Annotated in this window: 220 protein-coding genes, 1 tRNA gene, 1 other RNA gene and 2 pseudogenes (1 of these 224 cut by a window edge); 87 read left to right on the top strand and 137 right to left on the bottom strand. The window is 67.2% G+C overall.

Features of this window, described 5'->3' with window-relative positions; all coding sequences use genetic code 11:
• The gene (locus O5K39_RS09950; RefSeq protein ID WP_271143474.1) at positions 1-1,452 is read left to right on the top strand and encodes an ATP-binding protein; all 1,452 of its coding nucleotides are present in this window, start codon (positions 1-3) and stop codon (positions 1,450-1,452) included.
• Positions 1,453-1,686: 234 nt separating this feature from the next.
• Here O5K39_RS09950 and O5K39_RS09945 read toward each other — a convergent pair whose 3' ends face one another.
• Positions 1,687-4,977, bottom strand: a complete 3,291-nt coding sequence (locus O5K39_RS09945) for a DEAD/DEAH box helicase (protein ID WP_271143473.1) — start codon at positions 4,975-4,977, stop codon at positions 1,687-1,689.
• A 117-nt stretch (positions 4,978-5,094) separates the two neighbouring features.
• Between O5K39_RS09945 and O5K39_RS09940 the strand changes: the two genes are divergently transcribed.
• Together O5K39_RS09940 and O5K39_RS09935 are read left to right on the top strand one after the other, a co-directional pair.
• Entirely contained in the window at positions 5,095-5,259 is a 165-nt protein-coding gene (locus tag O5K39_RS09940) for a hypothetical protein (protein WP_271143472.1), read from the top strand.
• 38 nt (positions 5,260-5,297) lie between these two features.
• On the top strand, positions 5,298-6,002 hold the full coding sequence (locus O5K39_RS09935) for a DUF1206 domain-containing protein (RefSeq protein ID WP_271143471.1): 705 nt from the start codon (positions 5,298-5,300) through the stop codon (positions 6,000-6,002).
• Between the two features lie 813 nt (positions 6,003-6,815).
• Here the strand turns inward: O5K39_RS09935 and O5K39_RS09930 are convergent.
• The 9 genes from O5K39_RS09930 to O5K39_RS09890 all read right to left on the bottom strand — a co-directional run bounded on the left by O5K39_RS09930 (position 6,816) and on the right by O5K39_RS09890 (position 16,132).
• Positions 6,816-6,889, bottom strand: a tRNA-Val gene (locus O5K39_RS09930).
• A 35-nt stretch (positions 6,890-6,924) separates the two neighbouring features.
• Positions 6,925-7,200, bottom strand: a complete 276-nt coding sequence (locus O5K39_RS09925) for an HU family DNA-binding protein (RefSeq protein ID WP_271143470.1) — start codon at positions 7,198-7,200, stop codon at positions 6,925-6,927.
• Positions 7,201-7,356: 156 nt separating this feature from the next.
• The gene (gene lon, locus O5K39_RS09920) at positions 7,357-9,753 is read right to left on the bottom strand and encodes an endopeptidase La (protein WP_271143469.1); all 2,397 of its coding nucleotides are present in this window, start codon (positions 9,751-9,753) and stop codon (positions 7,357-7,359) included.
• Positions 9,754-10,986: 1,233 nt separating this feature from the next.
• Positions 10,987-12,897: a 1-deoxy-D-xylulose-5-phosphate synthase gene (gene dxs, locus O5K39_RS09915; protein WP_271147103.1), complete on the bottom strand. Its 1,911-nt coding sequence runs from the start codon at positions 12,895-12,897 to the stop codon at positions 10,987-10,989.
• A 61-nt stretch (positions 12,898-12,958) separates the two neighbouring features.
• The gene (locus tag O5K39_RS09910) at positions 12,959-13,882 is read right to left on the bottom strand and encodes a polyprenyl synthetase family protein (protein ID WP_271147102.1); all 924 of its coding nucleotides are present in this window, start codon (positions 13,880-13,882) and stop codon (positions 12,959-12,961) included.
• Positions 13,879-14,244 carry a tRNA-binding protein gene (locus tag O5K39_RS09905; RefSeq protein WP_271147101.1) on the bottom strand — a complete coding sequence of 122 codons (366 nt, stop codon included), beginning with the start codon at positions 14,242-14,244 and terminating at the stop codon, positions 13,879-13,881. Before O5K39_RS09905 ends, O5K39_RS09910 begins: the two co-directional genes overlap by 4 nt.
• Entirely contained in the window at positions 14,244-14,492 is a 249-nt protein-coding gene (locus tag O5K39_RS09900; protein ID WP_271147100.1) for an exodeoxyribonuclease VII small subunit, read from the bottom strand. The genes O5K39_RS09905 and O5K39_RS09900 overlap by 1 nt, the downstream gene beginning before the upstream one ends.
• 63 nt (positions 14,493-14,555) lie before the next feature.
• The gene (locus O5K39_RS09895; protein ID WP_271147099.1) at positions 14,556-15,173 is read right to left on the bottom strand and encodes a histidine phosphatase family protein; all 618 of its coding nucleotides are present in this window, start codon (positions 15,171-15,173) and stop codon (positions 14,556-14,558) included.
• 41 nt (positions 15,174-15,214) lie between these two features.
• Positions 15,215-16,132: a histone deacetylase family protein gene (locus O5K39_RS09890; protein WP_271147098.1), complete on the bottom strand. Its 918-nt coding sequence runs from the start codon at positions 16,130-16,132 to the stop codon at positions 15,215-15,217.
• 77 nt (positions 16,133-16,209) lie between these two features.
• Between O5K39_RS09890 and O5K39_RS09885 the strand changes: the two genes are divergently transcribed.
• The 7 genes from O5K39_RS09885 (at position 16,210) to O5K39_RS09855 (ending at position 20,772) form a co-directional block, all read left to right on the top strand.
• Positions 16,210-16,755, top strand: coding sequence for a GNAT family N-acetyltransferase (locus tag O5K39_RS09885; RefSeq protein WP_271147097.1), 546 nt, complete (start codon positions 16,210-16,212; stop codon positions 16,753-16,755).
• A gap of 47 nt (positions 16,756-16,802) precedes the next feature.
• Entirely contained in the window at positions 16,803-17,456 is a 654-nt protein-coding gene (locus O5K39_RS09880; protein ID WP_271147096.1) for a hypothetical protein, read from the top strand.
• A 42-nt stretch (positions 17,457-17,498) separates the two neighbouring features.
• Positions 17,499-17,786 carry a nucleotidyltransferase family protein gene (locus tag O5K39_RS09875; RefSeq protein ID WP_271147095.1) on the top strand — a complete coding sequence of 96 codons (288 nt, stop codon included), beginning with the start codon at positions 17,499-17,501 and terminating at the stop codon, positions 17,784-17,786.
• Between the two features lie 19 nt (positions 17,787-17,805).
• Positions 17,806-18,108 carry a HepT-like ribonuclease domain-containing protein gene (locus tag O5K39_RS09870; RefSeq protein WP_271147094.1) on the top strand — a complete coding sequence of 101 codons (303 nt, stop codon included), beginning with the start codon at positions 17,806-17,808 and terminating at the stop codon, positions 18,106-18,108.
• Positions 18,108-19,286, top strand: coding sequence for a VWA domain-containing protein (locus O5K39_RS09865; protein WP_271147093.1), 1,179 nt, complete (start codon positions 18,108-18,110; stop codon positions 19,284-19,286). Before O5K39_RS09870 ends, O5K39_RS09865 begins: the two co-directional genes overlap by 1 nt.
• A gap of 71 nt (positions 19,287-19,357) precedes the next feature.
• A complete protein-coding gene (locus tag O5K39_RS09860) occupies positions 19,358-20,188 on the top strand; it encodes a hypothetical protein (RefSeq protein ID WP_271147092.1) in 831 nt (276 codons plus the stop codon).
• Positions 20,189-20,268: 80 nt separating this feature from the next.
• A complete protein-coding gene (locus tag O5K39_RS09855) occupies positions 20,269-20,772 on the top strand; it encodes a hypothetical protein (protein WP_271147091.1) in 504 nt (167 codons plus the stop codon).
• Between the two features lie 60 nt (positions 20,773-20,832).
• Here the strand turns inward: O5K39_RS09855 and O5K39_RS09850 are convergent, their stop codons facing one another.
• The 4 genes from O5K39_RS09850 to O5K39_RS09835 form a co-directional block, all read right to left on the bottom strand.
• Complete coding sequence (locus O5K39_RS09850) at positions 20,833-21,021, bottom strand: CsbD family protein (RefSeq protein WP_271147090.1); 189 nt, start codon at positions 21,019-21,021, stop codon at positions 20,833-20,835.
• A gap of 102 nt (positions 21,022-21,123) precedes the next feature.
• Positions 21,124-22,164, bottom strand: coding sequence for a histidine kinase dimerization/phosphoacceptor domain -containing protein (locus O5K39_RS09845; RefSeq protein ID WP_271147089.1), 1,041 nt, complete (start codon positions 22,162-22,164; stop codon positions 21,124-21,126).
• Positions 22,161-22,586: a response regulator gene (locus O5K39_RS09840; RefSeq protein ID WP_271147088.1), complete on the bottom strand. Its 426-nt coding sequence runs from the start codon at positions 22,584-22,586 to the stop codon at positions 22,161-22,163. Before O5K39_RS09840 ends, O5K39_RS09845 begins: the two co-directional genes overlap by 4 nt.
• Positions 22,583-24,166, bottom strand: a complete 1,584-nt coding sequence (locus O5K39_RS09835) for an ATP-binding protein (protein WP_271147087.1) — start codon at positions 24,164-24,166, stop codon at positions 22,583-22,585. Before O5K39_RS09835 ends, O5K39_RS09840 begins: the two co-directional genes overlap by 4 nt.
• Positions 24,167-24,272: 106 nt before the next feature.
• Here O5K39_RS09835 and O5K39_RS09830 point away from each other — a divergent pair, with 106 nt between their 5' ends.
• Entirely contained in the window at positions 24,273-25,001 is a 729-nt protein-coding gene (locus O5K39_RS09830) for a hypothetical protein (protein WP_271147086.1), read from the top strand.
• 498 nt (positions 25,002-25,499) lie between these two features.
• Here O5K39_RS09830 and O5K39_RS09825 read toward each other — a convergent pair whose 3' ends face one another.
• Both O5K39_RS09825 and O5K39_RS09820 read right to left on the bottom strand, forming a co-directional pair.
• On the bottom strand, positions 25,500-27,242 hold the full coding sequence (locus tag O5K39_RS09825) for a DNA repair protein RecN (RefSeq protein WP_271147085.1): 1,743 nt from the start codon (positions 27,240-27,242) through the stop codon (positions 25,500-25,502).
• Positions 27,243-27,319: 77 nt separating this feature from the next.
• Positions 27,320-28,201, bottom strand: coding sequence for an outer membrane protein assembly factor BamD (locus O5K39_RS09820; protein ID WP_271147135.1), 882 nt, complete (start codon positions 28,199-28,201; stop codon positions 27,320-27,322).
• 208 nt (positions 28,202-28,409) lie between these two features.
• Here O5K39_RS09820 and O5K39_RS09815 point away from each other — a divergent pair, with 208 nt between their 5' ends.
• The 9 genes and pseudogenes from O5K39_RS09815 (at position 28,410) to O5K39_RS09775 (ending at position 37,067) form a co-directional block, all read left to right on the top strand.
• Positions 28,410-29,342, top strand: a complete 933-nt coding sequence (locus tag O5K39_RS09815) for a ribose-phosphate pyrophosphokinase (protein ID WP_271147084.1) — start codon at positions 28,410-28,412, stop codon at positions 29,340-29,342.
• Positions 29,343-29,440: 98 nt separating this feature from the next.
• Positions 29,441-30,481, top strand: a complete 1,041-nt coding sequence (locus O5K39_RS09810; RefSeq protein ID WP_271147083.1) for a hypothetical protein — start codon at positions 29,441-29,443, stop codon at positions 30,479-30,481.
• Positions 30,482-30,615: 134 nt separating this feature from the next.
• Positions 30,616-31,218 (top strand): annotated as a pseudogene (locus tag O5K39_RS09805) (50S ribosomal protein L25/general stress protein Ctc); the annotation flags it as partial.
• Between the two features lie 163 nt (positions 31,219-31,381).
• On the top strand, positions 31,382-31,987 hold the full coding sequence (gene pth / locus O5K39_RS09800) for an aminoacyl-tRNA hydrolase (RefSeq protein WP_271147081.1): 606 nt from the start codon (positions 31,382-31,384) through the stop codon (positions 31,985-31,987).
• 3 nt (positions 31,988-31,990) lie between these two features.
• Positions 31,991-32,593 carry an SOS response-associated peptidase family protein gene (locus O5K39_RS09795; RefSeq protein WP_271147080.1) on the top strand — a complete coding sequence of 201 codons (603 nt, stop codon included), beginning with the start codon at positions 31,991-31,993 and terminating at the stop codon, positions 32,591-32,593.
• Positions 32,594-32,636: 43 nt separating this feature from the next.
• Complete coding sequence (locus tag O5K39_RS09790) at positions 32,637-33,029, top strand: DUF2946 family protein (RefSeq protein ID WP_271147079.1); 393 nt, start codon at positions 32,637-32,639, stop codon at positions 33,027-33,029.
• Positions 33,030-33,106: 77 nt separating this feature from the next.
• Positions 33,107-35,221, top strand: coding sequence for a TonB-dependent receptor (locus O5K39_RS09785; protein ID WP_271147078.1), 2,115 nt, complete (start codon positions 33,107-33,109; stop codon positions 35,219-35,221).
• Complete coding sequence (locus O5K39_RS09780) at positions 35,221-36,585, top strand: PepSY domain-containing protein (RefSeq protein ID WP_271147077.1); 1,365 nt, start codon at positions 35,221-35,223, stop codon at positions 36,583-36,585. Before O5K39_RS09785 ends, O5K39_RS09780 begins: the two co-directional genes overlap by 1 nt.
• 20 nt (positions 36,586-36,605) lie before the next feature.
• Positions 36,606-37,067: a copper chaperone PCu(A)C gene (locus tag O5K39_RS09775; RefSeq protein WP_271147076.1), complete on the top strand. Its 462-nt coding sequence runs from the start codon at positions 36,606-36,608 to the stop codon at positions 37,065-37,067.
• Positions 37,068-37,079: 12 nt separating this feature from the next.
• On the opposite strand, the gene O5K39_RS09770 is transcribed toward O5K39_RS09775, so the two are convergent.
• The 8 genes from O5K39_RS09770 to rpsL all read right to left on the bottom strand — a co-directional run bounded on the left by O5K39_RS09770 (position 37,080) and on the right by rpsL (position 44,487).
• Positions 37,080-38,414 (bottom strand): hemolysin family protein, encoded by a 1,335-nt coding sequence (locus O5K39_RS09770; protein WP_271147075.1) that lies wholly within the window; start codon positions 38,412-38,414, stop codon positions 37,080-37,082.
• Positions 38,415-38,517: 103 nt separating this feature from the next.
• The gene (locus O5K39_RS09765) at positions 38,518-38,652 is read right to left on the bottom strand and encodes a hypothetical protein (RefSeq protein ID WP_271147074.1); all 135 of its coding nucleotides are present in this window, start codon (positions 38,650-38,652) and stop codon (positions 38,518-38,520) included.
• A 125-nt stretch (positions 38,653-38,777) separates the two neighbouring features.
• The gene (locus tag O5K39_RS09760) at positions 38,778-39,341 is read right to left on the bottom strand and encodes a hypothetical protein (RefSeq protein WP_271147073.1); all 564 of its coding nucleotides are present in this window, start codon (positions 39,339-39,341) and stop codon (positions 38,778-38,780) included.
• A 103-nt stretch (positions 39,342-39,444) separates the two neighbouring features.
• Positions 39,445-39,903 (bottom strand): CPBP family glutamic-type intramembrane protease, encoded by a 459-nt coding sequence (locus O5K39_RS09755; RefSeq protein WP_271147072.1) that lies wholly within the window; start codon positions 39,901-39,903, stop codon positions 39,445-39,447.
• Positions 39,904-40,049: 146 nt separating this feature from the next.
• A complete protein-coding gene (tuf, locus tag O5K39_RS09750; protein ID WP_271144717.1) occupies positions 40,050-41,240 on the bottom strand; it encodes an elongation factor Tu in 1,191 nt (396 codons plus the stop codon).
• An 87-nt stretch (positions 41,241-41,327) separates the two neighbouring features.
• A complete protein-coding gene (fusA, locus tag O5K39_RS09745) occupies positions 41,328-43,409 on the bottom strand; it encodes an elongation factor G (protein ID WP_271147071.1) in 2,082 nt (693 codons plus the stop codon).
• Between the two features lie 160 nt (positions 43,410-43,569).
• Entirely contained in the window at positions 43,570-44,043 is a 474-nt protein-coding gene (rpsG, locus tag O5K39_RS09740; RefSeq protein ID WP_056615544.1) for a 30S ribosomal protein S7, read from the bottom strand.
• A gap of 69 nt (positions 44,044-44,112) precedes the next feature.
• Positions 44,113-44,487 carry a 30S ribosomal protein S12 gene (gene rpsL / locus O5K39_RS09735; protein WP_013269204.1) on the bottom strand — a complete coding sequence of 125 codons (375 nt, stop codon included), beginning with the start codon at positions 44,485-44,487 and terminating at the stop codon, positions 44,113-44,115.
• Between the two features lie 366 nt (positions 44,488-44,853).
• Here rpsL and O5K39_RS09730 point away from each other — a divergent pair, with 366 nt between their 5' ends.
• The 3 genes from O5K39_RS09730 to O5K39_RS09720 are packed head-to-tail and all read left to right on the top strand — an operon-like array spanning position 44,854 to position 47,286.
• On the top strand, positions 44,854-45,750 hold the full coding sequence (locus O5K39_RS09730; protein WP_271147070.1) for an acyl-CoA desaturase: 897 nt from the start codon (positions 44,854-44,856) through the stop codon (positions 45,748-45,750).
• A 58-nt stretch (positions 45,751-45,808) separates the two neighbouring features.
• A complete protein-coding gene (locus O5K39_RS09725; RefSeq protein WP_271147069.1) occupies positions 45,809-46,507 on the top strand; it encodes a hypothetical protein in 699 nt (232 codons plus the stop codon).
• A complete protein-coding gene (locus O5K39_RS09720; protein WP_271147068.1) occupies positions 46,507-47,286 on the top strand; it encodes a hypothetical protein in 780 nt (259 codons plus the stop codon). The genes O5K39_RS09725 and O5K39_RS09720 overlap by 1 nt, the downstream gene beginning before the upstream one ends.
• A 21-nt stretch (positions 47,287-47,307) precedes the next feature.
• On the opposite strand, the gene O5K39_RS09715 is transcribed toward O5K39_RS09720, so the two are convergent.
• The 3 genes from O5K39_RS09715 to rpoB all read right to left on the bottom strand — a co-directional run bounded on the left by O5K39_RS09715 (position 47,308) and on the right by rpoB (position 56,700).
• A complete protein-coding gene (locus O5K39_RS09715) occupies positions 47,308-48,192 on the bottom strand; it encodes a hypothetical protein (RefSeq protein WP_271147067.1) in 885 nt (294 codons plus the stop codon).
• Between the two features lie 102 nt (positions 48,193-48,294).
• Entirely contained in the window at positions 48,295-52,488 is a 4,194-nt protein-coding gene (rpoC, locus tag O5K39_RS09710; protein ID WP_271147066.1) for a DNA-directed RNA polymerase subunit beta', read from the bottom strand.
• Between the two features lie 96 nt (positions 52,489-52,584).
• The gene (gene rpoB / locus O5K39_RS09705) at positions 52,585-56,700 is read right to left on the bottom strand and encodes a DNA-directed RNA polymerase subunit beta (protein WP_271147065.1); all 4,116 of its coding nucleotides are present in this window, start codon (positions 56,698-56,700) and stop codon (positions 52,585-52,587) included.
• 346 nt (positions 56,701-57,046) lie between these two features.
• On the opposite strand from rpoB, the gene O5K39_RS09700 reads away from it, so the two are divergent.
• On the top strand, positions 57,047-57,595 hold the full coding sequence (locus O5K39_RS09700) for an FKBP-type peptidyl-prolyl cis-trans isomerase (RefSeq protein ID WP_271147064.1): 549 nt from the start codon (positions 57,047-57,049) through the stop codon (positions 57,593-57,595).
• Positions 57,596-57,597: 2 nt separating this feature from the next.
• Here O5K39_RS09700 and O5K39_RS09695 read toward each other — a convergent pair whose 3' ends face one another.
• The 4 genes from O5K39_RS09695 to O5K39_RS09680 are packed head-to-tail and all read right to left on the bottom strand — an operon-like array spanning position 57,598 to position 60,117.
• Complete coding sequence (locus O5K39_RS09695) at positions 57,598-57,879, bottom strand: hemolysin (RefSeq protein ID WP_271147063.1); 282 nt, start codon at positions 57,877-57,879, stop codon at positions 57,598-57,600.
• Positions 57,870-58,175, bottom strand: a complete 306-nt coding sequence (locus tag O5K39_RS09690) for a hypothetical protein (RefSeq protein WP_271147062.1) — start codon at positions 58,173-58,175, stop codon at positions 57,870-57,872. Before O5K39_RS09690 ends, O5K39_RS09695 begins: the two co-directional genes overlap by 10 nt.
• A gap of 8 nt (positions 58,176-58,183) precedes the next feature.
• Positions 58,184-58,645: a DNA polymerase III subunit chi gene (locus tag O5K39_RS09685; protein WP_271147061.1), complete on the bottom strand. Its 462-nt coding sequence runs from the start codon at positions 58,643-58,645 to the stop codon at positions 58,184-58,186.
• Positions 58,645-60,117: a leucyl aminopeptidase gene (locus tag O5K39_RS09680; protein WP_271147060.1), complete on the bottom strand. Its 1,473-nt coding sequence runs from the start codon at positions 60,115-60,117 to the stop codon at positions 58,645-58,647. The genes O5K39_RS09685 and O5K39_RS09680 overlap by 1 nt, the downstream gene beginning before the upstream one ends.
• Positions 60,118-60,260: 143 nt before the next feature.
• Here O5K39_RS09680 and O5K39_RS09675 point away from each other — a divergent pair, with 143 nt between their 5' ends.
• From O5K39_RS09675 to O5K39_RS09640, 8 genes are all read left to right on the top strand, one after another.
• Positions 60,261-61,391 (top strand): LptF/LptG family permease, encoded by a 1,131-nt coding sequence (locus tag O5K39_RS09675; RefSeq protein WP_271147059.1) that lies wholly within the window; start codon positions 60,261-60,263, stop codon positions 61,389-61,391.
• Positions 61,388-62,524 (top strand): LPS export ABC transporter permease LptG, encoded by a 1,137-nt coding sequence (gene lptG, locus O5K39_RS09670; protein ID WP_271147058.1) that lies wholly within the window; start codon positions 61,388-61,390, stop codon positions 62,522-62,524. The genes O5K39_RS09675 and lptG overlap by 4 nt, the downstream gene beginning before the upstream one ends.
• A 47-nt stretch (positions 62,525-62,571) precedes the next feature.
• Positions 62,572-65,025, top strand: a complete 2,454-nt coding sequence (gene lptD / locus O5K39_RS09665) for an LPS assembly protein LptD (RefSeq protein ID WP_271147057.1) — start codon at positions 62,572-62,574, stop codon at positions 65,023-65,025.
• 76 nt (positions 65,026-65,101) lie between these two features.
• Positions 65,102-66,448 (top strand): peptidylprolyl isomerase, encoded by a 1,347-nt coding sequence (locus tag O5K39_RS09660; RefSeq protein ID WP_271147056.1) that lies wholly within the window; start codon positions 65,102-65,104, stop codon positions 66,446-66,448.
• Between the two features lie 13 nt (positions 66,449-66,461).
• Positions 66,462-67,454 carry a 4-hydroxythreonine-4-phosphate dehydrogenase PdxA gene (pdxA, locus tag O5K39_RS09655; protein ID WP_271147055.1) on the top strand — a complete coding sequence of 331 codons (993 nt, stop codon included), beginning with the start codon at positions 66,462-66,464 and terminating at the stop codon, positions 67,452-67,454.
• Between the two features lie 8 nt (positions 67,455-67,462).
• Positions 67,463-68,272: a 16S rRNA (adenine(1518)-N(6)/adenine(1519)-N(6))-dimethyltransferase RsmA gene (gene rsmA, locus O5K39_RS09650; RefSeq protein ID WP_271147054.1), complete on the top strand. Its 810-nt coding sequence runs from the start codon at positions 67,463-67,465 to the stop codon at positions 68,270-68,272.
• Positions 68,269-69,408 (top strand): aminotransferase class I/II-fold pyridoxal phosphate-dependent enzyme, encoded by a 1,140-nt coding sequence (locus tag O5K39_RS09645; RefSeq protein ID WP_271147053.1) that lies wholly within the window; start codon positions 68,269-68,271, stop codon positions 69,406-69,408. The genes rsmA and O5K39_RS09645 overlap by 4 nt, the downstream gene beginning before the upstream one ends.
• A 129-nt stretch (positions 69,409-69,537) precedes the next feature.
• Complete coding sequence (locus O5K39_RS09640; protein ID WP_271147052.1) at positions 69,538-70,275, top strand: arginyltransferase; 738 nt, start codon at positions 69,538-69,540, stop codon at positions 70,273-70,275.
• Here the strand turns inward: O5K39_RS09640 and O5K39_RS09635 are convergent.
• From O5K39_RS09635 to O5K39_RS09625, 3 genes are read right to left on the bottom strand one after another with little or no spacing between them, the layout of a single operon-like run.
• Positions 70,272-70,565: a hypothetical protein gene (locus O5K39_RS09635; protein WP_271147051.1), complete on the bottom strand. Its 294-nt coding sequence runs from the start codon at positions 70,563-70,565 to the stop codon at positions 70,272-70,274. The genes O5K39_RS09640 and O5K39_RS09635 overlap by 4 nt on opposite strands.
• A gap of 11 nt (positions 70,566-70,576) precedes the next feature.
• The gene (locus tag O5K39_RS09630) at positions 70,577-71,629 is read right to left on the bottom strand and encodes a M48 family metallopeptidase (protein ID WP_271147134.1); all 1,053 of its coding nucleotides are present in this window, start codon (positions 71,627-71,629) and stop codon (positions 70,577-70,579) included.
• Positions 71,630-71,641: 12 nt separating this feature from the next.
• Positions 71,642-72,211: a LemA family protein gene (locus O5K39_RS09625; protein WP_271147050.1), complete on the bottom strand. Its 570-nt coding sequence runs from the start codon at positions 72,209-72,211 to the stop codon at positions 71,642-71,644.
• Between the two features lie 115 nt (positions 72,212-72,326).
• Between O5K39_RS09625 and O5K39_RS09620 the strand changes: the two genes are divergently transcribed.
• Together O5K39_RS09620 and O5K39_RS09615 are read left to right on the top strand one after the other, a co-directional pair.
• Entirely contained in the window at positions 72,327-72,722 is a 396-nt protein-coding gene (locus O5K39_RS09620) for a hypothetical protein (protein ID WP_271147049.1), read from the top strand.
• Entirely contained in the window at positions 72,719-73,120 is a 402-nt protein-coding gene (locus O5K39_RS09615; protein WP_271147048.1) for a hypothetical protein, read from the top strand. The genes O5K39_RS09620 and O5K39_RS09615 overlap by 4 nt, the downstream gene beginning before the upstream one ends.
• On the opposite strand, the gene parC is transcribed toward O5K39_RS09615, so the two are convergent.
• On the bottom strand, positions 73,117-75,324 hold the full coding sequence (gene parC, locus O5K39_RS09610) for a DNA topoisomerase IV subunit A (RefSeq protein WP_271147047.1): 2,208 nt from the start codon (positions 75,322-75,324) through the stop codon (positions 73,117-73,119). The two genes, O5K39_RS09615 and parC, sit on opposite strands and share 4 nt — an antisense overlap.
• Positions 75,325-75,456: 132 nt before the next feature.
• On the opposite strand from parC, the gene O5K39_RS09605 reads away from it, so the two are divergent.
• Positions 75,457-75,918, top strand: a complete 462-nt coding sequence (locus tag O5K39_RS09605; RefSeq protein ID WP_271147046.1) for a hypothetical protein — start codon at positions 75,457-75,459, stop codon at positions 75,916-75,918.
• On the opposite strand, the gene O5K39_RS09600 is transcribed toward O5K39_RS09605, so the two are convergent.
• The 5 genes from O5K39_RS09600 to O5K39_RS09580 form a co-directional block, all read right to left on the bottom strand.
• Positions 75,885-77,525, bottom strand: a complete 1,641-nt coding sequence (locus tag O5K39_RS09600) for a PAS domain-containing hybrid sensor histidine kinase/response regulator (RefSeq protein WP_271147045.1) — start codon at positions 77,523-77,525, stop codon at positions 75,885-75,887. The genes O5K39_RS09605 and O5K39_RS09600 overlap by 34 nt on opposite strands.
• Before the next feature lie 89 nt (positions 77,526-77,614).
• Positions 77,615-78,346 (bottom strand): DNA repair protein RecO, encoded by a 732-nt coding sequence (recO, locus tag O5K39_RS09595; RefSeq protein WP_271147044.1) that lies wholly within the window; start codon positions 78,344-78,346, stop codon positions 77,615-77,617.
• Positions 78,346-78,813 carry a nuclear transport factor 2 family protein gene (locus O5K39_RS09590; RefSeq protein ID WP_271147043.1) on the bottom strand — a complete coding sequence of 156 codons (468 nt, stop codon included), beginning with the start codon at positions 78,811-78,813 and terminating at the stop codon, positions 78,346-78,348. The genes recO and O5K39_RS09590 overlap by 1 nt, the downstream gene beginning before the upstream one ends.
• A 97-nt stretch (positions 78,814-78,910) precedes the next feature.
• The gene (locus tag O5K39_RS09585; protein ID WP_271147042.1) at positions 78,911-79,300 is read right to left on the bottom strand and encodes a hypothetical protein; all 390 of its coding nucleotides are present in this window, start codon (positions 79,298-79,300) and stop codon (positions 78,911-78,913) included.
• Between the two features lie 67 nt (positions 79,301-79,367).
• Positions 79,368-79,979, bottom strand: coding sequence for a flavodoxin family protein (locus O5K39_RS09580; RefSeq protein ID WP_271147041.1), 612 nt, complete (start codon positions 79,977-79,979; stop codon positions 79,368-79,370).
• 320 nt (positions 79,980-80,299) lie between these two features.
• On the opposite strand from O5K39_RS09580, the gene O5K39_RS09575 reads away from it, so the two are divergent.
• Genes O5K39_RS09575 through O5K39_RS09550 form a run of 6 tightly spaced genes read left to right on the top strand, consistent with a single transcriptional unit; the run spans position 80,300 to position 83,103 of the window.
• A complete protein-coding gene (locus O5K39_RS09575) occupies positions 80,300-80,650 on the top strand; it encodes a metalloregulator ArsR/SmtB family transcription factor (RefSeq protein WP_271147040.1) in 351 nt (116 codons plus the stop codon).
• Positions 80,634-81,134, top strand: coding sequence for an SRPBCC family protein (locus O5K39_RS09570; RefSeq protein WP_271147039.1), 501 nt, complete (start codon positions 80,634-80,636; stop codon positions 81,132-81,134). Before O5K39_RS09575 ends, O5K39_RS09570 begins: the two co-directional genes overlap by 17 nt.
• 1 nt (position 81,135) lies before the next feature.
• Positions 81,136-81,630: an SRPBCC domain-containing protein gene (locus tag O5K39_RS09565; protein WP_271147038.1), complete on the top strand. Its 495-nt coding sequence runs from the start codon at positions 81,136-81,138 to the stop codon at positions 81,628-81,630.
• A 35-nt stretch (positions 81,631-81,665) separates the two neighbouring features.
• A complete protein-coding gene (locus O5K39_RS09560) occupies positions 81,666-82,091 on the top strand; it encodes a VOC family protein (RefSeq protein WP_271147037.1) in 426 nt (141 codons plus the stop codon).
• Positions 82,088-82,477, top strand: coding sequence for a DoxX family protein (locus O5K39_RS09555; protein WP_271147036.1), 390 nt, complete (start codon positions 82,088-82,090; stop codon positions 82,475-82,477). The genes O5K39_RS09560 and O5K39_RS09555 overlap by 4 nt, the downstream gene beginning before the upstream one ends.
• A 5-nt stretch (positions 82,478-82,482) precedes the next feature.
• Complete coding sequence (locus O5K39_RS09550) at positions 82,483-83,103, top strand: dihydrofolate reductase family protein (RefSeq protein ID WP_271147035.1); 621 nt, start codon at positions 82,483-82,485, stop codon at positions 83,101-83,103.
• A 10-nt stretch (positions 83,104-83,113) separates the two neighbouring features.
• On the opposite strand, the gene O5K39_RS09545 is transcribed toward O5K39_RS09550, so the two are convergent.
• Positions 83,114-83,305: a hypothetical protein gene (locus O5K39_RS09545; RefSeq protein WP_271147034.1), complete on the bottom strand. Its 192-nt coding sequence runs from the start codon at positions 83,303-83,305 to the stop codon at positions 83,114-83,116.
• Between the two features lie 154 nt (positions 83,306-83,459).
• Here O5K39_RS09545 and topA point away from each other — a divergent pair, with 154 nt between their 5' ends.
• Together topA and aat are read left to right on the top strand one after the other, a co-directional pair.
• Positions 83,460-86,081 carry a type I DNA topoisomerase gene (gene topA, locus O5K39_RS09540; RefSeq protein ID WP_271147033.1) on the top strand — a complete coding sequence of 874 codons (2,622 nt, stop codon included), beginning with the start codon at positions 83,460-83,462 and terminating at the stop codon, positions 86,079-86,081.
• Between the two features lie 329 nt (positions 86,082-86,410).
• On the top strand, positions 86,411-87,085 hold the full coding sequence (gene aat / locus O5K39_RS09535; protein ID WP_271147032.1) for a leucyl/phenylalanyl-tRNA--protein transferase: 675 nt from the start codon (positions 86,411-86,413) through the stop codon (positions 87,083-87,085).
• Here the strand turns inward: aat and O5K39_RS09530 are convergent.
• On the bottom strand, positions 87,052-87,714 hold the full coding sequence (locus O5K39_RS09530) for a DUF2155 domain-containing protein (RefSeq protein ID WP_271147031.1): 663 nt from the start codon (positions 87,712-87,714) through the stop codon (positions 87,052-87,054). The two genes, aat and O5K39_RS09530, sit on opposite strands and share 34 nt — an antisense overlap.
• Positions 87,711-88,103 (bottom strand): NADH:ubiquinone oxidoreductase subunit NDUFA12, encoded by a 393-nt coding sequence (locus tag O5K39_RS09525; RefSeq protein WP_271147030.1) that lies wholly within the window; start codon positions 88,101-88,103, stop codon positions 87,711-87,713. Before O5K39_RS09525 ends, O5K39_RS09530 begins: the two co-directional genes overlap by 4 nt.
• Positions 88,104-88,308: 205 nt before the next feature.
• On the opposite strand from O5K39_RS09525, the gene O5K39_RS09520 reads away from it, so the two are divergent.
• Positions 88,309-91,056, top strand: coding sequence for a TSCPD domain-containing protein (locus O5K39_RS09520; RefSeq protein ID WP_271147029.1), 2,748 nt, complete (start codon positions 88,309-88,311; stop codon positions 91,054-91,056).
• Between the two features lie 3 nt (positions 91,057-91,059).
• Here the strand turns inward: O5K39_RS09520 and O5K39_RS09515 are convergent, their stop codons facing one another.
• Positions 91,060-92,472 carry a tetratricopeptide repeat protein gene (locus tag O5K39_RS09515; RefSeq protein ID WP_271147028.1) on the bottom strand — a complete coding sequence of 471 codons (1,413 nt, stop codon included), beginning with the start codon at positions 92,470-92,472 and terminating at the stop codon, positions 91,060-91,062.
• A 131-nt stretch (positions 92,473-92,603) separates the two neighbouring features.
• Between O5K39_RS09515 and O5K39_RS09510 the strand changes: the two genes are divergently transcribed.
• Both O5K39_RS09510 and O5K39_RS09505 read left to right on the top strand, forming a co-directional pair.
• The gene (locus tag O5K39_RS09510) at positions 92,604-93,110 is read left to right on the top strand and encodes a hypothetical protein (RefSeq protein WP_271147027.1); all 507 of its coding nucleotides are present in this window, start codon (positions 92,604-92,606) and stop codon (positions 93,108-93,110) included.
• Positions 93,111-93,400: 290 nt separating this feature from the next.
• A complete protein-coding gene (locus tag O5K39_RS09505; RefSeq protein ID WP_271147026.1) occupies positions 93,401-94,621 on the top strand; it encodes an RtcB family protein in 1,221 nt (406 codons plus the stop codon).
• A 40-nt stretch (positions 94,622-94,661) separates the two neighbouring features.
• On the opposite strand, the gene O5K39_RS09500 is transcribed toward O5K39_RS09505, so the two are convergent.
• The gene (locus O5K39_RS09500) at positions 94,662-95,162 is read right to left on the bottom strand and encodes a helix-turn-helix domain-containing protein (protein ID WP_271147025.1); all 501 of its coding nucleotides are present in this window, start codon (positions 95,160-95,162) and stop codon (positions 94,662-94,664) included.
• A gap of 178 nt (positions 95,163-95,340) precedes the next feature.
• On the opposite strand from O5K39_RS09500, the gene O5K39_RS09495 reads away from it, so the two are divergent.
• From O5K39_RS09495 to O5K39_RS09485, 3 genes are all read left to right on the top strand, one after another.
• Positions 95,341-96,192, top strand: coding sequence for a thioesterase family protein (locus tag O5K39_RS09495; protein WP_271147024.1), 852 nt, complete (start codon positions 95,341-95,343; stop codon positions 96,190-96,192).
• A 94-nt stretch (positions 96,193-96,286) separates the two neighbouring features.
• Entirely contained in the window at positions 96,287-97,471 is a 1,185-nt protein-coding gene (locus O5K39_RS09490; protein ID WP_271147023.1) for an acetyl-CoA C-acyltransferase, read from the top strand.
• A gap of 179 nt (positions 97,472-97,650) precedes the next feature.
• A complete protein-coding gene (locus O5K39_RS09485) occupies positions 97,651-97,989 on the top strand; it encodes a VOC family protein (RefSeq protein ID WP_271147022.1) in 339 nt (112 codons plus the stop codon).
• 7 nt (positions 97,990-97,996) lie between these two features.
• On the opposite strand, the gene O5K39_RS09480 is transcribed toward O5K39_RS09485, so the two are convergent.
• From O5K39_RS09480 to thiE, 5 genes are all read right to left on the bottom strand, one after another.
• Entirely contained in the window at positions 97,997-99,040 is a 1,044-nt protein-coding gene (locus O5K39_RS09480) for a hypothetical protein (RefSeq protein ID WP_271147021.1), read from the bottom strand.
• Positions 99,041-99,199: 159 nt separating this feature from the next.
• Complete coding sequence (cydB, locus tag O5K39_RS09475; protein ID WP_271147020.1) at positions 99,200-100,237, bottom strand: cytochrome d ubiquinol oxidase subunit II; 1,038 nt, start codon at positions 100,235-100,237, stop codon at positions 99,200-99,202.
• On the bottom strand, positions 100,234-101,685 hold the full coding sequence (locus O5K39_RS09470) for a cytochrome ubiquinol oxidase subunit I (RefSeq protein WP_271147019.1): 1,452 nt from the start codon (positions 101,683-101,685) through the stop codon (positions 100,234-100,236). The genes cydB and O5K39_RS09470 overlap by 4 nt, the downstream gene beginning before the upstream one ends.
• 124 nt (positions 101,686-101,809) lie before the next feature.
• Complete coding sequence (locus O5K39_RS09465; protein WP_271147018.1) at positions 101,810-103,498, bottom strand: ATP-binding protein; 1,689 nt, start codon at positions 103,496-103,498, stop codon at positions 101,810-101,812.
• Between the two features lie 65 nt (positions 103,499-103,563).
• A complete protein-coding gene (gene thiE / locus O5K39_RS09460; protein WP_271147017.1) occupies positions 103,564-104,244 on the bottom strand; it encodes a thiamine phosphate synthase in 681 nt (226 codons plus the stop codon).
• 120 nt (positions 104,245-104,364) lie between these two features.
• Here thiE and O5K39_RS09455 point away from each other — a divergent pair, with 120 nt between their 5' ends.
• On the top strand, positions 104,365-104,550 hold the full coding sequence (locus O5K39_RS09455; RefSeq protein ID WP_271147016.1) for a (2Fe-2S)-binding protein: 186 nt from the start codon (positions 104,365-104,367) through the stop codon (positions 104,548-104,550).
• Between the two features lie 4 nt (positions 104,551-104,554).
• Here the strand turns inward: O5K39_RS09455 and O5K39_RS09450 are convergent, their stop codons facing one another.
• Positions 104,555-105,007, bottom strand: coding sequence for a hypothetical protein (locus O5K39_RS09450; protein ID WP_271147015.1), 453 nt, complete (start codon positions 105,005-105,007; stop codon positions 104,555-104,557).
• A gap of 212 nt (positions 105,008-105,219) precedes the next feature.
• Here O5K39_RS09450 and O5K39_RS09445 point away from each other — a divergent pair, with 212 nt between their 5' ends.
• Complete coding sequence (locus O5K39_RS09445) at positions 105,220-108,591, top strand: TonB-dependent receptor (RefSeq protein WP_271147014.1); 3,372 nt, start codon at positions 105,220-105,222, stop codon at positions 108,589-108,591.
• A 75-nt stretch (positions 108,592-108,666) separates the two neighbouring features.
• Positions 108,667-109,575 carry a rhamnogalacturonan acetylesterase gene (locus O5K39_RS09440; RefSeq protein ID WP_271147013.1) on the top strand — a complete coding sequence of 303 codons (909 nt, stop codon included), beginning with the start codon at positions 108,667-108,669 and terminating at the stop codon, positions 109,573-109,575.
• Here the strand turns inward: O5K39_RS09440 and O5K39_RS09435 are convergent.
• From O5K39_RS09435 to O5K39_RS09425, 3 genes are read right to left on the bottom strand one after another with little or no spacing between them, the layout of a single operon-like run.
• Positions 109,572-111,044, bottom strand: coding sequence for a mannitol dehydrogenase family protein (locus O5K39_RS09435; RefSeq protein ID WP_271147012.1), 1,473 nt, complete (start codon positions 111,042-111,044; stop codon positions 109,572-109,574). The genes O5K39_RS09440 and O5K39_RS09435 overlap by 4 nt on opposite strands.
• Positions 111,041-112,456, bottom strand: coding sequence for a glucuronate isomerase (gene uxaC / locus O5K39_RS09430; protein ID WP_271147011.1), 1,416 nt, complete (start codon positions 112,454-112,456; stop codon positions 111,041-111,043). The genes O5K39_RS09435 and uxaC overlap by 4 nt, the downstream gene beginning before the upstream one ends.
• A 44-nt stretch (positions 112,457-112,500) precedes the next feature.
• Positions 112,501-113,898, bottom strand: a complete 1,398-nt coding sequence (locus O5K39_RS09425; protein WP_271147010.1) for a helix-turn-helix transcriptional regulator — start codon at positions 113,896-113,898, stop codon at positions 112,501-112,503.
• A 153-nt stretch (positions 113,899-114,051) separates the two neighbouring features.
• Here O5K39_RS09425 and O5K39_RS09420 point away from each other — a divergent pair, with 153 nt between their 5' ends.
• Both O5K39_RS09420 and O5K39_RS09415 read left to right on the top strand, forming a co-directional pair.
• Positions 114,052-115,653, top strand: coding sequence for an isocitrate lyase (locus O5K39_RS09420; RefSeq protein WP_271147009.1), 1,602 nt, complete (start codon positions 114,052-114,054; stop codon positions 115,651-115,653).
• Between the two features lie 140 nt (positions 115,654-115,793).
• The gene (locus O5K39_RS09415; RefSeq protein WP_271147008.1) at positions 115,794-116,462 is read left to right on the top strand and encodes a hypothetical protein; all 669 of its coding nucleotides are present in this window, start codon (positions 115,794-115,796) and stop codon (positions 116,460-116,462) included.
• 3 nt (positions 116,463-116,465) lie between these two features.
• Here the strand turns inward: O5K39_RS09415 and O5K39_RS09410 are convergent, their stop codons facing one another.
• Positions 116,466-117,629 (bottom strand): MFS transporter, encoded by a 1,164-nt coding sequence (locus tag O5K39_RS09410; RefSeq protein WP_271147007.1) that lies wholly within the window; start codon positions 117,627-117,629, stop codon positions 116,466-116,468.
• A 48-nt stretch (positions 117,630-117,677) separates the two neighbouring features.
• Here O5K39_RS09410 and O5K39_RS09405 point away from each other — a divergent pair, with 48 nt between their 5' ends.
• Positions 117,678-118,043 (top strand): DUF423 domain-containing protein, encoded by a 366-nt coding sequence (locus O5K39_RS09405; RefSeq protein ID WP_271147006.1) that lies wholly within the window; start codon positions 117,678-117,680, stop codon positions 118,041-118,043.
• A 23-nt stretch (positions 118,044-118,066) separates the two neighbouring features.
• Entirely contained in the window at positions 118,067-119,041 is a 975-nt protein-coding gene (gene pip / locus O5K39_RS09400; protein WP_271147005.1) for a prolyl aminopeptidase, read from the top strand.
• Between the two features lie 139 nt (positions 119,042-119,180).
• On the opposite strand, the gene rodA is transcribed toward pip, so the two are convergent.
• The 8 genes from rodA to O5K39_RS09360 form a co-directional block, all read right to left on the bottom strand.
• The gene (gene rodA, locus O5K39_RS09395) at positions 119,181-120,344 is read right to left on the bottom strand and encodes a rod shape-determining protein RodA (RefSeq protein ID WP_271147004.1); all 1,164 of its coding nucleotides are present in this window, start codon (positions 120,342-120,344) and stop codon (positions 119,181-119,183) included.
• Positions 120,341-122,374, bottom strand: coding sequence for a penicillin-binding protein 2 (gene mrdA, locus O5K39_RS09390; RefSeq protein WP_271147003.1), 2,034 nt, complete (start codon positions 122,372-122,374; stop codon positions 120,341-120,343). The genes rodA and mrdA overlap by 4 nt, the downstream gene beginning before the upstream one ends.
• On the bottom strand, positions 122,371-122,895 hold the full coding sequence (locus O5K39_RS09385) for a hypothetical protein (protein WP_271147002.1): 525 nt from the start codon (positions 122,893-122,895) through the stop codon (positions 122,371-122,373). The genes mrdA and O5K39_RS09385 overlap by 4 nt, the downstream gene beginning before the upstream one ends.
• Positions 122,892-123,887: a rod shape-determining protein MreC gene (mreC, locus tag O5K39_RS09380; protein ID WP_271147001.1), complete on the bottom strand. Its 996-nt coding sequence runs from the start codon at positions 123,885-123,887 to the stop codon at positions 122,892-122,894. Before mreC ends, O5K39_RS09385 begins: the two co-directional genes overlap by 4 nt.
• Positions 123,888-123,978: 91 nt before the next feature.
• Complete coding sequence (locus O5K39_RS09375; RefSeq protein ID WP_271147000.1) at positions 123,979-125,019, bottom strand: rod shape-determining protein; 1,041 nt, start codon at positions 125,017-125,019, stop codon at positions 123,979-123,981.
• Positions 125,020-125,272: 253 nt separating this feature from the next.
• A complete protein-coding gene (locus tag O5K39_RS09370) occupies positions 125,273-125,722 on the bottom strand; it encodes a hemerythrin domain-containing protein (protein ID WP_271146999.1) in 450 nt (149 codons plus the stop codon).
• Positions 125,723-125,792: 70 nt separating this feature from the next.
• On the bottom strand, positions 125,793-126,521 hold the full coding sequence (locus O5K39_RS09365) for a VTT domain-containing protein (RefSeq protein WP_271146998.1): 729 nt from the start codon (positions 126,519-126,521) through the stop codon (positions 125,793-125,795).
• Entirely contained in the window at positions 126,521-127,597 is a 1,077-nt protein-coding gene (locus O5K39_RS09360) for a hypothetical protein (protein WP_271146997.1), read from the bottom strand. Before O5K39_RS09360 ends, O5K39_RS09365 begins: the two co-directional genes overlap by 1 nt.
• An 84-nt stretch (positions 127,598-127,681) precedes the next feature.
• On the opposite strand from O5K39_RS09360, the gene O5K39_RS09355 reads away from it, so the two are divergent.
• Complete coding sequence (locus O5K39_RS09355) at positions 127,682-128,887, top strand: pyridoxal phosphate-dependent aminotransferase (protein WP_271146996.1); 1,206 nt, start codon at positions 127,682-127,684, stop codon at positions 128,885-128,887.
• Positions 128,888-129,059: 172 nt separating this feature from the next.
• On the opposite strand, the gene O5K39_RS09350 is transcribed toward O5K39_RS09355, so the two are convergent.
• Complete coding sequence (locus O5K39_RS09350) at positions 129,060-130,028, bottom strand: polyprenyl synthetase family protein (protein WP_271147133.1); 969 nt, start codon at positions 130,026-130,028, stop codon at positions 129,060-129,062.
• A gap of 178 nt (positions 130,029-130,206) precedes the next feature.
• Here O5K39_RS09350 and O5K39_RS09345 point away from each other — a divergent pair, with 178 nt between their 5' ends.
• On the top strand, positions 130,207-130,986 hold the full coding sequence (locus O5K39_RS09345) for a methyltransferase (RefSeq protein WP_271146995.1): 780 nt from the start codon (positions 130,207-130,209) through the stop codon (positions 130,984-130,986).
• Between the two features lie 556 nt (positions 130,987-131,542).
• Here O5K39_RS09345 and O5K39_RS09340 read toward each other — a convergent pair.
• Complete coding sequence (locus O5K39_RS09340; RefSeq protein WP_271146994.1) at positions 131,543-132,589, bottom strand: aspartyl/asparaginyl beta-hydroxylase domain-containing protein; 1,047 nt, start codon at positions 132,587-132,589, stop codon at positions 131,543-131,545.
• A gap of 59 nt (positions 132,590-132,648) precedes the next feature.
• A complete protein-coding gene (locus O5K39_RS09335; protein ID WP_271146993.1) occupies positions 132,649-132,816 on the bottom strand; it encodes a hypothetical protein in 168 nt (55 codons plus the stop codon).
• 133 nt (positions 132,817-132,949) lie between these two features.
• Here O5K39_RS09335 and O5K39_RS09330 point away from each other — a divergent pair, with 133 nt between their 5' ends.
• Positions 132,950-133,744, top strand: coding sequence for a hypothetical protein (locus O5K39_RS09330; protein ID WP_271146992.1), 795 nt, complete (start codon positions 132,950-132,952; stop codon positions 133,742-133,744).
• A gap of 2 nt (positions 133,745-133,746) precedes the next feature.
• On the opposite strand, the gene O5K39_RS09325 is transcribed toward O5K39_RS09330, so the two are convergent.
• Together O5K39_RS09325 and O5K39_RS09320 are read right to left on the bottom strand one after the other, a co-directional pair.
• On the bottom strand, positions 133,747-134,133 hold the full coding sequence (locus tag O5K39_RS09325; protein WP_271146991.1) for a type II toxin-antitoxin system VapC family toxin: 387 nt from the start codon (positions 134,131-134,133) through the stop codon (positions 133,747-133,749).
• Positions 134,130-134,393, bottom strand: coding sequence for a type II toxin-antitoxin system VapB family antitoxin (locus tag O5K39_RS09320; RefSeq protein WP_271146990.1), 264 nt, complete (start codon positions 134,391-134,393; stop codon positions 134,130-134,132). The genes O5K39_RS09325 and O5K39_RS09320 overlap by 4 nt, the downstream gene beginning before the upstream one ends.
• Positions 134,394-134,459: 66 nt before the next feature.
• On the opposite strand from O5K39_RS09320, the gene purL reads away from it, so the two are divergent.
• Positions 134,460-136,670: a phosphoribosylformylglycinamidine synthase subunit PurL gene (purL, locus tag O5K39_RS09315; protein WP_271146989.1), complete on the top strand. Its 2,211-nt coding sequence runs from the start codon at positions 134,460-134,462 to the stop codon at positions 136,668-136,670.
• A 1-nt stretch (position 136,671) separates the two neighbouring features.
• Here the strand turns inward: purL and O5K39_RS09310 are convergent, their stop codons facing one another.
• From O5K39_RS09310 to O5K39_RS09270, 9 genes are all read right to left on the bottom strand, one after another.
• Entirely contained in the window at positions 136,672-137,076 is a 405-nt protein-coding gene (locus O5K39_RS09310) for a hypothetical protein (protein WP_271146988.1), read from the bottom strand.
• Between the two features lie 115 nt (positions 137,077-137,191).
• Positions 137,192-138,145, bottom strand: coding sequence for a DUF418 domain-containing protein (locus O5K39_RS09305; protein WP_271146987.1), 954 nt, complete (start codon positions 138,143-138,145; stop codon positions 137,192-137,194).
• 39 nt (positions 138,146-138,184) lie between these two features.
• Positions 138,185-138,376, bottom strand: a complete 192-nt coding sequence (locus O5K39_RS09300; protein WP_271146986.1) for a hypothetical protein — start codon at positions 138,374-138,376, stop codon at positions 138,185-138,187.
• A gap of 85 nt (positions 138,377-138,461) precedes the next feature.
• A complete protein-coding gene (locus O5K39_RS09295; protein WP_271146985.1) occupies positions 138,462-139,283 on the bottom strand; it encodes a TIGR00282 family metallophosphoesterase in 822 nt (273 codons plus the stop codon).
• Between the two features lie 6 nt (positions 139,284-139,289).
• The gene (locus tag O5K39_RS09290) at positions 139,290-139,823 is read right to left on the bottom strand and encodes a 5-formyltetrahydrofolate cyclo-ligase (RefSeq protein ID WP_271147132.1); all 534 of its coding nucleotides are present in this window, start codon (positions 139,821-139,823) and stop codon (positions 139,290-139,292) included.
• Positions 139,824-139,843: 20 nt separating this feature from the next.
• A complete protein-coding gene (locus tag O5K39_RS09285; RefSeq protein ID WP_271147231.1) occupies positions 139,844-140,065 on the bottom strand; it encodes a hypothetical protein in 222 nt (73 codons plus the stop codon).
• A gap of 113 nt (positions 140,066-140,178) precedes the next feature.
• A non-coding RNA gene (gene ssrS, locus O5K39_RS09280) (6S RNA) lies at positions 140,179-140,341 on the bottom strand.
• An 81-nt stretch (positions 140,342-140,422) separates the two neighbouring features.
• Positions 140,423-140,752: a cell division protein ZapA gene (gene zapA / locus O5K39_RS09275; RefSeq protein ID WP_271146984.1), complete on the bottom strand. Its 330-nt coding sequence runs from the start codon at positions 140,750-140,752 to the stop codon at positions 140,423-140,425.
• Positions 140,752-141,030 carry a hypothetical protein gene (locus O5K39_RS09270; RefSeq protein ID WP_271146983.1) on the bottom strand — a complete coding sequence of 93 codons (279 nt, stop codon included), beginning with the start codon at positions 141,028-141,030 and terminating at the stop codon, positions 140,752-140,754. Before O5K39_RS09270 ends, zapA begins: the two co-directional genes overlap by 1 nt.
• A 140-nt stretch (positions 141,031-141,170) precedes the next feature.
• On the opposite strand from O5K39_RS09270, the gene tkt reads away from it, so the two are divergent.
• The 4 genes from tkt (at position 141,171) to purT (ending at position 145,672) form a co-directional block, all read left to right on the top strand.
• Positions 141,171-143,120: a transketolase gene (gene tkt, locus O5K39_RS09265; RefSeq protein WP_271147131.1), complete on the top strand. Its 1,950-nt coding sequence runs from the start codon at positions 141,171-141,173 to the stop codon at positions 143,118-143,120.
• Positions 143,121-143,124: 4 nt separating this feature from the next.
• A complete protein-coding gene (locus tag O5K39_RS09260) occupies positions 143,125-143,511 on the top strand; it encodes a VOC family protein (protein ID WP_271146982.1) in 387 nt (128 codons plus the stop codon).
• Between the two features lie 112 nt (positions 143,512-143,623).
• A complete protein-coding gene (locus O5K39_RS09255) occupies positions 143,624-144,472 on the top strand; it encodes a hypothetical protein (protein ID WP_271146981.1) in 849 nt (282 codons plus the stop codon).
• A gap of 3 nt (positions 144,473-144,475) precedes the next feature.
• Positions 144,476-145,672, top strand: a complete 1,197-nt coding sequence (gene purT, locus O5K39_RS09250) for a formate-dependent phosphoribosylglycinamide formyltransferase (RefSeq protein ID WP_271146980.1) — start codon at positions 144,476-144,478, stop codon at positions 145,670-145,672.
• 137 nt (positions 145,673-145,809) lie between these two features.
• On the opposite strand, the gene O5K39_RS09245 is transcribed toward purT, so the two are convergent.
• From O5K39_RS09245 to O5K39_RS09235, 3 genes are all read right to left on the bottom strand, one after another.
• Positions 145,810-147,072, bottom strand: a complete 1,263-nt coding sequence (locus O5K39_RS09245; RefSeq protein ID WP_271146979.1) for a S41 family peptidase — start codon at positions 147,070-147,072, stop codon at positions 145,810-145,812.
• A gap of 19 nt (positions 147,073-147,091) precedes the next feature.
• Entirely contained in the window at positions 147,092-148,297 is a 1,206-nt protein-coding gene (locus O5K39_RS09240) for a S41 family peptidase (RefSeq protein WP_271147130.1), read from the bottom strand.
• A 152-nt stretch (positions 148,298-148,449) separates the two neighbouring features.
• Positions 148,450-149,124 carry an EF-hand domain-containing protein gene (locus O5K39_RS09235; RefSeq protein WP_271146978.1) on the bottom strand — a complete coding sequence of 225 codons (675 nt, stop codon included), beginning with the start codon at positions 149,122-149,124 and terminating at the stop codon, positions 148,450-148,452.
• Between the two features lie 127 nt (positions 149,125-149,251).
• Between O5K39_RS09235 and O5K39_RS09230 the strand changes: the two genes are divergently transcribed.
• From O5K39_RS09230 to O5K39_RS09220, 3 genes are read left to right on the top strand one after another with little or no spacing between them, the layout of a single operon-like run.
• Positions 149,252-149,986, top strand: coding sequence for a response regulator (locus O5K39_RS09230; protein WP_271146977.1), 735 nt, complete (start codon positions 149,252-149,254; stop codon positions 149,984-149,986).
• Positions 149,983-151,572 carry an ATP-binding protein gene (locus tag O5K39_RS09225; RefSeq protein ID WP_271146976.1) on the top strand — a complete coding sequence of 530 codons (1,590 nt, stop codon included), beginning with the start codon at positions 149,983-149,985 and terminating at the stop codon, positions 151,570-151,572. The genes O5K39_RS09230 and O5K39_RS09225 overlap by 4 nt, the downstream gene beginning before the upstream one ends.
• A 12-nt stretch (positions 151,573-151,584) precedes the next feature.
• Complete coding sequence (locus O5K39_RS09220; RefSeq protein WP_271146975.1) at positions 151,585-152,916, top strand: S41 family peptidase; 1,332 nt, start codon at positions 151,585-151,587, stop codon at positions 152,914-152,916.
• Between the two features lie 6 nt (positions 152,917-152,922).
• Here O5K39_RS09220 and O5K39_RS09215 read toward each other — a convergent pair whose 3' ends face one another.
• Complete coding sequence (locus O5K39_RS09215; protein WP_271146974.1) at positions 152,923-154,287, bottom strand: PleD family two-component system response regulator; 1,365 nt, start codon at positions 154,285-154,287, stop codon at positions 152,923-152,925.
• Between the two features lie 6 nt (positions 154,288-154,293).
• Positions 154,294-154,659: a response regulator gene (locus O5K39_RS09210; protein WP_271147129.1), complete on the bottom strand. Its 366-nt coding sequence runs from the start codon at positions 154,657-154,659 to the stop codon at positions 154,294-154,296.
• A gap of 164 nt (positions 154,660-154,823) precedes the next feature.
• Here O5K39_RS09210 and O5K39_RS09205 point away from each other — a divergent pair, with 164 nt between their 5' ends.
• Both O5K39_RS09205 and O5K39_RS09200 read left to right on the top strand, forming a co-directional pair.
• Positions 154,824-156,104, top strand: a complete 1,281-nt coding sequence (locus O5K39_RS09205) for a DNA polymerase IV (RefSeq protein WP_271146973.1) — start codon at positions 154,824-154,826, stop codon at positions 156,102-156,104.
• A gap of 23 nt (positions 156,105-156,127) precedes the next feature.
• Positions 156,128-156,868, top strand: coding sequence for a polysaccharide deacetylase family protein (locus tag O5K39_RS09200; protein ID WP_271146972.1), 741 nt, complete (start codon positions 156,128-156,130; stop codon positions 156,866-156,868).
• Between the two features lie 189 nt (positions 156,869-157,057).
• On the opposite strand, the gene O5K39_RS09195 is transcribed toward O5K39_RS09200, so the two are convergent.
• On the bottom strand, positions 157,058-157,990 hold the full coding sequence (locus tag O5K39_RS09195; RefSeq protein ID WP_271146971.1) for a hypothetical protein: 933 nt from the start codon (positions 157,988-157,990) through the stop codon (positions 157,058-157,060).
• Positions 157,991-158,084: 94 nt separating this feature from the next.
• On the opposite strand from O5K39_RS09195, the gene O5K39_RS09190 reads away from it, so the two are divergent.
• Together O5K39_RS09190 and O5K39_RS09185 are read left to right on the top strand one after the other, a co-directional pair.
• On the top strand, positions 158,085-158,543 hold the full coding sequence (locus O5K39_RS09190) for a RidA family protein (RefSeq protein ID WP_271146970.1): 459 nt from the start codon (positions 158,085-158,087) through the stop codon (positions 158,541-158,543).
• Positions 158,540-159,697, top strand: coding sequence for a GNAT family N-acetyltransferase (locus O5K39_RS09185; protein WP_271146969.1), 1,158 nt, complete (start codon positions 158,540-158,542; stop codon positions 159,695-159,697). The genes O5K39_RS09190 and O5K39_RS09185 overlap by 4 nt, the downstream gene beginning before the upstream one ends.
• Here the strand turns inward: O5K39_RS09185 and O5K39_RS09180 are convergent.
• From O5K39_RS09180 to O5K39_RS09120, 14 genes and pseudogenes are all read right to left on the bottom strand, one after another.
• Positions 159,694-159,990, bottom strand: a complete 297-nt coding sequence (locus O5K39_RS09180) for a transcriptional regulator (RefSeq protein WP_271146968.1) — start codon at positions 159,988-159,990, stop codon at positions 159,694-159,696. The genes O5K39_RS09185 and O5K39_RS09180 overlap by 4 nt on opposite strands.
• Complete coding sequence (locus O5K39_RS09175) at positions 159,987-160,445, bottom strand: hypothetical protein (protein ID WP_271146967.1); 459 nt, start codon at positions 160,443-160,445, stop codon at positions 159,987-159,989. The genes O5K39_RS09180 and O5K39_RS09175 overlap by 4 nt, the downstream gene beginning before the upstream one ends.
• 76 nt (positions 160,446-160,521) lie before the next feature.
• Positions 160,522-161,286 (bottom strand): ATP12 family protein, encoded by a 765-nt coding sequence (locus tag O5K39_RS09170; RefSeq protein ID WP_271146966.1) that lies wholly within the window; start codon positions 161,284-161,286, stop codon positions 160,522-160,524.
• A gap of 10 nt (positions 161,287-161,296) precedes the next feature.
• A complete protein-coding gene (locus O5K39_RS09165) occupies positions 161,297-161,983 on the bottom strand; it encodes an HAD-IA family hydrolase (protein ID WP_271146965.1) in 687 nt (228 codons plus the stop codon).
• 25 nt (positions 161,984-162,008) lie between these two features.
• Positions 162,009-163,061, bottom strand: coding sequence for an RluA family pseudouridine synthase (locus tag O5K39_RS09160; RefSeq protein ID WP_271146964.1), 1,053 nt, complete (start codon positions 163,059-163,061; stop codon positions 162,009-162,011).
• Complete coding sequence (crcB, locus tag O5K39_RS09155; protein ID WP_271146963.1) at positions 163,058-163,453, bottom strand: fluoride efflux transporter CrcB; 396 nt, start codon at positions 163,451-163,453, stop codon at positions 163,058-163,060. The genes O5K39_RS09160 and crcB overlap by 4 nt, the downstream gene beginning before the upstream one ends.
• A gap of 54 nt (positions 163,454-163,507) precedes the next feature.
• Positions 163,508-164,893 (bottom strand): ABC transporter permease, encoded by a 1,386-nt coding sequence (locus O5K39_RS09150; protein WP_271146962.1) that lies wholly within the window; start codon positions 164,891-164,893, stop codon positions 163,508-163,510.
• Complete coding sequence (locus tag O5K39_RS09145) at positions 164,890-165,846, bottom strand: ATP-binding cassette domain-containing protein (protein ID WP_271146961.1); 957 nt, start codon at positions 165,844-165,846, stop codon at positions 164,890-164,892. The genes O5K39_RS09150 and O5K39_RS09145 overlap by 4 nt, the downstream gene beginning before the upstream one ends.
• An 84-nt stretch (positions 165,847-165,930) precedes the next feature.
• On the bottom strand, positions 165,931-167,643 hold the full coding sequence (locus tag O5K39_RS09140; protein WP_271146960.1) for an alpha/beta hydrolase: 1,713 nt from the start codon (positions 167,641-167,643) through the stop codon (positions 165,931-165,933).
• 105 nt (positions 167,644-167,748) lie between these two features.
• The gene (locus O5K39_RS09135) at positions 167,749-168,372 is read right to left on the bottom strand and encodes a M23 family metallopeptidase (RefSeq protein ID WP_271146959.1); all 624 of its coding nucleotides are present in this window, start codon (positions 168,370-168,372) and stop codon (positions 167,749-167,751) included.
• A gap of 179 nt (positions 168,373-168,551) precedes the next feature.
• Complete coding sequence (locus tag O5K39_RS09130; RefSeq protein WP_271146958.1) at positions 168,552-170,360, bottom strand: autotransporter domain-containing protein; 1,809 nt, start codon at positions 170,358-170,360, stop codon at positions 168,552-168,554.
• 283 nt (positions 170,361-170,643) lie between these two features.
• On the bottom strand, positions 170,644-171,870 hold the full coding sequence (gene serA / locus O5K39_RS19560) for a phosphoglycerate dehydrogenase (RefSeq protein WP_348637129.1): 1,227 nt from the start codon (positions 171,868-171,870) through the stop codon (positions 170,644-170,646).
• Between the two features lie 138 nt (positions 171,871-172,008).
• Positions 172,009-172,539 (bottom strand): annotated as a pseudogene (locus O5K39_RS19555) (HAD-IB family phosphatase); the annotation flags it as partial.
• Between the two features lie 58 nt (positions 172,540-172,597).
• A complete protein-coding gene (locus tag O5K39_RS09120; RefSeq protein ID WP_271146956.1) occupies positions 172,598-174,025 on the bottom strand; it encodes an SDR family oxidoreductase in 1,428 nt (475 codons plus the stop codon).
• Positions 174,026-174,183: 158 nt separating this feature from the next.
• Between O5K39_RS09120 and O5K39_RS09115 the strand changes: the two genes are divergently transcribed.
• The 4 genes from O5K39_RS09115 (at position 174,184) to O5K39_RS09100 (ending at position 176,452) form a co-directional block, all read left to right on the top strand.
• Positions 174,184-175,116 (top strand): Hsp33 family molecular chaperone, encoded by a 933-nt coding sequence (locus O5K39_RS09115; RefSeq protein ID WP_271146955.1) that lies wholly within the window; start codon positions 174,184-174,186, stop codon positions 175,114-175,116.
• A 60-nt stretch (positions 175,117-175,176) separates the two neighbouring features.
• Positions 175,177-175,410 carry a hypothetical protein gene (locus O5K39_RS09110; RefSeq protein WP_271146954.1) on the top strand — a complete coding sequence of 78 codons (234 nt, stop codon included), beginning with the start codon at positions 175,177-175,179 and terminating at the stop codon, positions 175,408-175,410.
• Complete coding sequence (locus tag O5K39_RS09105; RefSeq protein WP_271146953.1) at positions 175,407-175,703, top strand: type II toxin-antitoxin system RelE/ParE family toxin; 297 nt, start codon at positions 175,407-175,409, stop codon at positions 175,701-175,703. Before O5K39_RS09110 ends, O5K39_RS09105 begins: the two co-directional genes overlap by 4 nt.
• Positions 175,704-175,843: 140 nt before the next feature.
• Entirely contained in the window at positions 175,844-176,452 is a 609-nt protein-coding gene (locus O5K39_RS09100) for a hypothetical protein (RefSeq protein ID WP_271146952.1), read from the top strand.
• Between the two features lie 67 nt (positions 176,453-176,519).
• On the opposite strand, the gene phoB is transcribed toward O5K39_RS09100, so the two are convergent.
• The 6 genes from phoB to O5K39_RS09070 all read right to left on the bottom strand — a co-directional run bounded on the left by phoB (position 176,520) and on the right by O5K39_RS09070 (position 183,230).
• Positions 176,520-177,209 carry a phosphate regulon transcriptional regulator PhoB gene (gene phoB, locus O5K39_RS09095; protein ID WP_271146951.1) on the bottom strand — a complete coding sequence of 230 codons (690 nt, stop codon included), beginning with the start codon at positions 177,207-177,209 and terminating at the stop codon, positions 176,520-176,522.
• A 14-nt stretch (positions 177,210-177,223) separates the two neighbouring features.
• Positions 177,224-177,955 carry a phosphate signaling complex protein PhoU gene (gene phoU / locus O5K39_RS09090; protein WP_271146950.1) on the bottom strand — a complete coding sequence of 244 codons (732 nt, stop codon included), beginning with the start codon at positions 177,953-177,955 and terminating at the stop codon, positions 177,224-177,226.
• Positions 177,955-178,932, bottom strand: coding sequence for a phosphate ABC transporter ATP-binding protein PstB (gene pstB / locus O5K39_RS09085; protein WP_271146949.1), 978 nt, complete (start codon positions 178,930-178,932; stop codon positions 177,955-177,957). The genes phoU and pstB overlap by 1 nt, the downstream gene beginning before the upstream one ends.
• Positions 178,933-178,936: 4 nt before the next feature.
• Positions 178,937-180,238: a phosphate ABC transporter permease PstA gene (gene pstA / locus O5K39_RS09080; RefSeq protein WP_271146948.1), complete on the bottom strand. Its 1,302-nt coding sequence runs from the start codon at positions 180,236-180,238 to the stop codon at positions 178,937-178,939.
• Positions 180,231-181,667 carry a phosphate ABC transporter permease subunit PstC gene (gene pstC, locus O5K39_RS09075; protein ID WP_271146947.1) on the bottom strand — a complete coding sequence of 479 codons (1,437 nt, stop codon included), beginning with the start codon at positions 181,665-181,667 and terminating at the stop codon, positions 180,231-180,233. The genes pstA and pstC overlap by 8 nt, the downstream gene beginning before the upstream one ends.
• Before the next feature lie 105 nt (positions 181,668-181,772).
• The gene (locus tag O5K39_RS09070) at positions 181,773-183,230 is read right to left on the bottom strand and encodes an ATP-binding protein (protein WP_271146946.1); all 1,458 of its coding nucleotides are present in this window, start codon (positions 183,228-183,230) and stop codon (positions 181,773-181,775) included.
• Between the two features lie 164 nt (positions 183,231-183,394).
• Between O5K39_RS09070 and O5K39_RS09065 the strand changes: the two genes are divergently transcribed.
• Complete coding sequence (locus O5K39_RS09065) at positions 183,395-185,680, top strand: ATP-binding protein (protein WP_271146945.1); 2,286 nt, start codon at positions 183,395-183,397, stop codon at positions 185,678-185,680.
• Between the two features lie 15 nt (positions 185,681-185,695).
• Here O5K39_RS09065 and O5K39_RS09060 read toward each other — a convergent pair whose 3' ends face one another.
• Positions 185,696-185,905, bottom strand: coding sequence for a hypothetical protein (locus O5K39_RS09060; protein WP_271146944.1), 210 nt, complete (start codon positions 185,903-185,905; stop codon positions 185,696-185,698).
• Positions 185,906-186,049: 144 nt separating this feature from the next.
• Between O5K39_RS09060 and O5K39_RS09055 the strand changes: the two genes are divergently transcribed.
• The 5 genes from O5K39_RS09055 to O5K39_RS09035 all read left to right on the top strand — a co-directional run bounded on the left by O5K39_RS09055 (position 186,050) and on the right by O5K39_RS09035 (position 190,445).
• On the top strand, positions 186,050-187,483 hold the full coding sequence (locus O5K39_RS09055; RefSeq protein WP_271146943.1) for an XRE family transcriptional regulator: 1,434 nt from the start codon (positions 186,050-186,052) through the stop codon (positions 187,481-187,483).
• 101 nt (positions 187,484-187,584) lie between these two features.
• On the top strand, positions 187,585-188,724 hold the full coding sequence (locus O5K39_RS09050; protein ID WP_271146942.1) for a cache domain-containing protein: 1,140 nt from the start codon (positions 187,585-187,587) through the stop codon (positions 188,722-188,724).
• On the top strand, positions 188,721-189,863 hold the full coding sequence (locus O5K39_RS09045) for a hypothetical protein (RefSeq protein ID WP_271146941.1): 1,143 nt from the start codon (positions 188,721-188,723) through the stop codon (positions 189,861-189,863). The genes O5K39_RS09050 and O5K39_RS09045 overlap by 4 nt, the downstream gene beginning before the upstream one ends.
• A gap of 43 nt (positions 189,864-189,906) precedes the next feature.
• Positions 189,907-190,167, top strand: a complete 261-nt coding sequence (locus O5K39_RS09040) for a hypothetical protein (protein WP_271146940.1) — start codon at positions 189,907-189,909, stop codon at positions 190,165-190,167.
• Positions 190,164-190,445: a type II toxin-antitoxin system RelE/ParE family toxin gene (locus tag O5K39_RS09035; RefSeq protein ID WP_271146939.1), complete on the top strand. Its 282-nt coding sequence runs from the start codon at positions 190,164-190,166 to the stop codon at positions 190,443-190,445. The genes O5K39_RS09040 and O5K39_RS09035 overlap by 4 nt, the downstream gene beginning before the upstream one ends.
• A 7-nt stretch (positions 190,446-190,452) precedes the next feature.
• Here the strand turns inward: O5K39_RS09035 and O5K39_RS09030 are convergent, their stop codons facing one another.
• Together O5K39_RS09030 and O5K39_RS09025 are read right to left on the bottom strand one after the other, a co-directional pair.
• Positions 190,453-191,904: a hypothetical protein gene (locus tag O5K39_RS09030; protein WP_271146938.1), complete on the bottom strand. Its 1,452-nt coding sequence runs from the start codon at positions 191,902-191,904 to the stop codon at positions 190,453-190,455.
• Positions 191,905-191,951: 47 nt separating this feature from the next.
• On the bottom strand, positions 191,952-192,938 hold the full coding sequence (locus O5K39_RS09025; protein WP_271146937.1) for a WYL domain-containing protein: 987 nt from the start codon (positions 192,936-192,938) through the stop codon (positions 191,952-191,954).
• An 89-nt stretch (positions 192,939-193,027) separates the two neighbouring features.
• Between O5K39_RS09025 and O5K39_RS09020 the strand changes: the two genes are divergently transcribed.
• Both O5K39_RS09020 and O5K39_RS09015 read left to right on the top strand, forming a co-directional pair.
• Complete coding sequence (locus O5K39_RS09020) at positions 193,028-193,252, top strand: hypothetical protein (protein ID WP_271146936.1); 225 nt, start codon at positions 193,028-193,030, stop codon at positions 193,250-193,252.
• Positions 193,253-193,264: 12 nt separating this feature from the next.
• Positions 193,265-193,450: a hypothetical protein gene (locus O5K39_RS09015; protein ID WP_271146935.1), complete on the top strand. Its 186-nt coding sequence runs from the start codon at positions 193,265-193,267 to the stop codon at positions 193,448-193,450.
• A 4-nt stretch (positions 193,451-193,454) separates the two neighbouring features.
• Here the strand turns inward: O5K39_RS09015 and O5K39_RS09010 are convergent, their stop codons facing one another.
• From O5K39_RS09010 to O5K39_RS09000, 3 genes are read right to left on the bottom strand one after another with little or no spacing between them, the layout of a single operon-like run.
• On the bottom strand, positions 193,455-193,877 hold the full coding sequence (locus tag O5K39_RS09010) for a DUF1801 domain-containing protein (protein ID WP_271146934.1): 423 nt from the start codon (positions 193,875-193,877) through the stop codon (positions 193,455-193,457).
• 44 nt (positions 193,878-193,921) lie between these two features.
• A complete protein-coding gene (locus O5K39_RS09005) occupies positions 193,922-195,031 on the bottom strand; it encodes an acyltransferase (RefSeq protein WP_271146933.1) in 1,110 nt (369 codons plus the stop codon).
• Between the two features lie 45 nt (positions 195,032-195,076).
• On the bottom strand, positions 195,077-196,315 hold the full coding sequence (locus O5K39_RS09000; protein ID WP_271146932.1) for a TCR/Tet family MFS transporter: 1,239 nt from the start codon (positions 196,313-196,315) through the stop codon (positions 195,077-195,079).
• A 364-nt stretch (positions 196,316-196,679) separates the two neighbouring features.
• On the opposite strand from O5K39_RS09000, the gene O5K39_RS08995 reads away from it, so the two are divergent.
• Positions 196,680-200,012, top strand: a complete 3,333-nt coding sequence (locus O5K39_RS08995; RefSeq protein ID WP_271146931.1) for a TonB-dependent receptor — start codon at positions 196,680-196,682, stop codon at positions 200,010-200,012.
• 149 nt (positions 200,013-200,161) lie between these two features.
• Here O5K39_RS08995 and O5K39_RS08990 read toward each other — a convergent pair whose 3' ends face one another.
• Together O5K39_RS08990 and O5K39_RS08985 are read right to left on the bottom strand one after the other, a co-directional pair.
• The gene (locus tag O5K39_RS08990; protein WP_271146930.1) at positions 200,162-202,399 is read right to left on the bottom strand and encodes a M10 family metallopeptidase C-terminal domain-containing protein; all 2,238 of its coding nucleotides are present in this window, start codon (positions 202,397-202,399) and stop codon (positions 200,162-200,164) included.
• 417 nt (positions 202,400-202,816) lie between these two features.
• A complete protein-coding gene (locus tag O5K39_RS08985) occupies positions 202,817-204,070 on the bottom strand; it encodes an ectonucleotide pyrophosphatase/phosphodiesterase (RefSeq protein ID WP_271146929.1) in 1,254 nt (417 codons plus the stop codon).
• A gap of 118 nt (positions 204,071-204,188) precedes the next feature.
• Between O5K39_RS08985 and O5K39_RS08980 the strand changes: the two genes are divergently transcribed.
• From O5K39_RS08980 to O5K39_RS08970, 3 genes are read left to right on the top strand one after another with little or no spacing between them, the layout of a single operon-like run.
• Complete coding sequence (locus tag O5K39_RS08980; protein ID WP_271146928.1) at positions 204,189-204,590, top strand: VOC family protein; 402 nt, start codon at positions 204,189-204,191, stop codon at positions 204,588-204,590.
• A 47-nt stretch (positions 204,591-204,637) separates the two neighbouring features.
• Positions 204,638-205,573, top strand: coding sequence for an ABC transporter ATP-binding protein (locus O5K39_RS08975; protein WP_271146927.1), 936 nt, complete (start codon positions 204,638-204,640; stop codon positions 205,571-205,573).
• Positions 205,573-206,439: a hypothetical protein gene (locus tag O5K39_RS08970; protein ID WP_271146926.1), complete on the top strand. Its 867-nt coding sequence runs from the start codon at positions 205,573-205,575 to the stop codon at positions 206,437-206,439. Before O5K39_RS08975 ends, O5K39_RS08970 begins: the two co-directional genes overlap by 1 nt.
• Before the next feature lie 382 nt (positions 206,440-206,821).
• Here O5K39_RS08970 and rplQ read toward each other — a convergent pair whose 3' ends face one another.
• From rplQ to rplB, 26 genes are all read right to left on the bottom strand, one after another.
• Positions 206,822-207,238 (bottom strand): 50S ribosomal protein L17, encoded by a 417-nt coding sequence (gene rplQ / locus O5K39_RS08965; protein ID WP_271146925.1) that lies wholly within the window; start codon positions 207,236-207,238, stop codon positions 206,822-206,824.
• A 108-nt stretch (positions 207,239-207,346) separates the two neighbouring features.
• The gene (locus O5K39_RS08960; protein ID WP_271146924.1) at positions 207,347-208,366 is read right to left on the bottom strand and encodes a DNA-directed RNA polymerase subunit alpha; all 1,020 of its coding nucleotides are present in this window, start codon (positions 208,364-208,366) and stop codon (positions 207,347-207,349) included.
• A gap of 92 nt (positions 208,367-208,458) precedes the next feature.
• Positions 208,459-208,848 carry a 30S ribosomal protein S11 gene (rpsK, locus tag O5K39_RS08955; RefSeq protein WP_013268944.1) on the bottom strand — a complete coding sequence of 130 codons (390 nt, stop codon included), beginning with the start codon at positions 208,846-208,848 and terminating at the stop codon, positions 208,459-208,461.
• 9 nt (positions 208,849-208,857) lie between these two features.
• Positions 208,858-209,226, bottom strand: a complete 369-nt coding sequence (gene rpsM, locus O5K39_RS08950) for a 30S ribosomal protein S13 (RefSeq protein ID WP_056101849.1) — start codon at positions 209,224-209,226, stop codon at positions 208,858-208,860.
• Between the two features lie 110 nt (positions 209,227-209,336).
• Positions 209,337-210,143 (bottom strand): energy transducer TonB, encoded by an 807-nt coding sequence (locus tag O5K39_RS08945; protein ID WP_271146923.1) that lies wholly within the window; start codon positions 210,141-210,143, stop codon positions 209,337-209,339.
• Between the two features lie 65 nt (positions 210,144-210,208).
• Positions 210,209-210,919 (bottom strand): TonB family protein, encoded by a 711-nt coding sequence (locus tag O5K39_RS08940; RefSeq protein ID WP_271146922.1) that lies wholly within the window; start codon positions 210,917-210,919, stop codon positions 210,209-210,211.
• A 140-nt stretch (positions 210,920-211,059) separates the two neighbouring features.
• Positions 211,060-213,525, bottom strand: a complete 2,466-nt coding sequence (locus O5K39_RS08935) for a zinc-dependent metalloprotease (protein ID WP_271146921.1) — start codon at positions 213,523-213,525, stop codon at positions 211,060-211,062.
• A 100-nt stretch (positions 213,526-213,625) separates the two neighbouring features.
• On the bottom strand, positions 213,626-214,186 hold the full coding sequence (locus O5K39_RS08930) for an adenylate kinase (RefSeq protein WP_271146920.1): 561 nt from the start codon (positions 214,184-214,186) through the stop codon (positions 213,626-213,628).
• 101 nt (positions 214,187-214,287) lie between these two features.
• Positions 214,288-215,667, bottom strand: a complete 1,380-nt coding sequence (secY, locus tag O5K39_RS08925; RefSeq protein ID WP_271146919.1) for a preprotein translocase subunit SecY — start codon at positions 215,665-215,667, stop codon at positions 214,288-214,290.
• 114 nt (positions 215,668-215,781) lie between these two features.
• On the bottom strand, positions 215,782-216,375 hold the full coding sequence (gene rplO / locus O5K39_RS08920) for a 50S ribosomal protein L15 (protein WP_271146918.1): 594 nt from the start codon (positions 216,373-216,375) through the stop codon (positions 215,782-215,784).
• A 201-nt stretch (positions 216,376-216,576) separates the two neighbouring features.
• The gene (gene rpmD / locus O5K39_RS08915) at positions 216,577-216,756 is read right to left on the bottom strand and encodes a 50S ribosomal protein L30 (protein WP_013268938.1); all 180 of its coding nucleotides are present in this window, start codon (positions 216,754-216,756) and stop codon (positions 216,577-216,579) included.
• Positions 216,757-216,758: 2 nt separating this feature from the next.
• Positions 216,759-217,382 (bottom strand): 30S ribosomal protein S5, encoded by a 624-nt coding sequence (rpsE, locus tag O5K39_RS08910; protein ID WP_271146917.1) that lies wholly within the window; start codon positions 217,380-217,382, stop codon positions 216,759-216,761.
• An 11-nt stretch (positions 217,383-217,393) separates the two neighbouring features.
• Positions 217,394-217,756: a 50S ribosomal protein L18 gene (rplR, locus tag O5K39_RS08905; RefSeq protein WP_271146916.1), complete on the bottom strand. Its 363-nt coding sequence runs from the start codon at positions 217,754-217,756 to the stop codon at positions 217,394-217,396.
• A 3-nt stretch (positions 217,757-217,759) separates the two neighbouring features.
• On the bottom strand, positions 217,760-218,293 hold the full coding sequence (gene rplF, locus O5K39_RS08900) for a 50S ribosomal protein L6 (protein ID WP_271146915.1): 534 nt from the start codon (positions 218,291-218,293) through the stop codon (positions 217,760-217,762).
• 1 nt (position 218,294) lies between these two features.
• Entirely contained in the window at positions 218,295-218,693 is a 399-nt protein-coding gene (gene rpsH, locus O5K39_RS08895; protein ID WP_271146914.1) for a 30S ribosomal protein S8, read from the bottom strand.
• 15 nt (positions 218,694-218,708) lie between these two features.
• Positions 218,709-219,014, bottom strand: a complete 306-nt coding sequence (gene rpsN / locus O5K39_RS08890) for a 30S ribosomal protein S14 (protein ID WP_271085878.1) — start codon at positions 219,012-219,014, stop codon at positions 218,709-218,711.
• A 19-nt stretch (positions 219,015-219,033) separates the two neighbouring features.
• Entirely contained in the window at positions 219,034-219,594 is a 561-nt protein-coding gene (gene rplE, locus O5K39_RS08885; protein ID WP_271146913.1) for a 50S ribosomal protein L5, read from the bottom strand.
• Complete coding sequence (rplX, locus tag O5K39_RS08880) at positions 219,594-219,902, bottom strand: 50S ribosomal protein L24 (RefSeq protein ID WP_271146912.1); 309 nt, start codon at positions 219,900-219,902, stop codon at positions 219,594-219,596. The genes rplE and rplX overlap by 1 nt, the downstream gene beginning before the upstream one ends.
• A 2-nt stretch (positions 219,903-219,904) precedes the next feature.
• A complete protein-coding gene (gene rplN, locus O5K39_RS08875; protein ID WP_077354965.1) occupies positions 219,905-220,273 on the bottom strand; it encodes a 50S ribosomal protein L14 in 369 nt (122 codons plus the stop codon).
• Between the two features lie 18 nt (positions 220,274-220,291).
• A complete protein-coding gene (gene rpsQ / locus O5K39_RS08870; RefSeq protein WP_013268929.1) occupies positions 220,292-220,543 on the bottom strand; it encodes a 30S ribosomal protein S17 in 252 nt (83 codons plus the stop codon).
• Between the two features lie 9 nt (positions 220,544-220,552).
• Entirely contained in the window at positions 220,553-220,750 is a 198-nt protein-coding gene (gene rpmC, locus O5K39_RS08865; protein WP_271085875.1) for a 50S ribosomal protein L29, read from the bottom strand.
• Entirely contained in the window at positions 220,750-221,190 is a 441-nt protein-coding gene (gene rplP / locus O5K39_RS08860; RefSeq protein ID WP_271146911.1) for a 50S ribosomal protein L16, read from the bottom strand. The genes rpmC and rplP overlap by 1 nt, the downstream gene beginning before the upstream one ends.
• A gap of 3 nt (positions 221,191-221,193) precedes the next feature.
• A complete protein-coding gene (gene rpsC / locus O5K39_RS08855) occupies positions 221,194-221,946 on the bottom strand; it encodes a 30S ribosomal protein S3 (protein WP_271146910.1) in 753 nt (250 codons plus the stop codon).
• Positions 221,946-222,326 carry a 50S ribosomal protein L22 gene (gene rplV, locus O5K39_RS08850; protein WP_271146909.1) on the bottom strand — a complete coding sequence of 127 codons (381 nt, stop codon included), beginning with the start codon at positions 222,324-222,326 and terminating at the stop codon, positions 221,946-221,948. Before rplV ends, rpsC begins: the two co-directional genes overlap by 1 nt.
• 2 nt (positions 222,327-222,328) lie before the next feature.
• Complete coding sequence (rpsS, locus tag O5K39_RS08845) at positions 222,329-222,607, bottom strand: 30S ribosomal protein S19 (protein ID WP_271146908.1); 279 nt, start codon at positions 222,605-222,607, stop codon at positions 222,329-222,331.
• Between the two features lie 2 nt (positions 222,608-222,609).
• A protein-coding gene (gene rplB / locus O5K39_RS08840; protein WP_271146907.1) for a 50S ribosomal protein L2 crosses the window boundary here: on the bottom strand, positions 222,610-223,065 show its 3' portion. It continues 378 nt past the right edge of the window; the window shows 456 of its 834 coding nt (coding positions 379-834); its start codon lies beyond the right edge, outside the window — the gene reads right to left on this strand; the stop codon is at positions 222,610-222,612.

Below are 223,065 nucleotides of genomic sequence, written 5' to 3'. Positions count from 1 at the left end.
ATGGCTGGTCACACCGTCGTGGTCGAGGATTTGCTGGAGGACCCGCTCAGCGATGAGGCCGTAACGCGACAGACGGCCAACGACGTTGATACTCGTGCCATTCTGGTCGTGCCCTTCGTCCGCGATGGGCGGCTCCGGACTATTGTCTATTTGAATGACGCCCGTCCTCGGTCTTGGACGGCCGCCGAGATGGTTTTCATGCAGGACGTGGCAGAGCGGACCCGCCAGACGATCGAACGCGAGGCCGCCGAGCGGGCACTGCAAGAGCTGAACGTCACTCTGGAGGCGCGGGTCGAGCAACGGACGGCGGAGCTGGCCCGGACCGAGGAGCAGTTGCGCCAGGCTCAAAAAATGGAGGCCGTCGGACAACTCACGGGTGGTGTGGCCCACGACTTCAACAATTTGCTGACCATCATCGGTTCGTCAGCAAACTTCCTGCAGCGGCCGAACCTGCCGGAAGACCGCCGCCTGAAGTATCTCGACGCCATCGTCCAAACCGTCGAGCGCGCGACACGGCTAACCAGCCAGCTCCTTGCTTTCGCTCGCCGGCAACCGCTGAACCCAGAGCTGTTCGAGGTCCATGACCAGGTCGCAGTGATTATCGACCTTATCCGCCCCCTTGTGGGACCCAATGTCGAAATCCGGCCCCCGGGGGCCTACGAACGACCTCATTGCATCAGGGCGGATCGGGGGCAGTTCGAAACCGCGCTCGTAAATCTGGCCGTGAATGCCAGGGACGCAATGGAGGGCGCGGGCACGCTGATCTTCGCTGTCGCGATTGAAGACCGCTCAGGGAATGGCGAACCTAACGAACCGTATGTCGGCGTGTCGGTGACCGACACGGGCTGTGGCATACCGGAGGAAAATCTGCAGTCTATTTTCGAACCCTTTTACACGACCAAGGAGGTGGGAAAGGGGACAGGCCTTGGACTTAGTCAGGTCTTCGGGTTCGCCAAGCAATCGGGTGGCGAGGTTCGTGTCGCAAGCCGGGTCTCGGTTGGGACCACTTTTACGCTCCTCTTGCCCTTGGTCGATCGAACGAACGACGATGACCAGCCCATCGGCACACAGGAGCCAGCTGCCTTAGCCAAGGGGCTCAGGATTCTCGTTGTCGAAGACAACAGAGACGTGGGTGCGTTCGCCACAGAAATGCTCCACGATTTGGGCTGCACGACCGAGTGGTTTATCGACGCGCGTTCTGCTTTGGCCCGGCTAGCGCAAGGGGCAGATGATTTTGACGCTGTGTTCTCCGATATCGTTATGCCAGGAATGACTGGCCTTGAACTCGCGGCGCAGATCGGACGCGATCACCCGCACCTTCGTATCGTGCTGGCCAGCGGATACAGTTCTGCCCTAGCTGACAGCGAGACGCTAGAGCACGTAGTGATCAGGAAGCCCTACACTCTATGCGACTTGGCCAATGCGCTCGCACAGGCCCTGATTCCGAACTGACCAATGGATGAACCTGTCTCAAAACCTTGAGCTCATCGGCCGCAGTTGTCGCAGCCGTTCTCCGCTCGACAACATAACTCTCTGAAAGCGCCACGTAGGAGCCCGCACAATGGATTGGCCGGCCCTGGGGTGGGCTGGCGTTCGCGTTTGGGGAACCGCTCAGATCGCGCCTCGATGAACCATGTCGAGCCCGACACCGCCGCTACGCTCATACTCTCTACGAGCGCCGGCTGCTCACGCCGCCAGATCCGACAGAACGGCTGCGATAAAGTGTTGATCGTGCGTCACGTCTTTGCGGGCGGCATAAACCAGACGATCCTCGACCCATCGACGAGCTTCGTTGGCCGGCAAACGGTCGCGCAACGCAGCGGCACGAGCCGGTGCCAGGTCGAAAGCCGTTGCCTTAGGGCCTGAAGCGATACGGGTGACGCCAGCCTCGGCGGCCAGGGCCGACAGCCGGGTTGTTGACAGCAGGCCTGCCACAGGGTCCGGCAACGGCCCGAACCGATCGGCGATCTCATCCTCCAGCGCCTCGACCTCGCCCGCCGACGCGACCCTAGCCAGGCGGGCGTAGAGATTAATGCGCATGGTCGCGTCGGGGATGTACTCGACTGGTAAGCAGGCAGCGGCGTCGACGCGGGGGTGCGGCAGGGCCTCGACCGGCGTCTCGCCTCGCGCGAGCCGTACAGCGCGCTCCAGCACCTGTTGATACAGAGCCGCGCCGATCAGCTTCATATGTCCGGCCTGGTCATCGCCGGCCAGATCGCCGCCGCCCCTGAGATCGAGATCGCGTGCGCTGATTGCAAAGCCGGACCCGAGACGGTCGAACGCCTCGAGCGTTGCCAGTCGGGCTAGGGTCCCCTCCCCCACCGCGTCGTCAGGCTCGGTTAAAAGATAGGCGAAACCCTGGGCCCGACCCCGACCGACGCGGCCGCGTAGCTGATGCAACTGCGCGAGTCCGAACCGGTCTGGTCGCCAGACTACGATGGTGTTGGCGCGCGGCACGTCTAGGCCGCTCTCGATGATGTTGGTTGCCAAAAGGATGTCACCCTCGCCGTCCGCAAACCCCACCATGGCGGCGTCGACATCAGCGACCGGCATTCTACCATGGGCCGTGCGCACGCTGAGTTCCGGAACAAGCCGGGCCAGGCGTGCGGTCATTGGCTCCAGATCCTCGATCCGGGGACAGACCACGAAGCTCTGGCCGCCGCGACGCTTCTCCCGCAGCAGGGCCGTTCTCAGGGACGCGCCGTCAAACTCGGTGAGCGTCGTGCGGATCGGCCGCCGCCGCGCCGGCGGACTGGCGATCACGCTGACATCCAGTAGGCCAACCAATGCACTCTGGAGCGTGCGCGGGATCGGCGTGGCGGTCATCGTCAAACAGTGGGCAGCGCGCGCCCGCAGACTGTCTTTCAACTTTGTGCCGAAGCGCTGCTCCTCGTCGATCACGACAAGGCCCAGATCGGCGAAGGCGATCGTCTCGGCCGCCAAGGCCTGGGTGCCGACCACGATGCGGATCGAGCCGTCGGCCAGGCCGGCCTTGACGGCGGCGGCTTCGGCCGGTTCCACGAGACGGGACAAGTGGGCGACCTGAAGTTCGGTATCCCGGAAGCGCCGCCGGAAGGTCTCAAAATGCTGGCGGGCCAAGACGGTTGTCGGGGCCGTGACCAAGACCTGGCGTCCCGCGAGGGTCACGGCGGCGGCGGCGCGCAGGGCGACCTCGGTCTTGCCGAAGCCGACGTCACCACACACCAGCCGGTTCATGGCCCGGCCGCCGGAAAGGTCCTCCATCACCGCAGCGATCGCCGCCGCCTGATCGACCGATTCCGGAAAGGGGAAGCCGGCAGCAAACCGGGCGTAGGCCTGACGCGGCGGCGTCATGGGCTCCAGACGCTCTGCGTCTCGCTCTGCCGCTACCTCGACCAGGCGCGCGGCTGTGCGGTCGATCTGGCTGCTGACCTCGGCGCGACGCCGCAGCCAGCCATCGGACCCGAGCCGGTCCAGGGTCAAGGCGGCGGGTTCGGACCCATAGCGCCAGATGCGGCCGAACTCTTCGACCGGCGCTAGCACGGTGGCACCCCCGTAGTAGCCCAGCCGGATGACGTCGCGCTCGAAGCCGTCGATCTCGATCCGCTCGAGCGCTTGGAGAACACCAAGGCCATGGTCCTCGTGGATGACCACGTCGCCGGGCCTGAGCTCGGGCTCGCCAATGACGCTCTCGGCGGCGGCGGTCCCCTGCGCCACCCGGCCGCCGAGGACGTCGCTGGCGGTGATTAGGGTGATGCCCAACTGCGGCGCGTCGAAGCCGACGCCCAGGTCGGCCTCGAGTGCGAGGACTTCCTCCGACGCGGCTTCGGTCATGTCGTGCCACGACGAGGAGGCTGGCGGCAGGTCCACCCCCTGCCGCTTCAACAAGCGCTGGATCATTTTAAGCTCAGGCCCGAGTCCCGAAATCACGACCCGCCGACCCTGTTCACGCCGTTCCTCGATGGCGTTCTTCAGCGCTCGGCCGGGGCTTTTGCGCAGGGCGTAGACTTCGGCCGCGGCCGCTTCGGCACCGGTATCGACCAAGGTCGCACGTATAAGAGCCTTTTCGGCCTCCTCGGTCGCAAGGTAGAGGCTGGTCGGCGTGGGCAGTCCGGTGCTGTCGCCGAACGTGCGCGCCGTGACATAGGCCTCGCGAACCTGATCGAGGAACTGGATACATCGGTCGCCGGCACCCGCCTCGGCGAGGATGACGGCGTCGGCGCAGAGATCGAACAGCGTCTGCAGCGGTCCGTCGGTATGGCCGAGCCGGTGTTCGCAACCCGGCTCGCGCGTTTCGTCGTCGGCAAGGTAGCGCTCAGAAGCCCCTCTGAGCGTCAAGGTTTCGACGTCCGTGTCGGACCGTTGCGACAGCGGATCGAACCACCGCATGGTGTCGATCCGGTCGTCGACGAGCGTCACGCGCACGGGCCGGGCCGCCGATGCGGGAAAGACATCGACGACCTCGCCCAAGATGGCGATCTCACCCGGCTCGTCGATGCGGTCGTCCACGACATAACCGGTGCGACGGGCGAACGCCTCGAGCACCTCGCGATCGAGCCGGTCGCCCGCTGTCAGAACGAAGGCCGCGTCGCGCGCCGCAAGGGGCGGCAGGCGCTGCATCGCCGCCTCCGGCGAGACCACCAAGATCTGCACGCCAGCGCCGTCGCGTCCTAACCGGACAAGGACCTCGAGGCGGCGGCCCTGACAGTCCCGCGACGGCGAGGCGTGGTCGTAGAGCAGGCAGTCCCAGGGCGGCAGGACCATTACCTCGGCCTCGACGCCCGCCATGGCTGCCAGCGCCCGGCCGAGTTCATCGGCTCGGGTTTCGCTGGTAGAGATAACCACGGTAAGCCCGGCCGTCGCCCCTCTTGCCGCGACAACTGCGGCCGTCAGGGCTGGACCCGGCCGCCTCGAAGCCCCCCTATCGGTCGCCTTCACGGCGGGAGCATCGATCAGCGCGGTTTCGCCGATGATCGTGTCGTTGGGTGTCTTAACCATGCGTACTGCCTCCGTCCGAAACAAACACAGGTGGCGGATGGCGGCTCCCAGGCCGCGTGGATTCTCCGCAGTTTCGGCATTTGGCCGGCGGAGCCTGTCGCTGGGTCGAACGTTGCAATGGCGATGGCCAAGCTCGCTTTTCCCGCCGCGCTCTCGCACGCGGCCAAAGTCGCCGCGCAACGTTTTCAGAATCTGGTCCCGAGCATTTCGAACCCGAACGCAGTGTCGGGTGCCGCCGAATTTGCAGCGCGCCTCGGATACGGCGCGCGGGGGTTCGTCTAGCCTCGGTCGGAGGCCTTGCCCTACTTTCAGCTCTCGATTTGGGCGGGCGGCTGGTCGGCACGCAGGGCGTCGCGATCTGGCTGGCGCAACAGCCGTTCGGGCGGGTGTGGCTTATCGCGCTGGGCCTTGGTCTGTGGGCTTTCGTCGGCTGGCGCATCGTCCAGTCCGTGTTCGACGCTGACAGGGAGGGAACCTCCTCGCGCGCCCTTCTGACCCGCGCCGGCCAGGCCCTGAGCGGCCTGTTCTATAGCCTGTTGGCTGGCGGGGTGTTCGAGCTGCTCGACGAAGCCGGCTCTCACATTGCATCTGAGGATGTCGCTGAGAACCGAGAGAAGGCGGCTACCCTGCTCGCGCTTCCGTTCGGCGACCTGCTGCTGATGGCGGTCGCGGTGGTTATAGCGGGCGTGGGTGTTGGCAATATCCTGAAGGGTGTTCACAGCGACTTCGCTGACACCCTCGCCTGCTCTCCGAAATGGTATCACCGGCTATCGATCTTGGCCAGGGCGGGGTATGTGGCGCGCGGCTTCGCCTATTTGCCGCTGGCCGTACTTGTCGGCCTGGCGGGCTGGTACACGCGGGCAGCCGAGGTCACCGGCATGGCGGGCTCGTTCCAGGCGTTGCAAAATCAGCCAGGCGGGTCGATCCTCCTCACCGCATGTGCCGCGGGTCTGATCGCATTCGGCGGCTTCGCCTTCGTAGAGGCTCGGTTTCGACGAATCCGCGCGCCGCGCGCGCTCGGCTAGCTCAAGCGATCCGACCTCACGCGGCTTCCTTGCCATCAAGGGCTAAGCGGCGGCAATGTTCGAGGTACGCCGCCTTGTGCACTGACAGCAGGTCGACGACCGAGCGCCAAAGCCAGCCCGGCGCGTCTAGTGCGCCCGAGGTCGAGGCGATCTCGCGCGCCCAAACGACGCGTCCGACGGCTTCAGTTGACGGCTGTGCGCCCGGCCCAGCACGGCACCAAGATAGGCGGAAAGGGCGACGGCGCGGTCGGGCCGCAGGGTGGCCAACTGGACCTTGAGGTCCTGAGGTGCCCGTTCGCGTAAAACCACGGTCCGGCCCATCAGACGGGCGGCCACCATCCGCTCACCGAGTTGAGGCGATATCGCACGTGCCGCTACCAGAGCCTAAGTCGGGACTCATCGTTTCGACCGTCGCTGGGCCTCCCCTGTGCGATGGAAGGGCCGATGTCATCGACACCGAGACGCCTGCGGAAAATGAGTCCTGAAGAGCAGCTGTCGGAGGTCGAGAAACGCCCTGACGTCCGATGTGGACTTACGGGATATCTGGACTTCAGGACTTGATCCCCAAGCCTGGCCTTCATGCGGTCGAACCTGGGATGGCCAAGGCAGATTCAAGTGCTTGACGACGGCTGGGTCCTCAGCGGCAATCAGCACAAAAGTCCGGAAACGCGGTTCAGGACGATGCAGGACGTTTCAGCGAAATGCGCAGAAACTGCCCCAGTACTGCCCCAGTAGACCGAACTCGCTCCGTTTACGGAGCATATTTTCTCCCTAACATCAGGATAACTGGCTGATATTGAGAGGAAATTACGGTAGGCGGCGACGGGTTCGAACCGCCGACCCTCTCGGTGTAAACGAGATGCTCTGACCAGCTGAGCTAGCCGCCCTTACCGTCGGGAACCGGCCTTGTGCCCTGTGCGGGTCAGCCGTTCAAGACGCTTTTCAGTCCTTCGCCGACGCGGAACTTGGCCGTTCGGGAAGCCGGACGGGCGATGGCCTCGCCGGTGCGGGGGTTGCGGGCGACGCCGGCCTTCCGATCGACGGCGACGAAGGCCCCGAAGCCGGTCAGGCGGACGTCATGACCCTGGCGCAGCGAATCCGTGACGCCGTCGGTGAAGGCCTCAAGCGCCAGCTTGGCCTGATCGCGGCTGATGTCGGCGGCGGCGGCCATGGCCGCGATCAACTCGGTCTTGGTCATGCGAATGCCCTTGCTGTTCGGCGCCTCGGAGCACCGCACTGATCCCTGCCCCCGAGGAAACTAAAGGGCGCCTTTGGGCTCGCGTCAAAAGGGAAACGCGGCCCGGGAGGGCCCGGACCGCGCTTTTCGTACTTAATGCCCCGAAACGGGACAGCGTCAGTGGCTGACGACCGTGCCGTCCGGAGCGTTCGGAGCCGGGGCCGGGGTCAGGGGCTCGGCGACCTCGTCCCATTCGACGGGGGTCAGGGCTCCGACCAGGGCCCATTTCAATGCTTCGTCCGCCGTCGAGATCGGCACGATCTCCAGCGCGTTCTTCACATTGTCGGGCACGTCGGCCAGATCCTTCTCGTTCTCCTGAGGGATCAGCACCGTCTTGATGCCGGAGCGCAGGGCGGCAAGCAGTTTCTCTTTCAGGCCCCCAATGGCGGTGACGCGACCGCGCAGGGTGATCTCGCCGGTCATGGCGATGTCCTTGCGGATCGGCACGCCCGACAGGACGCTGACCATGGCCACCGTCATGGCGACGCCGGCGGACGGACCGTCCTTGGGCGTGGCGCCGTCCGGCACGTGGACGTGGATGTCGGTCTTTTCGAACACCGGCGGCTTGACGCCGAAGGTCAGCGACCGCGCCCGGACGTAGGAGGCGGCGGCCGAGATGGATTCCTTCATCACGTCCTTCAGGTTGCCGGTCACGGTCATGCGACCACGGCCCGGCATCTTGATGGCCTCGATGGTCAGAATCTCGCCGCCGAACTCGGTCCAGGCCAGGCCGGTGACGATGCCGACCTGATCTTCTTCGTCCGTCTCGCCGAAGCGGAACTTCTGAACGCCCGCGTATTTGGCCAGCTTCTCGGCATCGACCGTGATCGACAGGGTCTTTTCCTTGGACATCTCGCGCACGGCCTTGCGGGCCAGACCGCCCAAGGCGCGTTCCAGCGAACGGACACCGGCTTCACGGGTGTAGTAGCGGATTAGGTCGCGGATGGTGTCTTCCGGCACCACGAACTCGGCCGGGGTCAGGCCATTGTCCTTGGTCACCTTGGGCAGGACGTGACGCTTGGCGATCTCGACCTTCTCGTCCTCGGTGTAGCCACTGACCCGGATGATCTCCATCCGATCCATCAGGGGCTGGGGCATGTTCAGGCTGTTGGCCGTGGTCACGAACATGACGTTGGACAGGTCGTAGTCGACCTCCAGATAGTGGTCGCCGAACGCATTGTTCTGTGCCGGATCCAGCACCTCGAGCAGGGCCGAGGACGGGTCCCCACGCCAGTCGGCGCCCAGCTTGTCGATCTCGTCCAGCAGGATGAAGGCGTTGGTCGTCTTTACCTTCTTCATCGACTGGATGATCTTGCCGGGCATGGAGCCGATATAGGTCCGGCGGTGGCCCCGGATTTCGGCCTCGTCGCGCATGCCACCCAGGGACATGCGGACGTACTCACGGCCCGTCGCCTTGGCGATGGATTTGGCCAGGGACGTCTTGCCGACGCCGGGAGGTCCGACCAGGCACAGGATCGGACCTTTCAGCGAGTTGGTGCGAGCCTGCACGGCCAGATACTCGATGATCCGTTCCTTGACCTTCTCCAGACCGTAGTGATCCTCTTCCAGGATGGCCTCGGCGGCGTCTAGGTTGATGGCTTTCTGCTTGGCCTTGCCCCACGGGATCGACAGCAGCCAGTCGAGGTAGTTCCGCACCACCGTCGATTCGGCCGACATCGGGCTCATGTTGCGCAGCTTCTTGACCTCGGCCTCGGCCTTGGTGCGGGCCTCCTTGGACAGGCGCGTCTTGCGGATGCGCTTCTCCAGCTCCATGACCTCGTCACGCGCGTCGTCGGTCTCGCCCAGCTCGCGCTGGATCGCCTTCATCTGTTCGTTGAGGTAATATTCGCGCTGGGTCTTCTCCATCTGGCGCTTCACGCGCGAGCGGATCTTCTTCTCGACCTGCAGGACGGAAATCTCGCCCTCCATCAAGCCGTAGACCTTCTCCAGCCGCTTGGGCACGTCGATGGTTTCCAGCAGGCCCTGCTTGTCGGCGATCTTGACCGACAGGTGGGCGGCGACCGAGTCGGCCAGCTTGGACGGATCGGTGATCTGGGGGATCGAACTCAGGGCCTCGGGCGGCACCTTCTTGTTCAGCTTCACATAGTTCTCGAACTGCTCGACGACGGCGCGCAGCAGGGCCTCGGACTGGGCCGGCTCGCCCGGTTCGTCGGCGATGGCGACGGCCTCGGCCTCGAAATACTCCTCGCGGTCGGTGAAGCGGGTCAGGCGGGCGCGGCTCTTGCCCTCGACCAGCACCTTGACCGTGCCATCGGGCAGTTTCAGCAGTTGGAGGACGGTGGCCAGCACCCCGACCGGATAGATGGCGTCTGGCGTCGGATCGTCATCGACGGAGTTCTTCTGGGTCGCCAGCAGGATCTGCTTTTCGCCCTTCATGATCTCGTCCAGGGCGCGAACCGATTTCTCGCGTCCGACGAACAGGGGCACGACCATGTGCGGGAAAACCACGATGTCCCTCAGAGGCAACACGGGCAGGGTCTTGATGTCAGTCATTCTCGGTTACTCCCGGGCCATTGGAGATCTCCGGCCCGCCGCAGCGAAAGGCCCCGCGACATGCAGCGACCCCTCAGAAACGGCCCGTCCAGTGTGACGGCGTTCGGGTGAGTATGTGGTTGCATCGCACCAAGGTTCAAGCGTGACTGCGGATTGGTCCGTGGAAAGCATGATTTGGTGGTTGAGGGTGTGGTTCGTGATCGCGTGGGGAGGCGATTTTGGAGGCTTAGAGCGAGAGATGTCTGTGGACTGTGATTAGTGGTTGGTGATTTGTGATTGTCGCATCATCGACGGCAGGCCCATGGCGCGCGGCAGAGACCGCTGCCCGATAGGGCAATCACAAATCACCAACCACTAACCACCCGCCACACACGGCTCTACGCCCTCACGCGCCGATGCGCTGAAGTGATGGGGAAGTGGGCGGAGCCTGGGCGATCGCCCGGAACCGAAGGAATGCCCCGTGCTTTCGCCGTAGGGGCTGAAATGTTTTCGGCTTTCGCCTGAGGCTCCGCCGCGACCGGTTCGCTCGAGCGTTTCGGGGAGGGTTTCGTACAGCCTGCCGGGGGTCTTCAATCCCCTGCGCTTGTCGCCGTTTAGACCCGGTCGAAACGAAGCCCGAGGCGGGCGGGAGGATACAGGCCTCCCGGGCTCCACGGTTTCGCCGTGGACAGCCGCATCGTCGCCGGTTCGCTCTCCACAGGCTCCAGGTCATCGCCGGGCCAGGGTCCGTCACCGTTGAACGACACGGTATACCCGCTCGATCGCTCCCGCCGCGACGTCCGGGTCCTGGGCCCAGGACGCCTTCCCCTCCGCGACGGGACAGGGTGAAGCATAGCCGATGCGGGGACCTGGGCGCGAAGATCGCCGGTGCTCGGCGTCAGAAGCGGTCGTACCCTTGGTCCGGCAAGGGGTTGGGTCGGGCGAGATTCGCAAGTTGGAGGCCTTGGACAAGCCGTCTCCTCTGCTCATTCCGCCAGGACAGGAGTCTGGAGACGCCGTGAGGCTGTCCCTCTCCCATGGGGAGAGGGCTTGAGCGCACGGCGGCGCAGCCGTCGTTCTTGCGCGAAAGGGTGAGGGGTGAGTGGTTCAGTCGGCGCCAGCCGTGTCACCGTCCGTGCGACGGCTTCGCCGACAGACAGGCCCGACCCTCATCCGTCCGCTTCGCGGCCACCTTCTCCCAATGGGAGAAGGGAAGAAACGCCGCAGTCGCTGGCTTTAGCGACGGCCCAGGAATCAGGCCCTAACCGCACCCCGTGCCGCATCGACACCCAGCGCCTTGAGCGCGGCGGCGGCGATCTGGTCGGCGTTGAGGCCGGCGGTGGCGTACATGGCGGCGGGGTTGTCCTGGTCCTGGAAGACGTCAGGCAGGTGGAGGGTGCGGATCTTCAGCCCCGTATCCAGTGCGCCCTTCTCGGCCAGGAGTTGCAGCACAAAGGCCCCGAAGCCGCCCATGGCCCCCTCCTCCACCGTGATCAGGGCCTCATGCTCGCGGGCCAGGCGCAGGATCATCTCGGCATCCAGAGGCTTGGCGAAGCGGGCGTCGGCGACGGTGGCGGAGATGCCGTGGGCGGCCAGCAGGTCGGCGGCCTTCAGCGATTCCTGCAAGCGGGTGCCCAGCGACAGGATGGCGACGGCCGTGCCCTCGCGCACGATGCGGCCGCGACCGATCTCCAGCGGGGCCGAGAGTTCGGGAATCTCGACGCCGACACCGTCGCCGCGGGGATAGCGGAAGGCGCTGGGCCGGTCGTCGATCTCGCAGGCGGTCGCGATCATGGCGGCCAGGTCGGCCTCGTCTGCGGCGGCCATCAGGACCATGCCCGGCAGCGCGCCCATGTATCCGATGTCGAACGATCCCGCGTGGGTCGCGCCGTCGGCCCCGACCAGACCGGCCCGGTCCATGGCGAAACGGACCGGCAGTTTCTGGATCGCCACGTCGTGGACGACCTGATCGTAGCCGCGCTGAAGGAAGGTCGAATAGATGGCGCAGAAGGGCTTCATCCCGTCCGCGGCCAGGCCGGCGGCGAAGGTCACCGCATGCTGTTCGGCGATGCCGACGTCATAGGTGCGGTCGGGGAAGGCTTGGCCGAACAGGTCGAGGCCGGTGCCGCTGGGCATGGCGGCGGTGATGGCGACGATGGTCGGATCGCGCTCGGCCCGCTTGATCAGCTCAGTGCCGAACACCTTGGTGTAGCTGGGGGCGTTGGAGACCGATTTCGACTGCTTGCCCGAGACGACGTCGAACTTGACCACCGCATGCAGTTTGTCGGCGCTGCTCTCGGCCGGGGCGTAGCCCTTGCCCTTCTGGGTCACGACATGGACGACGACGGGCCGGTCGGTGATGGCGGCGGCGTTCCTGAGGATCGGGACCAGGTTGTCCATGTCGTGGCCGTCGATCGGCCCGATGTAGTAGAAGCCCAGTTCCTCGAAGAAGGTGCCGCCGGTGACCATGCCCCGGGCGTATTCCTCGGCCTTGCGGGCCGCCTCGCGGAACGGACGCGGCATGTGTTCGGCGACCTTCTTTCCGAACTGGCGGAAGTTCTGGTAGGCGCCGCCCGAGACCTGTTTGGCCAGATAGGCGCTCATCCCGCCGACCGGGGGCGCGATCGACATGTCGTTGTCGTTGAGGATGACGGTCAGCTGGCCGGTGGTCTCGGCGGCGTTGTTCATCGCCTCATAGGCCATGCCGGCCGACATGGAGCCGTCGCCGATGACCGCCACGACCTTGTTGGTCTCGCCCTTCTGATCGCGCGCGGCACAGAAGCCCAGGGCCGCGCTGATCGAGGTCGAGGCGTGGGCGGCGCCGAACGGGTCGTACTCGCTCTCGCTGCGCTTGGTGAAGCCCGACAGGCCGCCGGGCTGGCGCAGGGTGCGGATGCGGTCGCGGCGGCCGGTCAGGATCTTGTGCGGATAGCACTGATGGCCGACGTCCCAGATCAGGATGTCCCTGGGCGTTTCGAAGACGTGGTGGAGCGCCGTCGTCAGCTCGACGACGCCGAGCCCAGCCCCCAGATGTCCGCCCGTCACCGACACCGCATCGATCGTCTCGGCCCGCAGTTCGTCGGCCAGCTGACGCAGCTGGGCGATCGAGAAGTCGCGCATGTCGGCCGGGACGGTGACGGTATCGAGAAGCGGGGTTTCGGGCATGGACGGCGAGGACCTTGGGGAGCGGCTTTGCTTGAACTCGGAGGGCGGAGGAATGCTCCGCCTACGACCGCCGGTTTAGCACGAAGTCCACGCTGGCTTTCAGGTTTTCGGCGTCGTGGCCGAACACATCGAGGTGGCCACGGGCCTGATCGGCCAGGTGCGCGACGCGATGTCGCGCCTGATCGACGCCCAGCAGGGTGACGAAATTGGTCTTGCCCTGGGCCGCGTCCTTGCCGCCCGCCGCCTTGCCCAGGATGTCCTCGTCGCCCTCGACGTCCAGCAGGTCGTCGACGATCTGATAGGCCAGGCCGATGTCGTGGGCGAAATTGGTCAGGGCCTGGACATGGGCGTCACGGGCCTGGGCGATGATGAGGGGTATTTCAAAGGCGTAGGTGAACAGGGCGCCGGTCTTGAGCCGCTGCATCCGGGCGACGCCGCCGAGGTCGTCGCGGACGCCGAGCAGGTCGATCATCTGGCCACCGGCCATGCCGCGCGCGCCGCTGGCCAGGGACAGGCGGGCGGCGAGTTCGCAGCGGATCTCCGCGTCCTCATGGGTGTCGGGGTGCAGGATGATGTCGAAGGCGGCGGTCTGGAGCGCGTCACCGGCCAGGATGGCAGTCGCCTCGTCATAGGCGATATGCAGCGTCGGCCGGCCCCGGCGCATGTCATCGTTGTCCATGGCCGGAAGGTCGTCGTGGACCAGGGAATAGGCGTGGACGCATTCGAGGGCGCAGGCGGCGCGCAGCACGGGGCGTTCCTCGATGTCGAAAAGCCTTGCGGCCTCCATCGCGAAATAGGGACGCAGACGCTTGCCGGGCCCCAGCGCCGCATAGCGCATGGCCTCGGTCAGCCGCGATTCGGGGCCATCGGCGCGGGGCAGCAGTTGATCCAGGGCCACGGTGACCAGATCGGCGACCTCGGCCACCCGGTCGATCACCGACTGTTCGGGCGAGTTGGCGGCATGGGGCTTGAGCGAGCCGGTCAAAACAGCCTCCCGCCGATGACGGCGTCCCGATCGACGCCGGCCAGGACCACCTCTCCGTCCGCGTCGGGAAAGCCGAGAGTCAGCACCTCCGACATGAAGGGGCCGATCTGGCGCGGGGCGAAGTTGACGACGGCGGCGACCTTGCGGCCGGTCAACTGTTCGATCGTGTAGTGGCGGGTGATCTGGGCCGAGGATCGTTTGACGCCGATCGGATCGCCGAAGTCGATGGTCAGCTTGTAGGCGGGCTTGCGCGCCTCCGGGAAGGTCTCGGCCTTGATCACCTGGCCGATGCGGATGTCGACCTTCATGAAATCATCGAAGGCGATGCGGTCAGCGGCGGGGGATGAGGCGAGTGCGGCCATCAGCCGAACTCGGCGGGCTGGACGCCTTTGGCCTGGCCGTCGGCGCCGACGACGATCTTCTCGACCCGCAGCTGGGCCGCCTTGAGCCGGTCTTCGCACAGGGATTTCAGGCGGGCACCCTCTTCGTAGAGGGTGATCGATTCCTCCAGCGGGGCCTGGCCGGATTCAAGGCGCGAGACGATGCCTTCCAGACGCGCGAGCGCATCCTCGAAGCTGAGATCGGCGGGGGGAGAAGCGGCGTCGGTCATCGGGGCGACCCTAGAGGGCCGGGGGCGAGGCTTCAACGGCGGAAAGCGTCGCGCCGCATGATGTCATCCGCGCTTTTCGTAGCGCCGCTGGGACCAGTATCGGAACCCCTGGTTCTGGACGAGCGTCCACCCTTGCGCCTTCAGGCAGGCCCCGACCATGTGGTTGAAATAGCCGTGGGCGAAGACCAGCACGTCCGGGCCCTCGGCGGCGCGGTCGATCAGCAGGCGGGCGACGGATGCCGCGCGGACCTCGGCCTCGGCACGGGTTTCCTGGCCCTCGTGATGGTCGAAGAAATGCCACCAGAAACGCGACACCCCGCCCCACCATTTCGGCGGCAGCCTGATCCAGTCGGGGAAATGCGGCGGCGGCAGGGGAGCCTCGATGAACATGGGATCGACGATGAGGTCGCGGCCGGCGGCGGCGGCGGCGGCGCTTTCGCGGGCCCGCAGGCGGGTCGACGAATAGATGGCACCCGCCCGGCCGGCGGTCTCAAGCAGTTCCGGCGGCGGCGTCTGGCCGGGCAGAAGGCCACCGATCTCGTAACGGCCCCACCACTCGCCATACTGGCGCGCGGTCAGCCGACATTTGCGCGACAGCGCCGGCTCGCCGTGCCGGGTCAGGATGATCGCCCCCGGCCGGGGCGCGGGAGACAGGTCTGAAGAGGCGGCGGGCAGGGTCATAGCGCGAGGAGATGTGGCGACAGCGATGTCGTCTTCGGTCCTCAATCCTCCCCCAACGCGGTGACATGAGCGACCGCGGAGCGGCCGAGCCCTTCAAGGTCGTAACCGCCCTCGAGGGAGGACACAACCTTGCCGCCGCACCTTTGGCGCGCGACCTCGAGCACGGCGCGGGTCGCCCAGGCGAAGTCCTCGGCCTCCAGCGACTGATGCGCGAGGGGATCGCGGCGGTGGGCGTCGAATCCGGCCGAGATCAGGATCAGGTCGGGATGGAAGGCGTCCAACGCCGGCATCAGCGTCCCGGCAAAGGCCCCGCGCCAGTGCTCGCGCGCCGCATGGGGCACGACCGGCGCGTTGACGATGTTCCCGACCCCGGTCTCCGACGCCGCGCCGGTGCCGGGATAGAGTGGCGACTGGTGGATGGAGGCGAAGAACAGGCTGTCGTCGGCGTCGAAGGCGGCCTGGGTGCCGTTGCCGTGGTGGACGTCGAAATCGACCACGGCGACGCGGGCCAGGCCCAGCGACTGCGCCACGCGGGCGGCGATCGCGACGTTGGAAAACAGGCAGAAGCCCATCGACTGGTCCGGCTCCGCATGGTGGCCGGGCGGACGGACGGCGGCGAAGGCGCGGGCGGTCTGTCCCTCCGCGACGGCGCGGACGGCGTCGATCACGGCCCCGGCGGCGAGGCGCGCGGCGCGGACGCTGCCGGGCGACAGGATGGTGTCGGCATCGAGCTGGGCGAAGCCGCTGTCCGGGGAGGCGGCCAGAAGCCGGGCGACGTGGTCGGCGGGATGAACCCGCTCCAGATCGGCGACCGATGCCTCGGTCGCCGCGCGGCGATCGCGGTCGAGACCGACCGACGCCAGGGCGTCCAGCACGGCCTGCAGCCGCTCGGGTCGCTCGGGATGACCGAGCCCCGGTCGGTGGTCGAGCATGTCGGGATGGGTGAACAGGGTCGTCATTGCATAAGCACGATAGGGGCATCGACAGGGATTGTCGCGGATGACGACGTGCGGCCTTTGGGTGTAATCGCCCGGCCATGACCTCGACCACCGACACCATCCTGATCCGCGCCGCCCGACCCGAGGACGCCGAAGCCCTCGGGGCCCTGGGCCGCCAGACCTTCATCGACACCTTCGTCTCGGCGGAGGGTTTCGCCATCCCCTACCCCGCCGACGACCTGGCCACCTTCCTGGACGCCAGCTTCAGCCCGGAGGGCACAGCCAGGAAGCTGTCCGAACCCGGCGCGGCCTGGTGGGTCGCCGAGCGAAACGGCGACTTGCTGGCCTTCGCCAACGCCGGGCCCAACACCCTGCCCCACCCCGAGGCGTCGCCCGCCAACATGGAACTGCGCCGGCTGTATGTCGGCAAGTCTGCGCAGGGGCTGGGCCTGGGCACCAAGCTTCTGACGGCATCGCTGGACTGGATGGAGGCCAATACCGACGGCCCCCTGTGGATCGGCGTCTGGAGCGGCAACCTGAAAGCGCAGAAGCTCTATGCCGCCTATGGGTTCGAGAAGGCCGGGGAATATCAGTATCCCGTCGGGGCCTGGATGGACGACGAGTTCATCCTGCGGCGGGGATAGACGAACCCGCGCAACCGTGGCTTGATCGACCAAGGATCGAGGACGCCATGTTTGCCACTATCGCACTCTTCGCGGCGCTACTGCTGCCAATCTCGCAGTCGGCGCCCGTCAAGCCCGCCACGCCCGCAGAGATCGCTGCGGCCCGCGTCATCGCAGACAGGCTGATTTCCGAAGCAGGCGCGCGGGGGGTGTTCGAGAACGCAACCGAGGACGGCACGCCAACGGTTCTGCACCCCGCCAGCGGATTGACTTGCGGTTTCTCCGGTGACCGACACGACTACATCCGAATTTTCCCGGCCAGCTTGGGCGGGGTTGAACGCGGCGACGACGTGGCCTGCGGAATGTGGATGCTGGGCTCCGAACACACCATCTATGCGACCAGGTATCCTGATCGTCATTCCGCTCGGGAAGACCTCGACGCTGCAATCGCTGCATTCCGGCAAAGGCTGCCGAACGCGCGGCCACATACTGGTGACGTCGCTCTCGTCAGTCGCGAAGGTGGGCCGGACATCCTACTGGCTGCCTATGACGTTGAGATCGAGGACCAGCCGAAACTGAGCCTGATCCTTGTTTCAAAGGTTGGAGACTGGAGTTTCAAACACCGGGCTACTGGACCGATCGCCGATGAGACCTTGGCCTTGATGGCGGGAATGTCGTTCATCCTCAGCTTGCCGGGCGGGCGGTCACCGACAAAACCATGAGGCAGATTTTCGATTCCCGTTGGCTCGGCCTATGATCTTCCCATGACCCGCGACGAACTGCTGATACGCTTGCGCGAACTGAAGCCTTGGCTGGAAGAGCAGGGTATCGTCAACGTGCGCCTTTTCGGTAGCTACGCACGTGACGAGGCCGGACCGGACAGCGATGTGGATCTGCTGGTGGATCTGTCCAAGCCATTAGGCTGGAGATTTTACAGCTTGGCGGAAGACCTGACGGCAATGTTGGGAAGGGACGTTGATCTGTTGACGACGGATGGCCTTCGCAACGCTCACATTCGCGCGACGGCCTTGAGAGACTGCGTTGCGGTCTGATCGATCAGACACAGCTCTGTTGGCCGAAATCAACGACTCCATCTCGTTGATCTCCCGCTACATTGAGGGGCTATCGGAAGCGACCTTTGAGAGCGATCCCTTGCGGCGAGATGCGACGGCGTTTCGGCTGCTGATGATCGGAGAGGCGGCGAACCAGATGTCGGCGGGTTTGAAGGCGCGGCTGCCTGACCTCGACTGGAAGGGTATGATCAGCCTGCGCAATCGACTTGCTCACGACTATGGGTCTGCGAACTTTTCGGTCCTTTGGGTCATAGCGGCCTATGAAGTTCCCAAGCTCGCCGCAGCATTGAAGACCCTCTGATGCTCCTCCCCTTCTTCACCGCCCTGCGTCAGGCCAAGGTGCCTGTGTCGACCAAGGAATGGCTTCATCTGATGGAGGCCATGGACAAGGATGTGGCCGGCGGCCGGGTCGAGGACTTCTATCATCTGTCGCGGGCGGTGCTGGTCAAGGACGAGAAGCATTACGACCGTTTCGATCAGGTGTTCGGGACGGTGTTCAAGGGGATCGAAAGCGTCGGGATCGGCGACGACCTGACCACCGCCATCCCCGAAGACTGGCTGAAGCTGCTCACCGACAAGTTCCTGACCGACGAGGAGAAGGCCGAGATCGAGGCCATGGGGGGCTTCGACAAGCTGATGGAGACGCTGAAACAGCGTCTGGAGGAGCAGAAGGAACGCCACGAGGGTGGGTCCAAATGGATCGGCACCGGCGGCACCTCGCCCTTTGGCCACGGCGGCTACAACCCCGAAGGCGTGCGCATCGGCGGGCCGGGCAAACAGGGCCGGGCGGTCAAGGTCTGGGAAAAGCGCGAGTACCGGAACCTGGACGACACGGTCGAACTGGGCACCCGCAACATCAAGGTGGCCCTGCGTCGGCTGCGCCGGTTCGCCCGGACCGGGGCGGCCGAAGAACTGGACATGGACGGCACGATCGACGGCACGGCGCGTCAGGGCTGGCTCGACATCCATATGCGGCCCGAACGGCGCAACACGATCAAGGTTCTGCTGTTCCTCGACGTCGGCGGGTCGATGGATGGCCATATCAAGCTCTGCGAGGAGCTGTTTTCCGCCGCGAAGACCGAGTTCAAGAACCTGGAATTCTACTACTTCCACAACTGCCTCTACGAAGGCGTGTGGAAGGATAACCGGCGGCGTCACGCCGAGAAGATTCCGACCTGGGACCTGCTGAACCGCTACAACGGCGACTGGCGCGCGATCTTCGTCGGGGACGCGACGATGAGCCCCTACGAGGTCACCATGCCCGGAGGGTCGGTCGAGCACTGGAACGAGGAGGCCGGTGCCGTCTGGCTGAGACGCGCGCGGTTGCAGTGGGACAAGTCGGTGTGGCTGAACCCGGTCGCCGAGCGGTACTGGAGCTACACCGCCTCGGTGAAACTGATCGGCGAGGTCATGGACGAACGGATGTTCCCCCTGACGCTGGACGGGCTGGACCGGGCGATGCGGACCCTGACACGCTGAGGGACGTCAGGTCGCGTCAGGGCCGGTCGGGGCGCACACTGCTATGACGACCGGGCTGGGAGGCGACCGCCATGCTGATGTTCCTCATCCTGATACTGGTTCAGTCCGCCGACGGGATCGTCCAGACGGCGCCCGGTGTGGTCGAGCCGGTCGCGGCGACCGACCCGTGCCGCTTTGGGCGGGGTCGGATCAGCAGCCCCAACTGTCCGCCGGGGCCGCCGCGCGTCTTCGTATCCGAGGCCTCGCCAACTGCACCGGCTGCAGAGCCTGAGGAGAACGCTGACCCCTGGGCCATCGTCCGTGACGCCCGGTTCGAGAGCACGACCACCAACCAATCGCCGCCTGAAACGGCCGCGCAACCCGCCGGGCGCTTCGACTGGTCGGCGAGGACACGGGGCACCGAGGGCTATGCCGCCGCCGACTACAATGCGGACGGGACTTCGCGGACGTCGCCGACTCCGGCGTCCGACAACACCTTGCCTCAAACAGCCTTCACCAATCCGGACAAATGGATCGGGGAGCAGTGTGCCGGCCAGATCGAGACGGCGGAGGCCGATTGCCGGCGCCGTGCCCGCAACCGCCTGGCCATCGCCCGCGCCGAGGCGGCGGCAGGACCGCCGGCTGGCTCCGAACCCCGCCCCGTGGCCAGGGCACGGTCCTGGACCTCCGATGCGGCGACCGGCCCCTGTCGCCAGGTCTCGACCCGGACCCCCGCGGACGCCTTCGGCACGACGACATCGAGCACCTCGACGGTCTGCAGCACCGGCAACGCAGACGCCTTGCTCGACAGCACGGAGGCGAGGCTGCGCGAGCTGAGGGCCACGCCCGCGACGGACTGTGGTCGCCCCTTGAGCGGAGAGGACACGACGGCGTGGATGGCGCGGTGCGATCGCCCTCGCTGAACGGAGGCTCCGCACCGAGATCGTGATTTCCGGGCACCATCGTTCCGTGGCAGGGTCAACGGGTCGTTCGGGAGTTCGCCATGCTCATCGCCGCCCTCGCCGCCCTGCTGCTGCAACAGTCTGCGGGAACCATAGCCTGGGACACGCCGGTCACACCCGACCCCGAGGCACCGGCGCAGGCGGCACAGCCTGTATCCACCGTGCCCGACTGGGCCAAAGCCGACCCCTATGGCTGGGAGCGATCGCAGTGCAGTCCGATGATCCGCAAGGACGCCACCATGGAGGCGTGCCAGGTACGGGTGCGGACGGACCTCGCCGCGGCGCTGGGCGATCGCCTGCCCGGCGGTCTGGCCCCCGACGGCATCGAAGGCTGCCGGCAGGTGTCGGACGGCAAGGGCGGTTACGAAACCACCTGCGCCCCCGTTCAACGGACTCTGGCGGCCACCGCAGCACCCGTCGCGGAGATCTGCGAGGAACGGCCGACGCGGACCGCGAGCGGCGTCGTGGCCTTTGGCCGGGAATGCCGACCGGCGACGGGTGCGACGACGACAGAGGGTCTGTCGTTCCGGTTGGGCGGCGACTGAGGCCGATACGACAACGCCGCCCCCGATCGGGAGCGGCGTCGCATGCGATAATGAGGCGGTCTAGTTGCGCTTGTCGGCGTCGCGCAGGGTGTCCTTGATGCCGCCGACGGCGTTCTGGGTCTTGCCCTCGACCTGATCCATCTTGCCCTCGGCCTTCAGCTTCTCGTCGCCGGTCAGCTTACCGACGCCTTCCTTAATCTGGCCACCGATGTTCTTGGCGGCGCCTTCGATACGGTCATGATCGGGCATGAATATCTCCTGGTTCACGGTGTCGCCGGAGTGGCGGCGTCTCGTGCAGGATCAACGGGTTAGGCCCGGGAACGTTCCTCCGGCAGAGCTTGGGGCCCGTCGCTACAGATCGAAGGCCAGGCGCGCGCGGACGCCCCGGTGCTCCGGATCGATCTCGACCGCCGAACGCAGGCCCGACGCCATGGCACCAATGATCTTGCCGCCCAGACCAGTACCCTTGGGCTTGCCGTCACCCATGCCGGGGCCGTCGTCCTCGACGGTCAGCAAGGCCCTGCCCTCGCCGCCCGACTTCAGGATGACGCGGATTTCGCCGCCCTGACCCGGGCCATAGGCGTATTTCACGGCGTTGGTGACCAGTTCGGTGACCACGACCCCGAGCGACACCGCCTGGTCGGTCGAGACCCGCATGGGCTCGGCCTCCAGCGACAGGGTCGGCGAGCCCTCGTCGGGGCCGAGGGACTTGGAGAGTTCGTCGATCAGTCCGGCCAGATATTCGTCCATGGCCACGGTCGACATGTCACCCGAGGTGTAGAGACGGCGATGGACGTGGGCCACGGCCTCGATCCGCGCCTGGGCCTCCTTGACCGCACTGCGGGCCCCCTCGTCGGCGAGGTGGCGCAGTTGCAATGACATGAAGGTCGAGACCAGTTGCAGCGAGTTGCCGACCCGGTGATTGACCTCGCGCAGCATGGCCTCGGCGCGGTCGCGCGCCAGCCGGACCTCTTCCTGGGCCTCGTCGTTCTCGCGCTGCAGGCGGCGGCGCAACAGGGCGTCCTCGAGCGCGGACCGCAACAGGGAGGTGAAGTCCTCGGACACATCCTTGATGACATAGTCGGCGGCACCGGCGCGGAGGGCGGCAACCGCGATCCGGCCTTCCTGGGCTCCCGTCACATAGACGACGGGCGGCGGCTCGGGCATGGCCATGATGTCAGGCAGCACATCCAGGCCGTCGCGGCCCGGCATGTAGTGATCCAGAGCGCAGACGTCGAAATCGCCCTGCTCCAGTTTTTCCAGGCCCGCGTCGCCGTCGGGGGCACAGGTCACCTCATAGCCGTGACGGCCGAGTTCCTTCTGGACCAGACGGGACAGGCCGGCGTCGTCATCGATGTAGAGCAGCCTGACAGCCGGTTTGGTATCCGTCATTCGATCTCGGGCGCCTGCATGACAGACAGGAACAGGCCCAACTGTCGGATCGCCCCCGCGAAGCTCTCATAATCGACCGGCTTGGTGATGTAGACGTTGCAGCCCAGGTCGTAGCAGCGCTGGATCTCGGTCTTGTCGTCGGTGGTCGTCAGGACGACGACAGGCGCGCGACGCAGGCGTTCGTCCTTCTTGACCTCGGCCAGGATGTCGGTGCCCTGCATGTCGGGCAGGTTCAGATCCAGCAGGATCAGCATCGGGCCGTTCAGCCGGACCTCTTCCGAAAACAGATAGTCGAGCGCGGCCTGGCCGTGGTCGAAATGCATGATTTCGTTGTTGATGTTGGCGCGCCGGATGTTCTTTTCGATCAGCTTGGCATGGCCATGGTCGTCCTCGACCATCACGATCTTGACGGGGGCAGTCACAGGGCGTCTCCGGAATCCACTAGGATCAGGCGTTTGGGGAATTTCAGGCGGAAAGTCGAGCCCTCGCCCAGAACGGACTCGACGTCGATCGAGCCGCCCAGTCGCCGAACGCTGTTTCGCACGAAGGCCAGACCCAGACCCTCGCCCGGCCGGTCCTGGCGGCCCGCGCGGCGGAACAGTTCGAAGATGCGTTCGTGATCCCTGTCCGAGATGCCGCGCCCGTTATCGGCCACCGTGTACTCGACCCAGCCTCCGGGGCGGTCCTGTCCCGAGACCACGATCCGGCCGGGGCGTTTCGGGTCCAGGTATTTGACGGCGTTGTCGATCAGATTGCCGACGATCTGTTCGACCGACAGCCGGTCGCTCTCGAGGGTCGGCATGGGCTCGACGATCACTTCCGCGTCGGCGGCCTCGGTCTGGTGACGGACGGCGTCGGCGGCCTTCTGGGCCATGGCCGCCATGTCGATCGTCTCCGGGACCAGGTTGCGCCGGCCCTCGCGCGACAGCTTCAGGATGGCGTTGATGAGCCGGTCCATCTTCTCGGTCGAGGCGCGGATGAAGCCCACCGCCTCGGGGATGTCGTCGCGCACGGCCGTCAGGGCGTCGCGTTCGACAAGGTCGGGGGCCAGGGTCTCGACCTTGGTCATCTGGGCGTCGATGGTCTTGCCGGCCTGCTCAAGCTCGGCCGTGTAGCCCATGACGTTGACCAGGGGCGAACGCAGGTCGTGGCTGACGATATAGGCGAACCGCTGGACCTCTTCGTTGGCCCGGATCAGGGCCCCGGTGCGTTCGCGAACCTTGGCTTCCAGCCCCGCGTTCACCGCATCGACCGCCGCACGGGCGGAGGCCATGTCCTGGAGATAACGCCGCACCAGCAGAAAGATGATGCCGCCCAGGGTCAGGATCAGAAAGCCGGCGATGGCATTGACGATGATGGTGGTCAGGGCCGCCTGTCGCGAACGTTCGCGTCGATCCTCAAGCGTCGCGTTGACCCAGGCGTCGACCCGCACCATCTCGGCGTCCAGGTCGTCCATCATGCGCTTGCCGTCGCCGGTGCGCACCCGGCTGACCGCCTGACCGATCTGCCCCTGGCGGGCCATGGCCAGGGTGGCGGACATCTCGTCGAACTTGTCGGCGCTGAGGCGCGTAAGCGACTCGGCCGAGGCGACCCCCACCGGATCGGTGCCCATCTGTTCGCGGAAGGCATCGAGCAGCGCGGGATTGCGGACCCGGGCCCTTTCGTAGGCGGCGGCAAAGCCGGGCTGGCCGGTCAGCAGAAAGCCGCGCTGGGCGGTCTCCGCCCCCTGGATGTTGAGAATCAGGTTTCGGGCCGACCGGCGGACCTGCCAGGTCGTATCGACCTCCGCGTTCAGGCCGGCGGTCCGCTGGATCATCAGGAAGGTGCTGCCGTTCACGACGAGCAGCAGCAGAAGCGCGCCGGCCAGAAGCGCCACCACCGAGCGAGCCAGCGACGGCACGCGCAGGAAACGGATCAGGCTCGACACCCCTGCCGGTGTCGTCGTCTTCGCAGGCGAGGACGGCCCCTCGGAGGAGAAGTCGCTGGCGGTGTCTGAGGTCATGACGCAAGGTTAGCTGGGCTGTGCGTCCTGTCCAGCGTCGTGCCGCCGAAACGTCAGCCAAGCGTTTGATTGTGCAAGCTAAGCCGTAAGCGAAGGGAGGCCCGCGATGTTGATTTCATACTGGTGGATCGCCCCGGCCCTGATCGCTTTCATCGCGGCGCTGTTCGTGCTGAACGGCCTGATCTCGCTTTTCCGGGGACATTGGGTCACAGGGCCGCTGAAAATGATCGGCGGTGGGGCGGTGCTCGCGGCAGCCGGGGCGGCGGTGCTGCTGGCCCAGAACATCCAGACCTATGCCCGGCTGACCCACGAACGACCGGTGGCGACGATCCAGCTGAGACAGCTGGCCCCGCAGTATTTCGAGGTGACTGTGATCCAACCGCCGCTGACCGAGGGCGGCCCGGCACGATCGGCGATGTATCCGGTCAACGGCGACGACTGGCGGATCGAGGCCCAGGTGTTGAAGTGGAAGCCATGGGCCAACGTCCTGGGTCTGGACACCCAATACCGACTGGATCGGCTGTCGGGCCGCTATCAGAACATCGAACAGGAACGCACCGGCGCCCGCAGCGTCCACGCCCTGTCGGGCGGCGATCCCCAGAACGGGCGGATCCTGGACGTCGTCATCCCCTGGAACGTCAGCGTCTGGGACGCAGCCCGGCGCTATCGCAAATACGTCGACGCGGTCGATACCCTGTACGGCGGCGCCACCTACATGCCGATGGCTGACGGTGCCCGCTACGAGGTCTGGATCACCCAGTCGGGCCTGATCGCGCGCCCTGCGAACGACGCGGCGCGGAATGCGTCGGCGGGGGGATGGGTCAGCGTTCGGTAGACGATTTCCTCAGTCGAATGGATGTCAACGGCTCTGCCCGAGAACACCGCTGGAAAGAAACAATGGCCGGTCGCAGACGGCTCCGTTGGCTTCGACAGGCGGATTTGACAGATCGTAGGTTAGAAGCAGAAAATCGGCTTCTTCCTTCGTTACAGCCACGAACGCCGTACATTTGTCGCCACCGCCGCGACAGGTCGCGTGAACGACCGGATAATCGCGAGGGCTTGCCCCGTGATACATACAGACCCTGATGCTCTCGCCAACATCCTGAGTGAGCGTAGCGACCGGGAGCAAGATCATGTCGGTAGGCGCAGACGCCAATGGCCGAACTGGATCTGGTGCCTTGCTTGTGGCCGCCGTCAGCGTCAGCAAGCCCGCGCCCACTACCAGTGTCGCCGCCCATCTCAAGACCGCCATCTGCAATTCCCGACTCGCAACGTTCTGACCAAACGACGGTAGCATTCGACTCCATCGGCACAACCCCGACTGGAACTTTCCCTAGCCGATCAGCACAGCCGCCGCCGCACGGGCCTCGTCGGTGATGACGGCACCGGACAGCATCCGCGCAATCTCTTCACGGCGACGATCGTCATCCAGCGGGACCACCGTCGTCGTCGTCATTCCATCGGCGTCCGACTTCATGACCTTCCAGTGGGTGTGACCGCGCGCCGCCACCTGAGGGCTGTGGGTCACGACCAGGACCTGGGCGCCCGACGACAGGCGTTTCAGGCGCTGGCCGACGGCTTCCGCGACGGCGCCGCCGACGCCCTGATCGACCTCGTCGAAGATCATGACCGGCTGACGCTGGTCCTCGCGCCCCGCCAGCGCCGCCTTCATGGCCAGGGCGAAGCGAGCCAGTTCGCCGCCCGACGCGATGGCGTCCAGGGGGCCGAAGCCGTCGCCCGCATTCGTGGCGATCTGGAAGCGGACGGTCTCGACACCGAGCGGGCCACGCCGGTCCTCGCCGACCGGCTCGAAGGCGACGCGGAAGCGGGCGCGGTCCAGCTTCAGAGGGGTCAGTTCGGCCATGACCGCGCGGGTCAGCCGGTCGCCCGCCGCCTCGCGCGCGGAGGTCAGGAAGGTGGCGGCCAGATCGTAGGCTTCGCGCGCGGCCGTCGTCTCGCGCTGTGCGGCGGTCAGGGCCTCGGCCCCGTCCTCGATCAGGCGAAGCTGCTCGCGTAGAGAGACGCGCAGGGCCGGCAAGGCATGGACGGTGGTGTTCAGCTTGCGGGCGGCGGCGCGCAGGGCGAACAGCCGCTCCTCGGCCTTGTCCAGCCGACCGGGCTCGAAATCGAAGGCGTTGGCGGCGGCATCCACCTCGGCGATGGCCTCCAGCGCCTCGACGATGGTGCGATCGATCGCCTCGGCGGCGGTGGACAGGCGGGCGAGCACGACGTGTTCTGCGCCGGTCGGAGCGGCGGCGTCGGTTCCCGGCTCTGCGTCTGAAGGCCCCAGGGCCTGGGCCGCGCGCTGTCGGGCGTGTTCGACGGCGCGCAGGGCCGCCGAGAGCTTCTGGATCAGTTTGTCGCCGCCGAGCTGGGTCCGGGCGTCGGCCAGATCGGCCATGGCCTTTTCCGCCGCCCCCAGGATGGCGCGCTCTCCGGCCAGTTCGGTCTCCTCGTCCTCGCGCGGGTCAAGGGCATCGAGATCGGCCAGGTTGAGCGCGATTTCCTCCGATCGTGCCGCGGCGTCGGCGGCGGCGGCGCGCAGGGCGGCCAGACGGGTCTCGGCGGCCTTCAACCATTCGGCGGCCTGCGCCACGGCCGACAGTTGAGGCGCGGTGCCGCCATAGGCGTCCAGCAGCCCGCGATGGGTCTTCCAGTCCAGCAGGCCGACGGTCTCGTGCTGACCATGGACCTCGACCAGCCGGGCCCCGATCTCGCGCAGGGCCGCGACCCCGGCGGTCTGGTCATTGACATAGGCCCGGCTGCGGCCGTCGGCCGACAGGACGCGCCTCAGGATCAGGTCTTCGCCCGGCGACACGTCGAACCCGCGCTCGGCGATCAGGGCGATCAGGTCATCGTCGTCGGGCGCGGTGAAGACGGCCGTGGCGCTCGCCTGTTTCGCGCCCGACCGCACCAGCCCCGCCTCTCCTCGCCCGCCCAGCGCCAGGCCGAGGGCGTCGAGGATGATCGACTTGCCCGCCCCGGTCTCGCCGGTCAGCACGGTCAGGCCGTCCTCGACCTCAAGGTCGAGCGCGTCGACCAGCACCACGTCGCGGATGGAAAGGGCGGTCAGCATGGGCGGGTGCGATTCGACATCAAGGTCAGTCTATAGGCGACCCTGAACCAATCGGGAACGGCGGAGCGGCTCGGACCTCAGCCCGGGATGATCCGGCGCAGCCAGCTTTCGCGCTGTCCGGTCGGGGCGGCCTCGGGCTGCTGGCCGTTCTCGCTCAACAGGGCATAGGCTTCGGCATACCAGGGGCTGCCCGGATAGTTGAAGCCCAGAACAGCGGCGTTGCGGGTCGCCTCATCCTTGAGCCCCAGGCCCAGATAGACCTCGACCAGCCGGTACAGGGCCTCCGGCGTATGCGAGGTGCGCTGGAAGGCGTCGCTGTCGATCACCGACTTGTAGCGGCCGATGGCGGCCAGCGGCTGGTTGGCGCGCTGATAGTAGCGGCCGATGTTCATTTCCTTGCCGGCCAGCTGGTCGTTGACCATGTCGATCTTGACCGAGGCGTCCGTGGCATAGGCCGAGCCCGGATACCGCCGCGCCACATCCCGCAGCCCTTCGAGCGCCGCGACTGCGAACGCCTGGTCCCGGCCCACGTCCACGATGCGCTCAAAGTTGCAGGTCGCCCGCATGTAGTAGGCGTAGGCAGCCGACGGGCTGCCCGGGAACAGCTGGATGAACCGGTCGGCGGCGGCGACCGATTCTACGTAATTGCCGTTCTGGTAGTAGGCGTAAATCTGCATCAGGATCGCGCGACGCGACCATTCCGAATAGGGATGCTGACGCTCGACTTCCTGGAAGTAGTCGACGGCGTCGGCCCAGCGGCGGCTCTGAAGCCGGTCATAGCCGGTGTTGTAGAGCAGTTCGACCGGCCGTTCTTCATAGGCCAGGCGCGGACGCGGGCGCGCGCCACAGGCGGCGATGGATGCCGCGGCGACGATGACCGCCGTGGCGACGGCGATCCGACGCAGGGTCGTGCGCGAGGACAGGACGGACACCGGAGCAGCAGGCAAGGCGGACCTCATGGCGACAGGGACGCCGCGCATGGTCGCCGCCCCGAAGAATCCGCGACCTCTACACCAGCGGTCGGGTCCAAGCCAATGCGATCGAAGGGCACGCCGATCGGCGAATCCTCGAAGCTGTGGCTTGCCCCCGGCCGTTGCGCTGGTAAAGAGCGCGAGAACTGAACAGTCGTCATTGGCGGTCCGATGACGGCGAAAGGATGACCGGTCGATGAAGCTGCTATCCGGCAACTCAAACCGGCTGTTGTCCCAGGCCATCGCCGACCACCTCGACATGCCGCTGACCAAGGCCCAGGTGAAGCGGTTCGCCGACAACGAGGTCTTCGTCGTCATCGAGGAAAACGTCCGCGGCGAGGACGTCTTCGTGATCCAGTCGACCTCCTATCCGGCCAACGACAACCTGATGGAGCTGTTGATCTGCATCGACGCCCTGGTGCGGGCCTCGGCGCGGCGGATCACGGCGGTCATGCCCTATTTCGGCTATGCGCGTCAGGACCGGAAGACCGGCGGCCGCACCCCGATCTCGGCCAAGCTGGTGGCCAATATGATCACGCGCGCCGGTGCCGACCGGGTCCTGACCATGGATCTGCATGCCGGCCAGATCCAGGGCTTCTTCGACATTCCGACCGACAACCTGGTGGCCACGCCGGTGCTGGCCCAGGACATCAAGGAAAATTACCAGCGCGGCAATCTGATGATCGTGTCGCCTGACGTCGGCGGGGTGGTGCGCGCGCGCTCCCTGGCCGAGCGGCTGAACGTCGACCTCGCCATCGTCGACAAGCGCCGCCCCAAGGCGGGCGAGAGCGAGGTCATGAACATCATCGGCGACGTCTCGGGCCGCGAATGCATCCTGTTCGACGACATCGTCGATTCCGGCGGCACCCTGGTGAACGCGGCCAAGGCGCTGATGGAAGCGGGGGCGACCAGCGTGTCGGCCTATATCAGCCACGGCGTCCTGTCGGGACCGGCGGTCCAGCGGGTCACGGACGGGCCGCTGAAGGAACTGGTCATCACCGATTCGATCGACCGGCCTCACGAAGTGCTGAACTGCCCCAAGATCCGCACCGTGCCCGTGGCACCCCTGATCGGCGAAGCCATCCGCCGAATCGCCAATGAGGAGTCCGTCTCCAAGTTGTTTGATTAACAGTGCGATAACCCTGCTTGCGGCCTTATAAGGGTCGAAACGGCGACGCAGTGTCGACGCCGACCTTGTACAATCGCGTCTCCGTGGGAAGTTCGACCATGACCCTGGCCTTCATGCGCCGTAGCCTCGCCGTGGCCGCCATCGCGGCCGCCGCCGTCCTGGCCAGCTGCACCACCGGCCCTTCACAGGCCGAGCTCGAAGCGCAACGCTTGGCCGAGGCCCAGGCCGCCGCCGCTGCTGCCGCCGCCGCGGTCCGCGTGGCCCCGCCGATTTCGATGAACTCGGGTGTCGCCGAATCGGCGGCCATCTACGTCAGCTTCCTGCGCGACGTCGGCACGATCCGGGGCGGCTTTCCCGACGCCGAATCGATCCAGGCCGCGATGCGCAAGGGTGCCGCCTACGACCCCATCCAACTGTCGCAGGGCATGATCGCCTATGCCTCCATCGTGGCGCTGCAATCGCCCGAGTTCGTCGCCGGTGTGCGTCAGTACGGCGTCGACCCGGTCCAGCGCCGCCAGGTGATCGAGAACATCGTCTACAACCCCGCCTATGCCGCGACCCTGCCGGGCGCAGAGGCCGGAGCGGGCCTGATCATCGCGACCCTGGGCCGCGACATCTCCGACATGGTCACGATCGCCGACGCCGTCGAACAGGACGCCTATACCATCCAGGCGCGGGGCGACTCCCGCCGCAGCTGGGCCGTCGCCCCGTTGCCGAACCGCGCAGAACGCCTGGAAGCGATCAAGCAGATCTCGGGACGGCGCATGATGCCCCCGGCCGAGGATACGGCACGCCTGTATGCGGCGGCCAACAGCGGGTCGGGCCTCAATGTCCCGGGCGGCACATCGCGTCCGCCCTATACGCCCGTCATCGCCAACGCCCTGGCCATGGCCGCCCTGGCTGCGCTGGGTGCCGCCGGTGACGAGGCCCGGCCCAACACCCAGGCCCTGATGCAGGAGAGCGGCAGCGAGTTCTGCCTGTCGATGTCCAAACTGAACCTGTTCCAGTGCCTGGCCGCCTCGCGCCCCAGCTATGAGGACATGTTCTGCGTCGGCCGCCACATCGTCCGCGACCTGGGCACCTGCACCTTCGGCGCGACCCGCGTGCCGGTGATCAGCGTGTCTGCGCCCTCCAGCTGACACCGATCGTCGTCAGGCGGTTGCGTGTGGGCCGTCTTGCGTGTAATGACCCGCGCTCTTGAATTCGAGGGTTGATGACCCCGCCGCGCGAGCCATCAGTTGGCGCAGGCGTTTTTGTTGTTGAGGCGAGCCAGATGGCCGAGATCATTCTGAACGTGGACGTCCGCGAAAACACCGGCACCGGCGGCGCGCGCGCAGCCCGTCGCTCCGGCGCGGTTCCTGGCATCCTGTACGGCGGCGGCAAGGCCCCCGTCGCCATCTCGGTCAACGAGAAGGACTTCCGCAAGAACCTGTACACCGGCAAGCTGCTGGGCCACCTGATCACGCTCAAGTACGGCGAAGAGACCCAGCCGGTCATCGCCAAGGACGTGCAGTTCGACCCCGTGTCGGACCGTCCCCTGCACTTCGACCTGATGCGCGTCGACGAGCACCAGACCATCAAGATCGAAGTGCCCGTTCACTTCATCAACGAAGACAAGTGCGGCGCCTTCCGTCAGGGCGGATCGCTGGAAATCGTGCGTCACACCGTCGAGATTTCGGTCGCCGCCGATCACATCCCCGAAGACCTGATCGTCGACCTGGCCGGCCACAAGCTGGGTGACACCATCCGCTTCTCGGACATCAAGCTGCCCGAAGGCGTGAGCCCCACCATCACCGACCGCGACTTCGTCATCGCCTCGATCAAGACCTCGTCGGCCGCCATCTCGGCTGCTCATGACGAAGAGACGATCGCCGAAGAGAACGCGATCGCCGCCGCCGAAGCCGGTGCGGACGAAGTTCCTGCCTCGGAACAGTCCGACGAAGGCGACAAGTCGGAAGGCTGATCGCCCCACGAGTATCGATTGCGGGACGGCCCATTCCTTTTCGGGAGTGGGCCGTTTCCATATCCGGACCTGACGCATGATCATCATCGCCGGCCTGGGCAATCCGGGCGCCAAATATCAGAACAACCGGCACAACATCGGCTTCATGGCGATCGACGAGATCGCGCGTCGGTGGCGGTTCGGGACCGAGCGGGCCAAGTTCCAGTCAGTGATCGCCGAGGGCGAGGTCGAGGGCGCCAAGGTGCTGCTGATGAAGCCCCAGACCTTCATGAACCAGAGCGGCAAAGCGGTCGGCGAGGCCGCGCGGTTCTACAAGATCCCGGTCAAGGACATCATCGTCTTCCACGACGAGATCGACCTGGCCCCAGGCCGGTTCCGCATGAAGACCGGCGGCGGGGCGGCGGGCCAGAACGGGGTGCGGTCGCTGATCAGCCACCTGGGCGCCGACTTCCGACGCGCCCGCATGGGGATCGGCCATCCGGGCGAGGCGAACCTGGTCATGCCGCACGTGCTCGGCGACTTCCACAAGGTCGAGCAGCCGTGGCTGGAGGCCCTGCTGCGCGCCTGCGCCGACGCCCTGCCCTTCGCCATCGCAGGCGAAGACGAACGCTATCAGGGCGAGGTGCTGCGCCTGGCCCCGGCACCCAAATTCAGCCCGAGGCAACAGGCGCGGGGCGAATAGGCCATGTGCGCCTCGTTTCAGGCCAGGGCCAACGTGACCCAACTGGTTCGCATCTTCGAGGCGGCGGGGGCCCCGATCGAGTTCTCGGACGGCCTGCCCAACATCGCCCCGCTGGACGAGGTTCGGCCCACCGATTCGGCGATGGCAGTGCGGGCCATGAGCGAGGCCGCAACGGTCCTGTCGCCGATGCGGTTCGGCTTCCCGCCGCCGGCACCCAAGCGTCCGCCGATCATCAATTTCCGCTCCGAAGGCCGGGAGTTCGAGAACCGCGCCTCGGGCGGCCGCTGCATCGTGCCGGTGACGGGCTTCTATGAGTTCACGGGCGACAAATATCCCAAGACGCGCTGGCTGTTGTCGGGCGCGAACCAGGAGGTGCTCGGCCTCGCCGCCGTCTGGAGATCAGGGGCGGACGGCACCGCCTTCTCCCTGTTGACCGCAGAGCCGGGGCCGGACGTCGCCCCCTATCACGATCGCGGTGTGCTGCCGCTCGCTCCCGCCGACTGGGCTGACTGGCTGTTCGCGCGGCGACCGGCGGCGGACCTGCTGGCACCACCCCCGGCGGGGACGCTCAAGGTCGAGGCGGCGCCACGGCCGTCCAAGGCATAATGCCGCGCTTCCCAAACCCGCGCCGCCCCGCTATGGCCCCCGCGTGACCCGCTCCCAGGCCGACAATTGGTCGATCATGCGCTCGCTGGCCTTCCTGGCCGCGACGTTCGCGATCACGTTCGCCAGCCTGATGCCTTTCGCGGCCCTGGCGGCGGCGGTGCCGGGCCAGCCCATCGTGTTCTGCTCGGCGGAGGGCGTCCACACCATTGCCGTGGGTATGGACGGCGAGCACGGTGGGTCCAAGGGACTGGCCGGGGTCAAATGCGCCGCCTGTCTGCTGGTCGCCCCCGCGGCCCTGCCCGACGCCCCCGTCGTGGCTCCCCTGTCGGCGGGAATCACCCGCCCGGCCCAGGTCTTCGTGGCCATCAATGATCGGCCCCGTCCGCCCGCGCGTGCGCCGCCTAGGCCGCCCTCGACCGCACCGCCCCAAGCCTGAACAGCCCCGACTGACGCACCCCGGCGCAGCGCGAACCCGCGCGCGCCTGCTCATCCCTGTTCAGGACCAGAAACTCCATGTCTCTCAAGACCACCGCAGCGCCACGCGCGCTGTTCATGACGCTGGGTGCCGCCGCGCTCGGCATGACCGCCCTGCCCACCGCCGCCGCCGCCGCCGCCCAGACAGTCGTTCAGGGCCCCTCCACCCAGTTGGACGAGATCATCGTCACCGGAGCCCGCAACCCCGAAGATCCGCCCGTGGTCGCCGACGCTCGTCGCCGCCTGTCGCGCACGCCCGGCGCCGTCGCCGTGGTCTCGGCCGAAAGCCTCCAGGATCGCTACGCGCCCAACATCGCCGACGCCCTGCGCGACGTGCCCGGCGTCTACGCCCAGAAGAAATGGGGCGGCGATGTCCGCATCTCCATCCGCGGGTCCGGCATCGGCAACGCCAACCACCTGCGCGGCCTGTTCGTGTCGCAGGACGGCATTCCGTTCAACGAAGCCGACGGATATGGCGACGTCCAGATGATCGATCCCCTGCTCGCCCGCTACACCGAGGTCTACAAGGGCGGCAATGCCCTGCGCTTCGGCGGGTCCCTGCTGGGCGGGGCGGTCAACCTGGTCACGCCGAACGGTGCCAGCATCGGCCACACGGCCAGCGTCCGTGCCGACTACGGCTCCTGGCAGACCGCACGGGTTCACGCCGAGGTCGGCGGTGTTCGCGGCGACTGGGACGGCTATCTCGGCGTCACCGGCGCGACCGCCGAGGGCTGGCGCCAGAATTCGGACGGCCAGCAGCAATATATCACCGCCAATGTCGGACGCAGCTTCGGCGAGGACCGCGAGGTCCGGCTGATCGTCCAGGGGGCCTATATCCACCAGCAGATCCCCGGCTCCCTGACCCTGGCCCTGGCGCTGAGCACCCCGGTGATGCCCGCCGCGGCCAACGTCGCCAACGACTATCAACGCGACTACGCCTCGGCCCGCACCACCCTGTCGACGAAGTGGCGGCTGTCGCCCGGCCTGCTGTTCGAGGGGGCCGTCTACGGCACCTGGAAGGATCTGCACCATCCGATCTTCCAGGTCATCGACCAGCAGAGCCGCAACTACGGCGCCTTTGGTCGGCTGGACTGGGAGGGCCGGCTGTTCGGCCTGCGCGCCGACGCCTTCGGCGGGGCCTGGTACCGGGTCGGTGACCTGGACGCCCAGCAGTTCGTCAATGTGCGCGGTTCCAGCGGCACCCGCACCGCCAAGGCCCGCCAGAACGCCGAGGCGCTGGATGTGTTCGGCGAGGGCCGCCTATTCGTCACCGACAGCGTCGCCCTGGTCGCCGGCGGGGCCGTTGGCCGGGCTGAACGGGACTATCAGAGCTTCGCCCTGCCCGGCGTCGCCTCGACCTTCAACCTGACCACGGGCAAGGACTATGAGTGGTTCGCGCCACGCGTCGGACTGTTGTGGGAAGGCACATCGGGGGCCCAGGCCTATGCCAACGTCACCCGCTCGATCGAGCCGCCCAACTTCGGCTCCCTGTCCCCCACCGTCGGCGGCTTCGCGGCGATCGAGGCACAAGAGGCCTGGACGTACGAGGCGGGCGTTCGGGGTCGCAACACGCAGTTCTCGTGGGACGTCGCGGTCTATCGCGCCGAGCTGGACAACGAACTCCTGACCTTCATCGTCAATCCCGCCCTTGGCATCCCGGCGGCAACCTTCAACGCCGGGCCCACGGTGCATCAGGGCATCGAGGCGGGGCTGGACTGGCGGTTCGCGCCCGGCTGGCGGTTGCGCCAGACCTACAGCTATTCGAACTTCTTCTTCGACGGCGACAAGGCGTACGGCAACAACGACCTGCCGCTGGTCCCGCCGCATCTGTACCGGGCCGAGTTGCGCTATGACCACCCAGCTCAAGGAAGATGGGGCGGCTGGTTCATCGCCCCGTCGGTGGAATCGACCCCCTCCGACAGCTGGGTCGACTACCAGAACACGCTGAAGGCCCCCGGCTATACCATCCTGAACCTCGGCTTCGGCTGGACGGTCAGCGAGAAGACCCGCCTGTTCGTCGATGCACGCAACCTGACCGACGAGCGCTATGTCTCCAACTTCGGGGCGGTGACGGATGCCCGCGTCGCCTCCACCGCCGTCTTCTGGCCGGGCGAAGGCGTCTCGGCCTTCATCGGTCTGCGGATCGACTACTGATGTCCGGCAACGATACCTCGGGAGTGGCTTCGGCCGCTCCCCTCTCGGGGGCCTATCGCGCGGTCTGGCGCTGGCATTTCTACGCCGGACTGCTGGTCCTGCCCTTCCTGATGCTGATGGCCCTGACGGGGGGGCTTTATCTGTTCAAGACCGAGATCGACGGCCTGGCCTACCGGTCCCTGTCCCATGTCGAGGCGCGGGCCCAGACCGCATCGCCCGACCGCTGGATCGCCGCCGCGGAGACGGGAACGGGCGGCAAGGTCGCCAATGTTCTGGTTCCCGCCAGACCCGACGAGGCGGCCCGGTTGACGGTCAAACTGCCGGACGGCGGCAAGCGCACCGCCTTCGTCGACCCTCACGACGCCCGCCTGATCGGCGTGACGCCGTTCGGCGGCGTGATGGAGACGGTGAAACGGCTCCACAGCCTGGTCCTGCTGGGATCGTGGGCCAACTATGTCGTCGAGATCGTCGCAGGCTGGGCCATCATCCTGGTGGCCACCGGCATCTTCATGTGGTGGCCACGCGGGCATCAGGTCGGGGTGACGACCCTCAAGGCGACCGATCCGAAACGCCGCCCCTTCTGGCGCGATCTGCACGCCGTGACGGGCCTGTACGCAGGGGCGGTGATTGCCTTCCTCGCGGTGACCGGCATGCCCTGGTCCGCCTTCTGGGGTGATCAATACATGGCCTATGTCAAGGAACACGGTCTGGGCCGGCCCAAGCCACCCGCCGGTGCCTTCGCCCACGCCGAGCACCAAGACGCGCCGGTTGGTGTCGGCTGGACCATGGAGGGGTTGGTCATGCATGGCGACCACGTCATGCCCGCCCCCGCCCCGGCCACGCTGTCGACCGTGATCGACGCAGCAAACAGCAGAGAACTGGCGCGACCCTATACCGTCTCCATCCCGACCGACCCGACCGTCGCCTGGACCGCCGCGCGCGTCGTGGATCGGGTCGAGGATACCCGCATCCTCTATATCCAGCCGGGAACGGGCACAGTTCAGGCCGACGTCGCCTATGGCCAGTTCGGCGTGGGCGCAAAGGCCTTCGAGTGGGGCATCGCCGTACACGAAGGCCGCCAGTATGGCTGGATCAATCGCTATGTGATGCTCGGCGGCTGTATCGCCGTCTGGCTTCTGGCGATCAGCGGTGTCGTCATGTGGTGGAAACGCCGACCGCCCCGGTTGGCCAAGGGCCGGCTGGGCGCGCCCGAGGCTCCGGCCGATCCCCGCACCCGCGCGGCGGTGCTCGGCATCGTGCTGCCGCTGGGCATTCTCTTTCCGCTGACGGGGTTGAGCCTGGTCATGGCCCTGCTCGCCGACGTCACCGTGCGTCGTCTCCGATCCGCATCCGTGCGTCCCTGAAGACAACAAGGAAAACCAACATGAATCGCCTGCTCCTCCCCGTCGTTTTTCTCGCGCTCGCCGCCTGCACGCCCACACCCAAGATTCCGTCCAAGGTCGCTGTGGCCGACATCCTGTGTCGACCGACACTCAATGGTCGCGATGTCACCGGCTGCTACCTGACCCTGACCGCCGAGCGTGACGACCGGCTGGTCTCGGTCAGTTCGCCGGCGGCCGGTACCGCCCAGATCCATGAGATGAAGGTCGAAGACGGCATGATGAAGATGACCGAATTGAAGGACGGCCTGCCCCTGCCCGCCGGCCAACCCGTGTCGCTCGCACCAGGGGGCAACCACATCATGCTGATGGCGCTGACCCAGCCGCTGTCCGTCGGCGATCAGGTGTCCCTGACCCTCAGCTTCGAGCACGCCCAGCAGATCGGCGTGCGCGCGATCGTCAGCCAACCCGCGGTCGCCGCCAAGAGTCCCGACACAGCGGGATAGAAGAACCGAGGCTCAACCCTCGTAGTGTTCTGCGACCGCCTTCTTCTCGTCTTCCGGATTGACGACCTGCTTGAAGATCAGCTTGTCGATCCGGCGGTCGTCCATATCGACGACCTCGACCTCGAACCGGCCCAGTTGCAGGATCTCGCCCTCGTCGGGCACGCGCGACAGGTGGTGCAGGACCAGTCCGGCAACGGTGTGGAAGCCTTCGGTCTCGCCGAAATCCTCGCCCAGCACGTCGGACAGTTCATCCAGGTCGGTCTGGCCGTCCACCAGCCAGCTGCCGTCCTCGCGCTCGCGCACGCTGACGTCGGCGTCGTCGTGGCCTTCGTCGAAGTCGCCGGCGATCATCTCCAACAGGTCCGTCGCCGTCACCACGCCCTCGAAGGCACCGAACTCGTCGACCAGAAAGGCCATATGGACCTTTGAGGCCTTCAGGATTTCCAGCGCCTTGAGCACCGAGGTCGATTGCGGGATGAAGGCCGGGAGTTGGACGTGTTTCTCGATATTGAACTCGCCGTTGTCCAGCAGGCTGTCCAGCAAGTCCTTCTTGTGGACCACGCCCAGCGGGTTATCGACGTCATTCTCCTTGGCCACCACGATCCGCGAATAGGGACAGGTGCGGACCTCCTCGCGCAGTACCGCCTCCGAATCGTCCAGCGCGACCCAGAAGACCTCATGGCGCGGCGTCATGGCGACGCGGATCGGCCGGTCGCCCAGACGCAGAATCTCCTCGATCATCGTCTGTTCTTCGGGCTCGATCAGACCCGAGGCCGTACCCTCGGCGATCATGGTCTCGACCTCCTCCTGGGTGACGTCGGACCCGTCGCGGTCCTTGACGCCCATCAGCTTGAGGATGCCCGAGGTTGAAGCGGTCAGCAGCACGACGAAGGGATGCAGAACGATTGCTACGGTCGAAATGGGTGCCGCCATCTTGGCAGCAATCGTCTCGGGAAAGATGAGCGCCAGCCGCTTGGGCACCAGTTCGCCGACGATCAGCGACACATAGGTGATGCAGATGACGACCAGCAACGTCGAAAAGATTTCCGTGTAGGCGGCCAGCGCCGGGAACGTCGCCTCAAGGATGAGGTTGAGTTCACCCGCGATTGCGGCCTGACCAAACGCACCGGCCAGAATTCCAATCAGGGTAATGCCGACCTGGACCGCAGAGAGGAAATGAGTCGGGTTCTCGGACAGCTTCAAGGCGGCACGCGCGCCTCGGTCCCCCCGTTCAGCACGGCTTTGAAGCTTGGATCGGCGGGACGAAACGACCGCCAACTCGGTCATGGCGAACAGGCCGTTGAGCACCACGAGGAGCAGAACGACGACGATGGCGATCAGTAACATCTAGGGGGGTTTGGAACCGGCGCGGCGCGACAGTCGGCGTCCGCTGTTCGCTTCTAGCCGAAAACGCGGACTTTCGCCACGGATTCCTTGGACGACGAGGCGATCAGCCGCCGGTGCGACCGGCGTCGATACCGCCATAGGCACCGGAGCGGCCATTGTCGCCGCTGTCGAGGGCCGCGCAGGCCGACATCCCGATCAGGGTGCCGATGAACAGGCCGATGTGAAGCGCGCGCCGCATGGGTTACCAAATCCTTAACGTCCGTGGTGCGAACGTAGGCGGCAATCGGCGGTTCCATGCAAGCCCCCTCCCCTGAGACGGGCAGGACGTGGTGAATGCGCGCGTCTGGCAGACGGGCCGCGCGGCTAGCGTGCCATGCAGATGTCACCGGCGAACAGCTGTTCCACCGTCCCGTCCGGCCCGGCGGAGGTCAGGAAACCCCCGACGCCATCCACCGAAATCTCGACCGCGTCGAGCGTCGTCTCGGGCAGGCTGAAATCAGGGCCAGCCTGCGCTTCCGCCCGGGTCGAACCGACGTGGAGGCCGGACGCCGTCCTGGCCGTCGCATCATCGGCGCGCCAGCCGACGAAGGCCCCGTTCTGGATCACCACCTGCATGGCGTCACCCCAGTCGAGCACCGTCGCCGATCCCGTAGGGCAGTCCGGGTTCTCGCTGACGACCGGATCGGACCCCAGCGCCGCCTTGACCGCCGCCTCGACCGTCGCGCGCGGCGAACCGAAGGCGACCAGGGTCGGGGTCGAGCCGGCCTTCAACCCCTCACCGTCCAGGATGACCGGCACAGTGGCGGTGGGCGTGGTGACGGTCGCTGACGGGCTCACCGCCGCGCTGGCGGGCTCGCTCGCGGGCTTCTCGCAGGCCACTAGCGCCAGAGCGGACAGGCCGACGATGCAGAGATTGCAAATGACCATGTGACTCTCCGGGTACCCGTCCGTGATCGGCGGTGGCCCTAGCGTAGGCCACACCCACGGACCTGTCACGATGACCGCAGAGCGCCTCTCCCAGTCGCAATTTTCAGCCCACAAGATTGGTGAGGATCGGACCGCCGAGCATCGCCTTCCAGATCACGACAACAAGCCAGTGCAGGGCGATCGCCGTCCACAGCCCGCCGGAGCGAAGACGCAGCAAACCACAGAGCAGGCCAAGGACGGCGGCCAATACCAGAAAGTCGCCTCTCAGAAGCAACAGGCGTGCACCTAGCAGAAAGGTCAGGCTCTCCACGACGTGCCAAACGACGAACAAGGCTGTCGAGGCCGCCAGCGTCAGGCTTGCCGAGGAGATGGATCCATTCCGGATCAACAGGCCGCGAAAAACAACTTCCTCGGCGACGGCCGGGGTCAGCAGCGCCAAAACGGCCATCGGAAGAAACGTGGCCAACGGGATGAGGTCGAAGGCCAGCAGATCACGGCCCAGTACAATCGCAGCGACACCGAACGCCACCATGGCCAACACCAGGTCCAGGCCATCGGCCATGGAAGGACGTCGGGTCAGCACACGGACGATCCCCTCTGCGGGCACAGGGCTATTCATCCGCGCATCATCACCGCTCATCAGACAAAGAAAAGCCCCGCCGGATCGCTCCGGCGAGGCCTCTCTCAGTTCGGGTCAGACCGTCGCTGTTAGGCGATGATCTTGGCGACGACGCCGGCACCGACGGTGCGGCCGCCTTCACGGATGGCGAAGCGGAGCTTCTCTTCCATGGCGATGGGCGTGATCAGTTCGACGTTCAGCTCGGCGTTGTCGCCGGGCATGATCATCTCGACGCCTTCCTTCAGGTGAACGATGCCGGTCACGTCCGTGGTGCGGAAGTAGAACTGCGGGCGATAGTTGGTGAAGAACGGCGTGTGACGGCCGCCCTCTTCCTTGGTCAGGATGTAGGCCTCGGCCAGAAACTTGGTGTGCGGGGTGATGGAGCCCGGCTTGCACAGGACCTGACCGCGCTCGACGTCCTCACGCTTGGTGCCGCGCAGCAGCACGCCGACGTTGTCGCCCGCCTGACCTTGATCGAGCAGCTTGCGGAACATTTCCACGCCGGTGCAGGTCGTCTTCTGGACGGGGCGGATGCCGACGATCTCGACTTCCTCACCGACCTTGACGATGCCGCGCTCGACACGACCCGTGACCACGGTGCCGCGACCCGAGATCGAGAACACGTCCTCGACCGGCATCAGGAAGGGCAGGTCGACCGGGCGTTCCGGTTGCGGAATGTAGGCGTCGACGGTTTCCATCAGCTTGAGAACCTGGTTCTCGCCGATTTCCGGGTTCACGCCGTCGGTCGCGGCCTTGGCCGAGCCCATGGTGATCGGAATGTCGTCGCCCGGGAACTGGTAGGACGAAAGCAGCTCGCGCACTTCCATCTCGACGAGTTCCAGCAGCTCGGCGTCGTCGACCAGGTCGACCTTGTTCATGAACACGACCAGGGCGGGCACGCCGACCTGACGGGCCAGCAGGATGTGTTCGCGGGTCTGGGGCATCGGGCCGTCGGCGGCCGACACCACCAGGATCGCGCCGTCCATCTGGGCGGCACCGGTGATCATGTTCTTCACATAGTCGGCGTGGCCGGGGCAGTCGACGTGGGCATAGTGACGGTTGGCCGTCTCATACTCGACGTGCGCCGTGTTGATCGTGATGCCGCGAGCTTTTTCTTCCGGAGCCGCGTCGATGTCGGCATAGGCCATGGCCTTGGCGCCGCCGGCCTTGGCCAGCGTCATCGTGATCGCCGCCGTCAGCGTCGTCTTGCCGTGGTCAACGTGACCGATCGTGCCGATGTTGCAATGCGGCTTGTTACGTTCGAACTTTTCCTTGGCCATTCTCTTCTCTCCGTCCCCTGAGTTGAGGGGGCATATCCTAGATTTTTCAGGGGTCCGGCGGGCGGCGCCCGCCGGGATTGGTTTGGGTTAGGCGCTGTACTTCTTGATGACTTCGTCGGCGACGTGTTGCGGCACCGGCTCGTAGTGATCGTACTGCATGGTGAAGGCCGCGCGGCCCTGCGACATGCCACGCAGCGTGTTCACATAGCCGAACATGTTGGCCAGCGGCACGAAGGCGTTCACGACGGTGGCGTTGCCGCGCATGTCCTGACCCTGGATCATGCCGCGACGACCGTTCAGGTCGCCGATGACCGAACCCAGGTAATCCTCAGGCGTCACGACCTCGACGGCCATGATCGGCTCGAGCAGCTTGGGCGCGCCCTTGTCCTTCAGTTCGCGGAAGGCGGCGCGGGCCGCGATTTCGAACGCCAGCACGCTGGAGTCGACGTCGTGGAACTTGCCGTCCGTCAGGGTCGCCTTGAAGTCGATCAGCGGGAAGCCGGCCAGCAGGCCATTGTCCTTGGACGAGTTCAGGCCCTTTTCCACGCCCGGGATATATTCCTTGGGAATGGCACCGCCGACGATCGAGTTCTCGAACACGAAGCCCGAGCCGGGTTCGCCGGGCTCGAAGGTGATCATGACGCGGGCGAACTGGCCCGTACCACCGGTCTGCTTCTTGTGGGTGTAGTCGATGTCGACCTTGCGGCCGAGCGATTCACGATAGGCGACCTGCGGCGCGCCGATGGTGGCCTCGACCTTGTAGGTGCGCTTCAGGATGTCGATCTTGATGTCCAGGTGAAGCTCGCCCATCCCCTTGAGGATGGTCTGGCCCGACTCGTGGTCGGTCGAGACGGTGAAGGACGGATCCTCCGACGCCAGCTTGGCCAGGGCGACGCCCAGCTTCTCCTGGTCGGCCTTGGTCTTGGGCTCGACCGAGATCTCGATCACGGGTGCCGGGAACTCCATCTTCTCCAGGATGACCGGCGACTTCATCGGGTCGCACAGGGTGTCGCCCGTGCGGGTGTCCTTGAGGCCGGCCAGGGCGACGATGTCGCCGGCGTAGGCTTCCTTGACGTCCTCGCGGTTGTTGGAGTGCATCTGCAGCATCCGGCCCACGCGCTCTTTCTTGTCGCGCGAGGAGTTCAGCAGGTTCTGGCCGGTTTCCATCTTGCCCGAATACAGGCGGCAGAAGGTCAGCGAGCCGACGAAGGGGTCGTCCATGATCTTGAAGGCCAGGATCGACAGAGGCTCGTCGTCCGAGGCGCGACGCACGACGGGCTCTTCGGTCTTGAAGTCGATGCCCGGCGTCGGCGGGATGTCCAGCGGCGACGGCAGGTAGTCGACGACGGCGTCGAGCAGGGTCTGAACGCCCTTGTTCTTGAACGCCGAGCCGCACAGGATCGGATAGAAGGCGCCGGTCAGCACGGCCTTGCGGATGCATTTCTTGAGCACTTCGATCGAGGGCTCGGTGCCTTCGAGGTAGGCTTCCATCGCCTCGTCATCGAGTTCGACGGCGTTGTCGATCAGGTACTGGCGGGCCTCGTTGGCCTTGTCGACCAGGTCAGCCGGGATCGGGCCGACGGTGAAGTTGGCGCCCAGGGCGTCGTTGTCCCAGACCACCGAGTTCATGGCGACGATATCGACCAGGCCGGACAGCGAGGACTCGGAGCCGATCGGGAACTGGATCGGCACGGCCTTGGCGCCCAGGCGGTCGCGGATCGACTGCACCGAGGCGTCGAAGTCGGCGCCGATCTTGTCCATCTTGTTGACGAACACGATCCGGGGAACGTTGTACTTGTCGGCCTGGCGCCAGACGGTTTCGGTCTGCGGCTCGACGCCCGCGTTGCCGTCCAGCACCGTCACGGCACCGTCGAGCACGCGCAGCGAACGCTCGACTTCGATGGTGAAGTCCACGTGGCCGGGGGTGTCGATGATGTTCAGGCGCTTGCCCTGCCAGAAGGCCGTGGTCGCAGCCGAGGTGATCGTAATCCCCCGCTCCTGCTCCTGGTCCATCCAGTCCATGGTGGCGGCACCGTCGTGGACTTCGCCGATCTTGTGGTTCTTGCCGGTGTAATACAGGATCCGCTCGGTCGTCGTCGTCTTGCCCGCATCGATGTGGGCCATGATGCCGAAGTTGCGGTAGTCCTCGAGCTTGTGCGTGCGGGCCATGAAAGCGTGCCTTGGAAAAGTTTTCAGGACGCGGTCGGCGCCCTCGGGAAGATCGGTCTGTGCGGATAAGCGGGCGCGGGCGATTTAGCTGAAACCGCCCGCGCCGGATAGTCCTAGATAGTCATGGCAGGTGACGCTTTGAAGGCGTCCCCCGCAGGCGTTACCAGCGGTAGTGGCTGAAGGCGCGGTTGGCTTCGGCCATCTTGTGGGTGTCTTCGCGCTTCTTGACCGCGGTGCCGCGGTTGTTCGAGGCGTCCAGCAGCTCGGCGGCCAGCTTTTCGGTCATGGTGTTCTCACCACGCTTGCGCGCAGCGTTCACCAGCCAGCGGATGGCCAGGGCGCGGCGACGGTCGGGACGAACCTCGACCGGCACCTGATAGGTGGCGCCGCCGACGCGACGCGAACGGACTTCAACCGACGGCTGGACGTTTTCCAGGGCGGTGTGGAAGGTCTGGACCGGCTCGAAGTCCTTCTTCTTGTCGGCTAGGATTTCGAAGGCGCCATAGACGATGTTCTCGGCGACGGCCTTCTTTCCCTCGTACATGACATAGTTCATGAACTTGGTGACGGTCAGATCCTTGTATTTGGGATCCGGCAGGACTTCGCGTTTCTGGGCGCGGTGACGACGTGACATGGGTTGGGCCTTCTAAATCGTTCTTGGGAAGCCAGATGGAACCGGCTGAATCTGTGAGTGCGGTTCGGCTTACTTCGGACGCTTGGTGCCGTAGTGCGAACGGCGCTGCTTGCGGTCCTTGACGCCTTGCGTATCGAGAACGCCGCGCAGGATGTGGTAGCGAACGCCGGGCAAATCCTTCACGCGGCCGCCGCGGATCAGGACCACCGAGTGCTCCTGAAGATTGTGGCCCTCGCCGGGGATGTAGCACACGGCTTCATAGCCGGACTTGGCCAGACGGACCTTGGCGACCTTACGCAGAGCCGAGTTCGGCTTCTTGGGGGTCGTGGTGTAAACGCGGGTGCAGACGCCGCGGCGCTGGGGCGAGCCTTCCAGGGCCGGCACCTTGTTGCGCACGGGCTTGGGCTTGCGGGGCTTGCGGATAAGCTGGTTGATCGTAGGCATTTAGGGTCTCGTCTCGACTTTTGATGGAAGCGTGTGCCTGTCGGCCGAAGCGCCTCGGTTTCCTTCTTTTGAACGCGACCTGACGGCCTCGCCCGGGGTCTTTTGAGGTGAGGTCGTGCGACCAAACGAAAAAACCGGAACGCGCGCTTCGGGCGTTCCGGCGGGCACAGCCCGTCCGTTCAATTGTCACGATCCCGGCGAAGGACGAATCCCACAGCCTCGAAAGTCCGGCGCGTTTAGCTGGAAGGGGGCTTCGGGTCAAGCGGAGCGGCCTTTGGCCCCGTTTCGTGGCCGGTAGCGGCGACAACGGCGACCTATGCTAGGCTATGGCTCGCAGTCCCCTCAAGGACGAAAGGCAGCGTCACCATGATGAAGCCGGTTCTCCGCGTCGATGGGGCGGGTGCCACGCCCTGCGGAGGCACGCCGGTCGTGGACTGGCCAAAGGCGATCTGGAACGGCGGGCTGATCGCTACCACACTCATCGCGGGGCCGGTCTTCTTCACCTGGTCCGCGTTCGTCATGTTTCTGGGCCTGACCTACCTCACGCTCCTGATCGGCCACAGTGTCGGCATGCACAGGATGCTGATCCACCGGACATTCCAGTGCAGCAAGGTCCTGGAGCGGGCCCTGATCTACATTGGCGTCATTGTCGGCGTGGTCGGACCATTCGGAATCATCCGGGTCCATGACCTTCGCGATTGGGCCCAACGACAGCCGAAATGCCACGACTTCTTCGCCCACAGGCGAAGTCTGGCCCGCGACCTAACTTGGCAGTTGTTCTACCGCTTCCGGTTCGACCGACCTCCGCGTCTGACGATCGAAGCCCGGATCGCGGACGATCCCTTCTATCGATTTCTTGAGACCACCTGGCGGTGGCAGCAGGTTCCGCTGGCTACCGGCCTCTACCTGATCGGCGGATGGCCCTGGGTCGTTTGGGGCGTCTGCGCGCGGGTCGTCGTAAGCACTGTGGGTCACTGGACGATCACCTACTTCTGCCACAACCCCGGTGAGCGGCGATGGATCGTGCAGGACGCTTATGTCCAGGCCTCCAACCTGCCCGGCCTCGGCATGCTGACCTATGGCGAGTGCTGGCACAACAATCACCATGCCTTTCCAGAGTCGGCGCGTATCGGGCTGGAAGCGGGACAGCAGGATCCCGGCTGGCTCGTCATCTCGACACTTCGCCATCTGGGCTTGGTCTGGGACGTCGGCGAACCGAGGTTGCCGAGCGCACGCGAGGACCTTCTGGATCAGACAGCCTAACCCCGCCGCGACTTCGCCATGGTTTCCCGCTCCAGTCGCGCTTCGACAGCGGGGATTCATGGGCGAGGCGGGGGTATTCAGCAGTCCGGGTCCAGGCCCGGCGGACCGCAGGCGGGCGGCGATCCTGCTCGGGTCGGTCCTGCTGCACGTCGCCGTGCTGGCGGTGATCGGGGCGGGGTTGTCGGATGCGCGGTTCGTGCCCTCAACCGAGGTTCCGATCTATCTCGAGATCGACCCGGCCCCCTCCATTGCCGGGATCACACGGACCCGTAGTCCGACGACTCCGCCTGTGCCGACCGAGGTCGCGGTGCGCCGAACCCCGGGCCCGGTGACGGAAAAGCCCTCGACTGCCTCCACCCTGACGAACCCCGCTCCGGTCCAGAACGGCGAGGTGGGCCGGCCCACACCGGCTGCTGCGACGACCGCGACGCCAGTGGTCAGGCCCGCCCCATCGCTGCGCGCGCCATCGCTACGCGCCCTGTGCCGGGGCCGTCTCGACCTGCTGACCGCCCAGCAACAGGCCGCCTGCGACAACCAGTTTGCTCAGACCGCCGCTCGGGCCACCCGCATCGCCGGCACCGGTAACCCGGAGCGCGACGCCCGGTTCGCGGCGGAGGGCGACGCGGCTCTGGACGCCTACGAACGCCGCCGCGCGCCACTCAATCCCGACAGCCGCGCCCGTCCCTGTCCGCACGACTATGACCTGAGGGGTCAGTGCGACGTCTGGGTCACCTATACCTTAAGGCGCAAATTCTGATGGCGATGATCTGGACCCGTCCGTCGGTGAACCTTCGCGACCGCCGGCTGGCCATCGTGGCCGGATCTGTGGCGCTGCACGCCCTGATCCTGACGGCCCTGGGGATCAGCACCTACGGTCTGCCCGACCCGCTGGTCAATCTGGACGAGCCGATCGTGCTGGAAATGGAGCCCCGGCCACTGCTGCCTGGCGAGACCGCGCGCGTCCCCTCCCCGGCTCGTGTCCGGCCGAACGAAACCCGCACCCTGACGCGGGACCGGACCGACCTCGCCACGCCCCCGCGCCTGACCGAGGACGACGAACGCCCCACCCCGCCCGCACCCCGCATGGCCGCCGGGGCCCCAGGCGTCGCGCCGCCCGCCGCCGCCAACCCCTGGGCCTTCACGCCAGAGACCCAAGGTGCCGCGATCGGCCGATCCCTGCGCACCGGCACGGGCGGCTGCCGGATCATGGATGGGCATCTGAGCGCCGCCGAACAGGCCCTGTGCGACGAGCGGTTCAATGCCGGGGCTGCCGCCGCCGCCGCGCGCCATCCCCTCGGCGACCGCACCCGCACCGCTTCCGTACAACGCCGCGACGAGGGCTTCGCCCGCGAAGGCGAGGCCGCCCTCAGACGCTATGAAGCGCGTCGTGCGCCGCTACGGCCCGGGCCTGGAATCGGCCTTTCGTCTCCGGACTGCCCAGGCGGCAACCTCAGCGGAAGTTGCGCCGGGGCTCATCTCCGACCGGAATTCCAGCACCCGGAAGACCGTCCGATCGACCACGCCCGGCGAGAATAACTCCCTGGCCGACGAACCGGATCACGGCGTGGCGTTCAACCGAGCGGCCATGCGCAGTTCCAGTTCGGTCCGTTGCATGGCGAACAGCAGGTCCGTCCTGATGGAATAAAGACCCTCGATAAAGGCGCGGTCCCAGTCGGTGAGTCCGCAGGGGGCTTTGCCGGACACAGCGAACAGGTTCAGAATGCTGTCTTGGCCCGGCCAGCTCGCCTGCACCGGCGCGTCAACCAGGGTCACGAAGGCGATGTAGGCGGCCAGGGCGTCCAGTCGCACGACGTCGACCTGATCGGCGTCGACGACGACCACGGCCCGCTCGATCCGTTCGGCGGTGCTCTGGGTGATCCGGCTGTCGGGGAGTTCGATCGGTTCGCCGCTGGTCCGGCTGACCCGCTCGTCGATCAGGGGCGAACGCCCCGCTGAGCCTACCCGGGTTCGATGCTCCCATCGCACCGGGGCCGAGGCGGCGACGAACTCCGACTGCTCCTGCCGCTGGTTCTGGAAGAACCGGTTGCGGTAGCGGGCCGCGAACACCTGGGCGAAACCGGGCGCATCGTCGGCGATGACGACCATCGCATTGGGTCGGCACCTGGGACGATCGACGCGGATGTTCAGCGAGACGAACACGGCCTCGATCGCCGCAGTCAGTCGCTCGTTGTCCTCGTGAACCCCGCCGATGACCCGCAGACAGAGGGGTTCGCCCCATCGGGCAATCTGGCCCCGGTTGGCACCGCGCCGCCCCGGATCGGTCAGACGACCGACGAAGGTCTCGACCGCCGCCTGGTTGGGGCCTGTCACCACAATGTCGTCCAGCGCAACGGTCGGCCCCTGCTGCACCGGCGGCGTCGGCGGCGTCTGGTCCGGCTGTGCGACCAGAAGAGCGGCAGCGACGATGGCCGATACAATCATGAGACGAGGGTCACCCCTGCCCTGCCCCTCCGTCAAGCGCCCAAAGAAAAAGGGCGGCCCCGTCGCCGGGGCCGCCCTAATTCATTCAGCCGCTGAAAGCGATCACTCGCTCTCGGCCAGCTCCAGTTGCAGATCGGCCGGCAGTGGCTCGACGGCGGCTTCCCGCGTCGAAGTCAGCATGGCGTCGCGTTCGTTGGCGACCTTTTGCAGGCTCCGCAGATAGGCGCCGGTGCCTGCCGGGATCAGCCGGCCGACGATGACGTTCTCCTTGAGGCCTTCCAGCATGTCCTTCTTGCCGTGGACCGAGGCGTCGGTAAGGACGCGCGTGGTTTCCTGGAAGGACGCCGCCGAGATGAAGCTGCGGGTCTGCAGCGACGCCTTGGTGATGCCGAGCAGGACGGGCTGGGTGGTGGCGATGCGGCCCCCACGCTTCTCGACCTTCTCGTTCTCGATCACGGCTTCCGCGACCTCGACCGTGTCGCCACGGATCAGGGTGGTTTCGCCCGAGTCGAGGATCTCGACCTTCTGCAGCATCTGGCGAACGATCACCTCGATGTGCTTGTCGTTGATCGGCACGCCCTGCAGGCGATAGACCTCCTGCACTTCGTTGACCAGATATTCGGCCAGCGCCTCAACCCCTTGAATACGCAGCAGATCGTGCGGATCGGGGTTGCCGTCGATGATGTAGTCGCCCTTCTGGATCAGATCGCCGTCGTGGACGGAGATGTGTTTGCCCTTCGGGATCAGGAACTCGACCGGTTCGCCCTGGTTGCCATCGGCATCCGGCTCCGGCGTGATCTTGATGCGGCGCTTGTTCTTGTAGTCGCGACCGAATTCGACGCGACCGTCCATCTCGGCGATGACCGCGCAGTCCTTGGGACGACGGGCTTCGAACAGCTCGGCCACCCGCGGCAGACCGCCGGTGATGTCGCGGGTCTTGGCACCCTCGGTCGGGATACGGGCCAGGATCTCGCCGGGCTTCACTTCATCGCCGTTGGCGACGGAGAGAATGGCACCGACGGGCAGCAGGTAACGGGCGTCGGAGCCCGAGGCCAGCTTGGCATAGGCGTCACCCAGGGTGATGCCCATGGCCGGACGCAGGTCTGAACCGCGCGGCGATGCACGCCAGTCGATGACGACGCGCTGGGCGATACCCGTCGCTTCGTCGGTTTCCTCGCGGAACGACAGGCCTTCGGTCAGATCCTCGAAGCGGACGATGCCGCCCACTTCGGTCAGGATCGGGGTGGTGTAGGGATCCCACTCGGCCAGACGCTGGTTCTTCTTGACCGTCTCGCCTTCCTTGACCCGCAGACGACCGCCGTAGGGGATCTTGTAGCTTTCGCGATCCTTGCCATCGACCATGACGGTGACGACGACGTTGCGGCTCATGGAGACCAGATCGCCGTGCGCGGCCGTGACGGTCGGGCCCACGATCTTGATCTCGCCGGCGTTGGTCGCCTCGTAGAACGAGGTTTCCGCCACCTGGGCCGTACCGCCGATGTGGAAGGTCCGCATCGTCAACTGGGTGCCCGGCTCGCCGATCGATTGCGCCGCGATGACGCCGACCGCTTCGCCGATGTTGACGTTGGTGCCGCGCGCCAGGTCACGGCCGTAGCACATGCCGCAGATGCCGGCCTCGGCCTCGCAGGTCAGGGCCGAACGGACCTTGACCGACTGGACGCCCTCGCGGTCGATGACCTCGACCACGTCCTCCACCAGATAGGTGTCGGCCGGGAACAGGACGGTGTCCGTGCCCGGGGCCTTGATGTCCTCGGCGTTGTAGCGACCCAGGACGCGCTGGCCCAGCGAGACCAGGACGTCTCCGCCCTCGACCACGGCCCGCAGGGTGATGCCCCGCGTGGACTTGCAGTCTTCCTCGGTAACGATCGAGTCCTGTGCCACGTCCACCAGACGACGGGTCAGGTAACCCGAGTTGGCGGTCTTCAGCGCGGTGTCGGCGAGGCCCTTGCGGGCGCCGTGGGTCGAGTTGAAGTATTCGAGGACGGTCAGGCCTTCCTTGAAGTTCGACACGATCGGGGTCTCGATGATCTCGCCGGACGGCTTGGCCATCAGGCCGCGCATCCCGCCGAGCTGCTTCATCTGGGCCTGCGAACCACGGGCGCCGGAGTTGGCCATCATGAACACCGAGTTGATCTCGGCGGTACGACCGCTGGCCAGGACGCGCGGTTGCGCGATCTCACCCATCATCTCGTCGGCGACCTTGTCCGTGGCCTTGGCCCAGGCGTCGACGACCTTGTTGTACTTCTCGCCCTTGGTGATCAGGCCGTCGGCGTACTGCTGCTCGTACTCTTCGACCAGGGTGCGGGTGGCGGCGACGATCTCGACCTTCTTGGCCGGGATCACGATGTCGTCCTTGCCGAAGGAAATGCCGGCCTTGGCCGCTTCCTTGAAGCCGAGACCCATCATCTGGTCGGCGAAGATCACCGTCGCCTTCTGACCGCAGTGGCGATAGACCACATCGATCAGGTTGCCGATTTCCTTTTTGGTCAGGTTCTTCTCGAGCAGGCGGTAACCGACGTTCGGGTTCTTGGGCAGGAGCGCGCCCAACTTCATCCGGCCCGGCGTCGAGTCGATCACGCGGGTGATCGCGTTGCCTTCCTTGTCTTCCTCGGTCCAGCGCGCCTTGATGCGGGTGTGCAGGGTCACGACACCGGCGTCGAGCGCCGCGTCGATCTCGCCCATGTTGGCGAACAGCTTGCCCTCGCCGGGCTCACCGTCCTTGACCAGGGAGATGTAGTACAGGCCGAGCACGATATCCTGCGACGGCACGATGATCGGCTTGCCGTTGGCGGGCGACAGGATGTTGTTGGTCGACATCATCAGGACGCGCGCCTCGAGTTGCGCCTCCAGCGACAGCGGGACGTGGACAGCCATCTGGTCGCCGTCGAAGTCGGCGTTGAAGGCGGCGCAGACCAGGGGGTGCAACTGGATGGCCTTGCCCTCGATCAGCTTGGGCTCGAACGCCTGGATGCCCAGACGGTGAAGCGTCGGCGCCCGGTTCAGCATGACCGGGTGTTCGCGGATCACCTCTTCGAGGATGTCCCACACCTGGGGCTGTTCGCGCTCGACCATGCGCTTGGACTGTTTGACGGTGCCCGACAGACCCTTGGCGTCGAGGCGCGCATAGATGAACGGCTTGAACAGCTCGAGCGCCATCTTCTTGGGCAGGCCGCACTCGTGCAGCTTCAGGTCGGGACCGACCACGATGACCGAACGGCCCGAATAGTCGACGCGCTTGCCCAGAAGGTTCTGACGGAAGCGGCCCTGCTTGCCCTTCAGCATGTCGGCGAGCGACTTCAGCGGACGCTTGTTGGCACCCGTGATGACGCGACCGCGACGGCCGTTGTCGAACAGGGCGTCGACCGATTCCTGCAGCATCCGCTTTTCGTTGCGGATGATGATGTCCGGCGCACGGAGCTCCATCAGGCGCTTCAGGCGGTTGTTCCGGTTGATGACCCGGCGATACAGGTCGTTCAGGTCGGAGGTCGCGAAACGACCGCCGTCCAGCGGCACCAGCGGGCGCAGTTCCGGCGGGATGACCGGAACGACCGTCAGGATCATCCACTCGGGCTTGTTGCCGGACTCGAGGAAGGCCTCGATCAGCTTCAGGCGCTTGGACGCCTTCTTGGCCTTCATTTCCGAGGGGCTGTCGGCCAGTTCGCCACGGTGACGCTCGGCCTCGGCGTTGAGGTCGATGTTCATGAGCAGGTGGCGCACAGCCTCGGCACCGATCTCGGCGGTGAAGCCGTCATCGCCGAACTCGTCCTGGTAGCGATAGAACTCGTCTTCCGTCAGCAGCTGGTTCTGCTTCAGCGGGGTCAGGCCCGGCTCGGTGATGATGTAGTTCTCGAAGTAGAGCACCCGCTCCACGTCCTTCAGCGCCATGTCGAGCATCAGCGAGATGCGCGACGGCAGGGACTTCAGGAACCAGATGTGGGCGACCGGAGACGCCAGTTCGATGTGGCCCATCCGCTCGCGCCGAACGCGGGCCAGGGTGACCTCCACGCCGCATTTCTCGCAGATGATGCCCTTATATTTCATGCGCTTGTACTTGCCGCACAGGCATTCGTAATCCTTGGTCGGGCCAAAGATGCGCGCGCAGAACAGGCCGTCACGCTCGGGCTTGAACGTGCGATAGTTTATCGTCTCGGGCTTCTTGATCTCGCCGAACGACCACGAGCGGATCTTTTCAGGCGAGGCCAGGGCGATCTTGATCTGGTCGAAGGTCGGAGTGACCGGGACCGCGTTGAAGATGTTCAGGACTTCCTGGTTCATCTTTGTTCCTTCTGCGGACTAACCGCGAAATTTATACAGATGGAGAGAGCGAGGACCGTCCCTCCCCGCTTGCGCGAGGAGGGATCATTCGGTCGGTCAGCTGTTCTCCAGCTCCACGTTCAGGCCCAGCGAACGCATTTCCTTGATGAGAACGTTGAAGCTCTCGGGAATGCCCGCCTCGAAGCTGTCGTCGCCGCGGACGATGGCCTCGTAGACCTTGGTCCGGCCGGCCACGTCGTCGGACTTCACCGTCAGCATTTCCTGCAGGGTATAGGCGGCGCCGTAGGCTTCCAGAGCCCAGACCTCCATCTCCCCGAAGCGCTGTCCGCCGAACTGCGCCTTGCCGCCCAGCGGTTGCTGGGTGACGAGCGAGTACGGTCCGATCGAACGGGCGTGGATCTTGTCGTCGACCAGGTGGTGCAGCTTCAGCATGTAGATATAGCCGACCGTGACCGGACGCTTGAACTGCTCGCCGGTCTGGCCGTCATAGACGATCGACTGACCCGAACGCTCAAGACCGGCCGATTCCAGCAGATCCTCGATGTCCGAGATGTGCGCGCCGTCGAACACCGGGGTGGCGAACGGAACGCCCTTGGACAGGTTGCGCGACAGCTCGATCAGGTCGTCCTCGTCCTGCGGCAGAGGGGTTTCCTTGCCGTAGATCTCGGTCAGGCGATCGACGAGCGCCTGCTTCTGGCCCCCGTGCTGCCAGGCTTCCAGCAGACCGGCGATCTGCTTGCCGAGGCCCGCAGCCGCCCAACCCAGGTGGGTCTCGAAGATCTGACCGATGTTCATGCGCGAAGGCACGCCAAGCGGGTTCAGAACGACGTCCACCGAGGTGCCGTCTTCCAGGTGCGGCATGTCCTCGATCGGCAGGATCTTGGAAATGACGCCCTTGTTGCCGTGACGTCCGGCCATCTTGTCGCCGGGCTGAAGCTTGCGCTTCACGGCCACGAAGACCTTGACCATCTTCATCACGCCGGGGGGCAGTTCGTCGCCGCGTTGCAGCTTCTCGACCTTGTCCTCGAAGCGACGGTCCAGTGCCTTGCGAGCGTTCTCGAACTGGGCCTTCATGGCTTCCAGCTCACCCATGGCCTTTTCGTCGTCGAGGGCGATCTGCCACCACAGGCCGCGCGACACCTCGCCCAGCTTCTCTTCGGTGACCTCGCCACGGCCCATGCCCTTCGGACCGGCGGTGGCGTTCTTGCCCAGCACAAGCGGCTTCAGGCGGCCGTAGACGTTGCGTTCCAGGATCGCGAGTTCGTCGTCGCGGTCCTTGCCCAGGCGTTCGATTTCCGAACGCTCGATCGACATGGCGCGCTCGTCCTTGTCGACGCCGTGGCGGTTGAACACCCGCACGTCGACGACCGTGCCGGCGACGCCGGGCGGCAGGCGGAGCGAGGTGTCGCGGACGTCCGAAGCCTTCTCGCCGAAGATGGCGCGCAGCAGCTTCTCTTCCGGGGTCATCGGGCTCTCGCCCTTGGGCGTAACCTTGCCGCACAGGATGTCGCCCGGCTGGACCTCGGCGCCGATGGCCACGATGCCGGCCTCGTCGAGGTTGCGCAGCGCTTCCTCGCCGACGTTGGGGATGTCGCGGGTGATTTCTTCAGGCCCCAGCTTGGTGTCGCGGGCCATCACCTCGAACTCGTCGATGTGGATCGAGGTGAAGACGTCGTCGCGCACGATGCGCTCCGAGATCAGGATCGAGTCCTCGAAGTTGTAGCCATTCCACGGCATGAAGGCGACCAGCGCGTTCCGGCCCAGGGCCAGGTCGCCCAGGTCCGTCGACGGACCGTCGGCGATGACGTCGCCGAACTTGACCTCATCGCCGACACGCACGATCGGGCGCTGGTTGATGCAGGTCGACTGGTTGGACCGCTGGAACTTCGACAGACGATAGATGTCGACGCCCGAGCGGGCGGCGTCCAGTTCGCCGGTGGCGCGCACCACGATACGGGTGCCGTCGATCTGTTCGACGACGCCGTCACGGCGGGCCACGACCACAGCGCCCGAGTCACGGGCGACCACGGCTTCCATGCCGGTGCCGACCAGTGGCGCATCGGACTGCACCAGGGGCACGGCCTGACGCTGCATGTTCGCGCCCATCAGGGCCCGGTTGGCGTCGTCGTTTTCAAGGAAGGGGATCAGGGCGGCGGCGACCGAAACGACCTGTTTCGGCGACACGTCCATCATGTCGACGTCGGCCTTGTTGAGCAGCTGCGATTCACCGTTGATCCGGCCGGGGACCAGATCCTCGACGATCTCGCCGTCCTTGAGGGCGATGTTCGCCTGGGCGATCGTGTATTTCGACTCCTCCATGGCCGAGATGTAGACCACCTCGTTCTGGGCGATGCCGTCCTTCACGCGACGGTAGGGGCTCTCGATGAACCCGTACTTGTTCACGCGAGCGTGGGTCGCCAGCGAGTTGATCAGGCCGATGTTCGGGCCTTCCGGCGTTTCGATCGGGCAGATGCGGCCGTAGTGGGTCGGGTGAACGTCGCGGACCTCGAAACCCGCGCGCTCGCGCGTCAGACCGCCCGGGCCAAGCGCCGACAGGCGACGCTTGTGGGTGATCTCGGACAGCGGGTTCGTCTGGTCCATGAACTGCGACAGCTGCGACGAGCCGAAGAACTCGCGCACCGAGGCGGCGGCCGGCTTGGCGTTGATCAGGTCGTGCGGCATCACCGTGTCGATATCGACCGACGACATGCGCTCCTTGATGGCGCGCTCCATGCGCAGCAGGCCGACGCGGTACTGGTTCTCCAGCAGTTCGCCCACCGAACGGACCCGGCGGTTGCCCAGGTTGTCGATGTCGTCGATCTCGCCGCGGCCGTCCTTCAGGCCGACCAGGATCTGCAGGACCTTCAGGACGTCGTCTTTGCGCAGGACGCGGATCTCGTCCGAAACCTCGGGGGTCTCCAGACGCATGTTCATCTTCACGCGACCCACGGCCGACAGGTCGTAGCGTTCGGCGTCGAAGAACAGCGAGTTGAACATCGCCTCGGCCGCTTCGGGGGTCGGCGGTTCGCCGGGGCGCATCACGCGATAGATGTCGAACAGCGCATCCTCGCGACCGGCCGACTTATCGACCCGCAGGGTGTTGCGCATGTAGGCGCCGACCGTGACGTGGTCGATGTCCAGCACGTCGATGGTGGTGAAGCCGCGCTCTTCCAGCAGCTCGATCGTCGGCGCATCCAGCTCGTCGCCGGCCTCGGCGTAGATCTCGCCGGTCTCATAGTTGACGGCGTCGGCGGCCAGGTAACGGGTCACCAGGGCGTCGGCGGCCAGCGACAGCGACTTGGTGGTGTCACCCAGCTTCTTGGCTGCGCGGGCGCTGATCTTCTGACCGGCCTGGGCGATCACTTCGCCGGTGTCGGCGTCGACCAGGTCGAACTCGGGCTTCACGCCCCTCCAGCGCTCGGGCTTGTAGGGGGTGACCCAGCCTTCGCCACGCTTCTCGTACGGCACGGTCTCATAGAAGGTGCGCAGGATTTCCTCGCCGTCCATGCCCAGGGCATAGAGGAAGGTGGTCGCCGGCAGTTTGCGGCGACGGTCGATACGCACGAACACCACGTCCTTGGCGTCGAACTCGAAGTCGAGCCACGAGCCGCGATAGGGAATGACGCGGGCGGCGAAGAGCAGCTTGCCCGACGAGTGGGTCTTGCCCTTGTCGTGGTCGAAGAACACGCCCGGCGAACGGTGCATCTGCGAGACGATCACGCGCTCGGTGCCGTTGACGATGAACGTGCCCTTGTCCGTCATCAGGGGGATGTCCCCCATGTAGACGTCCTGTTCCTTGATGTCCTTGACCGAGCGGGCGCCGGTTTCCTCGTCCGCTTCGAACACGATCAGGCGCAGCTTGACCTTCAGCGGCGCGGCATAGGTCATGTCGCGCTGGATGCATTCCTCGACGTCGTACTTGGGATCTTCGAACTCGTACGAGACGTACTCCAGCACGGCGCGTTCGTTGAAGTCCTTGATCGGGAAGACCGACTTGAACACCGCCTCGATGCCCTGCTCCTTGCGGACGCCGGGGCGCACTTCGCGTTGCAGGAACTGCTCGTAGGAGGCGCGCTGAACCTCGATCAGGTTTGGCATCTCGACGGCTTCGGGGATGCGTCCAAAGGACTTGCGAATCCGCTTCTTGCCGGTGAAGGTCGTAGCCGATGCGATCTGACCGTTGATGGCGAGACCGTTCAGGACGTCAGTCATTCAATGTTTCCCAATCGACACGGCGTGACCCGTGCGAGAAATGCAGTGGCACGACGCGCCTCTCGGCGGCCGTGACAATCGGTTTCGGCTCCCACCCTCGGACCGCGAAACGGTCCAGGAAGCCTGAAATCTGTGAGCTCCTTGGGAGAAGGAGCCACGCCTTCGCTCGGTCGGAGGGCGACGGACCGGGCCTCGGCGCTTTCGCGCGGAATCATGGAGGTGATTGCGGAACGCGGACGTATACTCGCTTTGACGGCGAAATAAAGACCGATCCACAAGGAACTTGCGTCTTTTTCAAACGATCGCTTAACCGTCGCCCGGTTCGCGAGAAGCCGACTTCGCACCGATGGAAACCACTGCTAGCTTCACCGCCATGAAACGCATCGCCCTCGCCGCCGCCCTGGCTCTCTCCGCCGCCCTGTCCGCCTGCGCCTCCGGCCCGCCCGAGACCTTGCTGATGGCCGCGCCGTCGGATGCGTCGTCCTGGGTTCCGGCGCAACGAGGCTATCTGGCCTGGTCCTCGACTCGTCGCGGCTGGACCGTCGCCCCGTCGGGCCTGCAGTACAAGCGTGTCGGTCGCGCCCAGCCCAATGCTCCTATGCCGACCTCTGCCGACGTCGTCCGCGTCCACTATCGCGGGACCCTGATCAACGGCCAGGAGTTCGACAGCTCCTACGCCCGCAACGAGCCCGCCGAATTTCCTCTGAGCCGCGTCATCCGTGGCTGGACCGAGGGCGTCGCCCTGATGCGCGTGGGCGAGACCTATGATTTCGTCATCCCCGCCGACCTGGCCTATGGCCCCCGCGCCATGGGATCGGACATCCCGGCCAACTCGACCCTGCTCTTCCGGGTCCAACTGCTGGCCATCAATCCGTCGACGACGCCCGCCGGCTGAGACTATCCGCAGTCCACCGACTTGATGATGCCCGTCGCCTCATCGAAGCGGACGTTCAGCCGGTCCGGGCGATAGTCTCGGGTGGTCGGACAGGTCGTGCAGACGATGCGGACATTGGCACCCGGCGCGAAATCCACAGCGCCCATGTGAGAGCCGATCAGCGACTTCGCGGCCTCGGCATCGCACCGCTGCGGCCCGCCGGGCGTCGGGCCGGGAGCGGGCGCCTCTGCACACGCCGCCATCGCGGCGAGGCCGGCGATCGCTGCGACAATTCTCATCCGCATCGGACCTGCTCCACCACTTCCGTCTCGGCGTTGAAGAAGATGTTCTGGCGATAGGGCGAGAAGTCCATCGTCACCGCACAGGTGGTGCAGACCACGCGCCGGTTGACGACATCGACCGGTACCGGGATCTCCCGCTTGTTCCGCCCCACCAGCCACTGCAGCTCGGACGCCTTGCACAGGTCGGGCTCACCATCGGGCATCTTGGAGCCCACGGGCTGGGTCGCCTCAGCCTCGGCGACCACAGCGGGAGCGGGCGGCGGCGCAGCGGCCGGCGTCGAACACGCGCCCAGCAACATGACCGCGATCAGGCCGCCTTTTGCCAGCCCTCGTCCGTCTGCTTCCAGTAGGCCAGTTCGGCCCCCTGCCCCTTCAGCACCCGCCAACGTTCCCGCGCGCCGTGCAGCGCCGTCTCGTCCCGACCGTCGAAGATGATGAAGCATCGCGCGTAGCCTTCCGTTTCGCCCAGTTCAGAGCCATCGACGATGAACAGCGCCTGAGCGCCGTTCGGGTTCTCCGAAGCGGACGTCAAAAGGATCGGCTGGCGATCGGCATGGGGCTCGTCGGCCCGGCCGTGCGCCAGAAAGCTGTCGTCCCGCCAGATCCACAGCCGCTCGTCGATATCCTCGAGCCGATGGGCGTCGGCGACCTTCACCAACGCCCGCCAGCCACGCTTCAACGTCCGGTCCAGCAACTCCGGCAGCACCTGATCCAGCGACGATCGCTCCAGGTGGTAGAACCAGAATTCCGTACCCGACGCCTCGGACATCAGCCCTCGTACGAATCCGCCACCATCCGGTCGAGCGTGCGCACGCCGAAGCCGACGGGGCCGTCCGGAACCGTGTTGATCGTCGACTTGTTGACCCAGGCCGTCGGGGCGATGTCCAGGTGCGCCCAGGGGGTGCCGTTGACGAAGCGTTGCAGGAACAAGGCGGCCGTGATCGAACCGCCGGCGCGTCCGTTGCCGACGTTCTTCACATCGGCGATCGGGCTGTCGATGTGCTTTTCGTACTGCTTCGGCAGAGGCATCCGCCAGAAATTTTCGCCGACCTTTTCTGCTGCCGCGAAGATCGGCCCGGCGACGGCCTCGTCGTTGGAATACAGCGCCGCATAGTCCAGCCCCAGGGCCACGATCGCGGCACCCGTCAGGGTGGCCAGATCGATCATGAATTTCGGCTTGAACCGGTCCTGAGTGTACCAGAGGGCATCGGCCAGGACGAGGCGACCCTCGGCGTCCGTGTTGATCACCTCGACCGACTGGCCGGACATGGAGATGACCACGTCGCCTGGGCGCTGGGCGTTGCCGTCGGGCATGTTCTCGACCAGGCCCAGAACGCCGACGGCATTGACCTTGGCCTTGCGGCCGGCCAGCGCGTGCATCAGGCCGGCGACAGCGGCCGCGCCGCCCATGTCCCACTTCATGTCCTCCATGCCCTCGGCGGGCTTGATGGAGATACCGCCGGTGTCGAAACAGACGCCCTTGCCGACGAAGCCCAGGGGCTGGGCGCCGGGTTCGCCACCGTTCCACTGGATCACGGCCAGCTGGCTCTCGCGGCGGCTGCCCTGGCCGACGCCGAGCAGGGTCCACATCCCAAGCGCCTCCATCTCGGCCTCGCCGAGAATCTCGACCTTGAGGCCCAGTCGTTCCAGATCCTTGACCCGTCGGGCGAACTCGGCCGGATAAAGGACGTTGGCGGGCTCGGCGACCAGGTCGCGCGCGAACACCACCGCATCGGCGACCGCCGACATCGGCTCGTAGGCGGCCTCAGCGGCGCGCAGGTCCGAGGTCACGATCCGCACCGTGGTCACCGAAGCGATCTTCTCGGGCTTCAGCGTCGTGCGGTACTTGTTGAACGTATAAGCGGCCAGTCGCACCGCGAACGCGGCCCTCGCCGCCTGCTCGGGCGTCAGATGACCGAAATCCAGCGTCAGGGTCTCGGCCCCCGAAAGCTTGACCGCATGATAGGCCGCGCCGGCTGCCGTCTCGATGCCGGCCTCGGTGAGCTCGTCCTTGCCCGTGCCGACCAGCAGCACGGTCTTGGCCTCGACCCCGCTGGGTCCGGCGACGACCAGCGTCGTATTCTCCGCCCCCGTGAACCGGCCGGCCGACATGGCGCGGCCCAGAGCCCCACCGGTCGCCGCATCGTGTTCGGGGCCCTTGCCGGCCAGGACACGGCCGTCGCCGACCAATACGGCCAGCACATCGGTAACGCCCGAAACGGCGACGAATTCGATCTTCATGAAACGCGACTCCAGCCGGACTTTGGGGCCCGGTCGTTGATACTGTTGAAGGGTCGGCCGGCGGTTGTCCGCGAGCCTCCCGGGTGTGTATTAGATGCTCCCCATCGCCCGCGCCCGCAACACGGGTGATCGCTTCTCGCTCCATGACCCTGATTCAACGCTATCTTTTCCGACAGATCGGCGTTCCCGTCGTGGCCGCCTGCGCCGCGCTGGCGGGAATCGGTCTGCTGTCGCAGAGCCTGGATCAACTGGAGGTGATCGTCGAACGCGGACAGAGCGTCTGGGTTATGGTCAAGCTGACCCTGCTGGCCCTGCCGCAGCTGTTCTCGGTCATCCTGCCCATCGGACTGTTTGTCGGGGCCCTGATCGCCCTGACCCGTCTCCAGCGCGAACAGGAACTGACCGCCGCCTTCGCCAGCGGCATGACGCGCTGGAAGGTCATCTCGCCGGCCGCCCGCATCGCCGCGATCGCCGCTGTCGTCACCCTGGTCATGACCGTTCTGATCCAGCCCTGGTCCCAGCGCACCGCGCGCGAACAGGCCTACGCCATCCGTACCGACCTGGCCGCCCTGCTGGTCGAGGAAGGCCGCTTCGTCCAGGGCCCCGACGGCCTGACCGTCTATGTCCAGCAGATCGAGCAGAACGGCCTGCTCAAGAACCTGTTCGTCTATCTGGACGACGGCAAGGGCGGGGTCCGCACCTGGGACGCGGCCGAGGCCCGGTTCGAACAGGTCCAGGGCCAGCCCTTCCTGACCCTGACCAACGGCTCAATGCAGGAATATTCCTCCAACGGCGTCCTCAACCAGTTTTCCTTCGCCCGCTTTCCCTTCGACCTGACACCCTTCACCGACAGCCGCGAGACCATCCGCTACAAGCCCTCCGACCTGTGGATGGGCCAGCTGTTCGACCCGACCCCGGACCTCGTCGCCGCCAGTGGATCGCGCGGTGAACTGCTGGCCGAGGCGCATTCGCGACTGTCCTCGCCGCTTTACGCCCTGACGGCCATGGCCCTGGCCCTGTCGGCGATCATGGGCGGAGCCTTCAGCCGGACGGGCTATGGCTGGCGCATGGCCAAGGCTGCGGGGATATTCCTCGTCGTCAGGGTCTTCGGCTACGGCATCGTGGCGGCCAGCGCGTGGAATAGTTGGCTCAATGTGTTCCAGTATTTGTTGCCCCTGGTCGCAGCGGCCCTGGCCCTGCGGATGCTGTTCCGTGCGCTCAAGCCCGGCCGACGCTCTCCGGCGCTCGACCGTCTGAAGGCGAGGTTCGCATGAGGATTTCCCTGCGCGGCGACCACACGCCGATCCGCCTGCGACTCGGCCGTATCGAACGCTACGTCCTGATCCAGCAGCTGCGGGCCCTCGGGGTGGCGCTGGCCGTCATCGCCGCCCTGGTGATGCTGATCGACTTCGTCGAGATTTCGCGAGGCCTCGGCTCCGACACCGACCTTTCGGGCCTGCGCATCCTGGGCCTAATGATGCTGAAGTCGCCGGCGGTGATCGTGCAGCTTCTGCCGTTCGTCTTCCTGTTCGGCACCCTGTCCGCCTTCGTCGGCCTGAACCGCAGGTCCGAGCTGATCGCCATGCGCGCGGCCGGCGTCTCGGCCTGGCGGTTCGTCCTGCCGGCGGCGGCCTGCGCGCTCGTGCTCGGCATCCTGACCGTCACCGCCATCGGCCCCCTCGCCGCCTCCGCCGATGGCCTGTTCCAACGTGAACGGGCCCGCATCTCCGGCTCCGTCGCCGGGTCCGCCGACCGCGAGGCGGTCTGGTTGCGCGAGGGCGAGGGTCAGCGCCAGATGGTCATCCGCGCCGGTCGTCAGGACCGGGCCAACGCGCGGCTGCTGGACGTGACCTTCTTCACCTACGCGACCGATCCCGAGGGCCGCCGAGCCTTCTCCGAGCGGATCGACGCGAAATCCGCCGCCCTCAGCGCCGGTCGCTGGCGGCTGGTCGACGCGGTCGGGGCCCAGACGGGCCAGCGCGCGATGCGCTACGCCACCCTCGACCTGCCCTCCAGCCTGGCCGACGAAGAGGCGTTCGAGCGATTCGCCCGCCCCCAGTCGACGCCCTTCTGGTCCCTGCCCGGCCAGATCCAGCGCATCGAGGACGCAGGATTTTCGTCCACCGCCTATCGCCTGCGCCTGCAACAGCTCCTGGCCACGCCCCTGATGTTCGCGGCCATGTCCATCCTGGCCGCCGCCTTCTCGCTTCGCCTCATGCGGCTGGGCGACCTGGCGAAGATGGCGGTCAGCGCGGTGGTGCTGGGCTTCGCCTTCTTCTTCCTGAACCAGGCCTCGGCCGCCTTCGGATCGGCCGAGGTGGTGCCGCCCTTCCTGGCGGCCTGGCTGCCGGCGGTGCTGACGGCGCTCGCCGCCTTCACCTTGCTGTTCTATACCGAAGACGGCTAAGCGACCCTCCAGGCGGGGGCCTGACGACGAACGAGCGGAAACCGGTCTTGAAGCAGCGTAACGGCAGCGCCTCCCAGCGGCAGGGGTCTCGCACACGGCTCCTGGCCGGCGCGGCCCTGTTCGCCTGCCTGCCTCTCGCTTTCGCAGCGTCTGCCCAGGCCCAGACCTCGCCCGCCAACACGCCCGCCTCGGACCAGCCCGGCCCCGATGGCCTGCCGCCCCGCGCCGTCTATATCGAGGCCGGCTCCGCGACCCGCGAGGGTGACGTCATTTCGGCGGTCGGCGACGGCGAACGCGTCCTGGCCCGTTTCCAGTCCCACACCCTGCGCGCCGGTCGCGTCACCTACGACATGACCTCCGGTGCGGGCACGGCAGACGAGCGGGTCGAGCTGACCAGCCCCGAAGGCGACGTCGTCTACGCCAGCCATCTGGAGCTCGATTCCGACCTCAACGCCGGGGTCGCCGTCGATTTCGCGACCCGGCTGTCGAACGGCGCCAGCCTGATGGCGGCGACGGCCGTGCGGCGTTCGGCCAACGTCAACGAGTTGAACTACGCCCTCTTCACCCCCTGCCCGATCTGCGACGCCGAGGGGAACCCCAAGACCCCCTCGATCTCCATCCAGGCCGAAAAGGTGGTTCAGGACGAGGAACTGCGCGCCATCCTGTTCCGCAACGCCCTGTTTCGCGTCGGCGGCGTTCCGGTCTTCTGGCTGCCTGCCTTTGCTGTGCCGGACCCGACCGTCGAGCGCAGTTCCGGCTTCCTGGTGCCTTCGGTCAACTATGACGAAGGCCGGGGCCTGTCGGTCGAGGTGCCCTATCTGCACGTCGTCTCTCCGTCCGAGGACTGGTTGATCAGCCCCCAGTTCAATACCGACGTCCTGCCCCTGCTGAACCTCCAGTGGCGCAGGCGGTTCGCCGACGCGTCGATCGTGGCCCGCGGCGGCTATACCTACGCGCAGAATTTCGGCGACTTTGACCTCGACGGCGACGGCGACGCCGAAAGCAACGTCGATTTCGGCGATCGCACGAGCCGCAGCTACCTGCTGGCCCACGGCCGCTGGGATCCCGCCGGTCCCTGGCGGGCCGGTTTCACGGCCGAGCGGGTCTCGGACAAGACCCTGTTCGACCGCTACGACGTCCGCGATCCGTATCAGGACAACGGCCTGTATTACGGCGACCAGCGCCGCCTGATCAGCCAGCTCTATGCCGAGCGCCAGACCGCGCGGTCCTATGTCTCGGTCGCCGCCTTCTCGATCCAGAGCCTGCGCGTCGATCAGTTCAACCCGATCACCCCGGCGCTGAACATCTTCGAGGACGACAACACCCTGCCGGTCGTCGCGCCGCTCGTCGACGCGCGCTGGGAGCCGGTCGAGCGCATCCTGGGCGGCCGCCTGAGACTCAAGAGTTCGGCCGTCTCTCTCACCCGCGACGCCTATGTCGGCGCACCGGTGCTGCGCCTGCCCACCATGGCAGCGGTCCCTACGATCACCGACGGAGTCGACAGCCGCCGCCTCACGTTCCAGACGGACTGGCGCCGCGTGATCATCTCGCCCGGCGGCATCCGGTTCGAGCCGTTCCTGGACGCCCGCGCCGATTTCTATTCGGTTTCCGACCTGCCGCCCGTCCTGAGCCTTGAGGACACGACGATCACGCGCGGTCGGGTCACGGCCGGGATCGACGTCGCATATCCGCTGATCAAGCGCCTCTCGGCGACCTCGGATATCGTCATCGAGCCCCTGGCCCAACTGTCGATCTCGAACAAGCCCAACCTGGATCCCCGCATTCCGATCGAGGACACCCAGACCTTCGAGTTGGACGAGACCTCCCTGTTCCGCGTCGACCGCCTGCCGGGCTATGACGTCTACGAGGGCGGTGGCCGTCTGACCGCCGGGGCGCGCGCCACCCTGCGCTGGGACGAGGGTCGCACCGCCAGCCTGTTCATCGGCCGCAGCGTCCGCTCCGACGAGGAAACCGCCTTCCGCATTCCTGTGCCCGACGCCCCCTCACGCCTTTATGACCCCTCCGGCCTGGCCTCGACCACCTCCGACTGGGTCGTCCAGGGAAGTTTCGCCCCGACCCAGGGGATCAGGGGCTGGGGTCACGCCACGCTCGACAGTTCCGGCAACGTCCGCCGTGCCGAGGCCGCCGTCGACGCCACTTGGGGCCGCCGCAACGTCGCCGCCGTCAGCTACATCGTCGATCGCTCCAACCCGCAATCGGGGCCGCTCAACCGAAACTACGAATTCGTCCAGCTGGCGGGACAGCAGTTCGTCTATGGCAACTGGGGCGTGGCGGTCACGGGCATCGCCGATCTGGAGCGCGACCTGATCACCCGCTCGGAGGTCGGCCTGCTGTTCGACGACGACTGCTTCCGCTTCGAGATCGGATTCCGCCAGGACAACACCCGCGTCAGGCCGTCGGGGCCGTCCGAGGGGGTCTATGTGCGCCTAAACCTCGCCACTTTTGGCGGTACAGGCTATGAGCGAGACGACAGGCGCTGAGCAAGGCGCTTGATGGGGCGCGACCTCCCCGAATATGGGGTCGAGACCGCGCCGCTTTGAGGAACCAGGACTGACCATGCGTTTGATTCGTTGTTCGACCGGCGTCGCCCTGGCCGCGCTCGTCGCCGGGGGCGCGCTCGCCCAGACCGCACCTGTGCAGACGCCAGCGCCCGCCGCCGCCGGGACGCTGAACCCCGCTGCCGAACAGACGCCCGCGACCGCGCCGGCCGCCCCGCCGCAGTTCCAGCTGTCAGAGGGCATCATCGCCACGGTCAACGACCAGATCATCACCTCCTTCGACCTGCGTCAGCGCATGCTGATGATCATCGCCATGAGCCAGGTCCAGCCGACCGAGGAGAACATCCCGGCGATCCAGCAACAGGCCCTGAACGCCCTGATCGAGGAACGTCTCCAGGTCCAGGAGATCGCCAAATACCCTGACCTGGTCATCAGCGACGCCGAGGTCGACGAAGAGGTGGCCCGAATGGCCGAGGATGCCGGCACGACCCCGGCCAACTATATGCAGTTCCTCGAACAGGGCGGGATCCGCGCCCGCAACATGCGCGAGCAGCTGCGCACCGAGATCGGCTGGCGCGCCCTGGTCGGCGGCCGCTTCAACAACCGCGCCAAGGTGTCCCGCGCCGCCGTCGACCAGGCCATGCGCCAGGTCACCGAAGCCGCCTCCAAGCCCCAATACCTGATCGGCGAAATCTATATCGAGGCCGCCCGCGTCGGTGGCCAGCAGGCCGCCGTGACCGGTGCCGACCAACTGGTCCAGCAGATGGTCGCCGGTGCGCCCTTCCAGGCCGTCGCCCGCCAGTTCTCGGCCGCCCCCTCCGCCCCGCGCGGCGGCGATGCCGGCTGGGTCGTCCAGGGCACTGTCCAGCCTGCGCTCCAGGTCGCCCTGGATCAGCTCGAGGTCGGCCAGCTTTCGCGTCCGATCCCCGTCGAGGGCGGGGTCTACATCATCTATATGCGCGACAAGCGCTCGGGTGCGGCCACCAGCCTGGTTACGCTGAAGCAGATCATGATCGAGGCACCCGAAACCGCCTCACCGGAAACCGTCGCCGCCGCCACGGCCCGGCTGGAGGCCCTACGGCCCCAGCTGACCTGCGACACCATGCTGGCCCGCGCCACCTCGGAACAGGGCCTGCTCGGCTCCGACCTGGGTGAGGCCGACGTCGCCAACCTTGCACCCCAGTTCCAGCAGGTCGCCCGGACCGCCGAGGTCGGCACGGTCTCGACCCCGGTCCGCACGCCCCTGGGTGTGCACCTCGTCGCCGTTTGTGGCCGCCGGGTCGGCGGTGCCGATGCGCCGACGTATCAGCAGGTCGAGGGTCGCCTTCAGAACCAGAATCTGGCCATGCTGGCGCGACGCTACATTCGCGACCTGCGCGCGGACGCCCTGATCGAACTGAAGTAAGCCCGGAGAGCCAATGCCCGCGCCCCTGGTCCTCACCCTCGGAGAACCGGCCGGCGTAGGTCCGGAGATCGTCGCCGCCGCCTGGCGCGCGCTCAGCGCCTCCGGCGCGCCCTTCGCCGTGATCGGCGACGCCCGGCTCCTTGCCGGCCACGCACCGGTCCAGACCGTCAGCGAACCGTCGGATGCCGCCCCCGTCTTCGCCCGCGCCCTGCCGGTCATCGACCTGCCTCTGCCCGACCCCGTCACGCCCGGCCGTCCCGACCCCGCCAACGCGGGCATGGTCGCCGACTGGATCGAATACGGCGTCAACCTGTGCCTGTCCGGTCAGGCGTCCGGTCTGGTCACTGCCCCGATCGCCAAGGCTCCCCTCTATGCCGCCGGTTTCCGCTTTCCGGGCCACACCGAGTTCATCGCCGAACTGACCGCCGACACGCCGATGCAGGGCACGCGCGGCCCGGTCATGATGCTGACGGCCAAGGACCTGCGCGCCTGCCTGGTGACCATCCACGTCGCCCTGGACCAGGTGCCCGAACTGGTCACCACCGAGCGCGTCACCCGCACCGCCCGCGTCGTCCATGAATCGATGAAGCGTGATTTCGGCCTGGCCTCGCCCCGCATCGCCCTCGCCGCCCTCAACCCGCATGCGGGCGAAGGCGGGGCCCTGGGTCTTCAGGAAATCACCGTCCTGAAACCCGCCGTCGAGATCCTGCGCCGCGAAGGCCTGAACATCACAGACCCCAGGCCCGCCGACAGCCTGTTCCACGATGAGGCCCGCGCCACCTATGACGCCGTGGTCTGCCTGTACCACGACCAGGCCCTGATCCCGGTCAAGACCCTCGACTTCTGGGGCGGCGTCAACGCCACCCTGGGCCTGCCCATCGTCCGCACCTCCCCCGACCACGGCACCGGCTTTGACATCGCCGGCAAGGGTATCGCCCGCCCCGACAGCCTCATCGCCGCCATCCGCCTGGCCACCGAGATGGCGGCGACGCGCGCGGCGGGCTAGACAGCGGTGTGACCGACCTCCCCCCTCTGCGCGAATCCCTCGAAGCCCACGGCCTCTTGGCCAAGAAAAGCTTCGGCCAGCATTTCCTGCTGGACCTCAACATCACGCGCAAGATCGTCCGCCTGGCCGGCCCGTTCGAGGGCCGCGCGGTGATCGAGGTCGGCCCCGGTCCCGGCGGCCTGACCCGCGCCATCCTGGAAAGCGACGCTGGCCAGGTCGTGCTGGTCGAGAAGGACCCCCGCTTCGTCCCCCTGCTGACCGAACTCGACGACGACTCCGGCCGCCTGACCATCGTCCAGGCCGACGCGCTCAAGGTCACCGAGGCCGAGCGGACCACCGGCCCGACCCATCTGGTGTCCAACCTGCCTTACAATGTCGGCACGGCCCTGCTGATCAAGTGGCTGACCGGACCGTGGACGCCCCACGCCCTGACCCTGATGTTCCAGAAGGAGGTCGCCGAGCGGATCGTCGCCGCCCCCGGAGACGACGCCTACGGCCGTCTCGCCGTCATCTCCCAGGCCGTGGCCGAGGCCCGCATCGTCATGCACCTCCCTGCCGCCGCCTTCACCCCCCCGCCCAAGGTCGCCTCCGCCGTCGTCCACCTGATCCCCAAGACGGACCGTCCCGATCGCGAGACCCTGAAACGGCTGGAGACCGTCACCGCCGCAGCCTTCGGCCAGCGCCGCAAGATGCTCCGCTCCAGCCTCAAGACCCTGGGCGGCGCTGCCCTGTGCGAGGCCGCCGCCATCGACCCCGATGCCCGCGCCGAGACGATCGACCTGGCGGGGTTCCTGCGACTGGCGGAGGCCGTCAAATGACCATCGAACCCTTCCGCGCCATCACCATCAGCCGCCTTGCCCACGCCCTGAAGGCCGAGGGGCGCAGCGTGATCCATATGGAGTTCGGCCAGCCTTCGACGGGCGCCCCCGCCGCGGCGATCGCCGAAGCCCACCGCGTCCTCGACGCCGACGCCATGGGCTATTGGGAGAGCGCCCCCCTCAAGGCCCGCATCGCGAAACTTTACCTCTACCGATACGGCGTCACCGTCGATCCCGACCGGCTGCTGCTGACCAACGGCGCCTCGCCCGCGCTCGTGCTGGCGCTCGCCTCGCGGTTCCAGCCGGGCGACCGGATCGCCATGGCCCGGCCGGGCTATGTGGCCTATCGCAACACGGTGAAGGGGCTCAACATGACCCCGGTCGAGATCGCCTGCGGTCCCGCCGAACACTATCAGCTGACCGCCGCCGCCCTGTCAGCCCTCGATCCCGCTCCGGCCGGGGTGATCATCGCCAGCCCCGCCAACCCCACCGGCTCGGTCATCGCGCCCGACGAGATGGCCGCTATCGCAGAGGTCTGCCGCGCGCGCGGCATCGCCGTCATCTCGGACGAGATCTACCACGGCCTCAGCTACGTCGGCCCGCAGCCCTCGATGCTGCAGTTCGCGCCCGGCGCCATGGTGATCAACTCCTTCTCCAAATACTGGAGCATGGCGGGGTGGCGGCTGGGCTGGTTGCTGGTCCCCGCCGACCACGTCGAGACCGCCCGGGCCTATATCGGCAACCTGTTCTTGACCCCACCGTCGCTCAGCCAGCACGCCGGCCTGATCGCCATGGACTGCATCGACGAGCTGGAAGGCCACATCGAGACCTACCGCCGGAACCGCGCCCTGATCCTGGACGCCCTGCCGTCCCTGGGCCTCAAGACCATCGCCCCGCCCGACGGCGCCTTCTACATCTGGGCCGACATCGGGCATCTGACCGACGACAGCGTGGCCTTCTGCGAGCAGTTGCTGCGCGACACGGGCGTCGCCACCGCGCCGGGCGTGGATTTCGATCCGGTCGATGGGCCGCATTTCATGCGCTTCAGCTTCGCCGTCTCGACGCCGCAGATCGAAGAGGCGCTGGCCCGTCTGCGTCCCTGGTTCGCGGCCCGAGCCCAAGCGGCCCAGGGTTAACGACCTGACAACGCGCGACGTCCACTGTGGCGCGAACGCTCTTGCGAGCCCTGTGCGAACCATGGCCAAATCCGACGATGATTTCTGCGACGCCATACGATCGGCCAGAACGCGTGCGGACCTGACGCCGTGACCCAGTTCGTCCCGACCCGTCAGCTGCGCTTCTTCATGACCGCGATCGCGCCCTGCCCCTATCTGCCGGGCATGACCGAGCGGAAGGTGTTCGCCAACCTGCCGTTCAGCGACGGTGCCCACGTCAACGACGAGCTGACCCACGCCGGCTTCCGCCGCAGTCAGAACATCGCCTATCGCCCCGCCTGCGAGGGCTGCGACGCCTGCATCTCGGTGCGCCTGCCGGTGCCGGAGTTCGCTCCGACCCGCACCCAGCGCAAGATCATCTCGCGCAATGCCGACCTGTCGCGCGACCTGGTCGAGGCCGAGGCGACGATGGAGCAGTTCGTGCTGCTGAAGCGCTATCTGGCCACCCGCCATCCGGGCGGCGGCATGACCGACATGACCTGGGCCGACTATGTCGCCATGGTCGAGGATACGGCGGTCCGCACCCATCTGATCGAATACCGCCTGCCATCCACCGACGGCGGCCCCGGCGATCTGGTCGCGGTCAGCCTGACCGACCTGCTGAGCGACGGCCTGTCGATGGTCTATTCCTTCTTCGATCCGGCGCTTGAGAAGCGGTCGCTCGGCGTCTTCGCCATTCTCGACCATATTCGTCAGGCGGCAGCGGTGACCCTGCCCTTCGTCTACCTGGGCTACTGGGTCGAGGGTTCGACCAAGATGGACTACAAGGCCGGCTTCCGGCCGATGGAAGTGCTCAAGCCGCTGGGCTGGACGCGGCTGGACGTCTAGGCTTTACGCAGCCTGACGGGGGGCTTCGGTCCACGGACGATCAGACCCTTGGCCTCGAGGTCAAGTTGGACGCATTTCGCCCACCATCCGGCCGTGTCGCCGCCAGGAAAGAGCGCCTCGGGCAGGCTCGGCAAAAGCGCGCTCTTGATCTCGGCTGGCGTGGCACCCTCACCATCGGCAGGTAGCACCGCGAGGTAGGCGGCGCGCATCGCCAGATACTTGTCGGCGTCGACGCGCTGTACGTGCCCCGGGCTGGTGAAATTCTCGACTTCAATCTTGTCTTTGGCCATCACGAACGCCTTCAGCTTGTCGGGACTGCGGTACCATAGGTCGTGGTCGGAACCGCCGTCACGGGTACGCCCGCCTCCAGCGCGTCGGGATCCCGGGGCCCCTGATCACGCCCGCCCGCATACTCCACCAGCGCCGCGATCCGTTTCTCGATCGGCGGATGCGTCGCGAACATCTCGTCGACCAGGTTCCCCTTCTCGGGCTCGTTATCCAGGAACATCCCCTGCACGTCGTCCGGAGCCCGCACATAGGAGCGACCCGAAATCTTCCTCAGCGCCGAAATCATCGCATCCGGGTTCTTGGTCAGCTCGACCGACCCGGCGTCCGCCACGAACTCGCGCGTGCGCGACAGCATCAGCCGGATCACGATCGACAGGGCGAACCCGATGGCGGCGATGATCAGGCCGACGGCGATCAGCGCGCCTGCGTTCTTGTTCTTTCTGCCCCCGCCCCGGACATAGAACAGACCGCGAAAGATCAGCTGGGCGATCACGCTTATGATCCCGGCGAAGATCGAGGCGATCACCATGGTCCGCACGTCCTTGTTCAGGATGTGGGTCAGTTCGTGGGCCAGCACGGCCTCCATCTCGTCGCGGTCAAGTGCCTGCATCAGGCCCGAGGTCACGGTCACGCTGTAGTGCCCCTCGGACAGGCCCGAGGCGTAGGCGTTCATCGTGTCGGTCTCGATAATCCGCAGGGTCGGAGTCTTGATCCCGCGCGAGATGCACAGGTTTTCCAGCAGGTTGTAGAGCTCGGGCTGATCGCTTCGGGTGACCTTGCGGGCCCCGGTCATGGCGTCAATCATCGCCTGGTTGCCGACCCAGGCGATGGCAAACCAGACCCCGGCGATCACCAGCGCCAGCGGGATGGTCCCGGCCAGCATCGACGCCGCCATCCCCATGTCGTCGCCCAGCGACCCGCCGGAGTTGGGCAGGAAGCCGAACCCCATCAGGATCAGCTGCAACCCGTACAGGATCAGCACCAGCAGCACCGGAAATCCGGCCAGCAGCACGATCGACCGGGTGTTGTTGGCCCAGATGTGGGTCTTGAGCCCGACGGCGCCCATCACGGTTGGGCCCTAGAATTTCACCGACGGCGGGGCGGCGGTCATGGCGGCACGGTCTGCGGCGTCCACCGCGAAGAAGGGCTTCTCCGATCCGAAACCGAACATGCCGGCGAACAGCACGGTCGGGAACTGGGCCCGCACCGCGTTGAACTCGCTGACCGCGTTGTTGAAGAACCGGCGCGCGGCGGCTAGCTTGTTCTCTATGTCCGACAGCTCGCGCTGCAGCTCCAGGAAGTTGGTGTTGGCCTTCAGGTCCGGATAGGCCTCGGCCACCGCGAACAGCTTGCCCAGCGCTGCGGTCATCATGTTGTCGGCCGCGACCTTGTCGTTGACCGAGGTGGCACCGGCCGCCGCCGCGCGCGCCTGGGTCACGGCGGCCAGGGTCCCGGCCTCGTGGCTGGCATAGCCCTTCACCGTCTCGACCAGGTTGGGGATCAGGTCGTTGCGCTGCTTCAGCTGCACGTCGATGTCGGCGAAGGCCTGGTCCGCGCTCTGGTCCAGGGCCACCAGCCGGTTATAGGCCCCGATCACCACGAAGGCGACGATAGCGACGATGACGACGACGACGATCAAGGCAATCATGACGACCCTCCAATTCGATCCGGCGATTATCGCGCGAACACCGGCCGTCGAATAGCGAAATCGGCGTCAGATCGCGTCAGTCGCCTCGACGCGTCGATCGCGACAAACTGCCCCGATGATCGCCCTGACCCTCGCATCCGTCCTGGCCCTGACGCCCCAGTCGACCGCCGACCGGGCCGACTATATGACCGCCCTGATGTGCGGCGGCGTCTTTCGCCACGCCGGCGAGGTCGTCGTCCGCTATGGCGGCGGCTCGGCCCAGCCGTCGAACGAGGCGGCCGACCTTTGGCGCGATCTGGCCTACATCTTCGGGCCTCCGGTCGGATACGATCGCGCCGCGACCGATACGTCCCTGGCCAATCAACTCAGGCAGCAACGCATGGCCTGGGACGTCCCGCTCGCCAACCCCGACAGCCGGCGGGCGACGCTGGACTACATGAACAGCGAACAGAAGGGCTGCACCGACAGCCTTCGCGACATGGCGGCCCGGCGCGGCTTCACACTGCAATGAGCCTTGTCGCCTTCCTGCTGTCGGCGACGGTTCAGGCGTCCCCCGCCGCGGACCGGATCACCTACGACCAGATGGTCGGATGCGCGGCGACCTTCCGGATGGCCTCGGCGGCGGCGGGTCTGGCCGGTGATGCCGAGTTGCGTCAGGCGGGAGTGACGGCCGCCGTGGCCTACGACAACCTGGCCTATCTGTACGGCGAGCCGCTGGGCATCCTGAACGCCGACACCGACGCCGCCATCCGTACCGATGTAGATCGCCAGATCGCCCTCTATGGACCCGGGCTGAACCGTCGCGCGCCGATCACCCTCCAGGCCATGGACGGCGACCAGCGGGTCTGTCGCGCCCTGTCCGAGCGCATCGCCCGCGAAGCGACCGAGGCCGTCGAAGCCGCCGACTAGCGGAACTTGCGCAGTCCCCTCGGCCCCATCCGCCCGGTCTGGGCCCGCTTGCCCAGCCAGTCCTTCCAGTCCGGCCAGTTCCTGCGACGTCCGCCGCCGTCCGCCCATTCCGGCCCGGTCTCGGCGCTGAACACCGTGATGTCCTGAAGGCCCCCGCCCTTGTAGGCCTGCAGCCTGACCCCCTTGCCGCGCCCCATCTCGGGCAGTTCGGCGACCGGGAAGATCAGCGTCTTCAGGTTCTCGCCCAGCGCCGCCACATGGTCCGCCGTCCCGATCCGCAGCAGGGCCTTGAGCTCGCCGTTCAGCACCTGTTTGCCGCCGCGCTTGGAGGCGATCAGGTCGTCCTCGGGGGCCACGAAACCGTATCCGTCCTTGGACGCCACCAGCAGCTTCTGCCCCGGCTGATGCGCCATGACGGCGACGATCTCGGCCTTCTCCTCCAGCTCGATCATCAGGCGCAGCGGCTCGCCGTGCCCGCGCCCGCCGGCCAGCTTGTCAGCCGTCAGCGTGAAGACCCGCCCGTCCGAGGCCGCGACCAGGATCTTGTCGGTCGTGAACGCCGGCACCAGGAAGCCCAGGCTGTCGCCTTCCTTGAACTTCAGCTCCGACGGATCCTCGACCTTGCCCTTGGTCGCCCGGATCCAGCCCCGTTCCGACAGGATCACGGTGATGGCCTCGCGCGGAATATAGGCCTCGGGCGCGGTGAAGGCCGATGCATCCACGGCTTCCGCGATCGTCGTCCGGCGCGGCGAGATCATCGCCTTCCTGACATCCTGCAGGCCCACGATCATCAGCTTGTTCTGTTTCGCCGGCGAGCCGATCATGGCCTTCAGCCCGGCCAGCTCGGCGGCCAGTTCTGAGTATTCCTTCTCGATCGCCATTTCCTCGATCCGCGCCAACTGGCGCAGCCGGGTGTCGAGGACATAGTCGGCCTGCATCTCACTCAGGCCGAAGCGCGCGATCAGCACCGCCTTGGGCTGCTCCTCCTCGCGCACGATCCGGATGACCTCGTCCAGGTTCAGGAAGACGATCCGAAGGCCTTCCAGCAGGTGCAGCCGCTTCTCGACCCGCTCAATCCGCCAATTGGCCCGCCGGATCAACACCACCCGTCGGTGATCCAGGAAGGCCTGCAAGCACGCCTTCAGCCCCATCACGCCCGGCGTGCCCGTGGCGTCCAGCACGTTCATGTTGATCGGGAACCGCACCTCCAGATCCGACAGCCGGAACAGGCTCTCCATCAGGGCCTCGGCCTCGATGGTGCGGCTCTTGGGCTCAAGCACCAGCCGGATGTCCTCGGCCGACTCGTCGCGCACATCGGCCAGCAGCGGCGCCTTCTTCTGCTCGATCAGTTCGGCCAGCTGTTCTACCAGTTTGGACTTGCCGACCTGGTACGGCATCTCGGTGACGACGACCTGATACCCGCCGCGCTCCAGCGGCACCCGCTCCCAGCGCGCCCGCAGCCGTACCCCGCCGCGCCCGGTCTCATAGGCGTCCAGGATCGCTGCATGGCCCTCGACCGCCACCCCGCCGGTCGGGAAGTCCGGCCCCGGCACGATCTGCGCCAGCTCCGCCGTCGTCGTCTCGGGGTTCTCCAGCAGCACCAGACAGGCGTCGATCAGCTCACCGACATTGTGCGGAGGAATGGACGTCGCCATCCCCACCGCGATCCCCGACGAGCCGTTGGCCAGCAGGTTCGGGAACCCGGCCGGCAGCACCACCGGCTCCTCGTCCTGATCGTCGTAGGTGGGTTTGAAATCGACCGAGTCCTGGTCGATGCCGTCCATCAACAGGACCGCCGCCGGCGTCAGCTTGCACTCGGTATAGCGCATGGCCGCGGCGTTATCGCCGTCGATGTTGCCGAAGTTTCCCTGGCCGTCGACCAGCGGATACCGCTGCGAGAAATCCTGCGCCAGTCGCACCAGGGCGTCATAGATGGAGGCGTCGCCGTGCGGGTGATAGCCGCCCATGACCTCGCCGACGACCTTGGCGCATTTGCGCGCCGCCGCCTGCGGGTTCAGCCGCATCTGGTGCATGGCGTACATGATCCGGCGGTGGACCGGCTTGAACCCGTCGCGCACGTCCGGCAGGGCCCGGTTGGTGATCGTCGACAGGGCATAGGCCAGATAGCGACGGCTCAACGCCTCGCTCATCGGCTCATCGACGATACGACCGCCTTCGGGAGGCGGGGGGGTGTGGATGGTCATGCGGGATCGAATCGGTGATGCGGAGAAGGAAGTCTAGCGGGTATGACGGCCAAATCCGCGCCGTCAGGCTACGTCAGTCGATTTCACTGCCCCTCATCATAGCTTTGCTGAGTCCCGTCAGCGGAGTTCGCCATGCTCGTCATCGTCCTCGCGGCGTCGCTCGTCCTGCCGATCCAGGCACCCACCGACTTCGACTGTTCCAACATCCAGCGCCACTACCGATCCTTTCCCCGGCTGCCTGACACCGTTCAGGGCTTCGGGTCCGATCTGGTTACGACGGAACACTATCAGGTGCCGGCCAGCGTCACCGCCTATGGCCTGCCGCTCCGCGACCTGGTCATCGAGGTGCGCACGCGCTCGGGTGAGGTACTCACGACGTCGCGGCTGATCGTGAATGCCGACTGGGACACAGCCGTCGCGGCGGGCCGGGCAAGAGCCGGGGTGGCCTGCTCCAACACGGACACCAGCCTGCGTTGCGACCTGCCCGAGGTTCGATACCTGTTGTCGAGCTACAAGGTTTCCGTCCGCCGTCTGAACACGGGCGTCCAGATGGAATGCGCTCAGATCGCCAGGCCCACCGACGACGACTGGTGATCCACCACCGCCTGCATCCCGGCCAACAGGCTGGCTGCGGTGATCGGTTTGGCGACGTGCAGGTCGGCACCGGCGAGGCGGGCCGCGTCCTGATGCTCGGCCATGGCGTTGGCGCTCAGCATGATCACCGGCGTAGGCACCGCATTCTGCTCGGCCTCCAGCGCCCGGATCGCCCGCGTCGCGGTCAGCCCGTCCATCAGCGGCATCTGCATGTCCATCAGCACCAGGTCGAAGCCGCCGCCGGCGAAGGCCGCCACCGCCTGGGCCCCATCGTCCACGGTGACCAGATCGACGTCCTGGTCCGACAGGATCATCTGCACCACCCGCTGGTTGACCGGGTGATCCTCGGCCAGCAGGACGCGCAGCGGCCGGTCCGCCGGGCGGGGTGAAAGGACTTCAGGCCGTTTCGGCCGCGCTGCCACGGGCTCGGTCCGTTCCAGCGGCAGTCGAACCGTGAACCGGCTGCCCAGGTTCGGGGTCGAGGTCGCCGAAATCTCGCCGCCCATGATCTCGACCAGCGAGCGACAGATCGACAGCCCCAGCCCGGTCCCGCCGAACCGGCGCGTGATCGAGCCGTCGGCCTGGCTGAACCGCTCGAACATCCGCTCGGCGTGTTCGGACGGGAAGCCGACGCCGGTGTCGCGAACCTCCAGCGTCAGGGTGTGCCGTCCGTCGTCGGTCAGGGTGTCGTCGGTGACCTGGATGTGGACGCTGACCCCGCCCCGCGCCGTGAACTTCACGGCATTGGACAACAGATTGCCCAGCACCTGACGGATTCGTGTGCTGTCGCCGACGAAGGCGCCGCGCGCGGCCTCGTGGCGCTCGATCTCGAAGGTCAGGCCCTTGTCCTCGGCCTTGGCGCGGTTGACGTCGATGCAGGCGGCGATGGCCTCGTCCAGGTCGAACGGCCGCGCCTCCAGCGCCAGCTGCCCGGCCTCGATCTTGGACACATCCAGAATGTCGGAGACCAGCCGTTCCAGCGTCACCCCCGACGACTGCACCAGCCCGACCATCTCGCGCTGTTCCGGGGTCAGCTCGGTGCGCGACAGGGCGTCGATGATGCCGATGACCCCGTTCAGGGGCGTGCGGATCTCGTGGCTCATATTGGCGAGGAAATCGGACTTGGCCACGCTGGCGGCCTCTGCGGCGGCCTTGGCTTCCCGCAACGCCTTTTCGCCGGCGACCCGATTGGTGACGTCGCGCGCCACGCCGTAGATCCGGTCGCCGAAACGCTGCGCCCGCCATTCCAGCAGGCGGTAATGGCCGTCGGCATGTCGATAGCGGTTGATGAAGCCCAGGACGGGATCGCCCGCCTTGCGGTTCGTGACCTCGGCGACGCTGCCCAGGGTTCCGGGCATGTCTTCGGGATGGACAAGGCGCAGCAGGGGCTGGCCCTCCATCTCGTGCGGGTGGTGACCGAGGGCCGTGTGCCAGGACCGGCTGGCCTTGATCACCCGTCCATCCAGGTCGCGGACGACCAGAAGGTCCAGCGACACGTCGAAGAAGTTGCTGATCTCGTCCGCAGGCGTGGCGCGGTCGGGAAAGGCCACGACGACGCCGTCGGAGGGTTCCGGATCACGGGTCTCGGCCGACGGCACGTGGGTCATGCGTGGAACTGCCTGTTACGCGTCGCTGACAACGACAGGTCTGTCATGACACGTCAGGGTTAATCCGTCATTGCGCCAATGCGCGTCTTTTACAGCCGACCCGACTCTCTCAGCCGATCGACCATCCACACCCGCGCCTCGGGGATCGGCCGGTTCTGGGGATGGAAGACGAACTGCTCCAGGAAATGGCCCGTCAGGTCCAGCCCGGCCCCCACGTCCCCCTCGCCCAGACCCGCCTGCGCCCCCAGCATGAAGGGCGGAAGTTTCAGCATCTTGTCGGCATAGGGGGCGCCCGCCTCGCGCGACACGGCCCGGCCGGTGCGCGGGCTGACATAGATCAGGTCATCGACAGACCCCGTCGCCGCGCATCGCGACAGGTCCAGCCCGAACCCCAGATCCTCCAGCAACCCCGCCTCGAACCGCACGAAGATCGCCGGCCAGACCGCCGGGATCTGGAACGCCGACATCAGCGCCTCGAACGCCAGAAACGCTCCCGGATGCGGCTCCCGCTCCGGCAGGGCTCCTTGCGCCACCGCCGCCGCCGCGCTCAGTCCGGTCAGGGCGACGGCGTCGTCGAACAGGGCCGCGACCCCCTCGCCCACCGCCTCCAGCCGCGCCGAGCCCAGATGGTCGCTGGTCCTCGCACGGTAGTCACAGATCACCCGCGACCCGGCCTGGAGGAACGGCTTCATCTTGCGCGACGCCCCGCCCGCCACATAGGCCCCGCGCCGCCCATGGGTCTCGGTCAGCAGGTCGACGACCACCCCGGTGTCACCATGCGCCCGCGCCGACAGGACGAAGGCCTCCTCGTGGAAATCCATCAGGGCGCCGGATCGGCCTTGATCGCCGCGATGACCGCGTCCGACCGATCGTTCGGCACCGAGAAGCTCAGCACATACTGCTCGATCTTCCACTGGCCATCGACCAACCTCAGCACGCCGGACCCCCGCGTCTCGCCGTACTTCGCGTTGACCAGCTTCTCCTCGAACCAGGCCACGCAGCGGCAGTCGATCGGCGCGAGGGTGATAGTCCGCGCCGTCGCCGGATAGGACCAGCCCTTGCCCGAGGCGAAATAGGGTTCGTACAGCGCCTGAAACTCGGCCCGCGACCAGTGCTCCGACGCATCCGTCCCGATGAACCGCGCATCCGGCGTGAACAGGGCGAAATAGGCCGGCCCGTCGGCGGCGCTCGACGCCACGTTCAACCGGTCCAGCACGGCGGCAACCTCCGCCTCGGGTGTGGTCGCGGTCTGGAGCGCGAGGGCCAAGCCCAGGGCGAGCATCGACATCAGAAGTTCCCGGTTTGTACGCCTCCGTCATAGAGGCCCGGATCGCAGACGCCAACACCGCATGAGTCCGTCTGTGAAAGGCGGCTGCCCGCGTGTTCTAGGTGACGACCCAGATCAACGCCCCGCCCATGACGAAGGAGAGCGGCGCGATCAGGCGAACGGCCGGGACCGGAATATGGCTCGCCCACCACGTCGAATAGGCCGCATGCCAGCGTCGGGGCAGGACCAACAGGACCACAGCCGAGACGATCAGAAACCCGCCGATCACCATCACCGCAAGCGGGTATCGAGACCCGGCGGCGGCTAGGACCATGGCCGCACCGACCAGGATACGCACCGCCATCTCGCCGACATGGACGCCCGGTGACCCACCCATGCGACTGAGAGCCACAAGCGCCTGACGCGGCCGGACCAGCATGAAGGCGCCCAGGCCGATCAGCCAGACCCCCGCCGCGACGACAAGTCCCTGGGACACGGTGGCGATCATGGACGGTCTCAGAGGTGGCGTGACCCGCCGAGCCTAGCACGGGTGCCGGGAATGTCGCTGGCGTTGGCTATCCCCCGCTCTCCGGCACGGGATAGGTTTCCGGAGTCAGCACCTTCGCCAGGGCCACCAGATTGCGAGCCGCATTGCGCCCGACCCGGTCGGAGTATTCGTGCCCCTGATCCGTCTCGACATAGTCCGGCCCGGGCCCTGGCCCCAAGTGCCAGTAGGTCCAACTCTGCCCCGGGATGGTGAAGCCCATGTCGATCAGGCTCTGGGAGATGGTCGCCACGATGTTGTGAGCCCCGTCCTCGTTGCCGGTGACGACGATGCCCGCCACCTTGCCGAAGGCCACCGGCCGCCCGCTGTCGTCGGTCTCTGCGAACCAGGCGTCCATCCGCTCCAGCGCCCGCAGCGCCACGCTCGACATCTGACCCAGCCAGGTCGGGGTGGCGAACACCACGATCTGGGCCGCCTTCAGCTTGGCATCCACCGAAGGCCAGTCGTCGCCATCGCCCATGTCGCCTTCGACACCCGGCATGATGTTCAGATCGACCAGCCGGACCATCTCCACCTCCGCCCCGCCCTTCTCCAGTTCGGCGATGACGACGTTTGCGAGCGCCTCGGTGCTCGACGTCTGCGGCGACGGCTTGAGGGTGCAGTTGAGGACGACGGCCTTCATGGGGATGCTCCGAGTTGAAAGGGGCAAACCGTTGGAAAGACGAGACGTTCCTTCTCCTCCCCGTTCGCCGCTTGGCGAATGCGGAGGTGGCGCGGCGCCGCTTGCGCCGTGGCGGAGGGGGCGACGAGGTCTTTCCGGGTTGGATTTTGGAGCCCCCCTTTTCGCCACCATGTCGCCCCCTCCGTCACGGCCCTGAAGAAGGGCCGCGCCACCTCCCCATCGCTGCGCGACAGGGAGGAGAGCCAAGCTCATTTAACCGCCCGGTTGACAACAGCTCACACGCCTCGTACTTAACCCATCAGTTCAACACGAAACCCGCCATGCCCGCCCCCGACCCCCTCTCCGCCAAGTTCGCCGCCCTCGCCGATCCGACCCGTCGGGCCATCCTGGCGCGGCTGTGCGAGGGCGAGGCCAGTGTGGGCGATCTGGCCGAGCCGTTCGACATGAGCTTGCCCGCCGTGTCCAAACATCTGAAGGTGCTTGAAAAGGCAGGTCTGATCAGCCGGGGCAAGGAGGCCCAGTGGCGGCCTGCACGGCTGGAGCCGATGGGCATGAAGGGCATGGCCGAGTGGCTGGAGCACTATCGGCGATACTGGGATGCCAGTTTCGACCGCCTCGATGCGTATCTGAAGAAAATCCAGAAGGGAGACCCCGATGGCCCAAGAAACTGAAATCGATCCCTGCCACGCCACCGGCGCCCACGGCCACGCGCTGGTGCTGGAGCGGATCCTGAACGGCACGCCGGAGCAGATCTGGAAGGCCTGGATGACGCCCGAGATCCTGGCCCAGTGGTTCTGCCCCAAGCCCTGGTGGATCACCGACCCGGTCATCGAGCCCGAGGTCGGCGGCCGCTTCGCCGTCACCATGAACGGCCCGGACGGCGAGGTCATGCCCAACGACGGCGTCTTCCTGCTGGTCGAGCCGAACCGGCGCTGGATCACCACCGACGCCTTCATCAAGGGCTGGCTGCCGGCCGGCATGCCCTTCATGGCCGCAGAGATCGAGCTGACCCCCCTGCCCGACGGCAGGACCCGCTATGTCGCCACCGCCCGCCACTGGTCGGAGGAAACGATGAAGCAGCACGAGGCCATGGGCTTCCACGACGGCTGGGGCACGGTCGCCGACCAGCTGAACGCCCTGCTGCCGACGCTCTGAGATGTCGAAGGTCGCCCCCGCCCTGAGCCCCCTGCCGCCGCTGTTGCCGGGTCGGCTGGAGATGACCCGCACCTTCGACGCGCCCCGGCCCCTCGTCTGGGCCGCCTGGACCCGGCCCGAGATGCGGGTCGGCTGGATGGGTCCGGTCGAATGGCCGATGGTGTCGGGCACGAACGACCTGCGGGTCGGCGGAGAGTGGCGGGCCTGTCTGCGCTCGGTCGAGACGGCTGAGGACCTCTGGCAGGGCGGCCACTATCGCGAGATCGACGAGCCTCGCCGCCTGGTCTTCACCTTCAAATGGGACGAGAGCCACGAGGACGGCCCCCCCGCCGACACCCTGGTCACCGTCGACCTGCACGAGACCGACGACGGCAGGACCCGGATGGACTTCACCCACGAGGGCCTGAAGTCCGAACGCAGCGTCACCGGCCACACCTACGGCTGGACCTCGACCATGGACCGGCTGGACGCCTGGCTGCTCGCCAACCCCGACTGAACCCAAACCCCAACGCGACAGAGAGGAACGCCGTCATGAAACTGGTCACCGCCCTCAGCTTCCAGGGCCAGTGCCGCGAGGCGCTGGAGTTCTACAAGTCCGTCCTCGGCGGCGAGATCCAGGCCTTCGCCTATGCCGAGGCCCCTCCCGGCATGCCGGTCGACAAGAAGTACGATGGCTGGCTGATGCACGGCTGGCTCCAGGTCGGAGACCAGGCGATCATGGGGGCCGACATGCCGCCCGAGTTTGCGCCCAACATCGACAAGCCCAAGAACGGTTTTGACCTCTCCTTCCACACCGAAGACGCCGAGGAGGCCCGCCGCGTGTTCGACGCCCTGTCCGAAGGCGGCACGGTCGGCATGGCGTTCGGCGAGACCTTCTGGTCGCCCGGCTACGGCAGCTTCACCGACAGGTTCGGCATCCCCTGGATGATCAACACCACCGGTCCGATGCCGTCATGAAGGCCACTGCCACCGTCTGGGTCGGTCGTGTCCTGACCGGCCTGTTCGCCGTCTTCATGCTGGGCGCGTCGATCATGCCCAAATTCTTCATGCCCACCGTCGTGGCGCAGAGCATGACGCCGAACGGCTGGTCGGGGGACAAGACCCTACTGCTGGGGATCATCGAGCTGACCTGCCTGGTCCTGTATCTGGTCCCGCGTACGGCGGTGTTCGGGGCCGTCCTGATGACGGCCTATCTGGGCGGCGCGATCGCGACCAACCTGCGTGTCGACAACCCCCTGTTCGGCTTCACCCTGTTCGGGGTTTATCTGGGTCTGTTCATGTGGGGCGGGCTGTGGCTGCGCGATCCGGCCCTGCGCCAGATCTTCCCCGTCCGCCGGAGCTGATCGCCGTGAGAAAGCTCATCGCCGCCGCCTTCGTCAGCCTGGACGGCGTCATGCAGGCGCCGGGCGGGCCAGAGGAAGACCCGTCGGAAAACTTCGCCTTCGGGGGCTGGACCGCCCCCTTCTGGGCCGAGGACACCGACCCCTTCATGGGGGTGTTCGACGACGCGACGGGTCACCCGTTCGACCTGCTGCTGGGTCGCCGGACCTATGACATCTTCGCCGCCTACTGGCCGGTGCATCAGGAAATCCCGATCGGGCCCCTGTTCGACCGGGTCACCAAATATGTCGCCACCTCGGACCCGAAGACGGCGACCTGGATCAACACCGTCGCCCTCACCGGCGACGTCACGGCCGGGATTGCGCGCCTGAAACAGGGCGACGGACCCGACCTGTTGACCCAGGGGTCCAGCGTCCTGCTGCACGCCCTGCTGGCTCACGACCTGATCGACGAACTGCGCCTGATGACCTTCCCGGTGGTCCTCGGCCACGGCAAGCGCTGGTTCGGCCAAGGGTCCGCGCCGGCCGGCTTCACCCTGGACCGGACCCTGACCTTCTCCACCGGCGTGGTTTCCAGCCTATATACGCGGGCCGGCCCTGTCCGGACCGGCACGATCGGCGATGCCTGATCTGGAGCGCTCAGGGGCGGGGCGACTCGGCCCGGAGGGCGACGGTCTCCAGCAGCCCGGCCAGCACCTCGTCGCCGTCCCAGCGCGCCATCTCGGCCAGTTCCTGGGCCATGGAGCCGATGTATTCGCGGACAGGATATTCCGTCCTGGCCGGGGAGCGGGATGCGACGGCGGACGTCTCGACAAGTTCGGCGCGGGCCATGATGAAGGTCCTCGGATCTGACAGCGAATCTCACCCTGCACAACTTTAGGGTAAACGACAACCCGTAGCTGAATTCCGCATTGCACAATCGGCGTGATTGACAGGACGGCTGCGTCTGACCACCTTCGCCGCCTCCCAAACAGACTGCGCCCTAATGAACCTCGTCATCGTCGAGAGCCCGGCCAAGGCCAAGACCATCAATAAATACCTGGGCTCGGACTATGAGGTTCTGGCCTCCTACGGCCATATCCGCGACCTCCCGTCCAAGGATGGGTCCGTTCGTCCGGACGACGATTTCGAGATGGAGTGGGAGGTCGACGCCCGCGCCTCGGCCCGGATGTCCGAGATCGCCGCCGCCGCCAAACGCGCCGACCGCGTCATCCTGGCCACCGACCCCGACCGCGAGGGCGAGGCCATCAGCTGGCACGTGCTCGAGGTCCTGAACAAGAAGAAGGCGCTGAAGGACACCCACGTCGAGCGCGTCACCTTCAACGCCATCACCAAATCCGCCGTGCTCGAGGCCATGGCCGCCCCGCGTCAGCTCGACATGGAACTGGTCGAGGCCTATCTGGCCCGCCGCGCGCTGGATTATCTGGTCGGCTTCACCCTGTCGCCGGTGCTGTGGAGGAAGCTCCCCGGGGCCCGCTCGGCCGGCCGGGTCCAGTCGGTGGCCCTGCGCATCGTAGTCGATCGCGAGCTGGAGATCGAACGCTTCCGGCCCCAGGAATACTGGTCGATCGAGGCCGATCTCGCCGCCGACAGCCCGCCCTTCACCACCCGTCTGGTCAAGCACGAGGGCAAGCGTATCCAGCGCCTGGACATCCCTTCGGAGGCCGTTGCCCACGCCGCCCGCGACGCCATCAAGGCCGGCGACTTCACCATCAGGTCGATCGAGAAGAAGCCGGTCCGCCGCTTCCCCTCGCCCCCCTTCACCACCTCGACCCTGCAACAGGAGGCGTCGCGCAAGCTCGGCTTCGACGCCCAGCGCACCATGCGCGCGGCCCAGAAACTGTACGAGGGCGTCGACGAGACCGGCGGCCTGATCACCTACATGCGGACCGACGGCGTCCAGACCACGCCCGAGGGCATCGCCCAGGCGCGTGAGGTCATCTCCGACACCTTCGGCCCCGCCTTCGTCCCGGCCGAGGCCCGCTACTACAAGACCAAGGCCAAGAACGCCCAGGAAGCCCACGAGGCGATCCGCCCGACCAATATCGCCCGCCGCCCCGACAGTCTGCGTCTCGAATCCGACCTGCAACGCCTGTATGAGCTGATCTGGAAGCGGATGGTCGCGTCCCAGATGGAGGCCGCGCGCCTCGATCGCACCACGGTCGACGTCGAGACCTCCGACGGCCTGACGGGCCTGCGCGCCACCGGCCAGGTCGTCACCTTCGACGGCTTCCTGGCGGTCTATGAGGAAGGCCGCGACGAAAAGCAGAAGGGCGCCGAATCCGAAGAGGACGACGACACCGCCCGCCTGCCCGCCCTCAAGGAGGGCGCCAAGGCAAAGGTCGAGGCCGTCCGCACCGACCAGCATTTCACCGAGCCGCCGCCCCGCTTCTCCGAGGCCACCCTGGTCAAGAAACTGGAAGAGCTCGGCATCGGCCGGCCTTCGACCTATGCCTCGATCCTGACCACCCTGCGCGACCGCGAATACGTCCGCATGGACAAGAACCGCTTCATCCCCGAGGACAACGGCCGCCTGGTCACCGCCTTCCTGGAACAGTTCTTCGGCCAGTGGGTCCAGTACGACTTCACCGCCGCGCTGGAGACCCAGCTGGACGAGGTCTCCGCCGGTGACGCCGACTGGAAGGCCCTGCTGCGCGAGTTCTGGTCCAAGCTGAAGCCCGCAACCGCCGCCGTGCTGGAACGCCAGGGCGTGATCGACGAGCTCGACAGCGCCATCGGCCCCTTCTTGTTCCCGGACAAGGGTGACGGCACCGATCCCCGCCTGTGCCCCCTGTGCAAGTCCGGCCGTCTGCACCTGAAGGCCAGCTTCAAGATGAAGTCGTCCTTCGTCGGCTGTTCCAACTATCCCGAATGTCGCTACACCCGAGGCTTCGGCGCGGGCGCGAATGCGGAAGGGTCAGAGGCCGGCGGCGACCGTGACCTGGGCCTCGACCCCGTCACCGGCCTGCCCGTCGAGCTCAAGATCGGCCGCTTCGGCCCCTATGTTCAGACGGCCGTCGCCGGTGAGGACAAGCCCAAACGGTCCTCCCTGCCCAAGGGCTGGAGCCCCGCGACCCTGTCGCTGGATCAGGCGCTGCGCCTGCTGGCCCTGCCGCGTGAGGTCGGCATTCACCCCGAGGACGGCAAGCCGATCACGGCGGGTCTCGGCCGCTACGGCCCCTTCGTGCTTCATGCCGGCACCTATGCCAATGTCGCCGACATCGACGAGGTGTTCGAGGTCGGGCTGAACCGCGCCGTCACCTTTCTGGCCGACAAGCGGGCGGGCAAGTTCGCCGGTCGCGGCCAGGCTGCCGCCCCGCTCAAGGACCTGGGGGCCCACCCGGAGACCGGCGAGCCCATCCACGTCATGGCTGGCCGCTTTGGCCCCTATGTGAAGTCGGGCAAGGTCAACGCCACCCTGCCCAAGGGCATGGCTCCCGAGGACCTGACGCTCGAGGACGCCCTCCCCCTCATCGCCGCCCGCGCCGCCGCCGCCCCCAAGGCCAAGAAGGCAGCCACGAAGAAGGCGGCCCCGGCCAAGAAGCCTGCGGCAGCGAAGAAGCCCGCAGCCAAGAAGGCCCCGGCGAAGAAGAAGGCGACGGCGTAGACTCGTCTTCCCCCGCATAGCGGGGGGAAGAAGAGCGCCAACTTCGCAACTTCGCGGCTCCAATCCCTTGCTCCACAACGGATTGCCTCGATGTTGAGCCCTTCGACCTGGCGCCGTCCCCGGCTGTGGTAAGCTGGTGGTCCGCCGACGTTCACATCCAGAGAGGTCCCACCCACGGCACCCGAGTTCACAGGATCCGGACTCCTCGGACTCCTCGGACTCTGTTTTTGAGTCCGGACTCAACGGACTCTTCGGACTCTTCGGACTCTGTTTTTTGAGTCAGGACAGTCCGCCGACACCAGCCCCACACGTCCACGAAAGCCCATTCCTTGACCGACCCCTTCGGCGGCTTCGGCCCCGACGCGCTGCTGAACTGCTACGCCGCCGGCGTCTTCCCGATGGGCGAGGCGCGGGACGATCCGCGCATCTTCCTCGTCGAGCCGGAACAACGTGGCGTCATCCCGTTGGATTCATTCCACATTCCATCCCGTCTGCGCCGCACGGTCCGCTCCGAGCCGTTCGTCGTCAGGGTCGACACCGCCTTCGCCGCCGTCCTCGACGCCTGCGCCCAGCCCGCCCCGGGCCGGGAGGACACCTGGATCAACGGCCCGATCCGGCGGATCTATCTGGAACTCCACGCCCGGGGCCGGGCCCACAGCGTCGAGTGCTGGCGGGACGAGCGGCTGGTCGGGGGCCTGTACGGCGTCACCCTGGGTGGTGCCTTCTTCGGCGAGAGCATGTTCAGCCGCGAGCGGGATGCGTCCAAGGTCGCTCTGGTCCATCTGGTCGCCCGCCTGCGACGCGGCGGCTGGACATTGCTGGACGCCCAGTTCCTGACCGACCACCTCAGCCAGTTCGGAGCGGTCGAAACGCCGCAAGCAGCCTATCTGGAACGCCTTGCCTTGGCCCTGGCCTGCACCCCCGAGAAGGGCTCGCTCGGCCTGCCGCTGTCAGGCGCGGACGCCGTGACCTATGCCTTGCAGCCCACCACCCAGGCGTCATAGACCGGGTGCTGAAGGCCGCTGACGGCGGGGGTGGAGGCGAACATCCAGCCCCGGAATATCTGGCGCGGCGCGGCCTGGACGGCCGTGCCCTTGGGCTGGAGGGTGATGTCCATATAGGCCACGGCGTCGTTGACCGACTCGTTCGGTGCCGTGACCTCGCAGGCCCGGGCCGAGAAGATCAGACTGCCGTTGAACCGAACCGGCCGACCGCCGACCACCACCTCGAACCGCATCCGCTCGGCCGTCACCTTGTCGATGGCCTCGACGATGGCGACCCGGCGGCGCTGGCGCGGCAGGGGAACCTCGGGCTCCTCGACCTTCTCGGCGGGCTTGACCTCCGCGTCGGACTTGACCGCGTCCTCTTCCGCGAGGGCGGCCGTCTCGTCCAGCTCGCCCGGCGTCACCATGGGCGCAGGCGGCACGATGGCGATCGGTGAGGCGGGGGCAGGCGTGCCGGCCGGCGCGGCCTCGACCGGCGGGGCGTTCCTCAGAATGTCGCCGATCGGATCGGCCGGACGCGCGTCCTGGGGCGGGCTGTCCTGCAAGCCACCCGCGACCACGCCCCCGACGCCCAGCCCGCACAGGATCAGGGCCGCGGCGCCGACGAGGATCCCCTTGCGCGACATCATTCGGGCTTCCAGGCCTCATAGTCGCCGGTCGCGGCCGGGCGCACACCCTCGGCCGCCAGCGAACCCGGCGGACGCCAGGCCAGGGGCGTCCCGGTCATGTTGGGCCGGTAGTCCAGCTCGAACTTGCGCCGCACCAGCGGCTGCTCGGTCGGCGGTGCCTCATAGGTATAGTGCAGCCAGCCGTACCAGTCGGGGGCCACCTTGGACGCCTCGGCATAGCCGTCATAGACGACCCAGCGGCGCTTGCGCCCGTCGTAGCTGGTGTGGTCCCGGCTCTCGTAATAGCGGTTGCCGAACTCGTCGGACCCCACCAGGACACCACGCTTGGCGATGGTGAACAGGGTCCCGACCGTGGCGCCGTTCCACCAGGTGAAAATCGTCTTGAGCAACTGAGGCGATCCCGAATCCAGGCCGCCGGGGAGGCCGACGACGCATCCTCGATCATAGAAACCACAGGGCCCCGCGTCCAGCACGACCGGTCGCCCATCACGATCAACATCTTGGGGGTAAGCCCGCCGTGACCCGCAACATCTATTGAAGCCCGCCCTTCACCGCCCTAGTCTGGTTCAGGATTTCCGGCACAGACGGTCCCGAATGCGCTTTACCCCCCGTTTCGCCCCGCTCACGGCCGACCTGTCGATCGGCCTGCGTTCGGTCGAGCGCGCGGCGGCGGTCGTCGAGACCCTGGCCCCCGACGGCTGGACCGACGCCCGGGTCGAGGCCTGGCTCGACTGGGCCGACACCCTGCCCACCGACCGTCCCGCCCTCGCCTGCGACATCCGCCCGACCTTGGCTCCAACGGTGCTGGACGGGGCGCTGAGCGACTGGGCCGCCCGCCTGACGGCCTGGGGCCGCGCGGTCGGGGTGGTCGAGGGTTCCGCCGAGGCCCAGGTCTTCGCCGACGACCTGGTGGCCACCGTCCTGCTGGGCCTCGCCGCCCCTGCCGCCACACTCAGGGACGGTGCCCGCGTCCACCCCGTCGCCGGCGACCCGACCCGCCCGACCCCGGACCCGGCCGTCCTGGACCTGTCCGACCCCGCCGACCGCACCGCCCTGACCCGGGCCGTCGAAGCCCGCCGCATCGCCGACCTGGCCCAAGCCTCGGCCGAGGCCGCCACCCGCGCCCTGATCGCCGTCGCCGACGCCGTGGACCGCTGCGAAGGCCCGGCCGCAGACTGCGCCGACCCCGCCCGCAACCCCGCCCTGGCCCGCGCCATGGCCGCCGCTCGCCGCGCCGGAGCCCCCGACGCCGACATCCTGCGCGCCCTCGGCGGTGACCGCCCCGCCCTGCCCGACCCGAAGGCCCGCCTCGCCGTCCGCTGGACCGCCTACGCCGAGCCGTCGGCTCTGATCGGACAAGCCGCCGACGTCGCCGCCTCCGCCGCCCTGTCCGGCGACCTGATCCTCAGCTTCGACGCGGGTGACGCCACCGCCATCGCCGACCGGTCCCTGGCCGCCGCCTGCGCCCTGAACCTGCCCGCCATCGACGCCCTGCCCGGCGACAGCGCAGCGACCCTTGAGGCCCTAACCCGCCTGTGGACCACGGCGCTGGAGATCGAGACCGCCTGCGGCTTCTCCGCCGACGGTCCCGCCGCCCGCCGCCGCCACGCCGTCCGACCCATCGTGATCGGCCTGAGCGGCAGCGTCGATGCCGCCGTCGCATCCGGCGACCACGGGTTCCAGAGCCTGGCCGCCACGGCCGGTCTCGTCGCCGCAACATCCGCCCTCGCCTCAAGCGAGATCGCGGCCCGGCTCGGCCCCTGCGACGGCTGGGACGCCTCGGCCCCTGCCGCTCTCGACGCCCTCGCCCGCCGCCAGGACCAACTGGCCCGCCTCGACGATCCCCTTGCCGCCCGCGCCGCCGACCTGTGCGCAGAGGCCCGGACGGCGATGCAGAAGACCGGCCGCCACCACGCCACGATCGGCCTCCTGCTGGACGACCCCGAACTGGACCTTCGCCTCGGTGCCTCAGCCTTCTCCCATGTCGAGACCTTCCAGACCGCGGACGGCCAGATCGGTCGCCGCCTGCACGCCTGCCTGGCCCAGGGCCTCGATGTCGAGACCAGGGTCGAGGCCGAGCGCTGGCTGCTCGGCCGCCGCACCCTGGAGGGGGCCCCCGGCCTCAATCCCGAACGGCTGCGCAGCCTCGGCTTCACAGATGCCGAGCTTGAGGCCGTCGAGATCGCCCTGGCCCAGGTCGATCGCCTCGACGACGCCTTTGGACCCCATGTGCTCGACCCCGGCTTCGTCCGCGACGTCCTGGGCATCGAGAGCGACGGCGGACTGCTCGCCCAACTCGGCCTGTCGCCTGCCGAGATCGCCGAGGCCACTGCCGACATTCTGGGTCACGCCGACCTGTCGGACTGGCCGGGAGCCCCCACCGCCCTCGCCAGTTTGCTTGCCGAACCGCCCGCCACGATCGCCCATCAGGCCCGCGCCGCCATCGAGCCCTTCAGCGACGTCCCCGACACCTCAGCCGACGTCCAGCCCTGGACCCTGACGTCGTCCGAGGCCGTCGCACTCCTGGCCCAGGCCGCCGCCGAGGGCCGCCGCGCCATCCGCCTGCGACCCGACCCGGCCCCTTCAGGTCCCCTGTTCACCCTGCCCGAGGTCGAGCCGGCACCGCGCCGCCCGAGCCTGGAGACCCAGGAGCCCGAGGTCCGCGCCGTCGAGAAGATCGTCGAACGGATCGTCGAGCGCGACCGCTCCCGCCGCAAACTGCCCGACCGCCGCAAGGGCTATATCCAGAAGGCCGCCGTCGGGGGCCACAAGGTCTATATCCACACTGGCGAGTACGACGACGGCGAGCTGGGCGAGATCTTCATCGACATGCACAAGGAAGGCGCCGCCTTCCGCAGCCTGATGAACAATTTCGCCATCGCCGTGTCGCTGGGCCTCCAACACGGCGTGCCGCTGGACGAGTTCGTGGACGCCTTCGTCTTCACCCGGTTCGAGCCCGCCGGCCGCGTCACCGGCAACGACTCCATCGGCTCGGCGACCTCGATCCTGGACTATATCTTCCGCGAACTGGGGGTGTCCTATCTGGGCCGTCAGGAGCTGGCCAATGCCGACGCCGAGCCGCTGGACGCCGACGGCCTGGGCTCCGGCAAGGCCGACGAACTGGTGCCCGCCGCCCGGTTCATGTCCAAGGGGTTCGCCCGCGGCGCCGCGCCCGACAACCTCGTCGTCCTGCCCTTCGGCCGGGCCCGGGAGGTCGATACGAAGACCGCTTCAGCCGCCAATGCCGACGCCTGCCCCGCCTGCGGTGACTTCACCCTGCAACAGCGCGGCGCGGTGCGCGTCTGCGACGCCTGCGGGGCCTCGGCCTCGATGCAGGGCTGAGGCTCAGCGCCCGGTCGACCGGTCCCAAGCGGCCGTGACGGTCAGCCGGTAGAGGTAGCGATAGCCCGCGATGTCACGCCGCCCGGCCTCCACGTCCGCTCCGCCTTGACGCGACTTCTCGATCAGGGCCCGCCCCGCCTCCCGCAACACCGGAAGCGCCGCGCCCGACTGCCGGTCCGCCGCCAGGGCCGAGCCCAGATTGGCCAGGGCCCCGATCCGCGCCAGATGATCGCGCGGCAGGCTGGCGTCGGCGATGGCGACCGCCTGTCGAAAGCGCGGCAGGGCCTCCGCCCGGCGGTCCAGCTCCCCATAGGTCAGGGCCAGCAGGAACAGGGGCTGCATCAACCCGGGATGGTTCGGCCCCAGACGGGCCGTCGCGCGGCGGATCGCCTCGGCCAGCAGGGGCTCGGCCCCCTCGGGCCGTCCCTGCAACAGCATGACGTCGGCGACCGCGACGGTGGCCACCAATGTCTCCGGGTGATCGGGGCCCAGCCGCTCGGTCAGCAGGGCCAAGGCCTCCACGGCCGGAGCCTCGGCCTCGCCGCTGCGGTTCAGGCTCAGCAGGATGTCCGACAGCGCCCCCAGCGCCGCCGCCCGTTCGACCGGGTCGGTGCCGGGTCCGAACGCCAGCAGGGACCGACGCTGCATCGCCTCGGCGGCCTCGAACCGCCCCTGGGCCGCCACCGCCCCGGCCAGCAGGGCCAGCGACTGGCCGGTCAACGGATCAGACGGCCCCAGCGCGGTCTCACGCAGGGCCACGGCCCGACGCAGCGCGACCTCAGCCTCGGCCCCGCGATCCAGCATCATCAGGTTGGCACCCAGATTGTTGAGCGTGGTCGCGATCTCGGTCGGGTCCGCCCCCTCCGCCTCGCGCGCCGCCAGCACCCGGCGGTACTCTGCGTCCGCCTCCAGATAGCGCCCCAGCCGCTTCAGAACGATCGCGCGGTTGTTCACGGCCACCAGAGCCTGATCCCCCGCCGGACCCTCGACGGCCGTGTGGATCGCGATGGCCTGTTCCAGCAGCGGCAGGGCCTCGTCATAGCGCCCCTGATCCATCAGGGTCATGGCCAGGTCGTTGTCGATCCGGCCGATGATCGGATGCCCCGGCTCATCCGTCGCCAGCATCAGCCGCAGGGCCTCGCGATAGATCGTCTCCGCCTCCGCCGACCGACCCTGATCCCGCACCGCCCCGGCCCAGAGCCAGGTCAGGGACCCTGCGTCGGGCGAGGTGTCGCCCCACAGGCGTCGTGCGTCCTGGGCCGCCTGTCGCAACAGGGGTTCGGCCTCGGCGGGTCGGCCCTGGGCGACCAGTCCCTGTCCTTGGCGGACCGCCGTCTGGATGGCCTGGGGGTCCTGGGCGCAGACGCTCGCGGGCACCGCCGCCCACAACGCAGCCGCCGCCAGTCCAGCGATCATGCCCCCCGTCCTCATGGGCCCAACCTAGCACGGGCGACCACCGGCCGAGGCGCCGGTTCCTGACGATGGCACCCCGCCCCCTTTTCGGCCCCCCGCCGCCCTGTCACGATCCGGCAACTGGAGAGACCATCATGCTCAGGATCATCGCCGCCGCCGCCGTTCTGCTCGCCCCGGGCATCGCCCTGGCCCAGGAGCCCGTCAACGATGCGGGCGAGGCCGCCGGTCTCGCCGTCCACAACGTCTGCCTGACCATGTTCGACGGCCAGCCGTCCGATGCCGCCCGTCTCGGGACCCTGGCCCAGGCACAAAACCTGACCGCATCCGGCACCGGCTGGCGCGTCCCCTCCGGCGGCGGATCGACCGTGACCATCGACTGGATGGCCGAGAACAACGTCTGCCAGGTCACGGTGACCGGCCCCGCCGGTTCGGGCCTGGACCTCCTGCCGGCCATGGCCGGCATCGGCTGGACCGCTGTCCAGAGCAACGTCCAGTCCAGCCCCGACATGGCCGTCGACGTCTGGACCGGCCAGCCCCAGGGCGTCTCATCGCCCCTCTATGTCGTCGCCAACAAATGGACCTCGAGCGAGGAACCCGACGGCGGCAAGCGCCTCGTCATCGTCGTGGTCCGGGCGGAGTAGGCGGCGGCGCACTGGCCAAACGCCGATCATCGGTGTATGTCGCGCCCTCCGAAGACGAGACCACCATGTTCTGTAAGCCCGCCACCCCGTACCTGCCCATGAGCTTCGACCGCCAGTTGGTCGAGGGCAATGGCGCGTGCGCGGAGGGTGTCTAGGGAACGAACGGTCGATCAGACTTCGGTATTCCAGCAACCCCTCCCGCCGACCGGCCGGAGGGGTTTCTTGTATCCGCAAGTGACGCCTCCCCTGCCGGTCCGAGAGGATCGAAAGACAGAAAAGGAGACGTCGCCATGCGCGGCTATGACGTGATCGAAAACCCGGACCATGTGCCCATCAAAGCCTGGACCCGGGGCGTGCCCATCGAGGATGCGGCACTGAAGCAGCTGAAGAACGTGGCCTCGCTGCCGTTCATCCATAAGCACGTCGCGGTCATGCCCGACGTGCATTGGGGCATGGGCGCGACGGTGGGTTCGGTGATCCCGACGATCGGGGCCATCATCCCCGCCGCCGTCGGCGTGGACATCGGCTGCGGCATGATGGCGGTGCGGACCTCGATCCGCTCCGAACATCTGCCGGACGACCTGTCGGGCATCCGCTCCGCGATCGAGGCGGCCGTTCCGCACGGCCGCACCGACAACGGCGGCCGCAATGACAAGGGCGCCTGGGCCGGCGAGCCGCCCGCCTCTGCGGTCACCCGCTGGGGCGAGCTGAAGGCCGGCTATGACGCCGTGGTCGAGGCCCATCCCAAGGCGGCGCACCCGCGTGGCTTCGGCCATCTGGGGACGCTGGGCACCGGCAACCACTTCATCGAGCTCTGTCTCGACGAGGCTGGCGACGTGTGGGTGATGCTGCACTCCGGCTCGCGGGGCGTGGGCAACCGGTTCGGGACCTATTTCATCGACCGGGCCAAGCACGAGATGCGCCGCTGGCACATCAACCTGCCGGATCAGGACCTCGCCTACCTCCCCGAGGGGACGGACGGCTTCGTCCACTATGTCCGGGCGGTGTCGTGGGCGCAGAAGTACGCGCGCGCCAACCGCGAGGTGATGATGGACAGCGTCCTGACCGTGCTGCGCGCGTTCTGGCCGGATCTGGAGACGACGCAGGAAGCGGTGAACTGCCATCACAACTACGTCTCGAAGGAGAAGCATTTCGGCAAGGACGTCTACCTGACCCGCAAGGGCGCAGTGTCGGCCAAGCTGGATGAGCTGGGCATCATCCCGGGTTCGATGGGGGCGAAATCCTTCATCGTGCGCGGCAAGGGCAATGCGGAAAGCTTCTGCACCTGCTCGCACGGCGCCGGTCGGGCGATGAGCCGGACCGAGGCCAAGCGTCGCTTCACGGTGGAGGACCACGTCCGCGCCACCGAAGGCGTCGAGTGCCGCAAGGACGCCGAGGTGATCGATGAAACGCCGATGGCCTACAAGGACATCGACGCGGTCATCGCGGCCCAGACCGACCTGATCGAGGTCGTCCACACCCTGCGTCAGGTGGTGTGCGTAAAGGGATGACGGGAGCCGGTTTCGCGCGAGCGGAGCCGGCTTTCGTCGTTCAGGCGACTTCGGTGTCGCTTGGCCTCGGCATGACGTCTCCAACCGTCGGACAGTCGGCGATGCGGCGGGTCTCGATGTCGCGACGGTTGACGATCTCTCCGCAGCAGCTGCAGGCCAGACGCGGCGACAGTTCGGCACCGCAGGTCTTGTGGCGGAAGCTGACCCCCGAGTCGCACTCGCTGTAGAGGTGTTTCGAGCCCCAGCCGTGCATGGTCAGCAGGACGTCGGACAGATCCCTACCCTTTCGGGTCAGGACGTATTCATTGCGTGGCGGTCGTTCGGAATACAGGCGCGGCTCCAGCACGCCGTGGGCGACGAGGGTCTTCAAACGCGCGGCCAGGACGTTGCGGGCCACGCCCAGCTGATCCTGCCACTGCTCGAACCGGGTCGTGCCCTGAAAGGCGTCACGGATGACCAGCAGGGTCCAGGGATCGCCGATCACCTCGAGCGTGGCGGCGATGGTGCAGCTTTGTTTGGAATAATCGGCGGTACGTCCCATGGTCGGAAAGTGACCCCGCGTCAGGCGTTTGGCAAGTGGGTTGCCAAAATGGACGCTCCAAGTCAGTATCTTTTCGCAACGGACGTATGGCGATCGCCGGGCGTTTCCTGCATTCCTTGACTGACACGGGCGGAAGCGCCGTCTTCCGCCCGTTCCTTTTGGACCCTGACCCGACGCCATGACCTCGAAGAGCCTTGCTGAAGCCCTGACCCTGAGCCCGGGCCCCGACGGATTGATCGGCACCCTGACCGGCGACTTCTCGAACGGGCCGATCTCTGCGCCGCCCGAGAAGGGCTTTCCGTTCGGGGGGTTGCTGGCCGCCCTGTCGGCCTCGGCCTTGCGCCGTGGCCTGGGCCTGACCCAGCCGTTGCGCAGCCTGTCGATGCAGTTCCTGTCGGCGCCGGCCTATGACACGCCGGTCACCTTCACGCCCCGGATCCTGCGCGGCGGGCGCACCGTCACCTATGCGGCGCTCGACGTGCGCCAGGGCGAGAGCCTGACCCACCACGCCCAGGCCACCTATGGCCAGGACGACGCCCATGCGCCGCGCGTGGCGGGGCGGATCGTCCCGCCTCCGCCCCTCGACAGCATCGACCCGGCGCGTTCCATCAGCGGACCGATGGCACCCTGGTTCTCCCAGCAGGTCGAGTACCGGATGGTGACCGGGCCCAGCCTGCTGAGGGGTCTGACCGGCGATCAAGGCGGAGAGCGGTTGTGGATGCGGACGCGGGATGGAGCCCCTCTGGATGAGGCCCGGCTCTGTTATCTGATGGACGCCGTGTATCCGCCGGGCTGGACCGTCGTGACCCAGCCGTTCCGCGCCGCGACCGTGGATCTGCGCTACGACATCCTCATGGATCCGACCCCGGAGAACGCACCCGATGGCTGGGCCTTCTTCGAGTTTTCGCTGATCGATCTGGGCGGTGGCTGGACGCTGGACGACCTGATCGTGCGCGACGGGACCGGCAGCATTCTCGCCATCGGCCGGCAGCGCCGAAAACTGGCCCCGACCCGTCCGCCCCGGCCCTGATCGCGGCAGTTTCACTGTGCCGCTCACCGCCCCGCTTGAACCCGACCGACAAACCGCCGATCTAGCCGTCACAGCCTTTCAAGGATTTTCCGCCATGTCCGCCGATCCCGTCGTCATCGTTTCCTTCGCCCGCACCCCGATGGGCGGGTTCCAGGGCGCGTTCACGGGCGTGAAGGCGACCGAACTGGGTGCCACGGCGGTCAAGGCGGCGGTGGAGCGCGCGGGCGTCGATCCCGCGAAGATCGACCAGATCTACATGGGGTGCGTTCTGCCCGCCGGCCTGGGTCAGGCCCCGGCGCGTCAGGCGGCGATCGGCGCGGGGCTGGGCCTGCACGTCGAGGCCACGACGCTGAACAAGATGTGCGGCTCGGGCCTTCAGGCCGTGATGATGGCCTCGGACAGCCTCGCCGCCGGCTCCGCCGACGTCATCGTCGCGGGCGGCATGGAATCCATGACTGGCGCGCCCTTCCTGATGAACAAGCACCGCGCGGGCGCTCGCATCGGCCATGACGTCATCATCGATTCCATGATGATGGACGGGCTGGAGGACGCCTATTCGCCCGGCAAGCCGATGGGGTCTTTCGCGGAAGACTCTGCCCGGACCTATCAGTTCACGCGCGAGGCTCAGGACGCCTATGCGGTCGAAAGCCTGACCCGCGCCAATGCGGCGATCACCTCGGGCGCCTTCAAGGCCGAGATCACCCCGGTCGAGGTCGCGGGTCGCAAGGGCACGGTCACGGTCGTCGAGGACGAACAGCCCGGCAAGGCCATGCCGGACAAGATCCCCGGCCTGAAACCCGCTTTCGCCAAGGACGGCACCATCACCGCCGCCTCCTCCGCCTCGATCAGCGACGGTGCCGCCGCCCTGGTCATGACCCGCGAAAGCGTGGCCAAGGTGCTAGGCCTGCCGATCGTCGCGCGGATCGTCAGCCATTCGGCCCATGCCCACGAGCCCGGCCTGTTCACCACCGCGCCCGTCCCTGCGATTCAGAAGGCCCTGGCCAAGGCCGGCTGGACCGCCGCCGACGTCGACTTGTGGGAGATCAACGAGGCCTTTGCCGTGGTGCCGATGATCGCCATGCAGGAGCTCGGCCTCGACCACGCCAGGGTCAACGTCAACGGCGGCGCCACTGCCCTCGGTCACCCAATCGGCGCGTCCGGCGCGCGCGTCCTGACCACCCTGCTTGCTGCGCTTCAGGCGCGTGGCGGCACCAAGGGCGTGGCCAGCCTGTGCATCGGCGGCGGCGAGGCCGTGGCGATGGCGGTCGAACTGGTCTGATCTGCCCGGCCGCACCGGCGCACACGGTCGGACGCCATCAGGCGGCTCAAGGCGTCGGGTCCGCCGGCCAGAACGATCATCACGACGACTCTTGCGACTGCGAATAGTTCTCAAGATTGCGTGGAGATCATCTGTGTGGCAAGCCCCTTTTCGGCGGCTTACAGGAACGGAACACGAACATGCGCGAAGACGGCAAGCTCGACTATCTGGAATTTCCCGCCGCAGACATCGGCGCGGTCAAGGCCTTTTATGATGCGGCCTTCGGCTGGACCTTTCAGGACTATGGGCCGACCTATGCGGCCTTCAATGAGGGTCTGGACGGCGGCTTCGACGCCGATCCGGCCGACCGGTCCAAGGCACCCCTTCCCGTCCTCTACGCCACCGATCTGGAGGCCATGCAGGCGCGGGTCGAGGCGGCCGGCGGCGTGATCCTCAAACCCATCTTCGCCTTCCCCGGCGGGCGGCGCTTCCACTTCCGCGATCCGGCCGGAACCGAACTGGCGGCCTGGTCGGAGTAGACCTCGCCTATTTGGCGTCGACCGAGTCGGCGATCCGTTCGGCCAGGGCCTGATCGGCGCCGTCGAGGCTGGAGGTCCAGACGTGGATCTCGCGCGGGGCCGTCGGGCGCTGGAACATGTGCTCCAGCGCGTGCCGGGTCAGGCCGTCGGTGGTCACCACCGAGGCGCGTCCGCCGGCCATGATCACGTCTCCCGAATAGATCGGGAACTGCGACGACGGCCCGACATAAATGCGCACGAAGGCCTGGCCCGCGCGGGCGATCGTATATTCCTGGAAATCCGGACCGGGCCGACCCGCCGTCAGGCTGAAGCCCATCGGCATCTCCACCGTAAACGGCAGGGCGGCGTAGGCCGAGGGACTGACCGGCGTGGCAGCGGGCACCGGCGCGGGCGCAGGCGGCGCAGGGACCGGAGCCGGCAGGGGCTCGGGCGCAAAGGCCGGCCCCGTCGAGGGTGCCGGGCTCCGGACAGGGGGGTGTACGACCGGCGCGCTGGGCCGGGGGACGGGCATCGGCGGTGCCGCGACAGGCGGGGTCACAGGGCGGGGCTGCGGCACGGTCGGTGTCGGCCGGGGTGTCGGCACCGGCGTTGGCGTCGCTGCGATCGGCGGCGCGACGGGGCGCGGCTGAGGCATGACGGGCGCGGGCGTGGGACGGGTCACCGGCGGTTGGGTCGAGGGCGCTGAAGGACGAGGCACCGGGGCGGGTGCCGTGGAAACCGGCGGAGCGGACGGGCGCGGCTGGGGCATGACCGGAGCCGGGGTCGGCGTCGGCTGGCGCACAGGCGGCGGGTTCAGAGGCGGCGGGGTCACGGGAGCCGGGCGCGGCACCGGTGCGGAGGTCGGCGGTGGCGAATAGACCGGAGCGGGCTGCACCGGACGTGGCACAGGCACGACGGCCGCAGGGGGCGCGCTGTTCAGGCTGCGCGTCAGGTCGCTGCCGGGGCGCTGCGACGGCGGCAGGCCCTGGATCGATCCCGGCGGCGGGGCGGCGGTGGTGGTCTGGGGTGCTGACGACAGCAGCAGGGCGGCAAACACGACGGAGCTCGACATGGCCCCTCTTTCGCGCCTCAGCCCGCGAACGGCAAGGCCCGCAACGCATAGGCGACGACGGCTACCACCGCGGAACTTGCCAAGCACAGCCCGGCGAACCAGGCCAGCTTCTTCCACAGCGGGCCGGCGGCTTCGTCCGGCTCGGGCGGGGGAACGGGATCAATGATGATAGCCGGCCTCCTCGTCGATCTTGCCCCGGAACACATAGTAGACCCAGCCGGTGTAGAGCAGGATCAGCGGCAGGATGATCCCCGTTCCGACCAGCATCAGCCCCAGGGCATTGTCGGGGGCGGCGGCCTGACGATAGTCGATGGCATAGGGCACGACATAGGGCGCGAACCCGACCGCCAGCCCCAGATACCCCGACAGGAAGACCAGCAGCGCGCCCGCGAAGGGCCAGCGATGCGAGCCCTTGCGACCCATGACGAACACGATCCCCAGCCCGATCAGGCCCAGCACCGGGATCAGCAGCAGGGGAGCCAGCGTCGGCATCGACACCGCCAGCCCGTCGCTGAGGTCGATACCCCAGCGCGCCGCGATCCGGGGGTGGATCACCAGGGTCGCCACACTGACCGCCGCCAGCAGCGCCGTGACCGCGACCGCCCCCCACACCGTCCAGCGACGTGCGTCGCCGTGCAGATTGTCGGTCGTCTTCATCATCAGCCAGGTCGAGCCCAACAGCGCGTATCCGGCCACCAACCCGGCCGCGACCAGCAGGGTGTAGGGGGTGAACCAGTCGAACGGCCCACCCGCGAACCGGTCGTTCTCGACTGTCACCCCCTGAATGAAACCGCCGAGGATCAGCCCCTGAGCCAGGGCCGTCAGGATCGAGCCCCCGGCGAACATCTGGGTCCAGAATTTGCGGCCCCGGTTCCGGGCCCGGAATCTGAACTCGAACGCTACGCCCCGCAGGATCAGCCCCGCCAGCATCAGCAGCACCGGCAGATACAACGCCGGCATCAGCACCGAATAGGCCAGCGGAAAGGCGGCCAGCAGCCCCCCTCCACCCAACACCAGCCAGGTCTCGTTACCGTCCCACACCGGGGCGATGGTGTTCATCATCACGTCGCGCTCGCCCGGCGTCTTTGCGAACGGGAACAGGATGCCGACCCCCAGGTCGAACCCGTCCAGCACGACATAGAGCAGCACCGCCGTGGCGATCAGCCCGGCCCAGATCAGAGGAAGATCAAGAGTCATTTCGGACCTCCCAGTACGCCGTCAGGGCCGTCGTCGCCCGGCGTGGTGTCCTCCGGCGCCTTGGCCAGCGGCGTGCCCGGTGCCCGCTGTCCGCGTGGTGCCGGCTCGGTCTTCGCCGCCACCGGACCCTCGGCCATAAGCCTAAGGATGAATATAGCCCCGGCGGTGAACACGATCGAATAGACCAGGACATAGGCGGTCAGCGAGATCGCCACCTCGCCGGTCGTCACCGGGGACACCGCGTCTCTCGTTCTCAGCACGCCATAGACCAGCCAGGGCTGGCGTCCGACCTCGGTCACCATCCAGCCCGCCAGAACCGCCAGGAATCCGGACGGTCCCATGACCAGAGCGAAGCGCAGGAACCAGGGACTGTCGAAGATTCGCTTGCGCCAGATCAACACAGCGCCCCACGCCCCCAGGCCGATCATCAGCAGGCCCAGCCCAACCATGATCCGGAAGGCGAAGAAGGGAATCAGGGGCGGGGGCTGGTCCTCGCGCGCATAGGAATCCAGCCCCTTGATGACCTCGTCCTTCGGCACGCCCTGGATCAGATTGCCGATGCCGGGGACAGACACCTGCAGGTGATTTTTCTGGGCACCTCGATCAGGAATGCCAAACAGGTGCAGCGGCTGATCAGCCCGGGTCTCCCAATAGCCTTCGATCGCAGCGGTCTTGGACGGCTGATACTTGTGCGCGACCATGCCCGACTCATGGCCCACGATCAGTTGCATAGGTGCGAGCACGGCGATCAGGCCAACCGCCATCACCAACGATATCCGGCTCTCGCTCCAACCCTCGGTTTTGACGCCAGCCGTCCGGTCCTTAAGCAGCCGGTATGCGGACACGGCTCCAACCACCAGCCCTGTGGTGATGAAGGCCGCCAAAAGCATGTGGGCCAAGCGCGACGGGAAGCTGGGGTTGAAGATGACCTGCCAGTAGTCGGTCGCCTCGAACCGGCCGTCGGCCATGATCTGAAACCCCTGCGGCGTCTGCATCCACGAGTTGGCCGACAGGATCCAGAAGGCCGAAATCGTCGTCCCGATCGCCACCAGCACCGTCGCGGCGAAATGCAACCGTGGCCCGACCTTCTTCCAGCCGAACAGCATGACCCCCAGGAACGACGCCTCGAGGAAGAAGGCCGTCAGCACCTCATAGGCCAGCAAGGGCCCGATCACCCCGCCGGTCAGGCGGATGAACTCCGACCAGTTGGTGCCGAACTGGTAGGACAGCACCACCCCCGACACCACGCCCATGCCGAAGCTGAGGGCGAAGATCTTCACCCAGAACAGGTACAGGGTCATGAAGGCCTGACGCTTCGTCGCCAGCCAAAGCCCCTCCAGCACCGCCAGATAGGCCGCCAGCCCGATCGTGAAGGCGGGAAACAGAATGTGGAAGGCAATGGTGAAGGCGAATTGCAGTCGCGACAGCAGAAGTGCGTCGAAGTCCACGGTCAGGTGTCCCGAATAACCCTAGTCAGTGCAGGTTGACTGCGCCTTCGCCAGGGCAGAGTCTACGGGCGATAGAGCGCGCGACGCGACGCCGCACGGCCAGGGTTACGCACATCGGTTAACGTCAGGCGGCGGGCAGTTCAACCCAGAAGGTCGCACCTTCGCCCGGTGCCGACTCGACCCCGATCGATCCGCCCTGGAGCTCAACGAGCCGCTTGGCCAGGGCCAGACCGATGCCGTGGCCCTCGACCGTGCTGCGCTCGAGTCCCAGGCGATTGAACGGCTCGAACAGCTGGGTCTGCTTTTGAGGCGTCAGGCCAGGCCCCTTGTCGGAGACCTCGATCCGGATGCCGAAGGGGATGCGGAGAGCCCGGAATGTCACCGCCCCGCCGGCCGCACCGTACTTGACGGCATTGGTCGCGAAATTGTCGATCACCTGGGTCAGACGCTGGGAATCGGCCTGGGCGATCAAGCCGATGCCCTCGCCCTCGACCTTCACCTTCAGTCCCTGGGCGTCAGGGCGCATGGCGGTGGACCGGCACACATCCTCGATCACCCCGACCACATCGGTGGGCCGCAGCTCGACCTTGACGGCCCCGGACTCTGCCCGCGCCACGTCCAGCAGGTCGTGGGCCAGGGTCTCGACCTGCCGCGCGGTCTTGACCAGCATGTCGGCCATTTCCTTCTGCGTCGCCGTGACCGGACCCAGTTGACCCGAGGACCACAGGTCGCCGATGCCGATGACTCCGGCCACCGGGCTCTTGATCTCATGGGCGACGTTGGCGAGCAGGCGGGACTTGGACTCTGAGGCCAGTTCGGCGCGTTGCTGTCCCGCCTTGGCCCGCTCGGTCAGGCCATCCACCTGGTTCAGAAGTGCGGCGACGAGCATGAAAGGCATGCAGACGGACAGAAGCATCAACTGCGAAGTCAGAACTCTGATGCCGGGGTCAAATCCGACCAGGGATTGAGGCGGTTCCCCGTAGAGGATAGACCAGAACATGATAACGGCGGTCGCCAGCATCGAAATGGCGACGCCGGTCAATCGCAAACGCGCTGCGATGATGACCAGCAGCATGTTGAGAATGAACGACACCGGTCCCAGCCTCAGAATATAGTAGGCCCACGCCACGGCGGTCAGCATGGCCAGGAGGCCGATCCACTCCGCCATTCTGACGGGATCGATCAGAACCTTGGCCGACCGGCCGTTGACGCCCAGAACTATGGGCAGGATCAGCGTCATGCCCAGGGCGTGGCCAAACCACCACATCTGGAAACCGGTGAGGAGCGGTACTCCTTTCAGGTTGGCCAGAACCAGACAGCCCAGTCCGGCTCCGATCAACGGCGCGACGAGAGCAGACACGCCGATCACGGTGACGGCGGATCGAACCGTGGACAGGCTTTGACCGGGGGCGAAGCGCCGCATCAGCAGGACGGCGGCTACGATCTCCACCCCGTTGACAGCCGCCAACGACAGGGACGCGAACGGCGCGTACCCCATGAGCAGCAGACCCGCCAACAGGCCGCCGATGACGAGCCCACCGAAGCAGAGGTCAAACGCCAGACCCTTGCCGGTCCGGACCCAGATCGCCGAGGCGACCGCATTGGCCAGCCACATCACGACGACGCCCTCGGTCGTCATCCCAAAACGAATGCCCAGGACCGTCAGCAGGACTACCGCGCAGGCCGTCGCCAGCGGCCCCAGGGGCTGTGCAAACGCCGTGCTCGGACCCGCCGCCCCCGCTCGCGCGGGCCGACGTACAGGGGCAGGCGCAAGGGGCCTGGTTGGAGCTTCCAGCACGCGGCTGACGGACATCAGGCAGGACTCGGATCGAAACGGGACGGCAATCTATCGCCCCGCCTCCCTAATATCCGGTGAAGTTAGCCCCGACCGGACGCCGCCTCCCAGGCCTGGGCCAGAACGGCATTGAAAGCGCGCACCGCCTCGCCTGGCCCCTCGGGATAGGCCCAGACCCCGGCGCTGACGGCGACGAAGTCCGCGCCGGCCAGGGCCAGACCTGCGGCATTGTCGACCGTGATCCCGCCGATCGCCACGCACGGTGTCTCGATGGTCTGCTGCCAGATGGACAGGATTTCCGGATCGGGCCGGTGCGTGGTTTCCTTGGTGTCGGTCGCAAAGAAGGCCCCGAACGCGACATAGTCGGCCCCCGCCTCCGCCGCCTCCATGGCAAGGTCGCGGCTGTCGTGGCAGGTCGCACCGATCATGGCGGCGGACCCCATCAGCCGCCGCGCCGAGGCGACCGACGCGTCCGACTGACCCACATGAACCCCGTCACACCCCAGATCGGCGGCCAGGTCCGGACGGTCGTTGAGGATCAACGCCACATCATGCCTCCGCGCGATCGGGGCCAGGCGCGTCACCGCCGCGCGAATCGTCGCCTCGTCGGCCGGCTTCAGCCGGACCTGCAAGGCCGCCACATCACCCGCCCCGAGCGCGGCTTCGAGCTGCCCGGCAAACGCGTCCAGATCGTCGATCCGGGGTGGCGTGATGAGGTAGAGTCGGGTTTGCGGGCGTTCAGGAATACTGGAAGGTCTGGCCATGACGTCCGCCTGCCCCGCACGGTTGCGTGCGTCAACCCGCGACAATGCGAACGACTTGCAGGCGCAGGAATCTGTGCTACAGAGAACCATTCTCAGTTCGGCTTCGGGATCTGCCTTTCCGTGTACGTGTGCAACTGCAATGGCCTTCGCCAGCGTGACGTCGCCCTCGCCATCGAGGCGGGTGCCACGCGCCCTCGCGACGTCTTCGCCCGCAACCAGTGCCAGGCCCAGTGCGCCAAGTGCGTCTGCGAGATGCGCGCGATGATCCAGGAAAGCCGCGAAATCTACGCCATGGCGGCTGAATAAGGGCTCAACGGCTGGCCCGCGCCGCCTTCAGGCGAGCAACCAGATCACGCCGCGCCGCCTCATAGTTACCTTCCAGAACCGACCTCTGTTTCTGTAACGCGGCCACCTCGGCCGCGATATTGCCCATCTCGGTCGCCTGTTTGGCGTCGAGGCGTTCCAGTCGTTCTTCTAGGTCCGCAACCCGCGCCTTCTGAGCAGGCGTGGGTCCGGAATCGGGCCCGCGTCGGGGTGCCTTTGAAATTTCGCCCGGATCGATTGCCTCCCCCGTCTGGATCACCTCACCCGGCTGCGCCTGGGCGGCGTCGAAGGCCGGGCCATCGGTGATCTCCCGCGCCAACCCCGACTTGAAGATGTCCTGGCTCATACCCCATGCCTTCAAGGCCTTGGGGCGCGATGACGCCGCCACGGTAAAGGCGTGGAAGCCGTCAGACCATGTGAAGACCTTCAATCTGGCCATGACATCCTCCGTCCCCGCGCAAATGCCTCCGTGTCGTCGCCGGTTCCGCCGAATGGGACCTGTGCAGATTGTCACAGAGGCGGCGATTTGTACGACGTTTCATTTCTGTGGTTGACACCGGTGTCAGACATCGCCTTATTCAGCGGGCCAAAAGTCGGCGAGATTCTGTCCAGTTCCCACAGAGGGGCGGGCACCCTGGGAGGAGACCCGAAATGTTGAACTCACGCACCCGCGCGCTCTACTGCGCCTCCGCAGTCGCCCTGATGACCGCCGCCTTCGCCGCCCCGGTCGCGGCCCAGACGACGCCCGCCGAGCCGTCGCAGGACGAAGTCGCCGAGGTCGATGAAATCGTGGTCACCGGCTTCCGCGCCGCCCTTCGCCGCGCCCTGGACACCAAGCGCAACTCGAACGTGATGGTCGACGCGATCAACGCCGAGGACATCGCCGACTTCCCCGACGCCAACCTGGCCGAATCGCTGCAGCGCCTGCCGGGCGTGTCGATCGATCGCGACAACGGCGAGGGCCGGACGATCTCGGTTCGTGGTCTGGGCGGCGACTTCACCCGCGTGCGACTGAACGGCCTAGAGACCCTGTCGACTTCCGGCTCCAACGACGCCGGCTCCAGCCCCAACCGCGGGCGCGGCTTCGACTTCAACACCTTCGCCTCGGAACTGTTCAGCTCGCTGAAGGTCCAGAAGACCGCCTCGGCTGAAACCGATGAAGGCGCGCTGGGCGCTACCGTCGATCTGGTCGCCGGACGACCATTCAACTTCAGCGGTCGTCGCTTCGCCGTGTCGCTTCAGGACGCCTATTACGAGAACGGCGAAAAGCACAATCCGCGTGTCGCCCTGCTGGCCTCCGACCGCTGGTCGGTCAACGGTCTGGGCGAGTTCGGTCTGCTGGGGTCGATCGCCTACAACAAGCGCGACACGCTCAGCGACACCTATGAGCGCCAGGCCGGCCAGAGCGACTACGCCTATCGTGGCGCGACCTTCCAGGGCACCAGCAGCCCGGCGGGCACCGAACGCCAGGGCTTCGCCCTGCCGACCGGCTCGCTTATCCCGAACGTGACCAACCCCAACGCCCTGGCGCTGCTTACCGGGTCAAATGCGGCGGCCTATGCCTTGATCAACGGCACGGGGCGTGGGTCGCTGGTGCGTATTCCCGCCCTGCCGACCGTCAACCATCGCGAGATCAGCCAGGAGCGCGTCGGTGTGACGCTGAGCGGCCAATGGCGGCCGACCGATCGTACTACGGTCAGCCTGGACGGCCTCTTCTCCAAGTTCGACAGTGAATCGGTCAACTATCAGATCGTTCCGGTCGGCCTGAACCGCAACAACACCTCGGGCGTCATCCCCAACGCCACCAACTACAGCTTCAATACCGCCCGTCCGGGTGCCCCCAGCGCCGGCACAGCCAACACCAACCAGGGTTCGGCAACCCAGCGGCGGGGCCTCTATGCCAACTGTACGGCGCAAGGCGTTCTGACCGGAGCGGACGGCGCCAGGATTCGTGACGCGATCGATTGCGGGGGAACAAACCTTGTTCCTGGCTATGCCTTCAGCTTCAACCCTAACAACCTCGACACCTACGAATACTACAATAACACGAACTCGCCCGGCTATGTGGCGGACGCCTATGGCCTGGCGGCGCGGGGCTCGTTCATCGGGCGTCCTGCGATCAGACTGATCGATGCGGCGCTCAGCGCCGATGGGTCTCAGGCGGAGTATCTGAAGCTCGGCAACGTCGACATGCGTTCGGCGGCGGACTCCGGAGCCTACACCACCGAGTTCCAGCAGCTGTCGGTGCACGTCGATCACGAGTTCTCGGACCGGTTCCGGATGCAGGCCCTCTACGGCGCGTCCAAGTCCACCAACGTCAGCACCGGCCTGCTGGCCGAGTTCAACCGCATGGACTCCGGCAACGGCACCCCGGGCAACGACTACTTCATCTATGACGCACGGGGCGGCGGCGACTTCCCGCTGATGAACTTCGGTTTCGATGTGGCCGATCCGACCAAGTGGGACTTCGTCAAGGGCTTCTCGGCCATCCGCCACTATCGGCGCGAGACCGAGAACACCTATAGCGGCGGCCGCCTGGACTTCACCTTCGACGCCAACGACCAGATCACGCTCAAGTTCGGCGGCGGTCAGCGTCGCTTCGGCTTCAGCACCAACCAGTTTGAGCGGCTGATCGGCGACACGGTCAACCCAAGCTTCCTGGAAGGCGCCACCCGGACCAACACCCGTGAAATGGGTCAACTGGTTCAGTGGGGCCAGGGTCTGGATGTGCCGGCCGGCATGCCGACCTCATTCTGGGCGCCAAACCTGGAAGCGTTCAAGGCCCGCTACGGCTTCGACTGCGACTGCATCAACACCTACGGCGACTGGCGTCTGTCGGATCTGCGCAGCCCCGCCAGCAAGTTCGGCGTGGATGAAGTGGACACCAGCTTCTATCTCCAGGCCGACTTCAACACCCTGCTGTTCGATCGCGAACTGCGCGGTAACCTCGGCGTCCGCTACGCCCTTACCGAGCTGGAATCCGCCGGCCTGACCACCACGGCCCGTCCGGTTCGGGCGGTTAACGACTATGATGACACCCTGCCATCGGTCAACCTCGTCTATGAGGTGATGGACGACCTCTATCTGCGCTTCGGCGCGGCCAAGGTCATGGCGCGTCCGCTGCTGGGTAACCTGGCACCTAGCATCACGGCCTTCTCGGTGCCCAATACGGCGGGCACGACCACCGGCGGCTCCATCACCCTGGGCAATCCCAAGCTGCAGCCGTTCCGCGCCACCAACCTCGACTTCGGGATCGAGTGGTACTTCGCCCGCGACGCCCTGTTCTCGGTCGCCGTGTTCAACAAGGACATCTCCAGCTTCCCGCAGACTCTGGTCGGCGAGGGGCGTCTGACGGAGATTCTGACCGCCGATCAGATCGCCCAGTTGCGTGAAGCCTTCCTCGACGCACCGGGCGCCGTGCCCAATGTGAACCTTGCCAACCAGCGCGCCTATATCGACAGCAACCAGGTCTTTGGCATCCGCCAGTTCCGCGATGCGCCGGGCGGCACCCTGACGGGCATCGAGATCGCCTATCAGCAGAACCTGCGCTTCCTGCCCTGGTATTTCTCGAACCTGGGCATCCAGGCCAACTACACCCACATCGAGAGCGAGCTGAACTACATCCTCAGCCCGCAGCCGCTGGTGGTGGGCAAGGGACCATTCCTCGGCGCTTCGCCGGATGCGTTCAACTTCACGCTCTACTATGAGGTCGAGAAGTTCACCGCTCGGGTTTCGACCTCCTACCGGGCCGAATACCAGACGACGTATCCGCTCGCGACCGGCACCTGCGATCCCGGCGTTTGCGACAGCCCGCTGGTCAACGACTTCGGTGGTAGCGCGGCGACGACCAACATCGACTTCTCGGCCACCTACAAGCTCACCGATCTGATCAGCGTCACGGCCGAAGCCCTGAACCTGACCGACCAGGCCAATGACCGCTGGGCCTATTCGGAAGACCCCGTCACGACCTCCTATGGCCGCAACGGCCGTCAGTTCTTCGTCGGCGCACGGATGACGTTCTGATCACCCATCTCTCCTGAACCTCGACACGGCGTCGGCTTCGGCCGGCGCCGTTTTTCTTTCAAGGACCGATTGACGATGCGCCTGACCCTGAAGATCGCGGCCGCCAGTGTCGCCCTCATGGCCTCCCCCGCTCTGGCCCAGACGACCGCCCCGACCCCCGCCAACGTCGTTCCGCCGGCCCAGCCCATCCGGGCGTCGAAGATCATTCTCGTCGGTGATTCCACCACCGCCGTCGCCGGCGGCTGGGGTCCAAGCTTTTGCGCACAGCACGTCACCTCGTTCCTGACCTGCACCAATCTGGCGCGCGGCGGACGGAGCAGCGGCAACTATCGGACCGAGGGGTCCTGGGACATCGCGCTGGGGGAGATGTCCACGCCCAACTATGTCGCCACCTATGTGCTGATCCAGTTCGGGCACAACGACCAGCCGGGCAAGCCGGGCCGCTCCACCGACCTCGCCACCGAGTTTCCCGCCAACCTGAAACGCTATGTCGAGGAGACCCGTGCGCGCGGTGCCATCCCCGTCCTGGTCACGCCCCTGACCCGCCGCCAGTTCGTAGACGGCCAGTTGCAGAACGACCTCGATCCCTGGGCCGAGGCCATCCGCCGGGTCGCCGTCGAAACCAATACGCCCCTGGTGGACCTGAATGCCTCCAGCGCCGCCGCCGTTCAGGCCCTGGGTCCTGCGATGTCGGCGCGCTTCGCCCAGGCCGCGCCGCTGCCCGAGGTCGGTGCCGCCCTGCTGACGGGGACCACCATCCCGGCGTCGGGCAACGCCCCGGTTGCACCCGCCCCGGTGGCACCGAACACCCCGGCGGTCGCGGTGACAGCCCAGAACAATGCGGCGGTCGAGCCGATGGGCCAGGCCAAGCTGTCGTTCGACTACACCCACCTGGGCACGGTCGGTGCCGACTTCTTCGCCGACCTGGTGACGCGTGACCTGGTCCTGGCTGTGCCGGCGTTGCGGCGGGCGTTGATCCTTTAGGCGGTCAGGAACCTTGCCGCGGTGCCCAGGGCTCCGTCCCGCCGCAATCCGCTGTAGGCCGCCGTCACCGCCGACCTGAATCGCTTATCGGCCACAAGCGCAGCCGAGAACACGGCCGACAGGCTCAGCAGCGCGTCGACCCGCGCCTCATCCGTATCCGCCCCAACCAGCAATCGCGCCGTCTCGGCCGCCAGCGGGTCCTGAACGACATAGGGGTTGCCCGCCTCGTCCACCCCGTCCTGCCAGCGCATCCAGGCGGCGACGCCGAGCGCGAGGGCGTCGATGGACTGATCGGCCGCCAGCCGGGCCTCGATGGTGTGCAGCAGGCGCTGCGGCAGCTTCTGGGAGCCGTCCATGGCGATCTGATAGGTCCGGTGCATCAGGGCGGCGTTGTCGAACCGGGCCATCAGGGCCGTGCGATAGGCGGCGAGGTCGAGCCCCGGCGGCGGGTTCAGCGTCGTCTGGGCCTCGTCCCACAGGCGCAGCACCACGGCGCGCAGGGCCGGCTGGGCCACGGCCTCATGCACATGGGCGTGGCCGGACAGGGCGCCCAGATAGGATACCGCCGAATGGGCGCCATTGAGCAGGCGCAGCTTGGCGTCCTCCCAAGGCTCGACGGCCTCGGTCAGCTGGACCCCGAACGCGATGAAGTCCGGACGTTCTCCCGCGAACCAATCCTGCACCACCCACTGGGTGAAGGGCTCGGCCTTGACCATGCCCTCGTCGCGGAATCTGAGCCGCGCTTCCAGCCGGTCGATGTCGTCGGGGATGGTCGCGGGCACGATCCGGTCGATCATAGTCTGGGGGAAGGCCCCCTCGGCCGCGATCCAGTCGGCCAGGTCCAGATCGATGCGCCGGGCCATCTCCAGCACCCCGGCGCGGATCCGCTTGCCGTTGTGGGGAAGGTTGTCGCAAGAGATGACCGTGAAGGGTTTGAGCCCCGCAGCCTTCCTCGCCTTCAGGGCCGCAACGATGAAGCCGGGTGCCGTGATCGGCCTGGAGATGTCGATCAGATCGGCCGCGACCTCGGGGTCGTCCAGCATCAGGTCGCCCGTCGCCGGGTCGAGGCGATAGCCCTTCTCGGTCACCGTCAGGGTGACGATGTGGACGTCCGCATCGGCCATGGCGGCCACCAGCGCCGCCGGGTCCTGCGGCCCCACCATGACCTCCTTGCCGGCCCCGATGATCCTCAGCCGCTCCTCGGCCCCGTCGCGCACCACCAGGGTATAGAGGCCGTCCTGCGGGTTCAGCTGTTCGGCCACCGAGGGCGACCTCAGCGACGCGCCCAGCACCCCCCAGCGCAGGTCGCCTGACGCCAGGGCATCGTCGAACACCACCGCCTGGTGCGCCCGGTGGAAGGCCCCGATGCCCAGGTGGACCACGCCGGTCCTGACCGCCGCCCGGTCGTAGCCGGGCCGGGCGACCTCGGCCGGCAGGCGCGACAGCGAAGCGTCCGACAGCCGGCTCACAGCCTGTAGGCCGCCTTGACCAGCCCATAGGTCAGGGCATGGGCCAGCTCATGCGCCTCGTCCTCCTCCATCCGGTGTTCGACCACCAGTTTGGCGAGGAAGCCGCAGTCCATCCGCCGCGCCACATCGTGCCGCGCCGGGATCGACAGGAAGGCCCGCGTATCGTCGTTGAAGCCGACGGTGTTGTAGAAGCCCGCCGTCTCGGTCGTCTGTTCGCGGAACCGCCGCATCCCCTCGGGACTGTCGTGGAACCACCAGCTGGGCCCCAGCTTCAGCGCCGGATAATGCCCGGCCAGCGGGGCCAGTTCGCGGCTGTAGGACGTCTCGTCGAGCGTGAACAGGATCAGGGTCAGGCGGGTGTCCGAGCCGAACCGGTCCAGCAGGGGCTTGAGCGCCCGGACGTAATCCGTCTGGGTGGGGATATCGCAGCCCTTGTCCCGGCCGAACCGCTCAAACACCGTGGCCGAATGGTTGCGGAAGGATCCGGGGTGAAGCTGCATCACCAGCCCGTCCTCAACCGACATGGCCGCCATCTCGGTCAGCATCTGGCCCCGGAACAGTTCGGCGTCGGCAGGCGTCGCGGGGCCCGTCGAGACGCGGGCGAACAGGGCTTGCGCATCCGCCTTCGACAGGTCCGCGGTGAAGGCGGTCGGGTGGCCATGGTCGGTCGAGGTCGCCCCCATCGACGCGAAGACCGCCCGCCGCGCCCGGTGCGCGTCCAGGTATCCGTCCCAGGTCAGGGTATCGAAGCCGGTCTGGTCGGCCAGGACCTTCAGATTGTCGCGGAACCCCTCATAGTCGGGATCGACCACCGGATCGGGCCGATAGGCGGTCAGGACCCGCCCCTTCCAGCCCGAGGCCGCAATCGCCTTGTGATGCTCCAGGGTGTCGATCGGCGATTCCGTCGTCGTGATCACCTCGATGTTGAACCGCTCGAACAGGGCGCGCGGCTTGAACGCCTCGGTCTTCAGGGCCGCGTCGATGACGTCGTAATAGTGGTCCGCCGTCTCGGCCGATAGCCGCACGTCGATGCCGAAGGCCTCGGCATAGACCCAGTCGTGCCACATCCGCGACGGCGTGCCCCGGAACAGGTGATAGTTCGATGCGAACCGCCGCCAGATCGCCCTCGGATCGGTCTCGACCGGACCGCCGTCGGCACGCGGAACCCCCAGATCCTCCATCGCCATCCCCTGCGAATGCAGCATGCGGAAGACGTAGTGGTCGGGCGTGATCAGCAGCTCGGCCGGGTTGGCGAAGTTCTCATTGCCGGCAAACCACGACGGGTCCGTGTGCCCGTGCGGGCTGATGATCGGCAGGTCCCTGATCTGCGCATACAGACGCCGCGCCACACCGCGCGTGTCGGGATCGACAGGGAACAGGCGGTCGGGATGAAGGCGAAGGGACTGGGTCATCGCCGGGATGAATCCTGCACGGGGGAACCGGTGTCAACGTCCTTTCAGGTATCGGTGAACCCGAACGGGGCCGAGGTCCGCCGGATGTCGTCGGCCAGGATCTGGCGGCCGATCGGCGGGGCCGATCGTGCCGTGCATTCGGTGCGGTGGCACAGCCGACAGGTCACGCCGATGGGGGTCGGCGCAGGGGGCGTCGCATCGGCATAGACCAGCCGACCCGCATGCTCGGCCGCACAGCCGAGCGCGATGGCCCGCTCCACGCGGGGTGCGCCGAAACCCCCGCCACCCGCCGTCACCGTCCGGGCGATGGAGAAGAACCGCTGGCCGTCGGGCAGTTCCAGCCACTGGGTGACGATCTCGCGCGGCGTGCGGAACGCCGAATGCACCGACCACAGCGGGCAGCCGCCCCCGTGCCGGGCGAACGGAAATCCCGCCCCGTCCAGCCGCTTGGACACATTGCCCGCCGGATCGACCCGAATGAAGAAGAAGGGCACGCGCTCCGACCCCGGCTTCTGCAAGGTCGTCAGCCGGTGCGCGGTCTGCTCGAAACTGGTCCCGAACTGTCGCGCCAGGGCCTCGATGTCATAGCGTTTCGCCTCCGCCGCCCGCGCGAAGGCGCCGTAAGGCATGACGATCGCCGCCGCCGCATAGCTGGCCAGGGCCCGCCGGGTCAGCCGTTCGCCGCTGTCGGTGGCGAAGGTCGCGGAGGCTACGACGGCGTCCATGACGTCGGCCATCTCAAGGTGGGCGACCTGCTGCGCCATCTGGAAGGTGCGGCTGGCGGCGTCGAGCGCGTCGTCGAGCAGCAGCTGCTTCCGGTGCAGGTCCAGCCGACGCACCGACCCGACCATGACGTCGGTGGGGAGCCTGCGCACCGTCAGCCCGTGACGGGTGAGCAGATGCTTCGCCAGCCCACCCTCGTCCGTCAGGGTCTGGCCCAGCCGTTCGGCCGCGTCGTCCAGGGTCGGGAAACTGTTCCTCCGCGCCGCCAGGAACCGCCGCGCCTCCCCCACCGGGTCGGGTGCGCCCTCATCTCCGTCCAGCGCCTCGACCCCGCGGTCCGCGAGCGCCAGATGCTCCTCCTGATAGGCGGTGTAGAGCCTCAACAGGGCCTCAGTGACGCCCGGGAAGTTGGTCGCCAGGTCGGCGTTCTCCAGCGGCGGCAGGTCGATGTCGGCGAACATCGGATCCTTCAGCACCCCGTGCAGACGCGCCGTGATCTCCGACCCGTCCGACCGGGCAAGCGCCGCCATGTCGATCTTGTAGGTCTGGGCCAGCCGCAGCAGGATGTCCGCCGTAAGCGGCCGGTGGTTGCGCTCCAGCAAGGCGATGTAGGAGGCCGATACCTCCAGGTCCGCCGCCATGTCGGCCTGGGTCAGGCCCAGGTCACGCCGAATCCGGCGCAGGCTGGGACCGACGAACAGGCGGCGGGGCGTCATCATCGCAAGGCGTCTCCGGGCGGCAGCATCGCCATCCTTACAGCATTACACCAGATCTCTGTAAAGTTTGACAACTCGACTTCGCAGCGCCTTCGCAGGCGCAGCATCGGGGCCTATCCGGCGTTCAACACCCGCTTCCAGACGCAGGAAATTTCGATGTCATACCAGGATCACATCCGCCAAGTCGGCGCCCTGATCGAGTCCAAGGCCGGCCCATGGTCGGGCATCTCGGCCGAGGCCGTGGCGCGCATGCGGCTGCAGAACCGGTTCCAGACCGGCCTCGACATCGCCCGCTATACCGCCAGCATCATGCGCGCCGACATGGCCGCCTATGACGCCGATCCGTCGCAATACACCCAGTCGCTGGGCTGCTGGCACGGTTTCATCGGCCAGCAGAAGATGATCTCGATCAAGAAGCATTTCGGCACGACCAAGGGCCGTTATCTGTATCTGTCCGGCTGGATGATCGCCGCCCTGCGCTCGGATTTCGGCCCCCTGCCCGACCAGTCGATGCACGAGAAGACCTCGGTCCCGGCCCTGATCGAGGAGCTCTACACCTTCCTGCGTCAGGCCGATGCACGTGAGCTGGGCATGCTGTTCCGCGACCTGGACGCCGCCCGCGCCGCCGGTGACGAGGTCGCCGCCGCCAAGGCCCAGCAGGCGATCGACGGCCACCAGACCCACGTCGTCCCGATCATCGCCGACATCGACGCCGGCTTCGGCAATGCCGAGGCCACGTATCTGCTGGCGCGCAAGATGATCGAGGCGGGCGCCTGCGCCCTCCAGATCGAGAACCAGGTCTCCGACGAGAAACAGTGCGGCCACCAGGACGGCAAGGTTACGGTCCCGCACGAGGACTTCCTGGCCAAGGTCCGCGCCTGTCGCTACGCCTTCCTGGAACTGGGCGTCGAGGACGGCATCATCGTCACCCGCACCGACAGCCTGGGCGCCGGCCTGACCAAGCAGATCGCCGTGTCCAACACGCCGGGCGACCTGGGCGATCAGTACAACAGCTTCCTGGACTGCGAAGAAATCTCGGCCGATCAGCTGTCCAACGGCGACGTCATCATCAATCGCGACGGCAAGCTGCTGCGGCCCAAGCGCCTGCCCTCAAACCTGTTCCAGTTCCGCGCCGGAACGGGTGAAGACCGCTGCGTCCTGGATAGCATCACCTCCTTGCAGAACGGCGCCGACCTGCTGTGGATCGAGACGGAAAAGCCTCACGTCGAGCAGATCGCCGGCATGATGGACCGCATCCGCGCCGTCATCCCCGACGCCAAGCTGGTCTATAACAACTCGCCCTCGTTCAACTGGACGCTCAACTTCCGTCAGCAGGTGTTCGACGCCTGGTCGGCCGAGGGCAAGGACGTCTCGGCCTATGACCGGGCGAAACTGATGAGCGTCGATTACGACGCCACGCCTCTAGGGGCCGAGGCCGACGAACGCATCCGCACCTTCCAGGCGGACGGGGCGAAACGGGCGGGCATCTTCCACCATCTGATCACCCTGCCGACCTATCACACGGCCGCCCTGTCCACCGACAACCTGGCCCGCGAGTATTTCGGCAGCCAGGGCATGCTGGGCTACGTCAAGGCGGTCCAGCGCGAGGAGATTCGCCAGGGCATCGCCTGCGTGAAGCACCAGAACATGTCCGGCTCCGACATCGGCGACGACCACAAGGAGTATTTCGCCGGCGAAGCCGCCCTGAAGGCCGGCGGTGCCCACAACACGATGAACCAGTTCGGCGAAGCCGCCTGATTTATCCTACGAGCCTGAACCTTGGGCCGGTCTCCGAAAGGGGGTCGGCCCTTTTTCTTGGCCGGCTCGCACTCGCCGACGGACTTGACAGTCAACCGGCGCCCGTCACGGTGTCGGGGTCGGTCGTCCAAGGAGTCCCGATGGACTTTCTCAAGATCCTGAGGAGTTTCGAGGAGTTCGTATTCGAGGGCACCAGTTGGCTGATCTTTTACCCCTTGACGATGTGGCGCATCCTCCGCCGCCCACTGGCCACGATGGACTATTCGGACCGGGAGCAGTCCGACACCGACGAGAAGCGTTATGACGACGGGCTCAGCCCACCACTGGTGCTTCTGGCGACGATCGTCCTGTGGAATTTGATCGGCATCGAGGCTCATGTGGCCGACCTCGAGGCGACCTCGACCGCCATGAAGACGCTGGCCGCGTCTCAGCAGAACCTGATCCTGTTCCGGTCCCTGATATTCAGCCTGATCCCCCTGATCGCAGCGGCCAGCCTTGTCCACCGGCAAGGCAAGAGGCTTAGCCGGGAGACCCTGCGGGCACCGTTCTACGCCCAGTGCTATCTGGCGGCACCCTGCGTGATGGTGGTTTCCATCGGCGGGATCATTCTGCGACGCGCCGACATTGCCAACCCGCTTGGGCTCGCAGTGATGGCGATGGGAGCGACCTGGTTTCTGGCCGTTCAGACGCTCTGGTTTCGCAACAAGCTCTCGACGTCCTACCTACGCGCGGCGCTCATTACGCTCTGGGCAACCGCCCGGGCGCTTGCGGTCCTGCTTCTAGTTCTGCTGTTGCTGGCGATCCTCTGAAGATCAGCCTCGGACCCGGCTGGACCGTCCCAACCCCAACGCCACCAACCCGCCGACCGCCGCCAGCGCCGCCATGGCCCAATACCCCCCTGCTCCGAACCGGTCGAACAGCGGCCCGGACGCCAGGGTCGCCAGGCCGATCAGCACGCCCGATGACAGCATCGAACTCAGGGTCTGGGCCGCCGTATGACTGTCGGGCGGGCTCAGCCGTTCGACCAATTGTACTCCGGCCAGGAAGGTCGCGGCGAAGGTGAAGGTGTGGAGCACCTGCAAGGGCCACAGGCTCCACAGCGGCGGCTCCAGCGCGAACAGGCCCCAGCGGACGACGCCCCCGGCCGCGCCCAGACCCAGCATCAGCAGCGGCCCGATACCCATCCGTCGCCGCCACGGATCGATCCACCACATGAAGGCGATTTCGACCACGACCGACGCCCCCCACAGCAGGCCGGTCAGGCTCTCGGGCACGCCTGCCGCCTTCCACAGGATGGCGGAAAATCCGTAGTAGAAGGCGTGGCTGGCCTGAATGCAGCCGACCGCGACGATGGCGGCCATGAAGATCGGATCGGTCAGCAGCCGATGCAGGCCCCGAAACCGCTCCAGCCCCGCCGCCGGCCCACCCTCCAGCACCGGCTCCGCAGGCAATCCAAACCGCGCCCAGACGATCAGCAACACCCCGGCCGCGATCAGCCAGACCATCACCAGATCGACCGACCCGGTGACCAGCAGCGCGCCCACAAGGACATTGGCCGCGACGAAGGCCGCCGACCCGAACCCCCGCGGCACGGAGAAGGCAAATCCCTCGCGCGCCGCCAGCCGCATCGTCAGCACGTCGCTGAGCGGCATCAGGGCCCCGGCGCAGGTCGCCGCGACGAACCACAGCGGTGCCCACCATACGAACCCGTCCACGACGGGCATGGCGGTATAGGCGGCCGTGCCGAGCACCGCCAGAAACGCGATCGCCGTCCGCCTGTGCGCAAACCCGTCGGCCCACAGGGCGATCGCCGGGCCGGTCACGATCCGCCCCAGCATCGGCGCGGCCAGCAACACACCAATCTCGGCCCCGTCCAGGCCCCGCGCCCTGAGCCACAGCCCGATGAAGGGCAGGCTGACCCCATTGGCCCCGAACACCAGGATGTATTGCAGCGCCATGCGCCATGAAGACTTCATGGCCGCTCCCTAGCAGACGAAGGCGCGCCGGTGCGCTACGGATCGATCATGACCCTGAACCGAAACCTCGCCGTCTTCGCCGCCCTGAACGGGGCCATGGCCGTCATGGTCGGAGCGTTCGGTGCCCATGGGGCCGGACCGGCGATCAAGACCCTGCTGACCACCGGCGCCCATTATCAGATCGTCCACGCCCTGCTGGCCCTGGCCTGTGCCGTCTGGCCCCTGCGCAGCCGCCTGAGCGACATCGCCGGCTGGCTGGCGGTCGTGGGCGGGCTGGTCTTCTGCGTGGCGATGATCCTGACCGGGCGGGAGCCGTCGTTCGGCGCCGTCGCCCCCGTCGGCGGGGTTCTGATGATTGCGGCTTGGCTTTTGCTCGCCTTTGCCGCATTGCGGAATCCTCCCTCCCGCGCCTGATCCATCGTCGAGACGCTCCGCCCATGGCCTTTCCTACGCCCGACGCGCCGCGCCGCGAGCTCTATCCCGAGATCGAGCCCTTCGCCTCCGGCTGGATGCAGACCGGGACCGAGCACGAGATCTATTACGAGGAATGCGGCAACCCCCAGGGGCGGCCTGTGGTCGTCCTGCACGGCGGTCCCGGCGGGGCGGTCAATCCGGGGATGCGGCGCTATTTCGACCCGGCCAAATACCGCATCGTCCTGTTCGACCAGCGCGGCTGCGGCAAGTCGCGGCCCAACGCCTCGCTGGAGGACAACACCACCTGGACCCTGATCGAGGACATCGAGGCCCTGCGTGAACGCTGCGGCATCGAGAAATGGGCGGTATTCGGCGGCTCGTGGGGGTCAACCCTGTCCCTGGCCTATGCGATCACTCACCCGGAGCGGGTCGAGGCCCTGCTGCTGCGCGGCATCTTCCTGCTGACCCAGAAGGAGCTGCACTGGTTCTATCAGGACGGTGCCTCGATGATCTTCCCCGACGCCTGGGAACGGTTCGTCGCCCCGATCCCCGAGGATGAACGCCACGACCTGATGGGCGCCTACTATCGGCGGCTGATCGGCCCCGACAAGGACGAGCGCGAGGCCTGCGCCGTCGCCTGGTCCAGCTGGGAGGGCGAGACCGTCAGCGTCGAGGGCCCTTCGGCTCGGCCCGACAAGTTCGCCGAACCCGACTTCGCCCTGGCCTTCGCCCGGATCGAGAACTGGTATTTCACCAACGGCGGCTTCTTCCCGGAGGAAGGCTGGCTGCTCAAGAACATCGGCCGCATCCGCCACATCCCCTGCTGGATCGCGCAAGGCCGGTTCGACGTGGTCACCCCCATCGCCAGCGCCTGGGCCCTGAGCCAGGCCTGGCCTGAAGCGAAGCTGGATATCGTGCCGGATGCAGGCCACGCGTCCAGCGAGCCGGGCATCGTGGACAGCCTGGTGCGGGCGACGGACTGGGCGGCGGGGCTTTAGCTCTCCCTCCCCTTCATGGGGAGGGACGATCGCGCAGCGATCCGGGTGGGGCTGTGTTGGACGTCACTCCGCTCGTTCGGACCCCACCCTGGCTTCGCTTCGCTTCGCCGTCCCTCCCCATGAAGGGGAGGGAGAGACCTTAGAATGCCCCATACCCCTTGGGCAGTTCGGCATAGCGGTGGACCCGGGTCGACAGGATGAAGGCGAAGCCGATCATCACCGTCATCATGGACGAGCCGCCATAGGACAACAGCGGCATGGGCACGCCCACGACCGGAGCCAGCCCCATCACCATCGCGCCGTTGATCAGGACGAACAGGGCAAAGAAGGCGGTCATCCCAGCAGAGCCGACCCGGCCGAAATGGCTGTGCGCCAGAGAGGCGATGCGCAGGGCGATCAGGATGATCCCGACATAACAGGCCAGAACGGCGAACGACCCGACGAAGCCGAACTCCTCGGCCAGGGTCGAGAAGATGAAGTCGGTCTGGCGTTCGGGCAGGAACTCCAGCTGGCTCTGACTGCCGAGGCCATATCCGCGCCCCAGCAGACCGCCCGATCCCAGCGCGATCTTCGACTGGATGATGTTGTAGCCCGTGCCGGTCGGATCGGACTCGGGGCTCAGGAAGGTCAGGACGCGATTGCGCTGGTACTCGTGCATCCCGAACATGACGAAGGGCGGCACGGTGACGAGGGCCGCGACGCCGCCCGCCGCGATGATCTTCCAGCTGAGCCCCGCAACGAACATGATCGCCGCCCCAGTCAGACCGATGATCATGGCCGATCCGAGATCCGGCTGTTTGGCGATCAACAGAAAGGGAACGCCGACCATGGCCGCCGGGAAGATCAGCTTCCAGGACCAGCGCGCCTCCTGGGCGGTATGGTCGTGGTACCAGCGCGCCAGGGCCAGGACGAGACCCAGTTTGAAGAACTCGGCGGGCTGAATGCGCATGAAGCCCAGGTTCAGCCAGTTCTTGGCGCCGGCACCCGCCGGCTCATAGCCCAGGGGCGTGAACTCGATCATCAGCACCAGGATCAGCAGCACTCCGTACATCGGATAGGCGGCACGAAACCACCATCGGGGATGCACCAGCGAAAGCCCCAGCATGGCGACGAGAAGGGCACCGAACCGGATCAGATGATCGATCGCCCAGGGGTTCCAGCTGCTGCCGGCGATCGAATAGAGCATGGCCGTGCCGACCATGGCGACCGCGCACAGAAGGGCGACCAGCCGCCATTCGATCTCGCCCAGCTTGGTGGACAGCCGCTCGCGCTCGCCGGGACGGGTCAGGGCCGAGGCGGTCATCGGGGCGTCGCCTGATAGGGGGTGAAGCCCGGGGGCACATTGGGGTCACGGGCCGGCGCGGAGGACGCACGACGCGCCGGCGTCGGCGGTGCCACGGCCGGTTCGGGCGCGGCACCGATGTCACCCTCGTCGATCTGGGGCCCTGTCGCCTCGGGCGGCGGCGGGCGGGTGATCCGCTCGCGCATCTCGGGATCCTTGAGCAGCACCGTGCGCATCACCTCGCGCGCGCGCGGCGCACCCGCCGTGCCGCCGCCCCGGCCGCCATGCTCGATGATGACGGCGACAGCGTAACGGGGCGCATCGACCGGTGCGAAGGCGATGAACAGGTTGTGGTCCTTCTCGGCCCAGACGTTCGACTTGCGGGTGCCGGAGCCATAGTCGCGCGACTGGGCCGTGCCGGTCTTGCCGGCCATCTGGATGTCGCCCAGCCCCAGTTGCGACTGGCGATAGGCGGTGCCGGACCGATCGTTGGCCACCGCGATCATGCCCTGACGCACGATCTCGATATGGGCCGGATTGAACGGCAGGTCGGGCACAGCGGCCCCGGACGGTCGCTCGACACCCCCGACCGACTTGATCAGACGGGGCAGGATCGCCTTCTTGCCGTTGGCCAGACGGGCCGTATAGGTCGCCAGTTGCAGGGCGTTGACGGTCACCGCCCCCTGGCCGATCGCCACCGACGTCGTCTCGCCCGGATGCCAGGTCGGATCGCGCGGGAAAGTGCGGCGCTTCCAGTCCGTCGACGGCAGAAGCCCCTTCTTTTGGTTGTCGACCCCGATGTCGAACACATGCTCGAAGCCCAGCTTCAACGCCGTGTCGCGGATGCCGTCGACGCCCGCGCGATTGCACATCGTGTAGAAATAGATGTCGCACGAGTTCTTGATGGCCTCGTGCATATCCTGCGAGCCGTGCCGACCCCAGCAGCGCTGGCCGGTGCGGAACACGCCGCTGCAGTTGACCCGATCCGCAGGATCGACCCCCGCCGCCAACAGGGCAAGGGCCGTCGCCGGCTTGAAGGTCGAGCCCGGCGGAAAGACGCCGTTGATCGTCTTGTCCAGCAGAGGCTTGCGCTCGAAATCACTCCACGCCCGGTAAATCCGCGACGGCACCCCCCCGACGAACAGGTTGGGATCGAACGACGGCGAAGAGGTCATGCACAGGATGTCGCCGTTGCGCACATCCATCACGACGCAGGCACCGCTCTCGTCGCCGAACACCTCGAGCGCCCGGTTCTGCACGTCGGCGTCGAGCGTCAGGACCACGTCCTTGCCATTGATGGCGGGGCGCGAACCGCCGATGTCCTCGGCCACGACACGACCCCGGGCGTCGACCTCGACCCGCTTGCCGCCCGCCTCGCCACGAAGGTCGGCATCCAGGGCCTTTTCGACGCCGGAGCGGCCGATGCGGAAACCCGGATTGAACAGGATGGTGGGCGGCTCCTGGCCCTTGTCCCGGATGGCCTTGATGTCGCGGTCGGTGACCTTGGCGACATAGCCGATGACGTGGGCGAACGACCCGCCGAACGGATAGAACCGTGTCTCGTTCATGTCGGCCATGACGCCCGGCAGCTCGGGCGCATACAGGTTGACCCGGGCGAACTCCTCCCACGACAGGTCGGTCTTGACCGGGACGGGACTGAAGCGCGGCGCCGCGTTGACGTCGCGGATGATGGCGCGGCGGCGGTCGATGGTGTCGGGCAGGAGCCGCCCCAGAAGGTCCAGCGTCTGGTCCAAATCCTTGGTCTCGTCACGCACGACCAGGACGCGGAAACTGGGGCGGTTGCCGGCGATGACGACGCCGTTGCGATCCAGCACCCGCCCGCGCGGCGGCGGCACAAGGCGGAAGTTGAACTGGTTCTCGCTGGCGAGCGTCGAATACTCCTGGGCCTGAACGACCTGGAGCTGGGCCAGCCGTGCGGTCAGGGCCGCGACGCCCAGGGCTGTCGCCCCGCCGACCACGAAGGTCCGGCGCAGGAACGACCCCTGACGCTCGTTGACGTCCGAAAAGAAGATCGAGGGCTCGTTGCTCATCGCAGCCGCATATCGCCGTCGTCGAAGCGTTCGATCATGATGTTGGCGATCGGAAACAGGAGCAGGGTCGGGATCATCTGACCGAACAGAGACAGGATGCTGGGCGCGTTCGCCGCCTGGATGCTGACGATCAGATAGGTCAGAAGAAAGGCCAGCAGGGTGCAGCAGGCGTACCAGATGAACAGGATCTGGGTCTCCTGTCCCGCCAGCAGGTTCCGCGCCGCCAGCACTACGCCGTAGACGACCAGAAGGCTCAGCGACCAGACCCCGAGCGGCTGTGCGCCTGCCAGCAGCAGATCGACGAACAGACCCAGCAACAGCAGCACCAGGGGCGCGATCATCGACGGCCGGATCAGGGGCCAGGCGAAGGCCAGGACCATCGGCAGGATCGGCTCGGGCAGCTTCAGCCCGAACAGCTCGACCGGCGTAGCCAGAACGATCGACAGGGCAATGACGATCAGGGCCGGATAGACGATCCATTGCAGCGGGCCGACGACACGGACCGTAGCCGCCCGTCTCACCGTGGCGCTCCCGCAGGAGCAGGCGTGGCCGGCGCAGCGGCGCGGCGGGCGGCGGCATCGCCGATGGCGGCGGCCTGGGTCGCACTGGGCGCAGGCGCGGAGGTCAGGCCTGCGAGCGGCGCGGCGTTCAGCGCCTCCGGGTTCACCAGCTGGCCGAAGTCCTGGAACAGCATGACGCGGACATAGTCGATGGCACCCCGGTCGCTGAACAGCTTGACCCGCCAGGTGCCGTCAATCCCCTTGGCCGCAACCCCGATCGGCACGCCGCGCGGAATGCCGCCGCCGTCCCCGGACGACAGGACCCGGTCGCCGGCCTGGAGCGCGCCGACACCACGAATGTATTCCAGACGCGGATTACCGCTGCCGTCGCCGGTCAGCATGGCGCGTGCGTCGGTGCGGTCGATCAGCACCGGCGTCCGGCTGGCCACGTCGGTCAGCAGCAGCATGCGACTGACGTTGCCGGTCGTGCCGGTGATCCTTCCGACCAGACCCTGCTCATTGATCACGGGGTTGCCGATGCGTACGCCCTTGGCGGCACCGGCGTCGATCAGTCGGGCGTTGGCGAAGGGGCCGCGCGCGTCGGAGATCGACCGGGCCGTGACCATATCGACCGGCGGCTCGGTGCGCAGGCCCAGCATGGCCTCGTATCGGGCGTTGACGTTCTTCAGCGCGATCGCCTGGTCACGCCACGGCTCCAGCTCGGCCAGCTGGCGCTTGAGCTTGCGGTTCTCGGACACGGCGAAGAAATAGCCACGGACCCCGTCGCTGAGGCTTCCTGCCCAACGCACCGGGGCCGCCAGCACGCCGTTGACCGGCCCAACCCCGGCGTCGAAACCGGCCCGGACGGGGGCGTAGGTATCACCACCCTCCCCGCCGCGACGGTCGCTGACGATCAGGATGACGGATGCGGCCAGGGCAACGACGACCGCGACCGCGGCGGTCCATGCCAGCGGGACTTTGACTTTCTCGAACGGTCCGTCGCGAAACGCCACGGCAGCCTTTCCGGTAAGGGTATGGAATCACCGGGACACCGCCCGCCGATATCGCAGCCTATTGCAAAATTCGCGCCCGTTGGGAACGAGATTAGAGGGCGGAGTCGAGGACGCCCTTCATCCAGCGCGGATGCTCGAGCACCCGTCCGCAGCCGATGGCCACGCAGGACAGCGGATCGTCGGCGACCGAGACCGGCAGGCCGGTGTGATCGCGGATTTCCGCATCCAGGCCACGCAGCAAGGCGCCGCCGCCGGTCAGCATGATGCCCTTGTCGGCGATGTCGGCGGCCAGTTCCGGTGGCGTCGCTTCCAGCGCCACCTTCACCGCGTCGATGATCTGGGCGACCGGTTCGGCCAGGGCCTCGGCGGCCTGGCGTTCCGAGATGCGGACCTCGCGGGGCACGCCCTGCATCAGGTCGCGGCCCTTGACCTCGATATAGAGGCCTTCGCCGTCGGCGGGGATACGGGCGGTGCCGATATCCTTCTTGATGCGCTCGGCAGTGGTCTCGCCGATCAGCAGATTATGGTTGCGACGCATGTAGCTGATGATCGAGTCGTCCATCTTGTCGCCGCCGACACGGACCGACTTGGAATAGACGATGCCCGACAGGGACAGCACGGCGACCTCGGTGGTGCCGCCGCCGATGTCCACGACCATGGAGCCCGTCGGCTCGTGGATCGGCAGGCCCGCACCGATCGCGGCGGCCATGGGCTCGTCGATCAGGCCGACGCGACGCGCCGAGGCATTCAGGCAGGAATCGTTGATCGCGCGACGCTCGACCGCCGTGGCGCCCGAGGGCACGCAGACGATGATCTTGGGGTTCACGAAGCCGCGACGGTTATGCACCTTGCGGATGAAGTGCTTGATCATCTCTTCGGCGACTTCGAAGTCGGCGATGACGCCGTCACGCATGGGACGGATCGCTTCCATGTGGCCGGGGGTGCGGCCCAGCATCTGCTTGGCCTCGATGCCGACGGCGTGGACGATTTTCCGTCCGCCCACGTTGCGAAGTGCGACCACCGACGGCTCGTTCAGGACGATGCCCTTGCCCTTCATGTAGATCAGGGTGTTGGCCGTCCCCAGATCCATGGCGATGTCGTTGGAGATGGCGCCGAAGAGGTGTGAAAACATGGGGGTCTGGTACCGTCTTGTTCTGGCCGCTCAGGGCGTTCTTTTACATCCGAAGGCTTCGGCGACCCCCGCTGCACGCATCCCCATACGCGCCGCGTCCTGTCTGTTCCGCCTGACCGACTGTGCGCCCGTTTGCCCGCATGGTGAGGCGATTACAAGTCCTGATACCCTGCGATCCGACGCAGGTGATCACGAGCGAGTTACGGCCTCGCTTGGCCTCGGCGGCCGCTCGCCCGCGAGGCGAGTGATCCGCTCAGCCGGCTGCCCGCCGCGCCGCAATCGGTGCCTGGGCCAGGGCCTCGAACGCCGGGTAAAGTTCGGTGTTCTCACGCTCGACCCGCAAGGCCAGAGCACCGATGACGCCCGCCGTCGCCGCAGAAAACCGGGCCGGATCAGCCGCGATCGCAGCCGCCGTCCACTGATCGTGATACGCCACCCAGGCCCCGCGAATCCCGCCCATTTCCTCGGCGCAGTCGGCCGCCATCGCGGCGACCTCCCTGTCGGGTCCGGCCAGAAGCGCCGGGTACAGATGGTCGTCCTCGAGCGTCAGGTGTTCGACCAGCATCCTGTCGATCCCCTTGATCGCCGCCCGCGCCTCTTCGGCGTCATGACGGGTCTTGATCATGTCGCCCAGCCCTCTCAGGCCCGTGGCGTGGATCATGATCAGACGATGCTGCCGCCTCAGTTCGTGGATATCCAGCATGGGGTACGCTCCTGACAGGCCCCGTTGTCCTGCAGAATGTCTAAACTCCGCTAAAGACGCGTGTAGGTAGTTATACGTCACCGGCGGCTTCGCGCCGCTTGACGACCTCCCGCACCAGAAGCATCAGCGCCAGCCAGGCGACCGCGACACCCGCGAGGATCAGCGACGTCCAGACACCGTCGCCTCGGACCGCCGTCATGAACGATCCGCCGAAAAAGGCGACCAGCGCGGTCTTGGGCAGGACGCCCAGCGCGCACCCCGCCAGATAGGCCGGGAACGACGCCCGGGCCGCGCCGAACGCCATGTTCACGACGATGAAGGGGGCCGAGGGCACGTTGCGGATCATGAAGGACGCATAGAAGGCGTTCTTGCCCACGAACCGGGTCATCCGCCCCATGGTCTTGCCGCCGAACCGCTCGACCAGCCGCGCCGTCGGCCCTCGCCCCAGCCAATAGGTGACGCCTGCCGAGGCCACGGTCCCGATCCAGCTGTAGGCGAAGCCCCACCACGGCCCGAACACGACCACGCAGGCCGCGATCAGCACGAACTGCGGCACCCCCAGGAACGCCGAGGCCGTGAACAGTACCACCGCCGCCACCAGCCCCCAAGGCCCGGACCTGAACCCGCCCAGCCAGTCCTCCAGCCGCGCCTCCGCCCCCAGGGCCCCCTGCCCCAGACCCAGCGACGACTTCCCGAACGCGAACAGTCCCACGATCACCGCGAACAGCAGCAGCGTCGCCAGAATGGCCCGCCAGCGGCGGCCCTCCATGTTGAGGATGAAGTCGAGGATGGGACGCATCAGGGTGCGGCCGGGGTGAACGGCTCAACTAACCAGGATTCCAGACCCCAGTAGCCATTCTTCTTTGTCCAGACCTGACGATAGTCGGCAACTAGGGTCTGGGCGTCGTCTTCGCGAGACGTCTGGTAGGTGATCTGGCCGGTGACCCAACCCCGGGACGCCGTCTCGGCGCCGACAAGGTTTTCGTAGAAGTTCAGGTTGGTCAGTGCCGAAACACGTTCGGCCATGAAGGCGGCGATGGTGGGCTTCGCCGATCCTGGTGGAGTGAAGCCGGATTGCTCGACGACCTGCCCGGCCCAGTCCAGACGCGCAGGCTCAGAGGAAACGCCGAGCCACTGCGTCCACGGCCGTTCCATGCGTTCCTCAAAGGGCGCGTCGTCCAAGGCGTTCATCAAGTCGGCCGCCGCCAGCGTATCTCCACGCAAGGCGAGACAGTTCCGCAACGTATAGAACCCCTCTCCGCTGCGATTGAGCGCCGCGCACGCCGGCAGAACCTCGGCCGCCATCTGGGCCAGAAGGTCGGCATAGGCGACCACAGGCTGATCCTCGCAGCTATGGCCCAGCTTTCGTCGGACGGCCCGATGGTCGCCAAAACGCGCCGGAGCATTCGCCATTTCCGCCATGACGGTGGAGCCGTCCGCACAGACGATGATTTCCTCGATGTCTCCCTGCTTTGGAGCCGGGGGTTCCGGGACCAGATCGCGATCGGCGAAGGCAGAGGCGGAGACGACCCGCGACCAGACCCGCCCGCCCACCCGTGTCGACATTTGACCGCCGCCCGCGTCCGTCGCCACCACCAACGGCGACTGGCCAAGTCTGCGCTCGAAACTGATCACCGGAAGGGGCCGGCCCCACGCGGTCAGGGCGCGAACCCGATAGATCTCTGCTCCGGTAGCCGCTTCGTCCTCAATGGCCGTGACCTGCAGATCACCCAGGGTCCGGTCGAACGTGGCGATCCGGCAGGCGTCTGACCGCCAGTCTTCTTTGCACGCCGCAGGCTCGTCATCGGCGCTGCCATCCTGAGGTGCGGCAGGAAGGGAGGCGATAGCCAGACTGAACAACACGGCGAAAAGCATTCGACACCTCCGGCACTGTCTTCATTTGCACGCAGCCCCCCCTGCCCGTAAACAGCGGCCGCCTCCCGAGAACGAGATTCCGCCATGTCCGACCTGCAGTCCGCCGCGCTCGCCCGCGTCAAGCCCTCCGCCACCATCGCGGTCAGCGCGAAAGCGCGGGCCCTGGCCGCCGCCGGTCGCGACATCATCGGCCTGGGCGCCGGCGAGCCGGACTTCGACACCCCGGACAACATCAAGGCCGCCGCCATCAAGGCGATCAACGACGGCCAGACCAAATACACCGATGCCGACGGCATGCCGGCGCTGAAGAAGGCCATCGTTGACAAGTTCGCCCGCGAGAACGGCCTGACCTACGACGTCAACCAGATCCACGTCGCGCCGGGCGGCAAGCCGGTGATCTTCAACGCCCTGGTCGCCACCCTGAACCCCGGCGACGAGGTCATCATCCCGGCCCCCTACTGGGTGTCCTATCCCGACATGGTCCTGCTGGCCGGGGGCGAGCCGGTGTTCGTCACGGGAGCCGAGGCCGACGGCTTCAAGCTACGCCCCGAGGTGCTGGAGGCGGCGATCACGCCCCGCACCAAGTGGCTGATCCTCAACTCGCCGTCGAACCCGACCGGAGCCGCCTATACCCGGCTGGAACTGCACCGGCTGGCCGAGGTGCTGCGCCTGCATCCGCACGTCTGGATCCTGACCGACGACATGTACGAGCACCTGACCTTCGACGGGTTCGAATATACGACGATCGCCCAGGTCGCGCCCGACCTGTACGATCGCACCCTGACCGTCAACGGCGTGTCCAAGGCCTATGCCATGACGGGCTGGCGGATCGGCTATGCGGGCGGGCCCAAGGCCCTGATCGACCTGATGCGCAAGGTCGCCAGCCAGACGACCTCCAACCCCACCTCGATCAGCCAGTACGCCGCCGTCGAAGCCCTGAACGGCACACAGGCCTTCCTCAAGCCCCGCAACGACGCCTTCCAGGCGCGCCGCGATCTGGTCGTGTCCATGCTGAATCAGGCCACCGGCATCCGCTGTCCGAACCCCGAGGGCGCCTTCTACGTCTACCCGTCGGTCGAGGGCCTGATCGGCAAGACGACACCTTCGGGCGTCGTCATCACCGACGACGAGGTCTTCACGACCGAATTGCTGGAAGCCGAGGGCGTCGCGGTGGTGCAAGGCTCGGCCTTCGGCCTGTCGCCCTATTTCCGCATCAGCTACGCCACCAGCGAGGCGGTGCTGGAAGAGGCGTGCGGACGGATCCAGCGGTTCGCGGCGAGCTTGAAATAGGGTTCGTTCTTCCCCCGTCCTTCACGGGGGAAAGCAGTCCGTCGATCGCGCAGCGATCCGGGACCGATGGGGGAAGTCTACCTTCTTCGCTCCACGTCCCACGGCCCCCATCGTCGCTGCCTTCGCTGCGCTCAGGGACGCGACACTTCCCCCGCTGCGCGGGAGAAGAAACTCAGGCCGCCCGGCTGACCGCGAAGTCCGCCAGCGTCTCCAGCGCATCGCGCCAGTCGCTTCGGGGCAGGATCGACAGCGCCGCCTTGGCCGCATCGGCATAGTCGCCGGCGGCATCCAGCGTCGCTGACACCGCGCCGGTGCCGATGATCAGCTCGCGCGCGCGGCGGAAGTCGTCCTCGGTCCGCTGACCCTTGTTGATGGTGCGGTCCCAGAAGGCATCCTCGCGCCCACGGGTGCGGGCCACGGCCAGCAGCAGGGGCAGGGTCACCTTGCCCTCGCGGAAGTCGTCGCCTGCGTTCTTGCCCAGCGCCTCGGACGAGCCGCCATAATCCAGCGCATCGTCGGCCAGCTGGAACGCCAGACCCAGGTTGAGGCCATAGGACCGCAGCGCCGCCGTCGTCCGGTCATCCGCGCCGGATCCCACAGCCCCGGCCTCGGCGGCGGCGGCGAACAGTTCGGCGGTCTTGGCCGAGATGATCCGCAGATAGGTTTCCTGATCCAGGTTCAGGTCGTGGGCCCGCGTCAGTTGCAGGACCTCGCCCTCGGCGATCACGCTGGACGCATTGGCCAGAATGCCCAGGGCGCGCATCTGTCCCGTCTCGACCATCAGTTCGAAGGCCCGGGCGAACAGGAAATCGCCGACCAGGACGCTGGTGGCATTGCCCCAGATCAGATGCGCGGCAACCTTGCCCCGACGCTGTTCGGATCCGTCGACGATGTCATCGTGAAGCAGGGTCGCCGTGTGGATGAACTCCACCGCCGCCGCCAGCTTCAGCGGATGCGCGATATCGCCGCCCGCCGCCCGGGCAGCCGCCACCGTCAGCAGGGGGCGCATCCGCTTGCCGCCCGCCGAGACGATGTGTTCGGCCAACAGGGGGATCACCGGCACCTGGGACTGCATCCGGTCCAGAATCAGCGCGTCGACCGCTGCCATGTCGGCCTGGGCCAGCCGCGCCAGGGTGTCCACGTCGCCGGCAGGGCGAACGTGCGATCGGGTGGGGCTCAGGGTGACGGCGTCCACGGAAACGATAACTCTCTGAAAACCGGGCAGTGCGAAGCGACAACGCCCGAAAGGCTTCGCGAGGTGTCTTGCTGCGTCGCGAACGGCGGGACAATGGTGATCACACCATGAAGGGTCAAGCTGCGTGACCGTCACACCCCCGCCCGAAAATGACGATGCGGTCATCGAAAACGCCCTTCTGGGCGGTCGCGTTCGCCTGCGCCAGCCGGTGCGAGGCTATCGCGCCGGCATGGACGCCGCGCTTCTGGCCGGCGCCGTCCCCGCCAGGCCCGGCGAGCGGGTGTTCGAGGCAGGGTGCGGTGCGGGCGCCGTCCTGATGCAGATCGCGGCCCGGAGACCCGGCGTCGCCCTGACTGGACTGGAGCGCGAACACGCCGCCGCCGACCTGGCCCGCCAGAATGCGTTGCTGAACGACGCCACCGACCGCACCACGATCCTCACCGGCGACGTCGCCGACGGGTTCCGACCGCTCGGCCTGCCCCTGTTCGACTGGGCAGTATCCAATCCGCCCTTCTTCGACGACCCCGACGCCCTGCGCGCTCCGGCCCCCGGCAAGCGCGCCGCCTGGATGGCCGACGACGGGCTGAAGGCCTGGACCGACATCCTGCTGGCCTCGGTCAAGGACGGCGGGCGGATCGTGGTCATCCACCGCGCCGACCGACTGGCCGATCTGCTGGGCCTGCTGGGCGGGAAGGCCGGTTCCTTCGCCATCCTGCCGATCCAGCCGTTCGCCGAGACCCCCGCCAAACGGGTCATCGTCCGGGCCATCAAGCGGGGCCGCGCGCCGCTGGTCCTGCATCCGGCACTTGTGCTTCACGACCGGTCAGGAGCCAAACACACCCATCTGGTCGAAGAAATTCTCACCGGGGGCTCAGAACTGGAACTGGACCGACAGCGCGGCTAATTTCCTTGCGCAACGTTATCTAAAGTTGTGTGATCGCCAGCGTGTTTCATGGGTTGGGCAGTTGCGATGAGATTTCTATTCACTGGATATGTCTCAGTCATTGTCATTGCTGTCGGCGGATGCGCCAGCAGCACCGGCACTCTGGCTGAACTCGAAGCGAAATGCGTTCCCTTGGAAACCAGCGCACGTTTTTCGTGTTGGTGGTCCAGCGACACCGCGCCGCTCACCCATTGCGTCATGCGAGACGAAGACAAGCCAAGATGCAATCTTCGCCGGAAGGCGGCAGATTACTTTAATCGGGGTGCTTACACCGCAGGTGATCTGAACCGGCCCTCGCAAGGAATTTGGACTGTCCTTTCGGTGTTTGAAGACATCGACGGACGGGTTGGCCTGAAGGCGACAAGAACGTCGGGAGAGGCGTTTCTGATAGATCACTCGGAAACCCCGATTGATATCAACGCCACCGCACCGACCGAGCCAAAATGGCCCCGCTGGCCAGCCGGTATCGAGTCCGGCCCCCCTCATAGTCATCAGCGAGACCCGGACTGAACCGGAGCTAAACCCCCCAGGCCGGCTGGGCCGTGCCATAGCCGTCGATCGCTCTGAACATGGCCGAGACCAGGTCGCGCTCCTCCTCCGTCAGTTCGGGCTTCCAGACGTCGAAGATCAGGATCGTCCGGTCCTGATCGCTATCGTTCCAGGCCTCGTGTTCGATGGTGTCGTCAAAGGCCCAGGCCTGGCCTTCCTTCCAGTCGCGCACGTCATTGCCGACCCGGAATCGGCTGCCCGGCGGGGCGATCAGCGGCAGGTGACAGATCAACCGCGTGTTGATCAGGCCGTGATGCGGCGGGATGCGCGCCCCCGGCGTCAACCGCGAGAACAGGATCGACGGCGTCCGTCCCGGCACCCGGCACAGCGGAACCTGAGCCAGCGCCGCCATCGTGCGGGGACAGCGGGCAGCGATCTCCTGCTCGACGCCGTCCTTGAACAGGAATAGGGCGCTCCATTCGGGATTGGACGCCATCCCTTGCGCGTCCGTGTTCGGACGGTCGGCGCGCGGCTCGACATAGGGACGGAACAGGGCGGGCTCGGCCAGCAGGGCCTGAAGTTCGGCACGGATGTCGTCGGTCGCCGCCTCGACCGCCTCCAGCCAGGGCAGGGTCGCGCGCGGCTGGAACTGGACCTGCGGGAGGCCGGGGAAGAGATAGAAGCGGGGCTGCTGGAGATAGAGCTGCTTGCGCCCCGCCGTCAGATCCAGCGACAGGGCGAACCGGTCGCTGGATGTCTCCGGATCGAATCCAGCGGCGGACAGACCCTGGGCGAGGTGGTCCTGAAACGCCCTGGCCTGATCCTGAACCGCATCCTTGGCGCGTCGGAGCTCGGCGATCAGATCGGGCGTCAGCCGGACGCCCCGGGCCTGACTGGCCTGAGCCGCCCTCAGCGCGCTGGTATAGAAGCTTGATGCCGCCCTCGCGTCACCCAGGGCCGACAGGGCGTCCCCCTTCAGGACCAGTCCACGCAGGTCAGATCCATCGGCCGCCAGCATCGCGTCGGCACTGGCCAGCAGCGATCGGGCGGCGGCGATAGAGGCAGGCTGGGTCATCGAACGAACGAAGCCCGGCGAACCGGGCTCCGTCAATCAACAAACTTCACTGTGAGATGTCAGACCTCGCCGTCGTCCTCGTCAGGCGTCACGATCCCGCCGGGATCACGCTGGGCCGCCAGTTCGCGGGCACCGACGCCCAGCCCCTGTTCGATGGCCAGATTGGCTTCGACGTCGGATGTGTCGAAATGCGGAGTTTCGTCAGGGGTGTTGGTGGGATCGGCCATGACGGCCTCCTTGTCTGATGCGATCGATGTCGAGGTAGCGAACGCGGGCGGTGCCGGTTCCGCATCGTCATCTCCATCTGAACCTTGACCGTAGTTGCGCGTAGTGTCGGTCTCGCATCCACAGGTTTCCATCATGCCCTCCATCCTGCGTCCCTCGCCTGCCGATATGACCCGGCGGATCATCGTCATGGCCACGGCCGTCTTCGCCATCCTGATTCCCCAGGTGCAGATGGGGCTGGGCTGGGGCCAGAGCGCGGCCGAGTTCGCCTCCGACAGCGACGCCACCCTGCGCGTCATCGGCTGGGCCTTTGCGATCTGGGGCGTGATCTATCTGGGCCTCGCGGCCTATGCGATACGCCAGGTCCTGCCCCAGACCGGCGAGAGCGATGTCCTCAAGGCCTTCGGCTGGCCGTCGGCCCTGGCCTTTGCCGGGATCGGCCTGTGGATCATCGCGGCGGCGTTCGATTGGGAAGTCGCCACGATCGTCCTGATCTTCGGGTCCCTGACCGTGCTGCTCATTCCCCTGCTGGCGCATGCTCGCGGCATCCGCGCGCTCCGGCTCGGGGATCGCGATCGCTGGTTGACCGTCTGGCCGCTGTCGCTGCTGGCCGGCTGGCTGACGGTCGCAGCGCCGGTCAATCTGATCACCGTCGCGACCGGAAACGGCGACCTGCCCGCCATGGCGTCGCCGACCGTCTGGGCTGTGCTGGCCGTCGTGCTGGTGGGCCTCGTCGCCGTGGCCGTTACCTGGCGCATCCGGACCATCGCCTATTCGCTGCCCATCCTCTGGGGCCTGGTTGGAGTGTTCGTCGCCGAACAGTCCCGCAACGGCACTCTCGCCTTCACCGCCGCCATCATCGCCGTGGCCACGCTGGTCGGTGCGGTCGTCATCACCCTGGCGTGGAGGCGCAGGATCGAGCGGGTCTGAGCTTAGATCACGAACTTCAGGTCGGTGTGGATGAAGTCATTGCCCTTGAACAAGAGAGGCAGGTCCATCGTCTTGGCCAAGGCGTACGGGAAGCAATCCCCGAAATTCAGCCCGTTGCGACCCTTGCCATATAGGAAGCGCGCATCGGCCGCGATCCATGCCTGTTCCGCCGTCATCGGCGCGACTTCGATACCCAGGCTCGACAAGTCATCCCTGACCCGCCTGGCATCTTCACCCCCGAACGCTGACGCGTAGACGGCCGCCACCTCCACGACCGTGCCTGCGGCCATGAATGCGCGACGCGCGCCGGTGATGGCGCGAAAATGCAGGTCGCGATCTTCCTCGTCAAAGATGACCGCCATCAGAGCGGACGTATCGACCACGATCACCGAGGATTCCCGAACTCGTCGTACATCTCGGCTTCAATTTCTCGCCAAGGCCGTGAATCGATTCGCGGCCTTGCGTCGACCTCCTTGAGCCAGTCCGCAAGCTCGGCGGCGCGGCGTTCCTGGCGACTTGAAGACACGCCCAACGCCTGGAGCTCACGCTCCGCTGCCTGATGGATCGCATCCGTCAGGCTGATGTGCTTGGCATCGGCCAGTCGCCGGACCATCTCCACCGTTTCGGCACGCTTGACGCTGATACCCATGTCTAGACACTCCTATCGTGTCTAGACGTGTAGCGGATTGGAGCGACGCACGCTAGAAGCGCCGCCATGAGCGCCCCCTCCAAGACCCCCGAGAAATCGATCGCCGAACTGGCCGCCGAATACGGCCTGAGCCCCGCCGAATATCAGGTCGTCCTCGACCGGCTCGGCCGCGAGCCGAACCAGTTGGAACTGGGCGTCTTTTCGGTGATGTGGTCCGAGCACTGTTCCTACAAGTCGTCCAAGATCCACCTGGGCAAGTTCCCGACGACCGGCCCCCGCGTCATCTGCGGCCCGGGCGAGAACGCGGGCGTCATCGACATCGGTGACGGCGACGCCTGCATCTTCAAGATGGAAAGCCACAACCACCCCTCCTACATCGAGCCCTATCAGGGGGCGGCGACGGGTGTGGGCGGCATCATGCGCGACGTCTTCACCATGGGGGCGCGGCCCGTGGCCCTGCTGAACGCCCTGCGCTTCGGCGACATCGGGCACGAGAAGACGAAGCGGCTGGTCAAGGGCGTGGTCTCGGGCATCGGCGGCTACGGCAACTGCGTCGGCGTGCCGACCGTGGCGGGCGAGACCAACTTCCACTCAGGCTACAACGGCAACATCCTGGTCAACGCCATGTGCGTGGGCCTGGCCAAGGCGGACAGCATCTTCTACTCGGCCGCGCCGGGACCGGGCATGTCGGTGGTCTATTTCGGGTCGAAGACCGGCCGCGACGGCATCCATGGCGCGACCATGGCCAGTGCCGAGTTCGACGAGGACTCCGACGAGAAGCGGCCCACCGTCCAGGTCGGCGACCCCTTCGCCGAAAAGCTGCTGATCGAGGCGACCCTGGAGCTTATGGCCTCAGGGGCCGTCGCCGCCATCCAGGATATGGGCGCGGCGGGCCTGACCTCGTCCTCGGTCGAGATGGCCGGCAAGGGTGGCGTCGGGATCGAGCTAAACATGGACGCGGTGCCCCAGCGCGAGACCGGCATGAGCGCCTATGAGATGATGCTGTCCGAAAGCCAGGAACGGATGCTGGCCGTCCTCAAGCCGGGCCGCGAGGAAGACGGCTATCGCATCTTCAGGAAATGGGGTCTGGACGCCGCCGTCATCGGCATGACGACCGAGACCGGTCGCCTGATCCTGAACCACCATGGCGAAGTCGTCTGTGACGTGCCGCTGGCCCCGTTGTTCGACGATGCGCCCCTGTATGACCGACCCTGGGTCCAGCCCGCGCTCCATCCGCGCCTGACCGCCGCCGACGTCCCCGCCCCCGAGAGCTGGGAAGACGCTGTGCTCAAGGTCATCGCCTGCCCCGACATGGCGTCCAAACGCTGGATCTGGGAACAGTACGACCGCCACGTCATGGCCGACACGCTTCAGGACTCGGCCACCGGCGCCGACGCCGGCGTGGTCCGCGTCCACGGCACCGACAAGGGCCTGGCCGTGACCAGCGACTGCACCCCCCGTTACGTCCAGAACGACCCCTATGAAGGCGGCAAACAGTGCGTCGCCGAGGCCTGGCGCAACCTGACGGCCGTCGGTGCCCGCCCCATCGCCATCACCGACAACCTGAATTTCGGCAACCCCCAGCGGCCCGAGATCATGGGCCAGATCGTCCGCGCCATCGACGGCATGGCCGAAGCCTGTCGCGAACTCGACTTCCCGGTCGTGAGCGGCAATGTGAGCCTCTACAACGAGACCAACGGCGTCGCCATTCCGCCCACCCCGACCGTCGGCGGCGTCGGCCTGCTGGAAAACTATGACGTCGTGACCGGCTTCTCGACCATGGCCGAGGGCGACACCCTGATCCTGATCGGCGAGACGCGCGGCGAACTGGGCGCTTCGATCTATCTGCGCGAGGTGCTCGGCCGCGAGGACGGCGCCCCGCCGCCCGTCGACCTGAAGCTGGAAAAGAAAACCGGCGACGTCGTCCGCGACCTGATCGAGACCGGCCAGTTGACCTGTGTCCACGACCTGTCCGACGGCGGCCTGATCGGGGCTGCGGCGGACCTGGCCCTGGCCTCCGACGTCGGCGTGACCCTGGACGCCACCAGCGCGACCCACGCCCACATCTTCCTGTTCGGGGAGGACCAGGCGCGCTACCTGATCGCCGCCCCGAACCCGGACGACATCCTGGGCGTCGCGCGCGAGTCGGGTCTGCACGCCTCGGTCGTCGGTCAGGCGGGGGGCTCGGCGTTCGCTTCCAAGGGCCTGTTCTCCATTCCCCTGACCCACCTTCGCGAAATCCACGAGGGCTGGATGCCCGGCTGGATCGAGGGCTGACTTACGGCCGACCAGCCTGATCAGGCCTGGTCGGCCTGAAGGCCAGGCAGATCAGACCGCAGATCAGCCCGGCCAGGGCTCCCGCCACCGCCGTCGCGCCGGAATCCACCTGATGCCTGAAGGCCAGGCGAAAGGCCGAAGCCACTGCGCTCGTGGTGAGGGTCGCCGCCAGGACCCACAACCCACCGTGCCGGATGCGGTCGGACACGAGCCCCAGGCCGAGCCCGGACGCCACGGCGGCGGGGGCTCCGATGACCATGCCCACCAGCAAGGGGATGGTCCAGGTCACCACGATCGCCAGGGCCATGGCGGGATGGTGCCGGTCCAGCGTCGCCAGCGTCCAGCCCAGGGCGACGAATCCTCCCACCAATGGACCCATCAGACCGAAGACCGCGGTAACGCCCAAGACCCTGCCCCACTGCATCGCCCGCCCTCGTTCCCAGCTCTCCGAGACCTCTTATTGGACGCAAGCACGGCCCGCGCCTGACGACGCCTGACGTCTGGACGAGCCGGTGCTCCGACTACGAACGGCGTATCGGGATGCGCTTCAGCCAGGTCAGGGATCGCAGTCCCCACTCCAGTGGCCCGTATCGGTAGCGGGTGAACCACCAGCTCGCGAAAAGCATCTGAACCCCGAAGGCGACGATCCCGATCAGGAAGGCCTGGGTCTGGCCGATGGTCTGATACCCACCGAGGCCGAAGCCGTAGAACACGGGCACAAACACCAGCGACTGGACGATGTAAAGGGTCAGGGTCATCCGGCCTGCCGGGGCCAGCCAGCCCAGGATCCTGCCGCCCAGCCGGTGCCAAACCTCTACGAACAACAGAACCGACAACATCGTCCAGCCCAGGTCGATCCAGGCGCCGGTCATCATGGTCCAGACCCAGTCAGCACCGTCGAGACCGTCATGGAACAGCAGTGTCGAGAGTTCATCCCTGAAGGCGCGCAGGGTCAGGATCGACGCCAGCAAGACCGGGATGGCGATCCGACGAGCCCGCTTCAGCCTGTCCTCGTCTCCGAAGAAGTCGGTGCGGCCCAGGATCAATCCGACCACGAACAGGCCCATGATCTGCGAAATCCGGCCCGACTCGAACATGAACCACCACTTGGTCGTCAGCCCGTCCCAAAGGTTGGCAACCAGTGTCTGGATTAGCGTGCCCGTCAGATAGATCGGCATTGCGGGGTCGTGGGAGAAGTTGGGCGGCGAAACGGCCCAGGCCTGGCCCGACAGTGCGGCGGCGATCCGGAACAGCATCCACGGCTGGAGAAAGAAGACGGCAGCGATGGCCCAGAGCCAGGCGAGGCTGCGGATCCGGTTGATCGCAAGCACGAGCAATCCGGACACCGCGAGAACCTGGATGATGTCGCCTCGATAGATCAGCCCGTGCAGCAGGCCGATCACCAGCAGGATGCCCAGCCGCCAGGCCAGTCGCCCGGTGAAATCCCGGCCCCGTCGTGCCTCGCCGTCCATCATGGCAAAGACGCCGAAGCCAAAGCAGAGGGCAAAGATCGCTTAGGACTTGCCGGCGAAGATGCCAAAGACCGCATCGTGGATCGCGCTGGGTGGGACCTCGATGGCCCAGTAGAGCTCGAACAGCTCGCACATATGGACAAGGAACAGTCCGAGCAGCGCATAGCCCCGCAGGCCGTCCACTGCGGCCAGCCGCTCGCCCGCCCGGCCAACACCGATCGCCTCGGTCGTCATGGTTTCCCCCACCCGGGTCTGAAGCCCGGATCGGCGACCTTGATGCGAGCCCGACCGCTGACTGTCAATCAAGCGTAGCCGTTGCCTAGACCACCGGGATAGCCTGGCTCAGCCGCCCCCCGACCCGGATCGCTTCGACCCGGATCGCCAGACCCGTTCGGTCGTCCGTCTCGACAAAGACGCCACAGATCGTCGCGGGCCCATGCGCGGGAACATAGCGGCCGCCGGATATGCGGGTGGTGAAGCGCCGCAGCGGCTCTTCCTTCTCGTTGCCGATGACGCTGTCGTAGTCGCAGCAGCCGCCGGCATCGGTCTGGTAGGCGGTTCCACCAGGCAGGATCTGGCAATCGGCGGTCGGCACATGGGTGTGGGTGCCCACGACAAGGCTCGCCCGCCCGTCGCAGAAATGCCCCATGGCCATCTTCTCGGAGGTCGCCTCGGCGTGCATGTCGACGATCACGGCGTCGGCAACCGCCCCCAGAGGCGCGGCGTTCAGCTCGCGATCCACCGCGCTGAACGGATCGTCGTTCGGGTCCATGTGGATGCGACCCAGCACATTCATGACCAGGACCGTCCGGCCGCTGTGCGTCTCGAACAGATTGGCCCCGGCACCCGGCGCATCCATCAGCCGGGGGTAGTTGGCCGGCCGGATCAACCGCGGCTCGCGCACGATGTAGGTCAGGGCCTCGCGCTGGTCCCAGGAATGATTGCCCAGGGTCAGGCAGTCAGCGCCGGCCATGAACAGCTCGCGCGCCGTGTTCTCGGTGATGCCGAACCCGCCCGCCGCGTTCTCGGCGTTGACCACCACGAAGTCGAGCTTCAGGTCCCGCTTGAGTCCGGGCAAATGATCGGAAATACCATCGCGACCGGACTTGCCGATCACGTCGCCGAAGAAGGCAAGACGCATGAGGAGTTAGACCTTTCGCGCCGGGGTATAGCCGACCTCGGTCAGAACGCCATGCAGGCGGACATCGTGCTCGTCCATCGGCAGGCGGGCGACGCGCTGGCCCCCGAAGGCGAAGCCGATCCGGATGGCGTCGCGTCGCGCCGCGAAGGTCCGGTCATAGTAGCCGCCGCCCTGCCCCAGCCGCCCGCCGAAGTCGTCGAAAGCCAGCAGGGGCGTAACGATCAGGTCGGGATCGACGACCTCCGCCAGCGGCAGGGGGGCGGGACAGCCGGCGGCGTCCATTTCCAGGGGCTCGCCGGGCGACCAGCGGCGGAAGATCATGGGGGCGTCCCGCTCCAGCGCGACGGGGAGGCACAGCGAACGGCCGGCGGCAATCACGGCGTGCGCCAGCGGTTCCGGATCCAGCTCGGAGCCAATGGCGCGATAGACGGCGACGAGATCGCCGGACGGGAGGTCCGTGAGGAAGGATGCGGCGCGGTTCGCGGCATCCGGCTCGATCTCTGCGAGGCGTCGACGCCCGCTGCGGGCCTCCGCGCGCAGGGTCGCCTTGTCTGGGGCGGTCAGAACCAGGTCCTGGCGTCTCGGCGATAGGTCAGGACGACGACGACCAGATAGACGGCGAGAATGCCGAACGGTGGAGCCCAGCCCCAGCTTCGATGTTCGAAAAAGAGGCCGACGCCAATCATCGCTGCGACGAAAACCGCCGTCGCCAACCAGCCTTCCCAACTCGCCGGGGATGCGCCCCAGCCGAAGACCTTGGGGCCGAACCAGCCGCGTTTCATGGCCTGCTCCTCAAGCTGACGCTTGTTACGCGGTGTCTACGCCACGGCCGCACCGCGCTCAAGCAGTGAGCCGCCGCGCGGCAAGCGATAGCGCCCGGAAAAAGAGAGAGGTTGGCGGCGCCGTAAGAGCCGTGAAGGACGGTTTGAATCCTCTCGAGCCTGGGTAGCCAGGTGGGCGCCATATACCCGGGTCCACGGACCCAGACAGGGACAGCTCCCTTCGAGTGAATTAAGGCCGCGAGGATATGTTGCCTTCGACGAGAGCCACAGCATGACCCGCCAAGGAGGAAGATAGGCCCTGCCGGCTCCGATCACAAGGACGACGCGAAAGCCGGGCACCGACCTGAGTAGTCTGGGTCAGATCGACTGGACGATCTTCTCGATGCGGGCGGCGACAGCGTTCAGAGCCTCGGCCACGCCCGTGTCGGAAGACGGCGGCGTGGCCGTGGAAACCGCAGGGGCGTCGGTCCCGGTCTGAAGCGCCAGCCGCGCCTCATGCAGTTCGTCGGCCAGCAACAGCGCCGCCATCAGGAACAGCCGCAGGTCACCGACGTGGCCGACATCGCCGGCGACCGACTTCACATGGCCGTCGAACTGGCGCGCCAGGATGCGGACGCGTTCCTCCTGACCGTCGGCGCATCCGACGGCATAGGGGCGACCGTTGATCTCGACCGTGACCGTCGCCATCAGGCGGGGTCCTCGTTCGTCGGCACCAGCAGGCCGCGCAACCGATCCGTGGCCCGCGCCAGGGCGGCCGACGCGTCACGGCCGGCGGCCTCCAGCGCGGCGATGCGGGCCCTGGCGTCGGGATCGATGGCGGTGTCGCCGGGCGCGCGCGCGAACAGGTCGTCGTCGGCGATCGGAGGCGCCGACGCCGGCCGGGCCTTCAGCTCCAGAACTTTTTGTTCCAGCGCGGCCAGGGCCCGGTCTATCCGGTCCCGGGCGGCGGTCGTGGCGTCGGCCATCGGTCGCATCCTCCAGATTCCGTATAGAACCCGCGAACGCCTCGGGGTAAAGCGGCGCACCCCGAATTTACCGCCTTCCGACGAAAGGTCTGTTCATGACCGCCGACAAATCCTCCGCCGCCAAGCCGACGATCAAGCAGATGGCGGACGCCATCCGGGTGCTGGCCATGGACGGGGTGCAGAAGGCCAACAGTGGTCACCCCGGCATGCCGATGGGAATGGCCGATGTCGCCACCGTGCTATTCTCGAAATACCTGAAGTTCGACGCCTCGCGGCCGGACTGGGCGGACCGGGACCGGTTCATCCTGTCGGCGGGCCACGGCTCGATGCTGATCTACGCCCTGCTGCACCTGACGGGATACAAGACGGCAACACGCGAGGAACTGTCGAACTTCCGCCAGTGGGGCTCGAAGACGGCGGGACATCCCGAGTACGGCCATATGCCGGGCGTCGAGACCACGACCGGTCCCCTGGGTCAGGGCCTGGCCAACTCGGTCGGCTTCGCCATGGCCGAGCGGCATCTGGCGGCGCGGTTCGGCGAGAATCTCGTGGATCACCGCACCTGGGTGATCGCCGGCGACGGCTGTCTGATGGAGGGGGTGTCGCAAGAAGCGATCGCCCTCGCCGGTCGGTACAAGCTGAACAGGCTGACCGTCCTGTGGGACGACAATGCGATCACCATCGACGGGGCAGTCAGCCTGTCGGACGCCACCGACCAGAAGGCGCGGTTCAAGGCCTGCGGCTGGGCGGTCAAGGCCATTGACGGCCATGACGTCAACGAGATCAAGGCTGCCCTGAAATGGGCGACCAAGCAGGACAAGCCCACCCTGATCGCCTGCAAGACGAAGATCGGCAAGGGTGCCGCCACCATGGAAGGCAGCCACAAGACCCACGGCGCCGCCCTGGGGGCTGCCGAGATCGCCGCCACCCGGCTGGGCCTGTCCTGGACGCACGAGCCGTTCGACCTGCCGGAAAACATCGACAAGGCCTGGAAGAAGGTCGGCAAACAGGGCGTCAAGGCGCGCAAGGCTTGGGAAGACCGTCTGGCCGCCTCGTCGCAGGCGGCGGACTTCACCCGCGCCATGAAGGGCGAACTGCCGACCTCGGCGTTCGACGCGCTGAACGCCACCATCGCCGAACTGGTCGAGACGAAACCGGCCCAGGCCACGCGCCAGTCCTCGGGCGCGGCGCTGGATCAGCTGTTCGGGGCCGTCCCCGAACTGATCGGCGGCTCGGCCGACCTGACCGGCTCCAACAACACCTTCGTCAAGGACACGCCGATCTTTGACGCCCCGACCTATGAGGGGCGCTATGTGAACTGGGGCATCCGCGAGTTCGGCATGGCCACGGCCATGACCGGGATGGCGCTGCACGGCGGGGTCATCCCCTACGGCGGCACCTTCATGGTGTTCTCGGACTACAGCCGCTCGGCGATCCGGATGGCGGCCCTGATGGGCATCCGGGTGATCCACGTCCTGACCCACGATTCGATCGGCCTGGGCGAGGACGGCCCGACCCACCAGCCGGTCGAGCATCTGGCGGCGCTGCGGGCCATTCCCAACCTGCTGACCTTCCGCCCCGCCGACACCATCGAGGCCATGGAGTGCTGGCAGGTCGCGCTCCAGACTGCGACCGCTCCGTCGGCCCTTTGTCTGTCGCGCCAGAAGACGGCGGCGGTGCGGGTCACGGCCTCCGACGAGAACCTGTCAGCCAAGGGCGCCTATGAGCTCAAGTCTGCGTCCAGCGAGGCCAAGGTCACCCTGTTCGCCACCGGCACCGAGGTGCCCCTGGCCCTCAAGGCGGCCGAGACCCTGGAGGCCGAAGGCACGCCGACGCGCGTCGTCTCGGTTCCCTGCTGGGCCCTGTTCGAGCAGCAGGACGCGGCCTATCAGGCCTCGGTGATTGGACGCGGAACGGTGCGGATCGCCGTCGAAGCCGGCGTGAAGCAGGGCTGGGAACGGTTCATCGGCGAAGACGGCGCCTTCATCGGCATGACCGGCTTCGGAGCCTCCGCCCCCGCAGAGGTCCTGTACGACAAGTTCGGCATCACCACCGACGCCGTGCTCAAGGCCGTGTGCGAGCGGCTGTGATCGCATGAGCCGGATCGGCGCCGTCAGCCTGCTGGTCCGCGACTACGACGAGGCCATCGCCTTCTATGTCGGCAAGCTGGGCTTCGACCTGTCGGAGGACACCGACATGGGTGGAGGCAAGCGGTGGGTCCGGGTGACGCCGAAGGGCGGCGACACCTCTCTGCTGCTGGCACGCGCGACGTCGGACGAACAGCGGGCCCGGGTAGGCTCCCAGGCCGGCGATCGGGTCTGGCTGTTCCTGGAGACGGATGACCTGATGCGGGACCATGCGGCGTGGCTGGCCACCGGGGTTCATTTCCGCGAGACGCCTCGTCACGAGCCCTATGGCAAGGTGGTGGTGTTCGAGGATCTGTACGGCAACGCCTGGGACCTGATCGAACCAGCGCGCTGAGGCGTTTCCATGGGACCAATGGGACTTTCGGCGCGGACCCAAAGACGCGTAGAGGAAGGCCGAGGGGGTCTGGAACGGCCACCGCGCGATCAGACAACCGGGGGGCGGCACCATGATGACGGGCGATCGAGTTTTCATCTGGCGTGGCCCACGTCTGGCCCTGGCTTTGTCGGCCATCAGCATCACTGCCTGCAATCAGACCCCGGCGGCGCAGGCGGCGGGTGAAACGACGGCGGCCGCGCAGGCGTTGGCGGACACCCCGGTCGCCTTCGCGGCCCGGCCCGACCTCGGCAAGGACATCGCCGCCCTGCCCCGGCTAGTCGGCACCACGCCGGCCATCGCCGCGATCAACGCCGACCTCGACACCCTGGACGCCGCTGCCCGCGAGAGCGCGGCCGGTTGCGAAAATCCGGACGGTGGATACAGCCGCTGGATCAGCCAGCCGATGACCGGGCCAGCCTTCGTCACCTATGCCATTTCCGAGGAATACAACTGCGGCGGCCCCTATCCGTCGACCAGCCAGACGACGGTGACCTATGACCTGGCTTCGGGCCGGCGAGTGGACTGGTCGGATGTCCTGAAGACAATGAATGTCAACAACGGCGACACCGAAGGGATGCCCGCCGGGTCCGTCCCGATCGTCTATTCGCCCGCCCTCGCGGCCTGGTATGTCCGCACCATCAAGGCCCAGATCGTGGGTCAGGACGGCGGCTCCGAATGGATGGAGCAGTGCGCGCCGGTCTTCGATGCGGAAGAATTCTCGAGCAACGGATTCCGGCTCTCGGCCGACGCGGAGGCCGGTGGGCTGATGGTCTCGCCGGACCTGCCGCACGTGGTCCAGGCCTGTGGCGACGCCGCGATCATGGACGGGGCGGCCATGCGGGCCAGCGGCGTCGAGGGCCGGCTGATCGAGGCTCTCGCGACCGCCCATGCGGCCGGCAACTGGTCCCCGAAGGAATAGGCGATGAAACTGGGAACACCGCTGTCGGACACGGCTGTCCGGGTCATGCTGCTGGGCGCGGGCGAGCTGGGCAAGGAGGTGGCGATCGAACTGCAGCGGCTCGGCGTCGAGGTGATCGCCGTCGATCGCTATCCGAACGCCCCGGCCATGCAGGTCGCCCACCGCAGCCACGTCATCCCGATGACCGACCCCCAGGTGCTGAACGGCGTTATCCTGGCCGAGGCCCCACACATCATCGTGCCGGAGATCGAGGCCATCGCCACCGAGGTCCTGGCCCAGATCGAAGCCGCCGGACTGGCGCGGGTCGTGCCGACGGCGCGTGCGGTGCAACTGACCATGAACCGCGAGGGGATTCGCAGACTGGCCGCCGAGGAGCTGGGCCTGCCGACCAGCCCCTATGCGTTTGCGGGGTCGTCGCGCGAGCTGATGGAGGCGGCGCACACGATCGGCCTGCCGGTCTTCGTCAAGCCGGTGATGTCGTCCTCGGGCAAGGGCCAGTCGGTGATCGACGCCCTGGAGGATGCCGGCAACGCCTGGGCCTATGCGCAGTCGTCGGGCCGTGTCGAGACGACCCGTGTCATCGTCGAGGGCCGGATCGACTTCGACTATGAGATCACCCTGCTGACCGTCCGGTCGCGCGGTGTGGACGGCCAGACCCGCACCGATTTCTGCGCCCCGATCGGCCATCGCCAGATCAGCGGCGACTATGTCGAGAGCTGGCAACCCCAGGCCATGTCGGAGGCGGCGCTCGCGACCTCTCAGGACATCGCGGGCAGGGTCACCGAGGCGCTCGGAGGCTGGGGCGTGTTCGGGGTCGAGCTGTTCGTGAAGGGAGATCAGGTCTGGTTTTCCGAGGTTTCGCCGCGCCCGCACGATACGGGCCTCGTCACCCTGGCGACCCAGACGATGAGCGAGTTCGCCCTGCACGCCCGGGCGATCCTGGGCCTGCCGGTCGATGTCAGCCAGCGCGAGGTGGGGGCCAGCGCGGTCATCTACGGCGGCATGGAGGCGGTGGGCATCGCCTATGAGGGCGTCGCCGAGGCCCTGGCCGTCCAGACGGCGGACCTGCGCCTGTTCGGCAAGCCGGAAAGCTTCGAGCGGCGACGCATGGGCGTGGCCACGGCGCTGGGCGCGACCACCGACGAGGCACGGTCGCGCGCGACCGAGGCTGCCGGGAAGGTCAGACCGGTTCGGGGCTGATCGCCCGTCGTCACTGGCGGTGGCGGTCCGAAAAGTGACCGCCAAAGCGCCAAACCGCCATTTCCGAAAGTCTCGGTGTCGGACGTGAAGCCGTCAGATGGGTACGACGGGCGAAAAGACAAGGGTGAAATAGGAATTTATTCGGCCGTTCGCGGCCCTGAAGTCACGGTGGTGCGCGCAGCCAAATTGGCCAACTCTGTCAACGCCACGGCCAGCGCCGGATCGCGTTCCTCACGCAGCGCACTCCAGTCGATGTCAACGGGGACGTCGGGGATCACCCCGACCTTTTCCAGCCGGGCCCCGCCGGGGGTGGTCATGTCGAAGATGCCGATCCGGATCGCGCCGCCGTCAGGCAGTTCGACCGCCCGTGATCCGATCACCGCACCGCGCGTCCGCTCGCCCACGATCACGGCCCGCTTCAGTTCCTGGGCCACCGCCGGATAGAGCTCGCCACCGCTGGCCGAGCCCGGTCCCACGATCATCACGACAGGGCCCAGATAGGGTCGATCCGGAGATTCGCTGCTGTAGCGCCGATTGATGAAACGCCCGGTGGTCACGCCGAAATCGATCTCTCGGTCGAACAGCCAGGACAGGCTCATCCCCGTCAGCGCCAGGCTTCCGCCGCCGTTGGTGCGCAGGTCGATGATGAGGCCTGCAGGCGGCGCATCGGCCAGTTTGGCGAACTCGGCCTTGTACCAGTCATAGGTCTCGCGGTCGAAGTCGTCGAACCGGATATAGGCGATGTCGCCCTCGAGCCGTCGCGCCTCGGTGCGCGGCAGGGGATCCAGCGGCACGGGGGTCAGCGCGACCGTGTGTCGCTCACCCGTCTCGTCGAGGAAGACCACGGTGTCGGCCTTTCCCTCCTGCGCGGGCGAGGCGAAACGCGGTGGGACGCCGTTGACGGTCTCCACCTTCCATCCGACCTGCACGCCGGCGGCCGAAGCGGGTGTGTCGGGCCGCACCCGCGAGACATAGCGATCGTCGCCGCGCGGCATCATCACCATGCCGTATCCGGGTCGGCGGTCGCCCGCCTCGCCGGCGGCGATCCGCTCGCGCCGGGTCGGGCTCAGGGTCTGGGTGTGATCGTCGTCGAGCTTGTCGACCAGAGCCTCCAGCGCGCCGTAAAAGCCGGCCTCGTCGGGTTGGGCGATGGCCTCGGCGCGGCGTGCGGCGGCCTCGGCTGCGAAATCCACCCCATGGAAATCCTTTGCGTAGAACAGCTTCTCGACCCAGCCGACCGCCGCGTCATAGGTCCTGGCGTTAAGCGCCGCCCGTTCCGGCGAGGCGTCGGCGACCACTACGGGCGGGGGGAGCACCCCGGTCCGCTCGTACGGAATCGACTGACAGGCCGCGAGGCCTGCAAAGGCCAGTACGGCCAGCCCGCGCCGCCATACGCTCATCCGCGCCCAGCCACGCCGTTCAGTTGACATCCGGCCTCGCGCCGACGGTTGCAGAGGTTCGCAAGGCGGCGATGGCGGCCAGCAGGGCCTCGTCCGCCGCGTCCGGTTCGCGCTCCGCATCAGCGACGACCAGGTCGGGATCGACGCCGCGCTTCTCAAGCCGCACGCCGCCTGCCGTCACGAAATCGGCGCGGCTGAGCGTCAGTCGCCCGCCGTCCGGCAGGGGCGTATCCTGAGAGATCAGCACCGCCCCGGCCGTCCGCTCTCCGACCACGATGGCCCGCCCGGCCTCCTGCAAGGCGGCGGGGGTCAGTTCGGCGGCGCTGCGGGTCGATCCATCGACCAGCACGGCCAGGGCATTAGTCGCCGGTTCGGTCCGCCCGCCACAGGCCTCTCGCACGCGCAGCGTCGCCGCTCGTCCTGACCGGTTGGTCCGCGTCGCCCAGGCCATACGGTCGGGCAGGAAACAGGACAGCACGGCATCGGCCTCCATCAGCAGGCCGCCGGGATTGTCGCGCATGTCCAGGACCACGGCCGTGTCCGGCGACAGGTCGGCCAGCTGCGCCCCCATCCAGCGGCCCAGACCGGGCTCGAACCCCTCGATGCGCAGCACCAGCACGTCCGGACGCGACCGGTCGGCGACGAAGGCCGGCAAGGGGTCCATCTCGCGTGGGGTCAGGGTCACGTCACGACGCACGCCGTCCGTATCCGTGAAGGTCAGGGTCAGCGACTGGCCGTCCACCACCTCGCGATCCGGGGACCAGCCGCCGGTGCCGTCACCCGCCAGCCGCCAGCCGACGCGCACACCCGCCGCCTCGGCCGGGGAACCGGGGCGGACCCGCTCGATCCGGTAGCCGCCGTCGTCCTGGGGATAGAGGGTCACGCCCATCACGGCCCGCCGACGCCGCTGGGCGTCCTGGCGCCGCGCCACGGCCGGCGGTGCCGCGCCCGCATGATCGTCGTCGAGCAGGTCCAGCATCTGGTCGATCACGCGGTACAGCTGGCCGTCGTCGCGGGCTGCCAGGGCGTCGGGACGATAGGTGCGGCGCGCCTCGGTCCAGTCCAGACCATGGATCGTCGGGTCGTAATACTGGGTTCGGACTTCGCTCCAGACCCGGTCGAAGACCCGCTGGTTCATCTCCGCCCGCGCCCGGTCGAGCGGGGCTGCGACGACAACGGGCGTCGACGCGAGCTCACCCGCCGTGGCCGGCGCGGCCCCGACCACAGCCAAGACGCCGGCCAGAATCAGCGCGAGGCCACGCGCAGGACCAAACGCCGGGCACCGGTGGCTCGGGAGCCGAAGAGAGCGGGTGGCGGGAAACATCACCGCCACCCTATGTCAGCCTGACCGGAACGCTCAAGTCACGTTCGTGACGATCAGTCCGCAGACGGCGTGTCTGGCCCGTCGCGACGCATGATGAAGACGTTGGCATTGCCGCCCGGGCCATGCTCGCCGGCTTCCAGCGAGCCCGAGCGATCGGCGTCCATGCGCTGGAAGGCGTCGCGCAGGGGTGCCAGGAACTCGGCCTCAGACACCTTGCCGTCGCCGTCCTTGTCGAGGTCGCCGGGGCCGTCAGGACCGGGGCCGCCGATCGTGTGGATCTGGACGTTCCGGCCGGCGCCCATGGGGCCCATGTGAGCCATGCCGCCATCGGGGCCGCCGCGACGGATCACCGTCACATTGCCCTCGCCCATCGGTCCGTGACCGCCGGGGGCACCCGGGCCGCTCATCTGAAAGCGCATCGGCCCACTGGCACCACCAGGCCCACCCGGCCCACCCAGGATCACATGGGCGGCGGCGCGGCCCGAGGCGAACTCCTCCGTCGAGACCCGGCCGTCGGAATTGGTGTCGAGCATGTCGAAGGCCGCCGTCTGGGGTGCCGTGAACTCCTCTCGGGTGACGAAGCCGTCGTCATTCTTGTCCATGTCGGGATGTCCACCCGGGCCGCCGGTGGTGACGATGCGGACCTCGTGGCGCGTCTCGGTCGCCGGTGGCGCAGGCGGTGCGGACTGGCCGGCGACGGCGGCGGCGAGGGTCAGGACGATCAGCATGGAGAGGAATCCTCGTGTTGTTGTGACCCGGTTTCACCACCCTGGCCTTGCCTGGGGATTTCAGTCGGTCTGATAAATGTTTCAGGGCTGAAATGACGGTGTCGGCCGGACGCGGCATAAGGATCGGATGTCCCTGGATACCTCCGCCCGCATTCTGGTCGTCGATGATGACCCCGGCATTCGCGAAGTCCTGAGCGATTACCTGACCCAGCATGGCTATGACGTCGCCACGGCGGCCTCCGCCGCCGAGATGGACCGGTCGCTGGCGACGGCCCTGGTCGACCTGATCGTGCTCGATCTGATGATGCCCGGCGAGGACGGGCTGTCGGTCGTGCGCCGGCTGTCGCGGGCGGGTCCTCCGATCGTCATGCTCAGCGCCATGGGCGAGGACACCGACCGGATCGTGGGGCTGGAACTCGGGGCCGACGACTATCTGGCCAAGCCGTGCAATCCCCGCGAACTGCTGGCCCGGGTCCGCGCCGTCCTGCGTCGCCCGCGCGAGGACACCACCGTCCCCGCCGACCACGCCCTGCGTTTCGCCGGCTGGACCCTGGACCTGATGCGGCGCGAGCTGACCCGGCCGGACGGTCAGGTCGTCGGCCTGTCGGCGGGAGAGTTCGCCCTGCTGCGCACCTTCGCCGAACGACCGGGGCGCATCCTGACCCGCGACCAGCTGCTGGAGGCCGCGCGCGGGTCCGACGCCGACGTCTTCGACCGCGCCATGGACGTCCAGATCAGCCGCCTGAGAAAGAAGCTCGACGACGGCTCGGGCCTTGAGATGATCCAGACCCTGCGCGGCGAGGGCTATCGGTTCGACATCAAGGTGGAACGACCCGCCGTCATCGTCGGGCGACGCGCTTGAAACGCCCTGCCTCGATTTCGGTGATGGTTCAGGTCGCCCTGCTGGTCGCGGTCGCCGTGATCCTGTCCCAGGCGGTCGCCTTCGCCGTGGTCGTCCTCGCCCCCGAGCCGAGGCCCCAGGGGTTCAGCATGGAGGCTGCCGCCAGCGCCCTGAAAGGCGAAGCCGCCGAGACCACCGACGGCAAGACCTTGAAACGCCGCCTTGCCGATCACCCCGCCTCTTCGAGGTCAGCGGACAGGCCGAACGATCCCTTGACCCTGGCTCTCGAAACCACCCTGGCCCGCAGGCTGGGCACCACACCGGACAGGGTGCGGGTCGAGACCACCCAGGGCCCAGGATGGAGCCGCAGGGACGGCGCTGGACGGGTCCTGTTCGACCACCGCCCGGCGGACCGGCCGGGCGGACGTGAGCCGTTTGGCCCGGGCGGGGTGATCGTCATGACGCGCCCGCCCAAGCCGCAAGACTTTGTCGAGACCCAATCCACGACACGCATTGTCGGGCTCTCGGCAGGTCAGGGCCCTGCCCAGCCTGAAGCCGGTCGGACGCCGGACCCGGTCGCGGGCGCAGTCTCCAATATCGTCGTCAGCCGCACGGAAACCCGGACCGGCCCGTCGCGGATTCAGGTCGATCAGTTGGCCGTGTTCGATCGCCTCAGCTTCCCACCCTTCACCGCCTCCTTCCAGCAACCGGACGGCCGCTGGGCCATCGTCGAGCCACCCCACGACCTGCTGTCGCCGTCCCAGATGCGGCTGCTGCTGTCGATGGGCATCTCCATGCTGCTGCTGGCACCCCTGGTCTGGTTCATGGCGCGGCGGCTGACCCGTCCGATCCGCGTCTTCGCCGAGGCCGCCGAACGGCTGGGGGCCGACCCCGATGCCGAGCCGCTGAAGCCATCGGGGCCCCGCGAAGTGCGCACCGCCATCACTGCCTTCAACGACATGCAGGCCAAGCTGCGCGACCATATCCGACGCCGCACCCAGACGGTCGCCGCCATCGCCCACGACCTGCGCACCCCCCTGACCCGGTTGCGGTTTCGCGCGGAACAGGCCCCTGAGGCCCTGCGCGACCGGATGGCCGCCGATGTCGAGGAGATGGACGCCCTGATCGGCCAGGCCATGGCCTATGTGCGCGGCGAGGCGGCCCCCGACCGGCGCGAGCCGCTCGACCTGACCACCCTGACCGCCGACTGCGCCGCAGGATTTTCGGACACCGGCGAGCCTGTCGGCTTCACCGAAGGCCCGACCCTGGCCGTCCAGGGCGACCCCGCCGGCCTGCGCCGCGCCCTGGCCAATCTGATCGGCAATGCAGTGAAATACGGCGGCGTGGCCCGCGTCACCACTTTGACCCAGGACGGTCGCGCGGTCGTCCTGGTCGAGGACGACGGCCCCGGCCTGCCCGCCGACGACCTGGAAACCGTCTTCGAGCCCTTTGCCCGCGCCGAACGCTCCCGCAATCGCGAGACGGGCGGTGCCGGCCTCGGCCTGACCGTCGCCCGCCAGGTCGCCCGCGCCCACGGCGGCGACGTGGTCCTGATCCCCCGCCCCGAAGGCGGCCTGATCGCCCGCCTGACCCTTCCTCTCGCCTGACGGAGACCTGCGATGATCCGCCTTCGCCCCGCCACCCTGAGCCTGGCCTTCGCCTTGTCCGCCGCGACGGCCTTGCCGCCCCTGGTCGCCTTGCCGGCCCTGGCCCAGGAAGCGCCGGCAGCGGCACAGCAGTCACCGCGTCAGACCGTCTCGGCGATCGCGACCCGCATCCGCGACCTCTATTTCGACCCGGCCAAGGGTGCCCGGATCGCCGATGCGCTGGAGGCCGAGGCTTCGACCGGCGCTTTTGACACCCTGACCGACGGGCCCGACCTCGCCGCCGCCCTGACCGCGCGTCTCAAGCCCGAGGACGCCCATTTCAACGTCGTCCATGATCCGGCTGCCGTGGGTCCACGCCCCGGGCCCCGTCCGCCCGGCCCCCCGCCCGGCCCTCGCACCCCGGGAGCCTCGCCCGAGGCACGCAGCCACTACGGATTCCGTCGGGCGGAAATCCTGCCCGGCAATATCGGCTATGTGGAGATCACCGGCTTCTACGGCATCGACTTCGCCGACCCCGACGATCCGGCCCGCAAGGCCGCCGACAGCGCCCTGGCCTTTGTCGCGGATGCCGATGCGGTCATCTTCGACGTGCGCAACAACGGCGGCGGTGCCCCGTCGATGGTCGGCTATCTGGTCAGCGCCTTCACCCCGGCCGATGCGCCGATCTACAACATCTTCCACAGCCGCGCGGGGACCGAGAGCGAGGCCCCGGGCGTCTTCTTTCCCGAACCGCGCCTGACCACCCCGGTCTATATCCTGACCAGCGCCCGGTCCGGGTCGGCGGCGGAAGCCTTTCCCTACACGATGCAGGCGACGAAGCGCGCCACCATCGTCGGCGACGCGACGGGCGGCGCGGCCAATCCGGGCGGGATGGTGCCGGCCGGGGGCGGGTTCGCGGTCTTCGTCTCGGGCGGCTCGCCGGTCAATCCGATCACCGGGCGAAACTGGGAGGGCACGGGGGTCCAGCCCGACGTCGCCACGCCCTGGGACCAGGCGCTGCGAAAGGCGCGGGAACTCGCGCTTCAGACCATCGTCTCGAACGACGGCCAACGCACCGACGCCGCCTGGGCCCTTGAGGCGCTGCGGGCCTCGAATGCGCCCGTCGACCTGAATCCTTACGTCGGGAACTACGGCGAACGCACCGTAGGCCTGGTCGATGGGCAGTTGGCCATCATGAGCGGCCGCCGCCCGCCCGTCATGCTGGCACCGCTTGGCGACGACCTGTTCAGCGTGGTCGGCGATCCGTCGCGGCGCTATCGATTCACGGTTCAGGACGGTCGTGCCGTCAGCTTCGACCTGATCGCGATCGGCGGGCCGCCGATGCGTGCGCGCCGAACGGATTGAGGCCGATCAGGCGGCGCGGGCGATGACCCGGTTGCGGCCCGAGGCCTTGGCCTCATAGACGCCCTCGTCGGCACGTTTCAGCAGGGCCTCGGGCGTGTCGCCCTCGCCCAGCGACGCCGCCACCCCGACGGAGACGGTGATGGTCAGATGCTCGCGCCCGCCCATCACGCGGAACGGTGCCGAGCCGACGTCACGGCGGATACGGTCGGCGATGCGGTGCGCGTCCTCCAGGCTGGTATCGGGCATCACCACCACGAACTCCTCCCCGCCCAGACGGCAGGGCAGGTCGACGGCGCGCACATTGGTGGCCAGTCGCACGGCGAATTCGCTCAGCACCTCGTCGCCGGCGTCGTGGCCGAATCCATCATTGACTGCCTTGAAGTGGTCGATGTCGAGCACCAGCACCGCCACCGGATCGCCGCCGTGGTTGGCCCGCTGAACGAAGGCCCGCAGCTGGCCCGACATATAGCGCCGGTTATGCAGGCCGGTCAGGGCGTCGGTCACCGCCATCTCCAGGCTGTAGTCCAGCTTTTCCCTCAGGAAGTCGGTGTAGCGCTTGCGCCGGATCTGGGTCCGGGCCCGCGCCGCCAGCTCCTCGGAATCAACCGGCCGGGACAGGATGTCGTTGACGCCCAGCTCCAGCGCTTTCAGCAATCTCGGCCGTTCGCTCGTCTCGACGATGGCCAGGATCGGCAGGTGCCGGGTCGCCTCGACCGAGCGGATCTGGGCGATCAGCCGCAGGCCGTCGAAGCCCTGGGCCGCGATATTGACGATCATCAGGTCGATCAGGCCGCGTGACGCCACCAGAGCAGCGCCTGCGTCCGTCTCGATCACCGGACGATGTTCCCGCGACAGCTCTTCCATGACCTTGGCCGCCTGGCGGGCATTGTCGTCGACGATCAGGACCCGTCCGCCAGACCCCCGCAACCGCGCGGCACCGTCGGTCGAGACCCCCATCCGCCGACCGCTCTCCTCGCGCTCGCGCAGTTCATCCATGATCAGCTTCAGCCGCACCAGCGAACGCACGCGCGCGAACAGCACCACGTCGTCCAGCGGCTTGGTCAGGAAGTCGTCGGCCCCGGCATCCAGCCCCTTGATCCGGTCCTCGCGGCCGTCCAGCGCCGTGACCAGCACCACCGGAATATGCCGCGTCTCGGCATCCGCCTTCAGCCGTCGGCACACCTCGAACCCGTCCATGCCGGGCATCATGACGTCCAGCAGGATGATGTCGGGCTTTTCCGCCGCCGCCAGCTTCAGCGCGGTCTGGCCGTCGTGGCAGGACACCACGTCATAGTATTCGATCGTCAGCTTGGCTTCGAGCAGCCGGACGTTGGCGGGCACGTCGTCGACCACAAGGATACGCGCGGTCATTACACTTTACCCCAGGTGCTTCCGGACGGTTTCGAGAAAATGCATCACCGATATGGGCTTGGAGATATAGGCCTCGCAGCCACCCTGCCGGATCCGTTCCTCGTCGCCCTTCATCGCAAAGGCCGTGACGGCGATGACCGGGATGTGAGCCAGCTCCTCGTCGTCCTTCAGCCATTTGGTGACTTCCAGGCCCGAGATCTCGGGCAGCTGGATATCCATCAGGATCAGGTCGGGCGAGTGCTGACGCGCCAGGGCCATCGCCTGCAAACCCTCGCGGGTCTGCAGCGTCTGGTACCCTTGCGAGTCGAGCAGATCATGAAACAGCTTCATGTTCAGCTCGTTATCCTCGACGATGAGGACTTTCTTGGACATCATCACCCGGCCTGTCCGCCCCCGTTTTGGCGGCGTGCTTATCGAGAGGCGTCTTCGCCTTCTGTCCTCGCAACCTGCGCCCTCCACTCTTAAGGTCACGTGAAGCGGGTGCCGACCGGCACCGGGATTCGACCAGAGGCTCACGTTCGGTAGGGGGAATGGTCTTGGCCATCACGGCCATCTGTCGGGATTGTCTGTGGACCGGGGCAGAGTCTCCGGGCGACAGCCGCTGTCCGGCGTGTGGCTCCAGGCGCCTCGTCTGCGACCCCGAACTCGACACCCTGACGCTGGCCCACCTGGATTGCGACGCCTTCTATGCCTCGGTCGAAAAACGCGACCGGCCCGAACTGCGCGACAAGCCCGTCATCATCGGCGGCGGGGTAAGGGGCGTGGTCTCGACCGCCTGCTATGTCGCCCGGCTGTATGGCGTCGGCTCGGCCATGCCGATGTTCAAGGCGCTGAAGGCCTGTCCCGAGGCCGTGGTCATCAAGCCCGACTTCACCAAATACGTTCACGAGAGCGGCCGCATTTTCGGCTTCGTCCGCGAACTGACGCCGCTGGTCCAGACCCTGTCGCTGGACGAAGCCTGGATCGATCTTTCCGGCACCGAACGCCTCAACGGCGGGCCCGCCGCCCTCCAATTGATCCGGCTCCAGAAGCGGATCGAGGACGAGTCCGGCCTGTCGGTCTCCATCGGCCTGGCCCCCAACCGCTTCCTGGCGAAGATGGCGTCCGAGATGGACAAGCCGCGCGGGTTCTCGGTCGTCAATCGCCGTGACGCGGTCGCCATCCTGGCCCCTCGCCCCGTCACCGCCCTGCCCGGCGTCGGCCCCGTCTTCGGAAAGACCCTGCGAAGCGACGGCTTCAACACCATCGGCGACCTGGCCGCCGCCGACCTGAAGGATCTGGTCAAACGCTACGGCGAGACCGGCCTGCGCCTGCACGACCTGTCCCATGCGCGAGACGCCCGGCTGGTGCGGCCCGAGCATGACCGCAAGGGCATGAGCGCCGAAACCACCTTCAACGTCGATCTGACCACCGCCGAAGACCTGGAGGCCGAACTCTGGCCCCTGTGCGAAAAGCTGGCGTCCAAGGCGCGGCGCGACGGCGTCGCCAGCCGCGTCGTCGTGCTGAAACTGCGCCGCACCGACTTCAAGATCGTCACTCGCCGCATCAGCGTGCCCGATCCGGTCCAGACGGCGCGCGCGCTGTTCGCCATCGGCCGCGACCTGCTGAAGCCCGAACTCGGCCGCCCCTACCGCCTGATCGGCATCGGCATGGCCGAGGTCACGGACGCGGTCGACGCCCCCGCTGGTCTGTTCGCCGCCGACCAGACCCGTATCCTCAAGACCGAGACCACCATCGACAAACTGCGCGACAAGTTCGGCAAGGACGCCGTGGTGGCGGGACGGGCGCTGAAACGCCCCGCGGAAGGGCCGGATTAACCCGCCACCTCTACCCTGCGCCTATGCAAGCCTTCATCGACAAGATGCGTCGCCGCGCCGGTCGCTACCTCGACGTCCGCCCGGTGGACATCGCCCCCGCGCGCGGCGTGCTCAGCCTGAGCTTCGACGACATCCCCGTCACGGCCTGGACCGAGGCCGGACCGATCCTGGCCGAGCATGGGATCAAGGCCACCTACTATGTCTGCGGTGGTCTGGCCGGCGGCTCCAACATGGACCTGCCGCAGTTCGAGACCGAACACCTTCAGGCCCTGCACGCGGCCGGCCATGAGGTCGGGTGCCACACCTATGAGCACGTCTCGACCCTGACTCTTAGCCCCGCCGAACTCGACGCCAGCCTGGCACGGAACGCCGCGTGGGTCGCTGAGCGGCTCGACGATCACGTCATGACCACCTTTGCCTATCCCTTCGGCGACGCGGCCCTGGGGTCAAAGGCCGTGATCGATCGCCGCTTCCTGTGCGGACGGGGGGTGCGCGACGGGATCAACGCGGGGTCCGCCGACCGCAACCTGTTGCAGGCCATCGGCCTCGAAAGCCGCCGCCTGCCCGGCTATGATCTCGAAAGGATGATGGCCGACACCGCCGCATCAAAGGGCTGGCTGATCGCCTACGGCCACGACGTCATGGACGGCCCCACCCCCTACGGCTGCACCCCCGACGACCTCGACCGCGTGATCCGCCTGGCCAAGGCCGCCGATCTGGACATCCTGCCGGTGGGCGATGGGTGGGAGCGGGTGGCGGCGTAGTTCTCCTCCACGTTCGCGCAGCGAATGGGGAGGTGGATCGACGGCGACAGCCGGCGAGACGGAGGGGGCGACTCGGTGTTCGATGTGGGGGGACTCAGCGGTTGATGCCGCTTCGCCCCCTCCGTCATGCCGCGAAGACGCGCCATGCCACCTCCCCATTCGCCAAGCGGCGAACAGGGAGGAGAAACGTCACGCCGCTTGCTTCTCCTGCTCTGCCATCGCCGCCTTGCGTGCTTCGGCCCAGGGGATCAGCGTCGATTTCGGCCAGGCGACCAGCCAGGAGCGCGGCAGGTATTCGCCGCTTTCGATCATCGCGCGCCGCGTCGGCGAGGTCGCCCCGCAGCGTTCGGAATGGATCGGTGCCGGGCCCTGATGGATGATGAAGGCCCCGCCCTTCAGCGGATTGAGCCTCAGATAGGCCAGGCGCGGCGAGATGGTCTCCAGCGGCGGATCATAGAACCAACTCGACCCGATCATCCCGGCCAGTTCGGGCCGCGTCTTGCAGATCGCGGCGGCCGTGGCCCAGGCTCGGTCCCAGCCGGCCTCGGTGAAATCGTCAGTATGGCGGCTCTCGGTGTGGACCTCCAGCCAGGGCTTCTTCCACCCCTGCGCCTTCGCATAGGCCAGGACCTGCGACCAGCCGTAGCCGTCGCGGCCGTTGCGGACCACCTGGCCCGGTCCCATCGGGGACGACAGATCGATGGTCTGGGTCTTCGCACCCGGCACGCTCAGCACCAGGGCAAACCGCACGTCCTTGGCATAGTGGTCGCGGTCGTATTCGGCATCACCGTCGGCCGCTTCCGTCAGGAACGCTGCCAACTTGTCGAGCCAGAAGGGATAAAGCTCATGCACCTCGACCGGCAGGGCGGCGGTCTCGACCCGCTCGGCCATCTCCAGCACCCAGGTCGCCACCAGGGCGCGACGCATGGCGTCGGTCGCGTCAGCCTCCAGCGCCTCGTCGGCGGCATGGGACGGCAGGTCGAAATTCCAGTGGCTGGCCGAGGCCTGCGCCGGATAGACGGCCTCGACCGAAGCGGTCAGGACGCGGTTCAGAAGGTCGGGTGCCAGTCGTTGCTGGACGCCTTTGAAGGCTTCGACCTGAGAGGGGCTGAGCATTTCCATGGCGCGACCATGACACACACGGGTTGGCGAACCTTTAAGGCTGACGCCCTGACGGCCGTGCGCTAAACCCCGGGCCAAACCTTCGGAGCTTTCCATGTCCATCACCGCCCGCCTCGCCGAACTCGGCGTCGAGCTTCCCGAACCCGCCAAGCCGGTAGCCAGCTACGTTTCGTTCGTCCAGACCGGCAACCTGCTGCACATCTCCGGCCAGCTGTCGAACGACGCCTCGGGCGGCATCAAGGGTACGGTCGGCGTCGATGTGACCCCGGAACAGGCGCAGGCCGCCGCCCGCCTGTGCGCCATCAACCTGATCGCCCAGATGAAGTCGGCGCTGGACGGTGATCTGAACCGCGTCGTGCGGGTCGTGAAACTGGGCGGCTTCGTCCAGGCCGGCCCGGGATTCACTGCCATCCCCGCCGTCATCAATGGCTGTTCCGACCTGATGGTCGAGGTCTTCGGCGACGCCGGCAAACACGCCCGGTCGGCCGTCGGCGTGTACCAGCTGCCGCTGGGCTTCGCGGTGGAAGTGGATGCCATCGTCGAGGTGAAGTGAGTTCCGAGGCGGCCTTCTCCATCCACGTCCACGACACCCTCGCCGCGATCGGCCGCGAGGCCTGGGACGCCTGCGCCGCCCCGACCGGCGACCCCTTCGTCAGCTACGACTTCCTGCACGCCTGCGAGGCGTCGGGCAGCGCTGCGCCGCGTCAGGGCTGGGGTCCGCGTCATCTCGCCCTGACCGCCGACGACGGGGCGGTGTTCGGCGTTATGCCGCTTTATCTGAAGGGCCACAGCCAGGGCGAATACGTCTTCGACCACTCGTGGGCCGATGCCTATGAGCGAGCGGGCGGGCGGTATTATCCCAAGCTGCTGGGCGCCGTCCCCTTCACCCCCGCGACGGGGCCCCGGTTCCTGGCCCATCCCGACGCGGACCCCGGCGTCGTCCGCGCCGCCCTGATCGAGGGTGCCCAAACGTTGGCCGAACAGAGCGGCGTGTCGTCGGTTCACGTCAACTTCCCGACCGAGCCGGATTGGCGCGCGATGAGCGAGGCCGGCTGGCTGCCCCGCATCGACACCCAGTTCATCTGGCGGAACGGCGGCTATGCGACCTTCGACGACTTCCTGGCCGCCCTGTCCTCGAACCGCCGCAAGACCATCCGCCGCGAACGCAGGGACGCCCAGGCCGGGCTCGACATCCGCGTCCTGACCGGTGCCGAGATCACCGAGGCGCACTGGGACGCCTTCTTCGCCTTCTACATGGACACCGGCTCGCGCAAATGGGGCCGCCCCTACCTGACGCGCGCCTTTTTCTCGATGATCGGTCAGGCCATGGCCGACCGGATCGCCCTGGTCATGGCCTTCCGCGACGGGACGCCGATCGCCGGCGCCCTGAACTTCATCGGCCGCGACGCCCTCTATGGCCGCCAGTGGGGTGCGCTGGAGGAGGTGCCCTTCCTCCATTTCGAGCTCTGCTACTATCAGGCCATCGAGTTCGCCATCTCGCGCGGTCTGTCCCGCGTCGAGGCGGGGGCCCAGGGCGAGCACAAGGTCGCGCGCGGCTATCTGCCCTCCCCCGTCTATTCCGCCCACTGGATCGAGAACCGGGGCCTGCGCCACGCCGTCGCCGACTATCTCGACCGCGAACGACCGGCGGTGCTGCAAGGGATCGAGGAGATGACGGCTGAGATGTCGCCATACCGGCAGGGTTAGCGAGCGCCCCCCGCCAGCCGCGTCAGCTCCGCCACATGAGCCTGAAACGCCTTACGCCCGCCCGGCGTCAGCTTCAGCCAGGTGCGCTGACGGCCGCCCGACGCCACCTTCGACACCGCGATGTGACCCGCTTCTTCAAGCAGCTTGACGTGTTTGGACATGACCGAGTCCGACACCCCGATCGCATCGCGGACCATGGCGAACTCGGCGTCCTGAACCCCTGCCAGCACGCCGCAGATCTGGAGGCGTCCCGGGGCATGGATGACGGGGTCGAGCGCGGGCACGAGGCTCATTCGACGGTCTCTGCCAGGTCGCGACGATAGACTGCCATCCACCAACGCCCGCCGACGACGGCACCGACGAAGGCAACGGCTCCCGTCGCCAGCGGCAGCCACAGAATGCCCTTCTCGCGCCCGACCAGGGAGCCGATCGTCAGGGCCGCGAACAGCACGCCGACGACCACGGCGACCCAGCGCGCGCCCTTGGGCTGGAACCCGTCGACCCAGAAGCCGAACCGGTTCTTCCACCAGCGCACCATCAGGGCCAAGGCCCCCAGGGCGATGGGCACCGTCAGAACGGCCCAGGGCTGCGGCAGTCCCTGACCGGCCACCAGCAGGGCGCAAACCCCGCCGTAGAGCAGGTCATAGCCGAACGGATAGGTCATGCTGCGCCCCACCGCGCCGCGCGCCGCCTTCAGCGAGGCCAGGGCCTCGGCGGGATCGGAGATGTCGGTCTCGGGTTCAGGCATGGCGTCCTCACTTTCCAGACTGGAAAATGACGCACGCTTTCCAGCCTGGCAAGTGAAAACTTTCCGGAGTGGAAAGTCAGCGCTCCAGCGCCCTGAACCAGTGATCGACCAGCACCGCCTCGGCCTGCCGCGCCGCCGTGCGTTCGGCCGCCTCGGCGTCCACGCCCCATTGGCGTTCCTGATAGGCCTCGTCGATCCGGCTGAGGTCGAAGGCCTCATCCCCCGACAGCGCCCCGCGCATCACCGCCAGACCCAGTACGGCCGAGCCCAGCAGGGGCACCGCCGTCGCCAGCGCCGTCAGCGCAAAGTCGTCGGCCTCCAGCGCCAGCGCCCGCACCCGCGCGATCGCCGCCGGATCCTGGGCCTTGTGGATGATCCCCTCGACGACCTCGAGCACCACGCCCAGTTCCGCTGCTGCCCAGTCCCGCCAGGGCCCCCAGGCCCTGGCCTGTTCCGCCACCAGCCCCGTCGGATGTTCGGCGACGTAACAGATCGCGTCCGACCCGGCATAGGCGGCGATCTCGTCGGCGACGGGTTCGCGCGTCTGGCTGACCCGGTCGATGGCCGTCGCCGCCAGTCGGGTGGCGGGCATCGTCCCCGGCTCGATGAACTGCCCTTGCGCGTCCCATTCGTCGGCGACCAGACGCGCCGCCGCCTCGGTCGGCAGGACGAAAACCGCATGGGCCGGCGTCTTGGGCGGCCGTCCGTCCAGCACCACGCGCCAGCCGCCATCCACGGCCTCGACCCCGGCGGCCTTCCAGAATCGCTTCAACCGTTCCTCGGATTCGCGAAATCCCTTCCGGGCCGCGACCATGGGGTCCAGAGGCGGAATGTGGCTCATCGCTCAGGTCTCAGGCAGTCAGGCGTTGCAGGTGGGTTTGGTCAGCGAACCGCGCCAGCGCCGCCTCCAGGTCGGTGAAGTCGGACGCGACGTGGACGACCCCGGCCGCCCACTGCTCCTCGGCCGTGTGAAAGCCCCAGGCCACACCGACCGGAAGGACCCCGGCATTGACCGCCATGGTCGCGTCATGGGCGGTGTCGCCGATCATCACGGTCGTGGCGGGACAGGCGTCGCAGGCCCGCATCGCCGCGCTCAGCATGGCCGGATCGGGCTTGCCCGGCCCGTCCTCGGCACAATGCGAGGACAGGAACAGATGGGCCCAGCCTTCGCGCATCATGTTCCGGGTCACACCCCGCCGGTTCTGCCCCGTCGCCAGGGCCAGCCGCCAACCGTCGGCTTTCAGCCGGTGCAGATGCTCCATCGCCCCCGGATAGAGCGGCTCTTCGTGCCCTGAGTCATACAGCCGCCGGAACGCGCTCTGGAACGCCGCCACGAAGGCCGCCAGCTCGGTCGCATCCAAGCCGGGCTCCAGCCGCCGCATCGCCTCGGTCAGGCTCAGGCCCACCCCCTGACGCACCCGGTCGTAGTCCGGCTCGGGCAGGCCGAGCGCCCGCGCCGCCTCGCACGACGCCTCATGGATCGACGCCCGCGAGTCCACCAGAGTGCCGTCGATGTCGAACACCGCGAGAGGTTTCATGATCCTCCCCCTTGGGTGAGGATTTTCACCGCATCCGCCTGACACCCTCGAACGGGTCGTAGTCCGCCTCGCCTTCGTCGAACCCGAAATGCTGGAAGCCGGCGCGCAGTTCGGCGCTGATCGGGGCCTCGACGATCAGTCGCCCCCCCGATGGATGATCCAGTTCGATCCGGCGTGCGTGCAGTTGCAGCTTCAGCGGCCCCGACAGTTCCGCCGACCGTTCGTCGCCGTATTTGGGATCGCCCAGGATAGGATGGCCGATCGCCTTCATGTGGGCCCGCAGCTGGTGCGTCCGACCGGTGAAGGGCCGCAGCGCCATCCACGACGCCCGCTGGCCCGCGTGGCTGATCAGGGCGAACGCCGTCTCCGCCGGCTCCGCCCCGTTCTCCTTCGGCTCGGCCGGCCGCATGATCTCGTAGTCGTTGATGCCGGATTTCTTCAGCGCCATGTCGATCTGACCGGCGTTGGGCTTGGGCATGCCGTGGACGATGGCCCAGTAGGTCTTCTTGGCCTGACGCCGCGCAAACGCACCCGACAGCCGCTTCGCCGCCTCGGGTCCCTTGCCCAGCAGCAGCACGCCCGACGTGTCCCGGTCCAGCCGGTGCACCAGACGCGGCCGTTCCATCCCTTCGCCCCAGGCCGACAGCAGCCGGTCGACGTGCCGTGTCGTCTTGGTCCCGCCCTGCACCGCCAGGCCGTGCGGCTTGTTCAGGGCGATGACCAGATCGTCCTCGAAGATCACCAGCGACTTGGCGAAGGCGATGTCGGCGGGCGTCAGGGCCATATGCTCGCCCGGCGCGCGCACGATCGGCTCGGGGATAGGCGGCACCCGCACGGCGGCACCCGCCGTCAGCCGACCTTCGGGCTTGATGCGCGAGCCGTCGACGCGGATCTGGCCGCCGCGCGCCATCTTCTGCACCTGGATGTTCGACAGATGCGGCCAGCGCCGCCGGAACCAGCGGTCCAGCCGGATGCCGTCCTCGGCCTCGGCGACATAGAGGATCTGCGCCTCAGCCGCCCCGACCGGGCCCTTGGCCTTGGGGGCCTCGGGCACATCGTCGTTGGGATCGTAGCTCATGCCGAAACTCCGAACGCTCGCCGCGCGATCATCAGCCCGATCATCAGCGTCACCGTCGAGACCACCACTGACGCGACCACATAGGCCGCCGCCGCCGCATACTGGCGCCGCTCGATCATCAGAACGACCTCCAGCGAAAAGGCCGAAAAGGTCGTGAACCCGCCGAGGATGCCGACCGCCGCGAATACCCGCAGCGTCTCGCCCTCGGCCCCCGCCCGCGCCGACAACCAGCCGACCAGCAATCCCATCAACAGGCCACCGACGACGTTGACGGTCATCGTCGCCCACGGCCAACTCGCGCCGGGCACCACACGCGCTGCCGCCAGCCCGACGCCATAGCGTGCCATGGAGCCCAGGGCTCCGCCGAAGCCGACCAGCAGAAAACGCATCATGGCCGGGCTTATAGCGCGAAGCTGGGCAAAGCGAAGGCGGCCAGGCGGATCGCCCTACCGCCCTCCGCCCCGGATCGCCGACCCGAACGCCTTCCAGCTCAGCTTGACGTCCGACAGGGCACCGGCCCGGAACGCCCGGCCCGCCACCCAGACCATGAACAGCGCAAACGCGAACATGGCCGCCAGGGCGCCCAGCGATTCATACAGCGGCGGGTGCGACGGCATCCGCGCCATCATCAGGAAGGGCGTGAACGGCGGGATCCACGACAGGATACGCACCACCGGGCTGTCCGGCGAGGTCAGGGCCATCTGCATGGTGATCATCGGCACGACCAGGATCATCATGATCGGCCCCATCAGGGTCTGGGCGTCACGCGGCGTCTCGCAGAAGGCCCCGATGGCCGCGAACAGCACCGCGTACATCAGGTATCCGCCAACCATGAAGGCCACGAACCAGGCCAGCAGACCGCCGCCCCACAGGATCTCGAGCACTTGGGCACCCTGCGCCGGGGCCGCCGTCAGCAGGCCGAACAGGCCGATCCCGCCCCAGACGCTCATCACCGTCAGGGTCAGCAACGCCACCCCCAGCACCTTGCCGGCCAGGATCTCGGTCGCCGAGGCCGAGGACAGCAGCACCTCCAGGATCTTGTTCGACTTCTCCTCCATCACGCTGTTCAGGAGGATCGAGGCCCCGGTGATGATCAGCGACCACAACAGGAACCCGCCTATCAGGCCGATGACGGCCGGCAGCTTGTCCTTGAACGACACCTCTCCGCCGCTCGCCGCGCGCGGCGAGAACACGCTGACGTCGGCGCGGAAGTCCTCGGTCTGCTGCACGACGGCGGGGTCGATCCCGGCCCGGGCGAAGGTGTCCTTGCGGTTATAGGTCTTGAGCGCCGCCCGGACGAAGTCCTCGACCGTGTCGTCGGTGGCCCGGTTGGTCCAGACCCGCGCCGACGGCTTGCCGTCGATCCGGGTCAGGAAGACGACCGAACTGATCCGCTGGTCGCGCGGCGTCTCGTCGTCCTCCAGATAGCGACGCACGACCGCCTCCTGGGCCGGGCCGTTCGGAGCGGCGGCCATGTCGGCCGGGGCCGGGACCAGTCGCATCGAGGGCCTCGACAAGGACCGCAGCGCATCCCCGGCGGCCGAGGTCTGCGCCCCCGTCGCGGCGGCCTTTTCAGCGGCTTCCCTGGCGCGGTCCTGACGGCGTTTGGCGTCGGAGGCCAGGGCGTCACGCACAGCGGCCGACAGGCCTTGCGCCTCCGGCCCCTGTTCGATCAGGACGACCCGCCGCACGGGCTCGGACGTCTGCATCAGGATCGGGATCGCCCCGCCCAGAACCGCGAACAGCGGAAAGGCCAGCAGCGACAGCCAAAACCCGACCGTCCGGGCATAGGCCATGTATTCGCGGCGGGCGATCAACAGGGTGCGGTTCATCGTGCGATCTCCGCCGTCTTGACCGAGGTGTCCTGGTCCGGGTGATCCCCGGTCAGGTCGATGAAGGCGTCATGCAGGGTCGGCTGCTTCAGCTCGAACCGGCGCACGTCCAGACCCGTCAGGAAGGCCGCCTTCAGCGTCTCCTGCCCGGCCGCATCGGCGGCCAGCGCCGCCTTCAGCGTACGCACCCCGTCCGCGTCGTTCAGCACCTCGACGCCGGTCACACCGGGCAATCCGCCCACGGCATTCGGGTCGATCGCGCCCTCAAGTTCCAGGAACCGGCGAGACGTCGCCCGCGCCTCGTTGACCGTGCCCTCGAACGCCTTCTTGCCCCGCGCCAGCAGCACCACCCGGTCGCACAGCCGCTCGGCGTGTTGCATGACGTGGGTCGAGAACAGCACCGTGGCCCCATTGGCGGCCAGGTCGCGGATCACCGTCTCCAGCCCCTGCTGGTTGACCGGGTCCAGGCCGCTGAACGGCTCGTCCAGGATCACGAACTCGGGCCGATGCACGACCGAGGCGATCAGCTGGACCTTCTGCGCCATCCCCTTGGACAGCTCCTTCATCTTCTTGTTCTTGGAGGCACCCAGCCCCTGGGCGTCCAGCATCTCGCGCGCCCGCTTGCGGCCCTCGGCGACCGGCACCCCCTTCAGCGAGCCGAAGAAGGCGATGGCGTCCACCGGCGTCATCTTCTTGTACAGGCCCCGCTCCTCGGGCAGGAAGCCGATCCGGTCGCGGACCTTGCGCCCGTCGTCGGCCCCCAGGATCTCGATCCGCCCCGACGTCGCCGGCTGCAGCCCCAGGATCATCCGCAGCGTCGAAGTCTTGCCCGCGCCATTGGGCCCCAGAAACCCGCAGATCGCGCCCTTCTCGACCTGAAAGCTCAGATCCCGGACCGCCTGGAACTCACCGTAGCGTTTGCTCACGCCGTCCAGCGTCAATGCCGCGACCATGGGTTTGCCCTGCTCTGCCCGCCGAATCCCGGCCCCGACACCAAGGTCTAGCAAAGCCCCGGCCCGTGCGACAGCGACCCACGATCAGAAGTTGATCAGAAGCTCGACACGGCGATTCAGCGGCTCGGCGACACCGTCGGCCGTGGGCACGGCGAGTTGGCTCTCACCGGCACCGACGATCTGGATCAGGTCGGCGGGTAGCCCCAGCGCGATCAGGGCGTCGGCTACCATCCGCGCCCGTCGTTCGGACAGTTGCTGATTGGCGATGACGCTGCCGACCGTGTCCGTATGACCGACGATCCGGATCCGGCTCGGTGTTCCGCCGGCCGCATAGGCCGCGAACGCTTCGAGGATCGCACGACCCTGCGCATCTAGCGTCTCCTGCCCTGTCGCCAGATAGACCATGAAGAAGCGATCCTCGATCCCGACGGGCGGCGGAGGCGGCGGCGGCGGCGGCGGTGGTGGAGGTGGAGGTGGAGGTGGTGGCGGCGGCGGGGGTGCGCCAACCTCTTCCATGGCAGCGATCGGGAACACGTCCCGCTCCAGCCTGCATTCCGCGCGGACGTCCGCACCGGCCCCGCTTCCCGTCGGAACGGCCGCATAGAAGGGTTCCGCCCGCCGCGTCTCGCGCGGTTGCAGCGCCCGCTTGTTGAACGGAACGTCGGCGAGGCTGCACCGGATATCGTTGATGATCGTCGGGTTGGCGCTGAAATAGCCGTGTCCCAGACCGAACAGCTCGGTCGCGACCGAGGTCGCGTCGATCGTCGCGTAGCGCTGGTCCTGGCGCACGAACGGAAAACGCCAGAAGCTCTGGCCCAGCCGGCGCTGGAACCCGTGCAGAACCCACGACGCCGTCAGCGCCCGGTCCTGAGATGAGGCATAGACCGTCGCCGCGTGAGGCCAGTCGCGGAAACTGTCCGAGATCCGCGTGAACTCGTCCACGTCCAGATCGGCGGCGGCCAGAATGATGCGGAACTCGATCGGGCGGCCGGCATGGGTCTTGGAATAGTCCCGCGCAAAGCTCTCGAGCGCACCCATCAGCACCCGGTTGCCCATCGAATGGGCGACGATATTGACCCGCTGCACCTTCCGGTCGGCGACGATCAGGTCGAGGAAGTCGTTCAGCCGGGGGATGGCGTCCCGCGCCTGGCCTTCGTCGCTCCAGTAGCTGAGCAGACGCCCCGCCGAGGGCCAGCTGAACAGGACCGGGACGCCGGGATCGAACCCCTCCACGCCCCTCAGATCGAAGGTCATCTGGGCCGAACGGATCAGGGCCGGCTCGAACGCGACATTGAAGCCGTGGACGAACAGAAGCACCGATCGGGGCTGGTTCTCGCCCTCGATCGCCTTTGCCAGGTCGGTCGTGAATCGCTCCTCGCCCGCGACGGTGATCCGGGTGACGAAAGCGCGGAACTCCGTCTGCGCTCGGGCCTGCTCGTCCGAGTCGGCGAGGTCGAGTTCGCCCTTCTCGCGCGGGGTCCCGTCGGGACTGATCCGCGGCAACCAGATGTCGGCACGACCCAGCGTCAGGGTTTCACCGCTCTGCCCATAGACTGCGGGCCCTTCAAAACTGACCTCTTCACGAGCCGCCACCGGCGCTTCGAGGGTCAGACGGCGGTTGGTGCCGTAGAAGATGCGTACGCAATCCACATCCGCGCGACGATCGGCAGCGATGGTCGAGCATTCCTGGCCAAAGACATCCGGGATGCGCGTCGTTGGGGTCTGGCAGGCACTCAGCAGCACCAGGCCAAGGCCCGACAAGCTCAGTACGCCGATCCTGATCGTCGATCCCCGCATCCAGCCCTCCCGAGACGGTTCGTCCCCGAAGGCTTTCGCATCCGGTTTCGCCGCCTTCAGTGAACCACGGTCGTCAAGCCGCCGCCAGACGTTGCGACGGAAATATCAACCTTTGGTGGCCGTGACCTTCACCTGAAAGCTGCGCCCCATGACCTTGGTCGGGTTGATCTGAGCGCCTCCACGCCGGATCTCGAAATGCAGATGTGGTCCGGTCGAATAGCCGGTGGAGCCGATCAGGCCGATGCGCTCGCCCGGCACGATCTTGTCGCCAGAGGCCACATCGACGCGGCTCAGGTGGCCATACAGGCTGGTCATGCCGTTGGGGTGGCGCATCTCGATGAAGTTGCCGTACCCTTCCGGATCATAGCCGATCCGCAGAACCTGCCCCTCGGCCGAGGCATAGACCGAGGTGCCGGTCGGGGCGGCGATGTCGACACCCTTGTGCTGACGCACACCGGGTTCGCCGCCCAGACGCCGCATTCCGAATTTGGAGTTGATCGCGAACCCGGGCACCGGCTCGGCGAAGGCAATCTCGCGCGTCACCGGCCCAGCCGGCGCGGCGACGGCGATTACCGGCGCAGGCGCAGGAATGGCGACGGGCTCGTCGGCGTTCAGGCTGACGGGGGCCAGGGGGGCGGCGGCCATGGCCATGCCGGCGATGGTCAGAAGACCGGCCGTCTGGCCGAAGCGAATGAGATAGGACCGCGCGGGCGGCAGTAGTCGGCGCATGAAATCGTCGGCTCCGGTCGCTGCAAGAAAGAGCAGGGAGGACCATCACCCCACGACGCGGCAGAAACGCCGTTGCATCGATCCGGGATGACGAAGGAGCCGTCTTGTCTCGCCCCGAAAGGGCGACTTTGGGGCGCCCCGGGCGGACACAAGGTCGCACCCGGGGAACTCCGATCCGTCTATTGCAGCGGCAGAGTCAGGGTGATCCCGCCCATATGGCTGTCGGCATGGTCGCCGAACCGGCCGCGATAGCCGATGTCCACGGAGATCGGCCCCAGGTCGCCACGCACCCCGGCCGAGGCCAGGATCTGACCCCCGAACGGCTCGTCCACCTGACGCGCCAGCACCTTGGCGGTGTTGTAGCCGATGCCGGTGCGCACCGCGTCGGAGCTGTCGTCCAGGGCGTCGCGATAGCCGCCCTCGGCAAACAGGGCGAAGCCGCCCATGTCGGCCTCGGCCCGCAGGGTGGCCTCGGCGCTGATCACCTGAACCGTGCGGCCCTGATAGTCATAGGCGGCGGCCGGTCCCTGTTCGATGAAGCCGTCCACCGTCGCCGACACCCAGGACACCGCCACGCGCGGCGAGATGGCGATGCCGCCCAGGTCCATCCACACGCCGCCTTGCGCGCGCGCGCCCTTGCTGACGCCGTCGGCCTTGCCGATGTGGACCACCGGGGCGATCGAGGTCAGGCGACGGGTGTCAAACTGGTCCGCCGCCGCGCCCGCCGTCGCATTGACGAACATCGCACCCGACCGCCAGCCGCCGTAGACGTCGAACGCATAGGTGTTCAGGTCGGTCTCCAGCCGCCCGCCCACGACGTCGGCGCGACGATAGCTGCCCGCGATCCCGACCTTCCAGGTGTTGGACCAGGCGTTCTCGACCGCAAAGCGCAGGCCGTACCCTTCCGACGACGCCGAGGCCGCGACCCCGCGCCGGTCGCTGTCAGTCTGGTCGTACGATCCGCTGACCGAGACGGTCGTGCCGTCCGCCCAGTCGCCATGACCCGACAGCGCCGCCGAACCTTCGTCCAGGCTGTCCTCGCGGTGGCGATAGGAGGTCTCGCCCATCACCGCGCTCTGTGCGCCGATGTCGCCGTAGTAGAGGTAGTCGTTGGCCAGCTGGGCGATCAGCCGGTGCCCCAGCGCCGTCGGGTGGACCCCGTCGGCGTAGAAATAGCCGGGATCGGCGCAACGCGGCGTGGCCAGGGCGCATTGGTCGGTGACGTTGGTGATGCCGAACTGGCCCGGATTGCCGGCGATCACGTCACCGATCTTGAACAGGTCCATATAGATGATGTTGGCGTTCGGATTGGCCGCCGCCGTCGCCTGCAAGCCGGTCAGCAGGGCGCCGTTGAAGGTCGTCACCGCGAAATCGGCCAGGGGCGCTGCCGGACTGGTCCGGAACTGCGGCGTCAGGCTGAGCTTGGGCAGGTTGGTGACCAACACGGTCCCCGCCCCGGCCGCGGCCACGCTGTTGGTCAGGAAGTTGATGTCGGCCGCCGCAGCCAGCGACACCGGCGAGATCGCCCCGGTCGGGTTGGAACTCACGCCCGCTGTAGGAATGGCCTGGAAGATGTTGTTGGCCCCGCCCAGAATGCTGACCAGATCGGTCGATCCGAACCGCCCGCCCGCCGCCGTATAGGCCGCCAGCTGGGTCCGCATCCCCGGTCCGGGCGTCGCCACCGTATCGGTCCGCGAGCCGCCGTAGGCATAGTTGATGCTGCCGGTCACCGGCGAGCCCGCCGTCTGGCGACCCAGGTTGAAGCCCAGCAGCTCGACGAACACCGGCCCCGTCGAGAACCGCCCATTGACGAAGGGTGCGGCCGGTGCGGCCCCGCCGGTGACGGCGAACAGGTTGCCGTTGTCGGTCAGGCTGTCCCCGAAGACGACGAGCCGGCCGTAGGACTGGGCGTTGGCGGTGGATGCGGCGGCGAGCGACGCGGCGGCCGCGAGCACGGCCAGAGCCGCGCCTTTGTGAATCCTGGACATGAAACCTCCCTCGACCGTCAGACTCGCGGTCGTTGACCCCACTTTGCGCGCGTTTGCCGCGAGTTCAAGATGCCGTCGGGGAAGGTTGGGCCATGTCATCCCAACTTTCGTCATTCCGGGCGGAGCGCAGCGTAGACCCGGAACCAGGCGGCGCGCGAGAGCGCGAACCTGTCGCGAACGCGACCGTATCCGCCATCGCCTGCGCTTCGCTTCGGCGCCGCCTGGTTCCGGGTCTACGGTTCGGTTCGCTACGCTCGCCTTCGCCCGGAATGACGAAAGTAGGTCAATGCAACAGCCGGAACTTTAGCGTTCCCGCCACGGTCTTCAGCGCCTTCAGCGCCTCGGGGTCATAGTCGCGATCCACGTCGGTGATCACATAGCCCGTCCGCTCGTCGGTCTTCAGGTGCTGGCCCAGAATGTTGAGCCCCGCCGTCGCCAGTTCGCGGTTCAGCTCGGCCATGACGCCCGGCTGGTTCCTGTGGATGTGCAGGATCCTGTGCCCGCCCGACACCTCGGCCAGCTGCACATTGGGCAGGTTGACGCTGAACGTCGTGTCGCCCCGGTTCAGATAGCCCAGCAGCCGCTCGGCCGCGAACTCGGCGATGGCTTCTTGCGCCTCTTCGGTCGAGCCGCCGATGTGCGGGGTCAGGATCACGTTCCTGAGCCCCATCAGCGGGCTGTCGAACGGATCGGCATTGGTGCGCGGCTCCTCGGGAAAGACATCCAGCGCCGCCCCGCCGATCCGCCCGCCCTGGATCGCCTGAGCCAAGGCGCCGATGTTGACCACATGCCCGCGCGACAGGTTCAGGAACAGCGCGCCTTCCTTCATCTGCTGGAACTGGGCCGGGCCGATCAGGTTGGTGTTCTCGCGCCGACCGTCGACATGCAGGGTCACGACGTCCGCCTCGGCCAGCAGGGCGTCGAGGTTCCGCATTCGTTTGGCATTGCCCAGCGCCAGCCGCTCGGACAGGTCATGGAAGATGACCCGCATCCCCAGAGCTTCGGCCAGCACCGACAGCTGCGATCCGATCGCGCCATATCCCACGATGCCCAGCGTCTTGCCACGCAGCTCGCGCGATCCATCGGCGGACTTGTTCCACTTGCCGGTATGCATGGCGGCCGACTTGTCGACCACGTCGCGCATCAGGGTGATGGTCAGGCCGATGGCCAGCTCCACCACCGAACGGGTATTCGAGTACGGCGCATTGAACACCGCCACGCCATGGTCCGCCGCGGCGTCCAGATCGATCTGGTTCGTTCCGATACAGAAGGCCGCGACGGCCATCAGGCGATCCGCCTGCTCCAGCACCCGCGCCGTCACATTGGTCTTGGACCGGATGCCCAGCACATGGACGCCCTTGATCGCGGCGATCAGATCGTCCTCGTCCAGCGCCCCCTTCTGGGTCTCGACCGAATAGCCGGCCTCCTCCAGCGCCTCGACGGCAGCCGGGTGGATGTTCTCGAGCAGGAGCATCCGGATCTTGGAACGCGGGAAGGACCAGCGGCCCATCATCCCTTCGGCGTGCAGCAGCTCGTCCATCGACGGCGCCTCGGCGTCGGCGACCTCGACGACCTTCGGCCGGCGCACGATCTCCGTATAGGCGTAGAACCGGTCCGCGACCCCCGCCAGCTTGACCTCAGCGTCGTTCCACCCGTCCCCGACCATGACGATCGGACGCGGCAGGTCCAGCGCCGCGATGACCTCGGGCTTGCCGTCGGCGTGCGACAGGGGATTGCTGTCTTCCACCCCGGTGACGCGCCCCTCTGCGTCGTAGGTCAGGTCGTTGCACAGCACCCGATCCGCCGCGACGCCCAGCCGTTCGGCGACCGGCGCGATGATGTCGCGGAAGCCCCCCGACAGGATCACGATCCTGTCGGCGTTCTCCTGGAAGAAGCGCAAGTTCCGCCTCACCGACGGCGTTCCCTCGTCCAGGATCCGGTCCGCCAGGGCCTCGACGTGGGCCTTCGTCAACGGCAGCAGGGCCAGCCGCTGACGCAGCGCCTCGCCGAAGCCGATCTCGCCCGACATGGCCCGGTCGGTCAGGTCGGCGACCCGGGCCCGAACGGCGTCAGCCTCGGCTGATCCGTCCAGAGCGATGTCGGCGAGCGCCTCCAGCGTCTCGATCCTGACGAGGGTCGAATCGAAATCGAAGACAAAGGTGGGGGTGGGCGCGCTCATGGCGCCCTCCTACCCCCTCGCTCGCAACTGCGGCAACGATGATTGCTAAGCTGGCGGCCTAGAATTTGGCGATCCGACGGACCCGGCTGTCCGGACGGCGCGATTCCAGCACGGCCGCACCGACCGCCGCAGCGATCGTGGCGACGGCCAGCAGGGCCCCACCTTCGCGCGCATGATCACGGCCGTACTGGACTCCGGCGTCGGCATAACCCCGCGCCCGCTTGCCCGCCTTGTCGGCGTATCCGCGCGCAGCCTTGGCATACTGTTTCCGCTTGCCGCCCGAAATGGCGTCACGGCCGCGCTGGAACAGGCTGTCGGCGGTGTCGCGGGCGTCCTCGCGCAACGACCCGGCCCGGTCGCCCAGATCCTCGGCGGCACCGGTCAGGCCCCGCTGGATGTCCTCGAACCGGTGCCTCAGGGCCTCGGCGTCAATCCAGCCGCGCGGGTCAAGCCGGTCACGGATCGTCTCGTACCGGCGCGGCCCCGACCGCTGCATCAGCAGGACCGTGGCGATCGCCGCCGTCGCGACCAGGGCCACGGTGCCGGCGGTGATGCCGGGGTGCTTGCGCGCTTCGGCGACGACGCTGAACTGTCGAACCATGGGATAATGAACCTCTTCGTTGAGGCCGTCGTCGGAAGGCTCGTAAAGACCATCCTCATACGACCAGTCGTCGGGACCCCTGTCCCGCTTCATCACAGGAGCGAACCGCGCGAAGAGTGGTTCCGCGATCCCCGGCAAAGCTGAGTAGAATGCGGCGATCAGTCGCCCGCCGCCGCCTACGGTGATCTCCCGCGTCGGATGGGTCGCGCACCAAAGGATGGCATCGGCCACCACATGGGTGGCATAGACGGGCTGTGGGCTCTGCGCGGCATAGCCGGCCAGATTGCGGGCGTGCCGGTCGTATGGCGAATCCACCGCCGCCGGCTTGACCAGGCTCAGCGAGATCGGGGCGGCATCGCGGATCAGCTCCATCCGCAAGGCATTGGTGAACCCCTTCACCGCATGCTTGGACGCCGAATAGGCCCCCCGGATCGGGGCCGGCGCATCCGACAGGGTCGAGCCGACATTGATGATCGCGCCCCCGCCGGGCCAACCCTTCAGATGTTCGGCCGCGATCGTCGATCCGTTGACCACGCCCCAGTAGTTGGTCTCGAACAGCCGTCGCTGGTCCTGCAGCGAAGTCTCCAGGACACTGCCGATGATCGAGACCCCGGCATTGTTCACCCAGGTGTCGAACCCGCCGAACAGCCGACGGCATTTGTCGGCCGCCTCGGCCAGGGCATCGAAATCCGCAACATCCGCCACGGCCCAGGCCGCGCGGCCGCCGTCGCGCTGGATTTCCTCGCAAAGCGCCCGAAGGTCCGTCTCGCCCCGCGCGATCAGGAACACACAGGCCCCCGCCCGCGCCGCTCGCCTCGCTGTGGCCAGGCCGATACCCGAGGTCGCGCCGGTGATCACAATCGCCTGCTGGTTCAGAGGTTTCAAAGTGGGCTTTACGGACATGATCACGCCTTCGTCTGTCGGCTCCCGCGGCCCGCGTCGCAACGGCCGCCGGTCGCGCCGGTTCCCCACCCCTTACCATAGGCGGAGCGGGCGCCTATCTAGACGCGCTTCCCTAGACATTCGCCCGGACCAGAACACCCTTGCCCTACTCCGCGCCCACCGATGCCGCAAACGCGTCCGACAACCTGGCCGCCGCTTTCCAGATCGAGGGCTGGCCGGTGCGCGGCCGCCTGGTCCGTCTGGGCTCGGCCGTCGACGAGATCCTGTCGGCGCACGCCTATCCCGAGCCGGTCGCGGCCCTGCTCGGCGAGGCCTGCGCGCTTGCCGCCCTGGTCGGCTCCAGCCTGAAGTTCGAGGGCCGGCTGATCGTTCAGGCGCAAGGCGACGGCCCCGTCCGCTATGTCGTCGCCGACTATGATACCTCGGGCACCCTGCGCGGTTACTGCCGGTTCGACGAGACCGAGGTCGCTGCCTCGACCGGCTTCGCCCGCCCCGGCGCGCAGACGCTTCTGGGCAAGGGCGTCTTCATCATGACCCTGGACCAAGGGCCAGACTTCGAGCGCCATCAGGGCATCACCCCGATCGAGGGCGAGAGCCTGTCGCTGTGCGCCGAACACTATTTCGCCCAGTCCGAACAGGTCCCGACCAAGGTCCAGCTCGCCGTGGGTCAGGTCATCGGCGAGGACGGCGTCGCCCACTGGCGGTCGGGCGGGGCCATGATCCAGATGGTCGCCGGCGACGTCACGCGCGGCTCGACCGAAGAGGTCTGGGACCGCACCCGCGCTCTGTTCCAGACGCTCGGCGACGACGAGCTGATCGACCCCACGATCACGCCCGAAACCCTGCTGTTCCGCCTGTTCCACGAAGACGGGGTGCGTCTGGAGCAGCCCCTGCCCCTCGCCGCCGTCTGCCGCTGCTCGCCCGAGCGGATCGTCGGCGTCCTGGGCTCGTTCAATGACGCCGAACGCGCCGACATGGTCGAGGATGACGGCAAGATCCGCGTCACCTGCGAATACTGTTCGACGGTCTACGCGCTCGATCCGGCCGAGGTGGCGAGCAACGCGGATTCGTGAGACGCTGCGGACATGAGCGCCACACGCACCTTGACCTTCGAGCTTTCTGAGAACGCCGCGATGGAGATCGACGCCCGGATCGCATCCGGCGTCTACGAGAATGCGGCCGAGTTCCTGCGCGAGACTGTCGAGACCTCGCTCTCGGCGCAACGACCCGACGTGGAGCGATGGCTGCGCGACGAGGTCGGCCCAACCTATGACGCATACAAGGCAGATCCCTCACGCCTGATGTCGGAGGAAGAAGCGTTTGCGCTCGTCGATCAGCTTGTTTCGGCCGGGTCCGCCAAGACTTGAGGCGATACGCGATCGTCTATGATCGAACTGCTGTTTTCGACATGGCGGAACTGCGCGCCTGGATCGGCCGTGAATCGAGCCCGCAGATTGCAGCAAGGTACCTGCATCGCATTCGCTTGTTCTGCCAACAGCTTCGCCAGTTCCCCAACCGGGGCATGATCCGAGACGATATTCGCCCCGGTGTCAGGATGATCACCTTCGAGGGTCGCGTCGATATTGCGTTCGAGGTCCAGGACAATCGCGTCGTCATCATCCGCATGCTCTACGCCGGATGTCAGTTCGGTAGTCGCTGACGGTTCCGGCCGCCTTGGCCTGACGCGATCTCGCCACATTCCGAACATGAACAAACCACAACTGCGGCGACCGGACGGCGTTCAGGGAACCTTGGTTAATCCTCGTGTCAGGCCAATCACGGCCCTTAGAGGAACAAGCCATGAAGACCCCCCTCATCACCGGCGCCGTATGCGCCGCCGTCTGTCTGACCGGTGCTGTCGCCCAGGCCCAGTCCTATCGGATCGCTGACAACGCCCGCGTTCTGCCGGAGCGCACCCTGCCCGGAAACGCCCGCCTGCCCGACCTGCGCGGCGTCACGCCCCGCCCCGTCGCCTGCGACGTCGATCCGATGATCTCGAGCGTGACCCTGACAAAGGGTGCCCGTCGGGGCCAGGTCAGCGTCTCCTATGAAGTCGTCAATGCCGGCCGCACCGCCTGGACGTCCGGCCCCCGCCAGCAAGGCGTCAATCTCGTGGCCCATAACGGCAACACCGGCCGCGCCTTCCGCAACCATCAGGCCATGAGCGGCATGGCCGGTGCGGGTGCCAGCATGGTCCGCTACGACTCGCCGATGATCTCGAACGCCTTCGACGATTTCGAGTTCGGCGGCCACGTCGATGTCGCCATCACCTACGATCCCGACATCGCCATCGACGGCAATCGGTGCAACGACGACCGCACCTATTCCAACAACACCCTGCGCATCGACAACTCGGCCATCCTGGGCTTCATGCGCGGCACGGCCAGCCGTCAGACCTTCCGGCGCTGATGCACCGATGACCTTCAGTACAGCGGCTTACCGCCTTCCCTGAAACATCGGGGAAGGCGGATCGCTGTCAGCCTTCCAGATCCAGCGAATACCCCGCGGACCTAACCGTCCGGATGGGGTTGGCGCTCTCGCCGACGTCCAGCGCCTTACGAAGGCGGCCGACGTGGACGTCCACCGTCCGCGCCTCGACATAGACGTCACTGCCCCAGACCGCGTCCAGAAGCTGTTCGCGGCTGAACACCCGGCCCGGGTGACGCATGAAATGGTCCAGCAGCCGAAATTCGGTCGGGCCCAAATGCACCTCGGTGCCACTGCGGCGGACCCGGTGCGCGACGCGGTCGATGACGATGTCGCCATGACCCACCCGATCGTCGGCCAGACCGGGACGGATCCGGCGCAGCACCGCGCGGATCCTCGCGATCAGCTCGACCATCGAAAACGGCTTGGTCAGATAGTCGTCGGCACCGGTGTCCAGACCGCGAACCCGGTCCGTCTCTTCGCCCCGTGCGGTCAGCATGATGATCGGCAAGTTGCGCGTCTCGGCCCGCCCGCGCAGCCGCCGGCAGACCTCGATCCCCGATACCTTGGGCAGCATCCAGTCCAGCAGCACCAGGTCAGGCTGACGCTCGTCGACCTGGACCAGGCCTTCCTCGCCGTCCGAGGCGATGACCACGTCATAGCCTTCCTTTTCCAGATTGTACTGGAGCAGGGTCGCCAGGGCGTCCTCGTCTTCCATCACCAGGATATAGGGCTGCATCCAGGGCTCCCTTGTCAGGCTTGCGGCAGGGTGTGGGTGTGCGTCAGGCCGGTCTCGGACGCATCCGGCGCGCCGCGCGGCCGCTCGCCGATCATCTCGTCGCCGGTGATCTCATAGTGGACGGTCTCGGCGATATTGGTCGCGTGGTCGCCGATCCGCTCCAGGTTCTTGGCCATGAACAGCAGATGGGTGCAGGCGTTGATCGTGCGCGGATCGCCCATCATGTAGGTCAACAGTTCGCGGAACAGGGCGTTGTAGTGCTCGTCCACCTCGTCGTCCGAGGCCCAGACCGCCAGGGCCCCGTCCAGTTCGCCCGACGTATAGGCGTCCAGTACATCCCTCAGCCGCAACGACACCAGCCGCCCCATCCGCTCGATCGAACGCGTCAGCGGCTGCATCGGCTCGGTTTCAGCCACGGCCAGGCCACGCTTGGCGATGTTCTTGGCCAGGTCGCCTGTGCGCTCCAGATCGGTCGCCAGCTTCATCGCCGACAGCGTCTTCCTGAGGTCCGACGCCACGGGCTGGCGCAGGGCGATCAGACGGATGGCCTTCTTCTCGATCTCGCGGTGCATGACGTCCAGCTTGGCGTCGCGATCGACCACGGCGCGGGCCAAAGCGATGTCGCGCCGGGCCACGCTCTCGACCGCATCGGCCACCTGGGCCTCGGCCAGGCCTCCCATGCGGGCGACCTCCGCCGTCAGCTGGTTCAGCTCGTCGCCGTACGCTTTTACAGTGTGCTGGTTCATCAGCCGAACCGTCCCGTGATGTAGTCCAGCGTGCGCCGTTCGCGGGGATTCGTGAAGATTTCCTCGGTGTCGCCGGTCTCGACGATCCGACCCATGTGGAAGAAGGCCGTGCGCTGCGACACACGCGCCGCCTGGGCCATCGAGTGGGTGACGATGACGATACAGTACCGCTCGCGCAGTTCGTCGATCAGCTCCTCGATCTTGGCCGTGGCGATCGGGTCCAGCGCCGAGCAGGGCTCGTCCATCAGGATGACTTCGGGCTCGACCGCGATGGCGCGGGCGATGACCAGACGCTGCTGTTGACCGCCCGACAGTCCGGTGCCCGCCGAATGCAGCCGGTCGGCGACCTCGTCCCACAGGCCGGCGCGCTTCAGCGACGCTTCGACGATTCCGTCCAGCTCGGCCTTGTTGGTCGTCAGACCGTGGATCTTGGGCCCATAGGCGACGTTCTCGTAGATGGTCTTGGGAAACGGGTTCGGCTTCTGGAACACCATCCCGACCTGGGCGCGCAGCAGCACCGGATCGACGGATTTCGCATTGACGTCCTGGCCGTCCATGTCGATCCGGCCGGTCACCTTGCAGCCCGGGATGGTGTCGTTCATCCGGTTCATGGTCCGCAGGAAGGTCGACTTGCCACAGCCCGACGGACCGATGAACGCGGTGACCGTCTTGTCCGGGATGTCCAGCGAGACGTCGAACAGCGCCTGCTTCTCGCCATAGAAGACCGACACGTCGCGCGCCGCGATCTTGGTCGGGCCCAGAGGCGCGAGATTGGCCTTGACCTGGGGTGCCCGCGTCGCGCCGGGCACCGCGCTGTCCGTCGCCTGCTGGGGCTCCAGCATCGAGACGTCGCGCGACGTCTCGACGGCACCGGGCAGCACCTGACCGCCCATCATGGGTGTATCCAGCGGATCACCGGGGCCGCCATCACGGCCTTCGGGGGCACGGTTCGGGGTGTTGAAGAACGGAAGTTTCATAACTCTACCACCGGCGTTCGAAGCGCCGACGCAGCACGATGGCGGCGGCGTTCATGACGATCATGAAGGCGAGCAGGACCATGATCGCCGCCGCGGTCCGCTCGTGGAAGGCGCGCTCGGAGGCGTTCTCCCAGATATAGACCAGGGACGGCAACGCGCCGGTCGGCTCGTTGATGGCGTGCGGGATGCCCGGCACGAAGCTGACCATGCCGATCAGCAGCAGGGGCGCGGTCTCGCCCAGGGCATGGGCCATGGAGATGATGGTGCCGGTCATCACGCCCGGCATGGCCAGGGGCAGGACATGCTGGAACACCGTCTGGGTGCGGCTGGCCCCCATGGCCAGGGCGGCCTCACGGATCGAGGGCGGCACCGACTTCAGCGACGACCGGGTGGCGATGATGATGGTCGGCAGGGCCATCAGCCCCAGCACCAGCCCGCCCACCAGCGGCGACGACCGGGGCAGGTGCGCCCAGTTGATAAATACCGCCACCCCCAGCAGGCCGTAGACGATCGACGGCACGGCCGCCAGATTGTTGATATTGACCTCGATCAGATCGGTCAGCCGGTTCCGCGCCGAGAACTCTTCCAGATAGACGGCCGCCCCCACCCCGATCGGGATGGCGATGCAGGCGGTGACCAGCAGCATCAGCGCCGATCCGATCACGCCGCCCAGCACCCCGGCCAGTTCCGGCTCGGTCGAATCGCCGTTGGTGAACAGCGCGCCGTTGAAGTGGGTCCGCACCGAACCTTCGGCCTTCAACCGGTTCAGCCAGCCGATCTGTTCGTCCGACAAGCGGCGCTGATCGGACGGTGTCTCGATGGAGATCTGGCCCTTGTAGAACAGGTCGCTTTCGTCGGCGGCGGGGGCCGAGATCGTCACCGTCTGGCCGATCAGGGTCGGGTTCTGGCGGATCAGGGCGGCGGCCCGGAACTTGAGCTCCGACGAGAACAGGCCGCGCATGGCCGTGGCCTTGGTCCCGCGCGCGTCGTCGGCGATGCCGTATCGCGCCAGCTGCTGCTCGGCGACCAGCAACTCGAAATTGGTGCCCTGCGGATAGGCCCGGTCGATGCGCGCCGGGTCCATATAGACCGGCAAGGTGATCTCGTGGGCGTAGAAGGCGGTATAGCCCTGGGTCACGATCCGACCCAGCAGCAGCAGCAGGAAGCCGATGGCGATACAGACGGCCAGAACGCCGTACAGCTTGAACCGGCCCTCGCGCGCATACCGCTTCTTGAGCCCGGCCTTGAGCCGACCTTCGCGTGCGACGTCCGACGCCGGAACCATGGCTGAAGTCGCGTCAGTCATACTGTTCCCGATAGGTCTGGACGATCCGCTGGGCGACGATGTTGAGCACCAGGGTCACAAGGAAAAGCGTCAGCCCCAGTCCGAACGCGGCCAGCGTCTTGGCGCTGTTGAACTCCTGGTCCCCGGTCAGCAAGGTGACGATCTGAACGGTCACCGTGGTCACGGTGTCGAGCGGATTCAGCGTCAGCTTGGCGGCAAGCCCCGCCGCCATGGTCACGATCATGGTCTCGCCGATGGCCCGCGACACGGCCAGGATCATGGCCCCGGAAATGCCCGGCAGGGCGGCCGGCAGCAGTACCCGCTTGACCGTCTCTGATTTGGTCGCGCCCATGGCGTATGAGCCGTCACGCAGCGACTGCGGCACGGCGTTCAGGATATCGTCCGACAGGGACGAGACGAACGGGATCAGCATGATCCCCATCACGGCCCCGGCCACCAGCGCCATCTGGTTCTGCACCAGCATCAGATACTGGCCGATGCCGTCCAGCGGCCCGCCGACCAGCCAGGCGCCGATCGTGTTGAAGAAGACCCGGAACGCCGGTCCCACCGTCAGGGCCGCGAAGAAGCCGTAGACCACCGTGGGCACGCCCGCGAGAATCTCCAGCACCGGCTTGATCACCGCTCGCGATGTCCGGCTGGCGTATTCCGACAGATAGATGGCGCTGAACAGGCCGACCGGCGCCGCCACGCACATGGCGATCAGCATGATCAGAAAGGTCCCGGCGAACAGGGGCACAGCCCCGAATGCACCCGACGATCCGACCTGGTCCGCCCGAATGGCGATCTGCGGCGACCACTTGGTCCCGAACAGGAACTCGGTCACCGGCACCGACTGGAAGAACCGCAGGGAGTCGAAGATCAGCGAGAACAGGATGCCGACGGTCGTCAGCACCGCCACCGCCGAACAGGCCAGCAGGATGCCGCCGATCCAGCCCTCGACCCGGTTGCGCGCCCGCAGGGACGGCTTGATCTGCAACACCGCGAACAGGGCACCAAGCGCCGCCGCGATGGCCGCCGCGATCAGCGCCCCGGTGGTCAGGATCGTGCGGATCTCGGCCGACCGCCGTCCCTCGACGATCAGGGCCTCGCTCAATGGCGCCAGCCATATCTGTTGCGGGACCTGGCCCTGTCCGACCCGACGCGCATCGTCGAAGAAGGCCTCGCGCTTGAAGGTCTCCAGTTCATTGACCTCGGCGGGTGCCCCGGCGGCCATGGTCTGATAGGCGATCGGATCGGCAAAGATCCCGGCCGCGATCAGGATCACCAGCGCCGGAACCCCCACCCAGATCATCGCATACAGACCGTGTTGCGTGGGCCTGGAATGGGCCTTGACGCCCGCAGCGGCCGCCCGGCGCGTCGCCAGCCGGCGTCCGCCGACGAAGGCCAGCGCCGACAGCGCAATCAGGATCGGCAGGAACAACCAGATCATCGGGGAGCAGGGGTCGCCAGAATCGCAGCGCGGCGAGGGCCGGCTTTCGACGGCCGCAATAGCCTCGGGTGGCGAGCGGATTACGACGACTGGGTGACAGTTCTGTTACGGCGCAGGTTGAAGCATCTGCCCGCCCGTCTCGCGGACTGCCGGCGTCGCCGCCGTCCCTCCCGCCATCGGGAAATAGGCCGTGAAGCCAGCGCCTTCTCCGACCGCGCTCTCGACGACGAAACCGCCACGGTGCCGATTGACGATATGCTTGACGATGGCCAGCCCCAGACCCGTGCCGGCCCGCTCGCCGCCACTTTTCTGGCCCTCGACGCGATAGAACCGCTCGGTCAGCCGGGGCAGGTGTTCGCGCGCCATGCCCGGCCCGTGATCGCGCACCGTCACCGCCGCATACAGCACTCCGGCCTCCCGGTCGGGCGTCAGCAGCGACATCCGCGTCGCCCCCTCCGTGCGCGGCCCTGGGGCGGCGTCCAGCGTCAGACCGCGCCGGATCGTGATCTCGACGATCTGTCCGGGCGCGGAATACTTGATGGCGTTGTCGGTCAGGTTCTGGACCACCTGAACGATCTCGTCGCGATCCGCCTCGATCGATGTCGCGCCAGGCTCTGCCTCCAGCACGATCGCGACGCCCTTTTCCTGCGACAGCACGCTCAGCGCATCCACGACGTCGGACGCCGCCAGAGCCAGATCGACCCGCCCCGACGGCGGGATATGTTCGTTCAGCTCGATCCGGCTCAGCGACAGCAGGTCCGCGACCAGCCGCCCCATCCGGTCCGCCTGCACCCCCATGATGTCCAGGAACCTGTCGCGCGCCTTGGGGTCGTCCCGGGCATGGCCCTTCAGCGTCTCGATGAAGCCGCTCAGCGAGGCCAGGGGCGTACGCAGCTCGTGACTGGCGTTGGCCAGGAAGTCGACCCGCATCAACTCCATGCGCCGCACATCGGTCTCGTCATGCAACCGCAGCACCGCCAGCCGGTCGTGCGGCCCCGACGCCACGTCGGAGCCCGGCTCGGACATCAGCGGCTCGACCCAGGCCCGCCAGTGCCGGTCCCGCGATCCCCCGGCCGCATAGCTGGTCGTGCGCGCCACCTCGCCGAACAGGGCCTCGTCCACCGCCTCCAGCACCCCGGGATCGCGCACGGCCGAAACCAGCAGCGCACCCTCCCGGGCAATCTTCAACAGGTCGCGCGCCGCGCCGTTGGCCAGGATGATCCGCCGCCCCGCGATGTCATCCGCCTCTCCGCCGCTGACCACCATGACCGGATCGGTCATCGCCTCGAACACACTGTCCAGCAGCGCCATACGGCGCGCATCCCAGACTCCGTCTCCACGGCCGTCCGCGACGATCGCGCTCGACGCCGCCGGGCGTCGAATGGCCAACCAGGCGCTCAGGGCCACGACGGCGGCACCGCCGACCAGCCAGATCGCAATCTCGGGGTGGACGACGGCCAGAGCCAACATGATCCCGACCGCCAGCCCACCCGTCGCGACCTCGGTCCACAGACGCGACGACGCCAGGGGCGCGACGGGAGAAGGCGACTGTTCGTAGGGCATTACGGCCGGCAAACCTCGGAGTACCGGGACGGCAGGCCCCGATTCGATCCTCATAACACGAGGATGGCACGGCTTGATGACCGTCACAGGCACCGTCTTCAGCATCCCGGGCACCGGTTTGTTTACCTGTGAAGATTAGGGTGGGGCCAGGAGCACGAACGACCTTGGACGACCTTCTCTACTGCCTTTCCGTCGAACACGACTGGCGTTACGTCGTCGGGGCCGTCGTCCTGTGCGTCGCCGGACTGGCGGCGACGGTGGGCCTGCTGTCGCTCGCCCGGTCCGCCGGTCGCAGTCGCCGCATCCTGTTCGGCGCCGCCGCCACCGCCATTTCCGCCCTGACCGTCTGGGCGACCCATTTCATGGCCATGATCGGATACAGCAGTGTCGCCGAGGTTCGTTATGACGCCCTGATCACCCTGTTCTCGCTGGTCATCGTCTGCGTCGGCTTCGCCGCCGGCGTCGCCTTGCTCCTGAGCCGCCCTGGCCCGACCGGTCGAGTGATCGCGGGCCTGACCGCAGCGGCCTCGACCACTGCCATGCATTTCGTCGGCCTCGCTGCGGTCTCCATCGCGGGCGCGCGCGTCGGATGGGAAATCGGCCCGACCATCCTGGTCGTCGCCGTCGGCCTGGTGATGGCCGGCCTCATCGGCTTCATCCGGGTGATCCCCAAACGGTTCAGGGCCGCGGCGGCGGCGCTGTTGGGATCGCTGACCGTCCTGACCCTCCATTTCGGCACGATGGCCGCCATGGTCGTCAGCCCCGCGCCGGTGACCGTCGTGGGCGACCTGTCCCAATCGGCACTGCAACTCACCCTGCTCGGCACCGTGGTCGTGACCGTTGTCTTTGCCGCCTTCATGATCGGGATCGCCTGGTGGTCGCGCACCAACAGCCTGGCGCAGCTGCGTCAGGCGATCGAGGGCATGCCGGACGGTCTCGCCTTCTTCGACGCCGAGGATCGGCTCGTGGCGTGGAACCAGCGCTACGCCGACGTCAACACCGAGCTTAAGCCCCATCTCAGGCCGGGCATTACCTTCTGCCAACTGGTCGAGGCGGGCCTGACCACCGACATCTATGTCGAGGCCTTCGGTCGCCGCGACGAGTGGCTCGCCGAACGTATGGCGGCGCGTCTCCAGGGGTTCAGCACCATGGAACAGCGCATAGCCGGCGATATCTGGCTCAGGGTCCAGGACCGCCGCACGGCCGACGGCGGCACTGTCACCGTCGTCAACGACATCACCGACCTGAAGCGCGACGCCATCGCCCTGGCCGAGGCGCGCGACGCCGCCGAAACCGCGACCCACGCCAAATCGGCCTTCCTGGCCAATATGAGCCACGAGATCCGCACGCCCCTGAACGGCGTCATTGGCCTGGCCCAGGCGCTTGCCCGCACAGACCTGAGCCCCGAACAGGCCGAGATGCTGGAGTTGATCCAGTCCTCGGGCCAGACGCTCCAGACCCTGCTCAGCGACATCCTGGACCTCGCCCGCGTCGAATCCGGCCGGGTCGAGATTAGCGCCCAACCCTTCCTTCTGTCGCGCGCGGTCAGGGAAGCCGCCCAGCTCTATGCCGCCTCGGCTGCCGACAAGGGGCTCCAGTTCTTCTGCGACATCGAGCCGGACGCCGACACCTGGGTCCTGGGCGACGTGGTCCGGGTGAAACAGATCCTGACCAACCTGGTCTCCAACGCCGTCAAATTCACCGCCCAGGGCTTCGTCAGCCTGACCGCCGCCACCGCCCTGTCGCCCGACGGCGAGCCCTTCCTGCGCTTCACGGTCGAGGATACCGGCGTGGGCTTCGACGCAGAGGCCCGCGACCGCCTGTTCAACCGCTTCGAACAGGCCGACGCCAGCATCACGCGTCGCTATGGCGGCACCGGCCTGGGCTTGGCCATCTGTCGTCAGTTGGCAGAAATGATGCGCGGTGCCCTGGACTGTGAGAGCGAGCCGGGCGGAGGCTCGGCCTTCATCCTGACCCTGCCCCTGATCCATGCCGCCGAGCCCGCCGCGGCCCCCGGCCTGGACGTCTCGGTCGAGCCCGAGCGTGAAGGCGGTGGCGTCCGCGTCCTGCTGGCCGACGACCACCCAACCAACCGCCGCGTCGTCGAACTGATCCTGGCCCAGGCCCACGTCGACCTGACCTCGGTCGAGGACGGGGCCCAGGCCTTTGCCGCCTTCTGCGCCCAGCCGTTCGACCTGGTGCTGATGGACATGCAGATGCCGGTCATGGACGGACTGACCGCGACCCGTGAAATCCGCGCCCACGAAGCCGCCATGGGCACCCCCCGCACCCCGATCGTCATGCTGACGGCCAACGCCCTGGCCGAGCACGTCGCGGCCGGTCAGGCGGCGGGCGCGGACGCACACCTGTCCAAGCCCTTCAGCGCCGAGGATCTGCTGACCCTCGTCGCCGAATGCGCCGCTGCCGATCCACGCGCGATCGCGGCCTGACCTCAGCCTCGCAGGCTATTCGTAGCCGTGCGCCGCCTCGTTGATGACCTGTGACGGCATGCGCGAGAAATCGACGCTGATCGGCTGGGCCGCCTTGGACTGAAACGTCTTGATGACATGTTCCAGACGCCGGCGGACCTCGGTCGCGGCCTCCGAACTGGCGTCCAGCTCCAGCGGAGCCAGGCAGAAAGCGATGATGGCCTGAGGCCGGCTGAGCGGTTCCATGGTCGTCTCCATTCGTGCGCCGATGCGCTGTGAGCTCAGAGAACACGCCGAAGTCACAATAGATACCGTTTGCGCGCCCTCCACGATGTCATTTTGTCAAATGATGACCTTCCGATTTCAGTAATTTTGTGACACTCTCCCACCATGAAGACCACCGATCGCAAGCTCTTCCTCGGCGGCCGGCTGAAGCGGCTTCGGCGCAGCCTCAACCTGACCCAGACCGGCATGGCCGCCGATCTCGCGGTCTCGCCCAGCTATCTGAACCATATCGAACGCAACCAGCGCCCCGTCTCCGCCCAGTTGCTGCTTCGACTGGCCGAGACCTATGACGTCGATCTGCGCGAGCTGAACCGCCCGGCCGGCCAGGCGGGCGAGGCCGAACTGGCCGAGATCTTCGCCGACCCCCTGTTCAAGGGACTGGCCGTGCCGCGTCACGAAATCCTTCAACTGGCCGACGACGCCCCTTCCGCCGCCGACGCGGTGCTGCGCCTGTACCGCACCTTCGCAGAGGCCCGTGCCCGCGAGCAGATCGGTGCCCGCGACGACGCCACCGACCACACCCCCGCCGACCGCGTTCGCGACTATATCCAGGCCCGCAACAACCATTTCCCCGACCTCGACCTGATGGGCGAGGCGCTGCACGCCGAGCTGACCCGCAACGCCACGGGCGAGGAGGTCGAGGCCCTGGCCCGCCGCCGCCTGGCCGATCGGCACAACCTCGCCGTCCGGGTCATGCCGGCCGAGGTCATGGTCGAATGGACCCGCCGCTTCGATCCCCACCGCCGCCGCCTGCTGGTCTCCGAAAGCCTGGGCCACGCCTCGCGCGCCTTTGCCGTCGCCTATCAGTTGGCCCTGTCCGAGCATGAGACCGACCTGGAGGCCATGGCCGACGCTGCCGACATGCCCGACCCGGCCGCGCGCCGCCTGGTCAAGGTGACCCTGACCAACACCCTGGCCGCCGCCATCCTGATGCCCTACGCCGCCTTCCACCGCACGGCCGAGGACACCGGCTATGACCTCCCCCGCCTTCAGGCCCGCTTCGGCGTCAGCTTCGAGCAGGCGGCCCAGCGCCTGACCACCCTGTCGCGCCCCACGGCCCGTGGCGTGCCCTTCTTCCTGATGCGGGTGGACCCGGCGGGCAATGTGTCGAAACGCTACGCCTCGGCGGCGTGTCCGTTCGCCCGCTTCGGCGGCTCCTGCCCCCGGTGGCGGCTGTACTCAGCCTTCCGTACACCGGGCCGCCTGGTCACCCAGATCATCGAGACCCCGGCCCAGGACGGAAAACCCGCCGGCCAGTGGTTCACCCTGGCCCGCACCGTCGACCGCCAGGGCCGCGACGCCTTTTCCGAGGGTGCCGACCTCGCCATCGGCATCGGCTGCGAGCTGAAGCACGCCCACCGCCTGTCCGCCGCCCGGGGCATCGACTTGGCGACGCCGGACGTCACCCCCATCGGCCCCGCCTGCCGCCTGTGCCACCGCCACCCCTGCGCAGAGCGCGCCGCCGCCCCGATCGACCGCCTCCTCGCCGTCGACGACTGGTCCAAGTCGGTCAGCCCGTATCCGTTCGCAGGGGCGTGACCGGGCCGCCGCATCGATCCTCGCCTCCCTATTCTTGAGCCGCCGAACAAACCTCGGTAAGCGTTGCAGTGCGGATTGAACGCCGCCGTCCGGGGGGACCTATGAAATTTCGTCGCGACGCGCCTGTGGCGCTGATCACCGCTGTCGTCGTCGTGATCGGCGTCCTGACCCTGGCCTCCAACCTGCTGTTCGGGGGCATGACCTCTGCGGTGGAGAAGAGCCAGATAGATCTGATGCGCTCCATCATCACCTTCAACCTTGAGGGGACCGCCAGCAACGCCCTGGCCCGCGCCGAGATCATCGCCAGCGAGCCCGAGGTGCGTGACGCCCTGGCGCGGAGCGACCGCCCGGCCCTGTTGTCGACCACCGAGGCGATGTTCGCGGCCCAGAAGGACAAGTACGGCGTCACCCAGGTCCAGTTCCACACCCCGCCCGCCACCTCCTTCCTGCGCCTTCAGGCTCCGGCCCGGTTTGGCGACGACCTGTCCAGCTTCCGCGCCATCGTCGTGGCGGTGAACCGCGAGCGCACGCCCAAGAAGGGGATGGAGACCGCCCGCTCGGGCCCGGCCATCTTCGGCGTCGCCCCGATCAGCGCGCCCGACGGCTCGCCCGCCGGCTCGGTCGAGGTCGGCATGGATTTCGGCCCCGTGCTGGACCGGCTCAAGGCCGCCTATGGCCTGGACCTGACCCTGTTCCTGGACGAGGCCCCCCTGCGCCAGACCGCGACCGCCATGGACCCCACAATCTTGGCCGAACAGAACCGCGTCGGCTCGACGATCAAATTCCACTCGACCGACTGGGACCTGATGCGCGAGCTTGTCACCGCCGAGGATCTGCGCCTCCACGACGAACCCTCCGACTATGTCCGCAAGGCGGGCGGCAAGCCCTATGGCGTCGTGATCGTGCCTGTCCGGGGTGCCTCAGGCGAGCTTCTGGGGGCCGTCGCCGTGACCCAGAGCTTTGCCCCCACGCGCGGCGCGGCCGGTCGCTCTCTGGTGCTCCAGATCCTGTTCGCCCTGTTCGCCGTCATAGTCCTGGCGGGGACCGTGCTGATCGTGGTGCGCGGCTTCCTGCTGCGGCCCCTGCGCGCGATCTCCGCCCGGTTCGCCGCCATCGGCACGGACGATCCCGTCGAGGACGATCCCGACGACGACCGCCTGTCGCTCGAGATGTCTGAACTCGCCGCCGAACAGAAGCGCATCGCCGCCCTGGTCGAGGCCGCTCGGACTCCCGCCCCGTGAGCCTGCGCCGCCTGATCATCGCGGCCATGGCCCTGACCGGCCTTCTGGTCGTCGGCCTGCTGCTCCCGGGCCTGGGCCAGACCCAGAGCCTGGCCACCCCGCCCGAGCCGCCGCTGTCCGCGCCGGCACCCCAGCCGACGACCCTGCCGCTGGGCGCCGGCCTGCCCGTTGTCGTCCGCACTGGTCTGTCCTTCGTCGACGTCGAGGCGATCGACGAGAATGCCCAGACCTATGCCGCCACCGTCGATCTGCGCCTGCGCTGGAAGGACGCCCGCCTGGCCTATCCGCCCTCGGACGCCCCGACCGGCTATCAGGAATGGCGCGGCGAGGCCGCCTCGAACAAGCTGGCCGAAATCTGGATCCCCGACGTCGATCTGGCCAACCGCGTCGATGAGCCCTCGGCCGACAGCCGCTCGCTGCGCGTCTTTCCCGACGGCCAGGTCGAGATGCTGCGGCGGGTCACGGCCGTCTACAAGGCCCCGCTGGACGTCACCACCTTCCCATTCGACCACCAGGCCCTGCCGGTCGAACTCGTCTCGCGCGGCGAACCCGCCGACCGCGTCTCGCTCGACTACCGGCAGGAGGATCTGGAGTTCAGCCGCGCCCGCGCCGGTCTGAATCTCGATGGCTGGGCCATCGGCCGGGTCACCCTGACCCGCGACCCCTTGGCGGGCTGGTACGGCGAGACCTATTCGCGCCTGCGCGCCGCGCTGGACGTCGGCCGCGACGCCGGCTCGACCGTGGCGGGCCTGTTCATCCCCCTGCTGGCTTCGCTGCTAATCCCCTTGCTGGCAACCTGGCTCCAGTCGGCGAAGAACGGCGAGTTCCAGACCGAGGCCTTCGAGCTGACCAACATCGTCATCGGCGGCCTGTTCGCCGTCATCGCCCTGAACTTCACGGTGAACACCGACCGCGCCATCCTGGCCAATGGCCAGAACACGGTCGCGATGCTGTTCGGGCTCAACTACGTCACCCTGGCCCTCGCGCTCGGCATCAACATCGCCCTGTTCCGCTTCAACGCGGTGCGCGCCCTGGCCGGGCGACACGTGCAGCATGAGGCTTTCACCTTCATCACCTGGGCCCTGCCCCTGACCGTCGCGGCCACCGCCGTCGCTATCGTCCTGATCGCGGCGGTGTGAGCGGCGCCTTGGTCGGGTGCGCTGGATGGACTAGGATACAGCCATGGCCGACGGCGCTCTGACCCTGAACCTTGACGACGAAACGACGCGAAAGCTCGACGCGGCCGCGCACCTTGCCGGCATGACGCCCGAGGCCTACGTCCTCGATCGCCTCTCCGCCGACCTGACCAGCCTCCACCTCGACTGGACCGAGGCCGACCGACGCCTGGCCGAGTATGACCGCACGGGCGAGTTCGTCGATGCCGTCGACGTCCTGGACGCTTTCGTCGCCAGGGTCGATGATCGGGCCGCCCGACGCGCGTGAAGCGACCCGTTCGTCTTGAGCTGGCCGCCGAAAGTGACCTTGATCGGGTGGTTGATTTTCTCGACGCCGTTGCGCCCGATGCCGCGCGCAAGGCCGCCCGCCTGATCCGTTCCGGCATTCTGGCGCTATCGGACTATCCGGAGCGCGGCGTTTCGATGGGCGACGAGCGGCGACAGCTCTATCTGCGGTTCGGCGTGTCTGGTTACGTCGTCCAGTACCGCGTCGATCCTGATGCTATCGTCATCGCCCGCATCTTCCACATGCGCGAAGACCGTTGACCCAGCCTCAACCCAGCACGACCTTCCCGCCCTCGACCCGGTGCGCGACGCCCGTTCGCTGGAACAGCCGCCCGATCACCGCGCCGGGATCGCCGACGCCCTGATCCAGCATCCGCTCGATATCCAGCCTCAGTGACGGATCGCGCGCCGTGCGGGTCAGGGCCGACAGCCACTCCTCGCGGCTCAGCACCCCGTCGCTGCCCTCGTTCCTTTGGAAGTCGGCGATGACGTCGAACCAGTCGCCCTCATCCCGCGTGCCCTTCGCCGCCTCGAACGCCATCGCCCAGACCGCGCCACAGGCATAGTAGGCGCGGTTGTCGCCCCGCTCCCCCGCCGTCGCCACCGGCTTGGCGGTCGCATAGGTCACGCAGTCGTCCACCTCGCGCTGCAACTCGGCCCGCGCATCATAGGTCGGATCGATCGCCGAGATCGCCCGCACCGCCATCAGATCGGCCCCGCCCTCGGTGATCCAGGCGTCGCGCGCGAACTCGTACCGCAAGCCGTTCGAGCCCAGCCAGAAATGCGCCGCCTCATGGCCGATGAACCACCGCGCCCGCGATAGCGCTGCCGCATCCGGGTCCAGCACCCCTTCGCCCTCGAAATTCATCGAGATCAGCCCCGGCAGGACGCTGCCGCCCATGCTGGACAGACGCTCCGTCGGCCCCGTCCACGACACCATCAGGGTCGGTGCCCCGCCCGCCGACGGCCCCAGCCGCTCGGCGTAGTAGCCCATCACCCGCGGCGTGAACCCGGCCAGCTCCTGCCCCAGCCAGACCGGCAGCCCGGGATCGATCACCGTCGTCACCCCCGACCCTGACCGCACCTGTGCCTGACCGAACAGCACATAGGTGTCGGCATCGACCTCCACCGGTTCGGCGATCCGCTCCCCCTTGAACAGCACCGGCCCGGCCCGGTCGTGCCAGCGGACCCGCGCCGGTCCCGTCCCCGGCAGATCGATCCCGTTCAGGTCCAGCGGCAGGGCTCGCGCCTGCTCCACCGAGACCAGAGGCACGACATCGAACTGTCCGGAATACAGCGCCACCGTCCCGTCCGAGAACATCAGCGCCGGATCATAATCCGCCTCCAGATCGCCCGCCTGCGGACGCATGATGATCCGCACCTCGCGCGGCACCGGCGATCCATCGACGGTGCGCAGCACGTCATAGCGTCCCTGACGATCCAGGATCACGCCCGGCGTCTGCACCTCCCACCACGCCGGCCGCCAGGGTGTCCGCCCGACCCTCAGCAACGCCGACCGCTGGAACGCCCACACCGGCGCATCCTCGTTGAGGCGATAGGTCACCGTCCAGGCGTCCCCGTCGCGCAGCACCGCCGCCTCGACCCGGTCGCCGGCTGCCCGGATCACCGATACGGGTTCGGCACCCGAGGCCGTGCAAGCCCCCAGCGCCAACACGGCGCAGGTTAGGACGGACAACAGGTTCGGCGTTCGAAAGCTCATGCCCGCGCCATAGCCAGCCCGCCGCATCCCGTCACCTTAAGCCTTCGTCATGCCGAGGCGTCCAGCGCCGCTTTCGCCGCCGCCAGTTCCCCCGCCATGACCGCTTTCAGCCGATCCGGCGCCACGATCGACACCTGGTCGCCCCAGGTGAACAGGTGCCAGGCCAGCTCCCGCATCCCCGACGCCCGGAACCGCACCTCGACCCCGCCGTCCGGCAGGTCGTCGATGGTCTGGGTCGGATGCCAGCGCCAGCCCCTGGCCTCGGCCGCGCCATCCGGCGTGACCCTCAGCACCACGTCCTCGATCTCGTCCTGGTAGATACCGAAGGACTGGCTGGCGAAGACGTTCAGGTCGAAGTCCGCCGGGGCCGTCGCCACGCCCTCGCCCGGCGCCACCGCGCTCATCCTGTCCAGCCGGAACGTCTGGATCCGCCCGCTCTCCCGGTCCGCCGCGACCAGATAGTTGGCCCGCCCGAACATGACCCCGCAGGGGGCCACGCTGCGCCTGCGTGCCTCCGCCCCCGGCCGGGCATAGGTGAAGTCCAGCGGCGACAGCCCCAGGATCGCCTCACGGATCGCCGCGAGCATGGCCTCGTCCGCCGAGGGCCGGGGCCCCGCCTGCACCGCGATGGTCTCGGCCCGCACCAGGGCCTCCAGGTCGGGGGCCAGCCGGTTCAGGGTCGTCGACCGCATCGCCGACTTCAGCTTCCTTTCCAGGCTCTCCAGCGCCGCCGCCCGGCCCGCCTCCCCCGTGGCCCGCAACCCCTGCGCCGCCTTGGTCAGCTCGATCAGCTCAGTGGTCGTCGGCGCCTGTTCGAACGCCGACAGCCCGCCCCGGATGCGCCAGCGTTTGGTCGGCGGATCGGACACCTCTTCCACGGACGGAAACAGCATCAGGACCGCATCCCGCAACCGCTCGGCCGAGCGCCGCCCGACCCGCGCCTCGCGCGCCATCTCGTCCAGCGTCAGCCCCTCGGCGGAAGCCGCCATCCGCCGTGCCAGTTCGATGACCAGGACCGCCTTGTCGTGCCGCACGCCCGCCTCCGATTGGGTACGACCGTTTCTGACGTATCGCCGTTGCAATGTCCATCATCGCAACCGACCGACCTCACGGAGATCACGACATGGCCCGCGCTTTCGCTCCCCACGCTTCCGTCAACGCCAGCCGCTACCTGATCGTCCCGTGCGAGGCCGACGGCTGTTCGGACCTGGCCGTCATCTGGGATCGTCTGGAAGAACAGGTCATCGACGTCATCAGCGCCGCCGCCTCGCACCGCTATTCCGACGAGGACGCCCTGTGGGACGAAGCCCGCGGCTGGGCCGACGCCGACCTGCGCATGGCCGCCTGATCGGGAGCCGGAATGACCTTCGCCATATGGGCCGTCGTCATCATCCTGGCCGCGATCTGGCTCGGGACCTGGGTTCTCCAGATCGCCCTCATCGTGCTCGACCTCGCGATCACGGCCGTGGTCTGGACCGCAGCATTGGCGATCGGCCTCATCTGGCTGGGCTCACGCGCGATCTCTGAGCGGATCAAGCCGGCGTGAGGCCTCAGTCCGGATAACGCGCCTTCAGCGTCTCGACGCTCCACCGCGCCATCTCGCCGATCACAGCCGGATCGACGTCGGACAGCCGGTTTACATAGATGCAGCCCTTGCCGGACTTGTGCTTGCCCAGGCGGCCCAGGAAATCCTCCCGTGCCTCCTCACAGGCGGCCATATAGAGCACCAGGTTCGCCTTCCTTGGCGAGAACCCGACCAGGGGCGCATCCCCCGAGTGGCCGCTGTCATAGACATAATGATATCGCCCGAACCCGACGATCGACGGCCCCCACATCGTCGGCTCCAGCCCCGTCGCCTCGGCGATCAGGGCGCAGACGGCCTGCGCATCCGCCCGGCGCTTCGGGTCTTCGACGGCCGCCAGAAAGTCGGCGACGCTGACGGCGGTGGGTTTGGTCTTCTGTTCAGCGGCCATGGCGTTCTCCTGACCTTGGAAGCCTATCACGCCTCTGGAGAATGTCAGCCGCCGGGTGCCGCCGCCACGGTCCCCGCCCGGGCCCTGGCCATGGCCATGCGCCGGGCCAGCCAGCCGTTGACCGCGTCCCGACCCGGCACCTCGACCCAGCGATAGGTCAGGACCGACACCCCGACGATCACCCCGATCACCGCCAGCGCCAGCAGGTCGTTCAGCCACAGCGACCCCAGGTCGATCCGCCGCCCGCCCGGCATCAGCTGCATCTTCCTTGCCGCGATCAGCATCAGGGTGATGATGAACATGTGGACCATATAGATCGAATAGGACCAGTGCCCCAGCGCCAGCATGGGCCTGACCGCCAGTACCCGCGCCACAAGCCCCCGCTCTTCGGCGAAGATCCAGATGCTGATCGCGAACACCACCGGCGCCAGCACCGTCCACGGCCCCGTCGCATAGGACACCCACACCCCCGTCCAGATCAGACAGGCCGCCTGCAACACGCTGGCCACGGCCGGCGAGAACGTCGGCGGTCGCCACAGCCAGACCCGATGCACCAGACACCCCAGGAAGAATCCGTAGGCCGCCCTCGGAAACCCGAAATTATGGGTCGTGTTCATGAAGCCGGGGGCCAGCAGCACCACCGTCACGCCGCCGACCACAATGATCGCCAGACTGATCGGCACGAACCACCGCCGCGCCATCACCATCAGCACGGCGAACAGCACATAGGCGCCCATCTCGACCGAGATGCTCCACGCCGGCCCGTTCCAGGTCTGGTAGTCGTGAATGTTGAAGGCCTGGATCAGCGCCAGGTTGGTGAAGATCGCCTCCACCGACCGGTCCCGCACGAACGGCGTCGCCGCGTCGATGTTGAACCACAGCCGGCATAGCTCCAGCCCCACGAACGCCGCCAGCATCACCGCATGCAGGGGCCAGACCCGGCCCATCCGCTTGACCAGGAACGGCCACAGATCGGCGACCCGCCCCAGCCGCGCGCCATAGGCATGCGCAATCACAAAGCCCGACAGCACGAAGAAGAAGTCGACGAACAGATACCCGTGCCGGGTCAGCGGCAGAGCGTGGAAATGGCTCGCCACCGGCATGTGGAAGAACACCACCAGCACCGCGCACAGTCCGCGCAGTGCATCCAGCACGTCAAATCTCTGAGGGGCCCCGGCGTTCACGGCGCCGTGATAGCCCTAACCGGTGCCGTGCGAAAGCTCGGCCTTGCGCCCGACCCGCCACCCCACGACGCCCGCCAACGCCAGCACCACGGCAGCCATGAAGAAGGCCATGCCTGGATGCGGAATCCACGCGCCCTGTCCGATCGACACCGAATAGATCCAGCCGAAGAACAGCGGCGACATCACCCCGGCGATCGAGGCCACGCTGTTGTTCGCCCCCTGCAACTGGCCCTGTTCGTCGTCCCCGACCTGGCGCGTCATCAGCGCCTGCAGCGTCGGCATGGCCAGCCCCCACAGGCTGTTAGGCAGCATGGCCAGGGCGAACATCCATCCCGTCGGCGCCCACCCCATCATGGCGATCCCGACCGCCCCGAACCCCAGCCCCACCAGCATGGTCCGCCGGTCGCCCAGGCGCTTGGTCACAGGGCCGACGACCATGCCTTGAACCACCATGTCGATCGCCCCGACCGCAGCCAGCAGCAGCCCGACCTCGCGCGGCCCCCAGCCGTAGCGGTGCATGGCGTAGAGCACGAACACCGCCGAAAAGACGTGGTGCGAGAAGTACAGCAGGAAGTTTACGGTCGCCAAGCCGGTAAGCTCCACATGCCGGCGCAACAGCGTCATGGCCCCCAGCGGATTGGCCCGCCGCCAGCTGAACGCCGTCCGGTTCTCAGGGGCCAGGCTCTCGGGCAGGATGAACAGCCCGTACAGGAACGCCACCCCCGACAGCGCCGCCGCCGCCCAGAACGGTGCCCGGGGCCCCAGTTCGCCCAGGAACCCGCCGACCACCGGCCCGAGCACGAAGCCGCCCGAGAACGCCGCCCCGATCAAACCGTACGCCCGCGCCCGGTCCTCCGGCGCGGTGATGTCGGCCATATAGGCATAGATGGCGGTGAAGCTGGACGAGGTCACTCCGCCCAGCAACCGCCCAACCGCCAGCCACCACAGGTTGGGTGCCAGCGCCATCAGCAGCCAGTCGATCGATAGCCCGGCGCACGAAATCAGGATCACGGGCCTGCGCCCATACCGGTCCGACAGCGACCCGATCACCGGCGACGCCAGGAACTGCATCCCCGCCCACATGGCCACGAACGCCCCGTTCCAGATCCCCGCCGAGGCCCCCGACCCCGCGAACTCCTCGATCAGCGCAGGCAGCACCGGGATCACCAGCCCCATGGCCAGGATGTCCAGCACCGCCGTCACGAAGATGAAGGCGATGGCCGCGCGGCGTCGTTTAGGGTGCAGGATCGACATGGGATCGCCGCCTTATCCGATCACGACCGCCCTGTCCCCACCCTGACGCGAGGTACGACCCGGGCATTGGCCGGTGCCAGCCACCGCGATCTTTGGGGCCGGGCTTGCCCCGGATAAACGAGGTTGAGAACACCTGGCCATGCTTCCCGTTCCCCATAAAACGACGAAATATTCAGCATCTCTGCTCTTTCTTCGTCACCATGACGACGAAATCACGCTTTCTGAAGTAACCATGAAATCTTTCAACAATCGACCATGGCAACGCTTGACCTGTCTCTGAACTGAAATCTTTGTGTCCGCAAATCGGCATCTCTGCGTCACCCGCGCGGACAAGCTAGACTGTATTTTTTTAGAAACGGTTGTTATGCGCTCACACCTTCTTGCCTCGACCATTCTTACGGCTGCGCTTGCGTCCTTCGCCGCGCCGGTCCTCGCCCAGACGTCCGAACCCGTCTCGACCGCCCCCGTCGCCGCCGACGCCCAGGACCAGGAACTTGGCGAGATCGTCGTCACCGGTTCGCGCATCCGTCGCGACGCGACCAACTCCCCCACCCCGCTGATCCAGGTGTCCCAGGACCAGCTCCTAACCACCGGCCAGTCGACGGTGATCGACTATCTGGCCACCATCCCGGCCCTGTCGAACTCTGTGGTGCCGTCCGACACGACCGGTTCGGGCCTGGGCGACGGCGGTCTGTCGCTGCCGAACCTGCGCTCGCTGGGCTCCAACCGCACCCTGACCCTCGTCGACGGACGTCGTCACGTCGGCTCCAGCGGCGGCCAGCTGTCGGTCGACATCGACACCATCCCCCGTCTGCTGATCGAGAACATCGAGATCGTCACCGGCGGCGCCGCCTCGGTCTACGGCGCCGACGCCGTCTCGGGCGTGCTCAACTTCATCCTGCGCAAGGATTTCGAGGGTCTGGAGGTCGACGCCAGCTACGGCATGATCAACGAGGACGGCCAAGCCAACCGCCGCATCTCGGCCCTGATCGGCAAGAATTTCTTCGACGACCGCCTGAACCTCTACGCCCACGCCGAGTACGAAAAGGTCGACGAGGTCACCTCGCTCGACATCGACTGGCTGCGCCGCGCGCCCGTCCGCATCGGCATCGACGCCGACCCGACCAACCGCCCCGACGACGCCAACCTGGACGCCCGCCTGTTCACCGAAGTGAACCGCATCGACCGTCCCCGGTGGGGCCAGACCACCCTGGCCAACGTCCAGCAGCCCAGCGACCTGACCAACCCCAACGTCCCGTTCGAGAACTGCTTCCCCGGCGGCAATACCCCCGGCAACTTCAGCTACGCCGCCAACTGCTTCGGCGTCACCCCGGGCAAGACCTTCTGGTATGACGGCACGACCGCCCGCCTCGCCGACTTCGGTCAGCGCGTCGGCGAGACCGGTGCCAACCGCCCCTACAACCTCGGCGGCGACGGCGAGAACCCGGCCGAGTTCTCGACCGGCTCGCGCGTGCCCTCATCGGAATCGCAGCGCTACCAGGTCGGCGGCACCTTCAAGCTGACGGACGCCATCACCGCCTATGCCGAGGCCAAATACGTCACCGAAGACACCTTCGACCTGGCCCAGCCGACCTTCTTCGACATCGACCTGGTCAACTCCTACGCCGCGAACGAAGTGAACCCGATCTATGCGGTCAACAACTTCGACCTGCGCTGGACCGACAACGCCTTCCTGCCCCAGAACGTGAAGGACGCGATCCGCACCAACCTGGTGACCCCCTACGGCGCGCCGACCGCGACCGCAGCGGGTGCCGCGGGCACGCCCTTCATCGTCCAGAACGCGCGTCACTCGATGTTCGGCCCTGACCGCACCCAGGACAACAGCCGCGTCCTGCAACGCTACGTCGCCGGCGTGCGCGGCGAGTTCGACCAGTTCGCCTTCGTCAAGGATATCAGCATCGACCTGGGCTATACCTACGGTCAGGTCGAGGTCGAGAACATCGAACGCGGCGTCGACGGCCAGCGTTTCGCCCTGGCCATCGACTCGGTCGTCGACACCGCCGGCATCGTCAACGGCACGCCGGGACAGATCGTCTGCCGCGCCCAGCTTCTGAACAAGCAGAATGTCGCCAGCGGCAACCTGTTCGACTATCAGCGTGGTGGTGATCTGCGTGACACCCAGTACGGCCGCGACGCCATCGCCGCCTGCGCCCCGCTGAACGTCTTCGGCAAGGGCAACCAGAGCCAGGAAGCGCTCAACTACATCGACGCCACCGTCGGCATCACCGAGCGCAATGAACAGCATCAGGCCATCGGCTCGATCTCGGGCAGCCTGTGGGACTTCTGGGGCGCCGGTCCGATCGGCGTGGCCCTGGGCGGCGAATACCGCAAGGAAACCACCGAGGCGACCGGTCGCGACCGCGACACCGACGGCCGCCTGCTGTTCCTCAACACCGGCCCGGACTTCCCCGAAGTCAGCTACGACAGCCAGGAAGTCTTCGCCGAACTGTCCATCCCGCTGTTCCGCGACAGCATCCTGGGTGAATATGCCGAGTTCAGCGGCTCCTACCGCTACGCCGACTATTCGACCGTCGGCGGATCGGATGTCTACGGCGTCAACCTGATCTATCGTCCGATCCAGGACATCACCTTCAAGACCAGCTACAACACCTCGATCCGCGTCCCCGACCTGGCCGAGAATTTCGCCCCCAACAGCCAGACCTTCGCCAACGGCATCGTCGACCCCTGCACCACCGCCAACATCGCGGCCGTGTCGGATGCGGCGACCCGCCAGAACCGGATCACCAACTGTACGGCGCTGGCCGCCGCCCAGGGTCGCACCTTCGACTTCGCGGGGGCCACGGCGACCAACCTCGACGACTTCCGTCCGAACTACACCTCGGGCATCTCGGGCGTCACCGGCGGCAACCCCAACCTGCGGCCGGAACAGTCGGACAGCTTCACCTTCTCCACCGTGCTGCGTCCGCGCTTCATCCCCAACTTCAGCCTGGTGCTCGACTACTACGAGATCACCATCGACGACGTGATCGCCTCGGTCTCGGCCGATACGGCGGCGGCCAACTGCGTCAACGGGCCGACGCTGAACACCGACGCCTGCTCGACCATCTTCCGCAACAATCCGAATATCCCGTTCGGCGTCGGCGCGCCCGCCGGTGACCCGATCGGCGGCTTCATCCAGCGGTCGTTCAACTACGCCTCGCTCAAGACGCGCGGCCTGGACTTCACCGCCCGCTACAGCCTCGACACCGAAGAGATGTTCGGCCGCAGCTTCGGTCGCTTCGACTATTCGATCGGCGGCCTGTGGCTGATCACCCAGCAGCAGTACCTGAACGAGTCGGACGCCTCCGATTACGACGAACTGGCCGGCACGCCCTTCTACCCGCGTGTCCGCTTCACCTCGTCGCTGACCTGGACGCCGAACGACACCTGGAGCGTCAACTGGACCGCCGACTGGCAATCGGCCCAGAACGTCGTCTACTCGCGCGACTTCATCAACAACGCCGACTCGCGTCAGCAGGACGAGCTGGACACCGGCAACTTCGTGCGGAACGACTTCACCGTGCGCTGGAACGTGATGGACGACCTGTCGCTGCGCGCCGGTGTGGTCAACGCCTTCGACGCCGAACAGGCACCCTTCCTGGGCACCACCCTGTATTCCAACTTCGACCCCTACGGCCGCCGCTTCTTCGTCGGCCTGAACTACAAGGTCTGGTAGCCCCGACCTGACGCGGATTCCGGCGTTTGGAGAGACGCCGGATAAAATGACGGCGGCCCGGGGATTGCCCCCTTCGGGCCGCCGTTTCGCCTTTTGCCCGGGACGCCGGGCGGCGGGAACCTCTCGCGCGGATCGTCGTCGGCGGGTCGCTACAGATACCAGTCCTGGCCGTGGAACCCGCGTGCGCCTTCCAGGTCCAGCATCCACCGCCCTGTCATCGGCGACAGGTCGGACATCAGGTCGATACCGAAGACCTCGCCCACCTCCTCGACCGGCAGCACCTCTGGCCCCGCGTCCTTGATTCCAGGCTCCTCGCCGATCGCAGCGGTCCCCCAGATGATGTCCGAGGCCCTCAGCGTGGTGTTGGCCAGGCCGATCACCATGTCGTTCGTGCCGTTACCGCCCAGATCCACGAAAAGATACGACCCGCCCGACAGATAGGCGATGCCGAAGCTGTCGGCTGCCCCGGTACGGATCCGCGACAGACCGATCGTATCCGCGCCCGAAACGAAGTCGAAGATGGTGTCGGCTTCCGAAGCCGTCGAATCCGAGGCGGACTCATAGTTGAACAGGTCCGCGCCTTCGTTGCCGAACAGGACGTCGGCACCGCCGCCCCCTGTGATGTTGTCGTTGCCGGCTCCCCCCACGATCGAGTCGGCCTGGCTCGTGCCGGTCAGGCCGTCGCCGAAATTCGAGCCGAGCATGAAGATGCCGAATCCGCCGACCCCATTGGGCCCATAGATGAGATCGGCCCCCCGCACCGACAGACCCGCAGCCGTGGTCAGGAACACGCCCTGCGCCGTTTCCGCATAGACGAAGCTGGACCCGTTGTCGGACCTCAGGATGCTGATCGAGGTCGCGTTCAACTGCGTCAGGTCGATCCTGTCCTGACCCCAGGTGAAGTCGTACAGATTATCGTATCCGGTCGTCTGGTTGGAATCGCCCCAGGCGACATAGCGGAATACATCCCGTCCGGCCCCGCCCGAGATGGCGTCGGCACCCGCGCCACCGGTGATGACGTCATCCCCGCCGAGGCCGACCAGGGGATCGGGCCTGTCTCCGCCCTGGATGACGTCGGGGCTGTCCGACCCGATCACATAGACCCCGAAACCGCCTGAATAGACGATGTCCGTCACGTTCAGCGGCGAACCCTGCACGAACACCTGGAAGGCTCCGCCCGGGGTCTGGGCAAAAACGGCGCTGCCGCCGGTCAGTCGCGCGATGCTGATCGACGTCGGGCTCAGCGCCGACAGGTCGATCCGGTCCGAACCCGTCTGGAAGTCTGTGATCGTGTCCTGGATCGATGCGGTCGAATCCGAGGTCGCCAGATAACGGAACACATCCGCCCCGGCCCCACCGCTCAGGGTGTCCGCACCGCCACCGCCGGTGATCCGGTCGGCTGTGGCCAACCCCTCCAGGATGTCGGCTCCGGCACCGCCGTCGATCACCCCCGTCCCGGTCGATCCGACGACCGGCCGGCTAAAGGCCTGGGCCAGGCGTTGCTCCAGGCTCATCAGGCTGGCCGCCGTAGAAAACGCCGCGAGCGCCGCCGCGTCTCCCCCCAGGAACCCGTCCAGAAAGCGGTCGGCAAACCCTGCGATCGACGCGGTCATGCCGGGGATTGTGGTATTGCCACCGATATCGGCGTGGGTTGCGTCGCGATAGACGACGGCAGCGCCCGCGACATCGCTCTCGCCGAAGGGGTCCAGTCGACCCTGCCAGCCGGCCAGACCCAGTTCCTCGTCAAGGGTTCCGGTCACCACCAGCAGCGGAACCCGGATTGCGTCCCAGGATGTCGGCGACAATCCTCCCCACGGGGTTTCGTCCCCCTGAGGCGACAACAGGATCGCGGCCGCGAAGCGCGGATCGGCGATGCTCGTCATGCCGTACGGGTTGTTGGGGGCCAGACCCGCCGCATGCAGTTCGGACTGGGCCCCGACGATCAGGGCCGCGGTAAAGGCTCCGTGGCTGTGACCCGCCACCACCGGTCGGGCGGCGTCGGCCGAATAGCCCGGCAGGGCGGCGACCAGGGTGGCGACCTGGTCCAGGGCGAACTGGACGTCGGCGGTTCGATGCAGGCTCGAAACCGGATTGAACAGGCCGAACTGCTGGGTGATCGTGGCGGGATAGATCGCGTTCGAGTCCAGGTGGGTCGGGGCGATGACGATATAGCCCAGATCGGCCAGGGCCTGGGCCGTGATCCCCGACCCGGACCCGGCCGTCCCGCTTCCGCCGTGCCCGTGGCTGTAGACGATCACCGGATACCGTCCGGGCGTCGCGGGGGCATAGGTGCTGAGGATCAGATCGCGCGGCGCGGTGACCAAGCTGCCTTGCGCGTTCGTATAGGTGACGAAATGATCGCTATCGCGAAGTTGGATCGTGCTCACCGGCATCGCTTGTTCGCCTCGCCAAGAAGTCCTGTCGATCTATATCCCGACGCCGGGCTGGTCCGTCCATCCCTGTCCAGCTTCGGCCTCCTGAATCCTCTCCCCGCGGGAAAGGGGCGCGGTCGCGATCAGTCCCGGTTATCAAACTTCGGCGACCCAATCCCTTGCCCTGCAAGGGATTGCCGAAATCTCGAGGCCTTCGACCTGGCGCCCCTCGGTGTCGTGGTAGGATGCCGGTTCGCCCCGGTCTTTGACATTCGCCCGGCCTGCCGAAATCGAAGGGAGTCCGGACTCAACGGACTCTTCGGACTCTTCGGACTCTAAATTTGAGTCCGGACTCCCTCAGGATGTAAGGTGTGCATTACATTTTTAGACCATTCAGACCTTTCAGACCCTTTTCGGCGGCGATCCCCGGCTTCAGTCCTTCAGAATCCCCGCCGCCCTCGCCGGATCGCCGTCGTCGGCCGGCACCTCGATCCCCAGCAGCCGGCCCATCAGGCCGTGAACATCCACGTTCTGCAGCCCCTCGATCCGGGCGCCCCGCCGCACCCCCGGCCCATGGGCCACGAAGATGGCCTGCATCTCCGGCGCTGCATTGTCGTATCCGTGGTCCCCGCCGCCCTCCCCCCGGAAGGTCTGGTCGGCCTTCAGGATGGCCCAGCCGGGCTCGGCGACGCAGAACAGGCTGGGCACCCGCCGGTGCGTGCCGAAGGCGAACCGCGCCGGGATCTCGGCCTTCTTCCAGCAGGTCATGTGCTGGTGCGGCCCCGTCACCTCGGCCGCCACCGCCGCCTCATGGCCGGGCAGGGGTTCGATCGAGGCGATCGCTCCGCCGTACTGGACGAAGGCCGCCTCCGCCGACGAGGCCAGCGGCCCCAGCCGCGCCACCCGCTCGGGCGAGGTCGCCGCCATCCCGTGGTCCGACACCACGATGACCACCACCCGCTGCCACAGCCCCCGCGCCCGCAGCCCCGCCTCCAGCCGCGCCAGCGACTGATCGACCGAGGCCAGGGCCGTCGCCACCTCGGGCGCATCCGGCCCGTGCTCGTGCCCGGCCGTATCCACGATGTCGAAATACAGGGTCGCGATGTCGGGCCGATCCGCTCCGGGCCCACCGTCTTCAGGCAGGTCCATCCAGGCCAGCAACTGGTCCACCCGCGCATCGCCCGGCATGGCCTGATCGAACTTGGCGTACAGGCTGGGCCTCACCCCCCGCACATCCGCCTCCGACCCGGGCCAAAACATTGCTGCCGAGGTCAGGCCCGCCTTCTGCGCCGTCACCCAGATCGGCTCCCCATCGTCCCACCAGCGCCGGTCCGTCACCGCCTCGGCGTTCCTCAGGCTGAAGGTCACGCCGGGGATGGTGGGGTCCACCATGGTGTTGTTGACGATCCCGTGGTGGTCAGGTCGCAACCCTGTGACCAGCGTATAGTGGTTGGGAAAGGTCTTGGTCGGGAACGAGGGCTGCATCGACCCGGAGGCCCCCGCTCTCGCCCACCGCGACAGGGTCGGCGTCGCCCCCCGCTCGATATAGTCGGCCCGGAACCCGTCGATGGAGACCAGCACAACGATCGGCCGCTCGGCCTTGCCGCTCCCCCCGAACCCCGCCGGCCAACTCGCGCACCCCGACACCGTCAGGGCCAGCAGGAACAGGATCAGTCTAGGTGCCATGGTCATCTCCGGGGTCTCTGCATGCCTAGCCCCCTTCCGCGACGCCGTCACGACGACCGGCGCTCCTCGACGCCGTGGAAGCCCGGATGATAGGAAGCCGGCAACGGGAGACGCGGTCATGTCCAACATCCTCCAGGCCACCCCCTTCATGCACGTGGATGACATCGAGGCCGCCCTGGCCTTCTTCGTCGATGTCCTGGGCTTCCAGATCCCCTACCGCGAGGCCGGCTATGCCTACATCCGTCGCGAAGGCGCGGCCTTCCGCCTGCTGGAACGGGACTGTCCGCGTCACGGGCCACCCGAGCGCACCTTCCGCTACTACATCGATGTCCGCGACGTGGACGTTCTGTACGCTGAGCTGAAGCCCCGGCTCGACGGGTTGCCGCCCGGCGACGTCCACGGCCCGGCCGACAAGGCCTATGGCCAGCGCGAGCTGATCGTCCTGGCCCCCGACGGCGACCTCATCGCCTTCGGCATGCCGACCCCGCGCCCACCCTTCGGCGACGTTGCAGAACCTTAATTCGCAGGCGGCTTGCCCCGCCGCCCCGGTCGCGCCACTCTCGCGCCATGAGCGATGTGATCCAGACCCGCAACCTGACCAAGACCTATGGTTCGGTCCGTGCCCTTGACGGGCTCAGCCTGACCATCCCGCGCGGCGGGGTCTATGGCGTCCTCGGTCCCAACGGGGCGGGCAAGTCGACCCTGTTCCGCATCCTGCTGGGCCTGATCAAGCCGACCGAGGGCCAGGCCCTGGTCATGGGCGGCACCGTCCACATGGGTGGGGGCGGCGACGTCGCGGCCAGCCGCCGCATGGGCTCGATGATCGAGACGCCCCGGTTTCCGCCCTATCTGACCGCGCGTCAGGTGCTGGTCTGGCTGTCGACGGCCCACGGGCTCAAGGCCGACCCCGCCCGGGTCGCCGGCTGGCTGGATCGCGTAGGCCTGACCGCCGCCGCCGACCGTCGGGTGCGCGGCTTCTCGGTAGGGATGCTGCAACGCCTCGGCGTCGCCATCGCCCTGATCACCGAGCCGGAACTGGTCATCCTGGATGAGCCCACCAGCGGCATGGATCCCCCCGGCATTCAGGAGATGCGGGCCCTTATCCGCTCCCTGGCCGACAAGGACGGCATCACCGTCGTCCTGGCCAGCCACCAGTTGCTCGAGGTCCAGCGCGTCTGCGACCGCGTGGCCATCATGAACAAGGGTGCCCTGGTCCGCGAGGGTCTGGTCAAGGACCTGACCGCCGGCGGCGAACGCCTGCGCCTGTCCGGCACCCCCCTGGCCCAGATCATGGGCGTGCTCGGCGACAAGGGGACGCTGGAAGGCTCCGCCGTCCTGGCTGCCATCCCCCGTGCCGAGGGCCCTGCCCTGCTGCGCGCCCTGATCGAACAGGGCGTCGACATCGACGAGGCCCGCTGGGTCGGCGCCGACCTGGAAAGCGTATTCATGACCGAGACCGGCAGCGTCCAGACGCCCGAAGCCATCCAGGCGGAGGCCGTCTGATGAACCCGACCCTGCTGTTCGACTCCATCTTCTCCGAGGCCTACCGCCTGACCCGGAACCGGATGACCGTGTTCTGGAGCGTGCTGTTCGTCCCGATCCTCTTCTTCCTCGGCGGCATCGCCTACCACGTCATCACCAAGTCCAAGGTGCCCGAGCTGCCGCCCGGCATCGCCGAGCGGATGGGCCAGCAGCCCGTCAACCTGGCCGACGGCCTTATGACCGGTGCCGGCATGGGGGCCAACGGGGCCATCCTGGTCTTCATGCTGATCGGGGCGGCGACCCTGTACGCGGGCGACTACCGCTGGGAAACCTGGCGGCTGATCAGCGCCCGCAACAGCCGCACCAACCTGATCCTCGGCAAGGTGGTGGTGTTCAAGCTGCTGGCCCTGTCCGGCATGATCGCCTTCCTGCTGGCCAGCCTGCTGCACTCGGTGTCCCAGGCCGTGATCTTCGCCCGCCCCCTCGGCTTCGACATGGACGCCGCCGGTCTCGGCCAGTTCATCCTGCTGCTGCTGTTGTCCTGGGTCCGGATCGTCCAGTACGCCATGCTGGCCCTGTTGACCGCCACCCTGACACGGTCGCTGCTGGCTGCCCTGTTCGTGCCCTGGGTCGTGGGTTTTGCCCAGTCCCTGTTCGGCGGCCCCGGCCTGGCCCTGCTCGGCTGGAACCCCCAGGACTGGCTTCCCCACCTCCTGCTGCCCGGCCTCGCCTTCGAGTCGCTCAAGGCCGCGATCCAGCAGGGCGCGGAGAACCCCGCCGCCAACGCCCTGATCCTCAAGGCCCTGACCAGCCTCGCCCTCTGGACCCTCATCCCGCTCGCCGGCGCCATCGCCTGGTTCCGCACCCAGGACCTGTCGAAGGAGTAGCGCCATCTGCGACCCGGTGCTGGGTCCCTTAAGAAGAGGCCGAAATAGTGAAGTCCAAGCGAGTCGCCGTGCCAGTCATCGTCGTGGGTATCGCTAGCTTGGCCATTGGAGGCTGGGTCATCGCCCGCGAGCGAAAATGCGAGCGCTTGGCGAGCTCCATCGTTGGAGACGTACAAGTCAGACGAGGCCCGGGCGGGCAGTGCTACGTCTGCCGAGATGAAGGCTGGCTATATGACATAGCGTACCCACAATGCGCGCAGGCTAACCCGCGCTACGTGTCGGGCTGACAACCGGACCGCTCTTCGAGCTGTCTCCCAAACCAAAAAGGGCGGCCCGATCGCTCGGGCCGCCCTTTCGATGTCCAGCCTTGGAAGGCTGAACCCTATTCTTCGTCGGCGTCGGCCGTGTAGACCGGGCCCGAGTCCAGGCCCTTGGCGTCGACGTCGCGGTCGACGAACTCGATGACGGCCATCGGGGCGTTGTCGCCGTGGCGGAAGCCGGCCTTCATGATGCGGATATAGCCGCCGTTGCGTTCGGCGTAGCGGGGGCCGAGCGTCTCGAACAACTTGCCGACCTGGGTCACGTCACGGACGTGGCTGATGGCCTGACGACGCGCATGAAGGTCGCCCTTCTTGCCGAGCGTGACCAGCTTCTCGACAAAGGGGCGCAGCTCCTTGGCCTTGGGCAGGGTCGTGGTGATCTGCTCGTGCTTGATCAGCGACGCGGCCATGTTCGCGAACATGGCAGTGCGGTGGCTGGCCGTGCGGCCGAGTTTGCGGTGGGCGGCGCCGTGGCGCATCGGGGTCTCTCCTACTCCGGCTCCGGTTTCCCTCTCACAGGACCCTGAACCGCATTCATTCTAACCGCCCCGACATTCTCCAGAACGGAGACGGGCGGAGGGTTGAAACTAGATCTGGTCGTCGAACTTCTTGGCCAGGTCTTCGATGTTTTCCGGGGGCCAGTTCGGCACGTCCATGCCGAGCGACAGACCCATGGAGGTCAGCACTTCCTTGATCTCGTTCAACGACTTGCGGCCGAAGTTCGGGGTGCGAAGCATTTCGCCCTCGGTCTTCTGGATCAGGTCGCCGATATAGACGATGTTGTCGTTCTTCAGGCAGTTGGCCGAGCGGACCGACAGTTCCAGTTCGTCCACCTTCTTGAGCAGGGCCGGGTTGAACGGCAGGTCGGGCTTGCCGTCCACGGCTTCCACGGCCTTCTTCGGCTCGTCGAAGGTGATGAAGATCTGAAGCTGGTCCTGCAGGATGCGCGAGGCGTAGGCCACGGCGTCCACAGGGCTAACGGCACCGTTGGTTTCGACTTCCAGCACCAGCTTGTCATAGTCCAGCGACTGGCCCTGACGGGTCGGCTCGACGCGATAGGCGACGCGCTTGACCGGCGAATACAGGGCATCGACGGCGATCAGGCCGATCGGCGCGTCCTCGGGGCGGTTATGCTCCGACGCGACATAGCCCTTGCCGTTCTGGACGGTCAGTTCCATGCGCACCGAGGCACCGTCGTCCAGCGTGCAGATCACGTGGTCGGGGTTCAGAACCTCGATGTCGGCGGGCACGTCGATCTGGCCGGCGGTCACGGGCCCGGGGCCGGTGGCACGCAGGGTCATGCGCTTGGGGCCCTCGGCGTGCATGCGCAGCGCCAGTTGCTTGATGTTCAGCACGATGTCGACGACGTCCTCGCGCACGCCTTCCAGCGACGAGAATTCATGCACGACGCCGTCGATCTGGATGGCGGTCACTGCGGCGCCTTGCAGCGAAGACAGAAGCACGCGACGCAGCGCGTTGCCGAGCGTGACGCCGAAACCGCGTTCGAGGGGCTCGGCGACAAGGCGCGCCTTGCGCTGGGCGTCGGAGCCGAGTTCGATCTGCGGCTTCTCGGGACGGATCAGCTCTTGCCAGTTACGTTCGATCATGGGTGTCCCTTGGGTACGGAGGTCGCCGGCCCCTCGCTCCTCGTCAGGTGCGTCCAGGGCCGGCGGAAGATGGGTCGGCGTAGGCGGGTGTCTTAGACGCGACGGCGCTTGGGCGGACGGCAGCCGTTGTGCGGCATCGGCGTGACGTCGCGGATCGTGGTGATGGTCAGGCCGACCGACTGCAGGGCGCGGAGCGCGGACTCACGGCCGGAACCCGGACCCGAGACGTTGACTTCAAGCGTCTTGACGCCGTGTTCCTGGGCCTTCTTGCCGGCGTCTTCGGCGGCCATCTGGGCGGCATAAGGGGTCGATTTGCGCGAACCCTTGAAGCCCATGTGTCCGGCCGACGACCACGAGATCGCGTTGCCCTGGGCATCGGTGATCGTGATCATGGTGTTGTTGAAGGACGCGTTCACGTGGGCGACGCCCGAGGTGATGTTCTTGCGCTCGCGCTTCTTTACGCGACCCGGTTCCTTGGCCATGTGTCTGTCTTACTTCTTCTTGCCGGCGATCGGCTTGGCGGGACCCTTGCGGGTGCGGGCGTTGGTGTGGGTGCGCTGGCCGCGGACCGGCAGACCCTTGCGGTGACGCAGGCCGCGGTAGCAGGCCAGGTCCATCAGACGCTTGATGTTCATCGACGTCTCACGGCGCAGGTCACCCTCGACGGTGTGATCCTTGTCGATCGTCTCGCGGATCTGCAGGACTTCGGCGTCGGTCAGTTGGTTCACGCGGCGGGCGGACTCGATGCCCACCTTGCCCACGATGTCCTTGGCGGCGGCCGGGCCGATGCCATGGATATACTGCAGCGCGATTTCGACGCGCTTGTTGGTCGGAATATTGACGCCAGCGATACGGGCCACGAAGCTCTCCAGATACGCGCAAACCGGACGCAAACAACGCTCCGGTCAACAGACCAGGAGCGTGGCGCCCTTCGCGGGAAGCGCGCCTTATACCGATGATTCAGATTAGGTCAACGGCTGACGGTGTCTTCAGGCGAAACACCCTGCTCCCAGGGGAATGAAACAGTGATGCGCTCTCTAGCGCCGTCCTGGACCACGCCGTTTACGACCCGGGGCCGGACACGCATGTATTGCGCCGCCCGGACAGCCGCACGACCAAAGCCCCAGCCCGCAGGGCGCTCGGACTCGTCCCGGCAATGGGTCACCGTCGTGTCGCGATTGATCCGGCACAGAATGACGGCCTGCCCGCTGATCCTCCGTCGCTGCGCGCGGCTCGGAAACAGCTGATGTCTTTCCGCCCGGGTCAGCTCACGAATCCAGCGCAGGCCAGATGATCCCGCGCCCGCGCCAACCCCGTCGCCCGTACCTGTCCCGCTTCCACCCAGGCCGGTCCCCGTTCCCTGCCCCTGGCCGACCGCAGCGCCGGCACCTTCAGTAGCGCCAGCAATCACGCTGATGCTCGCTTCGGGCTGGGTCGATGCGCTGTCGGTCAAGCTCGGTGTGGAAATCGAGGCCGACCCCACAATGAGGGGCTGCGGGAGCAGCGTCGGTTCCAGCGGGGCGTGGAAGGCGTCGGGGAAGGGCTTCATGACGACGGGCGGCCGGTGGACGACCGACGGAGCGGCTGCGGCCTCGCCGCCGGATCCGCTTGAGCCCGCAGGCGGAGAGCCGGGGAACAGGGTCACGTCGATCGGTGGGCTCGGCTCGAAGAGTTGCACGTCCCGGGTCAGGGTCAGCCACCACAGGACCAGGATGTGGGCGATGAGCACCACGACAAAGGCCGTCGTCCGCCTTGATCGCTCGTCCCGCGTCCGCATCGCCCGGCCCCGCCCTTCTCAGACGCGAACGATCCGCCCGAACCGGAACAATTGCAACCGGGACGTCAGCCGACGGCCGGGCTGGTGTCCGGACGCCGTCCACCCAGGTTGAACTGGATGCCCAGCGGCATCTCGGCACCCGAGACCGGCCGGCCCTGACGCGTCGGTGGCGCAAAACGGAAACGGTCGATGGCAATCCGCACCGCAGCCTCGCCGAAACCCATCCCCGACGGCGTCTCGTTGACGACGCGACAGTTCTCCAGCCGGGAATCCAGCCGGATCACGCAACGCAGCGCCACCATCCCGTCGATCCGTGCCCGACGCGCGGCGACCGGCGCAGCGTCGGCGATCTGGCGCGACGTCGGCCCGGCGATGAAGCGAGGCGGCGTGCCGCCCGAACCCGGCCCATCGCCTTCACCGTTACCGGTCCCGCTGCCCGTCCCCTGCCCGCCCTGGCCGAAGCCGGGCGTCGGTGTGGCCACGGGGGCGACTCCGACGACCAGTGCGGGCGCGGGGGCCTGGATCACCGGTGCCGGCAGTTCGGGCTCGACGGGACGCGGCCGCGGCGGCGTATGGATGCGAGACGGTGCCGCCGGGGCTCCGCCGCCCGAGACCGGTGCGGGAGGTTCAGGCGTCGGGGGTGGCGGAGGTGGCGGATCGGCCGGCCGGAACATCTCCACCTCGATTGGGGGCAAGGACACCATGGGCGGCCCGTCCGTGCTCGTGGACAGCGCAAGGAACAGGCCACCATGCAACACGGCGACGCCCGCAGCCACGGCAAGCCTCTGTCCCTGTTTGCGGGAAAAATGCGGCCTGATCGTCGTCACCTGCGTAGGGTCGCCCTGTCGAACCGTTACGGTCCATTCAAGCGCACTCTAACGCACGATGCGGATGAACGTGGCGTGACGCGCAGCGCTCACCCGTGCCAGTCGGCCTCCGCGCCGATCGGGCTGCCGGGGGGTGTCGGCGGGGCGTGGTGGCGGTCTTCCAGCATCTGGTCCAGACGGTCGCGGTCGCCGATCAGGGCGCCCAGCCAGCGGTCGTGAGCCCGCTGGACCGGGTCGGTAGCGCGCGAGGCCTTCAGCCGCGTCGCCAAGGCCTGGAGCCGCTCGTCGATGACGGCCGCCGAGGTGCTCGACAGGTCGTCACCGCGCAACAACCCTGCCAGGGTCAGCACATATTGCGCCTGAACTCGCCGCGCCGGTTCGGCCAGCCTCCCTGTTGCAGGGGCGAAGGCGGCGGCGGTGACGGCGTCGATCGTCTCGGTCAGGCTGAGTTGGGTCGGATCGCGGCGCGCGGCGTCGCTCAGCCGGTTGACCCGCGCCGGGGCGAACAGGGCGGTCAGCGTCACATCTGCCGCGACATCGGCCGCCACGCCCGGATCGAAGACTCGCCCTTCAAGCCCCTTGAACACCTCGATGTCGTTCTGGGGGTCGCCGTCGCCGGATTGCTGGGCGTTGAGCAGGGCGATCAAGGGCTCGGGCAGGTCGAGTTCGGCGGGGCTCAGGGTCGCGGTCAGGGCCGCCAGAGCCGCGCGCTGGGTCGCGGCCGGGACAGCCATCGCCGCCTCTCGTCCGTCACCCGAGACCGGATAGCCATAGTCGATCCCGCCGACCAGCTTGGACACGGCGTCCACCTGATAGCGATGGTAAAGATAGATCGGCACCAGCCGCCGCCTCAGATCGTTGACCGCCGACCCGTCCGGCAGATTGCCGAGGCCGAACCGATCGAGAGCGATCCGCCGGATCCGCATCAGGTGACCCAGCTCCTCGACCGGGTCGGCCCCATTGTCCCACAGACTGCCCCAGGGCTGGGCGTCGCCGCCGATCCGGGCATCGGGGTCCGACACGAATCGCAGCCGCACCACCCCGGCCTCAAGCGCCGCCGCCCGGACATCGGGAGGCGCGTCGCTATAGAGCTGGTCGATGGCGAACCGGTCCCAGTCGCCCATCCCGACCGCGTAGGCGTCCGAGAAATCCAGTTGATCCTCCGGCCCGATGGCGATCACCGGCACCGGATAGTCCATCACCGAGGTCCGACCCTGGGTGCTGCCGGCGAAATTGTGCAACAGGCCGATGGCGTGGCCGACCTCATGCGCCGACAGCTGGCGGATGCGGGCCAGGCCGATCTGGACTGGGTCGTTAGGTCCGCCGTCGCCGGTGCCCGCAGCCCCCAACAGTCCCTCGAAGATCAAGATGTCTTGCCGGATACGGAGCGAGCCCAGCAGCACCGAGCCCTTGACGATCTCGCCCGTGCGCGGATCCACCACGCTCTGGCCATAGGACCAGCTGCGGGTGGCTCGATTGACCCAGTTGATGACGTTGTAGCGGGCGTCCAGAGGATCGACGCCCTCGGGCAGGACCTCGACCCGATAGGCGTCGATGAAGCCCGCGCGGTCAAAGGCGTCGGCCCACCACTGCGCGCCCTCGACGAGGGCCGTCCGCACCGGCTCGGGTGCCGCGCGATCGACGTAGAAGACGATCGGTTCCTTGACCGTCGAACGGGCCGCCGTCGGATCGGTCTTCTCCAGCCGGAACCGGTTGGCGAACCGCCGGACCATGGCTTCATCCAGCGGCGCGGAATAGTCGGTGACCAGGGTCGAGATCGCGCCCGTGCGCGGATCGAACGGCCGGGGCACGAACCCCGGCTCGGGCAATTTGATGAAGCTGTGGCGCACCGTGAACGTTACCAGCCGCGCGTCCGGTGCGATCTGGCGAAGATCGGTCCCCGGCGCATCGACCGCAAAGGTCAGACGCGCCTCCATCTCCAGGTTCTCAGGAAAGGCCCGGGCCTGGGAGGCATCGACCAGGGTCAGGTCGGCGACCGGCTTCAGCGTCCCCTGCCCCGCGCTTTTCAGCTGTTCGGCGATCCCCATGGCGTCGCGGGTCAGGAAGCCGGTGATGTCGATCAGCACCGAGCCGTCATCGTTTTCCGCCACGAGCTCGCCCGCCCAGACGGTGGACCCGACGAAGGCATCGCGCGCCGCCGCCTGCTCGTCGATGCTGCCGGCTGGGGCCGCATATCTCGGGTTCTCGAACTCGGCGACGATCCGCCGTCCGATCCGTCGGAAAGCCAGGATGTTGGTCGCCCCGATCTGGGCCCGATCCAGCCCGGTATTGGCCGACCCCACCCCGGTCCGCAGCGCCGTGTGGTGGATGATCCGCAGCATCACCCCGTCCGCCCCCGCGGCCGGTAGCTGGACCAGCACCTTGCCCTTGTCCGCATCGATGAAGATCGGGGCCAGGCCGTCCTGGCGCGTCAGACCCTCGATGGTTTCGGCATAAGTCGCGGGATCGTCTGCGGCGTGAACGAAGGACGCGGGTGCCGAAAGAGCCAGCACCAGAGCGATCGCCGTCGCTGCTTTACCGACCCTGAACGCCATGCCTGATCCCTCTACGCTGCGGTGCGATAGGAGGGTCAATGGAGGGGGTGAGTCAACGCCCTCCTCCCAGTTCGCCGCTCGGCGAGCCGGAAGGAAAAATCTACCCCAGCGCCTTGTCGATCTCGGCGGCGACAGCGTCGATCGCACCCATGCCGTCGATCTCGGTCAGCAGACCCTTGTCGGCATAATAGGGCAGCAGGGGCGCGGTGTTGCGGTTGTAGGCGTCCAGCCGGACCTTGAAGCTGTCCGGATTGTCGTCCGGGCGGCCCTGCTCGGCGAACCGCCTGGCGACGCGCTCCAGAAGTTGCGTATCGTCGACCTTGAGGCGGACGACGGCATCGATCTTCTTGCCCAGCTTGGCCAGCATGGCGTCAAGCGCCTGGGCCTGGGCCAGGGTGCGGGGGAAGCCGTCGAAGATGGCGCCGCCGGCGTCTTCGGCTTCTTTCAGCCGGGCCTCGATCAGGGCGATGACGATGTCATCGGCGATCAGACCGCCTTCGGACATGATGGCCTGGCATTGCTTGCCCAGGTCCGAGCCCGACGCAATCGCCTCGCGCAGCATGTCGCCGGTCGACAGCTGGACCATGCCCCGCCCATCGACAAGCCGCTTGGCCTGGGTGCCTTTGCCCGCGGCAGGCGGTCCGAACAGGATCAGGTTCAAGGCCGCCCTCCCAAAGCGATCGTAACCGGGCTCAAGTAGCGCAAAGCGCTGTAGCCCAACAAGCCGGACTTAAGTCGCGCAAGGCGCTGAAGGCCCACTCATCATCGCCGTACGGGAGCAGGCGCACCGCGTCCACCCCGACCGCGCAGCTTGGCCTTCTTGATCAGGCCTTCGTACTGGTGGGCCAGCAGCTGCGACTGGATCTGTGCGACCGTGTCCATGGTCACCGACACGACGATCAGGATCGAGGTGCCACCGAACAGCAGGCTGGGTCCCATCTGCGCCGCGATGAACTCGGGGATCAGACAGACGGCGGTGATATAAGCGGCGCCGATCACCGTCAGACGGGTCAGCACGTAGTCCAGGTACTCGGCCGTCCGCTTGCCCGGACGGATGCCAGGCAGGAAACCGCCGTATTTCCGGAGGTTCTCGGCGGTGTCCTCGGGGTTGAAGGTGATCGAGGTGTAGAAGAAGCAGAAGAAGACGATCAACAGGCCATACAGCAGCATGAACAGCGGCTGGCCGTGCGTCAGCTGCCCCGTCACCATCGGGAGCCAGCTCAGCCACGTCGGCAGGTCGGCGTTGGCGGTCATGGTCGCAACGGTCGACGGCAGCATCAGCAGCGACGAGGCGAAGATCGGAGGTATCACACCTGCGGTATTGACCTTCAGCGGCAGGAACGAGCGTTCGCCGCCCGCCATCCGGTTGCCTTCCTGGCGCTTCGGATACTGGATCAGAAGCCGGCGCTGGGCCCGCTCCATGAACACGATGAAGACGACCGTGAAGATGCCCAGGGCAGCGATGAACAGCAGGGCGAAGGCCGAGAGCTGACCCTGCTGGGCCAGTCCGAACAGGCGCGCGATCGTGCCCGGCAGCACCGCCACGATACCCGCGAAGATGATCAGCGAGATGCCGTTGCCGATCCCGCGCGCCGTCACCTGCTCACCCAGCCACATCAGGAACATGGTGCCGCCGGTCAGGGCGACGACGGTGGTGGCGATGAAGAACAGGCCCGGCTGATCGACCAGGTTCGGCTGGGCATTCAGCCCCGCCGCGATACCCAGCGACTGGGCCAGCGCCAGGAACACCGTCAGATAGCGGGTGTACTGGTTCAGCTGCTTGCGGCCGCTTTCGCCGCCTTCCTTCTTCAGCTTCTCCCACGGCGGATACACCGTACCCATCAGCTGCACGATGATCGACGCCGAGATATAGGGGGTCACGTTCAGGGCGAAGACCGCCATCCGCTCCACGGCACCGCCCGAGAACATGTTGAACATGTCCAGGATGCCGCGCTGGCCGTCCGGGTTCTGGAAGAACTGCAGGAAGGCTTCGGAGTTGATCCCCGGGATCGGCACATAGGTGCCCAGTCGATAGACCAGCAGGGCCATCAGGGTGAAGAGCAGCCGCTTGTGCAGGTCGGTCGCTTTCGCGAACGAGCCCATGTTCATGTTGGCGGCAAGTTGTTCGGCGGCCGAAGCCATATGTCGTTACCCCGACTGATCAGAACGCGGCCAGGCGGCGTCGAATCCGCAGGCCGGAGTTCAGATAGGCGAAGGGCGGCCTCTTAGCGAGACCGCCCCTCAAGCTTTCTTGGATTAGGCCTTGGCGGCCGTACGGGTGGTGCGCGCCGAGATCTTGTTGGCGTCGCCACGCGGAGCCTTGGCGGGCGGAGCCTTGCCCTTGGCGGCGTTGCGCTTCTCGACGGCGGCAGCGGCCTTGGCCTCTGCGGCGATGCGCTGCTGGACGACGGTGCCACCGGCCGCTTCGATCGCCTTGATCGCGCCAGCCGAGGCCGACCAGACGACCAGGTTGACGGCCGACTTGAGTTCGCCGGTGCCCAGGATGCGGACGCCGTCCTTGACGCGGCGGATCACGCCGGCAGCGACCAGGGCGTCGCCCTTGATCTCACCCGAGGCGTCCAGCTTGCCGGCGTCGATGGCGTCTTGCAGGCGCCACAGGTTCAGTTCCGCCAGCTTCAGAGCGTTGGGATTGTTGAAGCCGCGCTTGGGCATGCGCATGTACAGCGGCATCTGGCCGCCTTCGAAGCCGCCGATGGCGACGCCCGAACGCGACTTCTGGCCCTTGACGCCACGACCGGCGGTCTTGCCCTTGCCCGAACCCGGGCCGCGGCCGACCCGCATGCGCTTCTTGTGCGCGCCTTCGTTGTCGCGAATTTCGTTCAGTTTCATGTGCCTGATCCTTTCGGGTGCTAGCGCCATCGCCCGGAGACGATGACTCGGCTGTTTAAACGCAGGTGGGAACGGCGAAATGAGCCGAACCCGGAACTTCAAGGTCGCGCGCTATAGCGGCTCCCCGGAATGCAGTAAAGGCGACTCTCGCGAGCCGCCCTCACCGAATGCCCTGGCCTCCCCTGTTGGAGAGGAAAAGGCTTACTTCTCGACGATCTCGGTCAGGTGGGCGACCTTGGCGATCATCCCGCGAACCGAGGGGGTGTCTTCCAGCGTGGACTCGCGGCCCATGCGGTTCAGACCCAGGCCCACCAGGGTGGCGCGCTGGTCGTTCTTGCGGCGGATCGGCGAACCGGTCTGCTTGACGGTGACGGTAGCCATAATCAGCCCTCCACGGCTTCGGCGGTCTCGACCGGGGTCGAGGCACCGTCGTTGCGGCGGCCCATCAGGTCGGCGACCTTCTTGCCACGCTTGGACGCGACCTGACGCGGCGACGACTGGACTTTCAGCGCCTCGAACGTCGCACGGATCATGTTGTAGGGGTTCGAAGAGCCCGTGGACTTGGCCACGACGTCATGGACGCCGAGGGTTTCCAGGACCGCGCGCATCGGACCACCCGCGATCACGCCGGTCCCGGGAGGGGCCGCACGCATCATGATCTTGCCAGCGCCCCAACGGCCGGCGCCGTCGTGGTGCAGGGTGCGGTTCTCGCGCAGCGGAACGCGGATCATCGTCTTCTTGGCTTCTTCGGTCGCCTTGCGGATGGCTTCCGGCACTTCACGCGCCTTGCCGTGACCGAAGCCGACGCGGCCCTTGCCGTCACCGACGACCATCAGGGCGGCGAAGCTGAAGCGACGGCCACCCTTCACGGTGGCGGCGACGCGGTTGATGTGGACCAGCTTTTCGACGATGTCCGAATCCGGACCGTCGACGGCGGGGCCATTGCGGTTGTCGCGACGGTTGCGGTCGTTGCCGCCGCCGGGTCCGCGTTGGGGTTGAGAGGCCATACTGACGATCCCTAGAAGTTCAGGCCGGCTTCACGCGCGGCTTCCGCCAGCGCCTTCACCCGTCCGTGATAGATATAGCCGCCGCGATCGAAGACGACGTCCGTGACGCCGGCCTTGATCGCACGTTCGGCGACCAGCTTGCCGATGGCGGCTGCGGTCTCGGCCTTGGCACCCTTGGCCAGACCGGCGCTCTCGCCTTCCAGCGAAGAGGCCGATGCGACCGTGACGCCCTTGAGGTCGTCGATGATCTGGGCCGAGATGTTCTTGTCCGAGCGGTGCACGGACAGACGCAGGCGACCGTTGCCCATCGCCTTGAGGCGACGGCGGTTGCGTTCGGTGCGGCGAGCGGCTTTTTGTTTGAGCGTGGTTGCCATGACCTACTTCTTCTTGCCTTCCTTGCGCCGGACCTTTTCGCCCGAGTAGCGCACGCCCTTGCCCTTGTAGGGTTCGGGGGGCCGGAGCTTGCGAATGTTGGCGGCCAGCTCGCCGACGACCTGCTTGTCGGCGCCGGAGATATTGATCTCGGTCTGCTTGGGCACAGCGAAGGTCACGCCTTCGGGGGCCTTGATGTCGACCTCGTGCGAGAAGCCGAGTTGCAGCGAAAGGTCGTTGCCCTTCAGCGCAGCGCGGTAACCGACGCCGACGAGTTCAAGCTTGCGCGTGAAGCCTTCGGTGACGCCGACGACCATGTTGTCGACCAGGGTCCGCGACAGGCCCCACATCGCGCTGGCGCGTTGCGAGTCGTTGCGGGCGACCAGGTTGATCTCGTCGTTCTCGAACTTGACTTCGATCTCTTCGGCCACGGTCCAGGAGCGTTCGCCCTTGGGTCCCTTGACGGTGACGGTCTGGCCGTCGAGCGTGATGGTCACGCCCTTCGGCACGGCGATTGTGCGTTTTCCGATACGGGACATCTTAGTAGACCCTGCAGAGGACTTCGCCGCCAACGTTGGCGTCGCGGGCGTTGGCGTCCGACATGACGCCCTTGGACGTCGAAAGGATCGAGATGCCCAGGCCGTTCTTGATCGGCTTCAGGTCGCCGATCGCCGAATAGACGCGGCGGCCCGGCTTGGACACGCGAGCGATCTCGGCGATGACGGGCTGGCCATCGAAATACTTGAGCTCGATCTCGAACTGCGGGAATTCACCGGGGTTCTGAACCAGCGAATAGCCACGGATGTAGCCTTCGTCCTGGAGCACGTCGAGGACGCGCTGGCGCAGGCGCGAAGCCGGCGTCAGAACCTTGGCCCGCTTGCGCATGTGCGCGTTGCGGATGCGAGCGATCATGTCGCTCAGGGGATCGTTGATCATCATGGTGTGTCGCTCCCCTTACCAGCTGGACTTGGTCAGGCCCGGGATCTGTCCCAGGTTGCCGAGTTCACGCAGGGCGATACGGCTCATCTTGAGCTTGCGATAGAAGGCCCGCGGACGGCCCGTCACTTCGCAGCGGTTGCGGATCCGGACGGCGGCCGAGTTACGCGGCAGCTCGGCCAGCTTCAGGCGGGCGTCGAAACGCTCTTCCAGAGGCAGGCTCTCGTCGTTGGCGGTCGCCTTGAGGGCGGCCCGCTTCGCGGCATACTTCGCAACCAGGGCCTTGACGGCTTCGTTGCGGTTTACGGCGCTTTTCTTTGCCATTGTGCTTTTCCCTTCCCGCTCAGTTCTTCACGAACGGGAACTTGAACTCGGTCAGAAGCGCGCGTGCCTCGTCGTCGGTCCTGGCCGTGGTGCAGACGATGATGTCCATGCCCCACATCTGGTCGATCTGGTCGTAGTTGATCTCCGGGAACACGATGTGTTCCTTGAGGCCCATGGCGTAGTTGCCGCGACCGTCGAACGACGTCGGCTTCAGGCCACGGAAGTCCTTCACGCGCGGCAGGGCGATCGTGATCAGACGGTCGAGGAACTCGTACATCTGGTCGCCGCGCAGGGTGACCTTGCCGCCGATGATCATGCCTTCGCGCAGCTTGAAGCCGGCGATGGAGTTGCGGGCCTTGGTCGGAACCGCCTTCTGGCCGGCGATCTGCGTCAGATCCTTGAGGGCCGCATTGGCCTTCTTCGAATCCGCCACGGCTTCGCCGATACCCATGTTCAGCACGATCTTGTCGAGCTTGGGCAGTTGCATCGGGTTCGTGTAACCGAACTTCTCGGTCATCACGGCGCGGATGCGGCTGTTGTAATCGTCCTTGAGACGAGGGGTGTATGCGGTCTCGGCCATCAGATGACGTCTCCAGTCGTCTTGGCGAACCGGACCTTCTTGTCGCCCTCGACGCGGAAGCCGACGCGGGTCGCCTTGCCGTTGGCGTCGGCGATCGCGACGTTCGACAGGTGAAGCGAGGCTTCCTTGTTCTTGATGCCGCCCTGCGGGTCGCCTTGCGACGGACGCGTGTGACGCTGCACCATGTTCACGCCCTGAACCAGGACGCGGTTTTCGGTCGGCAGGACCTTGGTGACCGAGCCGGTGCGGCCCTTGTCTTTACCTGCCAGGACGACGACGCGGTCGCCCTTCTTGATCTTGGCGGCCATGACTACAGGACCTCCGGAGCCAGCGAGATGATCTTCATGTGGTTCTTGGCGCGCAGTTCACGGGGAACAGGGCCAAAGATCCGCGTGCCGACCGGCTCGTTCTGCTTGTTGACGATGACGGCGGCGGACTTGTCGAAGCGAATGACGGAACCGTCCTTGCGCTGGATGTCCTTGGCGGTGCGAACGACGATGGCGCGAACGACCTCGCCTTTCTTCACGCGGCCGCGCGGGATCGCTTCCTTCACCGAAGCGACGATGGTGTCTCCGACCGAGGCGTAGCGACGCTTAGCGCCGCCGAGCACCTTGATGCACATGACCCGGCGGGCGCCCGAATTGTCGGCCACTTCCAGGTTAGTTTGCATCTGGATCATAGTGTCAGATCCTTCTGATTACGACGCCGAGGCCGGGGTGTCCTTCGAGAGGACCTCCCAGCGCTTCAGCTTGGACTTGGGAGCACACTCGCGAATGCGGGCGACGTCGCCTTCCTTGAAGGCGTTCGCTTCGTCGTGGGCGTGGTATTTCTTGGACAGGCGCACGATCTTTTTCATGACCGGGTGCAGCAGCGTGCGTTGGACGACGACGACGACGGTCTTGTCGCCCTTGTCGGACACAACCACACCTTCCAGGATACGTTTGGGCATGGTGTTTCCTTACGAAGCCGAACGCTTCTCACGCAGAAGCGTGGAGATGCGGGCGATGTCTTTGCGGACTTCACCGACGCGGTGAGTCTTTTCCATCTGGCCGGTGGCGGCCTGGAAGCGCAGGTTGAATTGCTCTTTCTTCAGCGAGAGCAGCTGGTCGCCCAGCTGGTCCGGCGTCTGCGAGCGCAGATCAGCGATCTTGGTCATCAGGCGACGTGCTCCACGTGAGCGATACCGGCGTCCAGGCGGGTGACCACCTTGGTGCGGACCGGCAGCTTGGCGGCACCCAGACGCAGGGCCTCGCGGGCCACGTCGTCGGCGACGCCGTCGATTTCAAACAGGATCCGGCCGGGGTGGCAGCGCGCCGCCCAGTGATCCACCGCGCCCTTGCCCTTGCCCATGCGGACTTCGGCAGGCTTGCCCGAGACCGGCAGGTCCGGGAAGATGCGGATCCAGACACGGCCCTGGCGCTTCATCTGACGGGTGATCGCGCGGCGGGCCGCCTCGATCTGACGCGCCGTGATGCGTTCCGGCTCCAGCGTCTTCAGGCCATAGGACCCGAAGTTCAGCGAGAAGCCACCCTTGGCGGCACCGTGGATACGGCCCTTGAAGGCCTTGCGGTATTGAGTTTTCTTCGGTTGCAGCATGACTTAGCCCTCACGCCCACGACGCTGACCACGGTCGTTACGACCACCGCGATCACCACCACGGCCTTCGTTCGACGACGGACCGGCGGCTTCCAGAGCCCAACGCTTGTCCTGCGCCATCGGATCATGTTCCAGGACTTCACCCTTGAAGACCCAGACCTTCACACCGATGATGCCGTAGGTCGTCTTGGCCTCGATGAAGCCGTAGTCGATGTCGGCGCGCAGGGTGTGCAACGGCACGCGACCTTCGCGATACCATTCCATCCGGGCGATTTCGGCACCGCCGAGGCGACCCGAGACGTTGATCCGGACGCCCTTGGCACCCAGGCGCATGGCGGCCTGCATCGAACGCTTCATGGCGCGACGGAAGGCGATCCGGCGTTCCAACTGCTGCGCGATGTTCTCGGCGATCAGCTGGGCGTCGGTCTCGGGCTTGCGCACTTCGACGATGTTCAGGTGAACTTCGCCTTCGGTGCGGGCCGAGATGTCCTTGCGGAGCTTCTCGATGTCGGCGCCCTTCTTGCCGATCACGACACCCGGACGGGCGGCATAGATCGTCACACGGCACTTCTTGTGCGGACGCTCGATGATGATGCGCGAGACGCCGGCGGCGTTCAGGCGCTCACGCAGCCAGGTGCGCAGCTTGATGTCCTGGTGCAGCAGGCGAGCGTAGGACGGGCCGTCGGCGAACCAGCGGCTGTCCCAGGTACGGTTCACGCCGAGGCGGAAACCGATCGGATTGATTTTCTGACCCATCAGGCGGCCTCGCCGGCTTCACGGACCACGATGGTGATCTCGCTGAACGGTTTCAGGATACGCGACGAGCGACCACGAGCACGGCTCGCGAAACGCTTCATCACCAGGTTCTTGCCCACGAAGGCCTCGGCGACGACGAGGTTGTCGATGTCGAGGTTGTGGTTGTTCTCGGCGTTCGACACGGCCGAATACAGGACCTTGCGGACGTCGTCAGAGATGCGCTTGCGGCTGAATTCCAGCTCGTTCAGCGCCTTCTGGACCGGCAGGCCGCGGATCGAGGCGGCGACCAGGTTCAGCTTCTGGGGGCTGATGCGAACGTTGACCAGCTTGGCGCGGGCCTCCGTTGCGCCGACGCGGCGGGTGTTGTTGGTCTTGGGCATGACTACTTCCGCTTCGCTTTCTTGTCCGCGGCGTGGCCGGGGAACGAACGGGTGGGCGAGAACTCGCCCAGTTTCATGCCGACCATGTCCTCGTTCACGTGCACGGGGACGTGCTTGTGACCGTTATGGACACCGAACGTCAGACCGACGAACTGCGGCAGGATGGTGGAGCGGCGCGACCAAGTCTTGATCACGTCCTTGCGGCCCGACGTCTGAACGGCGTCGGCCTTCTTGAGCAGATACCCGTCGACGAACGGGCCTTTCCAGGAGGAGCGGGCCATCTTTAGCGAGCCTTCTTAACGTGGCGGGTACGGATGATGAACTTGTCCGTCGCCTTGTTCTTGCGGGTACGGGTGCCTTTGGTGTCCTTACCCCACGGCGTGACGGGGGTGCGGCCACCGGAGGTGCGGCCTTCGCCGCCACCGTGCGGGTGATCGACCGGGTTCATGGCGACGCCGCGAACGTGCGGGCGGAAGCCCATGTGACGGACGCGACCGGCCTTGCCCAGGTTCTGGTTCATGTGGTCGGCGTTCGAAACGGCGCCCACCGTGGCCATGCAGCCGTCCAGGACCATGCGCAGTTCGCCCGAGCCGAGACGGATCTGGGCGTAGCCCTGATCGCGACCGACCAGCTGGGCGTAGGCACCGGCCGAACGGGCCAGCTGAGCGCCCTTGCCCGGCTTCATCTCGACGCAGTGGATGATCGTTCCGACCGGCATGGAGCGCAGCGGCATGGCGTT

Source organism: Brevundimonas sp. NIBR10, from assembly GCF_027912515.1.
GTDB lineage: Bacteria > Pseudomonadota > Alphaproteobacteria > Caulobacterales > Caulobacteraceae > Brevundimonas.
The sequence above is the reverse complement of the archived record's forward strand: the minus strand, read 5'-3'. Positions and strand labels throughout refer to the sequence as shown.

What these genes read in the sequence shown, in the direction of transcription:
- O5K39_RS09950 (WP_271143474.1), top strand. Translation starts at nt 1, where the DNA reads ATGGCTGGTCACACCGTCGTGGTCGAGGATTTGCTGGAGGACCCGCTC.
- O5K39_RS09945 (WP_271143473.1), bottom strand. Translation starts at nt 4,977, where the DNA reads ATGGTTAAGACACCCAACGACACGATCATCGGCGAAACCGCGCTGATC.
- O5K39_RS09940 (WP_271143472.1), top strand. Translation starts at nt 5,095, where the DNA reads ATGGCGATGGCCAAGCTCGCTTTTCCCGCCGCGCTCTCGCACGCGGCC.
- O5K39_RS09925 (WP_271143470.1), bottom strand. Translation starts at nt 7,200, where the DNA reads ATGACCAAGACCGAGTTGATCGCGGCCATGGCCGCCGCCGCCGACATC.
- lon (WP_271143469.1), bottom strand. Translation starts at nt 9,753, where the DNA reads ATGACTGACATCAAGACCCTGCCCGTGTTGCCTCTGAGGGACATCGTG.
- dxs (WP_271147103.1), bottom strand. Translation starts at nt 12,897, where the DNA reads ATGCCCGAAACCCCGCTTCTCGATACCGTCACCGTCCCGGCCGACATG.
- O5K39_RS09905 (WP_271147101.1), bottom strand. Translation starts at nt 14,244, where the DNA reads ATGGCCGCACTCGCCTCATCCCCCGCCGCTGACCGCATCGCCTTCGAT.
- O5K39_RS09900 (WP_271147100.1), bottom strand. Translation starts at nt 14,492, where the DNA reads ATGACCGACGCCGCTTCTCCCCCCGCCGATCTCAGCTTCGAGGATGCG.
- O5K39_RS09895 (WP_271147099.1), bottom strand. Translation starts at nt 15,173, where the DNA reads ATGACCCTGCCCGCCGCCTCTTCAGACCTGTCTCCCGCGCCCCGGCCG.
- O5K39_RS09890 (WP_271147098.1), bottom strand. Translation starts at nt 16,132, where the DNA reads ATGACGACCCTGTTCACCCATCCCGACATGCTCGACCACCGACCGGGG.
- O5K39_RS09885 (WP_271147097.1), top strand. Translation starts at nt 16,210, where the DNA reads ATGACCTCGACCACCGACACCATCCTGATCCGCGCCGCCCGACCCGAG.
- O5K39_RS09880 (WP_271147096.1), top strand. Translation starts at nt 16,803, where the DNA reads ATGTTTGCCACTATCGCACTCTTCGCGGCGCTACTGCTGCCAATCTCG.
- O5K39_RS09875 (WP_271147095.1), top strand. Translation starts at nt 17,499, where the DNA reads ATGACCCGCGACGAACTGCTGATACGCTTGCGCGAACTGAAGCCTTGG.
- O5K39_RS09865 (WP_271147093.1), top strand. Translation starts at nt 18,108, where the DNA reads ATGCTCCTCCCCTTCTTCACCGCCCTGCGTCAGGCCAAGGTGCCTGTG.
- O5K39_RS09860 (WP_271147092.1), top strand. Translation starts at nt 19,358, where the DNA reads ATGCTGATGTTCCTCATCCTGATACTGGTTCAGTCCGCCGACGGGATC.
- O5K39_RS09855 (WP_271147091.1), top strand. Translation starts at nt 20,269, where the DNA reads ATGCTCATCGCCGCCCTCGCCGCCCTGCTGCTGCAACAGTCTGCGGGA.
- O5K39_RS09850 (WP_271147090.1), bottom strand. Translation starts at nt 21,021, where the DNA reads ATGCCCGATCATGACCGTATCGAAGGCGCCGCCAAGAACATCGGTGGC.
- O5K39_RS09845 (WP_271147089.1), bottom strand. Translation starts at nt 22,164, where the DNA reads ATGACGGATACCAAACCGGCTGTCAGGCTGCTCTACATCGATGACGAC.
- O5K39_RS09835 (WP_271147087.1), bottom strand. Translation starts at nt 24,166, where the DNA reads ATGACCTCAGACACCGCCAGCGACTTCTCCTCCGAGGGGCCGTCCTCG.
- O5K39_RS09830 (WP_271147086.1), top strand. Translation starts at nt 24,273, where the DNA reads ATGTTGATTTCATACTGGTGGATCGCCCCGGCCCTGATCGCTTTCATC.
- O5K39_RS09825 (WP_271147085.1), bottom strand. Translation starts at nt 27,242, where the DNA reads ATGCTGACCGCCCTTTCCATCCGCGACGTGGTGCTGGTCGACGCGCTC.
- O5K39_RS09820 (WP_271147135.1), bottom strand. Translation starts at nt 28,201, where the DNA reads ATGAGGTCCGCCTTGCCTGCTGCTCCGGTGTCCGTCCTGTCCTCGCGC.
- O5K39_RS09815 (WP_271147084.1), top strand. Translation starts at nt 28,410, where the DNA reads ATGAAGCTGCTATCCGGCAACTCAAACCGGCTGTTGTCCCAGGCCATC.
- O5K39_RS09810 (WP_271147083.1), top strand. Translation starts at nt 29,441, where the DNA reads ATGACCCTGGCCTTCATGCGCCGTAGCCTCGCCGTGGCCGCCATCGCG.
- pth (WP_271147081.1), top strand. Translation starts at nt 31,382, where the DNA reads ATGATCATCATCGCCGGCCTGGGCAATCCGGGCGCCAAATATCAGAAC.
- O5K39_RS09795 (WP_271147080.1), top strand. Translation starts at nt 31,991, where the DNA reads ATGTGCGCCTCGTTTCAGGCCAGGGCCAACGTGACCCAACTGGTTCGC.
- O5K39_RS09785 (WP_271147078.1), top strand. Translation starts at nt 33,107, where the DNA reads ATGTCTCTCAAGACCACCGCAGCGCCACGCGCGCTGTTCATGACGCTG.
- O5K39_RS09780 (WP_271147077.1), top strand. Translation starts at nt 35,221, where the DNA reads ATGTCCGGCAACGATACCTCGGGAGTGGCTTCGGCCGCTCCCCTCTCG.
- O5K39_RS09775 (WP_271147076.1), top strand. Translation starts at nt 36,606, where the DNA reads ATGAATCGCCTGCTCCTCCCCGTCGTTTTTCTCGCGCTCGCCGCCTGC.
- O5K39_RS09770 (WP_271147075.1), bottom strand. Translation starts at nt 38,414, where the DNA reads ATGTTACTGATCGCCATCGTCGTCGTTCTGCTCCTCGTGGTGCTCAAC.
- O5K39_RS09765 (WP_271147074.1), bottom strand. Translation starts at nt 38,652, where the DNA reads ATGCGGCGCGCGCTTCACATCGGCCTGTTCATCGGCACCCTGATCGGG.
- O5K39_RS09760 (WP_271147073.1), bottom strand. Translation starts at nt 39,341, where the DNA reads ATGGTCATTTGCAATCTCTGCATCGTCGGCCTGTCCGCTCTGGCGCTA.
- O5K39_RS09755 (WP_271147072.1), bottom strand. Translation starts at nt 39,903, where the DNA reads ATGGCCGATGGCCTGGACCTGGTGTTGGCCATGGTGGCGTTCGGTGTC.
- tuf (WP_271144717.1), bottom strand. Translation starts at nt 41,240, where the DNA reads ATGGCCAAGGAAAAGTTCGAACGTAACAAGCCGCATTGCAACATCGGC.
- fusA (WP_271147071.1), bottom strand. Translation starts at nt 43,409, where the DNA reads ATGGCCCGCACGCACAAGCTCGAGGACTACCGCAACTTCGGCATCATG.
- rpsG (WP_056615544.1), bottom strand. Translation starts at nt 44,043, where the DNA reads ATGTCACGTCGTCACCGCGCCCAGAAACGCGAAGTCCTGCCGGATCCC.
- rpsL (WP_013269204.1), bottom strand. Translation starts at nt 44,487, where the DNA reads ATGCCTACGATCAACCAGCTTATCCGCAAGCCCCGCAAGCCCAAGCCC.
- O5K39_RS09730 (WP_271147070.1), top strand. Translation starts at nt 44,854, where the DNA reads ATGATGAAGCCGGTTCTCCGCGTCGATGGGGCGGGTGCCACGCCCTGC.
- O5K39_RS09725 (WP_271147069.1), top strand. Translation starts at nt 45,809, where the DNA reads ATGGGCGAGGCGGGGGTATTCAGCAGTCCGGGTCCAGGCCCGGCGGAC.
- O5K39_RS09720 (WP_271147068.1), top strand. Translation starts at nt 46,507, where the DNA reads ATGGCGATGATCTGGACCCGTCCGTCGGTGAACCTTCGCGACCGCCGG.
- O5K39_RS09715 (WP_271147067.1), bottom strand. Translation starts at nt 48,192, where the DNA reads ATGATTGTATCGGCCATCGTCGCTGCCGCTCTTCTGGTCGCACAGCCG.
- rpoC (WP_271147066.1), bottom strand. Translation starts at nt 52,488, where the DNA reads ATGAACCAGGAAGTCCTGAACATCTTCAACGCGGTCCCGGTCACTCCG.
- rpoB (WP_271147065.1), bottom strand. Translation starts at nt 56,700, where the DNA reads ATGACTGACGTCCTGAACGGTCTCGCCATCAACGGTCAGATCGCATCG.
- O5K39_RS09700 (WP_271147064.1), top strand. Translation starts at nt 57,047, where the DNA reads ATGGAAACCACTGCTAGCTTCACCGCCATGAAACGCATCGCCCTCGCC.
- O5K39_RS09695 (WP_271147063.1), bottom strand. Translation starts at nt 57,879, where the DNA reads ATGCGGATGAGAATTGTCGCAGCGATCGCCGGCCTCGCCGCGATGGCG.
- O5K39_RS09690 (WP_271147062.1), bottom strand. Translation starts at nt 58,175, where the DNA reads ATGTTGCTGGGCGCGTGTTCGACGCCGGCCGCTGCGCCGCCGCCCGCT.
- O5K39_RS09685 (WP_271147061.1), bottom strand. Translation starts at nt 58,645, where the DNA reads ATGTCCGAGGCGTCGGGTACGGAATTCTGGTTCTACCACCTGGAGCGA.
- O5K39_RS09680 (WP_271147060.1), bottom strand. Translation starts at nt 60,117, where the DNA reads ATGAAGATCGAATTCGTCGCCGTTTCGGGCGTTACCGATGTGCTGGCC.
- O5K39_RS09675 (WP_271147059.1), top strand. Translation starts at nt 60,261, where the DNA reads ATGACCCTGATTCAACGCTATCTTTTCCGACAGATCGGCGTTCCCGTC.
- lptG (WP_271147058.1), top strand. Translation starts at nt 61,388, where the DNA reads ATGAGGATTTCCCTGCGCGGCGACCACACGCCGATCCGCCTGCGACTC.
- O5K39_RS09660 (WP_271147056.1), top strand. Translation starts at nt 65,102, where the DNA reads ATGCGTTTGATTCGTTGTTCGACCGGCGTCGCCCTGGCCGCGCTCGTC.
- pdxA (WP_271147055.1), top strand. Translation starts at nt 66,462, where the DNA reads ATGCCCGCGCCCCTGGTCCTCACCCTCGGAGAACCGGCCGGCGTAGGT.
- O5K39_RS09645 (WP_271147053.1), top strand. Translation starts at nt 68,269, where the DNA reads ATGACCATCGAACCCTTCCGCGCCATCACCATCAGCCGCCTTGCCCAC.
- O5K39_RS09635 (WP_271147051.1), bottom strand. Translation starts at nt 70,565, where the DNA reads ATGGCCAAAGACAAGATTGAAGTCGAGAATTTCACCAGCCCGGGGCAC.
- O5K39_RS09630 (WP_271147134.1), bottom strand. Translation starts at nt 71,629, where the DNA reads ATGGGCGCCGTCGGGCTCAAGACCCACATCTGGGCCAACAACACCCGG.
- O5K39_RS09625 (WP_271147050.1), bottom strand. Translation starts at nt 72,211, where the DNA reads ATGATTGCCTTGATCGTCGTCGTCGTCATCGTCGCTATCGTCGCCTTC.
- O5K39_RS09620 (WP_271147049.1), top strand. Translation starts at nt 72,327, where the DNA reads ATGATCGCCCTGACCCTCGCATCCGTCCTGGCCCTGACGCCCCAGTCG.
- O5K39_RS09615 (WP_271147048.1), top strand. Translation starts at nt 72,719, where the DNA reads ATGAGCCTTGTCGCCTTCCTGCTGTCGGCGACGGTTCAGGCGTCCCCC.
- parC (WP_271147047.1), bottom strand. Translation starts at nt 75,324, where the DNA reads ATGACCATCCACACCCCCCCGCCTCCCGAAGGCGGTCGTATCGTCGAT.
- O5K39_RS09605 (WP_271147046.1), top strand. Translation starts at nt 75,457, where the DNA reads ATGCTCGTCATCGTCCTCGCGGCGTCGCTCGTCCTGCCGATCCAGGCA.
- O5K39_RS09600 (WP_271147045.1), bottom strand. Translation starts at nt 77,525, where the DNA reads ATGACCCACGTGCCGTCGGCCGAGACCCGTGATCCGGAACCCTCCGAC.
- recO (WP_271147044.1), bottom strand. Translation starts at nt 78,346, where the DNA reads ATGGATTTCCACGAGGAGGCCTTCGTCCTGTCGGCGCGGGCGCATGGT.
- O5K39_RS09590 (WP_271147043.1), bottom strand. Translation starts at nt 78,813, where the DNA reads ATGTCGATGCTCGCCCTGGGCTTGGCCCTCGCGCTCCAGACCGCGACC.
- O5K39_RS09585 (WP_271147042.1), bottom strand. Translation starts at nt 79,300, where the DNA reads ATGATCGCCACCGTGTCCCAGGGACTTGTCGTCGCGGCGGGGGTCTGG.
- O5K39_RS09580 (WP_271147041.1), bottom strand. Translation starts at nt 79,979, where the DNA reads ATGAAGGCCGTCGTCCTCAACTGCACCCTCAAGCCGTCGCCGCAGACG.
- O5K39_RS09575 (WP_271147040.1), top strand. Translation starts at nt 80,300, where the DNA reads ATGCCCGCCCCCGACCCCCTCTCCGCCAAGTTCGCCGCCCTCGCCGAT.
- O5K39_RS09570 (WP_271147039.1), top strand. Translation starts at nt 80,634, where the DNA reads ATGGCCCAAGAAACTGAAATCGATCCCTGCCACGCCACCGGCGCCCAC.
- O5K39_RS09565 (WP_271147038.1), top strand. Translation starts at nt 81,136, where the DNA reads ATGTCGAAGGTCGCCCCCGCCCTGAGCCCCCTGCCGCCGCTGTTGCCG.
- O5K39_RS09560 (WP_271147037.1), top strand. Translation starts at nt 81,666, where the DNA reads ATGAAACTGGTCACCGCCCTCAGCTTCCAGGGCCAGTGCCGCGAGGCG.
- O5K39_RS09555 (WP_271147036.1), top strand. Translation starts at nt 82,088, where the DNA reads ATGAAGGCCACTGCCACCGTCTGGGTCGGTCGTGTCCTGACCGGCCTG.
- O5K39_RS09545 (WP_271147034.1), bottom strand. Translation starts at nt 83,305, where the DNA reads ATGGCCCGCGCCGAACTTGTCGAGACGTCCGCCGTCGCATCCCGCTCC.
- topA (WP_271147033.1), top strand. Translation starts at nt 83,460, where the DNA reads ATGAACCTCGTCATCGTCGAGAGCCCGGCCAAGGCCAAGACCATCAAT.
- O5K39_RS09530 (WP_271147031.1), bottom strand. Translation starts at nt 87,714, where the DNA reads ATGATGTCGCGCAAGGGGATCCTCGTCGGCGCCGCGGCCCTGATCCTG.
- O5K39_RS09520 (WP_271147029.1), top strand. Translation starts at nt 88,309, where the DNA reads ATGCGCTTTACCCCCCGTTTCGCCCCGCTCACGGCCGACCTGTCGATC.
- O5K39_RS09515 (WP_271147028.1), bottom strand. Translation starts at nt 92,472, where the DNA reads ATGATCGCTGGACTGGCGGCGGCTGCGTTGTGGGCGGCGGTGCCCGCG.
- O5K39_RS09510 (WP_271147027.1), top strand. Translation starts at nt 92,604, where the DNA reads ATGCTCAGGATCATCGCCGCCGCCGCCGTTCTGCTCGCCCCGGGCATC.
- O5K39_RS09505 (WP_271147026.1), top strand. Translation starts at nt 93,401, where the DNA reads ATGCGCGGCTATGACGTGATCGAAAACCCGGACCATGTGCCCATCAAA.
- O5K39_RS09500 (WP_271147025.1), bottom strand. Translation starts at nt 95,162, where the DNA reads ATGGGACGTACCGCCGATTATTCCAAACAAAGCTGCACCATCGCCGCC.
- O5K39_RS09495 (WP_271147024.1), top strand. Translation starts at nt 95,341, where the DNA reads ATGACCTCGAAGAGCCTTGCTGAAGCCCTGACCCTGAGCCCGGGCCCC.
- O5K39_RS09490 (WP_271147023.1), top strand. Translation starts at nt 96,287, where the DNA reads ATGTCCGCCGATCCCGTCGTCATCGTTTCCTTCGCCCGCACCCCGATG.
- O5K39_RS09485 (WP_271147022.1), top strand. Translation starts at nt 97,651, where the DNA reads ATGCGCGAAGACGGCAAGCTCGACTATCTGGAATTTCCCGCCGCAGAC.
- O5K39_RS09480 (WP_271147021.1), bottom strand. Translation starts at nt 99,040, where the DNA reads ATGTCGAGCTCCGTCGTGTTTGCCGCCCTGCTGCTGTCGTCAGCACCC.
- cydB (WP_271147020.1), bottom strand. Translation starts at nt 100,237, where the DNA reads ATGACTCTTGATCTTCCTCTGATCTGGGCCGGGCTGATCGCCACGGCG.
- O5K39_RS09465 (WP_271147018.1), bottom strand. Translation starts at nt 103,498, where the DNA reads ATGTCCGTCAGCCGCGTGCTGGAAGCTCCAACCAGGCCCCTTGCGCCT.
- thiE (WP_271147017.1), bottom strand. Translation starts at nt 104,244, where the DNA reads ATGGCCAGACCTTCCAGTATTCCTGAACGCCCGCAAACCCGACTCTAC.
- O5K39_RS09450 (WP_271147015.1), bottom strand. Translation starts at nt 105,007, where the DNA reads ATGGCCAGATTGAAGGTCTTCACATGGTCTGACGGCTTCCACGCCTTT.
- O5K39_RS09445 (WP_271147014.1), top strand. Translation starts at nt 105,220, where the DNA reads ATGTTGAACTCACGCACCCGCGCGCTCTACTGCGCCTCCGCAGTCGCC.
- O5K39_RS09440 (WP_271147013.1), top strand. Translation starts at nt 108,667, where the DNA reads ATGCGCCTGACCCTGAAGATCGCGGCCGCCAGTGTCGCCCTCATGGCC.
- uxaC (WP_271147011.1), bottom strand. Translation starts at nt 112,456, where the DNA reads ATGACCCAGTCCCTTCGCCTTCATCCCGACCGCCTGTTCCCTGTCGAT.
- O5K39_RS09425 (WP_271147010.1), bottom strand. Translation starts at nt 113,898, where the DNA reads ATGATGACGCCCCGCCGCCTGTTCGTCGGTCCCAGCCTGCGCCGGATT.
- O5K39_RS09420 (WP_271147009.1), top strand. Translation starts at nt 114,052, where the DNA reads ATGTCATACCAGGATCACATCCGCCAAGTCGGCGCCCTGATCGAGTCC.
- O5K39_RS09415 (WP_271147008.1), top strand. Translation starts at nt 115,794, where the DNA reads ATGGACTTTCTCAAGATCCTGAGGAGTTTCGAGGAGTTCGTATTCGAG.
- O5K39_RS09410 (WP_271147007.1), bottom strand. Translation starts at nt 117,629, where the DNA reads ATGAAGTCTTCATGGCGCATGGCGCTGCAATACATCCTGGTGTTCGGG.
- O5K39_RS09405 (WP_271147006.1), top strand. Translation starts at nt 117,678, where the DNA reads ATGACCCTGAACCGAAACCTCGCCGTCTTCGCCGCCCTGAACGGGGCC.
- pip (WP_271147005.1), top strand. Translation starts at nt 118,067, where the DNA reads ATGGCCTTTCCTACGCCCGACGCGCCGCGCCGCGAGCTCTATCCCGAG.
- rodA (WP_271147004.1), bottom strand. Translation starts at nt 120,344, where the DNA reads ATGACCGCCTCGGCCCTGACCCGTCCCGGCGAGCGCGAGCGGCTGTCC.
- mrdA (WP_271147003.1), bottom strand. Translation starts at nt 122,374, where the DNA reads ATGAGCAACGAGCCCTCGATCTTCTTTTCGGACGTCAACGAGCGTCAG.
- O5K39_RS09375 (WP_271147000.1), bottom strand. Translation starts at nt 125,019, where the DNA reads ATGTTTTCACACCTCTTCGGCGCCATCTCCAACGACATCGCCATGGAT.
- O5K39_RS09370 (WP_271146999.1), bottom strand. Translation starts at nt 125,722, where the DNA reads ATGCTGGATATCCACGAACTGAGGCGGCAGCATCGTCTGATCATGATC.
- O5K39_RS09365 (WP_271146998.1), bottom strand. Translation starts at nt 126,521, where the DNA reads ATGCGTCCCATCCTCGACTTCATCCTCAACATGGAGGGCCGCCGCTGG.
- O5K39_RS09360 (WP_271146997.1), bottom strand. Translation starts at nt 127,597, where the DNA reads ATGCTTTTCGCCGTGTTGTTCAGTCTGGCTATCGCCTCCCTTCCTGCC.
- O5K39_RS09355 (WP_271146996.1), top strand. Translation starts at nt 127,682, where the DNA reads ATGTCCGACCTGCAGTCCGCCGCGCTCGCCCGCGTCAAGCCCTCCGCC.
- O5K39_RS09340 (WP_271146994.1), bottom strand. Translation starts at nt 132,589, where the DNA reads ATGACCCAGCCTGCCTCTATCGCCGCCGCCCGATCGCTGCTGGCCAGT.
- O5K39_RS09335 (WP_271146993.1), bottom strand. Translation starts at nt 132,816, where the DNA reads ATGGCCGATCCCACCAACACCCCTGACGAAACTCCGCATTTCGACACA.
- O5K39_RS09330 (WP_271146992.1), top strand. Translation starts at nt 132,950, where the DNA reads ATGCCCTCCATCCTGCGTCCCTCGCCTGCCGATATGACCCGGCGGATC.
- O5K39_RS09320 (WP_271146990.1), bottom strand. Translation starts at nt 134,393, where the DNA reads ATGGGTATCAGCGTCAAGCGTGCCGAAACGGTGGAGATGGTCCGGCGA.
- purL (WP_271146989.1), top strand. Translation starts at nt 134,460, where the DNA reads ATGAGCGCCCCCTCCAAGACCCCCGAGAAATCGATCGCCGAACTGGCC.
- O5K39_RS09305 (WP_271146987.1), bottom strand. Translation starts at nt 138,145, where the DNA reads ATGATGGACGGCGAGGCACGACGGGGCCGGGATTTCACCGGGCGACTG.
- O5K39_RS09300 (WP_271146986.1), bottom strand. Translation starts at nt 138,376, where the DNA reads ATGACGACCGAGGCGATCGGTGTTGGCCGGGCGGGCGAGCGGCTGGCC.
- O5K39_RS09295 (WP_271146985.1), bottom strand. Translation starts at nt 139,283, where the DNA reads ATGCGTCTTGCCTTCTTCGGCGACGTGATCGGCAAGTCCGGTCGCGAT.
- O5K39_RS09285 (WP_271147231.1), bottom strand. Translation starts at nt 140,065, where the DNA reads ATGAAACGCGGCTGGTTCGGCCCCAAGGTCTTCGGCTGGGGCGCATCC.
- zapA (WP_271146984.1), bottom strand. Translation starts at nt 140,752, where the DNA reads ATGGCGACGGTCACGGTCGAGATCAACGGTCGCCCCTATGCCGTCGGA.
- O5K39_RS09270 (WP_271146983.1), bottom strand. Translation starts at nt 141,030, where the DNA reads ATGGCCGACGCCACGACCGCCGCCCGGGACCGGATAGACCGGGCCCTG.
- tkt (WP_271147131.1), top strand. Translation starts at nt 141,171, where the DNA reads ATGGCGGACGCCATCCGGGTGCTGGCCATGGACGGGGTGCAGAAGGCC.
- O5K39_RS09260 (WP_271146982.1), top strand. Translation starts at nt 143,125, where the DNA reads ATGAGCCGGATCGGCGCCGTCAGCCTGCTGGTCCGCGACTACGACGAG.
- O5K39_RS09255 (WP_271146981.1), top strand. Translation starts at nt 143,624, where the DNA reads ATGATGACGGGCGATCGAGTTTTCATCTGGCGTGGCCCACGTCTGGCC.
- purT (WP_271146980.1), top strand. Translation starts at nt 144,476, where the DNA reads ATGAAACTGGGAACACCGCTGTCGGACACGGCTGTCCGGGTCATGCTG.
- O5K39_RS09245 (WP_271146979.1), bottom strand. Translation starts at nt 147,072, where the DNA reads ATGAGCGTATGGCGGCGCGGGCTGGCCGTACTGGCCTTTGCAGGCCTC.
- O5K39_RS09235 (WP_271146978.1), bottom strand. Translation starts at nt 149,124, where the DNA reads ATGCTGATCGTCCTGACCCTCGCCGCCGCCGTCGCCGGCCAGTCCGCA.
- O5K39_RS09230 (WP_271146977.1), top strand. Translation starts at nt 149,252, where the DNA reads ATGTCCCTGGATACCTCCGCCCGCATTCTGGTCGTCGATGATGACCCC.
- O5K39_RS09220 (WP_271146975.1), top strand. Translation starts at nt 151,585, where the DNA reads ATGATCCGCCTTCGCCCCGCCACCCTGAGCCTGGCCTTCGCCTTGTCC.
- O5K39_RS09215 (WP_271146974.1), bottom strand. Translation starts at nt 154,287, where the DNA reads ATGACCGCGCGTATCCTTGTGGTCGACGACGTGCCCGCCAACGTCCGG.
- O5K39_RS09210 (WP_271147129.1), bottom strand. Translation starts at nt 154,659, where the DNA reads ATGTCCAAGAAAGTCCTCATCGTCGAGGATAACGAGCTGAACATGAAG.
- O5K39_RS09200 (WP_271146972.1), top strand. Translation starts at nt 156,128, where the DNA reads ATGCAAGCCTTCATCGACAAGATGCGTCGCCGCGCCGGTCGCTACCTC.
- O5K39_RS09195 (WP_271146971.1), bottom strand. Translation starts at nt 157,990, where the DNA reads ATGGAAATGCTCAGCCCCTCTCAGGTCGAAGCCTTCAAAGGCGTCCAG.
- O5K39_RS09190 (WP_271146970.1), top strand. Translation starts at nt 158,085, where the DNA reads ATGTCCATCACCGCCCGCCTCGCCGAACTCGGCGTCGAGCTTCCCGAA.
- O5K39_RS09180 (WP_271146968.1), bottom strand. Translation starts at nt 159,990, where the DNA reads ATGAGCCTCGTGCCCGCGCTCGACCCCGTCATCCATGCCCCGGGACGC.
- O5K39_RS09175 (WP_271146967.1), bottom strand. Translation starts at nt 160,445, where the DNA reads ATGCCTGAACCCGAGACCGACATCTCCGATCCCGCCGAGGCCCTGGCC.
- O5K39_RS09170 (WP_271146966.1), bottom strand. Translation starts at nt 161,286, where the DNA reads ATGAGCCACATTCCGCCTCTGGACCCCATGGTCGCGGCCCGGAAGGGA.
- O5K39_RS09165 (WP_271146965.1), bottom strand. Translation starts at nt 161,983, where the DNA reads ATGAAACCTCTCGCGGTGTTCGACATCGACGGCACTCTGGTGGACTCG.
- O5K39_RS09160 (WP_271146964.1), bottom strand. Translation starts at nt 163,061, where the DNA reads ATGAGCTACGATCCCAACGACGATGTGCCCGAGGCCCCCAAGGCCAAG.
- crcB (WP_271146963.1), bottom strand. Translation starts at nt 163,453, where the DNA reads ATGATGCGTTTTCTGCTGGTCGGCTTCGGCGGAGCCCTGGGCTCCATG.
- O5K39_RS09150 (WP_271146962.1), bottom strand. Translation starts at nt 164,893, where the DNA reads ATGAACCGCACCCTGTTGATCGCCCGCCGCGAATACATGGCCTATGCC.
- O5K39_RS09145 (WP_271146961.1), bottom strand. Translation starts at nt 165,846, where the DNA reads ATGGTCGCGGCATTGACGCTGGACGGCGTGAGCAAACGCTACGGTGAG.
- O5K39_RS09140 (WP_271146960.1), bottom strand. Translation starts at nt 167,643, where the DNA reads ATGCGGGGATCGACGATCAGGATCGGCGTACTGAGCTTGTCGGGCCTT.
- O5K39_RS09135 (WP_271146959.1), bottom strand. Translation starts at nt 168,372, where the DNA reads ATGCGCCGACTACTGCCGCCCGCGCGGTCCTATCTCATTCGCTTCGGC.
- O5K39_RS09130 (WP_271146958.1), bottom strand. Translation starts at nt 170,360, where the DNA reads ATGTCCAGGATTCACAAAGGCGCGGCTCTGGCCGTGCTCGCGGCCGCC.
- serA (WP_348637129.1), bottom strand. Translation starts at nt 171,870, where the DNA reads ATGGGCCGCTGGTCCTTCCCGCGTTCCAAGATCCGGATGCTCCTGCTC.
- O5K39_RS09110 (WP_271146954.1), top strand. Translation starts at nt 175,177, where the DNA reads ATGGAGATCGACGCCCGGATCGCATCCGGCGTCTACGAGAATGCGGCC.
- O5K39_RS09100 (WP_271146952.1), top strand. Translation starts at nt 175,844, where the DNA reads ATGAAGACCCCCCTCATCACCGGCGCCGTATGCGCCGCCGTCTGTCTG.
- phoB (WP_271146951.1), bottom strand. Translation starts at nt 177,209, where the DNA reads ATGCAGCCCTATATCCTGGTGATGGAAGACGAGGACGCCCTGGCGACC.
- phoU (WP_271146950.1), bottom strand. Translation starts at nt 177,955, where the DNA reads ATGAACCAGCACACTGTAAAAGCGTACGGCGACGAGCTGAACCAGCTG.
- pstB (WP_271146949.1), bottom strand. Translation starts at nt 178,932, where the DNA reads ATGAAACTTCCGTTCTTCAACACCCCGAACCGTGCCCCCGAAGGCCGT.
- pstA (WP_271146948.1), bottom strand. Translation starts at nt 180,238, where the DNA reads ATGACTGACGCGACTTCAGCCATGGTTCCGGCGTCGGACGTCGCACGC.
- pstC (WP_271146947.1), bottom strand. Translation starts at nt 181,667, where the DNA reads ATGATCTGGTTGTTCCTGCCGATCCTGATTGCGCTGTCGGCGCTGGCC.
- O5K39_RS09070 (WP_271146946.1), bottom strand. Translation starts at nt 183,230, where the DNA reads ATGCCCTACGAACAGTCGCCTTCTCCCGTCGCGCCCCTGGCGTCGTCG.
- O5K39_RS09060 (WP_271146944.1), bottom strand. Translation starts at nt 185,905, where the DNA reads ATGGAACCGCTCAGCCGGCCTCAGGCCATCATCGCTTTCTGCCTGGCT.
- O5K39_RS09055 (WP_271146943.1), top strand. Translation starts at nt 186,050, where the DNA reads ATGAAGACCACCGATCGCAAGCTCTTCCTCGGCGGCCGGCTGAAGCGG.
- O5K39_RS09050 (WP_271146942.1), top strand. Translation starts at nt 187,585, where the DNA reads ATGAAATTTCGTCGCGACGCGCCTGTGGCGCTGATCACCGCTGTCGTC.
- O5K39_RS09040 (WP_271146940.1), top strand. Translation starts at nt 189,907, where the DNA reads ATGGCCGACGGCGCTCTGACCCTGAACCTTGACGACGAAACGACGCGA.
- O5K39_RS09030 (WP_271146938.1), bottom strand. Translation starts at nt 191,904, where the DNA reads ATGAGCTTTCGAACGCCGAACCTGTTGTCCGTCCTAACCTGCGCCGTG.
- O5K39_RS09020 (WP_271146936.1), top strand. Translation starts at nt 193,028, where the DNA reads ATGGCCCGCGCTTTCGCTCCCCACGCTTCCGTCAACGCCAGCCGCTAC.
- O5K39_RS09015 (WP_271146935.1), top strand. Translation starts at nt 193,265, where the DNA reads ATGACCTTCGCCATATGGGCCGTCGTCATCATCCTGGCCGCGATCTGG.
- O5K39_RS09010 (WP_271146934.1), bottom strand. Translation starts at nt 193,877, where the DNA reads ATGGCCGCTGAACAGAAGACCAAACCCACCGCCGTCAGCGTCGCCGAC.
- O5K39_RS09000 (WP_271146932.1), bottom strand. Translation starts at nt 196,315, where the DNA reads ATGTCGATCCTGCACCCTAAACGACGCCGCGCGGCCATCGCCTTCATC.
- O5K39_RS08995 (WP_271146931.1), top strand. Translation starts at nt 196,680, where the DNA reads ATGCGCTCACACCTTCTTGCCTCGACCATTCTTACGGCTGCGCTTGCG.
- O5K39_RS08985 (WP_271146929.1), bottom strand. Translation starts at nt 204,070, where the DNA reads ATGGCACCTAGACTGATCCTGTTCCTGCTGGCCCTGACGGTGTCGGGG.
- O5K39_RS08980 (WP_271146928.1), top strand. Translation starts at nt 204,189, where the DNA reads ATGTCCAACATCCTCCAGGCCACCCCCTTCATGCACGTGGATGACATC.
- O5K39_RS08975 (WP_271146927.1), top strand. Translation starts at nt 204,638, where the DNA reads ATGAGCGATGTGATCCAGACCCGCAACCTGACCAAGACCTATGGTTCG.
- O5K39_RS08970 (WP_271146926.1), top strand. Translation starts at nt 205,573, where the DNA reads ATGAACCCGACCCTGCTGTTCGACTCCATCTTCTCCGAGGCCTACCGC.
- rplQ (WP_271146925.1), bottom strand. Translation starts at nt 207,238, where the DNA reads ATGCGCCACGGCGCCGCCCACCGCAAACTCGGCCGCACGGCCAGCCAC.
- O5K39_RS08960 (WP_271146924.1), bottom strand. Translation starts at nt 208,366, where the DNA reads ATGATCGAACGTAACTGGCAAGAGCTGATCCGTCCCGAGAAGCCGCAG.
- rpsK (WP_013268944.1), bottom strand. Translation starts at nt 208,848, where the DNA reads ATGGCCAAGGAACCGGGTCGCGTAAAGAAGCGCGAGCGCAAGAACATC.
- O5K39_RS08945 (WP_271146923.1), bottom strand. Translation starts at nt 210,143, where the DNA reads ATGCGGACGCGGGACGAGCGATCAAGGCGGACGACGGCCTTTGTCGTG.
- O5K39_RS08935 (WP_271146921.1), bottom strand. Translation starts at nt 213,525, where the DNA reads ATGGCGTTCAGGGTCGGTAAAGCAGCGACGGCGATCGCTCTGGTGCTG.
- secY (WP_271146919.1), bottom strand. Translation starts at nt 215,667, where the DNA reads ATGGCTTCGGCCGCCGAACAACTTGCCGCCAACATGAACATGGGCTCG.
- rplO (WP_271146918.1), bottom strand. Translation starts at nt 216,375, where the DNA reads ATGAAACTGAACGAAATTCGCGACAACGAAGGCGCGCACAAGAAGCGC.
- rpmD (WP_013268938.1), bottom strand. Translation starts at nt 216,756, where the DNA reads ATGGCTACCGTCACCGTCAAGCAGACCGGTTCGCCGATCCGCCGCAAG.
- rpsE (WP_271146917.1), bottom strand. Translation starts at nt 217,382, where the DNA reads ATGGCCTCTCAACCCCAACGCGGACCCGGCGGCGGCAACGACCGCAAC.
- rplR (WP_271146916.1), bottom strand. Translation starts at nt 217,756, where the DNA reads ATGGCAACCACGCTCAAACAAAAAGCCGCTCGCCGCACCGAACGCAAC.
- rplF (WP_271146915.1), bottom strand. Translation starts at nt 218,293, where the DNA reads ATGTCCCGTATCGGAAAACGCACAATCGCCGTGCCGAAGGGCGTGACC.
- rpsH (WP_271146914.1), bottom strand. Translation starts at nt 218,693, where the DNA reads ATGATGATCAACGATCCCCTGAGCGACATGATCGCTCGCATCCGCAAC.
- rpsN (WP_271085878.1), bottom strand. Translation starts at nt 219,014, where the DNA reads ATGGCAAAGAAAAGCGCCGTAAACCGCAACGAAGCCGTCAAGGCCCTG.
- rplE (WP_271146913.1), bottom strand. Translation starts at nt 219,594, where the DNA reads ATGGCCGAGACCGCATACACCCCTCGTCTCAAGGACGATTACAACAGC.
- rplX (WP_271146912.1), bottom strand. Translation starts at nt 219,902, where the DNA reads ATGGCCGCCAAGATCAAGAAGGGCGACCGCGTCGTCGTCCTGGCAGGT.
- rplN (WP_077354965.1), bottom strand. Translation starts at nt 220,273, where the DNA reads ATGATCCAGATGCAAACTAACCTGGAAGTGGCCGACAATTCGGGCGCC.
- rpsQ (WP_013268929.1), bottom strand. Translation starts at nt 220,543, where the DNA reads ATGCCCAAACGTATCCTGGAAGGTGTGGTTGTGTCCGACAAGGGCGAC.
- rpmC (WP_271085875.1), bottom strand. Translation starts at nt 220,750, where the DNA reads ATGACCAAGATCGCTGATCTGCGCTCGCAGACGCCGGACCAGCTGGGC.
- rplP (WP_271146911.1), bottom strand. Translation starts at nt 221,190, where the DNA reads ATGCTGCAACCGAAGAAAACTCAATACCGCAAGGCCTTCAAGGGCCGT.
- rpsC (WP_271146910.1), bottom strand. Translation starts at nt 221,946, where the DNA reads ATGGGTCAGAAAATCAATCCGATCGGTTTCCGCCTCGGCGTGAACCGT.
- rplV (WP_271146909.1), bottom strand. Translation starts at nt 222,326, where the DNA reads ATGCCCAAGACCAACAACACCCGCCGCGTCGGCGCAACGGAGGCCCGC.
- rpsS (WP_271146908.1), bottom strand. Translation starts at nt 222,607, where the DNA reads ATGGCCCGCTCCTCCTGGAAAGGCCCGTTCGTCGACGGGTATCTGCTC.